Source organism: Actinocrispum wychmicini (assembly GCF_004345645.1).
GTDB lineage: Bacteria > Actinomycetota > Actinomycetes > Mycobacteriales > Pseudonocardiaceae > Kibdelosporangium > Kibdelosporangium wychmicini.
The window spans coordinates 112,237-342,922 of sequence record NZ_SLWS01000003.1; the positions used below are offsets into that span (position 1 = coordinate 112,237).

The 230,686-nt window shown below is 68.9% G+C and carries 176 protein-coding genes and 1 pseudogene (2 of these 177 running past the window's edge); 96 read left to right on the plus strand and 81 right to left on the minus strand.

The genetic code is table 11. From position 1 onward, the window contains the following. Positions 1-953: the 3' portion of an aldo/keto reductase gene (locus tag EV192_RS14920; RefSeq protein WP_132115598.1), read on the plus strand. Its footprint begins 64 nt before the window's first position; 953 of the gene's 1,017 nt are visible here — the last part of the coding sequence; its start codon lies beyond the left edge, outside the window; the stop codon is at positions 951-953. Between the two features lie 18 nt (positions 954-971). Here the strand turns inward: EV192_RS14920 and EV192_RS14925 are convergent, their stop codons facing one another. After that, on the minus strand, positions 972-2,606 hold the full coding sequence (locus EV192_RS14925) for a cellulose binding domain-containing protein (protein WP_132115600.1): 1,635 nt from the start codon (positions 2,604-2,606) through the stop codon (positions 972-974). 304 nt (positions 2,607-2,910) lie between these two features. Here EV192_RS14925 and EV192_RS14930 point away from each other — a divergent pair, with 304 nt between their 5' ends. The 9 genes from EV192_RS14930 (at position 2,911) to EV192_RS14970 (ending at position 15,444) form a co-directional block, all read left to right on the plus strand. Next, the gene (locus tag EV192_RS14930) at positions 2,911-5,415 is read left to right on the plus strand and encodes a glucosidase family protein (protein ID WP_207926059.1); all 2,505 of its coding nucleotides are present in this window, start codon (positions 2,911-2,913) and stop codon (positions 5,413-5,415) included. Between the two features lie 12 nt (positions 5,416-5,427). Continuing rightward, entirely contained in the window at positions 5,428-5,730 is a 303-nt protein-coding gene (locus EV192_RS14935; protein ID WP_132115602.1) for a nucleotidyltransferase domain-containing protein, read from the plus strand. A gap of 313 nt (positions 5,731-6,043) precedes the next feature. Continuing rightward, positions 6,044-6,346, plus strand: a complete 303-nt coding sequence (locus EV192_RS14940) for a hypothetical protein (protein WP_132115604.1) — start codon at positions 6,044-6,046, stop codon at positions 6,344-6,346. 414 nt (positions 6,347-6,760) lie between these two features. Next, positions 6,761-8,884 (plus strand): Agd3-related carbohydrate-binding protein, encoded by a 2,124-nt coding sequence (locus tag EV192_RS14945; protein WP_132115606.1) that lies wholly within the window; start codon positions 6,761-6,763, stop codon positions 8,882-8,884. Next, positions 8,881-10,968 carry an Agd3-related carbohydrate-binding protein gene (locus EV192_RS14950; protein ID WP_132115608.1) on the plus strand — a complete coding sequence of 696 codons (2,088 nt, stop codon included), beginning with the start codon at positions 8,881-8,883 and terminating at the stop codon, positions 10,966-10,968. Before EV192_RS14945 ends, EV192_RS14950 begins: the two co-directional genes overlap by 4 nt. Further along, a complete protein-coding gene (gene pelF / locus EV192_RS14955) occupies positions 10,965-12,407 on the plus strand; it encodes a GT4 family glycosyltransferase PelF (RefSeq protein WP_132115610.1) in 1,443 nt (480 codons plus the stop codon). Before EV192_RS14950 ends, pelF begins: the two co-directional genes overlap by 4 nt. Beyond that, positions 12,404-13,777 (plus strand): hypothetical protein, encoded by a 1,374-nt coding sequence (locus EV192_RS14960; protein WP_132115612.1) that lies wholly within the window; start codon positions 12,404-12,406, stop codon positions 13,775-13,777. The genes pelF and EV192_RS14960 overlap by 4 nt, the downstream gene beginning before the upstream one ends. A gap of 14 nt (positions 13,778-13,791) precedes the next feature. Beyond that, complete coding sequence (locus EV192_RS14965; protein ID WP_132115614.1) at positions 13,792-14,514, plus strand: nucleotidyltransferase family protein; 723 nt, start codon at positions 13,792-13,794, stop codon at positions 14,512-14,514. Positions 14,515-14,535: 21 nt separating this feature from the next. After that, the gene (locus EV192_RS14970; RefSeq protein ID WP_132115616.1) at positions 14,536-15,444 is read left to right on the plus strand and encodes an NAD-dependent epimerase/dehydratase family protein; all 909 of its coding nucleotides are present in this window, start codon (positions 14,536-14,538) and stop codon (positions 15,442-15,444) included. Between the two features lie 45 nt (positions 15,445-15,489). On the opposite strand, the gene EV192_RS14975 is transcribed toward EV192_RS14970, so the two are convergent. Next, positions 15,490-16,440, minus strand: a complete 951-nt coding sequence (locus EV192_RS14975; protein ID WP_132115618.1) for an NAD-dependent epimerase/dehydratase family protein — start codon at positions 16,438-16,440, stop codon at positions 15,490-15,492. After that, positions 16,437-17,750, minus strand: coding sequence for a nucleotide sugar dehydrogenase (locus EV192_RS14980; RefSeq protein WP_243726848.1), 1,314 nt, complete (start codon positions 17,748-17,750; stop codon positions 16,437-16,439). The genes EV192_RS14975 and EV192_RS14980 overlap by 4 nt, the downstream gene beginning before the upstream one ends. Before the next feature lie 193 nt (positions 17,751-17,943). Between EV192_RS14980 and EV192_RS14985 the strand changes: the two genes are divergently transcribed. Continuing rightward, a complete protein-coding gene (locus EV192_RS14985; RefSeq protein ID WP_132115620.1) occupies positions 17,944-18,738 on the plus strand; it encodes a spherulation-specific family 4 protein in 795 nt (264 codons plus the stop codon). 52 nt (positions 18,739-18,790) lie between these two features. On the opposite strand, the gene EV192_RS14990 is transcribed toward EV192_RS14985, so the two are convergent. Further along, on the minus strand, positions 18,791-19,267 hold the full coding sequence (locus EV192_RS14990) for a nuclear transport factor 2 family protein (RefSeq protein WP_132115622.1): 477 nt from the start codon (positions 19,265-19,267) through the stop codon (positions 18,791-18,793). 96 nt (positions 19,268-19,363) lie between these two features. On the opposite strand from EV192_RS14990, the gene EV192_RS14995 reads away from it, so the two are divergent. Next, positions 19,364-20,146: a helix-turn-helix domain-containing protein gene (locus EV192_RS14995; protein ID WP_243726849.1), complete on the plus strand. Its 783-nt coding sequence runs from the start codon at positions 19,364-19,366 to the stop codon at positions 20,144-20,146. A 22-nt stretch (positions 20,147-20,168) separates the two neighbouring features. On the opposite strand, the gene fxsT is transcribed toward EV192_RS14995, so the two are convergent. Both fxsT and EV192_RS15005 read right to left on the minus strand, forming a co-directional pair. Then, a complete protein-coding gene (gene fxsT, locus EV192_RS15000) occupies positions 20,169-22,487 on the minus strand; it encodes an FxSxx-COOH system tetratricopeptide repeat protein (protein WP_165960391.1) in 2,319 nt (772 codons plus the stop codon). 96 nt (positions 22,488-22,583) lie between these two features. Continuing rightward, a complete protein-coding gene (locus EV192_RS15005; protein ID WP_132115628.1) occupies positions 22,584-22,805 on the minus strand; it encodes a hypothetical protein in 222 nt (73 codons plus the stop codon). 134 nt (positions 22,806-22,939) lie between these two features. On the opposite strand from EV192_RS15005, the gene EV192_RS15010 reads away from it, so the two are divergent. Further along, positions 22,940-25,378, plus strand: a complete 2,439-nt coding sequence (locus EV192_RS15010; protein ID WP_132115630.1) for an ATP-binding protein — start codon at positions 22,940-22,942, stop codon at positions 25,376-25,378. Here the strand turns inward: EV192_RS15010 and EV192_RS15015 are convergent. Then, the gene (locus EV192_RS15015; RefSeq protein ID WP_132115632.1) at positions 25,360-26,562 is read right to left on the minus strand and encodes a hypothetical protein; all 1,203 of its coding nucleotides are present in this window, start codon (positions 26,560-26,562) and stop codon (positions 25,360-25,362) included. The two genes, EV192_RS15010 and EV192_RS15015, sit on opposite strands and share 19 nt — an antisense overlap. 191 nt (positions 26,563-26,753) lie before the next feature. On the opposite strand from EV192_RS15015, the gene EV192_RS15020 reads away from it, so the two are divergent. From EV192_RS15020 to EV192_RS15030, 3 genes are all read left to right on the plus strand, one after another. Further along, positions 26,754-29,465: an AfsR/SARP family transcriptional regulator gene (locus tag EV192_RS15020; protein WP_132115634.1), complete on the plus strand. Its 2,712-nt coding sequence runs from the start codon at positions 26,754-26,756 to the stop codon at positions 29,463-29,465. A gap of 151 nt (positions 29,466-29,616) precedes the next feature. Beyond that, positions 29,617-31,542, plus strand: coding sequence for a HelD family protein (locus tag EV192_RS15025; RefSeq protein WP_243726910.1), 1,926 nt, complete (start codon positions 29,617-29,619; stop codon positions 31,540-31,542). 20 nt (positions 31,543-31,562) lie between these two features. Continuing rightward, positions 31,563-32,594: a TRM11 family SAM-dependent methyltransferase gene (locus EV192_RS15030; protein WP_132115638.1), complete on the plus strand. Its 1,032-nt coding sequence runs from the start codon at positions 31,563-31,565 to the stop codon at positions 32,592-32,594. Here the strand turns inward: EV192_RS15030 and EV192_RS15035 are convergent. Next, a complete protein-coding gene (locus tag EV192_RS15035; protein ID WP_165960392.1) occupies positions 32,591-34,006 on the minus strand; it encodes a M28 family peptidase in 1,416 nt (471 codons plus the stop codon). The two genes, EV192_RS15030 and EV192_RS15035, sit on opposite strands and share 4 nt — an antisense overlap. A 206-nt stretch (positions 34,007-34,212) precedes the next feature. Here EV192_RS15035 and EV192_RS15040 point away from each other — a divergent pair, with 206 nt between their 5' ends. From EV192_RS15040 to EV192_RS15090, 11 genes are all read left to right on the plus strand, one after another. Further along, positions 34,213-53,373 (plus strand): non-ribosomal peptide synthetase, encoded by a 19,161-nt coding sequence (locus EV192_RS15040; RefSeq protein WP_132115642.1) that lies wholly within the window; start codon positions 34,213-34,215, stop codon positions 53,371-53,373. After that, positions 53,370-55,058 (plus strand): MFS transporter, encoded by a 1,689-nt coding sequence (locus EV192_RS15045; RefSeq protein WP_132115644.1) that lies wholly within the window; start codon positions 53,370-53,372, stop codon positions 55,056-55,058. The genes EV192_RS15040 and EV192_RS15045 overlap by 4 nt, the downstream gene beginning before the upstream one ends. Before the next feature lie 15 nt (positions 55,059-55,073). After that, entirely contained in the window at positions 55,074-56,108 is a 1,035-nt protein-coding gene (locus tag EV192_RS15050; RefSeq protein WP_132115646.1) for an LLM class flavin-dependent oxidoreductase, read from the plus strand. Continuing rightward, positions 56,105-58,024: an alpha/beta hydrolase family protein gene (locus EV192_RS15055; protein ID WP_132115648.1), complete on the plus strand. Its 1,920-nt coding sequence runs from the start codon at positions 56,105-56,107 to the stop codon at positions 58,022-58,024. Before EV192_RS15050 ends, EV192_RS15055 begins: the two co-directional genes overlap by 4 nt. 491 nt (positions 58,025-58,515) lie before the next feature. Then, positions 58,516-58,746, plus strand: a complete 231-nt coding sequence (locus EV192_RS15060) for a hypothetical protein (RefSeq protein WP_132115650.1) — start codon at positions 58,516-58,518, stop codon at positions 58,744-58,746. A 68-nt stretch (positions 58,747-58,814) separates the two neighbouring features. Next, on the plus strand, positions 58,815-59,261 hold the full coding sequence (locus EV192_RS15065; RefSeq protein ID WP_341770857.1) for a DUF6879 family protein: 447 nt from the start codon (positions 58,815-58,817) through the stop codon (positions 59,259-59,261). Beyond that, positions 59,242-60,129, plus strand: coding sequence for a helix-turn-helix domain-containing protein (locus EV192_RS15070; protein ID WP_132115654.1), 888 nt, complete (start codon positions 59,242-59,244; stop codon positions 60,127-60,129). Before EV192_RS15065 ends, EV192_RS15070 begins: the two co-directional genes overlap by 20 nt. Before the next feature lie 121 nt (positions 60,130-60,250). Then, positions 60,251-61,402, plus strand: a complete 1,152-nt coding sequence (locus tag EV192_RS15075) for a radical SAM protein (RefSeq protein ID WP_243726851.1) — start codon at positions 60,251-60,253, stop codon at positions 61,400-61,402. Further along, a complete protein-coding gene (locus EV192_RS15080; RefSeq protein ID WP_243726852.1) occupies positions 61,381-61,980 on the plus strand; it encodes a 3'-5' exonuclease in 600 nt (199 codons plus the stop codon). The genes EV192_RS15075 and EV192_RS15080 overlap by 22 nt, the downstream gene beginning before the upstream one ends. Beyond that, positions 61,958-62,605, plus strand: coding sequence for a dTMP kinase (gene tmk / locus EV192_RS15085; protein WP_132115656.1), 648 nt, complete (start codon positions 61,958-61,960; stop codon positions 62,603-62,605). Before EV192_RS15080 ends, tmk begins: the two co-directional genes overlap by 23 nt. Further along, positions 62,602-63,015, plus strand: a complete 414-nt coding sequence (locus EV192_RS15090; protein WP_132115658.1) for a hypothetical protein — start codon at positions 62,602-62,604, stop codon at positions 63,013-63,015. The genes tmk and EV192_RS15090 overlap by 4 nt, the downstream gene beginning before the upstream one ends. A 25-nt stretch (positions 63,016-63,040) precedes the next feature. Here EV192_RS15090 and EV192_RS15095 read toward each other — a convergent pair whose 3' ends face one another. The 15 genes from EV192_RS15095 to EV192_RS15165 all read right to left on the minus strand — a co-directional run bounded on the left by EV192_RS15095 (position 63,041) and on the right by EV192_RS15165 (position 74,711). Further along, positions 63,041-63,250 carry a hypothetical protein gene (locus tag EV192_RS15095; RefSeq protein WP_132115660.1) on the minus strand — a complete coding sequence of 70 codons (210 nt, stop codon included), beginning with the start codon at positions 63,248-63,250 and terminating at the stop codon, positions 63,041-63,043. Positions 63,251-63,515: 265 nt separating this feature from the next. Then, positions 63,516-63,737, minus strand: a complete 222-nt coding sequence (locus EV192_RS15100; protein ID WP_132115662.1) for an MbtH family protein — start codon at positions 63,735-63,737, stop codon at positions 63,516-63,518. 25 nt (positions 63,738-63,762) lie between these two features. Beyond that, on the minus strand, positions 63,763-64,254 hold the full coding sequence (locus EV192_RS15105) for a flavin reductase family protein (protein ID WP_132115664.1): 492 nt from the start codon (positions 64,252-64,254) through the stop codon (positions 63,763-63,765). After that, entirely contained in the window at positions 64,251-64,829 is a 579-nt protein-coding gene (locus tag EV192_RS15110; protein WP_132115666.1) for a UbiX family flavin prenyltransferase, read from the minus strand. Before EV192_RS15110 ends, EV192_RS15105 begins: the two co-directional genes overlap by 4 nt. Continuing rightward, complete coding sequence (locus EV192_RS15115; protein ID WP_132115668.1) at positions 64,826-66,220, minus strand: UbiD family decarboxylase; 1,395 nt, start codon at positions 66,218-66,220, stop codon at positions 64,826-64,828. The genes EV192_RS15110 and EV192_RS15115 overlap by 4 nt, the downstream gene beginning before the upstream one ends. Beyond that, positions 66,217-66,930 (minus strand): beta/alpha barrel domain-containing protein, encoded by a 714-nt coding sequence (locus EV192_RS15120; protein ID WP_132115670.1) that lies wholly within the window; start codon positions 66,928-66,930, stop codon positions 66,217-66,219. Before EV192_RS15120 ends, EV192_RS15115 begins: the two co-directional genes overlap by 4 nt. Next, on the minus strand, positions 66,927-67,598 hold the full coding sequence (locus EV192_RS15125) for a phosphoribosylanthranilate isomerase (RefSeq protein ID WP_132115672.1): 672 nt from the start codon (positions 67,596-67,598) through the stop codon (positions 66,927-66,929). Before EV192_RS15125 ends, EV192_RS15120 begins: the two co-directional genes overlap by 4 nt. A gap of 8 nt (positions 67,599-67,606) precedes the next feature. Continuing rightward, positions 67,607-68,971, minus strand: coding sequence for a TrpB-like pyridoxal phosphate-dependent enzyme (locus tag EV192_RS15130; protein ID WP_132115674.1), 1,365 nt, complete (start codon positions 68,969-68,971; stop codon positions 67,607-67,609). After that, positions 68,968-69,636 carry a transglutaminase-like domain-containing protein gene (locus EV192_RS15135; RefSeq protein WP_132115676.1) on the minus strand — a complete coding sequence of 223 codons (669 nt, stop codon included), beginning with the start codon at positions 69,634-69,636 and terminating at the stop codon, positions 68,968-68,970. The genes EV192_RS15130 and EV192_RS15135 overlap by 4 nt, the downstream gene beginning before the upstream one ends. Continuing rightward, positions 69,633-70,784: an acyl-CoA dehydrogenase family protein gene (locus EV192_RS15140; protein WP_132115678.1), complete on the minus strand. Its 1,152-nt coding sequence runs from the start codon at positions 70,782-70,784 to the stop codon at positions 69,633-69,635. The genes EV192_RS15135 and EV192_RS15140 overlap by 4 nt, the downstream gene beginning before the upstream one ends. 14 nt (positions 70,785-70,798) lie before the next feature. Then, entirely contained in the window at positions 70,799-71,173 is a 375-nt protein-coding gene (locus EV192_RS15145; protein ID WP_132115680.1) for an ectoine synthase, read from the minus strand. Beyond that, a complete protein-coding gene (gene trpA / locus EV192_RS15150) occupies positions 71,170-71,988 on the minus strand; it encodes a tryptophan synthase subunit alpha (protein ID WP_132115682.1) in 819 nt (272 codons plus the stop codon). The genes EV192_RS15145 and trpA overlap by 4 nt, the downstream gene beginning before the upstream one ends. Then, a complete protein-coding gene (locus EV192_RS15155) occupies positions 71,981-73,009 on the minus strand; it encodes an anthranilate phosphoribosyltransferase (RefSeq protein ID WP_132115684.1) in 1,029 nt (342 codons plus the stop codon). The genes trpA and EV192_RS15155 overlap by 8 nt, the downstream gene beginning before the upstream one ends. Before the next feature lie 5 nt (positions 73,010-73,014). After that, complete coding sequence (locus EV192_RS15160; RefSeq protein WP_132115686.1) at positions 73,015-73,272, minus strand: phosphopantetheine-binding protein; 258 nt, start codon at positions 73,270-73,272, stop codon at positions 73,015-73,017. Next, the gene (locus EV192_RS15165; protein ID WP_279493369.1) at positions 73,269-74,711 is read right to left on the minus strand and encodes an AMP-binding protein; all 1,443 of its coding nucleotides are present in this window, start codon (positions 74,709-74,711) and stop codon (positions 73,269-73,271) included. Before EV192_RS15165 ends, EV192_RS15160 begins: the two co-directional genes overlap by 4 nt. Before the next feature lie 326 nt (positions 74,712-75,037). Between EV192_RS15165 and EV192_RS15170 the strand changes: the two genes are divergently transcribed. From EV192_RS15170 to EV192_RS15180, 3 genes are all read left to right on the plus strand, one after another. Then, complete coding sequence (locus EV192_RS15170) at positions 75,038-78,118, plus strand: type 2 lanthipeptide synthetase LanM family protein (RefSeq protein WP_165960393.1); 3,081 nt, start codon at positions 75,038-75,040, stop codon at positions 78,116-78,118. Positions 78,119-78,131: 13 nt separating this feature from the next. Next, positions 78,132-78,380 (plus strand): hypothetical protein, encoded by a 249-nt coding sequence (locus EV192_RS15175; protein WP_132115690.1) that lies wholly within the window; start codon positions 78,132-78,134, stop codon positions 78,378-78,380. Positions 78,381-78,480: 100 nt separating this feature from the next. Next, on the plus strand, positions 78,481-81,417 hold the full coding sequence (locus tag EV192_RS15180; RefSeq protein WP_243726853.1) for an ATP-binding protein: 2,937 nt from the start codon (positions 78,481-78,483) through the stop codon (positions 81,415-81,417). A gap of 86 nt (positions 81,418-81,503) precedes the next feature. Here the strand turns inward: EV192_RS15180 and EV192_RS15185 are convergent, their stop codons facing one another. Together EV192_RS15185 and EV192_RS15190 are read right to left on the minus strand one after the other, a co-directional pair. Further along, positions 81,504-82,946, minus strand: a complete 1,443-nt coding sequence (locus tag EV192_RS15185) for an aminotransferase-like domain-containing protein (RefSeq protein ID WP_132115692.1) — start codon at positions 82,944-82,946, stop codon at positions 81,504-81,506. Between the two features lie 146 nt (positions 82,947-83,092). Then, positions 83,093-83,728 carry a TetR/AcrR family transcriptional regulator C-terminal domain-containing protein gene (locus EV192_RS15190; RefSeq protein WP_132115694.1) on the minus strand — a complete coding sequence of 212 codons (636 nt, stop codon included), beginning with the start codon at positions 83,726-83,728 and terminating at the stop codon, positions 83,093-83,095. Positions 83,729-83,807: 79 nt separating this feature from the next. Here EV192_RS15190 and EV192_RS15195 point away from each other — a divergent pair, with 79 nt between their 5' ends. The 3 genes from EV192_RS15195 (at position 83,808) to EV192_RS15205 (ending at position 85,617) form a co-directional block, all read left to right on the plus strand. Next, positions 83,808-84,758, plus strand: coding sequence for a quinone oxidoreductase family protein (locus EV192_RS15195; protein ID WP_132115696.1), 951 nt, complete (start codon positions 83,808-83,810; stop codon positions 84,756-84,758). Positions 84,759-84,835: 77 nt separating this feature from the next. Next, positions 84,836-85,417, plus strand: coding sequence for a hypothetical protein (locus tag EV192_RS15200; protein WP_132115698.1), 582 nt, complete (start codon positions 84,836-84,838; stop codon positions 85,415-85,417). Beyond that, positions 85,414-85,617, plus strand: coding sequence for a DUF6186 family protein (locus EV192_RS15205; protein WP_132115700.1), 204 nt, complete (start codon positions 85,414-85,416; stop codon positions 85,615-85,617). Before EV192_RS15200 ends, EV192_RS15205 begins: the two co-directional genes overlap by 4 nt. Here EV192_RS15205 and EV192_RS15210 read toward each other — a convergent pair. The 7 genes from EV192_RS15210 to EV192_RS15240 form a co-directional block, all read right to left on the minus strand. Continuing rightward, complete coding sequence (locus tag EV192_RS15210; protein WP_207926061.1) at positions 85,611-86,360, minus strand: methyltransferase domain-containing protein; 750 nt, start codon at positions 86,358-86,360, stop codon at positions 85,611-85,613. The two genes, EV192_RS15205 and EV192_RS15210, sit on opposite strands and share 7 nt — an antisense overlap. Before the next feature lie 65 nt (positions 86,361-86,425). Then, positions 86,426-87,448, minus strand: a complete 1,023-nt coding sequence (locus EV192_RS15215; RefSeq protein ID WP_132115704.1) for an alpha/beta hydrolase — start codon at positions 87,446-87,448, stop codon at positions 86,426-86,428. A gap of 194 nt (positions 87,449-87,642) precedes the next feature. After that, a complete protein-coding gene (locus tag EV192_RS15220) occupies positions 87,643-88,917 on the minus strand; it encodes a glycosyltransferase (RefSeq protein ID WP_132115706.1) in 1,275 nt (424 codons plus the stop codon). A gap of 79 nt (positions 88,918-88,996) precedes the next feature. Next, on the minus strand, positions 88,997-89,950 hold the full coding sequence (locus EV192_RS15225) for a GlxA family transcriptional regulator (RefSeq protein ID WP_132115708.1): 954 nt from the start codon (positions 89,948-89,950) through the stop codon (positions 88,997-88,999). Positions 89,951-89,952: 2 nt separating this feature from the next. Further along, positions 89,953-90,714: an ABC transporter ATP-binding protein gene (locus tag EV192_RS15230; protein ID WP_243726854.1), complete on the minus strand. Its 762-nt coding sequence runs from the start codon at positions 90,712-90,714 to the stop codon at positions 89,953-89,955. After that, entirely contained in the window at positions 90,711-91,715 is a 1,005-nt protein-coding gene (locus EV192_RS15235) for a FecCD family ABC transporter permease (RefSeq protein ID WP_132115710.1), read from the minus strand. The genes EV192_RS15230 and EV192_RS15235 overlap by 4 nt, the downstream gene beginning before the upstream one ends. After that, positions 91,712-92,686, minus strand: coding sequence for an ABC transporter substrate-binding protein (locus EV192_RS15240; RefSeq protein WP_165960394.1), 975 nt, complete (start codon positions 92,684-92,686; stop codon positions 91,712-91,714). Before EV192_RS15240 ends, EV192_RS15235 begins: the two co-directional genes overlap by 4 nt. Before the next feature lie 254 nt (positions 92,687-92,940). Here EV192_RS15240 and EV192_RS53805 point away from each other — a divergent pair, with 254 nt between their 5' ends. Further along, positions 92,941-93,111 (plus strand): hypothetical protein, encoded by a 171-nt coding sequence (locus EV192_RS53805; protein ID WP_165960395.1) that lies wholly within the window; start codon positions 92,941-92,943, stop codon positions 93,109-93,111. Beyond that, the gene (locus tag EV192_RS15245) at positions 93,111-95,309 is read left to right on the plus strand and encodes a heavy metal translocating P-type ATPase (RefSeq protein WP_132115714.1); all 2,199 of its coding nucleotides are present in this window, start codon (positions 93,111-93,113) and stop codon (positions 95,307-95,309) included. The genes EV192_RS53805 and EV192_RS15245 overlap by 1 nt, the downstream gene beginning before the upstream one ends. Here the strand turns inward: EV192_RS15245 and EV192_RS15250 are convergent. From EV192_RS15250 to EV192_RS15270, 5 genes are all read right to left on the minus strand, one after another. After that, positions 95,257-95,835, minus strand: a complete 579-nt coding sequence (locus tag EV192_RS15250) for a sigma-70 family RNA polymerase sigma factor (protein ID WP_132115716.1) — start codon at positions 95,833-95,835, stop codon at positions 95,257-95,259. The genes EV192_RS15245 and EV192_RS15250 overlap by 53 nt on opposite strands. Positions 95,836-95,910: 75 nt before the next feature. Then, positions 95,911-96,171, minus strand: a complete 261-nt coding sequence (locus tag EV192_RS15255; protein ID WP_132115718.1) for a zf-TFIIB domain-containing protein — start codon at positions 96,169-96,171, stop codon at positions 95,911-95,913. 12 nt (positions 96,172-96,183) lie between these two features. Beyond that, entirely contained in the window at positions 96,184-97,044 is an 861-nt protein-coding gene (locus EV192_RS15260) for a cation diffusion facilitator family transporter (RefSeq protein WP_132115720.1), read from the minus strand. After that, entirely contained in the window at positions 97,041-97,352 is a 312-nt protein-coding gene (locus tag EV192_RS15265) for an ArsR/SmtB family transcription factor (RefSeq protein ID WP_132115721.1), read from the minus strand. Before EV192_RS15265 ends, EV192_RS15260 begins: the two co-directional genes overlap by 4 nt. A gap of 64 nt (positions 97,353-97,416) precedes the next feature. Continuing rightward, positions 97,417-98,286: a class I SAM-dependent methyltransferase gene (locus EV192_RS15270; RefSeq protein WP_132115723.1), complete on the minus strand. Its 870-nt coding sequence runs from the start codon at positions 98,284-98,286 to the stop codon at positions 97,417-97,419. Between the two features lie 78 nt (positions 98,287-98,364). Between EV192_RS15270 and EV192_RS15275 the strand changes: the two genes are divergently transcribed. Beyond that, on the plus strand, positions 98,365-98,946 hold the full coding sequence (locus EV192_RS15275) for a helix-turn-helix domain-containing protein (RefSeq protein WP_132115725.1): 582 nt from the start codon (positions 98,365-98,367) through the stop codon (positions 98,944-98,946). A 3-nt stretch (positions 98,947-98,949) separates the two neighbouring features. Here the strand turns inward: EV192_RS15275 and EV192_RS15280 are convergent, their stop codons facing one another. The 3 genes from EV192_RS15280 to EV192_RS53810 all read right to left on the minus strand — a co-directional run bounded on the left by EV192_RS15280 (position 98,950) and on the right by EV192_RS53810 (position 101,555). After that, positions 98,950-99,702 carry an SDR family NAD(P)-dependent oxidoreductase gene (locus EV192_RS15280; RefSeq protein ID WP_132115727.1) on the minus strand — a complete coding sequence of 251 codons (753 nt, stop codon included), beginning with the start codon at positions 99,700-99,702 and terminating at the stop codon, positions 98,950-98,952. A 103-nt stretch (positions 99,703-99,805) separates the two neighbouring features. Then, positions 99,806-101,167 carry a caspase, EACC1-associated type gene (locus EV192_RS15285; RefSeq protein ID WP_132115729.1) on the minus strand — a complete coding sequence of 454 codons (1,362 nt, stop codon included), beginning with the start codon at positions 101,165-101,167 and terminating at the stop codon, positions 99,806-99,808. Further along, positions 101,160-101,555, minus strand: coding sequence for an effector-associated constant component EACC1 (locus tag EV192_RS53810; protein WP_165960396.1), 396 nt, complete (start codon positions 101,553-101,555; stop codon positions 101,160-101,162). The genes EV192_RS15285 and EV192_RS53810 overlap by 8 nt, the downstream gene beginning before the upstream one ends. Before the next feature lie 10 nt (positions 101,556-101,565). On the opposite strand from EV192_RS53810, the gene EV192_RS15295 reads away from it, so the two are divergent. The 5 genes from EV192_RS15295 (at position 101,566) to EV192_RS15315 (ending at position 106,398) form a co-directional block, all read left to right on the plus strand. Further along, positions 101,566-103,551, plus strand: a complete 1,986-nt coding sequence (locus EV192_RS15295; protein ID WP_165960397.1) for a putative baseplate assembly protein — start codon at positions 101,566-101,568, stop codon at positions 103,549-103,551. Next, entirely contained in the window at positions 103,551-104,009 is a 459-nt protein-coding gene (locus EV192_RS15300; RefSeq protein ID WP_132115735.1) for a phage tail protein, read from the plus strand. Before EV192_RS15295 ends, EV192_RS15300 begins: the two co-directional genes overlap by 1 nt. A 401-nt stretch (positions 104,010-104,410) precedes the next feature. Next, positions 104,411-104,866, plus strand: a complete 456-nt coding sequence (locus tag EV192_RS15305) for a DUF4328 domain-containing protein (RefSeq protein ID WP_132115737.1) — start codon at positions 104,411-104,413, stop codon at positions 104,864-104,866. Between the two features lie 66 nt (positions 104,867-104,932). Next, the gene (locus EV192_RS15310; RefSeq protein WP_243726855.1) at positions 104,933-105,550 is read left to right on the plus strand and encodes a TetR/AcrR family transcriptional regulator; all 618 of its coding nucleotides are present in this window, start codon (positions 104,933-104,935) and stop codon (positions 105,548-105,550) included. Then, the gene (locus tag EV192_RS15315) at positions 105,547-106,398 is read left to right on the plus strand and encodes an alpha/beta fold hydrolase (RefSeq protein ID WP_132115741.1); all 852 of its coding nucleotides are present in this window, start codon (positions 105,547-105,549) and stop codon (positions 106,396-106,398) included. The genes EV192_RS15310 and EV192_RS15315 overlap by 4 nt, the downstream gene beginning before the upstream one ends. Here EV192_RS15315 and EV192_RS15320 read toward each other — a convergent pair. From EV192_RS15320 to EV192_RS15370, 11 genes are read right to left on the minus strand one after another with little or no spacing between them, the layout of a single operon-like run. Continuing rightward, on the minus strand, positions 106,392-107,957 hold the full coding sequence (locus EV192_RS15320; protein ID WP_207926062.1) for an MFS transporter: 1,566 nt from the start codon (positions 107,955-107,957) through the stop codon (positions 106,392-106,394). The genes EV192_RS15315 and EV192_RS15320 overlap by 7 nt on opposite strands. Continuing rightward, positions 107,954-109,711: an acyl-CoA dehydrogenase family protein gene (locus EV192_RS15325; RefSeq protein WP_132115743.1), complete on the minus strand. Its 1,758-nt coding sequence runs from the start codon at positions 109,709-109,711 to the stop codon at positions 107,954-107,956. The genes EV192_RS15320 and EV192_RS15325 overlap by 4 nt, the downstream gene beginning before the upstream one ends. Then, positions 109,699-111,462, minus strand: coding sequence for an acyl-CoA dehydrogenase family protein (locus EV192_RS15330; protein WP_132115745.1), 1,764 nt, complete (start codon positions 111,460-111,462; stop codon positions 109,699-109,701). Before EV192_RS15330 ends, EV192_RS15325 begins: the two co-directional genes overlap by 13 nt. Then, positions 111,459-113,030, minus strand: coding sequence for a PfaD family polyunsaturated fatty acid/polyketide biosynthesis protein (locus tag EV192_RS15335; RefSeq protein WP_132115747.1), 1,572 nt, complete (start codon positions 113,028-113,030; stop codon positions 111,459-111,461). The genes EV192_RS15330 and EV192_RS15335 overlap by 4 nt, the downstream gene beginning before the upstream one ends. Next, positions 113,027-119,254 carry a beta-ketoacyl synthase N-terminal-like domain-containing protein gene (locus tag EV192_RS55750; RefSeq protein WP_132115749.1) on the minus strand — a complete coding sequence of 2,076 codons (6,228 nt, stop codon included), beginning with the start codon at positions 119,252-119,254 and terminating at the stop codon, positions 113,027-113,029. Before EV192_RS55750 ends, EV192_RS15335 begins: the two co-directional genes overlap by 4 nt. Beyond that, positions 119,254-121,476, minus strand: a complete 2,223-nt coding sequence (locus tag EV192_RS15345; protein WP_243726856.1) for an SDR family NAD(P)-dependent oxidoreductase — start codon at positions 121,474-121,476, stop codon at positions 119,254-119,256. Before EV192_RS15345 ends, EV192_RS55750 begins: the two co-directional genes overlap by 1 nt. Then, the gene (locus EV192_RS15350) at positions 121,473-124,898 is read right to left on the minus strand and encodes a type I polyketide synthase (protein ID WP_132115751.1); all 3,426 of its coding nucleotides are present in this window, start codon (positions 124,896-124,898) and stop codon (positions 121,473-121,475) included. Before EV192_RS15350 ends, EV192_RS15345 begins: the two co-directional genes overlap by 4 nt. An 8-nt stretch (positions 124,899-124,906) precedes the next feature. Further along, positions 124,907-125,707 (minus strand): thioesterase domain-containing protein, encoded by an 801-nt coding sequence (locus tag EV192_RS15355; protein WP_132115753.1) that lies wholly within the window; start codon positions 125,705-125,707, stop codon positions 124,907-124,909. Beyond that, entirely contained in the window at positions 125,697-125,984 is a 288-nt protein-coding gene (locus EV192_RS15360; RefSeq protein ID WP_132115755.1) for an acyl carrier protein, read from the minus strand. Before EV192_RS15360 ends, EV192_RS15355 begins: the two co-directional genes overlap by 11 nt. A 41-nt stretch (positions 125,985-126,025) precedes the next feature. Continuing rightward, positions 126,026-127,318, minus strand: coding sequence for an NAD(P)/FAD-dependent oxidoreductase (locus EV192_RS15365; RefSeq protein WP_243726857.1), 1,293 nt, complete (start codon positions 127,316-127,318; stop codon positions 126,026-126,028). An 11-nt stretch (positions 127,319-127,329) separates the two neighbouring features. Continuing rightward, positions 127,330-128,442 (minus strand): DUF1996 domain-containing protein, encoded by a 1,113-nt coding sequence (locus EV192_RS15370; RefSeq protein WP_132115757.1) that lies wholly within the window; start codon positions 128,440-128,442, stop codon positions 127,330-127,332. A 755-nt stretch (positions 128,443-129,197) separates the two neighbouring features. Here EV192_RS15370 and EV192_RS15375 point away from each other — a divergent pair. Genes EV192_RS15375 through EV192_RS15400 form a run of 6 tightly spaced genes read left to right on the plus strand, consistent with a single transcriptional unit; the run spans position 129,198 to position 135,325 of the window. Further along, a complete protein-coding gene (locus tag EV192_RS15375; protein WP_132115759.1) occupies positions 129,198-131,567 on the plus strand; it encodes a sensor histidine kinase in 2,370 nt (789 codons plus the stop codon). After that, on the plus strand, positions 131,564-131,968 hold the full coding sequence (locus tag EV192_RS15380; RefSeq protein ID WP_207926063.1) for a roadblock/LC7 domain-containing protein: 405 nt from the start codon (positions 131,564-131,566) through the stop codon (positions 131,966-131,968). Before EV192_RS15375 ends, EV192_RS15380 begins: the two co-directional genes overlap by 4 nt. Continuing rightward, entirely contained in the window at positions 131,961-132,296 is a 336-nt protein-coding gene (locus EV192_RS15385; protein ID WP_132115761.1) for a DUF742 domain-containing protein, read from the plus strand. Before EV192_RS15380 ends, EV192_RS15385 begins: the two co-directional genes overlap by 8 nt. Next, positions 132,277-132,885, plus strand: a complete 609-nt coding sequence (locus EV192_RS15390; RefSeq protein ID WP_132115763.1) for a GTP-binding protein — start codon at positions 132,277-132,279, stop codon at positions 132,883-132,885. The genes EV192_RS15385 and EV192_RS15390 overlap by 20 nt, the downstream gene beginning before the upstream one ends. Beyond that, entirely contained in the window at positions 132,882-133,640 is a 759-nt protein-coding gene (locus tag EV192_RS15395; protein ID WP_243726858.1) for an MHYT domain-containing protein, read from the plus strand. The genes EV192_RS15390 and EV192_RS15395 overlap by 4 nt, the downstream gene beginning before the upstream one ends. Continuing rightward, positions 133,637-135,325 (plus strand): hydrogenase maturation protein, encoded by a 1,689-nt coding sequence (locus EV192_RS15400; RefSeq protein WP_132115765.1) that lies wholly within the window; start codon positions 133,637-133,639, stop codon positions 135,323-135,325. Before EV192_RS15395 ends, EV192_RS15400 begins: the two co-directional genes overlap by 4 nt. Here the strand turns inward: EV192_RS15400 and EV192_RS15405 are convergent. Beyond that, complete coding sequence (locus tag EV192_RS15405; RefSeq protein WP_424923358.1) at positions 135,318-136,217, minus strand: crotonase/enoyl-CoA hydratase family protein; 900 nt, start codon at positions 136,215-136,217, stop codon at positions 135,318-135,320. The genes EV192_RS15400 and EV192_RS15405 overlap by 8 nt on opposite strands. Between EV192_RS15405 and EV192_RS15410 the strand changes: the two genes are divergently transcribed. Further along, the gene (locus EV192_RS15410) at positions 136,198-137,400 is read left to right on the plus strand and encodes a cytochrome P450 (RefSeq protein WP_481728917.1); all 1,203 of its coding nucleotides are present in this window, start codon (positions 136,198-136,200) and stop codon (positions 137,398-137,400) included. The two genes, EV192_RS15405 and EV192_RS15410, sit on opposite strands and share 20 nt — an antisense overlap. Positions 137,401-137,403: 3 nt before the next feature. Here the strand turns inward: EV192_RS15410 and EV192_RS15415 are convergent, their stop codons facing one another. Further along, the gene (locus EV192_RS15415) at positions 137,404-138,147 is read right to left on the minus strand and encodes an IclR family transcriptional regulator (RefSeq protein WP_132115771.1); all 744 of its coding nucleotides are present in this window, start codon (positions 138,145-138,147) and stop codon (positions 137,404-137,406) included. A gap of 91 nt (positions 138,148-138,238) precedes the next feature. Here EV192_RS15415 and EV192_RS15420 point away from each other — a divergent pair, with 91 nt between their 5' ends. The 6 genes from EV192_RS15420 (at position 138,239) to EV192_RS15445 (ending at position 146,073) form a co-directional block, all read left to right on the plus strand. After that, a complete protein-coding gene (locus EV192_RS15420) occupies positions 138,239-139,405 on the plus strand; it encodes a pyridoxal-phosphate-dependent aminotransferase family protein (protein ID WP_207926064.1) in 1,167 nt (388 codons plus the stop codon). Positions 139,406-139,455: 50 nt separating this feature from the next. Then, positions 139,456-140,775, plus strand: coding sequence for an MFS transporter (locus tag EV192_RS15425; RefSeq protein ID WP_132115775.1), 1,320 nt, complete (start codon positions 139,456-139,458; stop codon positions 140,773-140,775). An 11-nt stretch (positions 140,776-140,786) separates the two neighbouring features. After that, complete coding sequence (locus EV192_RS15430; protein ID WP_132115777.1) at positions 140,787-143,699, plus strand: FAD-binding and (Fe-S)-binding domain-containing protein; 2,913 nt, start codon at positions 140,787-140,789, stop codon at positions 143,697-143,699. Next, positions 143,699-144,448: a fumarylacetoacetate hydrolase family protein gene (locus EV192_RS15435; protein WP_132115779.1), complete on the plus strand. Its 750-nt coding sequence runs from the start codon at positions 143,699-143,701 to the stop codon at positions 144,446-144,448. Before EV192_RS15430 ends, EV192_RS15435 begins: the two co-directional genes overlap by 1 nt. A 14-nt stretch (positions 144,449-144,462) precedes the next feature. Then, positions 144,463-145,242 carry a peptidylprolyl isomerase gene (locus EV192_RS15440; protein ID WP_243726859.1) on the plus strand — a complete coding sequence of 260 codons (780 nt, stop codon included), beginning with the start codon at positions 144,463-144,465 and terminating at the stop codon, positions 145,240-145,242. A gap of 165 nt (positions 145,243-145,407) precedes the next feature. After that, complete coding sequence (locus EV192_RS15445) at positions 145,408-146,073, plus strand: hypothetical protein (RefSeq protein WP_132115781.1); 666 nt, start codon at positions 145,408-145,410, stop codon at positions 146,071-146,073. Between the two features lie 325 nt (positions 146,074-146,398). Here the strand turns inward: EV192_RS15445 and EV192_RS15450 are convergent, their stop codons facing one another. Next, positions 146,399-147,631, minus strand: a complete 1,233-nt coding sequence (locus EV192_RS15450) for an HNH endonuclease signature motif containing protein (RefSeq protein ID WP_132115783.1) — start codon at positions 147,629-147,631, stop codon at positions 146,399-146,401. A 530-nt stretch (positions 147,632-148,161) separates the two neighbouring features. Here EV192_RS15450 and EV192_RS15455 point away from each other — a divergent pair. From EV192_RS15455 to EV192_RS15505, 11 genes are read left to right on the plus strand one after another with little or no spacing between them, the layout of a single operon-like run. Next, complete coding sequence (locus EV192_RS15455) at positions 148,162-149,154, plus strand: beta-ketoacyl-ACP synthase III (protein ID WP_207926065.1); 993 nt, start codon at positions 148,162-148,164, stop codon at positions 149,152-149,154. A gap of 14 nt (positions 149,155-149,168) precedes the next feature. Then, positions 149,169-149,423 carry an acyl carrier protein gene (locus tag EV192_RS15460; protein WP_132115784.1) on the plus strand — a complete coding sequence of 85 codons (255 nt, stop codon included), beginning with the start codon at positions 149,169-149,171 and terminating at the stop codon, positions 149,421-149,423. Beyond that, positions 149,420-150,289 (plus strand): (3R)-3-[(carboxymethyl)amino]fatty acid oxygenase/decarboxylase, encoded by an 870-nt coding sequence (gene scoE, locus EV192_RS15465; protein WP_132115786.1) that lies wholly within the window; start codon positions 149,420-149,422, stop codon positions 150,287-150,289. Before EV192_RS15460 ends, scoE begins: the two co-directional genes overlap by 4 nt. After that, the gene (locus tag EV192_RS15470; RefSeq protein ID WP_207926066.1) at positions 150,286-150,798 is read left to right on the plus strand and encodes an FcoT family thioesterase; all 513 of its coding nucleotides are present in this window, start codon (positions 150,286-150,288) and stop codon (positions 150,796-150,798) included. Before scoE ends, EV192_RS15470 begins: the two co-directional genes overlap by 4 nt. After that, positions 150,795-152,369 (plus strand): long-chain-fatty-acid--CoA ligase, encoded by a 1,575-nt coding sequence (locus EV192_RS15475; protein ID WP_132115788.1) that lies wholly within the window; start codon positions 150,795-150,797, stop codon positions 152,367-152,369. The genes EV192_RS15470 and EV192_RS15475 overlap by 4 nt, the downstream gene beginning before the upstream one ends. Before the next feature lie 9 nt (positions 152,370-152,378). Further along, complete coding sequence (locus tag EV192_RS15480; protein ID WP_132115790.1) at positions 152,379-152,621, plus strand: phosphopantetheine-binding protein; 243 nt, start codon at positions 152,379-152,381, stop codon at positions 152,619-152,621. Continuing rightward, complete coding sequence (locus EV192_RS15485) at positions 152,614-156,951, plus strand: non-ribosomal peptide synthetase (protein ID WP_132115792.1); 4,338 nt, start codon at positions 152,614-152,616, stop codon at positions 156,949-156,951. Before EV192_RS15480 ends, EV192_RS15485 begins: the two co-directional genes overlap by 8 nt. Further along, a complete protein-coding gene (locus EV192_RS15490; protein WP_243726860.1) occupies positions 156,948-158,381 on the plus strand; it encodes an MFS transporter in 1,434 nt (477 codons plus the stop codon). The genes EV192_RS15485 and EV192_RS15490 overlap by 4 nt, the downstream gene beginning before the upstream one ends. Positions 158,382-158,412: 31 nt before the next feature. After that, positions 158,413-159,438 (plus strand): ABC transporter substrate-binding protein, encoded by a 1,026-nt coding sequence (locus EV192_RS15495; RefSeq protein WP_132115794.1) that lies wholly within the window; start codon positions 158,413-158,415, stop codon positions 159,436-159,438. Position 159,439: 1 nt separating this feature from the next. Then, entirely contained in the window at positions 159,440-160,501 is a 1,062-nt protein-coding gene (locus tag EV192_RS15500) for a FecCD family ABC transporter permease (protein ID WP_243726861.1), read from the plus strand. After that, positions 160,498-161,268 (plus strand): ABC transporter ATP-binding protein, encoded by a 771-nt coding sequence (locus EV192_RS15505; RefSeq protein ID WP_132115796.1) that lies wholly within the window; start codon positions 160,498-160,500, stop codon positions 161,266-161,268. The genes EV192_RS15500 and EV192_RS15505 overlap by 4 nt, the downstream gene beginning before the upstream one ends. Before the next feature lie 41 nt (positions 161,269-161,309). On the opposite strand, the gene EV192_RS15510 is transcribed toward EV192_RS15505, so the two are convergent. From EV192_RS15510 to EV192_RS15525, 4 genes are read right to left on the minus strand one after another with little or no spacing between them, the layout of a single operon-like run. Then, positions 161,310-161,978 carry a DUF899 domain-containing protein gene (locus EV192_RS15510; protein ID WP_132115798.1) on the minus strand — a complete coding sequence of 223 codons (669 nt, stop codon included), beginning with the start codon at positions 161,976-161,978 and terminating at the stop codon, positions 161,310-161,312. A 21-nt stretch (positions 161,979-161,999) separates the two neighbouring features. After that, positions 162,000-162,479, minus strand: coding sequence for an SRPBCC family protein (locus tag EV192_RS15515; RefSeq protein ID WP_132115800.1), 480 nt, complete (start codon positions 162,477-162,479; stop codon positions 162,000-162,002). Then, positions 162,472-162,822: an ArsR/SmtB family transcription factor gene (locus EV192_RS15520; protein WP_132115802.1), complete on the minus strand. Its 351-nt coding sequence runs from the start codon at positions 162,820-162,822 to the stop codon at positions 162,472-162,474. The genes EV192_RS15515 and EV192_RS15520 overlap by 8 nt, the downstream gene beginning before the upstream one ends. Then, positions 162,812-163,243, minus strand: a complete 432-nt coding sequence (locus EV192_RS15525; RefSeq protein WP_132115804.1) for an SRPBCC domain-containing protein — start codon at positions 163,241-163,243, stop codon at positions 162,812-162,814. Before EV192_RS15525 ends, EV192_RS15520 begins: the two co-directional genes overlap by 11 nt. A 191-nt stretch (positions 163,244-163,434) precedes the next feature. Between EV192_RS15525 and EV192_RS15530 the strand changes: the two genes are divergently transcribed. Further along, positions 163,435-163,962, plus strand: coding sequence for a hypothetical protein (locus EV192_RS15530; protein ID WP_132115807.1), 528 nt, complete (start codon positions 163,435-163,437; stop codon positions 163,960-163,962). A 25-nt stretch (positions 163,963-163,987) separates the two neighbouring features. On the opposite strand, the gene EV192_RS15535 is transcribed toward EV192_RS15530, so the two are convergent. The 4 genes from EV192_RS15535 to EV192_RS15550 all read right to left on the minus strand — a co-directional run bounded on the left by EV192_RS15535 (position 163,988) and on the right by EV192_RS15550 (position 169,363). Then, entirely contained in the window at positions 163,988-165,613 is a 1,626-nt protein-coding gene (locus EV192_RS15535; protein WP_132115809.1) for a S8/S53 family peptidase, read from the minus strand. Positions 165,614-165,713: 100 nt separating this feature from the next. Beyond that, positions 165,714-166,892, minus strand: a complete 1,179-nt coding sequence (locus tag EV192_RS15540; RefSeq protein ID WP_132115811.1) for a mandelate racemase/muconate lactonizing enzyme family protein — start codon at positions 166,890-166,892, stop codon at positions 165,714-165,716. Next, the gene (locus tag EV192_RS15545; RefSeq protein WP_132115813.1) at positions 166,889-168,205 is read right to left on the minus strand and encodes a cation:dicarboxylate symporter family transporter; all 1,317 of its coding nucleotides are present in this window, start codon (positions 168,203-168,205) and stop codon (positions 166,889-166,891) included. Before EV192_RS15545 ends, EV192_RS15540 begins: the two co-directional genes overlap by 4 nt. Before the next feature lie 42 nt (positions 168,206-168,247). Then, the gene (locus tag EV192_RS15550) at positions 168,248-169,363 is read right to left on the minus strand and encodes a mandelate racemase/muconate lactonizing enzyme family protein (RefSeq protein ID WP_132115815.1); all 1,116 of its coding nucleotides are present in this window, start codon (positions 169,361-169,363) and stop codon (positions 168,248-168,250) included. Between the two features lie 175 nt (positions 169,364-169,538). Between EV192_RS15550 and EV192_RS15555 the strand changes: the two genes are divergently transcribed. Both EV192_RS15555 and EV192_RS15560 read left to right on the plus strand, forming a co-directional pair. After that, entirely contained in the window at positions 169,539-170,225 is a 687-nt protein-coding gene (locus EV192_RS15555) for a GntR family transcriptional regulator (protein WP_132115817.1), read from the plus strand. 110 nt (positions 170,226-170,335) lie between these two features. Further along, on the plus strand, positions 170,336-172,204 hold the full coding sequence (locus EV192_RS15560) for a hypothetical protein (protein WP_132115819.1): 1,869 nt from the start codon (positions 170,336-170,338) through the stop codon (positions 172,202-172,204). 75 nt (positions 172,205-172,279) lie between these two features. On the opposite strand, the gene EV192_RS15565 is transcribed toward EV192_RS15560, so the two are convergent. The 4 genes from EV192_RS15565 to EV192_RS15580 are packed head-to-tail and all read right to left on the minus strand — an operon-like array spanning position 172,280 to position 176,049. Then, the gene (locus EV192_RS15565; protein WP_132116760.1) at positions 172,280-173,290 is read right to left on the minus strand and encodes a FecCD family ABC transporter permease; all 1,011 of its coding nucleotides are present in this window, start codon (positions 173,288-173,290) and stop codon (positions 172,280-172,282) included. Next, entirely contained in the window at positions 173,290-174,249 is a 960-nt protein-coding gene (locus EV192_RS15570; protein ID WP_132116758.1) for a FecCD family ABC transporter permease, read from the minus strand. Before EV192_RS15570 ends, EV192_RS15565 begins: the two co-directional genes overlap by 1 nt. A gap of 7 nt (positions 174,250-174,256) precedes the next feature. Beyond that, entirely contained in the window at positions 174,257-175,063 is an 807-nt protein-coding gene (locus EV192_RS15575) for a siderophore-interacting protein (RefSeq protein ID WP_132115821.1), read from the minus strand. Beyond that, on the minus strand, positions 175,060-176,049 hold the full coding sequence (locus EV192_RS15580) for an ABC transporter substrate-binding protein (protein WP_132115823.1): 990 nt from the start codon (positions 176,047-176,049) through the stop codon (positions 175,060-175,062). The genes EV192_RS15575 and EV192_RS15580 overlap by 4 nt, the downstream gene beginning before the upstream one ends. Positions 176,050-176,147: 98 nt before the next feature. On the opposite strand from EV192_RS15580, the gene EV192_RS15585 reads away from it, so the two are divergent. From EV192_RS15585 to EV192_RS15605, 5 genes are all read left to right on the plus strand, one after another. Further along, entirely contained in the window at positions 176,148-176,951 is an 804-nt protein-coding gene (locus EV192_RS15585; RefSeq protein ID WP_243726862.1) for a helix-turn-helix transcriptional regulator, read from the plus strand. A 121-nt stretch (positions 176,952-177,072) separates the two neighbouring features. Further along, complete coding sequence (locus tag EV192_RS15590) at positions 177,073-178,296, plus strand: MFS transporter (protein WP_207926068.1); 1,224 nt, start codon at positions 177,073-177,075, stop codon at positions 178,294-178,296. Further along, positions 178,241-186,142 carry a non-ribosomal peptide synthetase/type I polyketide synthase gene (locus EV192_RS15595; RefSeq protein ID WP_132115825.1) on the plus strand — a complete coding sequence of 2,634 codons (7,902 nt, stop codon included), beginning with the start codon at positions 178,241-178,243 and terminating at the stop codon, positions 186,140-186,142. Before EV192_RS15590 ends, EV192_RS15595 begins: the two co-directional genes overlap by 56 nt. Beyond that, positions 186,139-187,398 carry a condensation domain-containing protein gene (locus tag EV192_RS15600; protein WP_132115827.1) on the plus strand — a complete coding sequence of 420 codons (1,260 nt, stop codon included), beginning with the start codon at positions 186,139-186,141 and terminating at the stop codon, positions 187,396-187,398. Before EV192_RS15595 ends, EV192_RS15600 begins: the two co-directional genes overlap by 4 nt. A gap of 129 nt (positions 187,399-187,527) precedes the next feature. After that, positions 187,528-188,292: a PP2C family protein-serine/threonine phosphatase gene (locus EV192_RS15605; protein ID WP_132115829.1), complete on the plus strand. Its 765-nt coding sequence runs from the start codon at positions 187,528-187,530 to the stop codon at positions 188,290-188,292. Positions 188,293-188,320: 28 nt separating this feature from the next. Here EV192_RS15605 and EV192_RS15610 read toward each other — a convergent pair whose 3' ends face one another. The 12 genes from EV192_RS15610 to EV192_RS15665 all read right to left on the minus strand — a co-directional run bounded on the left by EV192_RS15610 (position 188,321) and on the right by EV192_RS15665 (position 200,695). After that, positions 188,321-188,731 (minus strand): trypsin-like serine peptidase, encoded by a 411-nt coding sequence (locus EV192_RS15610; RefSeq protein ID WP_132115831.1) that lies wholly within the window; start codon positions 188,729-188,731, stop codon positions 188,321-188,323. Positions 188,732-189,080: 349 nt separating this feature from the next. Then, positions 189,081-190,334, minus strand: a complete 1,254-nt coding sequence (locus tag EV192_RS15615) for an ATP-grasp domain-containing protein (protein WP_132115833.1) — start codon at positions 190,332-190,334, stop codon at positions 189,081-189,083. Beyond that, positions 190,327-191,622 carry a cation:proton antiporter gene (locus EV192_RS15620; RefSeq protein WP_132115835.1) on the minus strand — a complete coding sequence of 432 codons (1,296 nt, stop codon included), beginning with the start codon at positions 191,620-191,622 and terminating at the stop codon, positions 190,327-190,329. The genes EV192_RS15615 and EV192_RS15620 overlap by 8 nt, the downstream gene beginning before the upstream one ends. After that, positions 191,615-193,366 carry an ABC transporter substrate-binding protein gene (locus EV192_RS15625; protein ID WP_132115837.1) on the minus strand — a complete coding sequence of 584 codons (1,752 nt, stop codon included), beginning with the start codon at positions 193,364-193,366 and terminating at the stop codon, positions 191,615-191,617. The genes EV192_RS15620 and EV192_RS15625 overlap by 8 nt, the downstream gene beginning before the upstream one ends. Beyond that, positions 193,363-193,695: an avidin-fold protein gene (locus EV192_RS15630; protein ID WP_207926069.1), complete on the minus strand. Its 333-nt coding sequence runs from the start codon at positions 193,693-193,695 to the stop codon at positions 193,363-193,365. Before EV192_RS15630 ends, EV192_RS15625 begins: the two co-directional genes overlap by 4 nt. A 2-nt stretch (positions 193,696-193,697) precedes the next feature. Then, positions 193,698-194,504, minus strand: coding sequence for a dimethylargininase (gene ddaH / locus EV192_RS15635; RefSeq protein WP_341770859.1), 807 nt, complete (start codon positions 194,502-194,504; stop codon positions 193,698-193,700). Then, positions 194,505-195,749 (minus strand): ATP-grasp domain-containing protein, encoded by a 1,245-nt coding sequence (locus EV192_RS15640; RefSeq protein ID WP_132115841.1) that lies wholly within the window; start codon positions 195,747-195,749, stop codon positions 194,505-194,507. Next, complete coding sequence (locus EV192_RS15645; RefSeq protein ID WP_132115843.1) at positions 195,746-197,224, minus strand: class I tRNA ligase family protein; 1,479 nt, start codon at positions 197,222-197,224, stop codon at positions 195,746-195,748. Before EV192_RS15645 ends, EV192_RS15640 begins: the two co-directional genes overlap by 4 nt. After that, positions 197,225-197,590, minus strand: coding sequence for a cupin domain-containing protein (locus tag EV192_RS15650; RefSeq protein ID WP_207926070.1), 366 nt, complete (start codon positions 197,588-197,590; stop codon positions 197,225-197,227). After that, complete coding sequence (locus tag EV192_RS15655) at positions 197,587-198,924, minus strand: SidA/IucD/PvdA family monooxygenase (protein ID WP_132115845.1); 1,338 nt, start codon at positions 198,922-198,924, stop codon at positions 197,587-197,589. Before EV192_RS15655 ends, EV192_RS15650 begins: the two co-directional genes overlap by 4 nt. A gap of 9 nt (positions 198,925-198,933) precedes the next feature. After that, positions 198,934-199,413, minus strand: coding sequence for a hypothetical protein (locus EV192_RS15660; protein ID WP_132115847.1), 480 nt, complete (start codon positions 199,411-199,413; stop codon positions 198,934-198,936). Between the two features lie 226 nt (positions 199,414-199,639). Then, positions 199,640-200,695 carry a ParB/RepB/Spo0J family partition protein gene (locus tag EV192_RS15665; RefSeq protein ID WP_243726863.1) on the minus strand — a complete coding sequence of 352 codons (1,056 nt, stop codon included), beginning with the start codon at positions 200,693-200,695 and terminating at the stop codon, positions 199,640-199,642. 635 nt (positions 200,696-201,330) lie between these two features. On the opposite strand from EV192_RS15665, the gene EV192_RS15670 reads away from it, so the two are divergent. Genes EV192_RS15670 through EV192_RS15770 form a run of 21 tightly spaced genes read left to right on the plus strand, consistent with a single transcriptional unit; the run spans position 201,331 to position 225,990 of the window. Then, a complete protein-coding gene (locus EV192_RS15670; protein WP_243726911.1) occupies positions 201,331-202,416 on the plus strand; it encodes an NAD(P)/FAD-dependent oxidoreductase in 1,086 nt (361 codons plus the stop codon). Further along, a complete protein-coding gene (locus tag EV192_RS15675) occupies positions 202,361-203,641 on the plus strand; it encodes a metal-dependent hydrolase family protein (RefSeq protein ID WP_243726864.1) in 1,281 nt (426 codons plus the stop codon). The genes EV192_RS15670 and EV192_RS15675 overlap by 56 nt, the downstream gene beginning before the upstream one ends. Then, positions 203,638-204,969: a dipeptidase gene (locus EV192_RS15680; protein WP_132115853.1), complete on the plus strand. Its 1,332-nt coding sequence runs from the start codon at positions 203,638-203,640 to the stop codon at positions 204,967-204,969. The genes EV192_RS15675 and EV192_RS15680 overlap by 4 nt, the downstream gene beginning before the upstream one ends. Beyond that, complete coding sequence (locus EV192_RS15685) at positions 204,930-206,813, plus strand: AfsR/SARP family transcriptional regulator (RefSeq protein WP_132115855.1); 1,884 nt, start codon at positions 204,930-204,932, stop codon at positions 206,811-206,813. The genes EV192_RS15680 and EV192_RS15685 overlap by 40 nt, the downstream gene beginning before the upstream one ends. Continuing rightward, positions 206,810-207,043 carry an acyl carrier protein gene (locus EV192_RS15690; protein WP_132115857.1) on the plus strand — a complete coding sequence of 78 codons (234 nt, stop codon included), beginning with the start codon at positions 206,810-206,812 and terminating at the stop codon, positions 207,041-207,043. The genes EV192_RS15685 and EV192_RS15690 overlap by 4 nt, the downstream gene beginning before the upstream one ends. Then, complete coding sequence (locus EV192_RS15695) at positions 207,040-210,198, plus strand: non-ribosomal peptide synthetase (protein WP_132115859.1); 3,159 nt, start codon at positions 207,040-207,042, stop codon at positions 210,196-210,198. The genes EV192_RS15690 and EV192_RS15695 overlap by 4 nt, the downstream gene beginning before the upstream one ends. Continuing rightward, on the plus strand, positions 210,195-210,905 hold the full coding sequence (locus tag EV192_RS15700) for an alpha/beta fold hydrolase (RefSeq protein ID WP_132115861.1): 711 nt from the start codon (positions 210,195-210,197) through the stop codon (positions 210,903-210,905). Before EV192_RS15695 ends, EV192_RS15700 begins: the two co-directional genes overlap by 4 nt. Beyond that, positions 210,902-211,633, plus strand: a complete 732-nt coding sequence (locus tag EV192_RS15705) for an SDR family NAD(P)-dependent oxidoreductase (RefSeq protein ID WP_132115863.1) — start codon at positions 210,902-210,904, stop codon at positions 211,631-211,633. Before EV192_RS15700 ends, EV192_RS15705 begins: the two co-directional genes overlap by 4 nt. Next, positions 211,627-212,862 carry a glutamate-5-semialdehyde dehydrogenase gene (locus tag EV192_RS15710; RefSeq protein WP_132115865.1) on the plus strand — a complete coding sequence of 412 codons (1,236 nt, stop codon included), beginning with the start codon at positions 211,627-211,629 and terminating at the stop codon, positions 212,860-212,862. The genes EV192_RS15705 and EV192_RS15710 overlap by 7 nt, the downstream gene beginning before the upstream one ends. Then, positions 212,859-213,119, plus strand: a complete 261-nt coding sequence (locus EV192_RS15715; protein ID WP_132115867.1) for an acyl carrier protein — start codon at positions 212,859-212,861, stop codon at positions 213,117-213,119. Before EV192_RS15710 ends, EV192_RS15715 begins: the two co-directional genes overlap by 4 nt. Further along, positions 213,116-214,411 carry a TrpB-like pyridoxal phosphate-dependent enzyme gene (locus tag EV192_RS15720; protein ID WP_132115869.1) on the plus strand — a complete coding sequence of 432 codons (1,296 nt, stop codon included), beginning with the start codon at positions 213,116-213,118 and terminating at the stop codon, positions 214,409-214,411. The genes EV192_RS15715 and EV192_RS15720 overlap by 4 nt, the downstream gene beginning before the upstream one ends. Further along, positions 214,412-215,557 (plus strand): acyl carrier protein, encoded by a 1,146-nt coding sequence (locus EV192_RS15725; protein ID WP_132115871.1) that lies wholly within the window; start codon positions 214,412-214,414, stop codon positions 215,555-215,557. Continuing rightward, complete coding sequence (locus EV192_RS15730; protein ID WP_132115873.1) at positions 215,554-217,017, plus strand: class I adenylate-forming enzyme family protein; 1,464 nt, start codon at positions 215,554-215,556, stop codon at positions 217,015-217,017. Before EV192_RS15725 ends, EV192_RS15730 begins: the two co-directional genes overlap by 4 nt. Next, the gene (locus tag EV192_RS15735) at positions 217,010-218,185 is read left to right on the plus strand and encodes a type III PLP-dependent enzyme domain-containing protein (RefSeq protein ID WP_132115875.1); all 1,176 of its coding nucleotides are present in this window, start codon (positions 217,010-217,012) and stop codon (positions 218,183-218,185) included. Before EV192_RS15730 ends, EV192_RS15735 begins: the two co-directional genes overlap by 8 nt. 4 nt (positions 218,186-218,189) lie before the next feature. Continuing rightward, positions 218,190-218,432 carry an acyl carrier protein gene (locus tag EV192_RS15740; protein WP_132115877.1) on the plus strand — a complete coding sequence of 81 codons (243 nt, stop codon included), beginning with the start codon at positions 218,190-218,192 and terminating at the stop codon, positions 218,430-218,432. A 34-nt stretch (positions 218,433-218,466) separates the two neighbouring features. Beyond that, positions 218,467-219,618, plus strand: coding sequence for an acyl-CoA dehydrogenase family protein (locus EV192_RS15745; RefSeq protein WP_132115879.1), 1,152 nt, complete (start codon positions 218,467-218,469; stop codon positions 219,616-219,618). Continuing rightward, complete coding sequence (locus tag EV192_RS15750) at positions 219,611-220,591, plus strand: acyl-CoA dehydrogenase family protein (RefSeq protein ID WP_132115881.1); 981 nt, start codon at positions 219,611-219,613, stop codon at positions 220,589-220,591. Before EV192_RS15745 ends, EV192_RS15750 begins: the two co-directional genes overlap by 8 nt. Further along, positions 220,588-221,097 carry a 4'-phosphopantetheinyl transferase family protein gene (locus EV192_RS15755; protein ID WP_132115883.1) on the plus strand — a complete coding sequence of 170 codons (510 nt, stop codon included), beginning with the start codon at positions 220,588-220,590 and terminating at the stop codon, positions 221,095-221,097. Before EV192_RS15750 ends, EV192_RS15755 begins: the two co-directional genes overlap by 4 nt. Beyond that, the gene (locus EV192_RS15760) at positions 221,094-222,053 is read left to right on the plus strand and encodes a hypothetical protein (RefSeq protein WP_132115885.1); all 960 of its coding nucleotides are present in this window, start codon (positions 221,094-221,096) and stop codon (positions 222,051-222,053) included. The genes EV192_RS15755 and EV192_RS15760 overlap by 4 nt, the downstream gene beginning before the upstream one ends. After that, the gene (locus EV192_RS15765) at positions 222,050-223,594 is read left to right on the plus strand and encodes an AMP-binding protein (RefSeq protein WP_132115887.1); all 1,545 of its coding nucleotides are present in this window, start codon (positions 222,050-222,052) and stop codon (positions 223,592-223,594) included. Before EV192_RS15760 ends, EV192_RS15765 begins: the two co-directional genes overlap by 4 nt. Before the next feature lie 11 nt (positions 223,595-223,605). Continuing rightward, on the plus strand, positions 223,606-225,990 hold the full coding sequence (locus EV192_RS15770; RefSeq protein WP_132115889.1) for a condensation domain-containing protein: 2,385 nt from the start codon (positions 223,606-223,608) through the stop codon (positions 225,988-225,990). Positions 225,991-226,199: 209 nt separating this feature from the next. On the opposite strand, the gene EV192_RS15775 is transcribed toward EV192_RS15770, so the two are convergent. Beyond that, entirely contained in the window at positions 226,200-227,738 is a 1,539-nt protein-coding gene (locus EV192_RS15775) for an amino acid adenylation domain-containing protein (RefSeq protein WP_132115891.1), read from the minus strand. An 18-nt stretch (positions 227,739-227,756) separates the two neighbouring features. Next, positions 227,757-228,317: a GNAT family N-acetyltransferase gene (locus tag EV192_RS15780; RefSeq protein WP_132115893.1), complete on the minus strand. Its 561-nt coding sequence runs from the start codon at positions 228,315-228,317 to the stop codon at positions 227,757-227,759. A gap of 27 nt (positions 228,318-228,344) precedes the next feature. On the opposite strand from EV192_RS15780, the pseudogene EV192_RS55755 reads away from it, so the two are divergent. Further along, positions 228,345-228,809: pseudogene (locus EV192_RS55755) on the plus strand (flavin reductase family protein); the annotation flags it as partial. Positions 228,810-228,835: 26 nt separating this feature from the next. On the opposite strand, the gene EV192_RS15790 reads toward EV192_RS55755, so the two are convergent. Next, on the minus strand, positions 228,836-230,161 hold the full coding sequence (locus EV192_RS15790; protein ID WP_132115897.1) for an MFS transporter: 1,326 nt from the start codon (positions 230,159-230,161) through the stop codon (positions 228,836-228,838). A 93-nt stretch (positions 230,162-230,254) separates the two neighbouring features. On the opposite strand from EV192_RS15790, the gene EV192_RS15795 reads away from it, so the two are divergent. After that, positions 230,255-230,686: the 5' portion of a CGNR zinc finger domain-containing protein gene (locus EV192_RS15795; RefSeq protein WP_207926071.1), read on the plus strand. 138 nt of this gene lie beyond the right edge of the window; 432 of the gene's 570 nt are visible here — the first part of the coding sequence; its start codon is at positions 230,255-230,257; its stop codon lies off the right edge, out of view.

Consider the following 230,686-nt stretch of genomic DNA (forward strand, 5'->3'; position numbering starts at 1 on the left):
GCAACGGCGGCGATCTCGGCCAGGATCGGGGGGTGCGCTACCACCGGCTCGGCCGCAGCGACCTGGACATCTCCGTACTCGTGATGGGGTGCGGCAACTTCGGCGGGATGGGCTCGGCGCCCGACCTGTTCGGCAAGGGCGACGACGAGCCCTCGGCGTACACCCTGCTGGACGCCGCCTTCGCCGCCGGGATCACCATGTACGACACGGCCAACTCGTACGGCGGCGGCCGGTCGGAGGAATGGCTGGGGCAGTGGCTGACCAGCCGGGGTGTCCGCGACGACGTGCTCGTGACGACCAAGGTCGGCAACCGGATCAGCCCGCACGACGGTGGCCTGTCGGCCGCGCACATCCGTCACCAGATCGACGCTAGCCTGCGGCGACTCAACACCGACCGCGTTGACCTGTACCTGACACACGTGTTCGACCCGGACACCCCGATCGAGGAGACCGTCGGCGCGTTCGACTCGCTGATCCAGGCGGGCAAGATCCGCCACTACGGCATGAGCAACTTCACCGGGTCCCAACTCGCCCAGGCCGGGGGGACACCTGTGAACCTGCAGAACGCCTACAACCTGGTCGACCGCTCCGACGACGGGTTCGACGTCTGCGCCCGCCGCGGAATCGGCTTCACCGCGTACAGCCCCTTGGCCGGAGGCCTGCTCACGGGCAAGTATCGGTCCGGTGTCCCCGCCGGCACCCGCCGGGCGCTACGGCCGGACTGGTACTCCACAGTCCCACCTGAGACGCTCGCCCAAGTCGTCGATCGTCTCGACGTGGTGGCGGCCGCACGCGGCACGCGAATCGACACCATCGCCTTGGCCTGGGTACTGACGGACCCCGGTGTGGCGGGCGCGATCATCGCCCCACGGACAACGGACCAGCTCACCACCGCGCTGGCGGCCGTGGACACCGCCCTTTCGCTGGACGAACGGGCAGCGCTCACGGCCTGACCAGCGCGGCTTCCCGGGTCAGCCGGTGAAGGGGGCGATGATCTTGCTGAACTCGAACGGGGTCTGCGAGATGTTCGTGCACTTGGACAGGGAGCCGGTGCAGGCGTTGCCGTCGCGGGTCACGTCCCAGAAGGCCAGTTCGCCGATGTGCTGCTGACCGGCGAACGTGAGCAGCTGGCGCATGTCGCTCTGGGTGAACACCTCGGAGGCGTTGTCGTTCTGGCCGAGCATCGGCGTGATCCCGATCATGTTCCAGATCTGCGCGTCGGTCTTGCCGGGCAGCAGCGGCGCGATCTGGTTGTGGGTGCTCTGCCCGGACTGGATCGCGAACATGCCCATCCGGCCGCTCGGGTTCGGCGCCTCGATGTCACCGAAGTCCATCGCCATCACGTTGACCGTGCTGACCGCGACGCCGTGGCTGACCGCGGACCGCACCACGCTCACACCCTGAGTGGTCAGACCGGACGGCAGCACCGGCAGGGTGAGCGTGATGGCCAGGGACTTGCCCTTGGCCTTCGCCGCCGCCTGGAGGTTCGCCATGGCCTGCGACCGGCGGTCGATGGACGGCGGGTCGGCCACCGCGGACCCCTCGATGTCGAAGTCGATCTGGGTCAGGCTGTAGGCGTCGATCACCGACTGGTACTGCGCGGTCAGCGTGTTGACGTCCGTGCACGACTGCGCCAGTTCGGTTCCGGCCTCGCCGCCGAACGACGGTTTGACGTCGGCGCCGAGCGCGCGCAGCGAGTTGATGTCGTCCCGCGCGAAGCCCTGGCTCATGGTGAACGCGTTGAACCAGGTGGCCTGGCAACTGGTCGTGCCGTTCACGATGAAGCCGAGCGTGAACGCCCGCAGGCCGGTGGTCTCGGCGATCTGGGTCAGGTTCGGCGTCGGGAACGCACCGAGGTCCACGAACGGCGCGGCGATGCCAGGCAGGTGGTTGGATCCGCCGCCGGCCTGGGTGGTCGCGGTCACCGAGGTGCTCTTCGCGGACGTGTTCCCGGACTGGTCGACCGCTTGGACACTGAACGTGTACGTCGTCGACGGGCTGAGCCCGCTGACAGTGGTGACCGTGCCCGGTGTGCTGGCCACCTTCGTGGTGCCCTGGAACACGTTGTACCCGGACACAATGAGGTTGTCCGTGGCCGCGGTCCAGTTCATCGAGACGCTGTTGGCCGTCGTGCTCAGCACGGTCAGGCCGGTCGGCGTGCTCGGCGGTGTCGTGTCGGCGCTGCCGTCACAGGGATTCCCGTTCAACGTGCACGCCGACGGCGCCTGGAAGGTGCCGCTGTTGCTGGCGTTGAACGCGAAGTCGGCGGTCGCGCCGGGCGCCAGCGGCGCGTTCCACGACAGGTTCTTCGCGGTGTACGTGTTGCCGTTGGTGGTCAGCTGCGCGTTCCACAGACTGGTGACCTTCTCCGTGGCCGGCAACGTGAACACGACCGTCCACGAGGTGAGCGGAACGGACATCGAGTTGGTGACGGTGAAGCTGCCGGAGAATCCGGTTCCCCAGTCGGATGACTTGGTGAAGACCGCGGTCGGCAGCGCGGTGGCGGCCTCGGCGGTGGTGGTGGGTACGGAAACGCCGGCGACGATCAACGCACCGATCGCCACCAAACCGGACTTTCCTCTGATACCCAACGATAATGCCTTCATGGGCGTGTCCTTCAGCAGGGATGACCTTGGGCCAGTGGCGACAGTATGCGCCAGCCACCCCGCTTTGGACTAGACCAATAAAGAGGGTGTGTCCGACCGGGTGGCAACCCACCGGATGCGCGTCCTCAGTGGACGACGCCGACGCCGTCCGGTGCCGACGGGGCTAGGGGGCGGCTGGGGTGCTGGGTGGTCATGGCTGCCGTGATTGACACCCCCGCCCGGCGGCAGGGGGTTGACAGGGCGTGTGGTGTGCGTCACTGTTACCCCGCATTTGACCGGTCAAATGACGTGCCGGAGGTGTCGGGTGAAGGTCCTCGTGGTGGTGGCGATGGTGGTCGCGATGGTGCCGGTGACCTCCGCGTCGGCGGAAGAGGCCGCGGAACTGTCCGGGGCCTCGGCGTCCACGGAGTTATCGGAGACGTCCCGGTTGGGTGACCGGCGGGCGTTGGTGTCCGGGGATCGCGCGTACGCCATGAGCGATGAGACGGGCCTCTACCCGGCGACTGGTTGGCACATTCGGGGCGAGATGGGCGGTTTCTGGTCGGCCCCGGTCAAGTTGTTGGACGGTGTCTGGTTCGCCGCGGACGGATCGTGGCTCGGCAAGGACATTCCGGCGACGCGTTACGCCCGCGGGCAGGGCTACCAGCGGTTCGAGTACCGCGGTGGTGGGTTGTCGGTGGACCGCGTCGAGTACGTGCCGTCGGGCACCCGCGCCACAGTCATCGGCCTCACGGTACGGGCCGATCGTGGCCGAGACCTGCGGCTGGCCATGGACGCGCACTCGGAGTTGATGCCGGCCTACCCGTGGGGCTGGACGACACCTGGTGCCGGCACGAACGGGCCTGACACCGGCGCGGACACTGATGGCGCCTTGGTCTTCCGGGACAACGCGGCCACCGCGGTGGTCGGGTCGTCGCAACGGCCGGTGGCGCAAGCGCTCGGCGCTGGGCACCGTGGTCCGCAGGACCCTGCGGTGATCTGCCCCGCTGACGGCGCCGCGCCGCCGAGGTGTGACGACTCGGCGTTCGGCAAGGGGACCGGTGGACGACTCGAATACGACTTGCGTCTGGCCGCTGGCCGGGCCACCACGATCTGGTTCGCGGTCGCCGGCTCGGACAAGGGAACGGACGAAGCGCGCGCTGCCTTCAGCCAGGCTCTGCGGGATCCAGTGGGCAGGTTGGACAGGACAGTGGCCGCTCACCGAACGCCGAACACCGTGGTGGACCTGCCGGGTGACCGGCTGTTGCAACGCAGTGTCGAGTGGAGCAAGCAGAACCTCCTGGATTCCGTGCAGGAGGCCACGGATGTCCAGGTCCGGAACGTGGACGAGGGCAAGGCCTACCCGCCGCCGGTCGGGACCGTGCCGCGGATGCGTTGGCTCGCCGCGGGATTCCCGGACTACCCTTGGCTTTTCGCCACTGACGGCGAGTATTCCGCGTACGCGGCGGTGGCCGCCGGTCAGTTCGACATCGTCCGCGACCACCTGCGTGCCCTGCGTGACGTCAGTGAGCGGTTGAACGACCGCAGTGGCAAGGTCGTGCACGAGGTCGTGTCCACAGGGGACGTCTACTTCGGAGCGAACAGCCAGCCCGGCAACACCGACGAGACAGCCAAGTTCCCGAGCGCGGTCGCGTTGGCGTGGCGATGGACCGGTGACAACGCTTTCCGGGACGAGATGTACGACTTCACCGTCCGCAACCTGAAGTACATCACGGGCACTTTGGACAAGGACGGCGACGGCTGGCCCGAGGGGCTGGGCAACGTCGAACGGCAGGGCATGGGCGAGGAGAAGCTCGACAGCGCCGTCTACCTCATCCGCGGCCTGCGTGACCTGGCGGACCTGGCGAACAGCAAGCACGACACCGCGACCGCCCAGTGGGCCAAGGGACGCGCCGATGACCTGCAGCGCCGGTTCGACGCCCAATGGTGGGTCCCGCAGGGTGTCGGCTACGCCGAGTCCATCGACGACCCGGCCAACCCGGCGAACGACAACACACCGGTGTTCCAACGGCACTGGACCGGTGTGACCCCGATGGAGGCGGGGCCGATCGCGGGCATCGACAAGGGCAACCAAGCGCTTGCTCAACGCGAACGGGATTGCTACAACGGCGAGTTCGGCACGTTCCACACCGGAACCGGCCCGACCAGCGCGCCGGCCGGCAACCCCGGCCCGTCCTGCGACCCGCTTGTGTCCACTGTGCCCAGTGAACGGGTGACGTACTCGCTGAACACGGCGGTGATGGCGGTTGCCGAAGGCAACTTCGGCCGGCCACAGCAACGCCGTTACACCACGGGGAACGCGCGGATCCAACTCGACCCGACGGTGTGGGAGACACCCGGCGCGATGCCCGAGGTCGCGCCCTCCCCGGACTTCAAGGCGAACATCGACCGCCCGTTCTACGACCGGTCGATGGCACTGCAGGCGTGGGGAACGTACGGCATCCTCTGGCCGGTGGTGCACCAGCAGCTCGGCATCGCCCCGGACCTGGGCAACGGCTCGCTGTCGGTGATCCCGCAGGTGCCAGCCGGCCAGCGGACCGTCAGTGTCCGACAGGTCCGCGTCGGCGACGGCTCGGTGGACGTCACCGCGACCCGAAACGGGAACACGTTGCGCACCGACGTCCAGACCTGTTCTTTCGGCGGAACACTCGTCATCGGTTCGGTGCTCCCGCCGAACTCCACAGTGCGGAGTGTTCGGCTCGACGGCCGGGCGGTCTCCTACCAGGCGGTGACAACGCAAAGAGGCACCGAGGTCCAGGTGACCACTCGAAACGGCGCCGCGCATCTGGAGATCCACTTCGGAAACTAGCAAAATGGACATGTGTTCACTCCGAATGAGCGGGAAAATCTCCGGAACGAGCTGGTCACGGCCGCGAAGGACGACCCTAGGATTGTCGCGGCCGCGCTGACCGGATCGGCCGCGGTGGGGCAGGAGGACGCCTGGTCCGATATCGACCTGGCGTTGTCACTGGATCCCGCCGCGGATACCGGACAAGTGATCACAGACTGGACCGAACACATGCGGCGCCACGATGTGGTGGCACACCTGGATATGCCGCTGAGCGGGACATTGTTCAGGGTGTTCCTGCTGCGGAGCACGTTGCAAGTGGACATCGCGTTGTAGTGTCCTGAACCGGAAGTACGTCACCAGTCTCGACGGCCCAGCTTCCCGCTGGACGCACCGGCCGAAGGCACTGGTACAACCCGGTACAAGCCCTTCGGCCGGCACGCCCAGCGGAAACCTGGATCCGCCGAATACTGGCAACGTACTTCCGGTTCAGGACACTGGCCGGCGGCGGACTTCGGGGCGACCGGGCCGACGTTCCAGCTGCTGTTCGGCAGCGCCGCCGAGCGCGAACGTGTCAGCCCGCCTGCAGCCGCGCGGCTGATCGGCATGGGCTGGCTGTACGCGTTGCACGCCCGGTCGAGCATCGCGCGTGGCCGGGTGGCAGGCCGAGTACATGGTCAGCGGCATGCGCGACCAGGTGCTGTCGCTCGCGTGCCTGCGTCATGGCGTGCCCGCGGTGCAGGGCAGGGGTGTGGACGACCTGCCCGAGGCGGTCCTGGCGTCGTTCGGCGGCACGCGTCCCGGCTCGCTCGAACCGGCCGAGCTCGCCCGCGCGTTCGCGGTGACCATGGAGGGTTTGCTGGTGGAGGCGGAATTCGTGGACGCCGAACTGGCCGACCGTATCCGCCCGACACTGCGGAACATGGTCTTGGGCGTCAGTCAGGAGAAATAAAAGTTACCCACGGGTTGTGTTTACCTGAAACCACGATGTGGGAAACGGCGGCGATGTACAAAGTGTCTGATATGTGGAATGACATACAGTATTTCGCTTGTTGGCGGGCTGAAGAATAGCCGCCTGTCGACCCTTCGTTCGTATCCCGTCGAAATGCTACTCCGTTCGAGATTCCCCGAAAAAAATCACGTAGGGTGTGTAACAGTCCCACGTCCCAGTGCGAACCAGTGGACTGGACAACCCACACCGAATTCGATGATCGAAAAGAATAAACCGGCGACTCCGTGGCCACCCGGCCGCGCGAGTTGATTGACCTGTACAAAACCGTGATGCCGGCACCCCGGCAGCCGCGGAATAGTGCCATGCCCCCGAACGAGGAGATCCACCGAGCAGTTCAAGGGGATAAACGGAACAATGAAATCGCCGTCACGGATCAGGAAACGGGCCGCGTTCGTGCTGCTGGCCCTCGCGGTCGGGACCGTCGGCGCCGTGCCACAAGCCTCGGCAGCGGTCGGTCAGAACCCCAGACACCAGTTCGTCCGGGCCGAGGTGGCGCCGCCGACGCCGCCGACGCCACCCCAGCTCCACCCGGTCAACGGCCCGGTCCAGTCGGGTCTGAACGCGAGCCCGAAGGCAGCACCTCAGGACGACGCGGCGGGGCTCACCACCAGGGTGGCGCTCCGGCCGCTGGTGATCGCGCTCGACAACAACGACTTCGGCCTGCCCACCTGGAAGGCCGTGCTCGACCGGATCGGCACGCCGTACGACGTGCTGCTGGCCAGGACACAGCCGCTAACCGCGGCGAACCTCGTCCGGGGCGACGGGGCAGGCAGGTACAACGCGATCCTGCTCACCGACAACGGGCTGCTGTTCCAGGACACGACCGGCAACTACGTCAGCGGGCTGAGCGCGGCCGAATGGCAGACGTTGTGGTCGTACGAGGCCAGCTTCAAGGTCCGCCAGGTGTCCCTGTACACCTCATGGGGCACGTTCCCCGAGGACTACTGCCTGCGGCCAGGCACCGAGGGCGGTGTCGGCAACGCCGTACAGGCGAGCATGACCTCCGCCGGCAACCAGTTCTTCGACTACCTGCGGCCGGGTGCGCAGATCCCGATCTCGTTCTCGTACGTCTACCAGTCGACGGTCGCCGCCGGCTGCGCCGCCCAGCCGTTGCTGACCCTCGGCAACAAGGTGCTCGGCGTGACCAGCACGTCCACCGACGGCCGGGAACGGGCCGCGCTGACGTTCTCCTCCAACCAGTTCCTGATGCAGACCGACCTGCTCGGCTACGGCCTGGTGCGCTGGGCGACCCGGGGTGTGCTGGTCGGCGAGCAGCGACACTGGATCAACGTCGACGTGGACGACTGGTTCAACTCGAGTGACCACCTCTTCCCGGACGGCCACCTCGAACAGGACCCCGGCTTCCGGCTGTCCGGACCCGAGGTCGCCGCGGTGAACGCCCAGCAGGCGCAGTTGCGGGACCAGTTCCCGGTCGCCGGCGGCTTCACACTGAACCTGCCGTACAACGGCGAGGACATCGACACCACGGCGCCGAACAAGTGCAGCGCGATCAACACCCCGGACCCGCTGACCAGCTTCTCGGAGTGCATGAAGAACAACTTCCGGTGGATCAACCACACCTTCTCGCATCCTGAGCTGAACGCCACCCCGTACGCGCAGAACTTCGCCGAGATCAACAACAACCTCAAAGTGGGCCGCCAGATCGGGCTGAACGTCCCGACCCAGGTGCTCAAGACGCCGGCGTACTCCGGGCTGGGCGTGTACAACCCGAACCCGAACGCGCCGGACACCGACCCGCCGACCGACTTCGGGCTGGCCGGGTCGAACCAGGCCATGCTGAACGCGGCGAGCGACAGCGGCGTGCAGTTCCTGCACGGCAACATGTCGTTCACCAGCCACCGGCCGAGCTGCTTCAACTGCGGCATCTACCATCCGCTCAAGCCCAACCTGATGATCGTGCCGGACTGGCCGACCAACGTCGGCTACCAGACCACCGCGCCGGCCGAGGAGACCCTGTTCTACAACCGGATCTACGGGCCGGGCGGCGTGTTCCCGTTCTGGGACCACAACCTGAGCTACCCCGAGTTCGTCGACGACGAGTCGAACATCGGGCTGCAGCACGTGATGGACGGGTCGGTCTACACGCACACCATGCACCAGGGCAACCTGCACCAGTACTCGCCCGGCCACAGCCTGGCGTTCGACTGGATCCAGGCGGTCGTGTCCAAGTACAGCGACAAGTTCCAGGTGCCGCTGCGCAACCCGGACTGGCTGACCTTGGCGCACTACGTGCAGGCGCGCACAGCGCACTTCGCCGAGCTGTCGCACAACCAGGACGCGGTGTGGGACAAGACGCTCAACCTTGTCACCTACATCCCGTCCACGGCCGGATCGCTGTTCATCACGGGCGCGACCAGCCTGCTGGCCAGCACTGACCGGTACGGCACGGACAACATCACGCAGTTCACCACCCTTCCGTTGATCCCGCTCGTGGCCTTGGCGACGCCTCGCTCATGACACTGGTCCGGAGGCTGCAACTGCCCCTGCTGCTGGTGCTCGCGGTGGCCGTCGTGACGATCACCGTGTTGAGCCCGGCGGGCCCCGGTCAATCCGGCGGGGCCTCGGCCGGCGCGGCGCTCGTCGAGCCGCCGCTGCCGGCCAAGCAGCGGGTTCCTGTCCGGCTGGCGAGCGCGCCGGCCGGACAGGCCCGGCCGGGGGACCTGGTCGCGTTGCGGCAGCTCGTGATCGCCACCGACACCGACGACTTCGGCCTGGCCACGTGGAAGTCGGTGCTGGACGAGATCGGCTCGCCGTACGACGTGCTGCTGGCCGGGAAGGACAAGCTGACCACGGACAAGCTGGTCCGGGCGGACGGTGTCGGCCGTTACGACGCCGTGCTGCTGACCAACAACGCCCTGCTGCACGCGGACGCGAGCGGCAACTACACCAGCATGTTCGACGACGCGCAATGGCACGTCCTGTGGGACTACGAGCGCGCGTATCACGTCCGGCAGGTGACGCTGAACGCGTTCCCCGGCGCGACGCCGGAGGACTACTGCCTGCGGTCGCACGGTGAGGGCCCGGTCGGCACCACACCGGCCCTGCTGGACCAGACCACTTCGGAGGTGTTCGACTATCTCGACCCGCACGCCCGGATCCCGCTCACCCAGTCGTACCTGTACCAGGGCACGCTCACGAAGTTCTGTCCGGCCGAACCGATCCTGACCTACCAGGGCAACGTGGTGGGTGTGCTGAGCCCGTCGCTGGACGGCCGGGAACGGATCGCGCTCACGTTCTCCACCGGCCCGGACGCGGTGTCCACCCTGCTGCTCGGCTACGGGCTGGTGCGGTGGGCGACCAAAGGGGTGCTGATCGGCGAGCAAAGGCACTGGTTCAACGTGGACGTGGACGACTGGTTCAACGTCACGCTCCGGCAGCTGCCCGACGGCAGCAAGGAGGTGTTCCGGATCAGCGGCCAGGAGGCCGCGTCGATCGCGGCCCAACAGCGTGACCTGCGGGAGAAGTACCCGCTCGCCAAGGCCTTCACCCTCAACATGCCGTTCAACGGCAGCAGGTTCGACGTGACGGCACCGGACCGATGCTCCGACGCGGGCACGTCCGACCCGCTCAGCAGCTACACGAAGTGCCTGGTGGACCAGTTCCGGTGGATCAACCACACCGCGACGCACCCGCAGATGAACACCACGTCCTACGACGTGAGCCTGGGCGAGATCAAGCGGAACCTGGACGTGGCCGCGACCGGTGGCCTGCCGGTGCCGAAGGTCGTGCTCAAGACCCCCGAGTACTCCGGGCTGGGGGTGTACAACCCGGATCCGACCTCGCTGGCCGCGCCGACCGACCACGGACTGGCCGCCTCCAACAAGGCCCTGCTGGACGCCGCGTACGACATGGGCGTGCGGTACGTGGAAGGCAACATGTCGTTCGCCAGCCACCGGCCGGGCTGCTTCAACTGCGGTATCGACCATCCGCTGCGACCCGGCCTGTTCGTGGTCCCGGACTGGCCGACCAACATCGCGTTCGAGGCCACCACACCGGCCGAGGAGACCACTCTGTACAACGCCGAGTACGGCCGCAACGGCACCGCGTCCGACCACGCCAACCACGACCTGGACTACCCCGCGGTGATCGACGCCGAGTCGGACGTCGCGCTGCGGCAGCTGATGGTCGGGTCCTCGTACGCGCACACCCTGCACCAGGGCAACCTGCACGAGTACGCGCCCGGCCGGAGCCTGACCTTCGACTGGATCAAGGCCACAGTGGACAAATACTCGTCGTACTACGCCGTACCGCTGGAGAACACCGACTGGGTCACGCTGGCCCACTACGTGCAGGCCCGGACGCAGCACTTCGCGCTGTTGGCGGCGCGGAACGACGCGATCTGGAACCGGGCGACCAACGCGGTCAGCTACACCCCGGCCGACGACGGTTCCCTGTTCCTGACCGGGATCCAGAGCCGGCCGGCCGATCCGCAGGAGCAGTGGACGCCGGACTCGAGCGAGATCTACGGCTCGGACACCGTGTCCCAACTCGGCCTGGCGAAAGGCAACGAGGTCGTCGTGATGGCGAGCCCCCGCTCATGAACATCCGGGAACTACGTCCGGTCAGCGCGGCGACGCGGCTGCCGGCCGACCGTCCACTGCGGATCGTCCTGGTCTCCGAGGGCGCGTACCCGTACCACCCCGGCGGTGTCAGCCTGTGGTGCGACCAGTTGGTGCACGGCATGCCGGACTACCGGTTCACCGCGGCCGCGCTGACCGTCGACGGGTTGGAGACGGGGACGTGGCCGGTGCCGGACAACCTCAACGAGGTCGTCAACATCCCGCTCTGGGGGCGGGAGCCACGCAGGAGATCCCGGCGCGGCAGACGGTTCACCGACGTGCACGAAGCGTTATTGCGTTCGTTCATTCCGTACACAGAGGACAGTCCGGACGCGCTGCTCGTGGCGCTGCGGCGGATGTTCGACGAGGGATGCGTGGGTACGGCACTGGTCTCCAACAAAGGGGTCAGCCGGTTGGTCGAGATCGCGACCGAGGCCTATGGGGACAGCTTCACCCTGCACGACGCGGTGACCGCGGCGGACCTGATCGAACACATGCTCCGGCCGCTGGACCATCCACCCATCGAGGCCGACGTGCACCACCTGGCCATGAACGGCCTGAGCGCGCTGATCGGGCTGACCGCCAAATGGGCGTACGGCACGCCGATGCTGATGTCCGAGCACGGCGTCTACCTGCGTGAGCGGTATCTGGGCATGGTGGACGAGTCGACCACGCACCCGGTCCGGTTGATGCTGCTGAGTTTCCACCGCGCGCTCGCCGGCGCCGCGTACCGCGCCTGTGACCTGCTCGCGCCGCATTCCAGCTACAACCGCAGATGGCAGTTGCGCAACGGCGCCGACGAGGCGCGGATGCGGACCATGTACAACGGCATCGATCCCGCGGACTTCCCGGAGGCGCGCGGCGAACCGGACCACCCGACGATCGTGTTCGTCGGCCGGATCGACCCGTTGAAGGACCTGCACACGCTGATCCGGGCGTTCCAGATCGTCCGGCGCGAGGTGCCGAACGCCCGGCTGCGGATGTTCGGGCCGGTGACACTGGTCAACGAGGGGTACTACGCCAGCTGTCTGGCACTGCTGAACGAGTTGGGGCTGACCGACGCGGCGGCGTTCGAAGGGCGCGTGCCCAGCCAGGTCGACGCCTACCACGCCGGTCATCTCGTGGCGTTGACGAGCGTGTCCGAGGGATTTCCGTTCACTGTCGTGGAGTCGATGTCCACCGGACGGCCGCAGGTGTGCACGAACGTGGGCGGCGTTGCCGAGGCTGTGGGCGATGGCGGATTCGTTGTGCCGCCGCGTGACCATGATGCGGTCGCACGCGCCTGCGTGAAGCTTCTCACCGACGCCGGGCTGCGGCGCTCGATGGGGCAGGCAGCGCGCCAGCGGGTGCTGGAGAACTTCACGTTACAGCGGTGGAACGACGGCTACCGGGCGATCTACACCGAGTTGGCGCTCCGATGACCGGGGACCTCCCCGCGCTCGTGACCAGGGTGGCGGCTGTCCTGCCGACGCCGGTGGACGACCTGCAGGTGGCCGCGATGCTGGAAAGCCAGGGCGTCACCGACCAGGCGGCGGCCGACCAGTACGGAATGGACGACGTGTTCGCCCTGGCGCACGAGGTGTTCCGGCGCCTGTCGGCGACGGTCGTGACGCGGGCGGTCGAGATCCGGGAAACTGTGCGGAGATCGCCGCACGAGGTGTGTCACGGGCTGCTGTACATGTTGCCCAGCGCGGTGTATCCGGCGGTGTTCATGGCGTTGAGCGGACCGGTCATGGTGCGTGGCATGGTGTTCGCCACCGCGCTGGGCTGGGTGTGGGGCGCGGGGACGAGCTGGGTGGCGTACCGGCTGCTCGGCTTGGGGCTGGCCGGCCACGCCGGCCGGACACTCCGGTTGTTCGGCCTGGTCGCGATGGGACTGGGCCTGGTCGGGGCGATTCTGATCGCGTTGGACGACGGTGCCGGCCTATCACTGGTACTGTTCGTACTGGCCCAGACTGGCTTTCAGGCGGCGTCCGGTGTCCTTGTCTTCTACCGTAAGGAGTTCTGGCTCACCGCGGCGATGATCCCGGCCTGTTTGGCCGGACTGGTGCATCTGGTGTCCCGGTACAACGACGCGTTGCTCGGTCCGGTATTGTTGTGCGGCACGGTGTCGACCGGGTTGGCGATCGCGCTCGCCTGGCGGGCGAGCTTCGGTGGCAAGCAGACCGACAGCGGGCGGCGACCCGCGGCGCGCGCGCTCACGCTGGGCGCGTTGCCGTACATGGGATATGCGGCACTGTGCGCGGCTTTCCTGCTGTACACCGATTCTCGGTACGTCACGAGCAACCTGGATCTCGCGATCGGCGTGACACCGCTCGTGCTGGGCATGGGCGTGGTCGAATCGAGCGCGCACCGGTTCTTCACCCAGGCTGGCAGGCTGGTGCGGCGCAGCCGGCTGCCGGCCCAGTTCCGTGGCGAGGTCTGGCGCATCCTGTTGCGGGAGCTCATGGTGTGCCTGCTGTTCCTCGTCGGCATCGGGCTGGCGTTGCTGGTGCCGCTCGCGTGGTTCGGTGTGCTGACCTCGCGGGGCGCGCTGCTGATCGACGGGCACCTCGTGCTCGGTGGCGCGTTCTTCCTCGGTTTCGTGCTTGCCAGGCAGGGCGAGATGCGATGGCTCCTGTGGACGGTCGCGGGCGTGCTCGTGGCCAACATCGTGTCGGCCGAGGTGCTGGCCCAGGACCTAGCGCCGTACGGCCACGTCCCGATCTTCCTGATGAGCAGTATCGCACTGGTGGTTCTCATGTTGACGGCGCTGCGCACGAGCGTCCGGCAGATCAGGCACTACAAGTAGGGAGGACTCCAACGATGCACGCGGTGATACTCGCAGGGGGCCGGGGGGTGCGACTGCGCCCCTACACAACGGCGTTACCCAAGCCCCTTGTGCCGATCGGGGAAGAGTACGCGATTCTCGACATCATCCTGCAGCAGTTGCACACCTACGGCTTCACCCGGGTCACCCTGGCGATCGGCCACCTCAGCTCGCTGATCCGCGCCTTCGTGGGCGACGGGTCGCGCTGGGACCTCACGGTGGACTACTCGGAGGAGGAAAGCCCGCTGTCCACCATCGGTCCCTTGCTCACCTTTCTGGACCAGCTCCCCGACCACTTCCTGGTGATGAACGGTGACGTGCTCACCGACCTGAACTACGTCTCGCTGCTCGACCACCACATCACGTGCGAGGCGCCCTTGACCATCGCCACCTACCAGCGCAAGGTGAAGATCGACTTCGGCACGCTGGAGACCGACCAGGGCCGGATCGTCCGGTTCGTCGAGAAGCCGACCCTCTCCTACGGCGTGAGCATGGGCGTGTACGCGATGTCCCGCAAGACGCTCGCGCCCTACCCGAAGAACGTCCCGTTCGGACTCGACGACCTCGTGCTCGACCTGTTGTCCCGCGGCGAGAAACCGGCGGCCTTCGAGTTCGGCGGCTACTGGCTGGACATCGGCCGCCCGGACGACTACGACGAGGCCAACCGGAGCTTCGAGGCGAGGCGGTCGGTGCTGTTGCCGGCCCAGGCGCTGAAATGACAAGGCGAAATGACACGTGAAATGGCATCAGCGCGGGTGCTGCTGTTCGGCGCGTCGGGGTTCCTCGGCCGTGAGGTCGGGAACGCGCTGAACGGCGACCCGCGGGTGGCCGTGGTGATCCAGGTCGGCCGGAGCGCGCCGGACGAACCCGGCTGGGCCCGGCACGACCTGATCGGCGGCGACCCGGACAGGCTGGCCGCGGTGCTGCGAGCACAGCGGCCGGACGTCGTCGTCAACTGCACTGGTCGGCTCGACGGAACCACCGCCGAACTGGTGAGCGCCAACGTGTTAGCGACCGCTAACCTGCTCGACGCGATCAGGGACGTGACACCGAAGGCGCGGTTGGTCACGCTCGGATCGGCCGGCGAGTACGGCGTGGTGCCGACCGGTGCCGCCGTCACCGAGGACTCCCCGGCCCGGCCGGTCGCCGCGTACGGCGTGACGAAACTCGCCGGCACCATGCTCGTCCAGTCCGCGGTGGACAGTGGACTGGACGCGGTGGTGCTGCGGGTGTTCAACCCGATCGGTGCCGGCATCGCCGCCGGCACGGTCCTCGGTCGGGCCGCGGCGAGCATCCGCGCGGCCATGGCCGGCGGCGTGGAACACATTCAGTTGGGGCCGCTCGGAGCGTACCGGGACTTCGTCGACGTGCGCGACGTGGCCACGGCGATCTCGGCGGCCGCGTTGTCGGCGGAGCAACCGCCGCCGGTGCTGAACGTCGGCAGTGGCGTCGCGGTGGCTACCCGGGACACGGTAGCGATGCTGGCCGACGTGGCTGGCTTCACCGGGCAGGTCCGGGAGGCCGATCCGGCCCCCGCCCGGTCCGGTGCGGTGACGTGGATAGCGGCCGACCTGACCAGGATCGAACGGACGCTGGGCTGGCACCCGAAATACGGTCTCGCTGACTCGGTCCGCGAGATCTGGGGCTGACAAGGATGGTTCCCGGGCAGCCGCCCGGGAACCATCCTTGCCTGGTCAGTGGCTGTTGTCGCGGTACCAGGTGAAGGTCTGGCGGACACCGTCGGAAAGGGACACCGCGGGTTCGAAGCCGGTGAGTTCCCGCAGCTTGGCCAGGTCCGGGCACCGCCGTTTCACCGAGCCGGGCGGCGCCGGCACCTCGTCGAGCACCGGGGTGTGTCCGGCGATGTCGAGCACCAGCGCGGCGAGGTCGCCGATGTTGGTCTCGGCGAGGTCGTTACCGATGTGGACGATCTCGCCGTTGGCGCGTTCCGTGCCCATCAGCGCGGTCATCGCCTCAACCGCGTCGTCGACGTGGCAGAACGCGCGGTACTGGTCGGTCCCGTACACCCGGAACGGGTTCTCCTGGGCGATCGCGCGCAAGGACAGCTCGGGGATGACGTGGTCGGAGCCCATCCGCGGCCCGTAGACGTTGTGGAAACGCCCGATGACGAACGGGAATCCCTTGGCGCGGGCGGTGTGCACGACCGCGGCCTCGCCGAGCGTCTTGCTGACCGCGTAGGCGAACCTGGGGGCGGTGATGTCCTCGATGAGCAAGGGAACGTGTTCCGGCGTGGGCACCTGCACGACGCCCGCGGTGACCCCGCCGGAGTAGGTCTCGCTGGTGGAGGCGAAGAACAGCTTCTCGTCCGGACGCAGCCAGTCCAGCGTGTTGAGCAGCGCGAGGGTGTTGACGCGGATCACCCGCGCCGGGTCGCGTTCGACGTTGCGGACGCCGACCACCGCGGCCAGCATGTAGACTTGGTCCCAGCCGTGCGGGATGTCTTTCATGGAAGCGGGATCAGTCAGGTCCGCGGACATCACGGGCACGTCCAGCCGGGCCAGCTCGGGGTCGTTCCGGCCGCGCGAGAAGTCGTCCACAATGGTCACTTCGTGGCCGCGGGCGAGCAGGCCGCGGGCCAGGTGCAGCCCGATGAAGCCGGCGCCGCCCAGGATCAACGCCCTCATTCGGCCACCTCGGGCTCGTAGCCCAGGCCGGCGTACTGGGCGCCGTGCGCGGTGATCGAGGCCGCGTCCAGGATCCGCCACGAGTCGTACACCAGGCGCACGTTCGAGCCGGTGAGCAGGGTGTCGACAGGCAGGTCACGGTATTCCGGATGGTCCGTGATCACGAGAACCGCGTCCGCGCGGGCGAACCCGTCCGCCAGGTCGACCGGATCGCCGCCGTACTGCCGGATCACGTCCGCGCTGACCAGCGGGTCATGGCCGAGCACCCGCAGTCCGGCGGCGGTGAACACGGGCATCATCGCGGCGATCGGCGTGCCCCGCATGTCGTCGGTGGGCGGCCAGCCCTTGTACGCCCAGCCGAGCACCAGCAGCGTCTTGTCCGCCGGGTCGGTGATCAGGTCGACCATTCGGCGAGCGACGTGCACCGGCGTCTCCTCGTTGACAGCGCGGGCGGCGCTGATCAGCGGCGGCACGTATCCGACCTGGTCGGCGACGGAAAGAAGGATATACGGGTCCTTGGACAGGCAGCCGCCGCCGACATACCCGGGCTTGGCGATGTCCGGCCGCGGATAGTCCACATTGGTCGCCCGGATCACCTCGAGCGGGTCAAGCCCGAGCCGTTCGGTGATCCGCGCCACCTCGTTGCCGAACGAGTAGATCACGTCGGTGTGGCAGTTGTTGGTGAGTTTCACCAGTTCGGCGGTTTCCAAGGTGGACACGGGGACGACCTGGGCGGCCAGGTCGGAGAACAGTTCGACACCCAGCCGGAGGCTTTCCGCGTTCAACCCGCCGACCACCTGCGGCAGTTCGACCAGTTCCCGCAGGGCCTGGCCCTGAATGGTCCGTTCCGGAGCCATGACCAGCCGGGCGCAGCTCCACGCGGCCAGCAGGCGCGGCAGGACAACCGCGCGAGTGGCGCCGACCGGGACCGTGCTGCGCACCACGACCAAGGTGTCCGGAGTGCACCGTTTGCTGACGTGTTCCGCGGCCGCGGCGAGATTCTCCAGGTAGGGCTCGTGGCGGAGTTCGTCCACCGGCGTGGAGACGCAGATGATGGCCACGTCCACGCCGGCGTCCGGCAGCTCGGACCCGATGAAGATCCGCTCACCGGTCAGTTCCCGGAACGCCTCGTCCACGCCCGGCTCGAAGATGTGCGGGCGGCCCTGGGACAACGAGTCGACCACCGCGGGCTGGGTGTCGACGCCGTGCACTTCGAATCCCCGGCGCGCCATGGCCGCCGTCAGGGTGAGACCGACGTAGCCCATGCCGATCACACCGATCTTCGACTGTCTCGGTGAAGCACCTGTCACGACCGACTCCTCGCTGTTGGTGTTTGTCCCTCAACAGTTCGTCGTCGTTTCCGTGTCCCGCGTTATATTCCGTCGCTTGGCGAATCGGCCGGTTCACCCGGTCGGCCTACCTCGTCAGAAGGGTTTGGATGTGCCGGGCGACTCGTAGACTCGGCCGGTGAACCGTTGCTCGACAAAGAAAAGGGCGACGCGCATGAGAACTCCTTTACGCTGGCTGCGTGCCGTCGGAATCGGAGCGGCCGTCTGTGTGGTGGTCGTGACGAGCCAGGCGGACGCGGCGGCCTGTGGAAACAACTCGCAACGCCTTGGTATACCCGCGTATTGGGGCACCGAGGGCACCGGACCTGGCCTGTGGCGACGACTCGCGAACGAAGCACCCAACGCGAGTCTGGCCATCGTCGGAATTCAGGCGTCCGGCCCTGGCCCGGTGCTGTTGCCGGAGGTCAAGCGGGTGGTGGACCGCACCCGCTCGTCCGGCGTCCGCTTGCTGTCCTATGTAGACACAAGTTACACGAACCGGCCCGTGGACACGGTCCTCGCCGACATCGCCAACGCCTTCATCTGGTACGGCACCGACGGGATCTTCCTGGACCAGGCCGCGAACACCTGTGACAAGCTCGGCTATTATCAGGCGCTGCACGACTACGTGAAGTCGATCAGGCCGAACGCGCTGGTCGTGCTCAACCCCGGCACCAACACCGACGAGTGCTATACCAAGGTCTCGGACGTCCTGGTGGACTTCGAAGGGACCTACGACACGTACGTGACCTGGTCGCCCAGTGACTGGGTCCGTGCCTATCCCGCGAAACGGTTCTGGCACCTGGTGTTCGGCACGTCCTGCGCCAGCCAGATGCGGGACGTGATCAAGAAGTCCAGGCAGCGCAACGCCGGTTACGTGTTCGTCACCGACACCGCCCTGCCCAACCCGTGGAACGCCCTGCCCGCGTACTGGCGGTCGGAGTTGGCCGCGCTCGGCTCGTCCCGTTAGGCGGGTCCCCTGGCCCGGCCGGCGCCTCCCACGCCGGCCGGGCAGGATCCCGCTACAGCGCGCGGGACGCCTGGCCGAAGACGTACCGCCAGTGGCCGTACGACTTCACGTAGGTGTCGCTGAACCACAGGTGGGAGTCGAACGACGTGCCGTCGGCGCACGTGCCCTTCTCCCAGAGCTGGGCCGTGACGATCGCCGTGCTGGGGCCGTATTGGCGGACTGTCTGGGTGCCCGCGACCTCTTCCTGGTGTTCGTAGACGCACGTTTTGGCACGCGCGTCCCTCAGCAGGTCCTGCTTGGTGACGACGGCGCCCTTGCCGGTCACCAGGACGAAGTCGTCGGCGAGGATGCGGTCCATGGTCGCCGCGTCGTTGCGCTTCACCGCGGCCTGGTACTGGGTGTCCAACGCGGCCACCACGGCGATGTCGTGCGACGAGTGGTCCTCGACGGCCGTCGACGACGTCGCCGGGATGACGAACGCGGCACCCACCGCGGCCGCGAGGGCGGCGTATTCCTTGGTTCTTCTCATGGCCGAAAGGCTGCCCGTCCGGCCGCCCCACGGTCTTGAAGAACTTTGCGCATCCCGGGGTTAGCATGGCGCATGCACCTCCGATGCTGGGCCGACGTGGCCGTCGACCGCTCCTTCCGGGTCAGCGAGTTCAGCTGCCTGGACGACCACACCGGCTGGTTCGGCGACTACCAGGACAGCTACCAGGTGGTGCTGGTGCGCAAGGGCATGTTCCGGGTGCGCCGGGGCGGTGCGGTGTCCGATATGGACAGAACGGTCGCGTACCTGGGAGTGCCTGGCGCGTATGAGGAGTACGCGCATCCAGCGTCTGGCGAAGTGTGCACGGTCGTCACGTTGACGCCACAGCTGTGGCATTCGATGGCCGGTGACGTGCCGATCACCCGTCCGCACGCCTACACGACCGCCCGGATCGAACTCGCCCACCGACGGATGCTCGCGGCCACCGCGGACCCCGGATACGCCTGTACCGAAGAGCTGCTCGACATGATGGCGAGCATGCTCGGCCAGACCGCGGCCCGGTCCGCGCTGCCGGGCAGGCGGCCGTCCCGGTCCGACGACGCGCTGGTCGACCACGCCCGGGCGGCGATCGCCGCCGATCACCCAGCGGCCCGCCGGCTCAGCTCGCTGGCCACCCAGCTCGGCGTCTCGCCCTACCGGCTGAGCCGCGCTTTCCCGCGAGTCCTCGGCGTGTCACTGACCCGGTACCGCAACCGGGTCCGGGTGGCCCGAGCCCTCGACCGCCTGGAAGCCGGCGAACCCAGCCTGGCCTCCCTGGCCGCCGACCTGGGCTTCGCCGACCAGGCCCACCTGACGCGCACGGTCCGTGACCACCTCGGGCAAACGCCGACTGTGCTCCGCCGGATCCTGGTCACCCGTTAGTCGACAGCGGACGGAGGCGCGTTCAGTACCGGTGTGTTTGCATTTGGGCTCCATGAACCCCGGTAGGTCCACCAGGCTCGGGAGTGTCCCCAGCACCCAGTTCGCCGTTGGCGCGCTGCCGCGCTTCGGCCAACGTGACGCGCGTATGTCGCGTGTCGGGGTGTTCGGATCCCTGCGAACCGCACTGCTCGTCAAGAAGCTGTTCGAGCTCGGTCACGGCCGCCAGATCGCCGGCTTCGATCCGCCAGCGGGCGAGGTCACATCGGGTGGACAAGGTGTCCGAATGCTCAGGTCCCAGTGATCCGCGCTGGTCGTGGAGGAGTTGTTCGAGCTCGGCCACGGCCGCCGCCGGATCACCGGCTCGGCCCAGCCAGCTGGCGAGATGGATCCGGACCGCGAAGGCCCCAGGGTGGTACGGACCAACCAACCGCTGTACGTCGTCGAGCAGTTCCTGGAGTCCGGACACGGCCGCGGCTGGGTCGCCGGCCGTACCGCGAGCGCGAGCCAGCAGTCCGCGAGTTGTGAGCGTGCTTTCGTGGTGCGGCCCCAGGACGCGGAGTCGATCGGCGAGCAACTGTTCGAACGCGGCGACAGCGCCTGCCATGTCACCGGCCTCACCTCGGCACCAGGCCAGGTGGCTGCGGGACACCATGGTCTCCGGATGGTCGGGTCCGAACAGCCGGAGGTTGTCGCTGAGCAAGGCGGTGAAACCGGCTATCGCGCCTGGTAGGTCACCGCCGACACCGCGCCGGAAGGCAAGCAGGTGGCGGGTGGCCAGTGTTTCGGCATGATCAGGGCCGAGGGCCTGGGTCGCGTCGGCGAGCAGATGTTCCAGGGCGAGCACGGCCGCGTTGAACTCCGCGGTCGCGCTGTGCACGTCGATCAGGTCGCGGCGAGCACACAAAGCCCTGGGATGGCCCGGTCCAAACCGTTGCTCGGCAACGTCGTGTAGGTGCTGGAAACGATCGATGGCGGTGGTGGTCAACCTGCTGGCGCGATAGCTCGCGGCGACGCGGCAGAGCACCTGGTGCAACTCGGGAGTCCACAGTCGATCGCCAGCGTGGCGGTGGACAGTGTCAGTGTTCGCGCGGAGCGCTTGAACCAAAGTCGTGTCTTGTTCGAACGCCGGCCACACTTCCAGCAACGCGTCCGCGGCGAGGTGGCTGAGCGACTGCAGGCGATGGTCGGCGAGCTTCTCCCGAGTCGCCCGTTGCACCAACGCGTGGACGCGAACCGCCGAATGCGGGCTGGTCATGTCGACGGTCGCCAGGCTCAACCGGTGCAGGCACTGCAACGCGCTGCGGATCTGCTCGACGCCGGCGGGATCGTCCACCGTGCCCAGACTGGACGCGACCGCTTTCGAGGTGAACACGCCGACCGGAACACCGTTGGGGTCCATCAGGCTGGCCAACTCCAGGATCGGCCGAGCCATCCCGGCAGGACGCAGCGAGTCGGCCCGGTGAATCGACAGTGACCAGGTCGCCGCCATCGTCGCGCGGTGGCTGTCGGGCAGCGCGTCTGGTTCAGGGACGAGGTCGGCCAACGCGTGACGCTGGTCGGCCAGGCGGGCCCGGTACTCGCCGAAACCGATGTCCTCATCCACGATGTAGGCAGCGGCTTGGGCCAGCGCCAACGGCAGATGCCCCAGGTCGTCGGCCAACAAGTCCGCTGCACGGGTTCCGGGCGCGGTGTCGAGTTTCGCGGCGAGGTACGCGGCGGACTCCGCTGAGGTGAACACCCCGACGTCGACGAGACGACGGCCGTGCCCGGCGAGCGCGGCATCCCGGCGGCGGGTAGTCACCAGGACTCGGCCTGAGGCGGTCCGGGGCGGCCAGAACCGGTCGAGGTCGGTCGGGGCCTGCACGTCGTCCAGCACGATCAACCACCGCACCGTGCTTTCGGCCAGCCAGACCAGAAACCGCTCTGCCCCCTGATCGGCGTCCGGTGACCAGGTCCCGGTGAGTTCCGCGGCGACGTCGACGTAGGCCGACGCGATCGCCGCGCGGGAATCAGCCGCGACCCACACCAGCAAGTCGACCGCCTGCTCGGTCCACATCCGTTCCGCGTACGCGGCAGCGAGCTGTGTCTTGCCGACGCCGCCCAGACCGAAGACCACCGCACATGTCGGGTCACCTGCCGCCATGTCACCCCGCCCGGCATCGGGCAGCAACTCAGTCTCGGCGCGACTTTGGAAGCAGTGGGCGAGCGGTGGCACCACCCCGAACCGCCGCGGCCACCTGCGCGCCGCTTGCCCGCCCGCACTGGAGGCGGCCGGACCCGTCACCGTGACGTGTCCGATGTGGTGGGCCTGTACAACACCGCCGCGCACGGCGCCGCTCATCACATTCCGCGTGTCACTGTCGCCCTGAGCCATGGTCAGCTGCCCGTCGGTGACAGGCGGAAGCCGTTGCCCGGTACGGACATCTTCGCTCCTTGCTCAGTTCGGGTACAACAGGCTGACGATCCACTGGCCGAGGTTCACGCCGGCGTCCGGGATCAACGCCAGGCACAGCACCGCGACCGCGACGGCCACGGCGGCGAGCCGGACCATCCTGGACGGTGTGGTCCGGCGCTTTCCGGGCCAGATGATCAGGAGTGCGAGGGTGAGCGTCACGGCGAGCGCCAACGCGTCACGGACCCACTCCAGAACTGCGGTCATCGCCTCATCCACTGTCGCATCGCGACGAACCTGCTCGATCACCTCCAGCGTGCCCACCGCGCGATGCGGAAACCAGGCCAGGTACTTGCCCAATTAGTGGTCACCGGGTGGCCCGCCGGGCATACAGTGAATACGTGACGACCGACCCACCGCCGTCCGTTGAGCAGGTCGCTTTCGAACTGAAACGGATGCGACAACGGCTCGGTCTTGGCCACCCCGCTGTTGTGCTGGAGCTTTCCGGGCCGGTGCGGAGGCATCTTCTGGGCGCGGGAACATCGGACCATGGCGACGCCTCGGATGTCGTTCTTCTGGTCACGGCGCTGCGCGACGCCGTCGAAGAGTTGGGCGACCATGAGCGTCTTTTCATGTCGGTCGACTTCAATCTTGTCGCCGAACACAGTTATCCGACGCTGACCGAACGTCGGGAATCACTGGCGCGTCACATCAAGTGCGCCATGAAGACCGTGCGCCGGCACGCCGATCGGGCCCTTGAGTCATTGGCTGTCGTGCTGGTGTCGTCGCGGGAGCGTGGTTCGTCGAGCGCCGAAAATGTGGGCGATGACGAGGGTGTCCCGTTGCCGTGGCAATTGTTGCCGGCGCCTACCCAATTCACGGATCGGGCCGGTGACCTCGCCGAACTGGACCGTCTGGCGACCGAGGGTGGCCGGCAGCGGGCGCTGATCGTGATCACCGGACCGGGTGGGGTGGGCAAGACCGCCCTGGCGTCGCAGTGGCTGCACAGCAGGTCGCAGCTGTTCCCGGACGGTGTCCTGCAGGCCGACCTGGACGCGTTCACACCGGGCGGACCGGTCGCCGCGGGATCTGTGCTGTGCGGTTTCCTCCGTGCGCTGGGGATCGCGTCCGAACGGATCCCGGCGGACGTGCCGGAGCAGGCGAAGCTGTTCCGGTCGCTCACCGCCGGCAAGGCACTGGGCGTGCTTCTCGACGATGCCGCGTCCGCCGCGCAGGTCCGGCCGTTGCTGCCGGCGTCCTCGGCCAGCGTGACCGTGGTGACCAGCCGCAGACGGCTTGGCGGTCTGGTCACGCAAGGCGCGCGCCTGATTGTCCTCGAACCGTTGGGGGAGCCGGCCGCGATCGAGCTGTTGACGCGGTCCGTCGGTGGATCCCGGGTGGCGAACGAGCCGGACGCCGCACGTGCCCTGGTCGAAATGTGCGGTGGCATGCCGATCGCGGTGTGCGTGGCCGCCGCCCGGCTGGTGGTCCAGCCGAGGCGCTCGATCGCGCTCGCCGTCGACGACCTCGCCGACCAACGGCGGCGGCTGGCGAGGCTGGCGGTCAACGGCGACGTCTCCGTCGAAGCGACCTTCGACCTGTCCTACCGGGAGCTGCCCGAGCAACCGGCCGCGCTGTACCGGATGCTCGCGCTCCATCCGGGCGCCGAGTTCGGTACCGGGGTCGCCGCGGCGGCCGTGGACACCACACCGGAGGAGGCCAAGGACCTGCTTTCCGTGCTGGTGGACATGAACATGCTGCTCGACGTGGGAGCGGACCGGTTCAAGTTCCACGACCTGATCCGGCTGCACGCCCGATCCCAGGGTGATCGCGGCGACTCGGCACCGGCGCGGGAGCAGGCCGCCCGGCGGATGCTGGACTGGTATCTGCGCACCGCGATGTCGGCGAACGTCGTCGTGATCCCGTTACGGTGGCACATCGGTTCCGGCTACCAGGAGGCGTACCAGCGCCCGCCGGCCTTCGGCGGCGCGAAGGAGGCGATGGCCTGGCTGGAGCTCGAACGCGCCAACCTCCTCGCGGCCGTTCGGCTCGCGGCCGGCAACGGCTGGCACGAGTGGACCTGGCAGATGTGCGAGGCGTTGTGGGAGTTGTTCCTGTACCGAAAGCACTACGGCGACTGGATCTGGTCCCACGAGGTCGGCGTCGCCGCCGCGGTGCGATGTGCCGACCACGCCGCCGAATCCCGCCTGCGGTACCAGCTGGGCCGCGGCTATCTGGAGCTGCGACGGTTCGACGAGGCGACCTACGAGACCGAACTCGCCGTGCGCCGCGCCCAGGCAGGCGGTCACCACCGCAACGAGTCGGCCGCGTTGGAGCAGTTGGGCATGGCGGCCAACGGGCAGGGCCAGCCGGACAAGGCGATCGAGTACTTCCGACGGTCCCTGGCCATCGAACGGGCGCTGGGCATCCGCCGCGGCGTGGCGTTGCGGCTGCGCCGGATCGGGATGACCCTGACCGACGTCGGCCGGTACGACGAAGCCGTCGAGCACTTGGCGGACGCGCGGGATCTGTTCGTGGAACTGGCTGACTCACCAGGTGAGGCGGAGACGCTGCGACATCTCGCGGCCGTGTACACCCGGATGGGCCGGCTGGACGTCGCGCTGACCCACCTGCGGGCCGCGTTGCCGATCATGGCACTGTCCGGTTCGGACGTTTACCACGCGCAGGTTCTCGCGGCCCTGGGCGATGTCAGCGACCAGCTCGGTGACGGCGCCGCCCGCGGGTACTTCCGGCAGGCCCTGGACCTGGCCGAGTACACCGGCGGGCCGGAGGTCGACCGGCTCCGCGCCAGGCTGGCCGCCTACCAGGCCACCGGGTGAGGCAGTGACACGGCCGCGGTGTGCACTTCGCGGGCCGGTTCGGACAGGCCGAGCAGCCGGTACATGGTGCGGCGCAGGATGCGTCCGGCCCGGCCGGGCTCGGATGTCAACAGGTCGGCGATCCCCGAGCGTCGGGTGTGGTCGACGGCGTCGCGCACCTGGGGGAGTAGCGGACGGTCCAGCCGGAACCCCGGTGCGGTCCGCCTGACCGCCGCGGCCGGACTGCCGGGCAGGTAGTCGTCGTCCGGTGTGGCCGCGAGGAGCACCGGCCGGTGGATGGCCGCCGCGTACTGGGTGACCGAACCGTAGTCACCGATGACCAGGTCGGCCGCGACGAGCGCGGCCCGCCAGCCGTCCTCGGGCGGCACCAGCACCAGTCCGGCCCGCACACTGTCGGCCAGCCACGCCCGTACCTGCCAGGCTCCGTGGTTGCACCAGATGTTCGGGTGCAGCAACGCGACGACCCGGTAGTCCGCCGACGGCAGCTCCGCCATCAACCGCTCGAACAGGTCCGGATGCCGGCCGAACGCCGACTGTGAGGTCCACGTCGAGCTGACGACCACGGTTCGCTGGCCGGCGGACACGCCGAGGGCGGCGCGGTAGCTGTCGCGGAAAGGCACACTGGCGACGAGCCGGTCGAGGGCGATGTCACCGGCGACAACGGCGCGGTCGACGGCTTCCGGACACCACTCGCGCAGCACCGCCCGCTCCCACTCGTGGGTCAGGACGATCGCCGCCGGCCGGACCGCGCCGTCGCGCATCAGGAACTGCCGGTCCAGGCCGGCCACCGGCTGAACGTGTCCGGATCGCCGCGGCCGGAACCGGTACTGCGCGAACCCGCCGCCGTGGGGCACGTACAGCACAGGTCCGCGGACGTCGAAAACGCCCAGGCTGCCGGCCGCCAGAACCAGGTCGAACCCGGTCTGGGTGGCCTGATGCCACGGCAGCAGAACGCCGCCTTGCGCGACGACCAGTTCCGCCGCGCCCCGCCAGGTGGCCAAGGTCGACGGAACGGTGAAGACCACCTGTACGCGCTTGTCACCCTCGAACAACCGCAGCAGGTCCAGCAGTCTCGTACCCGCGACCAGGTGCGGCACCAGCACCAGCACATTGCGAAGACCGCTGCGGGTAACCGTCGCGTCCGAGCCCATCCCGACCGGTCCACGCACCCATTGTTCCGCCATCGCTCGCCACCTTTTCCGATCACGACCATGTGTGGCGGTGAATCTGCGGTGCACGGGTGGAAGATCAGCTGGACGATCGACTGGAAGATCGACTGCATCACTCGAACGGATGTAGGCGGTTCACTCGAATGGGACGGCCGGGTGTGGTTAGGTGAGTTTTCAGACCGGCTGTCGGGATAACGGGTGCGCGCATGGAATTCCGGGTCTTCGGGCAGGTCGAAGGACGGGACGACGCGGGCTTGTCGGTCGCGATATCGCCCACCGGCCGGGCCATTCTCGCGGTTCTCCTGCTTCACCTGGGTCAGCCGATCACCACCGAGCGGCTCATCACGCTGGTCTGGGACAAACCGTGCAATGCCGACACGTTCTACCGGCACGTCACCGAATTGCGCAGATCCTTGGCGGATGTCTTCGGTGCCGCCGCGAGGCTGCCGCGAAGCAAGAACAGCGCCCTCCAATTGGACCTGACCGAGGAAGCGGTCGACTACCACAGGTTCAGGAACCATTTCCAAGCCGGCAAGATCGCGTTCACCAAGAAGGAGTTCCGCGCCGCGCTGACCGAACTTCGGCAGGCGATGCGACAGTGCCAAGGACATCCGCTGACCGGGGTTTCGGCCAGTGACGGAATGGCCAACCTCCGGGTCCGGCTGGACGGCGAGCGGCAGAACGCCTGCCAACTGCTCATCAACACTCTGTTGACGTTGGGCCGGTATTCGGACGCGCTCGCTGAGATCGACTTCTACCGGACGCAGTGGCGGCACGACGAATTCCTGGCCGCCGCGCGCGAACGGGCCGCGGCCGGCCGTGGGCAGGAGGTCGTCGCGGGAAACGTGATCTCGAAAGCCCGGTCCGTCGTCCGGCCGGTCCGCCGGTTCATCGCCGGTGACGCGGGCGAGGCGAGCCTCGACGCCGCCGCCGGACAACTCGCCGACGCGGTCCGGCGCCAGTGGGAACACGAGGAGGCGCTGCGGCGGATCCACGACCCGTTCCCGCTGCCGGTGCGCTGGCACACCGCGCCCGCGGAACTCACCGACCACTGGGCCAACGTCGCCCGCGCCTCGGCCACCACGCTCGCCGACCCGTTCGCGGAAGGCGACCTTGACCAGGTCGCCGACATGCTCCGCGAGGTTCGGCGGCTGGTCGTCCTGGGTCGCGCCGGGTCGGGCAAGACCATTCTGGTCATGCGGCTGGTGCTCAAACTGCTGGCGAGTCCGGACACCGACCTGGTGCCGGTCATCTTCAGCCTCGGCTCGTGGAACCCGGCCGAGGTCTCGATGCGCGACTGGCTCGCCGACCAGCTCAGCCGCGACCATCCCGGCCTCGCCGCGCGGGGGCCGGACAACATCACGCTGGCCGCCGCGCTGGTGCGGGACGGCCGGATACTGCCCGTCCTGGACGGGTTCGACGAGATCGCCGACGGCCTGCACGGCGCCGCGCTGAGGTCGTTGAACACGCTCACCACGCCGCTCGTGCTGACCAGCCGGACGGCCGAGTTCGAAGCCGCGATCACCGCCACGGACGTCCTCACCAACGCCGCCGGCATCGAGCTCGACGAGCTCACCCTGCGGGACCTGACGGCGTATCTGCCCAGAACCACGACCAGGACGGCACTCCGCGACGGCGAGACCACCCCGATCTGGGATCCGGTCCTGGCCCGGCTGGACAGCGCCGGGGACCTCAAGAAGGTGCTCAGCACGCCGCTGATGGTCGGCCTCGCGCGGGCGATCTACAGCGACACCCGCGAGCACGATCCGGTGGAGCTCCTGGACACCGGCCGGTTCGGCACGGCGGACGCGGTGGAGGCCCACCTGCTCAACGCGTTCGTCCCCGCTGTCTACCGCCACCCGCCGCTCGACCGGGACCGCCGCCGGTACCGGCGCTGGGACCCGGACCTGGCCCACCAGTGGCTGCACCAGCTGGCGCGGCAGCTGAACCGGCTGGGGACCAGGGATCTGTTGTGGTGGCAGTTGGGCCGGACCGTGCCACGGGTGGTCACCTTGGCCGCCTTCGCCGCGGTGGGCGCCCTGGCGGCGAGTCTCACCGGGATGCTCTTCACCATGGGCCTGGAGTTCCTGCTCACCTTCGGGCTGGTGGCCGGCCTGATGTACGGCCTCAGCTACGGGCTCGTCCCAGGGCTGCTGGTCGGTGTCACGTTCACGTTCCTGGGTGGCGCGGCGTCCCGGCTGACGGGTGTGCTGGCCATCGGCTTCGGGGTCAGGGTCGCCGCGGGCATCGTGTTCTCGCTCGCGGTGGGCGTGCTGTTCGGGGCGTTGGTCACCAAGGAGCCCGAGCCGCAGTCGATCAAGTTCCGGGTGCGTGGCCGGCTGCCGGAGATCACCCGCCGGGTGCTCGTCGGCCTCGCCGTCGGCCCGCTTGTCGGGGTCACGTTCGGCGTGGCGTTCGACCTCGCCGGCGGGCCCTCGGCCGAACTCGGCACGGCGATCACCGGGGGAATCGCGGGCGGGCTGATCGCGGGCCCGATGGTCGGGCTGATCGGCGGCCTCGCGGTGGCGGTCGACATCAGGACCGCCATCAGTCCCGCTGACCTGCTCAAGAGCAGCCGCACCAACGCGGTTGTCCAGTCGGTGGCGATCGGGCTGGTGTTCGGTGCGGCGTTCGGGGTCGCGTTCGAGGTGATGACCGGACAGGCGGCGAGTCTGGCCACGGGGCCGGCGGTCGGGTTGGTCGCCGGCGTGGTGGTGGGCCTCGGGATGACGGCGTGGGGACGGTGGGTGCTGGTCGCTCGCGTCTGGTTCTCGTTGACCAACAAGCAACCCTGGGTGATGATCGCCTTCCTCGAGGACGCCCACCGGCGCGGAGTGCTGCGCCAGGCCGGCGCCGTCTACCAGTTCCGCCATGCCCGACTGCAGGATCATCTGGCGTCGGTCACGCTGGGCGGCTGAGGCGGCCGGAAAGGTCAAGACTGTTCTTTGGCGAAGTCGCCAGGCACGCTCGGTGGCCGTGACCATCGATTTCGCGGGGGAGCACAGCGGCGTGGCCGAGATCGACACCGAGCAGGAGTACCTGACAGCCCTCTACAGCCGTGTGGACGCCATGCGTGCCGAGGCGGTGGCACGTATGGCCGGCGGCGGCCCGGACACGGCCGCCGTCTGGCGGGCCGAAGTGTCCCGTTTGGACGCGATGCAACCGGGTCTGTACTTCGGGCGCCTGGACATGGCCGATGGTCGGCGTGTCCACATCGGCCGGTTGGGACTGTTCCATGACGGTGCGGACGAGCCGTTGTTGCTGGACTGGCGGGCACCGGCGGCCCGGCCGTTCTACACGGCGACCGCGGCCGCCGCGGACGGTGTCCGCCGGCGTCGGCGGATCACCACCCGGGGCCGGATGGTCGTCGCGCTGAACGACGAACTGCTCGACCTGGACGGCACGGGCGACGGCCTGGTGGGGGAGGCGGCCCTGCTGGCGGCGGTGACCGCGGAGCGAACCGGGCGGATGCGGGACATCGTGACGACCTTGCAGGTCGAGCAGGACCGGATCATCCGGGACTCGTACCAAGGCGTGCTCGTGGTGCAGGGCGGTCCCGGCACAGGCAAGACAGCGGTCGCGTTGCACCGCGCCGCTTACCTGTTGTACACGCACCCGCACCTGCGTACCCGCGGTGTTCTGGTCGTCGGGCCCAGTCAGGTGTTCCTCGACTACATCGGCCAGGTGCTGCCTGGTCTGGGGGAACACAGTGTGGTGACCGCGACCATCGCCGACCTGTGTCCGGGCGTGCGAGTCAGCCGGGTCGATCCGCCGGAGATCGCCGAACGCAAGGGCCGGGCCGACATGGCCGGGTGGTTGGCGGACACGGTACGGGCCCGGGTCCGGATCCCGGACGAACCGGTGGAGATCGAGTTCGAACAGCAGGTGCTGGCGCTGGATCCGGACAGCTGCCGCCGGGCTGTGCGGGCGGCCAGGGTGACCGGGCTGCCGCACAACCAGGCCAGGTTGGTGTTCCACAGTCACATCGTGGACGCGCTTGCCCAGCTGATGATCGACCGGACGGAGGCGATCGTGCTCACCGAGACCGGCGAGGCGATCGACGGCGGCAGCCCGGACGGCTCGCTCGGCGACGCCGACCTGCGGATGCTGGCCGCCGCCGGGGTGGTCGTCGACGACATCGGCCCGAGAGACCTGTTGGCCGAGACCGATCGGGCAGACCTGAGGACAGCGCTGCTCGCCGAGCCGGGCGTCGAGGTGGCACTCGACGCGTTGTGGCCGCCGCTGACCGCCGAGGAGGTGGTGGCCGACCTGGTCGGCACGGACGGGTGGAGCGTCGCGGACGTTCCGTTGCTCGACGAGGCCGCGGCCATCGTCGGTTCGGCCGACGGTCGGGCGACTTTCGGCCACGTGGTCGTCGACGAGGCGCAGGAACTGTCCGAAATGGACTGGCGGATGGTGGCCCGGCGATGCCCCACCCGGTCCATGACCGTGGTCGGCGATCTCGCCCAGACCGGCAGTGCGGCGGGCGCTTCGTCGTGGGACCGCGTCGGCGATCACCGGCTGGCCCAACTCACGGTGAACTACCGCACACCCACGGAGATCATGGCCGCCACGGCCGACCTCCTCGCCGCCCGTCATCCCGGACTCACGCCGCCCCGGTCGGTTCGCTCCGCCGGTGAAACGCCTCGGCGGACGTGGGCGGCCGACTTGTGCCGAGCCGCTGCCGAGTTCGCCGCGGCACATGTGGCCGGTCAACTGGCCGTCATCGCTCCCGGAACGCACATCGGTCCGCTTGCCGCCGCGCTGTCGGTCGCCGTGCCGCCGGACTTGACCGAGAAGGTCGTCCTGCTCACGCCCGCTCAGGCCAAGGGGTTGGAGTTCGACGTGGTGCTGATCGTCGACCCGGCGGCCATCCTCGCCACCGGACCACGGGGCCACAGCGACCTGTACGTGGCCATGACCAGAGCCACTCAGCGGCTGCGGGTCGTGCATCCCGGTGCGGTGCCGGCCGAGCTGGCCGCCATCCCGTCATGACCCGTGTGTACGATGTATACATGCCGGAGTACGCCGTCCTGATCTCGCCGTCCACGAACCGGGTCTACACCGACACCGCCCAGCAGATGATGCGCGGCGAGATCCAGGTGTTCGCTGGGACGCTCCTGGACGGCCAGGTGCACGACCTGACCGAGATCACCCTCGGCGGAGTACCGTACCTGCGGATGCGGGCCGACGACCTGTCCGATGAGGACATCGCGGCGCTGTCCAACCTGTCCTCGGTGTACGCTCTGTTCGAGATGCAGGGCGAGCTGTTGAAACCGTTGCGGCTCAACCCGTTGGACCGGTTCTCCAGCGACCTGCTGACCATCCTGAAGTACTCCGGCAAGACCAACGAGCAGTTCACCAAGCTGCTGCTGAACGTGACCGCGGTGTCCACCGACAGTCCCAAGGACTTCCTGCGCCGGCCGCTGCGGGTGCTCGACCCGATGTGCGGCCGGGGAACAACCTTGAACCAGGCCACGATGTACGGTTTCGACAGTTACGGTGTGGACCTCGACGGCAAGGACTTCGAAGCGTACTCCACCTTCATCCGGACCTGGTTGAAGAACAAGCGGCTCAAACACACCGCGCAGACCGTGCCGATGCGGCGCAACCGGGAGAACCTGGGCAAGAGGCTGGAGATCAGCTTCGGGGCGACCAAGGAGGAGTACAAGGCCGGCGAGGTCCGGACCATCGACTACGTCCACGCCGATACCTTGCGTGCCAAGGAGATCTTCGGCCGGGAGACTTTCGACATCGTCGTGACCGACACACCGTACGGGGTGCAGCACGGCTCGACACGTGAGTCCGGCCTGTCTCGGAGCCCGTTGGCGCTGTTGGAAAGCGCTGTGCCGGTGTGGACGCAGTTGATCCGTCCCGGGGGCGCGCTTGGCCTGTCGTGGAACACATACGTCGGCGGTCGGGACGCGATCGCCGAGATCCTGCGGGACAACGGCCTGCAGGTGCTGGAAACCGAGGCGTACCTCGGCTTCCAGCACCGCGTGGACCAGGCGATCGTGCGCGATTTGATGGTCGCGCGAAAGGGTTAACGTCCGTTAACGCTTTGGGTGCTCGTCGCGTAGGAGCCGATGACCCACGCCAGGGCGCGGGCGTTGCGGTTCAGCGCCACCCGGTCGACGTTGCGCAGGTTGTCGCAGGCCAGTTGGTAGCAGACGTCGAACGGCTGTCCGGCGGTGCCACCCCACTTGTCCACCTGCGCCTGGGTCTTCACCGAGTCGGCGCCGGTGAACAGGCCACCGGTCGGGATGCCGGCGTTGGCGAACGCGTTGTAGTCCCAGCGCGAGGACATCGGCGCGGTCTCGGACTGCACCCGGGTCGCGGTGAAGTAGTCGACGAACGCCTGCTCGATCTTGTCCGAACCGGCGGGCTTCAGTCCGTGCAGGACGAAGTAGCCGGCGTTCGGTGAGCCGAGCATCTCGACGTTCAGGTACAACCCGATCTTGTGCTGGCCGTCGGCGCCGAGGGAGTTCAGGTACGCGGTGGCTCCGGCGAAACTGAATTCCTGCGCGCTGAAGAAGATGAACCGTACCGCGTTGGTCACCCGTGGCCGGGAGCCCAGCCGCAGCGCGGTTTCCAGCATCGCCGCGGCACCGGTGGCGTTGTCGCTGATCCCGGCCCCGCCGATGCTGTCAAGGTGCCCGCCGATCGTGACCACGTTGTCCTCGCGCCCGGTCCTGGTCTGCGCGATCAGGTTGGCGCTGGTCCGAACCTGTTGCAGGGAACGGAGTTCCAGCGAGATCGTGGTGCCCGCCTGTGCGGTCAACGCCAGCCCGTCGGCTCGGCTGAGCCCACCGGTCGGCACCCGGCCGTTCGACGGGTCGTTCAGCGAACCGTTCAGCGGACCGTCAACGTTGTTGTAGATGAGCGTGGCGATCGCGCCGGCGGCCGCGGCCGTCTGCTGCTTGACGATGAACGAGCAAGCGCCGCGCTCGACGAGGACGATCTTCCCGGCGGCCGCGATGTTGGCGTAGTCACTGGCTTCGCAGCCGGGTGTGGCGTCCCCTGTGGACGGTACGACGACCAGCGGCGCGGTGACGCCACCGACCGGTGTGGACGGACCGTAGTCCATCACGATGACGGGGACGTTGGCACCGGCCGCGGTCAGCTTCTCCGCCAGCGTCTGGAACCAGTTGAACTGGAAGTCCTGCCGGGTGACGGTGTAGCCGGCCCGGTCGAGCTTCCGGGCCGCGTAGTCCACCGACTGGCGGTAGCCCTCGGTGCCCGGCTCGCGGTCGCCGCCGTTGCGGTTCGAGATCCGTTGGAACGCCTCCAGGTGGTCGTTGATCCGGCCGGGACTCACCTGGTGGGCGAGTTCCCGGGCGAGGGCCGGGCCGGCCGGCGTGGCGTTGGGGGACGCCGAAGCGGGTGGCCCGATCACACCGGAGGCCATGACCGCCACCAGCGCTCCGGTCACCGCCACGGCTGCTCTTCTGCGCGACATGGCACCTTCCTCAATCCGTGAGCATGGGGGACGCCGAGGAACACTGCTGATCAGCGGCGCCGGAGTCCATAGCCAATTCCGGCCGGCCAACCGGTCCATTCCGCGTTCCGGGCCACTTCGGGCCGGAATGGCACGGGTGGCCGTGGACCGCCGGGGCGCACGATTCCTCGTGTTGACCACAGTGACCTGACCTAGCGGGGCGTGACATGACCGACTTCGACCGCACCGGCACGATGACCTTGCCGGCGTTGTTCAGCCAGCGGGCCCAGCGGACGCCGGACCGGACGGCCGTCGTGTCCGGCGACGTCTCAGTGTCCTATCGGGACCTGAACGAGCGGGCGAACCGGCTGGCACACCTGCTGATCGACCGGGGTGTGGGCACCGAGTCGGTGGTCGCGGTGACGCTGCCGCGCGGTGTGGACGTGGTGGTCGCGTTGCTCGCCATCACCAAGGCGGGCGCCGCGTACCTGCCGTTGGATCCAAGCTATCCGTTGTCCCGCAGGGACTTCATGCTGGCCGACGCCAAGCCCACGGTATGGCTGACCGACCTCGTGCAGCCAAGCGAGATCCCGGTCGTGTGCCTGGACGACGTGGAGCTCGCTGGGCAGCCGGCGACCGACCCGGACGTGCCCGGCCTGCCGGATCGGCTGGCGTACGTGATGTACACGTCCGGGTCCATGGGAACGCCGAAAGGCGTCATGGCCACCGACGCGGACGTCGTCGCCCTGGCCGCTGACCAGCGGTTCCGCACGGAAACGCCGGCCAGGACGCTGGTGCACTCGCCGCAGTCGTTCGACGCCTCCACCTTCGAGATCTGGGTCACGCTGCTGACCGGCGGGCAGCTGGTGCTCGCCCCGGCCGGCGACCTCACGCTCGACTCGCTCGCCGAGGTGATCACCACCGGCGAGGTCACCAGGGTCTGGCTCACCGCGGGCCTGTTCTCCTTGCTGGCCCAAGAGAACCCCGGTTGCCTGCACGACGTCGACCAGGTCTGGGCCGGCGGCGACGTGCTGCCAGCCGCCGCCGTCCGCCGGGTGTTGGAGCACTGCCCGGGAACCACGGTCGTGAACGGGTACGGACCGACCGAGACCACCACGTTCGCGACCTCGCACGCTGTCGACCAGCAGGTAGGCGAGTCCGTGCCGATCGGCCGGGCCCTTGACGGCATGCGCACGTACGTGCTGGACGACTCGCTGGAGCCGGCGTCCGAGGGTGAGCTGTACATCGCGGGCGCGGGCCTGGCGCGTGGGTACCTCAACCGCGCGGCGCTGACCGCGGAACGGTTCGTCGCGGACCCGTTCGACGTCGGCGCACGCATGTACCGCAGCGGTGACCTGGTGCGGGTCGACGCGCACGGCGACATTGAGTTCGTCGGTCGGGCCGACGAACAGGTGAAGATCCGCGGGTACCGGATCGAACTCGGCGAGGTGCAGGCCGCGGTCGCCGCGCTGCCCGAGGTCGCGCAGGCCGTCGTGATCGCCAGGGAGGACCAGCCGGGCGACCGCCGCCTGGTGGCGTACGTCGTGCCGGCGGACGGCGCGTCCCCGGAGCTGGCCGAGGTACGCGAGAAGCTGGAGCTGCCGGGCTTCATGCTGCCGGCCGCTTTGGTCGTGCTGCCCGCGTTTCCGTTGACAGCGAACGGAAAAGTCGACCGGCGGGCGTTGCCCGCGCCCCAGGTGACGGGCACCGGCCGAGCCGCGCGCGACCACCGCGAGCAGGCTCTCTGTGACGTGTTCGCCGAGGTGCTCGGCCTGCCGCGGGTCGGCATCGACGACGACTTCCTGTTGCTCGGCGGGCATTCGCTGCTCGCGATGCGGGCCGCCAGCCGGATCAGGGCTGCGCTCGGGGTCGAGATGACCGTGGGCATGTTGTTCGAGGCGCGTACGGTCGCGGCGCTGGCCGAACGGCTGGACGGGGCCGCCGAGGCACGAGCCCGGCTCCAGCCGATGACCCGGCCGACCCCGCTGCCGCTGTCCGCCGGCCAGCGCCGGCTCTGGTTCCTCAACCAGCTGGAGGGGCCGAGCGCGACGTACAACATCTCGTTGCAGCTCAAGCTGTCCGGCGAGTTGAACGTCAAGGCATTGCGTGCGGCGTTGGGTGATGTGGTCGCGCGGCACGAGAGCCTGCGGACCGTCTTCCCCCACGTGGACGGCACCGCGTGCCAGGTCGTTCTGCCCGACGCCACGATCGAACTGGCGACCGCTAGTGCCAGTTCTGGCGGTCTGCGCGAGTTGATGGCGGCGGAGGCCGCGGGTGGGTTCGACCTGGCCGTCGACCTGCCGTTGCGGGCTACGCTGTACACGTTGGCCGACCGGGAACACGTTCTGCTGCTGGTGTTCCACCACATCGCGGCCGACGGCTGGTCGATGGCGCCGCTGACCCGCGACCTGAGCGAGGCCTACGCCGCCCGCCACGGCGGAAAGGCGCCGAACTGGCGGCCGCTGCCCGTGCAGTACGCCGACTACGCGTTGTGGCAGCACGATGTTCTTGGCGCGGACGACGATCCAGCGACGCTGGCCGCCGGCCAGTTGGAGTTCTGGCGGACCGCGCTCGCCGGACTGCCAGACGAGATCTCGCTGCCGGCCGACCGGCCGCGCCCGCCGAAAGCGAGCTACCACGGCCGGACGGTCCCGTTCACCGTCGACGCCGAGCTGCACCAGGGCCTGCTGCGGGTCGCCCAGCAGAACCAGACCAGCCTGTTCATGGTGCTGCACACCGCGCTGGCGGCGCTGCTGACCAGGCTGGGCGCGGGGACCGACATCCCGATCGGCACCGCCGTCGCCGGTCGGGCCGACGAGCAGCTCGACGACCTGGTGGGCTTCTTCGTCAACGACCTGGTGTTGCGGACCGACACGGCCGGCGACCCGACGTTCGCCGAGCTGCTGCGCCGGGTCCGGGACACCGACCTGGCCGCGTTCGCGCACGCCGACCTGCCGTTCGAGCGGCTGGTGGAGATCCTCAACCCGCAGCGCTCGCTGAGCCGGCACCCGCTGTTCCAGACCATGCTGGTGCTGCAGAACGTGCCGAAGTCCACAGTGGACATCCCGGGCCTTGCGGTGGCGGCCGCGCTGGACAACCTGGACGTGGCCAAGTTCGACCTGTCGTTCTACTTTGACGAGCAGGCTGGGCCGCCAATGACCGGCGTCGTCGAATACAGCACCGGCCTGTTCGACGAACGCACCGCCCGCGCCATGGCCGACCGGCTGCTGCGCGTGCTCGACGCCATGGTCACGTCGCTCGACCAGCCGATCAGCGAGGTCGAAACGCTGTCCGCGGCCGAACGCGAGCAGGTCCTGGTGACGTTCAACGACACCGCCCGCGACGTCCCGGCGACCGACGTGACCCTCCTGTTCGCCGAACGTGTCGCCGCCGATCCGGACGCGACAGCGTTGATCGCCGGCGACGAAACCCTGACGTACGCCCAGTTGAACGCCGCCGCGAACCGCTTGGCGCACTACCTGGTCAAGCAGGGCGCTGGTCCGGAACGGTTCGTGGCGTTGATGCTGCCGCCGGGCGTGCAGTTGGTGACCGCGTTGCTGGCCGTGCTGAAGTGCGGTGCGGCGTACCTGCCGATCGACCCGGACTACCCGGCCGACCGGGTGGCGTACATGCTCGACGACGCCGCCCCCGCGCTGACTCTGCGCGAACTGCCCGACCTGACCGGCTACCCAGAGCACGACCTGGGGATCGTCCCCGAACAGGACAGTGCGGCGTATGTGATCTACACCTCCGGCTCGACCGGACGGCCCAAGGGCGTCGTCATCCCACGGGACGCCCTGGTCAACTTCCAGCTGTCGATGGCCGAACGGTTCGCACTGGAGCCCGGTGACCGTCTCCTCGCGGTGACCACGATCGCGTTCGACATCGCGGCGCTTGAGATGTATCTGCCGTTGATCAGCGGCGCTACCGTGGTGGTCGCCGACCGCGAGACCGTGCGTGACCCCGCGCTGCTGTCCGCGCTCGCTGTGCGGACCGGTGCCACGATCATGCAGGCGACCCCCTCACTGTGGCAGGCGCTCACGTCGAGTCACCCGGACGAGATCCGCGGCATCCGGATGCTGGTCGGCGGCGAAGCGCTCCCGGCCGCGCTGGCCCGCGCGATGTACGACGTCGGGTCCGAGGTGACCAACCTGTACGGGCCGACCGAGACCACGATCTGGTCCACGATGTCCACTGTGGACAGAACAGCGCCGACCATCGGCCGGCCGATCTGGAACACCCAGGTTTATCTCCTGGACGCGGCGTTGCGGCTGGTGCCGCCCGGAGTGCCGGGCGAGCTGTACATCGCGGGCGACGGGATCGCACGCGGCTACCACAACCGGGCCGAGCTGACCGCGCAACGGTTCGTGGCCAACCCGTTCGCCCGCGAAGGCGCCCGGATGTACCGGACCGGCGACGTGGCCCGGTGGGGCTCGGACGGCACGCTCGACTTCATCGGCCGGGTCGACCACCAGGTCAAGATCCGCGGCTACCGGGTGGAACTCGGCGAGATCGAGGCGGCCTGCGTCGCACATCCCGAGGTCACCCAGGCCACAGTGCTGGCCCGCGAGGACAACCCCGGTGACCTTCGCCTGGTCGCGTACCTCGTCGGCGCGCACGGCCGGCCGGACCTCGGTGACGTGCGCAAAGCCATCGCCAGCGTGCTGCCGGAGTACATGGTGCCGTCGGCGATCGTGTCGCTCGAACGTTTCCCGTTGACTCCCAACGGAAAGCTCGACCGCAAGGCGTTGCCCAAGCCAGAGTCGGTGGCCCCGGACGACCTGTATGCCGCCGGTCACGACGCCACTACGCGCGGCCCGCGTTCGTTGCGTGAACAGGTCCTGTGCGAGCTGTTCGCCGAAGTGCTGGGGGTGCCGAGCGTCGGCGTCCACGACGACTTCTTCGCCCGTGGCGGGCATTCGCTGCTGGCGATCCGGCTGGTCAGCCGGGTGCGGGCGGTGTTCGGCACCGAGTTGCGGATCCAGCGGCTGTTCGAGTCGCCGACCGTGGCGCAGTTGGTCGAGGCGATCGGCGACACCCGGTCCGACCGGGTCGAACTCGGCGCCGTCGCTCGCCCGGCCGAGCTGCCGCTCACCGACGGCCAGCGCAGGCTGTGGTTCCTCAACCGCTTCGAGGACGTGCCGGCGATGTACAACATCCCGCTGGCCCTGAAGCTGCACGGACCGGTCGACCGGGACGCGTTGGCGGCCGCGGTCGACGATCTGATGGCCAGGCACGAGAGTCTGCGTACTGTATACCCGGAGCTGGACGGCGCCCCGACCCAGCGCATTCTCGACGACGCACCCACCGCGTTCGCCGTGCGGGTCGTCCACCGGGACGACCTGGACGCCGAGCTGACGCTGGCCGCGAGCCGTGGCTTCGACCTGGCCGTCGAGCCGCCGTTCCGGGCGACATTGTTCGCCGTCGCACCCCAGGAACACGTGTTGTTGTTGGTGTTGCACCACATCGGCGCGGACGGACCGTCCACCTCGCCACTCACCCGCGACCTGTCTACTGCATACACATCCCGGCGTGCCGGCCGGGAGCCGCAGTGGTCGACGTTGCCGGTGCAGTATCCGGACTTCGCGCTGTGGCACCAGAATGTCGTGGACGACCTGATGGCCGGGCAGCTCGACTACTGGTCGGACGCGCTCGCCGGCCTGCCGGAAGGGTTGGACCTGCCGACCGACCGGCCCCGGCCGATGGAGGCGAGCTACCGGGGTGACGCGGTCGAGCTGCGGATCTCCGCCGAGCAGCACCGCCGGATCGCCGAGGTCGCACGGGCTCACGGGGCGACCGTGTTCATGGCGATGCACGCCGCCCTGGCCACCGTGCTCACCAGGTTCGGCGGCGGCACGGACATCCCGATCGGCAGCCCGGTCGGCACCCGCACCCAGGACGCGCTCGACGACGTCGTCGGGTTCTTCGTCAACACCCTGGTGCTGCGCACGGACACCGCCGGCGACCCGACGTTCGCCGACCTGCTGGCCAGGGTCCGCGGTGCTGCCCTAGGCGCGTTCGCCCACCCGGACCTGCCGTTCGAGCGGCTGGTGAGTCGGCTCGCCCCGGCCCGGTCGTTGGCCAGGCACCCGCTGTTCCAGGTGATGCTGGCGTTCCAGGAGGAACCTGAATGGCACTGGGACGTGCCCGGCATGTGCGCCGACCTGTCCGTCGTGCCGACCGGCATCGCCCGTTTCGACCTCGCGCTCGACCTGGTGGAGAAACGCGGCAGCGGCGGCATCGAGGGCAAGCTGGAGTACAGCAGCGACCTGTTCGACCGGGACACCGCGCAGCGGCTGGCCGACTGCGTGCTGCGCGTCCTGGAACTGGCGATCGCCGAGCCGGACAAGCCGATCACCGACCTGGACGTGCTGAGCCCGGACGAGCGGTCCCGGGTGCTCGTCGACTGGAACAGTTCGCCGACCAGCGCAGATCCCGCGCCACTGCCGGACCTGGTGCAGGCCCAGGTGGCGAAGACACCTGACGCGACTGCGGTGTCGTTCGAAGGTCAGGAGCTGACGTACGCCGAGCTCAACAGCGCGGCGAACCGGTTGGCCCGCGTGCTGATCGCGCGTGGCGCCGGCCCGGAATGTGTGGTCGCGCTGGCCATGCCGAGGTCGCTCGAAATGATCGTGGTCTGGCTCGCGGTCCTCAAGACGGGCGCTGCGTACCTGCCGGTGGACGCCAACTACCCGGCCGAGCGGATCCGGTTCATGATCGAGGACGCCAAGCCGATGCTCCTGGTGACGACGTCCGCGATCGCCGCCGATCTACCCGAGTCGAGCGCCGAGATGGTGCTGGTCGACGCCCTTGCGGCGCAGCTCACCGCGGTCCTGTCGACGAACCCGACCGACGCCGACCGGACCTCGCCCCTGTCGGTCGACAACACCGCGTATGTGATCTACACGTCCGGTTCGACCGGCCGGCCCAAGGGTGTCGCCGTGACCCACCGTGGCGTCGCCGGGGTCGCGGGCGCCCACATCGACGGGCTCCGCCTGGACGAGCACAGCCGGTTCCTGCTGGCCGTGTCGATCAGCTTCGACGTGTCCATGGCCGACATCGCGATGACCCTGCTTTCCGGTGCCGCCCTGGTGATCCCCGGGCCGCGGCACCACATGGCGGGCGAAGACCTCGCCTCGCTGATCGAGCACAACGCGGTCACCCACACCGACCTGGTGGCCACGATGCTCTCCTCGCTGCCGACCACCGATCTGCCTTCGTTGCGCGGCTTGGTAGTCGGTGGCGAGGCACTGTCCCTGGAGCAGGCTCGCAAGTGGACACCCGGCCGACGGCTGCTGCACGTGTACGGTCCCACTGAGTCCACTGTGGTCGCCACGATGAGTGACCCGGCCGGACCGGACCAGGCCCCGCCGATGGGCCACCCGATCCAGGACGTCAACGCCTATGTGCTCGACGCCCGGTTGCAGCCGGTCCCCGAGGGTGTGCCCGGTGAGCTGTACCTCGCCGGCAACGGCCTGGCGCGTGGCTACCTCAACCGCCCGTCGCTGACCGGGGAACGGTTCGTCGCGAGTCCGTACGGACCGCGCGGCACCCGCATGTACCGCACGGGTGACCTGGTCAAGTGGCGGATGGACGGCAACCTGGAGTTCGTCGGCCGCGCCGACCACCAGGTGAAGGTCCGGGGCTTCCGGATCGAACTGGGCGAGATCGAGGCCGCGCTGGCCCGGCTCCCGGAGGTCGCGCAGACCGCGGTGATCGTCCGGGAGGACCGGCCGGGGGAGCGGCGGCTGGTCGGGTACGTGGTGCCCGCGCCCGGCGCGCAGCCCGAACTGAAGGCGATGCGCGCGCGGTTGGCCGCCGAACTGCCGGACTACATGGTTCCGTCAGCGATCGCCGTGCTTGACGAACTTCCCTTGTCCGCCAACGGAAAGCTTGACCGTGACGCGCTGCCAGCGGCGACCGCCGAGGTCTCCGGGCGTGGCCCGCGTACCCCGGTCGAGACCATCCTGTGCGACCTGTTCGCCGAGGTCCTCGGCCTGGCGCGGGTGGGCATCGACGATGGGTTCTTCGACCTCGGCGGCGACAGCATCGTCTCGTTGCAGCTGGTGAGCAAGGCCCGTCGGGCCGGGCTACGGTTCACAGTCCGGGAGTTGTTCGACCGCAAGACGGTCGCGCAGCTGGCTTCCGTGGTGACCGTGTCGAGCTCCACCCCGACTGTGTCCACTTCGGACGCAGGTGAGGTGCCGTTGACGCCGATCATGCACTGGCTGCGGTCGCGTGGCGGCCCGATCGAGGGCTTCTACCAGTCCGTCACGGTGAGTACACCGCCGTCGATCGACCTGGACGGGATCACGGCCGCCCTGCAAGCTCTGATCGACCACCATGACGCGTTGCGCGCCAAGCTGACCAGGACCGCCGGTGTGTGGCGGCTCGACGTGTTGCCGGTGGGCGAGGTCAGCGCCGCCGGCCTGGTCGGCGACCTCCGCTTCGATCCGGACGCCGGGGTCATGCTGAAGGCGGTCTGGTCCGACGACCGGCTGCTGGTCGGGGTGCACCACCTGGTCGTGGACGGCGTCTCACTGCGGATCATCGCCGCCGACCTGGAGTCCGCAATGGACGATGTCGTCGCCGGTCGCACGCCGGCGCTGGATCCGGTCGGCACGTCGCTGCGGAGTTGGGCGCAGGGTCTCCAGACAGTCGCGAACTCGCCGGACCGGGTCGCCGAACTGCCGCACTGGCTGGACGTGCTGGACACACCGGACTCGTTGCTGGGCAAGGAGAATCTGGACCCGAAACGGGACCTGGTCAGCACCGGGCGGACCATCACCGCGAGCCTGCCGCCCGAACGCACGCAGCCGATCCTCACCACGGTCCCGGCGGCGTTCCACGGCGGCGTCGACGACGTCCTGGTCACCGCGCTCGGCATCGCCGTGGCCGCGTGGCGCAGGCGCCGGGGTGTCGCGGACGTCCGCAAGGTGCTCATCGACCTGGAAGGACACGGCCGCGAAGACGTCATCGACGGTGTCGACCTGGCCCGCACGGTCGGCTGGTTCACGACCGTTCACCCGGTCGCCGTCGACCTCGGTGACGTCGACTGGGCGGACGTGTGGGCCGCGGGCCCCTCGCTCGGTGAGATCGTCAAGCGCACCAAGGAAAAGCTGCGGTCCGTGCCGGACAAGGGCATGGGCTACGGGATGCTGCGGTACCTCAACCCGCAGACCGCGTTGACGCTCGCCGCCGCTCGGGCGCCGCAGATCGAGTTCAACTACCTCGGCCGGTTCCCGATCAGCGACGACACGGCCGGTCAGATCGGCGGCGACGAAGACCATGGTATGCCGTTCGCGCACACCCTCGAAGTCAACGCGTACACCGAGGACCACGCCGACGGCCCCCGGCTCGTGGTGAGCTGGTCGTGGCCGAGCGCGCTGCTGGACGAGCCCGATGTCCGTGAACTGTCCGAGCTGTGGTTCGACGCGCTGTCCGCTTTGACGCGGCACGTTGACGGTGCTTCCGGCAGCCACACGCCGTCCGACTTCGGCCTGGTTTCCTTGACACAGCAACAGATCGACTCGCTGGAGTCGGCCCGTCCGGGCATCGTCGACGTCTGGCCGCTGACCCCGCTGCAGGAAGGGTTCCTTTTCCACGCGTCCTTTGAGGACGACGTCTACACCACGCAACTCGTGCTGAACGTGGACGGGGTTCTGGACGTGCCCGCCTTCCGCGGTGCGGTCGCCGCCGTGCTGCGGCGGTACGCCAACCTGCGCGCCGGATTCTTCTCGCAAGGGCTGGACCGGCCCGTTCAGTTCGTCCTCGGTGAGGTCGAGCCGCCGGTGGACGTGGTCGACCTTAGCGACCGGCCGGAGGAGTCGGACGACGTGTTGGCGGCCGACCGGGACCGCCGGTTCGACGTCACGGCCCCGCCTTTGCTGCGGTGCACGATCGTCAAGCTGGGCGACGAACACCACCGGATCGCCATCACGGCCCATCACATCCTGATGGACGGCTGGTCGTTGCCCCTGCTGCTGGCGGACCTGTTCGACTACTACCGCGGCACCGACGCGGATCTGTCACCCGTAACGTCCTATCGCGACTATCTCAGGTGGCTGTCCACACAGGACCGTGAGGCCGCGCTTAGGGGCTGGCGCGAGGTCCTTGACGGTGTCGTGGAGCCGACCCTGGTCGCGCCCCGCGCTGTAGGCCAGTCCGGAGTGAAGTCCGAGAACGTGACGGTCGAACTCACCGAGGAGATCAGCGACCGGGTCCGGGCGTTGGCCCGTGGCCAGGGGCTGACGTTGAACACCGTCGTCCAGGGTGCGTGGGCGATCCTGATCGGCTACCTCACGGGACGCGACGACGTGCTGTTCGGCATCACCGTGTCCGGCCGGCCAGCCGAGATCGACGGCGTGGAGACCATTGTCGGCCTGCTCATCAACACCCTGCCTGTCCGCGTCGACCTGGATCCGGCGCGGTCGTGCGCGGACATGCTCGCCGGTCTGAGCGACCAACTGGCCCGGCTGACCGACAACGTCAGCGTCGGCCTGGTCGAACTGCAACGCCTGGTGGGCGTGCGGGAGCTGTTCGACACGATGACCGTATTGGAGAACTACCCGGGCGACTGGGCGGACCGGGTCGGCGGGCTGCGGATCACCGGAATGGACAGCCACGACGCCATCCACTATCCGCTCGGCCTCGCCGCGATCCCCGGCGACCGGCTGGCGTTGCGGCTGAACTACCGGCCGGACGTGTACGAACAGTCCGAAGCCGTGGCGATCGGCGAACGGCTCGCGGCGGTGTTCGAGCTGCTCGTCACCGACCCGCAGCGCCGGATCGGGTCCCTGGACCTGCTCACCGAACGGGAGGTGCGGGCTCTCCCCACCCCTCGCGAGGCTTTCGACTTCGTCAGCCTGCCTGCGTTGATCAGCGCCCAGGCCGCCAAGACGCCGGACGCGGTCGCCGTGTCCTCAGCCACCGAGTCGTTGACGTACGCGGAATTGGAAACACGGGCGAACAGGTTGGCGCACAAGCTGATCGCCGCTGGTGTCGGTCCGGAGCAGCGGGTCGCTGTCGCCATTCCCCGCTCGGTGGACCTGGTTGTCGCCTTGCTCGCCGTCGTGAAGGCCGGCGGCGCGTACGTGCCGATTGACCCCGACTACCCGGCCGACCGCATCGAGTACATGCTCGCCGACGCCGCCCCCACTTTGGTCCTGACCGCGGCCGACGCCGATGGGCCGGTGACAGCGCCGCAGGTGACCATCGAGCCCGCGAACCCGGTGTACACGATATACACGTCCGGGTCGTCGGGCCGGCCCAAGGGTGTCGTGGTCGAGCATCGCGGCCTGGCCGACTACCTGGCCTGGGCGCGGGACGCGTACCCATCCGCGACCGGTGCGTCGCTGCTGCACACGTCCGTGTCGTTCGACCTGACGGTCACGTCCTTGTGGGTGCCGTTGACGGTCGGTGGACAGGTGCGGGTCGGCACCCTCGACGAGCCGGTCGGCCCGGTGTCGCTGCTGAAGGCGACACCCAGCCATCTGGCGATGATGCCTGCTTCAGGGGACGTGCCCACTGGCGAACTGGTCCTCGGTGGCGAGCAGTTGCGCGGCCCAGCGGTGGCCGAGTGGCGGCGCGGACATCCCGACGTGACCGTGATCAACTCGTACGGGCCGAGCGAGATCACGGTTAGCTGCACGGAGTTCCGCGTCCAGCCTGGTGACACGGTCGACGATGACGTCCTGCCGATCGGCCGCCCGATCGGGACCACCGGTGTGTACGTGCTCGACGGCAGCCTGCGTCGGGTGCCGCCGGGCGTGCCGGGTGAGCTGTACGTCTCCGGCCCCGGCGTCGCCCGCGGGTATTGGGACCGGCCAGGACTGACCGCGTCGCGGTTTGTGGCTGACCCGTTCGCCGGTGCGGGAGAGCGGATGTACCGGACCGGTGACGTGGTCCGGTGGGACGCCGACGGCCGGCTGGTGTTCGTGGGACGCGCCGACTTCCAGGTCAAGGTCCGTGGGTTCCGGATCGAACTGGAAGAGGTCGAGGCCGCTCTGGCCGCTCAACCCGGTGTGACCGGCGCGGCTGTGCTGGTGGACGAGGACCGGCTGATTGGTTACGTGACCCCCGCGGACGTCGTCGGTGTTCGCGAAGGGCTGCGTGCCGTGTTGCCGGACTATATGGTGCCGTCGATCCTCATCGCGTTGGACGAGTTCCCGTTGTCCCCGAACGGAAAACTCGACCGGACCGCCTTGCCCGCCCCGGAGGGCACGGCTGGCACGGGCCGGGCACCCGCGACCCCGCAGGAGGAGATCCTGTGTGAGATCTTCGCCGAGGTCCTCGGCGTGTCCGGGGTCGGGGTGGACGACAACTTCTTCGAGCTGGGCGGCCATTCGCTGCTGATCATGCGGCTGATCAACCGGATTCGTGAGGTTTTGAGCGCCGAACTGTCCATTCGCGCTCTTTTCGACGCCCCGACCGTCAGCGGGGTCGCGGGCTTGCTGAGTGGTGTCGGCACCGCTCGGGCCGGTGTGGCGCGGGTGCAACGTCCCGAGGTCGTGCCCTTGTCGTTCGCGCAGCACCGGCTGTGGTTCCTGAACCGGTTCGAGGGCGCCGAGGCTGTATACAACATGCCGTTCGCCGTTCGCCTGCGCGGTGAGTTGGATTCCCCCGCGCTCACCCAGGCTGTGCGTGACGTGGCTCAGCGGCACGAGGTGCTGCGGACCGTGTTCCCGGTGGTCGACGGCGAACCCACCCAGGTGGTGACCGACGACACGGTCGACGTGCGGTGGGTGGACACCCCGGAGATGACCGTGGCCGATGCCGTCCGGGCCGGGTTCGACCTGCGGGTGGACGTGCCGATGCGGGTGTGGGTGTTCACCGAGGCACCTGACGTGCACGTGCTGCTGGTCGTGCTGCATCACATCGCCGGTGACGGCTGGTCCTGGGCGCCGTTCGTCCGCGACCTGTCGACCGCGTACGCGGCTCGACGCGGCGGCGAGGCGCCAGGGTGGCAGGCGTTGCCGGTGCAGTACGTCGACTACACGTTGTGGCAGCGGCAAGTCCTGGGCTCCGAAGCCGACCCGGACAGCGTGCTCAGCGCGCAGACGGCGTTCTGGACGGACGCGTTGGCGGACCTGCCGGCGGAGATCACGTTGCCTACCGACCGGCCTAGGCCCGTGACACCGACGTACCGTGCGGCATCCCTGCCGGTGAACCTGGACCCGACCATCCATACAGGACTCCTCGATGTGGCACGCGGATGTCACGCGACCCTGTTCATGGTGTTGCAGTCCGGCCTGGCCGCGCTGCTCTCCCGGTTCGGCGCCGGGCAGGACATCCCCATCGGCACCCCCGTCGCCGGCCGGACCGACAGCGCCCTGCACGACCTGGTCGGCTGCTTCCTCAACACGTTGGTGCTGCGGACCGATGTGTCCGGTTCGCCGAGCCTGCGGGACCTGGTCACCCGGGTGCGCGGGGTCGATCTGGCCGCGTTCGCCCACCAGGACATGCCGTTCGAACGTCTCGTCGAGCTGGTCAACCCGGACCGCTCGCCGGCCCGGCACCCGCTGTTCCAGGTCATGTTCGTGCTGCACAACAACGAACCGGCCGTGTGGGAGCTGCCCGGACTGGACGTCGGCGAGGTCGGCGTCGGCGTCGACACCGCCAAGTTCGACCTGGCCCTGGCGTTGGCGGAGACCCACGACGGCCTGACCGGGGAGATCACCTACAACCCCGACTTGTTCGACAGCACGACCGTCCAGCGGATCGTCGACGCGTACACCCAGCTGCTGGCCGCCGCGGTCGCCGACCCCGACCGGCCGCTCGACCACATCGACGTCATCAGCTCCCACGACCGACACTGGTTGGCGGCCATCAACGACACCGCCCACTCCTACCCGTCAGTGACGTTCCCAGAGTTGTTCACCGCCCAGGCGGCGAAGACCCCGAACACGCGAGCAGTGGTGTCCGATTCGGACTCGTTGACGTACGCGGAGCTTGCCGAACGGGCGAACAGGTTGGCACGGCTGCTGATCAGCCGCGGTGTCGGACCAGACACCCCGGTCGCGGTCGCGATGCATCACTCGGCCGAGCTGGTTGTGGCGGCGATGGCGGTGACTGTCGCCGGCGGTGTGTACGTGCCGGTCGACCCCGGCCACCCCACCGCGCGTGTCCAGGGCATCCTGGCCGACGCGGCACCCGCGCTCATTCTGTCTACTTCGGACATCTCGATCGATGCTCTCAACATCGACGACCCGGACGTGATGGCGTTGGTCCAGGCGCAGTCAAGCGAACCGATCACTGACGCCGATCGTATGTGCCCGCTGACACCGGCGAACCTCGCGTATGTCATCTACACGTCCGGATCGACCGGCCGCCCCAAGGGGGTCGGCATCCCGCACCGGGCCCTGATCGCCAACCTGGACTGGATGCAGGGCAAGTACGCGCTCAGCCGCGGCGACCGGATGCTGTTGAAGACGACCATCGCGTTCGACGCTTCGGTGTGGGAACTGTTCTGGCCGTTGATCACGGGCGCCGGCATCGTGACGTCGCGGCAGGGCGGGCATCGGGATCCTGGGTACCTCGCCGACCTCATCGACCGGCAGAGGGTGACCGCCGCCTTCTTCGTGCCGTCCTTGCTTCGGGTGATGCTGGCGGAGCCGGGTGCGGCTCGGTGCGACAGCCTGCGGCACCTGCTGGTCGGCGGCGAGGCACTGCCCGGCGACCTGGCCGAAGGGTTCGGCAGGGTCTTCGCCGGGTCGTTGACCAACGTCTACGGGCCGACCGAGACGACCATCGCGGTGGCCGTGAAGTCGGACGTCACCGGTGCCGAAGGCCCGACGGTGGCGTTGGGCGGTCCCGGGGCCAACACCCGGGCGTACGTCCTGGACGACCAGTTGCGCCTGGTCCCGCCGGGTGTCGTCGGTGAGCTCTACGTCGCGGGCGACCAGTTGGGGCGTGGGTACGCCAACCGCCTGGGGCTGACGGCCGAGCGATTCGTGGCGTGCCCGTTCGGCGGGGCGGGCGAGCGGATGTACCGCACCGGCGACCTGGTCCGCTGGAACCGGGACGGCGAGCTGGTGTTCGCCGGCCGCGCGGACTTCCAGGTGAAGGTCCGGGGCTTCCGGATCGAGCTCGGTGAGATCGAAGCCGTCCTGGCCAGTCACCCCCTTGTCCGCCAGGCGTACGTGACCGTGCACGGCACCGGTGAGAGCGCTCGGCTGGTCGCCCACGTGACTGCGTCCGAAGTGGACTCACGTGAGCTGCGTGACTTCGCGGCGATCAGCCTGCCCGAGTACATGGTGCCGACCGCGTTGGTGGTGATGGATGAGTTTCCCTTGACCCCCAACGGCAAGGTGGACCGGGCGGCACTGCCGGTGCCCGACCTGGCGGTGGTCTCTTCGCGAGCGCCGGCCACCCCGCAGGAGGCGATCCTGTGCCAGATCTTCGCCGAGGTGCTGGGTCTGCCGAGCGTCGGGGTGGACGACAACTTCTTCGAACTCGGCGGCCACTCGCTGCTGATCACGCGGGTCGTCAACAAGATCCGCGGCACCCTCGGTGTCGAACTGCCCATCCGGGTCCTGTTCGATTCCCCGACCGTCGGCGGGATCGTCGACGCGGTCAGCGGCGGCGGTGGCGCTCGGGCCGGTGTGGTCCGGGTGGAACGCCCTGAGGTCGTGCCGTTGTCGTTCGCGCAGCGCCGGTTGTGGTTCCTGAACCGGTTCGAGGACGGCGAAGCGGTGTACAACGTGCCATTCGCGGTGCGGCTGCGCGGTCCGGTGGATCGTGACGCGTTGGCTTGGGCCGTACGGGACGTCGTGGACCGGCATGAGGTGCTACGAACGGTGTTCCCGGTGATCGACGGGGAACCCACCCAGCTGGTGACCGCCGGCACGGTCGACATCCAGTGGGTCGACACGTCCGACGCGCTGCTTGAAGCGGCCCGAACCAGGTTCGACCTGTGCACCGATCTGCCCATGCGGGCGTGGGTGTTCACGGAGGCACCGGACGAGCACGTGTTGCTGGTCGTGCTGCATCACATCGCGAGCGACGGTTGGTCGCTGCGGCCGTTCGTCGCGGACCTGTCGACGGCGTACGCGGCTCGTTGTGCCGGTGAAGCGCCCGGGTGGGTTCCGTTGCCGGTGCAGTACGCCGACTACACCATGTGGCAGCAGCGCGTGTTGGGGTCCGAAGAGGACTCAGGCAGCGTTCTGGGTGCGCAGGTGGCGTTCTGGACGGACGCGTTGGCCGGCCTGCCGGCCGAGATCACGTTGCCCGTGGACCGGCCACGGCCGGCGACTCCTTCCTATCGCGCGGACTCGTTGGAGTTGACGTTCAGTCCATCAGTCCACACGCGACTCCTGGAAGTGGCCAAGGAATGTAACGCGACCCTGTTCATGGTGTTGCAGTCCGCATTGGTCGCGCTGTTGTCGCGGTTCGGTGCCGGGCAGGACATCCCGATCGGCACGCCGATCGCCGGCCGGACCGACGGCTCGCTGGACGACCTGGTCGGCTGTTTCCTCAACACATTGGTGCTGCGCACGGACGTGTCCGGCTCGCCGAGCTTCCGCGACCTGGTCGGCCGGGTCCGCGGCGTCGACCTGGCCGCGTACGCCAACCAGGACATGCCGTTCGAGCGCCTGGTCGAGCTGGTCAACCCGGAGCGGTCCCAGGCCCGGCACCCGCTGTTCCAGGTCATGCTGGTGTTGCAGAACAACGCGCCCGCCGTCTGGACCCTGCCGGGGCTCGACGTCAGCGAGGTCGACGTCGACGTGCACGGCGTGAAGTTCGACATGCTGCTGGCGATGGCCGAGTCGGCGGCCGGTCTGGAAGGCGTGCTCACCTACAACCCGGACCTGTTCGACTCGTCGACCATGGCTCGTGTGGTCAGCGGCTTCACCCGGTTGGTCGAGGCCGCTGTGGCCGACCCCGACACGCCGGTGGACCAGATCTCCGTGATCGACCCAGCGGACCGCGACCGTCTCGACGCCATCAACGCCACTGCCCACGACCTTGAGTTCGACGGCACGCTGACGGAGTTGCTGGAGACAGCAGCCGTTCGGCACGCGGACCGAACCGCTCTGGTCGTTGACTCGGAGTCGTTGACGTACAAGGAGTTGCACGAGCGGGCGAACCGGTTGGCACACTCGCTGATCGCCGCCGGAGTCGCGCCCGAGCACAGGGTCGCGGTCGCGATCCCACGTTCGGCGGAGCTGGTCGTGGCGTTGCTGGCGGTGCTCAAGGCCGGTGGTGCGTACGTGCCGATCGACCCGGACTACCCGGCCGACCGGATCGAGTTCATGCTCGCCGACGCCGCGCCCACCCTGTTGCTCACCCCGTCGTCGATCACCGACGACGGGCCGGCGACCGCGCCGGAGGTGGACGTCGACCCCGCGAATCCGGCGTACATGATCTACACGTCCGGGTCCACGGGCCGCCCGAAAGGCGCGGTCGTGCCACACCGCGGGATCGTGAACCGTCTACTGTGGATGCAACACGAGTACCAGCTGACGACCAAAGATCGGGTGTTGCAGAAGACCCCGTCCGGGTTCGACGTGTCGGTGTGGGAGTTCTTCTGGCCGTTGATCCAGGGCGCGACCCTGGTGATGGCCAAGCCGGACGGCCACAAGGACCCGCGGTACCTGGCTCAGCTGATCCAGTCCTCGCAGATCACCACCCTGCACTTCGTGCCGTCGATGCTTCGGGTGTTCCTGGCCGAACCCACCGCGGCCGAGTGCACCAGCCTGCGCCGGGTGATCTGCAGTGGCGAAGCGCTGCCCCGCGAACTGGCAGACCAGTTCCTGGGCATCCTCGACGCCGAACTGCACAACCTTTACGGCCCCACCGAGGCGTCCGTCGATGTGACGTACACGCCGATCACCGCCACCGGCGGCCCTGTCCCTATTGGACGTCCAGTGTGGAACACAGGCGCCTACGTCCTGGACTCCGGCCTGCGGCCGGTGCCGCCGGGTGTGTTGGGTGAGCTGTACATCTCAGGTGTGCAGCTGGCCCGGGGCTACTGGGGTCGGGCGTCACTGACCGCGACCCGGTTTGTGGCCGACCCGTTCGCCGGCGGGGGAGAGCGGATGTACCGGACCGGTGACGTGGTCCGGTGGAACTCCGACGGCCAGCTGGTGTTCGTGGGGCGGGCCGACTTCCAGGTGAAGATCCGGGGCTTCCGGGTCGAGTTGGAAGAGGTTGAGGCCGTGCTGGCCCGGCAGCCAGGCGTGTCCGGCGCGGCCGTGCTGGTTCGCGAAGACCGCTTGGTCGGTTACGTGACGCCTGCGGACGTGGACATCACCGCGATCCGCGAAGGGCTGCGGACGGTGTTGCCGGAGTTCATGGTGCCTTCGTTGGTGATGGCACTCGACGAGTTCCCGTTGACCCCGAACGGAAAATTGAACCGAAACGCCTTGCCCGCGCCGGAGGTCGGTACCGGCACGGGTCGCGGGCCGACCAGTGTTCATGAGGACGTCCTGTGTCAGATCCTGGCAGAGGTGCTCGGCGTGCCGGTCGGTGTGGACGACGACTTCTTCGAACTCGGCGGCCATTCGCTGCTGATCATGCGCGTGGTCAACAAGGTTCGCGAGACTCTCGGTGTCGAACTGTCCATCCGTGCTCTGTTCGACACGCCTACCGCGGCCACTCTTGCGGCGAGCTTGGGCGTGGCCAGGTCCGGTGATCTGGATGTGCTGATGTCGGTCCGCGCGGCCGGTGAGCGGGCTCCACTGTTCTGTGTGCATCCGGCGGCCGGCACCGGTTGGGTCTACTCTGGACTGTTGCGATACGTGAGCGATCGGCCTGTGCACGTCCTGCAGGCACCCGGTCTCAGCGCTCCGGACGACCACCCGGCTTCCGTGGAGGACATGGCCGCGCGCTATGTGGCTGAACTGCGGAACGTCCAGGCCTCCGGGCCGTACCACCTGCTGGGCTGGTCTTTCGGTGGCGTTGTGGCGCACGCGATGGCCACGCTGCTGCAACGGGAAGGCGATGAGGTGGCCACGCTGACCCTGGTGGACTCGTACCCGGTCGGCGGGCGACAGATCGACCTTTCTCCTGAGCAGGCGCTGGCTTCGATGTTGGCGTCGCTCGGCATCGAACCCGGCGCGCCCGCATTGACCACTGTGGACGCCATGGAACTGCTGGCCGCGGCGAAGAGCCCGGTCGCAGGTCTCGGCGAGGACGTACTGGCCGCGATGGCCCGGGTGTATGCCGAGAACACCGCGATGATGACGCGGTTCGTCCCTGAGGTGTTCAAGGGCGACATGCTCCACTTCGCCGCCAACAGCGGACTCAGCCCGGACTCCTGGCAGTCCTACGTGGACGGCATGGTTCGGTGCCACCAGGTCGATTCGACCCACGGCCGCATGCTTCAGCCCGGCCCGCTCGGCGAGATCGGTCCCGTGCTCGCCGCCACCCTCTCGGAGGATGAATGAAAAGGACGTACAGCCCGTGGGTCGTGCTGTCGGCGCTGCTCACCGGCAGCGCCCTCGGGCTCATGGACTCGACCATCACCAACGTGGCGGTGCCGTCGTTGATCCACGACCTGGGCGCCCGGGTCGACCAGATCCTGTGGGTGGGCAACGGCTACCTGCTGGGCTACGCCGCGCTCGTGGTCACCGCCGGCCGGTTGGGCGACCTGTTCGGCCAGAAACGAATGTTCATGATCGGCGTGTCACTGTTCGTGCTGTCGTCGATCGCTTGCGCCTTCGCGCAGTCCGCCGAGATGTTCGTCGCGTCCAGGGTCGTGCAGGGATGCAGCGCCGCCCTGTTCGGTCCACAGTCCATGGCCATCATCACGCACATCTTCCCGCCCGAGCGACGGGGAACCGCGTTCGGCGTGTGGGGCTCGGTCGCCGGGATCTCGGTGGCGGCCGGCCCCACCCTGGGCGGCTTGACAGTGGCCGCCTTCGGCTGGCGGTGGGTGTTCCTGATCAACGTGTTCATCGGCGCGATCGCGATGGTGTACGCGGCGGTCGTGGTGCCGAACGTGAACTTCGGCCGTCGCCCCCGGCTGGACATCGCCGGGTCGGTGTTGCTGTCGCTCGGGTTGTTCCTGCTGGTCTACGGCCTGCTTGAGGGCGAGTCGCACCACTGGGGCCCGTTGTGGGGCCCGGTGACCGCGCCCATGGTGATCGTCGCGGGTGTCTGCGCTTTGGTCGCTTTGGTCGCCCTTGAACGTGGCCGTCAGGACCGTGAGCCGTTGCTTCCGTTCTCCGTGCTGCGCAACAGGAACTTCGTGCTCACGCTCGGCGCGACGTGCGGTTTGGCGCTGGCGGTCAGCAGCATGCTGTTCCTGACGTTGCTGAACCTTCAGATGTCCATCGGCATGGCAGTTGCGGTGGCCGGTATCACTGTCGCCACCGCGCCGGCGGTGTCCGTGCTCGTCTCCCCGTTCTCCGGCCGGCTCACAGACAAGTACGGCGGCAAGTACGTGCTGTTCGTCGGCATGCTCGTGCTCGCGGCGGGTCTGGTCCTGCTCGCGTCCGCCGAACAGATCGGATCGACCTGGTACGACATGCTGCCCGGCCTGCTGACCGTCGGAATCGGCATGGGAGTGACGTTCTCCCCACCCGTCGCGATGGCCATGGGCAGCGTGCCCAAGTCCATGACGGGCGTCGCCTCCGGCTGCTTCAACATGGCCCGCCTCGCCGGCAGCCTGATCGGCAGCGCGTCAGTCGGCGCCCTGCTGCAGGCCCGCCTCGCCCCCGCCCTGACCCGCGCGGCGACCAACCACGCCAACGCCCTGCCACCAGACCTCCGAGACCGGTTCATCGCCGGCTTCGCCACCGCCTCAACCGGCGACCTGCAAACCCAACACCTCACCACCGAACCGGCCACCCAAACCCTGGCCAACCTGGTCCTGCACGAAGGACTGGCCGACGCCATCCGATGGACCTACACCCTGCCGGTCGCAGTGCTGGTCATCGGCGCGATCGCAGTCCTCGGCACCCACAGCCGCACAAAGCCCACGGACCCAACCCCGCAGCCCACAGCTGATGACACTCCAGCCGCGTCTGCTGTGTCGGCGGTCGCCCAGGCTGCCGTCCCCGCCTCGGCCCATGACCCGGCCTCCACCTTTGCCTCACCGCCCTCGCCAGCCCCCGCGAAGTCCACATAGCCCGGAGCGTCCACAATGGATTTCAGTCTCTTCTACTTCGCCAACGACAGTGAGACCGGCACCGACCGGTACCGCGTCCTGCTCGAAGGCGCCAAGTTCGCCGATACCCACGACTTCACCGCGGTCTGGACACCGGAACGGCATTTCCATCCGTTCGGCGGTTCGTACCCGAATCCCGCGGTCGTCGGTGCCGCCCTGGCCGAGATGACCAGTCGGGTGGGGATCCGGGCGGGCAGTGTCGTCGCCCCGCTGCACCCGCCGGTGCGGATCGCCGAGGAATGGTCCGTTGTGGACAACATCTCCGGTGGGCGGGTCGGCCTGTCGTTCGCGTCGGGGTGGCACGCGGTCGACTTCGCGATCCGGCCGGAGAACTACGTCGCCCGCCGGGATGTGCTCATCGAGACGGTCGACACTGTGCGTGCCCTGTGGCGAGGCGAGAGCACGAAGCTCCCCGACGGCACCGGGACCATGGTGGACGTGCGGATCTTCCCGTCGCCCGTGCAGGCCGAGTTGCCCGTGTGGTTGACCAGCTCGGGGAACGTGGAGACGTTCCGCGGCGCCGGCCGGATGGGTGCGGGCGTGTTGACTCACCTGCTCGGCCAGGACCTGGACGACCTGCGCGACAAGATCGCCGCGTACCGGCAGACCCACGCCGAGCATCAGGGCGGCCGGGGGCACGTGGTGCTGATGCTGCACACGTTGCTCGGGGCTGACCGCGCCGAGGTCCGGGAGCGCGTGCGGGAACCGTTCAGCGACTACCTGCGCAGCTCGATCGGTCTGATCCTGAAGGCATCCGGTGACATCCTGCCCGGTGTCGATCCGGACAACCTGAGCCCCGACGACGTGGACTTCCTGGTGGCGCGTTCGTTCGACAAGTACTTCGACACCGGCGGCCTGTTCGGCACGGTCGACGATGGGAAGGCGGTCGTCGAACGGCTCGCTGATGTTGGTGTGGACGAGGTGGCCTGTCTGATCGACTTCGTCGGGGACACCGACGCGGTGCTCGCCGGCCTGCCGTACCTGGACGAGTTGCGGAGGGCGACGGCATGAAGGTCGCGCCTTACGGCACGTGGACATCGCCGATCAGCGCGGCCGACGTTGCCGGTGTGGTCGGTGCGCCGGACTGGGTGGAGCTGCACGGCGGGCACGTGTGGTGGACCAGGTCCCGGCCTGAGGAAGGTGGCCGGGTCAGCCTGTTCCGGCTGGTCGACGGCGAGGTGCAGGACGTCCTGCCGGGCGACTGGAACGTGCGTAACCGCGTACACGAGTACGGCGGCCGGCCGTGGGCGCCGGTGGGCGATCAAATCGTGTTCACACACTGGACCGACCAACGTGTGTACACAGTTCACATCGGTGGCGAGCCGTTACCGATCACCGACGTTCCCGAGTGTGAACACGGTTGGCGCTACTCCGACCTCACCGCCGGTGTCGGCGCCGAAGTGTGGTGTGTACGCGAAACGGTCATCGGCGATCGCCCCACGGACATCGAACGTCACCTCGTCGCCGTGCCGCTGGACGGCTCCGGAACGCGTGTGCTCGGCGCGACCCACCATTTCATGACGGCGCCCAAGCCGAGCCCGGACGGTACTCATGCGGCCTGGATCGGTTGGGACCACCCGCGGATGCCGTGGGACGGCACCGAACTGTGCGTGGCGCCGATCCAGCCGGACGGGACGTTCGGTCCGCACCGAGTGATGGCCGGTGGGCCGCGTGAGTCGGTGTGCCAGTTCGAGTGGGACGGACCGGCGGCGCTGCTCGCCATGACGGACCCGGACGGCTGGTGGAACCTGCACCGGGTGAGCCTGGACGGCACGACCACCAACCTCGCGCCATGTCAGGAGGAGCTGGGCGGTCCACTGTGGGCACTCGGCTGGCGTTGGTTCACTTCGCTTGGCAACGGCCGGTACGCGGTGCTGCGCGCGGGCCGGTTGGCGGTGCTGGACGAGAACACCCGTACGGTCACGGATGTCGACGTTGATCTGCCGGTGTGGGGGCCGAGTCTGACAGCCGCGGACGGCATGCTTGCCTGTACCGCTGCCGGACCGACCGAGAACTGGGGTGTGGTGCAGCTGGACGTTCGCGATCCCGCGAGCACCCTGCGCCGCTTGTCGCCAGCTGGAGATCTGCCCGTGGCGTACCTGCCGGTCGGGTACGAGCAAGTGTTCACCGGCCCGGACGGCCGCGAGATCCCGGCTGTCGTGTACCCGCCGACAAATCCGGATTTCGTCGCGCCGGACGGAGAACTGCCTCCGTACGTGGTACACGTGCACGGCGGGCCGACAGCGCAGTTCACGCCGGTGCTGGTCCGCGTCTTCGGCTACCTGGCCAGCAGAGGCATCGGGATCGTCGCGGTGAACCACGGCGGCTCGGCCGGCTACGGCCGCGCCTTCCGTGAACTGCTCGACGAACAATGGGGAGTGGTCGACGTCGACGACTGCGCCGCAGTGGCATCCGCCCTGGCTGACCAAGGAATCGCCGATCGGGCCCGACTCGCCGTCCGCGGCCACAGCGCCGGCGGCTGGACCGGCGCCTTGTCCATAGTACGGACAAACGTATACCGATGCGCCACCATGACCTGCCCTCTGCTCGACCTCGAAAGTTGGAGCGAACAAACCCACGACTTCGAATCCAGGTACATGGAACGGTTGATAGGCGCTCTGCCTGAGCACAAGGATCGCTACAGTGAACGTTCTCCCATGACTTATGTGGACAATGTGACCACCCCCGTCCTGGTCCTTCAAGGAGCCGAGGACAAGATCTGTCCCGCCTCGGACTCCGCTCGCTACATAGCCCGCCTCGCCGCCGCTGGGGCCCCGTACGCTCACTTAGTTTTCGAGGGCGAAGGGCACGGTTTTCGTCGTGCGGAGAACGTGGCTCGGGTGGCTGAGGCTGAGTTGTCTTTTTATGGGCAGGTCTTTGGTTTCTCTCCTGTTGGTGTTCCGGTGTTGCCTGTTCACAACGGGTAGGTCTTTGATTTGACTATGGTTGGGTGCTGTCGCTTTGGTTGGCGTTTGGTTATTGCTTTTGGGCTGGTAAAGATTGTCGCTCGCCGCTATGGCAGGCCGCCAAGAGGGAGCCCTTGTCCTTAGTGTTGCTGGTTGTTTGGGTTGTGTGGCGTGGTGCCTCCCTCCCGTATGGCCTAGTCAAGTTCGCACTTGAGGACCTGACTTGCAGGGGTCATTTCCGCAGGTCAAGGAAAGGTAGGGGGCGCACCGCGCGATGTTCTCGCGCCGGAGGCTGTTCCTAGGTACCTTTCATTGGGAGTGCTGAGCGCCTACAGTCGCCCACGCCGTCGACCATGGAGGGGTCTGCCCGGCGTCCGCCACGACCGTTCCACTACAGCGTTGGCTGACGTCGTTGCTTGGAGCAACCCGCGGGCGCGGCCGTTTGACGCACGGGGCGGCGCACGTCAAGATGGGTGAGCAATGTCAGTAAAATTGCCCGCAAGGAGACGATCATGCGCGCTCATTTCCTCGGCAAGGACCCTGACTCTCAAGAGGGCCAATCACCTACGCTGTTCGCGACCGACCGGACCGACCGTGTCACGTACATCGCACAAGGCTGGAAAGTGACTGACTCGCAGGCGCTCGCCGACGTTGGCCCTGTCCCCCAGCACGAGACCTTGGTTGAGATCCCCGAGGATGTCCTCAAGATGTACGCCCGCCGGTACATGGAGGAGGGGAACTGACTCGGATCATCGAACCCGGTCCTGAGTTCGGCCAGCTCTTCCGTACCTTCGAGCACACCGCCTTCCGCTTGGAGACAAGAGACCAGTACAAATCCGCGAACGAGGCAGTTGCCCTGCGTCAGTTCGTAGCTGGCGACGATGTTGACATGAGCTGGTTTCGGAACTGGCTGTCCATGATCAAGCAGGCGAGCGGCGAAGGCCGCCGCTTCAGCCGGGTCAGGATCGTGTCGGTTCCTCTTACCGACTACAGCCGCTTCGGAATCTACTGCTCGACGTACACCAACGCTGCGGGAGAGGACATCCGCTATCTCACCCGTGACAGCGCGGCCGACCTGCCCGACTATGACTACTGGCTGTTCGACTCGCGAACGCTGGTGCGGATGCTCTTCGACGAAGACGAAACCTTCTTGGGTGGCGAGGTCATCGAAGACGCTGAGTCCGTTGTGGATCACAACTACTGGCGTGACGCTGCCTGGCACAAGGCAGTGAGACGGGATGACTTTGCCGCAAACTAGGGCGTCTGGCGCGTCGAACGTTCACGAGGCGCGCATCGCGCTGGGCAACCGACTCCGCGAGCTTCGTACCGACGCTGGGATGTCCGGCAAGGAACTCGCGGAGTCGTTGTCGTGGCGGCCCTCGAAGGTATCCAAGATCGAACACGCCAAGCAAACGCCGAGCGACGCCGACATCCGAGCATGGACGACGGCCACGAAGCGCGAGGCCGAGGCTCCTGATCTGCTGGCGTCACTACACACCCTCGAAATCCAGCACGCGGAATGGCAGCGACAGCTTCGCGGAGGGCTGAAGCCGCACCAGTCGGAGATCGCCGAGATCAACGCCAAGACCCGACTCTTCCGTGTCTTCGAGTCCACCTACATACCCGGCCTTCTGCAGACGGCGCAGTACGCTCGTCACCGCTTCGCCCAAAGCATCACGGTCTTCAAGATCCCCAACGACATCAACGAGGCTGTTCGCGCTCGTGTCCAACGTCAGGACATCCTGTACCGGCCCGAGAAGCGCTTTCACTTCGTGCTCACCGAAGCCGCATTGCGCTACCGGCTCTGCCCGCCTGAGATCATGCTCGGCCAACTCGATCGACTGATCTCGATGGCAGCACTTCCCAATGTGAAGCTCGGCATCGTCGGGTTCGAGACCGCTTACGTCGTAGCGCCGGCTCACGGCTTCTGGTTGCTCGACGAGGAACGCGTGATGGTTGAAACCTTCTCGGCCGAACTCAACCTCGCCCAGCCACAAGAGACGGCTCTCTACGGCACAGTCTTTGACTCATTGGCTGCTGTCGCCAGCTATGGCCGGTCTGCACGTGCCATCATCACTCGCGCGGTCGACGATCTTTCTCAGCAGGTAGCCGAAGATTCCGACTGATTGCGCCGCTCCAGGACTACTTCAAGAATTGCGAGCAATACTGAGAAATTTTCTATCGAGACCCATGACGCCTGCCTACTCTCCATGAGCAACCTCCCGGCTGACCTTGGAGAAGAGCTACGTGATCACGTCCGTGCCACTGCTCAGCAATGACCAGATCCACCGCCTGCCCAAGCGTGCTCAGGAAGTGGTCGAGTACCGCAAGAGCGGCCTGAGCCTCAATCACATCCAGGGGTGCTCGCTCGGCTGTGCCTACTGCATCCGCCACACCTACGGCTTGTGGGACGCGAACCAGCCCGTTGCGCTCATGTCTGACGCCCAAGCTGTCGAAGAACTGGTCAACCACCATTACTTCCAACCGCACATCACACCGATCCAGCTCTTCAATCGCGCGACCGAGCCCTTCCTGCCCAAGGTCCGCCCGCACACCTACGCCGTGCTCGAAGACCTGGACGAGCGTGAACTGACCAATCACGTCCTGGTCATCACGCGCCACCAGCTCAAGCCCGACGACATCGGCCGGCTCAACCGACTGCACAACCTCAAGCTGACCTTGCTGTTCACGTACTCCGGAATCGACAACGAGCAGATTGAGCCCTACCCATCGCACGTCGCGGCCGACTCGTTGAAGCTCATGAGCGCACCCACCCCGCGGAGGTATCGGACGGTGCTCTACTGGCGTCCCCTGGTCCCCGGACTTAACGACACCGATGAGCACTTGGCCGCCGCACGCGAGCTGAGCAACCATGCTGACGCCACTGTCTTCACCGGGTTGTTCTACCGCGACCAGATCGCTGAGTACTACAAGGCCACCGGGATCCCCGAACCCTACGAGGCCACCGCGCGCCGCAAGATCATGCCAAGGGAACTAGAACAGCGCGTGCTCGAAGCGTTCTCCAACTCGGCTGCCTTGTTTCGGAAGACGTCGTGCGCTGTGTCCTACGTGCATGGTCTTCCCGACTACAACGGGCACTTCGGCATCCACGAACTCTGCGACATCTGCCCCCTGAGTCAGCAGGAACTCTGTGCCAACGCGCATCGGACGCCAACCGCTCAAGACATACACGATGTCGCCAGCGTGTTGCCCGACGCCGGCAGCCTCCAGGTCGTAGATATCTCCCAGCGGGCGGCCACCGTGTCTGGCTTGGAAGCTGAGCAACCGCGCTACTACTTGCAGCACACGCTGGGCTTCCAGGTTCACGACGCAGACCACCCGCACCACGCGGACCGGCACGGTCGCGCTGACATCGGATGGAAGGCAAGGCAGACATGACGCACTGGACCTCGCTGAGCTACGTCGTGGTCGATGTCGAGGGCAACGGCCACCAACCACCCGACCTGGTCGAACTGGCCGCAGTGCCGATTGTCGACGGGATCATCGGCGATCCGAAGACCTGGCTGGTCCGACCCGACCTGCCGATCACCCCCTTCGCCAGGAAGATCCATGGCATCAGCAACGAGCAGGTGGCAGGCGCACCAGTCTTCGCGCATATCGAGGCCGACGTACTGAAGGCACTGGACGCCTCGGCTCTCATCGCTCACAACGCGCATATCGATGTCGGCGTTCTTCAGCGCAAGCTCGGCGACTGGGAGTGCCCCGAGGTGTTCGACACACTCAAGCTCGCGCGGCGCCTGCTACCGGACAGGACGACCCACAAGCTCGGCGCGCTTGTCGAGGAGTTCAGTCTCGACAAGGGACTGGAGCGTGAGGCTCAACCGCATCGGGCGGCTTATGACGCGATCGTCACAGCCCGGCTCTTTGTCCATCTCGCAGGCCGACGGACGCTCGAAGAACTGCGCGCCGGCCCTTCACGCGAGGGAGGCGGAGATGACCAGCAAGGGCTCTTCTAGCCATGGACGCAACCTGTTCGTTAGCGTCGATGGACCGAGCGGCGCGGGAAAGACCACCATCGTTCGACATCTGGCTCAGATCCTCGTCGCCCAAGGCGAGCATGTACACGTGACAGCCGAACCGTCGTCAGGTCCTATCGGCAAGCTTGCATCCGAGTTGACCGAGACGGTAACCGGTCACTCGCTTGCTTGTCTCTACGCGGCGGACCGTTACCACCACATCGAGACGGAAATCATTCCACATCTCAAGACCGGCCATATCGTCATCACTGACCGGTACATCGCCTCGGGGCTGGTGGTCCAGCGGTTCGACGGCGTAGATCCGGTCTTCTTGTGGCAACTCAACGAGGACGCCGAGCGACCAGACCTCGTGGTCATCCTCGAAGCGGATCCTGACGTTGTCGCCGACCGGCTGAGGGAACGGGGGCGACACACTCGCTTTCAGTTCGCTCCAGACAGCAGCCACAAGGAAGTCGAGTACTACAGGCAGGCGACTGAAACACTTGATGCGGCGGGCTTCTGCGTCCTCCAAGTCGACTGCAGCCGCCAGCCTCCAGAGCAGTCTGCGGCGTTCATCCGAGACCGGCTCATGCTCCTCGTGCCCAACGAGGTGGTGGACTCATGAACCTGCCCATCACGAACGACGACGCGATACGCCTCTATCCCGAACTGCAAGACCTGGTTGCTGTACGGGAAGCTGGTTGGATCTTCCGTCCCATCCAAGATGAAGGCGGTCCGTTGGAAGGGATCGCCGGCAGCTTCAGCCGTCACCAATACACCGACGCCATCTTTGTCTTTGACCGAACCAACGTCAGCGCGGCCCGCGTGCTTGACGAAGCCTACGGTGGCGGGTGTATCTGGTCGAAAGAAGGCTCAGACATCCAAGAGGTTGTTCACGAACTGCTCGGTCTTCCCGAACCAGATCAGACCGGAGCCCCGACGCTGGTCAAGCGCTCAAGTACGTTGTGGACACCCACATCCTTCCGGTGGCCGGCGCGTGATACGAGGCCATGGACGTTCAACTGTCCGTTTTGAACGGTTCGCGGGTGGTGCGCGGCTGCTACACCAGCATCGTCACGAGCACCCAGTACAGCAGCCCGCCGACCAAGCCGCCGACGGCGATGCCTTCCCGGCGCAGCAACGCCACCTTCGCGCCCGACTCGGTCAACCGGTAATACTCCTCCAGAATCGCCAGCTTGTACTCCAGCGAGAACACCCGTCGTCGTGGCCGGTCCACCCCAGTCCCGAAATCAGCACTACTGAACGTCATGATCACCCATCATCCAGACTCACCCCACTCAGAACTACAAACAACCAACAGTGGTCTCACGTGATCCTGACAGAGGGGGATACGGGAGGGAGTCACCACGCCACACAACCCAACCAACCAGCAGCACTAAGGACAAGGGCTCCCTCTTGGCGGCCTGCCATAGCGGCGAGCGGCAATCTTTTGACACCAGACACTTTGACACCAGAAAATGGCGCCCTGACCGTTCGGGTCGGAGCGCCATTGTCCGTTGCGGATTGTCTGTCCGTTAGGACGAGACGCGGTCCATGGCCTTGATCAGGCTGGTGGGCCGCATGTCCACCCAGTTCTGTTCGATGTAGTCGAGGCAGGACTGGCGGGTTTGTTCGCCGAACACTGGGTGCCAGCCGTTCGGGATGGGGGCGAAGGAGGGCCAGAGGGAGTGTTGGCCTTCGTCGTTCACCAGGACGAGGTAGGAGCCGTCGGGGTTCTCGAACGGGTTGGTGCTCATTGTTTCTCCTTTGTGGACTGACTTGTCAGGTGACGGTGTGGTAGCCGCCTCGGTAGAAGACGAGGGGTGTGCTGTCTCGGCTTGTTCTCAGGGCTAGGACTTCGCCGATCACGAGGGTGTGGTCGCCTGCTGGTTGGGTGGCCACTGAGCGGCACTCCAGGGTGGCTACGCAGTTGGTGAGCAGGGCCGCTCCGGTGGCTGGGCCGATGGTGTGGGGTACTCCGCCCAGGTCTTTTGTGGACATTCGGTGGGCGAAGTGGACGGACAGGTCCTGTTGGTCCGCGGCGAGTACGGACACTCCCCAGAGGCCTGATGAGCACAGCGCGACTGTGAACGGTGACTTGTCGCTGAAGCATATCGAGACCAGGGGTGGTTGTAGTGACACGGATGTGAAGCTGTTGGCGGTCCTTGCTTGGTGGCCGGTGGGGGATTGGGTGGTGACCACCATGACGCCTGTGGGGATGTGCGTGAGCGCCGAACGGAAGGTGTCCGGTGCGATCTGTTCCGCGGCGGTCATGGTCGCTCCTTACGGGGTCGGCAGTCCGGCCAGCGGACGGTTTCGGGCATGGCCAGCCCGAACTGGTCGAGCACGCGCGCGCACACGTGGTCCACGATGTCGTCGACCGTGGCCGGCTTGGTGTAGAACGCCGGCACCGGCGCCGCGATCACCACGCCCATTCTGGCCAGCGCCAACATGTTCTCCAGGTGGATCTCGGAGAACGGCAGTTCACGCGGCACCAGCACGAGCCGTCGGCGTTCCTTCAGTGTTACGTCCGCCGCGCGCGGGATGAGACCTTCGCCGTAGCCCGTCCGGATCGCGGCCACTGTCTTCATGCTGCACGGCGCCACGATCATCCCGTCGGTACGGAACGAGCCGCTGGAGATCGCCGCCGCCTGGTCGCTGTGGCCGTGCACATGTGAGGCCAGCTCGTACACGTCAGCCGCGGTCAGTCCGGTCTCCAGCTCCAGGGTTGCCCGGCCCCACCGGCTCATCACCAGGTGTGTCTCCACGTCCAGGTCCCGCAGCGCGCGCAGGATCCGCACGCCGAGCGTCGCGCCGGTCGCGCCGGTGATGGCCACCACGAGTCTCATGACCGGCCCCGGAAGCTGCGCACGACCTGGTCCCGCAGCGCGTACGGGACAGTGGCGTCGACGTAAGTACGCCCGTTGCCGCCGTCGGATCCGCGCTCGCCGGCCCAGTCCGGGCCGTGCGACGGGTCCATGCCCAACGGCCGGAACCCGGCGAACGTGCCGCAGTCCGTGCCGAGGTTCGCCCTGGTGGTGACCGCCCACAGCACGTCCTCGGCGGACGTGATGTCCACGTCGGTGTCGGTGAACACGATCAGCTTGACGAAGCCGTGCCAGTCGAAGATCCGCCGTGCGATCCCGCCCAGCCGGGCGTCGTCCGCCGCGGAGTCCTTACGGACCGCGACCACCAGCAGCAGCATCCCGCCGCCGGCAGGGGAGTAGTGCAGGTCCGCGATCAGCCGCCACTCCGGGGTGTCGGTGGTGAGTGCCACCGACAACGCGCCGGCCATCCCCAGGATCACCGACTGTTCCCGGCCCGGCCCGATCACCGCCTGGAACCGTGGGGACCGGCGCGTGGTCACGGCGGTGACTGTGAGTACGGGCAGGTCGGCGCGCGCGGCGCCGTCGTAGCCCAGAAACTCCGGCAACGAGACGTCCGGCGGGCCGTCCAACGACTCGTCCGTGACCGACCCGTCCAGGAACCCCTCAAGGACGATCTCGGACTCGGCGAGCACCGAAACCGGCTGGCTCACCCCGTTGGCCAGCGCGACCGGGCCACCTGCCATCGCCCCGGCGAGCGCCAGCTTCCCCACCGGGAGGACTGTCGTACTCAACGCCGAAGCCACGACCGCGGCGGGCGGCGCGCCGATGTTGACCGACACCGGCAGACGCCGCCCGGTCAGCACCGCGGCCTCGTGCATCCGACGCAGCGCGCGCCCTGGCACCATCCAGATCGCCAGCCGGTCCCGGCCGAGCACCAGCATCCGGTGCACCGACAAGGACTCGCCCGCCATGACCACACCCATCGTCAGGTATGGCCCGGCGTCACGGGGTGTGGCGCGCAACGCGGGCAGCTTGGTGAGATCCACCCGCGCGTACGAGCGTTGGCGACACGAGGGATCCGTCACGACCACCGGCGGCGTCGCGTCCGCGACCAGCGCGTCGACCGCTGCCCGATCGGTGCGCAGCGGCAGGCCCGGCAGCCACGTCCGCACGCGCTCCGCGGAACCGTACAACCCGAGCAGAACCGGCATGGACCGGCCGTCAACGCGGTAGCACACGACAGGCTCGGTACGGGTGAGCGAGTTGGCCGGGATGCCCGCGTAACGCGAGGCGAAATCCGCGGCGACATCGTCACACGGCAACGCGGCCGTGGGCTCATGCCATTGGTCCGGGGCGTGTCGACGCACCCAGTTGACCGCGGCACGGACCGACAGGCCTGGATGAGCAGTCATCGGCCCATTCCGTTCGTGGGGGTGGGTGCCAGCAGTTGGGCGAGGGAGTCGAACCAGTCCCGCGGACTCGGCGCGCGCAGCAACGCGGTGCCGACGAGCAGACCCGCGTACCCGGTCGCGAGCAGGTGTGCCGCCTGCGCAGGCGTGTCGATGCCGCTCGCACTGACCGGGCACGCGGTCTCGGTCGCCAGCACCGCCGGCAGGAGGCGGGTGCTGCGATCGAGGTCTCCGGAGTTCCGTTCACGCTGCTGGATGTCCTTGTTGTTCACCGCGATCACGCAGTGTTGTGGATGCGGCACGGCCGCGATCTCGGCCTCGGTCGCGACTTCCACGAACGGCGTGATCCCCACCGACAGCGCACGCTCCGCCAACCGGCGTAGCGACCCCGTTGTGAGCAGCCGCGCGGTCATCAACACGGCCGCCACACCCAGTTCCGCGGCGGTGACGAGCTGGCTTTCCCGGGTGATGAAGTCCTTCTGCAGCACGGGAAGGTCGGTGTGGAACGTCACAGCGCGGAGCATGTCCAGCCGGCCGCCGAACCACGGTCCGGTCACCACGGACAGGCACGCGGCGCCCGCTTCCGCGTACATCGCCGCGAGCTCGGCGGGCGCCCGACCGGCGAGCAGGTCGTCGCCGTCGCCGGTACGGGGTTTGATCTCGGCGATCACCGGGATGTCGGCGGCCAGGATCGCCTGAACGAACCGGGTCATGCGTGCTCCACCACCGTCCATTTGTCTCTGATCAGCGCCACTTGCCGGGCGTCGATGCGCCCGTCGGCGTCCCGGGACCCGGAGTCGACGTCGATGCCGTAGAACCGGGGATGACCGGTTAACGATCGGTAACGCGCGGAGTTGTCCGCGGTGAGTCCGCCGGCGAGCATCACCGGACGGCTCACCCGGTCGGCGATCGCCGCCGCCGCGGCCGGTTCGATGGTCAGCGCGGTGCTGCCGATCCGGCCGTCGGCGGCGAGCGCGTCGAGCAGGAAGACGTCCACCCCGGCCCGTTCGTAGGACGGGATGAGCGCCCGCTCGACACACTCGCCACCGCGCATGTGCAGCACCTTCACCACGGTCACCGCCGGATGCGCCGCCTTCAGTCGGCGCACCATCGCTGGTTGCTGGTAGCCGTGCAGCTGAACCCACCGGATGCCGGACCGCGCAAGCGCTTCACCCAATGTGTCCAGATCGGACGACAGGGTGACCAGGATCGGCCGCGGTCCGGTGGTGCGGGCCGCGTCGGCGAGCCGGGCCAACGCCGAGCCGCTCAGCTCGGCGTGACCTCGCGGGACGCCATGCCAGAGTCCCACGAAGTCCGCGCCCGCGGCGGCGAGCAGTTCGACGTCGGCCACCTGGGTGGCACCACACACCTTGACACGCATGACAGAACCTAGACGCTCACGAAACCAGGCAACTTGGCCAGCGAACTCTCCAGCGCGGCCGGGTCGAACTCCTCGTCCCGCAGCGATCCGGACAGGTACGCCTCGTACGCGCCCAAGTCGAAGTGCCCATGCCCGGACAGTCCGAAGAGGATAGTCCGGGCAACGCCCTCGTCACGGCAGCGCAATGCTTCGCGGATGGCGACGTCGATGGCGTGCGTGGACTCCGGCGCCGGCACGATGCCTTCGGCCCGCGCGAACGTGATCCCGGAAGCGAAGCAGCTCAGCTGCTTCACGGCGGTAGCCTCGATCAGGTCCCGGTCGAGTGCCTCGCTCACCAGGGGCGCCATCCCGTGGTACCGCAGACCGCCGGCGTGCACAGGCGGCGGCACAAAGGAATGACCCAGCGTGTGCATCTTGATCAACGGTGTGAGCCCGGCCGTGTCGCCGAAGTCGTACGACAGGGTGCCCTGCGTCATCGTCGGGCAGGACGAGGGCTCGGCCGCGATCACCCTGACAGTGCTGCCACCGCGCAGCTGCGCGCCGAGGAACGGGAACGCCAGCCCACCGAAGTTGCTGCCGCCGCCGGTCGCGCCGATCACGATGTCCGGGTAGTCGTCGGCGAGCGCGAACTGTGCGATCGCCTCCTGGCCGATCACACTCTGGTGCAGCAGCACGTGATTGAGCACGCTGCCGCCCGCGTAGTTGACGTCCGAGTTGCCGCCGGCCACTTCCAGCGCCTCGGACGTGGCGATCCCCAGGCTGCCAGGGCAGTCCGGGTCCTCGGCGAGGATCGCCCGGCCCGCCGCGGTCTCGGTGCTCGGGCTCGGCACGCACCGCGCGCCGTACGTCGCCATCAGCATCCGGCGGTACGGCTTCTGGTGGTAGCTGACCTTCACCATGAACACCGAGACGTCCATCTCGAACAACGCCCCGGCCAGCGCGAGCGACGAACCCCACTGCCCGGCGCCGGTCTCCGTGGCCAGCCGCGTGACCCCGGCCTGCTTGTTGTAGTACGCCTGGGCGATCGCGGTGTTCGGCTTGTGGCTGCCGGCCGGGCTGCCACCTTCGTACTTGTAGTAGATCCGTGCCGGCGTGCCCAGCGCCCGCTCCAGCCGGCGGGCGCGGAACAGCGGTGCCGGGCGGAACTGCGCGTAGATCTGGCGTACGGGTTCGGGGATCTCGATCTCGGCCTCGCGCGAGAGTTCCTGCCGCGCCAGCGTCTCGGGCATGATGCCGAGCAGGTCGTCCACGGTGATCTCGGCGCCCGTGCCCGGGTGCAGCATGGGAGCGCCGCCGGGCAGGTCGGCCGCGAGGTTGTACCAGGTACGCGGGATGTCCTTCTCGCCAAGGACATACTTGATCTGGTCGGTCATGACGTGTGCTCCAATTCGGGGGCGTCGGCGACGAGCGAGCCGGTGGTGAAGGTGTCGGCGGTCGCGAAGATCCGCGGGTGGGCGGCCCGCAGGCCGCTCAGCAGAAGGTCGTAGGGCAGGTCGGCGAACTCGCCGTGGGTGTGCAGGAACTCCATGTGCCGCCGGCCGCGCAGGTCGAACGGGTGGTGCAGGCTGTCCTGCGTACCGTCGAACTCCAGGGTGGCGATCCGGTACAGCCGGCACAGCGTCCGGTTGAACACCGGCGTGGCCTTCACCCACTGTCCGTCCACATAGGCCGAAACGAGACAGTGGAAGCGGAACACGTCGCCACCGATGAGGTCGCGGAGCCGGTCCGACGCAAGGTGGTTGCGGACGTCGGTGAGCACCAACCGGCTCGGCACCCCGACCGCGCGCAGAGCCGCCGCGTAGAGCACCGACTTGTGCACGCACATACCTGAACCGCGGCGCAGCACACTGCTGGCGCGCACCCCGGTCCGGGACAGGTCGGCGCCGTACACCTCATAGTGCACGCCGTCCCGCACGGCACGATACAGCGCGACTGCCTTCTCTGTCGCGGAGATCATGCCGCCGGTCACCCGTGCCACGAAGTCGGAGACCTCTACCGACTGGTGATCCAGGAACTCTGTCTCAGCCAGCTCGTTCATGACCCACCTCCCAGGCCGAGCATCGCGGACACCCGGTTGCGTTGGATCTCCGACGTGCCCGAGTAGATGGTTCCGGCGACCGCGTTGCGCAGGTCCTTCTCCACCCCGTACTCGGCCATGTACCCGTTGCCGCCGTGGATCTGCACCGCGGCCAGTGCGGACGCCAGGTTCTCCTCGCTGGCCACCAGCTTGGTGATGGCCAGGTCGACCGTGACGTTCTCGCCCGCGGTCAGCTTCAGAGCCGTGTCGTACAGCCACTTCCGGGTGGTCTCCAGGCCGACCTTCATGTCCGCGATCTTGTGCGACACCGCCTGGTAGTTCCCGATCGTCCGGCCGAACTGGACACGGCCCTTGGCGTAGTCGACGCACTGTTGCAGCCGGTGCTGCATCTCGCCGAGGTTGATCGCGAACGAGCAGAGGATCTCCCACTTCATCACGTGGTCCAGCACCAGGAACCCGCCGCCGGGCCGGCCGATCACGTTCGTCGCGGGCACCCGGCAGCCGTCGAAGTACAGCTCGCACAACGGCGACGTGCGCAGTCCCATCTTGGCGATCGGCTGGCCGGTCGAGAACCCCGGGGTGTCCCGCTCCACCAGGAACGCCGTCGTCCCCAGCGCGCCGCCGTCAGGATGCGTGCGGGCGTAGACGACGAACAGTCCGGCGACGGGACCGTTGCTGACGAACGTCTTGCTGCCGTCGAGCACGTACTCGTCGCCGTCCCGCCGGGCGAACGTCCGCATCCGCAGCGCGTCCGAACCGCTGTCCGGCTCGGTGATCGCGTGCGCCCCGACCGGGTCGCCCGAGCAGATCGCCGGCATGTACTTCTCTTTGAGCGCAGCCGATCCATAGCGCTGCAACGGAATTCCGACGCTCACCAGATGCGTGGACACCGCGAAGTTCAGTCCACCGTCCCGGCAGCCACGGCCGAGACCTTCGAGGAGGTACATGGTGGTCGGGAGGTTCTGGCCGAGCCCGCCCCACGCCTCGTCGAACGGCAGGCGCAGGATTCCGCACTCCTGCACCAGCTTCCATTTGTCCCACGGAAAAGCCGCGTCGGCGTCCCGCTCGATGTGCTCCGCGCTCAGCGCCTCACACCAGGAGGCGAGCCCGGCGAGCAGCTCGCGCTGCTCCTCGTTCCACACGATCACCGTGTACCTCTCGGTCAGTAGTGCGAGAACTCGGCGGAGTCGAGCTTGTGCGTCTCGTTTCCCTGCAACGCCGGGGTGAACACGCACACCAGACGCATGTCCTCGTGCGGTGCGGCGATGAGAAAGTGCGCGTCGTGCTCGTCCAGGGCGTAGAGCACCCCTGGCTCCAGTGGATGCGACTGGCCGTTCATGTCGACGACCTCGCCGCTGCCCTCGATGCAGTAGCACGCTTCGAGATGGCGGCGGTACTCCAGCCGGGACTTGGTGCCGGCCCGGACGGTGGTGTCGGTGACGGTGTAGCCCATGCCGTCGGACTGGACCAGGAACCGGCGGCTCAGGCCGTTGCCCCAGTCCACTGTGGGCACGTCGGAAAGTCTGCGGACGATCATTGGCGGGCAACCCCTTTCGTTGCTGTGGTTTCACTGCGCAGGTCGGCGACGAACCGGGCGAGGTCGGCGACCACGTCCCGGCACTCGGCGGCGGCCCGTTCCACCCGGGCGACGGCGGCGCTGCCGACGATCGCGGCATCCGCGCCCACGTCCCGGAGGGCCTCGATCTCGGCCCGGCCGCGGACGCCGAAGCCGACCGCGATCGGTGCGGACGTGTCCGCCCGCAACTCCCGCAGTGCCGGGCGGACGAGCCGGAACCCGTCGGCCGACGGAGTCCCGCTGCGGCCGTAGTGCGCCACCAGATACAGGTACGCCGTGGCGTTGCGCGCCGACTCGACGCGGGTGGCCGGATCGGAACTCGGGTAGCAGGTTGACACGACCGGGATCCCCGCCTGATGGGCGGCCTGGTAGTAGCCCACCCGGGCCCTTGCCGGCAACCCGTGCGTCAGCAACCCGTCGGCCGCCGAATCCCGTACCCTGGCGAGGAAGCAGTCCATCCCTAGTGGACGGACGGTGTGACTCCAGTCGGCCAGCAGGGCGATTCGAAGGTGCCGTGGGGTCGCCAGCCGGTCCAGGCACGCCAACACGTCGGCGAAGCCGACGCCGTTCGCCAACGCCCGGCGGGCGGATCGGCGGACGACCGGTCCGTCGGTGAACGAGTGCGGGAACGGCACCGCCAGCTCCAGGCAGTCCACTCGGGACTCGTCGAGCATGGCGACCAGCTCGGGCAGCATGTCCAGGGACGGGTCGCCGGCGTTGAGGAACACCGCGAGGCCGGGCTCACCGTCCGGACGGGCGGCGAAGAAGTCAGACATGGCCGGCTGCCAACAGGTTCGTGGCACGGGCCGTGCGCATCCGGTGGACCAGGTCGACGGCCGCGCCGTTGTGAACGGTGTCCTCGGCCGCGAGCACCGCCGACGCGATGTCGCCGTACAGTCCATTGAGGACTGCGAGGGCGGCGGCGTTGAGGCAGACCGCGTCCACAGCGGTGGCGCTGGCCTGTCCGGTGAGTACGTCGAGGAACTGCTCCACCGGGTCGCACCCGGTGGACGCGAGGTCGGTGAGTGCGCCGCCGGGCCGCGTGTACGTGTCGGCCGGCAGCCTCTGCTCATCCTCGCCGCACAGGATCAGGTTGTCCGCGAAGCCGACCAGCTCGTCGACTCCCAAGTGGTTGTGGCACAGCCACACCTGTCGGTCGGGCAGCCGGCCGGCAAGGTAGCGCAGGCCGGGTAGCACGGCCGGGTTGGCCACCCCGGTGAGCTGCTGCGAGACGGGCATGGCGGCGAGGAACGGCCCGACCGAGTTCACGAACCGGCCGACCGTGCGCAGGTCCAACGGCAGGATTTCCTTGGCCAGCAAGGCGATCTCGGCGGGGTAGACGAACAGCCCGGCGAAGGCCACCCCGAACCGGTCGAGCGCCTCCGCGGTCTCCTCGTAGGATGTGGTGAGCCGGACACCGAGCCGGTCGAGCAGGTCCAGCGAACCGTACCGGCTGGTGTACCGCCGGGATCCGGTCTTGACCACCCGGGCGCCCATCGCGGCCGCGACGACCGCGGCCGCCGTGGACACGTTGAACGTCCGTGGCCCGCCGCCGGTGCCCACGATGTTCACCGCGCCCGCGAACCCGACCGCTGGCGCCGGACGCCGTTCGTCGAGACAGTCCAGCAGGGCACCGAGGGTGTCGTGGTCGGGCATCGCGGTGGACAACGAAGTGAGGACGGCCGCCGCCTCGCCCCGGTGCAGCTTGCGGGACACCAGGCGGTTGAAGAACGTGTGCCAGCTCTCGCGGTCCACCGGGCTGTCCCGGTTGGCGAGGGCGGCGAGTAGGTCGTCCATGTCCGTCATCCAGTCGTGGCGGGCGCGAGCCCGCTGATGAAGGTGTCGATCGCGTCGATCGTGCGGAAGCTCTCCGGGTCGAGCTCCACGTCGTCGACCGGCAGCTCGAACCGCTCCTCGATCCAGGCGATCAGCTTGAGCAGCCCGAGGCTGTCGATCACGCCGCCGGTGACCAGGTCGTAGTCGTCGGTGAGGTCCTGCTCGCCGACGTCCGGGAGGAACTCGTCGAGCACGAACCGCTTGATCGTCTGGCTGTGAGTCATCTCTGTCCCTCGATGTAGGTGCGCTTGATCCGGGCTCGATCGGGTTTGCCGGTCGAGGTCGTCGGGAGTGGCTCGTCCGTCAGCCGGATGGCGGTCGGCACGGCCGGCAGGGGGAGGCGCTCCGCACAGTGCGCGCGCACGGCCAAGGAGTGCAGGGATTCAGGGGCGCGGCGGTGGATCACCGCGTGCAGCGCGTTGCCGGCGACCGGGTCGGGCACGGCGAACACGACCGCCCCCGTCACGTCGTCGAGTTCGAGCAGGGTGCGTTCGACCACCTGGGTGTTCACCCGGACGCCACGGATCTTCACGTGGAAGTCCGCGCGGCCCTCCAGGGACATCGACCCGTCCTGGTGCCGGCGGACCAGGTCGCCGGACCGGAAGTAGCGGCGGTTGTCCGCCCCGGTCGGGTGCGGCCCGAACGCGGCCGCGGCCAGCGCGGCGTCGGTGTAGCCGGAGGTCTGGAACGGCGTGTTGACATGCAGCTCGCCCACACCAGGTCCGGTGAGCACCTCGCCGGACGGGTCCACCAGCACCGCGTGGACGCCGTCGATCGGCCGGCCGATCGGCAACGGGACACAGTCGCGCACGGGGTCGATCTCGTGCAGGAAGCTGTCGTTGGTCTCAGTGCAGCCGTACAGGTTGTGCAGCTGGGCGTTCGGGAACAACGTGGGCAAGCCAGCCAGACCACGTGCGGTCAGCGCGTCGCCGGTGGAGATCGCGTGCGTGACCTCGGGCAGGGTGCTGCCGTGCTGGAGCAGAAGGGCGTACAGCATCGGCACTGCCTGCACGACGTGCACGTGGTGTCGTTCCAGCAGATCGTGCAGGTAGGAGGCTCTGGTCGCGTGTTCGGGCTCGACGAGGACCACCCGGCCGCCGACCGCGAGGGTCGTCCAGATGTCCAGCAGGCACAGGTCGAAGTTCAGCGGCGCGTAGTTCAGCACCGTCCGATGTGGACCAATGGCGAACCGGTCCGCGGCCCAGTCGACGAACCTGTCGACGGCGCCCGCGGTGAGCGGCACGACCTTGGGCACGCCGGTCGAGCCGGACGTGGTGAGCATGAAGCCGACCGCGTCCGGGCCGGCGGTGACGCGCAGAGCGGACCGGGCGCCGACTGGTCCGGGCTCAGGGGACAGCACCGTCCGGCACCCGGCGGCGTCGAGCAGCGCCGTCAGGGTCTCGGCGGCCAGGTCGACGGGCGGCAGGAGCAAGGGCCGGCCGTCGGCCAGCAACGCCAGGATCAGCGCGATGGTGTCGGGCGACTTGACGGCGCGCACGGCCACCGGTGTGCCTGGGGCGAGCCCCATTTCGTCCAGTCGCGCTTGTGCGGCACACGCCAGTCCGTGCAATTGCGCGTAACTGATTTCGGTGTGTCGCCACACCAATGCGGTGTCGTCGGGGTGGCTTCGGACGCGTTCGACAAATCTTGTTGGTAATCGCACTGCTGACCCCCGGATAAAAGGCCACTGCCGTGAAAACAATGGTGAGACTCGCAGTGCGGCCGGGCCGGCGCATGGGTGGGGTGCACCCAATTTCGATCAGCGGGCCGCCGGCCTGCGGGAACCGCCACGGAGAGCGGTCGTACACCCCAGACGGTCGGAACCGACTGTCATCGGTCGGTGCCGGAGGGTCGCCGTTCCTGGCCGGGCTGCCGTGAAGTGCACGTTTCGGGCCGTCCAAGCGTGACCGCGTGGCGTGGGGGAACCGGCGGAATGTACGTGGTTTCCACCCATGACCGGCGGTTGACGCACGTGAAACCGTGCGGACTGTGACCGGACATTCGGCAAGCGCGAGCCCTGGTCAGGGGCTGGACATCGGCTGGTGGGCCAAGGGCCTCGCGCTGTCCGAACGGCTGGTGGGGACCGGTCGCCTGGTCCAACCGCGGACCGACCACCCCGCGCACCGGCAGGTGGCCCGCTGGCGCGCCGGCTACGGGCCGGCCGGCGCCGACCGGTTCGCCGAGCGCCTCGCCGGCACCGGGCTGACCGAGGACCTGTTGGCCGCCCTGCTCGCCGAGCCCGCCGAGCGCCTCGCGGCCCGGACAGCCCGGCCGGAGTGGGCGGACACCGTCGACTCCGCGGTACGGGCCGCCCAGCCGCCCGCCGCCGGCCTGCCGGTGCCGGCCGACTGGCGCGAGGCCTTCGCGATCCCGCTGCGCCCGCTGGTCGACGCTGCCCAGGACCAGCTGGCCAGGCAGGGCGAGGGCCTCGCCCACGTCGACGTTCCCGCCGTGCTCGACACGTTCGCCGCGGGCCTGCGCAAGCGGCTGGTCAGCCTGGCTGTCCGGACGTTCGTGGCCGAGCTCAACGCCCAGCGCGCGGCCGGCCAGCTGGTCGGCGCGGACGGTAAGGAGCGCTTCGCGTTCTTCGTCCGCCGCCTGGCCGAACCGACGAACCTGGTCGCGCTGTTCACCGCGTACCCGGTGCTCGCCCGGCTGCTCGGCCAGGCCGCCGGGCAGGACGTGGCCGCGCACGCCGAGCTGCTCACCCGGTTCGCGGCCGACCGCGCCGCGATCGTCACGACGTTGTTCGACGGTGTCGATCCCGGCCGGATGGTGTCGATCGAGGCCGCCCGGGGCGACCGGCACGGCAGCGGCCGGTCGGTGGCGATCGTGGTGTTCGAGTCCGGCCGGCGGGTGGTCTACCGGCCGCGGGACGTCGGGACGCACGTCTGGCTGGCCGAGATGGTCGACTGGCTGAACCGCCGGGTGCCCGACCTCGGCCTGCGCACGGTCACCACGCTGGCCCGGCCCGGGTACGGCTGGCTTGAGTTCGTCCAGGCCGCGCCGGTCCAGGACCTGGCTGCGGCCGACCGGTTCTACCGCAGGCAGGGGGCGTTGCTCGCCCTGCTGCACATCCTGCACGCCGGCGACATGCACCACGAGAACCTGGTGGCGGCCGGGGACACGCCGGTGTTGGTGGACGTGGAGACCCTGTTCCACCCCGACTTCGAGCTGACCGAGGCGCCCCCGGACGCCGCGTCGGCGATGCTCGGCCACTCGGTGCAACGGACCGCGCTGCTGCCGATGATGATCGTCGGCTCGCACGGCACCGCCGACGTTTCCGGGCTTGGCGGCGATCGCGGCGCGAGTCCGTACGGCGTGCTCGACTGGGAGTTCGCGGGCACCGACCGGATGCGGATCACCCGGCGGCCCGGTGAGTTCGGCGGCGGCCACAACCGGCCCCGGCTGGGCGGGCGCGACCTGGACCCCGGCGAGCACGAAGCGGCGTTCCTGGACGGCTTCCGGGTGGGCTACGACGCGATCCTGCGGCACCCGGCCGAGTTCACCGGCCTGATCCAGGCCGCCGCCGACCTGGACGTGCGCCTGATCGCCCGCCCGACCAGCGGATACGCCGTCCTGCTCGACGAGACCACGCATCCGGACCTGCTGCGGGACGCGGCCGACCGGGACCGGGCCCTGGACGTGCTGTGGACCGACTCGGCCGCGTGCCCGTTGCGGTGGCGCCTGTCCCCGCACGAGCTGGCCGACATGTGGACCGGGAACGTCCCGCTGTTCACGACCCGACCGGACAGCCGTGACGTGCGTACCTCGACCGGCGAGTCGCTGCCCGGCCTGCTGACCGCGTCCGGCCTGGGGCAGGCGCTGGCGAAGCTGGCCGCCATGAGCGAGGTGGACCTGCACCACCAGGAGTGGATCATCTCGGCCACCCTGGCCACCCGCCTGCCGGCGGACGGGCACCGCGGCGTGGAACGGGTCGCGGAACCGATGACCGGCGCGGCGGCAAACCCGGAACGGCTGCTCGCGGCGTCGTGCGCGATCGCCGACCTGATCGTGGCCAAGGGCCTGACCGACGGCGGCCGGGTGAACTGGCTCGGCCTGGAGTACGTGGACAACCGGCAGTGGCTGGTCCTGCCGATGGGCGCCGGCCTGGCCAACGGCTACCTGGGGGTCGCCCTGTTCCTGGCGCACCTCGCTGACCTGAGCGGCATCCACCGGTACGGCGAGTTGGCCCGGCGCGCGGTCGACGCGGTCCCGCAGGTGCTGGAGATGGCCGCCGGGCGGCCGGACCTGCTGCGGCTGATCGGTTCCGGCGCGTTGAACGGCTTCGGCGGCATCGCGTACGCCCTGGCCCGTCTCGCCACTCTGCTCGACGATACCGAGATCAGGAAGTGGGCGCTGGTCGCGGCGGAGCACGCCGCCATCGCCGACCCGCACGGCCCCGCCGACTGGGCCAACGGCAGCGCCGGCTGCCTGGCGGCGCTCACCGCCGTCGCGGCTGAACTGGGGGAGAGCAGGGTCGCCGGACTGGCCAGGTCGTGCGCGGACCGGCTGGTGGACATGGACCTCCCGGACGACGCCGGCTTCGCCTTCGGCGCCGCCGGAACCGCCTGGGCCCTCGCCGGCGCCGCTGAGCCCGATGCCGCGCGGGCGGCGGTGGAGCGGGCCACTCCGTTCGAGCCCGCCGGCCATGGGTGGTGCTCCGGGCTTGCCGGGCTGGCCGTCGCCCGGGCGGCCGTCGACCCCGAACCCGACCACATCGTCCGCGCCGCGCGGTTGCTCGCCGACCGGCCGGTGCTGCGTGATCTGAGCTTGTGCCACGGTGAGCTGGGCATCGCCGAGGCATTGACCGTGCTGTCCGCCCAGATGCCGTCCGCGAGCGTGATCGCGGCGGCGGCTCGACGACGTGCCGGCCTGGTCCTTGACGCGATCGACCGGTACGGACCCACCTGCGGAACCCCGGGCGCGGTGTCGTCGCCCGGACTGCTCAACGGTCTCGCCGGGATCGGCTACGGGCTGCTGCGGCTGGGCTTCAGCGACCGGGTGCCCTCCGTGCTGCTGGTGCGGCCCGGGTACCCGGCGGAGAACCACAAACCCCGAGAAACATGAAGGAACAGTGACCATGAGCTCGACGTCCCCCGAACCGCTTGCCGAGACCGACTTGCCGATGCAGGAAGTGTCGTCGGAGGAGTTATCCGACGAGGCGACCGACCGCGACCCGGTCGGCTACATGAGGTTCCTGCCCGCGGTCACGTTCGGCCTGCGGGTCGCCGCCCTCGCCGGGGTCGCGCTCGCCGTCGGTGACATGGCCGGGGTGACCGGCATCTGGCCCGGTGGAACGACCTGCTGCATCACCATCAACCCGACCTGACCAAGCGTCGCCCGAGCGCGGTCCACTTCGCGAAGTGGACCGCGCTCGACGCTGTTGGCGGATAGACCAGGCAAGTGATACCTAGGTACGGTCCGACTTCGTGTTGGGGCACCGATCGTCGGTCATTGTTGGTCGCGACGACGAGCTTCACACGCTGCAGGAAGCTCTCACTGCGGCGCGTGGTGGCCGTGGCGGGGCTGTGTTCATCATCGGGGAAAGCGGAATCGGCAAGTCGAGGCTCGCGGCCGCTGCCGCTGACCTGGGCTTCGCCGCGGACATGCGGTTGTTGCGGGGCCGGGGAAGCGCGATCGGGCCGATGGTCCCGTACCGGTCGTTGACCGAGGCGCTGCTGTCGTTGCTGCGGGCCGGTGATCCGGTCGACGTCGCCGCGCTGGGCCCGTACCGCCCGGTGCTGGCCCGGCTGATCCCCGACTGGGGCGAGGTGGCGGGCGGCGGACAGGGCGGTGCCAACGATGGTGGGTCGCTGGTGATCCTCGCCGAGGCCGTGCTGCGGCTGACCGCGTTGGCCGGCCAGGGCCGTGGCTGCCTGATGACCCTCGACGACATGCAGGACGCCGACGCCGAGACATTGGCCGTGGTCGAGTACATGATCGACAACATGGACCGGCAACCGGTGCTGCTGGTCGGCATGATCCGCGACGAGCCGTGCCCGGCGCTGGAGATGGCCCACTCGGCCGCGCAGCGCGGCGCCGGCGTGGTGATCGACCTCGGCCGGCTCAACCGCGACGACCTGCGGCGGATGGCCGGGTCGTGCCTGGGCACGCAGCCGCGCGAGGTGCCGGAGCCGGCCGCCGACCTGCTCTGGGCGGGCAGCGCCGGAAACCCGTTCCTGGTCAAGGAGATGCTCACCGGCATGATCGACAGCCGGCTGCTGGTGCACGAGCACGGCGGCCGCTGGCGGGTGACCGAGCAGCTGCGGACCAACCTGCCGACCACGTTCGTCCGTGGCGTGGCCCGGCGGGTGGACATGCTGGGACCCCAGGCCCGACAGGTGCTGTCGGTCGCCGCCGTCCTCGGCCGGCGGTTCCCGCTCGCCGTGGTGCAGGCGGCCTCCGGCCTGGAGTACAGCGACCTGCTCAGCCACATGCACGGCGACCTGATGGCCCAGCTGGTCACCCCGGACGACCAGACCCCGGACTGGTACTGCTTCCAGCACTCGCTGATCGTGGACGCGTTGTTGACCCTGGTCACCCCGGCCGACCGGGCCGGCATCGCGCAACAGGTCGCGGACGCCGTGGAGGCCGTGTACCCGGGGCTGCCCGGCGAATGGTGCCAGGTCAGCGCCTCGTTACGGTTGGACGCCGGATATCCGACGGTTGCCGGGCGGCTGTTCGCCGAGGCCGGTCGGCGCGCGCTCGCCCATGGCGCCGCGCACTCCGCGGTCACCCTGCTGGACAAGGCGTGGGATCTGCTCGTGCACGACGTGCCGGCGCGCGCGGACGCGTTGGAGGCGCGCCTGTACGCGTTGGCCGAAGCGGGCCTGGTGGACCGGGCGTTGGCCGCGGTGACGATGCTCGACGAGGTCGGTGCCCGACTCGACCGCCGAAGACGCGCGCAGCTACACGCGAGGCTGGCCTGGGTGGCGAACCTCGCTGGGCGCACCGCCGACGGCCTCAGCCAGGTGGAGGCCGCCCGGGTGCTGCTCGGCCCGGACGCCGCCGCCGAGGACATCGCCCCGCTCGACGTCGTGGCCGCCCACCTGGAGCTGGACGTGCCGGGACGGGGGCAGCTGCGGAAGGCGGAGGCGATGGCCCGCCGGGCCGCGACCGTCGCCGAGCAGGTGCCGTTGCCGATCGTGGCCTGTCAGGCCTGGCAGTTGCTCGGCGCGTTGACCCGGTCGCGTGACCCGGACGAGGCGACCGCGTGCCTGGAACGCAGCCGCGCCATCGCCGTCGAGTACAGCCTGCCCATCTGGGAGATCCACGCCCTGGTCCGGCTCGGCCTGGACGACGCCCTGCGCGAGGGCACCGTCGACCGACTGGAGCAGGCCAGGCAGCAGGCGACGAACATCGGCGCGGTGACCGCGCGGTACCAGTCCGAGGTCAACATCGGGCTGCAGCTGATCCTGCGCGGCGACTTCGGCGCCGCCGAAACCCTGATCGACCAGGTGCTCGCCGACACGACCAGGCTGAAACTCCTGGAGACCACGCAGCACATGCTGGTCCTGCGGGCCGTGCTGAACGGACACCGCGGCCGTCGCCGCGAGATGGAACAGGCGGTCACCGAACTCCGCGGCTGGTCCGGCGACCAGGCCCAGTACGTGCCCCGGGTGCACGGGCTGGGCCGGGCGTTCTGCGCGTTGATCGAGGAGGACCGCGACGCCGCCGCGACGGAACTGGCGGTCACGCTCAGCGCCGAGGAGACCAGCCCGACCACGTTCCACCTGGCCGGCCAGTACGGGCTGAACCTGCTGCTGCGCACCCTGGCCGGCGACATGGACTGGGCGACCTACGAGTCGGTCACCTCGGCCCCGGCGGCCCGGCTGCGGTGGGACCGGCAGTTCGCCCAGTTCGCCCGCGCGGTCCTGGCCGGCCGCGACGGGAAAACAGCGGAGGCGACGGAAGCCGTCACCGAGGCACTGCGGCTCGGTTCGCCGTACGAACTGGGCCGCCACCTGGGCCTACGCCTGGTCGGCGAGGCGGCCCTGGCCGACGGCTGGGGCGAACCGGTGGAGTGGCTGCGGACCGCGGAGGAGTACTTCCACAACGCCGGTTTCCAGGCGGTGGCGGGCGCCTGCCGGGCGTTGCTGCGGCGGACCGGCAACCGGGTCGCCCAGCGCCGCACCGGGATCGAGAGCGTCCCGCCGCCACTGCGGTCGGCCGGGGTGACAGTGCGCGAGTACGAGGTGTTGCGGCTGCTGGCGGAGCGGCTGGGCAACCGCGAGATCGCCGACCGGCTGCACCTGTCGTTGCGGACGGTGGAGAAACACGTGTCGAGCCTGATCTTCAAGACCGGCATGCCCAACCGGATCGCGCTGAGCAAGTTCGCGTCGTCCTCGGGCGGTCAGCTCAACTGACAGTGTCAACGAGGTCGCCGGTCGGTCGGCTGCCCGGTTATCTGACAGTGTCACCGTCGGATGCTGACACTGTCAGCGTCTGGCGATCACCCCAGCTCTGCCCAGGCCATCGCCAGCCGGTTGACCAGCTCGGCGATGTCCGCTTCTGACAGGGTGAAGGGGATCCGGATGTGGTTGTCGTGGTGGCCGTTCGGGTCGGTCGCTGAGCCGGGCACCACCTCCACCCCGTGCCGCAGGGCCACTTGGGCGAAGATCTGGGCGTCCACCTCGGGCAGTTCGACCCACAGGGCCGAGCCGCCTTCCGGGGTTCGCCAGCGCCAGTTCGGCAGGTGCATGGCCAGCAGGCCCGCCAGGTGGCCGAGGCGGCGCGCCAACGTCTCCCGCCGGCCCGCGGCGATGTCGGTGATCTTCGGCAGCAGCCGGGCCGCCAGCGCCTGGTCGAGAACGGCGTTGCCCAGGTCGGCGCGTACTTTGTAGCGCGCGAGCCGGTCGATCACCGGTTCGGGCGCGCGCACCCAGCCGATCCGCAGCCCGGCCCACACTGTCTTGGCGAGCGACCCGACCGACAGGATCTCGGCGTCCCGCGGCGCGTACGCCCCGATCGGCGGCGGCGTCTCCGCGCCGGAGTACCCGGTGAAGCCGGTGTAGGCGTTGTCCTCCAGTAACGGCACGCGGTACTTCGCGGCGATCTGGGCGACCCGTTGGCGGCGGCTCGCGGACATCAGCACCCCGGTGGGGTTGTGGTACGTCGGCATCACGTACGCGAGCGCCGGATTGTGCTCGGCGAAGGCCTTGGCCAGGGCGTCCGGCCGGACGCCGTCCTCGTCCACCGGCACGCTCACCAGTTTGGCGCCGGCCGCGCGGAACACGTCCAGGCAGCCCGGCCAGCTCGGCGACTCCACCACGACCGTGCTGCCCGGCTTCAGGTACATCTGGGCGGCCAGCCCCACCGCCTGCTGCACGCCGTTGGTGATCAGGACCTGGTCCGGCACGGTCGGCACCAGCTGCCCGTCGAAGTGGTCGCAGACGGCCTGGCGCAGCGCGGGCAGGCCGGTCGGGTGACAGCCCGCGTCCGCCGTCAGCTCGGGCAGGTCCTCCCGGGCCAGCGCCCAGACGGCGTCCCGCAGCTCGGGCGCTGCCGGTTCGACCGCGAGCGCCAGCGAGATGATCTTCCCTGGTCCGTCCACCAGTCGCTGGTAGATCGACGTTGCCCGACCGCCGGGCACCCGGCCATCCGCCCCGGACCTGCGCGGCCGCACCGCCGCGGACACCCTCGTGCCGCTGCCGCGCACGCTGTCCACCAGGCCGCCGCCGCGCAGCTCGTCGTACGCGGCGACCACGGTGGCGCGGCTGACCGTGAGCATCTTCGCCAGATCCCGCTCGGACGGCAGCCGCTCGCCCGCCGGCAGGTCCCCGGCGGTGATGCCGCCGGCGAGCGCGCCGGCGAGCCTGCGATAAAGCGGTCCGTGCGCGGTGGTCCAGTCACCGAGAAATTCGACCAGGACGCCGGCATCACAGAAACGGTCCACTGTCACTCCCCGAAAAGAGACCGGTCGACAGCCAAAGGCGACTCAGGAAATCGGGATCACAGTAGCACGGAAATGTCGTGGTCGAACAATTTCCGCGGCGGTCAGCTCAGTGCACCGGTCCAATTCCGCGAGCAATGGCCCTTTCGTCACCCATGGTGGCCGTGGGACGTCACAGTGGCGCCTTCGATGACCGTCGCCAGGCACTCGGTGAACAGGTCGTCCACGGTCCGGCCGGGTTCGAAGTACTCGGTGATGGCGGCGACCACGGTGGGGTGCCGTTCGCTGAACGCGGCCATGTCGAAGTCCTTCAGCCCCACCGTGTCCGGCCGCGGCGCCTGCTCCTCCAGGACGTAGCCGACGGTGAACCGCTGCACGGTCAGCACGATGACCCTGGCCTGCCGCAAGGGAATCCCGCGGGCCACCAACGTGCTCATCGCCAGTTCGGAGATCGCCGCCAGGTTGAGCGACAGCTGGGCGGCCGAGATCACCCTGGCGCCGTCCGGGTGGGCGAGCAGCGCGCGGCGCAGCCGTTCGGCGATGCCCGCCAACCAGTCCTGCCAGCGTTCGTCCGGGTGAGGCCGGGTGAGTTCGGGGAACTCCCGCTCGATGATCACCTCGGCGACCGCGGTGACCAGGGCGGCCTTGTTGGGGACGTGCCAGTAGAGGGTGGGCGCCTGCACGCCGAGCCGCGCGGCCAGCTTGCGCAGGGTCACCCCGTCGAGTCCTTCGGCGTCCAGCAGCGCCACGGCCTCGGTGACGATCCGCTGTCGATCCAACGTCACTGTTCTGCATACCTCCGGGGCGGCACTCTATCAGTGGTAGAGTCTCTCTAACGGTGTTAGAGAGACTGGGTGGGGTCAGATGAAAGCAGCGGTGTTGCACGAGGTCGGCGGCGTTCCCCGGTACGAGGACTTCCCGGACCCGGTGGCCGGCGCGGGCGAGGTGGTGATCGACGTGCGGGCGGTCGCGGTGGAGAACGTGGACAAGATGATCGCGGCCGGCACCCACTACGCGAGCAAGGAGTTCGTCGACCGGTTACCGGTGATCCCGGCGTTCGACGGCGTCGGCGAGCTCCCCGACGGGACGCTCGTCGGGTTCGGCCGGCCCCGGCATCCCTACGGCGCGCTCGCTGAGAAGACCGTGGTGTCCGCCGACGCGTACATCCCGGTCCCGACCGACATCGACCCCGCGGTGGTGACCGTGCTGGGGACGGCCATCAACGGGATGTCCGTTCGCACCGCCGCGGGTTTCGTTCCCGGCGAGACAGTGTTGGTCCAGGGCGCCACCGGGGTCGCCGGGCGGCTCGCCGTGAAAGCGGCGCGGCTGCTGGGTGCCGGCCGGATCGTCGCGACCGGACGCGACGACACCCAGTTGCGGGAAGTCGGCGCGGACACGGTCATCAACACCGCGGTCGACGACGACGCGCTGGCGAAAGCGTTCACCGAAGCCAAAGGGGACGGATACGACGTGGTCGTGGACTTCCTGTGGGGCCGGCCCACCGAGATCCTGCTGCGCTCGCTGATCCCGGACAGTTTCGCGTTCCCGAAGCCGACCAGGGTGATCCAGATCGGCGAGTCGGCCGGGCCCTCGATCGCGCTCGCCGCGGCGAGCCTGCGCACCTCGGGCATTGAGATCTGCGGCGCGGCCAAGGGACTCGACGCGGACACCATGCGCGCGTCGTACGAGCAGGTTCTGGCGTGGACGCGGTCCGGCGAGCTCACGTTCGAGCTGGCGAAGGCGCCGTTGCGGGACATCGAGGCCGCGTGGCAGCGGACTGACCTGCGCGGGCGGCGGCTCGTCGTGGTCATGTGACCGTATCGGGAATCCATTGGCGTGGCGCATGCTTCTCCTGTTAGGACCGGTACGGACCTGACGTGAAGGAGCGGCGCATGGTTTTCGGCTTCCCTGGACGCTGGAACGGCAGGCTGACCGTCGACCTGCCGGTGGTGGCGCTGCCGTTGGCCGCGTTGGCCCACTGGATCCGTGGCGCGCCGACCGACGCGGTCATCTTCGTGGTGGTCACGCTGCTGCTCGTACTGGCCGAGCTACGGGGAACGGACGACGCCACAATGCCGGCGCAGCCGATGCGAGTGCCTGGGTTCGCGGTGATCGCGCTGGGCCTGCTGGTGTTGGCGTTCGGGCGGGACAGCCTGCCGGTCGCCGTGGTGATCTGCGCGATCGGCCTGTTGGTGCTGGTCGCCGAGTTACGGGACCCGTCCCTGCCCCAGGGCGGTCCGGTGCCGCGCCGGGCGTGGGTGTGGTCGGCGGTCGGGCTCAGCTGGTGCCTGTGGGAGCTGATCTCGTTCATCTACGAGCAGGGCGCGGGTGGGTTGTCGCTCACCCACCCGACCATGAGCGACCTGATCGAGCCGATGTTGTCCAACCGGATCGTGCAGGCACTGGCCTTCATGGGCTGGCTGGCCGCGGGCTTGGCGATGTTACGGGCGGCCGCCGCGGCGAGGCGGTCATGACCGCCCGGGTCGTCACCGAACTCGGCTTCGGGCTCATCGTCCTCGCGGCCGTCGCGCTCGCGGTGGCCAGTCACGTCGCACCCCGCCGGATCCCGCCGCTCACCAGCGTGCTGGCCGTGGTGATGCGCCGGCGGACCACCCGGATCGCGCTCGTGGCGGCCTGGTGGTGGGTGGGGTGGCACTTCTTCGTGGGTCACTGAACGGTGGCCGCGGCGACGAACAGCGGCGTCGCCACCAGGAAACGGTCCGTCCGGGCACGTTCGGCCTGGTCCGCCGTCCAGATGTCGGCCTGTTCGCGGCTGATCGCGCGGCTCCGGTGTGCGGTCTCCACCAGGCCGGTGACCATCGGGAGCATCGCCGCGTCAGTGATGACGCCCGTGCGCACCTCGACCGTCACGTCGGTGAAACCGTTGTCCAGCAGGAGGTTGCGGTAACGGCGGGCAACCCGTGGGTTGGGTACGGTGTCGGCGCGGGCGTGCACGATGAGCCGGGTCAACTCCGGGTCGTCGGCATCGATGAGGAAACCGTCCCAGTCCTGTCCGACAAGCACGATCCGCCCACCCCGCGCCAGCACGCGCCGCGCCTCCACCAACGCCACCTCAGGATCGGCCAACTGGTGGAACACCTTGTCGGCCCGGTACCCCACGACTTCGCCGTCGGCCAGCGGCAGGGCGTCGGCACCGGCGAGGCGAAAGTCCCGCCCCGGCCACCGCTCCCGGGCCACCGCCACCATCCGCTCGTCGACATCAACCCCGATCGGGCACACCCCTTGCTCAGCGAGTTCCTCGACCGCCCGCCCCGCCCCGCAGCCAACGTCCACGACGGCCTGCCCAGGCGCGAGGCCGAGCAGGTCGTAGGAGTGGGCGCGCAGTTCGGCCGCGCCGGGCAACGTGTCGGCGGTGTCGAGGAGTCGGACAAGCGAGTCCGTCGGGTCGTGGCTCATGGTCGCGATGATGCGACTTCAAGTGCGCTTGAAGTCAACTGCGGTGGTCCGAAGAGGAGGGTGACTCAGCGGGCGAGGCGTTCGGCGAGCCACGCCAGGGACAGTGGGTAGCGGTAGTCGATGGCGAAGTGGCCGGCGTCGAACAGTTCGAAGTGGACGCGGTCGGCCGGGACACCGGCTGTGGCCAGTTCGGCGCGGAACGCTTCGGCGCCGAGATCAAGGAACCACTCGTCGTGGGTGCCGGCGTCGATCCACACCGCGCGCAGTGACCTGACGGCTTCTGTGTGGTCCGCGACCATGCGCACCGGGTCCCAGTTCAGCCAGCGCTGCCACTGTTCCGGTTGGGGCGCGCCGGTTACCTGGTCGAACGGCAGTTCTGGGGTGCCGTCGTCGCGGGCGGAGAAACACGCCGCCAGGGCGAGCAGCTCCACCAGGACGTCGTCGCCGGGTTTGGTGAACGCGGGCCGTGCCTGGAAGTCGCGCCAGAACTGGGTGATGTCGTGGTCGTAGTTCCGCAGGGCGCGGGCGGCTTTGCCGAAGTCGGGGAGGTAGGACAGTTCGTAGAGGGTGTCGCCGGAGTGGGTGGCGAGGGCGCCGAAGAGGTCCGGGCGGAGCATCGGGGTGATCATCGAGCCGAAGCCGCCGGAGGACTTTCCCATGATGGCGCGGGACTCGCGGTCGGCGATGGTGCGGTAGTGGGCGTCCACCCACGGCACGATCTCGTCGCACAGGTAGGAGTGATAGCGCCCGGTGCCGGGCGAGTCGACGAACTGGGAGCCGCCGTACTTGGTCCACGCGTCAACGTAGACCACGACACAGCCGGGTGTGCCGTTGGCGAACACGGTGTCCGCGGTCTCCGGGAACGGCTGGCGGAACGGGGTGCGGTTGGCCCACATCGACAAGTGCCCGGTGTAGCCCTGGATCACGTAGACGGTGGGGTAGCGGGTGGTCGTGTCGTCGTATCCGGGCGGGACGTACACCCACAACGGCCGCAGGTGCGGATCGCCGAGGTGGTTGTCCCGCAACAGCACGGAGTCGAAGGTGTGCCGGTCCAACCGGCCGGCGAGTTCGGCTTCCCAGGGCAGCATGCCCGGAAGTCAAGCATGCCCGGCCCGGCTGGTCAGGTAGTTTTGGGCCAGAGGTGTCATGACGACCATCGAGCAGCTGGCCGACGAGCTTGTCGACGTCATCGCCGACGAGGATCCGTTGCGCGTGACGATGTGGGGTGTGCGGTCCCGGCCAGGCGCTTGCGGGCGTGGTGGGCCGCCTGGGTCGGCAATAGCTAGCGCGGGTTCCCTTGCGCGACCTCCTCAACGAGTTCGGCGGCGCGTCGCGGACCGCCGGCTTCGGCGCATTCCGCCTGAATCCGGCGCGCGTGTGTCCGATAACTCGGGTCGCGCAGCACCTCGCGTACCGCCGCGCGTAATCGTGCCGGCGATGGGGTCGCGGTCCGCAGGTCGATGCCGGCACCTGACCATGCCACGTGCGCGGCCACTTCGGGTTTCTCCTCGGTCTCGCCCCCGACCACCAGCGGGATGCCGTGCGCGAGCGCCGCCTGCACCCCGCCGTAGCCCCCGTTGGTGATCATCACGTCGACATGCGGCAGCAGTTCGGCGTGGGGCACGAACGCCGCTTGCCGGACGTTCGCGGGCGGCGACGCCAGTTCGGTTTCGCCGGTGGTCGCGACCACGAGCACGTCCTCGTCGGCGAGCCCGCGCACTGTCGGTTCGAGCAGTGATGGCTCATCGTTGGACACCGTCCCCTGCGTCACGTGCACCACCGGTCGGTCGGTACGCAGCTCATCCCACCACGGCGGCGGGGTGAAGTCGCTGGTACGAGCCGGTGCCAGCGGGCCGACGAAATGCGTGGCGCGGAACAGGTCGGAGCGCGGGTACTCGAACGAGGGCACAGTGCCGAGCAAGTAGACATCGGGCTGCGCGGCCACATTGCCGGGCGCGTGCGGCACACGTGGCCGAAGACCAAGCCCCGCACGCATTCCGTCGACTCGTCGCCACAGCCCGCGCAGCACAAAGTGCTCGACGCCGAAGGCGAGCAGCCGGTTGCGCAGCCGGCCGGCGGGCGACGCGGACGGCCGCAGCCCGAGCCCGACCGGGGCGGTGTCCCTGCTCCCGAACATGTAGATCGAGGTCGCGACCATGGCGTGCCGGCAGCCGGTGATCTCGTGCGTCAGCCCAGCGCCGAAACACATCTCGTCGGCCATCAGCACGTCCGCGGGGAAGTCCGCCAGGATCCGGACCAGGTCACGGTGTTGCGCCGGCGCGGTCTGGACGAAGACCGCGTCGATCACCTCCCGGAACATCGTGACGCCCCGCAGCCCGTCGAGGTGCGGAAACGCTTGGTGTCGGTTCTTTCCGCCGAAGTCGTACGCCTCGCGCATCGGCAGGTACTCGGCACCGGCGCCCTCGACCTTCCGTCGGAAGTGTGCGCCGGTGTACCAGCGGATTTCGTGTCCCCGGCGGGACAGTTCGCCGACTATCGGCAGGACAGGGTTGACGTGCCCGTCGCTCGGTGTCGTGGCGACGAGAATGCGAGCCATGGCCTCACTCCTGGTGGGCTGGCAGACAAACCGGACGTCAGAGACTATCCAACCAAGGGGGCCAGAGCGAGATCCGCGATCAGCCCTGGTGCTGGAAGCCGTGTCGGTACCGCTGCGGACTGGTGGCCAGGTCCCGGGCGAAGTGCGCGCGTAACGCGTTCGCCGAGCCGTAGCCGGCGCGTTCGGCGATCTGCGGGATCGGCAGGTCCGTGGTCTCCAACAGTTTTCGGGCCAGGTGCAGGCGTTGCTGCAGCAGCCAGTTCTGCGGGCTGGTGCCCAGGCGCTCCCGGAACCGGCGGGTCAGGGTACGGACGCTCAGCGCGGCGTGCCGGGCGATGTCGGCCACGGTCAGCGGTTCGCCCGCGTTGGCCTGGATCCAGGTGAGGGTCTCGGCCAGCGAACCGCTGTCGTCGGGTGGCTGGGCGTCGGCGATGAACTGGGCCTGGCCGCCTTCGCGGGTGGGGGCCATGACCACCATGCTCGCGGCGGTCGCCGCGGCCGCGGCGCCGTGGTCGCGACCGATCAGATGCAGGCACAGGTCCAGCCCGGCGGCCACCCCCGCGGACGTGTAGATCCGGCCGTCGCCGGTGAACAGCGCCTTGGCGTCCACGAGGACATCCGGGTGCCGGCGGGCCAGTTCCGGCGCGGCCCGCCAGTGCGTGGTCGCCCGCTTGCCGGCGAGCAGCCCGGCCTCGGCCAGGACGCGGGCGCCGGTGCAGATCGAGACGATCCTGGCCTGGCTGCCGCGCAGCAGGTCGAGAACCTCGGGCGGCACCTGGGACGTCACGTCGAGACCGGGCACGATCACGGTGTCCGCCTCGGCCGCGACGGAAAGGTCATACGGCACAAGGATCTCGTAGTAGCTGATGCCGCCGGCGGTGGCGCTGACGGCGGGCCGTGGGCCGCAGACCCGGACCAGGTACGGGTGGCTGCCGTCGGCGAGTTTGGCGGTGCCGAAGACCTGGCACGGGATGGACAGGTCGAAGCCCACCACGCCGTCCAGCGCCAGCACCGCGATGACATGTTCGGACATCGCTACCGCCTCGGCCGGAACGAGAATCGGGGCCGCCCGGCCAGAGTGTCCACTGTGCACTCGACGTCGAAGACGGCGCTGAGCAGCTCGTCGGTGAGGGTCTCGGTGGGTGCTCCGGCGGCCACCACCCGCCCGTCCCGCAGCACGACCGCGACGTCGGCGTACGTGGCGGCCAAGTCGAGCCCGTGCAGTGCGGCGACGACCGTGATGTCCAGGCCGCGGACCAGTTCCAGGAACTCCAGCTGGTGGCGGATGTCCAGGTGGTTGGTGGGCTCGTCGAGCACCAGCAGCCGCGGCTGCTGCGCCAGGGCACGGGCGAGCAGCACGCGTTGGCGTTCCCCGCCGGACAGTTCGCCCAGCCGCCGGTCGGCGAGCGGACCCAGGCCGGTCCGCTCGCAGATGTCGTGGACGATCTCGTGGTCGGTCGAGCCGAGCCGGTCGAACCTGCCCAGGTGCGGGGTCCGGCCCTGGGCGACCGTCTCGGCGACGGTGAACTCGAACCCGGAATGCTGTTCCTGCAACAGAACCCCGGTGCGGCGGGCGGCGGCGCGGGCGTCCGAGCGCCACACGTCGTCGCCGTCGACCAGGACCCGTCCGTGATCGGGCCGTTTCGCCCGGTAGATCGCGCGCAGCAAGGTCGATTTCCCGCTGCCGTTCGGGCCGACCAGGGCCACGAACTGTCCTGTTAGGACGTCCACGGACACGTCGTGCAGCACCCGCCGGCCGCCCATCGAGACGCTCACGTTCTCCATCCGCAGGCTCACGACACCGGCTCCAACCGGTGTCCGGCCCGCCGCATCACCAGCAGGAACATCGGTACGCCAAGGAAGGCGGTGACCACGCCGACCGGCAGCTCGGCCGGTGCGATCACGATCCTGGCCAGCACGTCCGCCCAGACTAGGAAGCACGCGCCGAGCACCGCGGTGACCGGCAACATCCGGCGATGGTCGGCGCCGACCAGCATCCGCGCCAGGTGTCCGGTGATCAGTCCCACGAACCCGATCCCACCGGACACCGCGACCACGGTCCCGGTGAGCAAAGTGGTCAGGATCAGCAGCCGCCACCGCAGCCGGACCGCGTCGACACCCAGTGCGGCGGAGGCGTCGTCGCCCAGAACGAGCACGTTCATCCGCCGCGCGGTCGCCAACAGCACGACGATCGCGGCTACGAGGACGAGCGCCGGAATCGGCAAGGACTCCCACTGGGTGCCGGACAGTCCGCCGAGCAGCCAGAAGATGATCTGCTGCTGCGCCGCGGTGTCGTTCGTCCGTGCCAGCATGAACGACGTGATGCCGCTGAACAGGTACGCGCACGCCACGCCGACCAACACCAATCGCAGCGGCTGCAACCGTCCTCGCTGTTGCGCCATCGCCAGGACGACGACCATCGCCAGCGTGGCTCCCGCGAAGGCCGCCAACGGCAGCGTGACGACGCCCAACAGAGCCGAACCGCTCGTCAGCACGATCACCGCGCCGACGGACGCGCCCGACGACAACCCGAGCAGATGCGGATCCGCGACCGGGTTCCGCACGACCGTCTGCACCACGGCACCGGCCACGGCGAGCCCGGCGCCGACGACCGCCGCCATCAGCACCCGGGGCACCCGCAACCGCCAGACGATCAGGTCGGTCGGGCCGTGCCCGCCGCCTCCGCCCAGCCGGTCCACGATGATCCGGACCACCTCGCCCACGGGCACGCCGACCGGTCCGATCCCGATCGCCACCAGGACCGAGACGACGAGAGCCACCCCCAACGCGGTCCTCATCCGCGCAACCCGGCGGCGATCTGTTCCAGTCCGTCGATGGTCAACGGCGTGGGGAAGCCGACGACGTACTGCGAGGTCGACAGGATCCGCCTGTCGCGGACCGCGCTGGTCGTAGCCAGCAGCGGGTTCGCGGAGATCTGGTCGACCAACTCCCGGCCGGTGGCCTTGGCGAAGCTGAGGTCGGTCACCACCCAGATCACCTGCGGGTCGAGTGCCGCGATCTTTTCCGGGGACACGTCGGCGTGCATCGACGGCACCTCGTCGAACACGTTGACCCCGCCGGCGAGGTGGATCAACGCGTTCACCGGGGTCGCGCCGCCGAGCGCCTTCACCGGTTGCCCGACCACCGGGTTGTCGGCCAGCGCCAACACTCGCGTCCGCGGGCCCGCCTTCGCCCGTACCGTGTCCTCGCGGGCCTTCAGCTCCCGGATGACCTGGTCGGCACGGTCGGCGACCTGGAAGACCCGGCCGACCCTGGCCAGGTAGTCGTACATCGCGGACAGGTCGGTCATCGGCCCGGCCTTCGTGTTGACGCACGCGGCGACGCCGGGCGCCTTCATGGCCGCCAGGTCCGCCTCGGTCGGCGTGCCAGGCGGGCCGCCGAAGTCGGGAAACCCGGTCAACACCACGTCCGGTGCGAGCGCCGCCACGCTTTCGGTGCTGGGTATCTTGTCCGTGATCACGGGCACGGTCGCCAACTGCCCGCGGAACGGCTCCTGCTCGGCCCTGACCGGTCCGGCGAAGCCGGTGCCCACGATCCGGTCGGCCAGTCCGAGCCGGGCCATCACCTGCGCGGCCCACCCGTCGATCGTGACCGCCCGCGCCGGGACGGCCGCGAACGTGATGTCCTTGCCCTGACAGTCCTTGACCGTGACCGAACCGGCGGACGGCTGCGATGACGCCGTCCCGCAACCGGCCACGCCCGCGAGTACCAGGACGGCGGTCACCGTCCAGCGGGCGCGCACAGACATCGATGACTGCCTTTCGAGATGTTGCCGAGTTCTCACCGTCCCCATCAGATCCGCGTTCGCGGGCGCGGAGGAGTGGCCGGTGGGTCAACATCCACCCGATTTCAGCCATGCCCACGAGCCCACCTCCATACAATCAGTCGGCCGGAAACCCGCGGAAGTTCCGGGCGCTCGGGTGACGAAGATCGCGGGAACCGATCGCCGCCACCGGCCGACCATCTGTCTCGAACGAAGTCGCCGATCGGGAGGTTTCCCAGGTGAGCACGCGCTTCGAGGACACCACCAGAGGACGGCTGCTGCTGTTCGGGGCGGTACTGGCGTTCGTGTTCGTGGTGAGCTGGATGTTCGGCAACGCGTTCGCGCCCGCGAACACACCGACGAACCCGCGCCCCGCCACCACCGGCCGGCAGCACCCAGGTGGACACTGATGACGTCGGTACAGCCGGAACAGGCGCTCGAACTGGTCGTCGGCGGGATGACGTGCGCCGCGTGCGCGGCCCGGGTCGAACGCAAGCTGAACAAACTCGACGGTGTCCGGGCGACGGTCAACTACGCCACGGCAAAGGCCGACGTGCGCGGGCCCGAGCGACTGTCGCCCGAGGACGTCATCCGGGTGATCGAGGCCGCCGGCTACACCGCGGAACTGCCTCGCCCGCCCGCCGCGGAGAAGCCTGCCGCCGAGCCGGATCCGTTGCGCCGGCGGGTGATCGTGGCCGCCGTGCTGGCTGTCCCGGTCATCGCGCTCGGGATGGTGCACGCCTGGCATTTCCCGTACTGGCAGTGGCTGTCGCTGGTGCTCGCCGCCCCGGTCGCGGTGTGGGGAGCGTGGCCGTTCCACCGTGCGGCGTGGCGCAATCTGCGGCACGGCACCGCGACCATGGACACGCTCGTGTCGGTCGGTGTCACCGCCGCGTTCCTCTGGTCGGTCGGCGGGTTGGTGTTCGGCGACAGCGGCGAGATCTACCTCGAAGTGGCCGCTGGCGTGACGTTGTTCATCCTATGTGGCCGGTACATGGAAGGCCGGGCGCGCAGGCAGGCCGGCGCCGCGTTGCGGGCGTTGCTCGAACTCGGTTCGAAGGACGTGGCCATCCTGCGCGACGGACGCGAACACCGTGCCCCCATTGAAGAACTGCGCGTGGGCGACCGTTTTGTCGTGCGTCCAGGGGAACGGGTCGCGACCGACGGCGTGGTGGTGGACGGCGGTTCGGCCGTCGACCTGAGCACGGTGACCGGTGAGACCGTTCCCGTGGAGGTGTCGCCGGGCACTGAGGTGATTGGCGCGACCGTGAACGTGAGCGGCCGGTTGGTGGTGCGTGCCACCCGGGTCGGCGCCGACACGCAGTTGGCGCGGATGACCAAGGTGGTCGAACGCGCCCAGACCGGCAAGGCGGCGGCGCAACGGCTCGCCGACAAGGTCGCAGCGGTGTTCGTGCCGGTCGTCATCACGCTCGCGGTGGGGACGTTCGGATTCTGGCTCGGATACAGTCCCGATCCGGCCGAGGCGGTCACCGCCGCCGTGGCGGTGTTGATCATCGCGTGCCCGTGCGCGGTCGGCCTGGCCACGCCGACCGCCCTGCTCGTCGGGACCGGTCGGGGCGCGCAGCTGGGTGTCCTGGTCAAAGGCCCCGAGGTGCTGGAGTCCGCGCGCAAGGTGGACACGATCGTGCTCGACAAGACAGGCACGGTCACCACCGGTCGGATGACCGTCACGTCGGTGCACACCGAGGCGGCCGAGGAGGACGTGCTGCGGCTGGCCGGGAGTGTGGAGGAGGCGTCCGACCACCCGATCGGCGCGGCGATCGCCACCACCGCGGTCCGCCGGCTCGGCGAACTCCCCACGGTACAAGGCTTTCACTCGATCCACGGATGCGGTGTGCGGGGAGTCGTCGACGGACACACGGTCCTGGTCGGGCGGACGGAGTTGCTCGTCCGACACGGCGTCACGGTGCCCGAAGACCTTGGTAACGCGAAGGAAGCCGCTGAACTCACCGGCCGTACCACGGTTCTCGTCGCATGGGACGGCGTCGCCCGCGCGGTGATCGTCGTCTCGGACACGCTACGGCCTTCGTCGGCGCAGGCAGTCCGTGACCTGCGCGCGCTGAAGTTGCGACCGGTGTTGCTGACCGGCGACAACGAGACCGTCGCGCGTGCGGTCGCGAACGAACTCGGCATCGACGACGTCATCGCGGGTGTCGACCCGGCGGGCAAGGTCGCGGCGATCGAACGGCTTCAGCGGGACGGGCACGTCGTCGCCATGGTCGGGGACGGGGTCAACGACGCCGCCGCGCTCGCCACATCGGATCTCGGCCTGTCGATGGGTACGGGCACGGACGCGGCGATCGAAGCGGGCGACATCTCCCTCGTCCGTGGTGACCTGCTCGCGGCCGTGGACGCGGTCCGGCTGTCCCGGCGCATCTTCACCACGATCCGCGCCAACCTGTGCTGGGCGTTCGGCTACAACCTGGCCGTCCTGCCCATCGCGGCGGCCGGCCTGCTCAACCCCATGATCGCGGGCGCGGCCATGGCGTTCTCCAGCTTCGCCGTGGTCGGCAACAGCCTCCGGTTGGGTCGGCTCAGATCGCGGACCGGCGGCCACGCGGCCGGTCGGTCTCGTGCATCGAGCTGATCAGGTCGTCGCGGGCCCGAGCCACCCGGGACCGGATCGTCCCCACCGGACAGTCACAGATCTCCGCCGCCTCCGCGTACGACAGGCCCAGGGCCTGGGTGAGCACGAACGCCTCCCGCCGGTCGTCGTCCAACGCGCGGATCAGTTCGCCGATGACGACGCCTTCCTCGAACCGCGTGGGGCTGGGCTGGGCCTGCTCCGCGGCCGCCTGCCAGTCGGCGACGTCCGCGCGGCGCGGCCGGGCCTGCTTGGCGCGGATGTGGTCGACCACCACCCGGCGGGCGATCGACAGCAGCCAGGTCCGGGCGGACGACCGGCCTTCGAACCTGACCAGGCTGCTCAGTGCCCTGAGGTACGTCTCCTGGGTGAGGTCGTCGGCCAGTTGGGTGTCGGCGAGGTGGGCGGCGTAGCGCCAGACGTCGTGCTGGGTCGCGCGGACGAACCGCTCCAGCGCGGCACGGTCACCGCGCCGGGCGGCGAACGCCCATCGGGTGATCTCGTCGTCGCTCGTTCGTGACCGGCTCACAAGTACCACAAGGTAGCGCAATGGTCGTTTGACCGCGATGAAGGCCCGTTCACGGTGAACGGGCCCGCATCACGGTCAGTGGTGGCCGCCGCCACCGAACATGCCGCCCCAGCCGCCGCGGCGTCCGCCGTGTTTGCCGGGGCGCTGGTAGTCGGGGTACTGCTGCGGCTGCTGGTACGCGGGCGGTCCGGTCTGCCGCTCGCTGGCCAGGATCTGGTCGAGACCACCGGCGGGGAGCAGGGTCGCCTCGCACGTCGGGCAGACCTGCAGGGGCACGCCGCTGCGCCGAAAGGTGGTCATCCGGTCGCCGTCAGTTGGGCAGAGGATGTCGTTCACAGTTGGTTCCCTTCACTGGTGCTGCGGGCAGGCGGGGCGCCGGCCCGATTCGATGTGGAATGACGCGTGGGCGATGCCGAACCGGTCGGCTACGGCCGTGGTCAGCCGGTCGAGCAGGCCGTCGTCCGCGCCGGCCACCACGTGCGCGGTCATCACCGGGGTGCCTGAGGTGATGGTCCACACGTGCAGGTCGTGCACGTCCCGTACGCCGGGTTCGGTCGTCAGCGCGCGCCGGACCTCGGCCAGGTCAAGGCCTTTCGGCACGGCCTCCAGCAGCACGTTGACCGCTTCGCGGAGCAGCACCCACGCCCTCGGCAGGATGGCCAGCCCGATGAGCGCGGACGCGATGGCGTCGGCCCGTTGGAACCCGGTGAACATGATCACCAGGGACGCCACCGCGGTGGTGATGGCGGCCAGCGCGTCGCTGAGGACCTCAAGGAACGCGGCGCGTACGTTGAGTGACTGTCCTTTCGCGCCGCGTAGCAGGAACACGGACGTGGTCATGCCGGCGCTGGCGATCAGGGCGACGACCAGCATCCCGCCGGACGCGACCTCCGGCGGTTCGACGAACCGCTGGGCCGCCTTGACCAGGATGGTGATGCCGATGCCGAACACCAGGACGCCGTTGATGGTGGCGGCCAGCATCTCCGCGCGTTGCCAGCCGAAGGTGTACCTGCTGGTCGCCGGCCGCCCGGCCAGCACGACCGCGATCAACGCCATCAGCACGCCGAGCGAGTCGACCGCCAGGTGGCCGGCGTCGGCCAGCAACGCCAGCGACCCGGTCCACAGGCCGCCGACCACCTCGATCGCGATGACGCCGGCCGAGATGCACAGCACCAGCGCCAGCCGGCGGCGCTGAATCTCCCTGGTCATGACGGCTCGTGCCCGTGACTGACGGTCAACGTCAGCCCGGCGATGTCGGTGATGGCGTGCTGGATCCGCTCGTCGCGCAGCGCGTAACGGGCGCGCCGGCCTTCGTGCGTGACGGTCACGATCCCGCACTCGCGCAGGCACAGCAGGTGGTTGGACACGTTCTGCCTGGTGGTGCCCAACGTCTCGGCCAGTTCGGCCGGGTACGCCGGGCCGGGCAGCAACGCCAGGAGCAGTCGGCACCTGGTCCGGTCGGACAGCGCCTTGCCCAGGCGGACCAGCGCGTCCAGGTGGGTCTCGGTCTCCGTCATGCGTTCAGTTTGATACAGCACTCGCTGTATTGTCAAGTCGTCGCTGTACTGTTTCTGGTAGCGGTCAGCGGGTCCCCGTGAAGACCGTCGTGGCGGAGAGCAGGAACGCGTCCGGCCGCCGCAGGATCCCCTCGGGTGCGTCCGGGTCGATCAGCACGTCGAGCGTGGCGAGGTCGGCCGCGTCCAGGGACTCGTTCAGGCCGGTCCGCATCCGGGTCAGGTGGTCGTGCAGGAACGAGCGGGCCGTGTCGCCCAGTGGGGCCCGCAGATCGAGGAGGTACGTGAACGTGCCGACGTCCTTGAGTCCGGCGCGGGTGAACATCGCGGGCCAGTCCTCGATCACGGACGTGCTGTTGGGCAGTTCCGACCGCATGGTCTGGAACCACCGCGCCTCCTCGGCGTCGAGCCTGGCTTGCAGGCCGGGTACGCCGATGCCGATGTCACGCGGGAGGAACCGCATCGGCAGGCCGCCTTCGGCCACGGCGAGCATTCCGCCAGGGGTCAACAGGTCGGCGAGGCCGGCCAGGGCCGCCTGTTGATCGCCGAGGTGGTGCACGACCCGGCTGCTCCAGATGACATCCGCGGTGCCGAGGCCGGTCAGTCCCTCGGGCAGTTCGGTGTGGTGGACAGTCACCCGGTCGCCGACGCCGAGCCGTCCGGCCCGTGTCCGGGCGCGGTCCAGCAACGCGGGTGTGCCGTCCACGGCCACGGTCTCGGCGCCTGGGAAAGCCTCGGCGAGCACGCAGGTCATCACCCCGGGTCCGCTGCCGACATCGAGCACGCGCCGGACCTGTTTCTCCGCGCCGAGCAGCTCCTTGAGGCGGGCCGCGGTGCGCCGGAGGACCGGGAGCTGCAGCTCGCCGTTGTTCTCCAGGTGGGTGGCCATGGCCTCCCAGTCGATGGTGTCCGGGTGCGAGTGCGCTGTGTGGCTCATGGCCGCAGGGTGCGGTGGGGGCGGCGGTTCTGGCAACTTTTGTTGCCGATTCCGGGACAACTGAGGTGAACTGGACCGATGGACGACCCACCGCCGTACCAAGAGGTCCTGGACGAGGTCGCGCCGCGGCTGCGACGGCTGCGTGTGCAACGTGGCTTCACCCTGGCCGCGTTGGCCGAGGCGACCGGCATCTCCAAGAGCACCCTGTCCCGACTGGAGTCCGGCCAGCGCCGGCCCAGCCTGGAACTGCTGCTGCCGCTGGCCGCCGCGTACCGGGTACCGCTGGACGACCTGGTCGGCGCCCCTGAGGTGGGCGACCCGCGGGTCCAACTGAAGCCCCGCAGGACGCCGCACGGGTCGGTGATCCCGCTGAGCCGTGGACCGGGGCCGCTGCAGGCGTACAAGATGGTCATTCACGACCGTCGCACCGAGCCGGATCTCCGTGTCCACGAGGGCTACGAGTGGCTGTACATCCTCGACGGCAGGCTACGGCTCATCCTCGGCCAGCACGACCTGGTGCTCGGCCCCGGCGAGGCCGCCGAGTTCGACACCCGGACACCGCACTGGTTCAACAGCGCCGACGGGCGACCGGTCGAGGTCCTCAGCCTGTTCGGCAAGCAGGGGGAGCGAATGCACGTCCGCGCCAAGCCCGTCAAGTGACGGTCACGCCGTGACACCGCCGTCCACGACCAGGTCGTGTCCGACGAGGTAGCCCGCCTGGTCACCGGCGATCCACACCACCGCGTTCGCGATCTCGTCCACAGTGGCCACCCGGCCGATGGGCACCGCGACGCGCAGGCGTTCGGCCCGATCCTCTTCGGTTTCACCTGGCCGCAGGGACATCGGGGTGTCCGAGGAGCCTGGGCTGACGGCGTTGATGCGGATGCCGTCCGCGATGTGCTCCCGCGCGGCCGTCCGGGTCAGCGCGCTGACACCGGCTTTGGCGGCGATGTACGCGCTGAACCCGGGCAGCCGCCGGTGCGCGCCGAGGTTCGAGGCGATGTTGACGATGACACCGCCACCGTGCCGCCGCATGTGGCCGATCTCGTGCTTCATCGACAACCAGGTGCCGGTGAGGTTGGTGTCGAGCACCCGGGTCCACGTGTCGAGATCCATGTCGGCGACCGGCGCGGCGGCGGCGACACCCGCGTTGTTGACCGCGATGTGCAGGCCGCCGTGCCGCTCCACGGTCGTGGCCACCATCCGAGCGGTGTCCTCTTCGCTGGTCACGTCGGCGGTGATCGCGTCCGCGGTCCCACCGGCCTGGCGGACCAGGTCCACGGTGCCCGCCAGCGCGTCGGGGTTCCGGCCGGCCACGACGACGGTCGCGCCGGCGCTGGCGAACGCCTGGGCGGTGGCGCGGCCGATCCCCGAGCCGCCGCCCGTGATCAGCACGACTTCGCCGGGTGTGATCATGAAAGCCTCCGATCTTGACTGATCGGTCAAGTATAGGACAGCGCTGGATCAGCCTGTTCGGCGCGGTGGCGCTCTGATATGGGTTGAAACTGGACCGATCGGTTCACATAGCTATGTCGTTGAGGCGGGCGGCTGCCTCGCCGGCCCACCGGTCGTTGCCGGACAGGACGGCCCTTCGGTACGCGGCCTTGGCCGCCGCGACTTCGCCTTCGCCGGCCAGCAGCGTGCCCACCATGACGAGGGCGCGCGCCGCCCACTCGGAATGTCCACTGTGGATCGCTTGGTCGTACAGTTCTCGTGCCGCCCGGGTGTTGCCCTGTGCGGTGAGGTCGTCGGCGAGGAGGCTGGCGGCGGCCGGTGCCCATTCCGGGTGACCAGAGGCGATCGCAAGCCGGCACGCGGCCTCGCGGCCCTTCGCCTCCAGATGATGGGCGACGCGCACCGCGGCTCGGGGCGCCCAGTCCGGATGGCCGGACGCGGCGACCTGTTGGTAGGCGGCTGTCGCGCCCGGAATGTCGTCGCCCGCCTCAAGGAGAGGGCCCAGCAGGTCGGCTGCCAGCACGCTCCAGTCACCGGCATTGCCACGCGCTGCCCGTTCGTACGCCTCACGTGCCGCGCGTAGCTGTCCGTTCCGTTCAGCTTCGCGTCCTCGCTGCACCTCTTCCCTCGCGTCGGCGGGGGACAGGAGCGGGACCGCGCGCTTCGGCGGGTTGATCGCGACCGGAGGGAGGGGACGCGCGCCGGCCGGTGTCCTGGCGAGCGCGATGACGTCGACCGCGGCGGCGAAACTGCGCTGCGGTCGGGAAAGCCGTTCTTCGCGCATCCGGTCGGCGACGTAGGTGTACACGTCGTCGACCGACAGATAGCCGTCGCCGTCACTGTCTTCGGCCTTGGCGTCCAGGGCTTCGACGAGGAACCTGGTGAACGGGCTGGTGGTGTCGGCCGCGTCCGCGTCGGGCGCCAGCTCGGCTCCTCGGGACGCGGTCAGCACGAACCGTCCTTCGCCGGCGAGCTTGCCGGGGCCGGCGCTGCCTTTGAAGCTGCCGGCGTAGCAGCAGTCCAGGATCAGGATCTTGGCGGCCGCGGGGGAGGCGTCCACGACCGTGCTGACCGCGCTCGTGCTGACCGCGGTGGACACCAGCCGGTCCACCCGGGTGTCCTTGGCGCACAGGAAGAGTTCGTCGAACAGGCTGAGCTTGCCGTGCCCGCTGTAGTACAGCAGCAGCTGGTCGTCGCGGGTCGCGTCCAGGAAGAAGTCCTCGATCCGGCGCAGCATCCCGCCGCGCGTCCGGTTCGACAGGACCTGGACGTGGTCCGGGTGGTAGAGCCCGGTTCGTTGACTGGTCAGCACCTCCTGGAGGTGCCGGACGTCCGCGCGCGGGCCGTTCAGCGCGGGCAGCTGGCCGGGGTCGCGCGGAAAGTCCCAGTTCGCGATGAGCAGGGCTTTGTGGACGCGGTCACCCATTGCCGCGGGTCTGCTCCAACGCCGCGAGCAGCACCGTTTCCATGGCCTTGTCGCTGGTGCTGGTGCCGTCCAGGCTGATCCTGGTCGGTTCCCCGTCGCCGGCCTCGATGGTCAGGGTCAGCCGACGCGACCTGTCCCGGCCCAGCCAGCTCCGGAAGATCTCCACCGCGGCCGTGATCGCGCCCGAACTGCCCAACGCGATGATCAACGTGTCCAGCGTGCCCTTGCTGCCCTCGGCCGCCGTGCCCGCCTTGGTGACCGGGCCGATGTTGGCCGCGGCCAACGACGTGCTCAATCCGCCGGCCTGCTTGCGCCACCCCGCGTCGTTCGGGTCGTACACCGAACTGGCCGGCTCGACCCGGACCTCGATCGCTCCATCGTCGTCCACGCCGACCAGGATGGCATGGCCGGCGGACCGGCTGCGATGCTGGTACGCCGCCGACTCCCGGAAGGACGCGATGACCGATCCACTCCTTGACAGCCGGCGCTTCCAGGACCTGCTCGACCAGGCGCGGCGGCTGGCCGACCAACGCGCCTGGGCCGCGGCCGGACCGTTGTCGGAACGTGCGCGGCAGGCGGTACTGCAGGCCACGGCGATGGTGGTGGACCAACTCATCCACCGGGTCAACCAGCTGCCCGGCCGGCTGCACCGGTCGTTGCTGGACCTGGTCGGCATCCAGCGACGCCCGCCCACGGCGGCCACCGCCCCGGTGACCTTCCGGCTCACGGAACCGTTGCGTGACACCGTTGTGATACCCAGGGGTGTCGAGGTGTCCGACGAGTCCTCGAACGTCGTGTTCACGACCGTGCGGCGGCTCGAACTGGTCCCGGTGGAACTGGTCGCGTGCGCGGTCCGCTGGGCGTCCGCTCCAGGTCCGAGCGACATGACCGCCGTGCTGTTCGGCGAGCAGGGATTCGGGGCCTTCCCACCGTCGGTCACGGCGGGAAGTCAGCTTCTGCTGGGGCTTTCCGCGCCGGCGCCCGGCTGTCTCGTCTCGTTGGCTTTTGTCTGTGTGGAGACCGGCGGTGTGGGCGGCGACCCCAATGATCCGCCTCTGGTGTGGGAGGCGTGGACCGGGGACGACTGGTCGCGGTGCGGGGTCGATCGGGACGACACGGGCGGCCTCGACTTCGGCGGCGTGATCGTGCTGGATCTGCCCGCCGGTCACGTGACGTCGACTGTCGTCGGGCGCCGAGCCGCCTGGTTGCGGTGCCGGCTGGTCGAGCCGGAGCCTGGCCTGGCGACCTTCACCATCTCACCGAAGATCAAGTCGATCACCGCGGCGACCGTCGGCGGGACGACCGACGCGGTGCACGGCCGGCTGGTGGAGGACGAGCCGCTGGGTGTGTCCGAGGGGACTCCCGGACAGCGGTTCGTCCTCCGGCACCGGCCGGTGGCCATGAACCACGAGCCGCCTGTCATCGAGGTGGACGAGGACGGCTGGCAGCCGTGGCGGGTGGTGCCGACGTTCGCCCACAGCGGCCCTTTCGACCGCCACGTCGTGGTCGACGCCGTGTCCGGTCACGTGATGTTCGGCCCGATGATCCGTGAACCTGACGGCACAGCCCGGATGTACGGCGCCTGCCCACCTGCGGACGCGCTCGTTCGTGTTCGCCACTACTGGACCGGTGGTGGCGCGGAGGGGAATGTCCCTGTCGGCGCGTTGAGTGTATTGCGGACAGAGCTCTTCGGCATGCCACCGCACCGGATCGAGAACCGGGAACCCGGGATCGGTGGCTACGACGGGGAGTCCGAGGACCAGGTGCGTGTCCGTGCGCCCCACGACTTCAAGGCCCGTGATCGGGCGGTGACCGCGCAGGATTTCGAACAGTTGAGTCGGGAAGCCGCACCCGAACTCGCGCGGGTGCACTGTGCTGTCCAGGAAGACGGAGGCATTCGGGTGTTGCTGGTGCCCAGCGTCGCCCGGGAGGAGTCCGGCCGGATCGCCTTCGACCAACTGGTGATCGTCCAGGACACAGTGGACCGCATAGCGTCCTTTCTGGACGAACGCCGAGTCCTTGGTACCAGGGTGATTGTCGAGCCCGTGTCGTACCAGGGATTCACTGTGGTGTGCGAGGTGATCTCGCGGCCGCTGGCCGATCGCGGTGAGGTCAACCGGTTGGCGTTGGCCGCTTTGTACCGGTACTTCGACCCGTTGGCGGGCGGCCGTGACGGGACTGGCTGGCCGTTCGGGCGGCCGGTCGGCATCGGTGACGTCCACGCCATCCTCGATCAGGTACCCGGTGTGGAGTACGTCGACAACGTCCTGCTGTTCCCGGCGAACGCGATGACCCGGGAACGCTTCGATGCCACCTCGCGGATCGCGGTCGACCGGTACGCCTTGCTGTTCGGCATCGAACACCAGATCCGGGTGCGGGACTGATGGTGTCCGTCGCCACCGAACTCCCCACGGACCTCCGCGACGACCCCGCGGTCGTCTCCGTGGTCGCCGCGATCGACGCCATGTTGGCGCCTCTGTTCGACCTGGTCGACAACCTCGACACCCACTTGGACGCGCACACCGCGCCGGCCGGGATCGTCGACTGGCTGGCCACCATCGTCGGCGCCTACTCCGACCGACCGCCGTCGCTCGACCAACGACGCCGGCTGGTCGCCGCCGCCCACGAGATCTCCCGTTGGTGGGGCACCAAACGCGGCCTGGCCGCCCTGGTCCGGGCCGACACCGGGACCGAGCCGGAGATCGTCGAGGACTTCTCCGGACCGCGGCCCCGGGTGTTGGTCCGTCTGTCCGGTGTGGACAGTGCGGACAGGCAACGGCTTCGGGCTCTTGTCGCCAGTGCTGTTCCTGTGCACGTTCAGGGCGAGGTTGAGATCAGGTAGTCGTTGGCGCCAGTGCGTTGCGCGGGCACGCGCCTGGTTTCGTTGGGGGCCAGTCGGCACGGTCGTACTGAATCGTTTCAAGAGGTGGTAGGGCATAGGTTGGGTTCATTCGCATGGCGCGTGGCTGGGGAGGGCCGATGGTGGCGTGCTGGCAGTGTGGTGAGCCGATATCCGAGGATGTGTCGCGGTGCCCGAGTTGTTCGGTGGTTCTGGCGCGTTGGTCTCCGCAAGTGGTGGCGGTGCCACCAACCCCGCCACCAGCCCCGCCACCAGCCCCGCCGCTACCTCCGCCGGTTGTCGGTCCGGTTCGGTCCGTTCTGGATCTGGGCACCGCCGTGGTGGTGCTGCTGTGTTGCGCCGGAGTGGGCCTGTTGTTCGGGATACTGACCCCCGACCTGGGCATGAGTGTTCTGACGGTGTTGTCGACCGTTGCGTCGATGGTCACGATGCTGGTGTGGACGTATCGGGCCAGGCGCAATGTCGAAGGTCTTGGCCGGCAACGTCGGAGTCCAGGGTGGGCCATCGGTGGGTGGTTCTGCCCGGGGGTGAACCTGTGGTTCCCGTTGCAGATCATCCTGGATGTCGGCGCGGTCGACCGGCCGCCCGGGAAGGCGAGGGCGTTTCCGCTGATCGCGTACGCCTGGTGGATCTGTTGGCTGGCCGCGTGGGTGTGTGCTGTGCAGTACAGGGAGGTCCACGTTCGAACCGTCCGTGGCGACACGTTTGTGAACTACTCCGTGTCGATGTACCTCGGGGGCACCGTGCTCAGCAAGGTGTTCGGTGCTGCTGCGGCGTTCCTGCTCGCCTTGCTCGTTCACAGCGTCTCGATCCGCCAGGAGCGGCGCGTACCGGCCTGATCAGCACTTGACCAAGTTTAGAGAATCCTCTAAATTTAGAGTAGTCTCTAACCAAGGGGTGTGTGGATGATTGACGGGGGGTTGCGGGAGCGGCACAAGGCTCAGCGGCGGACTCGGATCCTCGACGCGGCGCGCGAGCTGCTGCGGGACAGTCCGGACTCGGTGCTCAGTACCGAGCGGATCGCCGAGCGGGCGGAGGTCGCTCCGGCCACTGTGTACAACCTGATCGGGCCGCGGGACAAGATCTGGGAGGCGCTCGCTGCCGGGTTCATGGACGACCTCGAGCGCCGGCTGGCGGTGTCGGGGGACTTCGACGCGCGTGCGGTGGTCAGGTTGACGGTCGGGCTTTTCGTGGACGATCCGGTTGTGTCGCGTCGGATGGTGCGTGGGTGGGAGGAAAGCGGCCTGGTGTTTCGCCGCAGTCCGCTCGTCCAGCTTCGGCGGGCGATAGCGGAGGCACGGACCCAGGGCGTCCTAAGGGACGACGTTGACCCGGACGCGTTGGTTTCCGTTGTCGGCACGTCCTGTGTGGGGGCGTTGCATCAGTGGGTGGCCGGACTGATCGACGACGATCGGTTTCTCAAGCGTTGCCTGTTCGCGTTGGATGTCGTACTGGCCGCGGCGGCCGCGGATCCGCACCGCGATGAACTGTTGGCGCCGCTGCGGATTCGAGGTGCGACATGACAGCCTGCGCGTGGAGCTTTGTGGGTCGCGGCGGGATCCGACTGGTGGCGGACGTGTGGGGTCAGCCGTCCTCGCCGCCTCTCATCCTGCTGCACGGGGGTGGTCAGACGCGGCACGCTTGGCGGCGGACCGGCCCCCGGCTGGCCACATTGGGGTGGCGGGTCATCTCCGTGGACCTACGGGGGCACGGCAACAGTGGATGGTCGGCCGACGGTGACTACGACCTCGAACTGTTCGCCTGGGACGTTCGGGAGCTCGTCGCCGAGGTCGGCGGGCGGCCGGTGTTGGTCGGTGCGTCGCTGGGCGGGGTGAGTTCGTTGCTCGCCGCCGGGGAGGAACCCATGGCGTCGATTCGGGCTCTGGTGCTTGTCGACGTCGCCCATCGACCGGATCCGCGGGGGGCTCGCCGGATTGTCGAGTTCATGCGTGGCCGGCCGGAGGGATTCGCCAGCGTCGACGAAGCGGCCGCGGCGGTGTCCGCCTACCTGACGCATCGTGCCCGCCCGGACGACCCTGAGGGCCTCCGGAACAACCTGCGGCGGCGCGGCGACCGGTGGGTCTGGCACTGGGATCCGCGAATGCTGGACAGCCTCGAAGGCCGGCTGGACCCGCCCGGCATGGCGGACCGGCTCCTCGACGCCGCACGCCACGCCGACGTGCCGATCCTGCTCGTCCGCGGCGGAATCAGCGACGTGGTGCGCGAAGACGTCGCCGAGGAGTTCTGTGCCAAGGTTCCCCTGGCGCGGGGCGTCGAAGTGGCGAACGCCGGACACATGGTGGCTGGCGATCGCAACGAGCACTTCATCGGTGCGATCATCCCGTTCCTGCTGGAGATCGGGGTTCACTGATCACTGTGGACCGGTCGCCGATACCTCGCCGGCGGCGGCATGGGTCGTGCGTCGAGTCTTGGAATGGCGGTCGTGTGTTCGTACGCGGTCTCGGCGCGGCGATGCCGACCTACGTACTCTTCTTTCGGCACCACCAGGCGGATTGGCGTTGTCCGCAGGTCGTAGCCCTGCCGGAACGGGATGAACAGGCCGGCCAAGACACCAACGCCGACCACGGCCACACCGACCCAGATCGCCGGCACCATCCCGTGCAGGAACGAAAGGGTGAAGTCGGCGCGTGAGCGGATCGGCACCTCCGCGGCCTTGGTGGTGAACACGGTCGTGAGCACGGCCACACCCAGTGCCCCGCCCACTTCGCGGACGGTGTTGTTCGCGCCGGAGGCTTTGCCATGTTCGTACGGTTGCACCGAGCCCAGCACGACCGCCGAGGTCGGACCGATCACCAGACCCATCCCGACGCCGGCGACGACCAGCGCGGGCACCAGCTCCGAGTAGCTCACCGTCGGCGTGACCAGGGCCGCGATCCAGGCCAGCCCGATGCCTTGCAGGGCAAGGCCCACTGTCATCAGCCGGCCGCCGCCGAGCCGGTCGGTGAACAAGCCGGCCAGCGGCGCGAAGATCATCGGCATCGCGGTCCATGGCAGCGTCCGTAAGCCGGCGGCGAACGGCGCGTACCGCAACGGCCCCTGAAGGTACTGGGCGAGAAAGAAAATCGAGCCGAACACACCGAAGAACATCGACAACGACAGCACATTGCTCGCGACGAACGCCCGGATCCGGTAGAACCGCAGGGGCAGCAGCGGATGGGGCGCCCGTCGTTCCCACAGGACGAACAACGTCAGCAGCACGCCCGCGCCGGCCAACGCGGTGACGATCAGCGAGTCGTTCCACCCGTTCTCGCCGGCCTCCACGATCGCCCAGACCGCCAGCGTCACGGCCGCGGTCACCAGAACCATCCCGAGCAGGTCCAGGCCACGGTCGCGGCCCTTGCTCTCCCGTAGCGCCCACCGCGCCAGCGGCAGCGCGACCGCCGCGACCGGCACGTTGATCCAGAAGATCCACTGCCACGCCAGGCCCTCGGTCACCGCGCCGCCGACCACCGGCCCGAGCGCCACACCCAGGCCGTTGACTCCGCCCCACAAGCCGAGCGCGGCACTGCGCTTCTGCTCCGGAACCGCCGCGGCGAGCAACGTCAGCGACAACGGTTGGACTGCGGCGGCGCCGACACCCTGCACCACGCGCGCGGTGATCAACGCCGGGATCGAGTCGGACAACGCACACGCCACCGACCCGACGGTGAACAGCGCGACACCGATCAGGAACACCTGCCGCCGGCCGTACCGGTCGCCCAATGCCGCGCCGGTCAGCAGCAGGCTCGCGAACGCCAGCACGTACCCGTTGACCACCCACTGCAGGTCCGTGACGTCGGTGCCGAAGTCCTTGCGGATCGCGGGCAGCGCGTTGGTCACGACCAGATTGTTCAACGACACCATGAACATCGGCACGGATGCGGCCAGGATCGTCCAGCCGGGTGCGACTCGCCTGGCCACACTTCTCACGTTCCCACCTCCTTGGCAAGCGAGAACTGGCGGTAGCCGAACGACTTTCCCGTCGCGTGCAGTGTATGCAGGACGTCTGCCCCCGCCTCCACGTCTGAGGAGGTGGTGAACCGCCTGTGCGGCTCGAACCGGTGCCACAACCGCTCCAGGCACAGCAGTGTCGGCAACGCGCCGGCCAGGGGAGTTCCTTCGAGCCAGCCCGCGGAATGGACGGCATGGCCCAGGCAGGCCGCGGCGGCGTGCAGCACTGTGTACTGGCCGGCCAGATCGAACAGTTCGGCTGACTGCCCGTACTCGCGGGCCGACCGTCGGGGCAGACTGGACAGTTCGGCCATCACCCTGGCCAATTGGCCAATGAACAGCTCACCGAGCCGGACGCATCGCACGAGCCGGTCGGCCTCGGGCCCGCCGGCCGTCACAGCGCGCTCACGCAGTGACTCCAGTGAAGTGCCAAGGGAAAGCAGCACGTCATCACCGCCACGATGAAACGGTTCGGCCGCCCACGGCCGGTACTCCGGCAGATCCGCGTCCCAATCGAACACCACCCTCGCCCGGTCCGTCGGTGGCGTGTCCCGGGCGCCGAGCAACGTGTCGAGTTGCAGTGCGATGTTCTTCAGGTTCACCAGGCTGTTCCCGTCGGCGAAGCCGGTGATCGGCAAGTCCCGCTTGAGCTTCTGGAACACTCCGTACCGCGGGTGGTCACGCAGGTAGTACCTGGCGCCCAACACCGCGGCCAGTTCGGTGACCGTTCGCTCCAATGTGGACGGAACGAAGTGCTTGGCGACCGCCGAGAACACGCTGCTCTGCTCGGGTACGACTTGGAGGCTGCGCGCGGCGCACGTGCCGACCACGTCAGCGATCAACAAGTCGGCGAAGCAGCCGACAAGCGCCCGACGGGACACCGGCAGGTCGATCACCCGCTGGCCGAACACGGTCCGCGTCACGGCGAAATCCGTCGTCAGCCGCAACGCCGTGTCCGCGCATCCCTGTGCCAGTGCCGTGACCATGACCCGGATCGAATGCGAACTCTTCAGGGTGATCTCCAGGCCGCGCCCCTCGGCGCCGACCAGCGCGGAGGAGGGCACGTACACGTCCGTGAGCCGGAAGCCGCTGGTGTCCACGCCACGCACCCCGTGCAGGCGTTGCTTGGGCAGCGGCCGGATTTGGTGCGCGGGCACGGTGTGCCGGTCCACGACCAGGATCGAGAACCCGCCAGGACCGCCGCGCTCCGCCGTACGCACGAAAAGCACGAGATGGTCGGCCAAGGTGCCGTTGCCGATCAGCCACTTCTCGCCGCTGACCAGGTAACCGCCGTCGGCTTTACGGGCGCTCATCGCGTTGGCGAGCACGTCGCTGCCGTGCGCGCTCTCGGTGAGCCCCCAACACATTTTCGCGCCGGCCATCACCCGCTGCCCGTAGTGCCGCCGCTGGTCGTCGGTGCCCGCGACCCAGATCGGCATGTACGACAGGCTTGTGGTGCACATCGCCATCGCCACCGCCGCGTCCCGCCTGGCTACCTGGGTCACCAGGGCCAGGCTGTCCTGCACGTCGACCGCGCGGCCGCCGGCACTCACCGGGACCGCGTAGTCCTGGGCCGACCAGGCGTGCAGATACGCCAACGGCAGGTGCGGGTACGTCTCCCGTTCGTCGTGTGCACGTGCCGAGGCGAAGGACAGCGGCAGATCGTCGAACGGGTCACCGAGATGCCGCTCCAGGCTGCCGACCAGAGCGGCCAGTTCGGTCACGCCGGCCATGCCGCGAGTCCCTCCACAGTGGATGAACTGGACTCGGCCATCGGCAACGGCACCAAGGAGAACAGCCGTCCGCTGCCGTGCAACCGGCGGGCCAGCGCCACGGTCGCCGGCAGCGCGGCCCGAGTCAGCCGTCGGTGACGCTGGTGGGCGCGGTCGAGCAGCAGTTCCAGCACCGGCCACAGCCAGGACGCGGTGCCGGGCGGCAGGCCGGCCAACGGCAGGTGCCGGTTGAACCACCACAGGTGCACACACCTGGCCGCCGCGTGCAGGTAGCAGAACCGTTCGGCGAACTCGACCAGCTCGACGGCCGCTTCCGAGCCACGCCGTCCCAAGGATCCGAGCGCGTCCTCACGCAGCATCGCCAATGCCGCCTGGACCGACGACATCGCCTTGCTCGCCCTGATCGCGTGCTCGTCGCCGTCCAGCGCGGCCTTGGCGAACGCGGTGATCGACGGCAACGCGGCGGTCACTTCGTCCCGTCCGCGAGTGGACAGTTCCAGTTCGGACAGTCGCAGTGGCGGGAGATCCGCGTCCAGGGCGAAGGTCGGCGCGAGATCCGCACCGGCCAGGCCGAGCCGGGCAGTGACGATCTGACCCAGTTGCATGGCGACCAACCGGGTGTTCGCGGTCGGACCGGTGTCGATGTGGCGGACAACGCGGTTGTCGCGCCGGATGACGTCGAACGCCGCGAACCGGCCGTCCCGCAGGACCGAACGGGTGCCCAGCACGTCACCGCAGCGGTCAAGCACCTCGTCGGAGAGGTCGGCCAGCACCTTCTTCGTCACGCTCGACCAGAGGCTTTGCGCACCAGGCAAAGTATGCAGGGCACGAGCGGCCGAAAGCGCGACCGCGTCACCGGCGAGCAAGGCGGTGAACGCGGTGCCAAGATCGGCTTGGGTCTGCGGATGGTCCACCAACGTCCGGCCGCCGACCACGTGCTCGGTGGCGAAGTCGAGCGCCAGCCGCAACGCGGTGTCCGCGCACGCCAGGTTGGCGGCCGTCCCGGTGACCCGGACCACCTGCATCGCCTTCATCGCCGTCTCCAACCCGCGACCCACTGTGCCGACCAAAGTGGACTGTGGGATCCGGGTGCCGTCGAACCGGAACCCGGCGAAGTCGATGCCTCGCATACCGATCGTGCGCTGTGGCGCCGCCACCCGCGCGGACCGCAGTGGCCGGCCGTCGAGCAGGAAACACGAGAACGCCGACGGCCCCCGGCCGCCGGTGCGGGCCACCAGCAGCAGCGCCGCGCACCGACCGCCGGAGCCGACCAGCCACTTCTCGCCGCGCAGCCGGAAACCGCCGCCGTCCAACGGTTCAGCGACGCACTGGTTGGCCAGCAGGTCGCTGCCGTGCTCCGACTCGGACAGGGCGAAGCCGATAGACGAGCCGTCGGCCAGCAGCCGCCGGACCCGGTCCCGCTGCGGTTCGGACCCAGACAACAGCACACAGGTGGCCGCCGTGATGCTGAACATCGTCGCCGGCATCACCGTGACGTCCCGCCGGCCGATCGCCCGGACGATCATCATCGTATCGTCCGCGGTCCGGCCCCCGGGCAGGAAAGCCGTTCGCAGCATGGGGTCGGCCTTGGCCGCCAACGCGCCGGGATACGTCTCCGCCTCGTCCCGTTCCACCATCGACGCGAACCCGAAGTTGCTGACCGGATCCCGGGGATCGCCGAGCGCCCGGTCCAGGTCCACGGCGTCGCGGTACGGACCGCTCCAGGTGATGGGCGAGAGTGTCCGGCTCATCGCCTGCTCCCGTCGGTCGACGGCACCGGCTGGTAGTCCCGGCAGGCGGCCGGAAGACGTACCCCGGCGAGTGCGAGTTGCTGCACCCGGGTGACGAAGGCGGCTCCCCGCATCAGATGCGTCGCGACTTCGGCGACCCGTCGGTTCTCCGGCGCGGCCAGGTACGTCCCGCGTGCCCACTCGTTGAAACTGCCCATCGCCGGGCCGCACCAGATCTGGTAGTCACCGGCGCGGTCGGTCTCACCGCTGGTCGCCCACCGCGACGACATGCCGAGATACCACCGGAACACCAGAGCCATCCGGCGTTTGGGGTCGGTCGCGGCCCGGCGGACCTGGTCCGGGTCCCTGCGGTCGAAGTACTCGACGACCTGCGCCCACACGTGCTCGATCGGATGGCGCAGCACCTGCCGTTCCAGCTTGTCCCGGTCCGCGGCGGGCAACGCGTCCAAGCCGTCGTGACGCCGGTACAGCTCGTACAACTGCTTGGCGCGCATCGGAAACAACGTCCCCTTCTTGAGCACCTGGAGGTCGACGCCGAGCTCGAACATGTCCGCGGCCGGTGCCATCTCGCAGTCCGCGATGCCGGCGGCGCAGAGCAACTGACGGACCGCGTCCGAAGTCCCAGCCTCCACGCAGGACTGATTCACCGAGCCGGTGACCACGTAGTCCGCGCCGAGAGCGAACGCGGCCGCAGCGGCCTGGGGCGTGCCGATTCCGCCTGCCGCACCGAGCCCGACCGGTGTGGGGTAACGCAGTTCTCGTTGTACGGTGTCACGCAGTCGGGCGATCGTGGGAAACAACGCGACCAGCGGGCGGCGGTCGGTGTGGCCGCCGGAATCGGCCTCTACCGTGATGTCGTCGGCCATCGGCACCCCACGGGCCAGCGCTGCCTGTTCGGCGGTGATCAGCCCGTCGGCCAACAGCCCGGCCACGACGGATTCTGGCGCCGGACGGAGGAACTTGGCGGCCACCTCCGGCCGGGACACCTTGGCGATGATCCGGTTGGCCGCGGTCACCGACCCGTCGCCGGCCCGGCTCAACCCGGCGACCCGGTACCGCACCACGTTCGGGGTGAGGTCGAGGAACGCCGACGCCTCAACGCATCGCACCCCGTGCCGCAGGTACAGCTCGACCGCGGACCGCTCCAACGCCTGTTCGCTGGGGCTGTGGATCAGGTTGGCCGCGAACGGCGTCCCCGGGATCTCCGCGGCGAACCGCCGCAGCGCCCGGTCCACCCGCTCGGGCAGCAGGCCGGCGGCCCCGAAACTGCCCAGGAATCCGTTCCGGGCGAGCGCGGCCACCATCTCCTCGGACGCGATGCCCGCGGCCATGGCGCCACCGAGATAGGCGTGCCCGACGCGGTGTCTAGCCCGGAAGGCGGCCGACCCCAACCGGCCCGGCGGCAACGGCCCGACGGCGGCGATCACCCTGGCGCCACTGGGTTGTTCGGTGGCCAGCCCGACTCCGCCGCCGGTTTCGACGACGTAACACGGCAGCTCCAATCGACCGAGAACGTGCCGGATCCCGTCGACATCAGTGCGGACGGCGGCCGCGGTGGTCCGGGTCATCGCGCCTCCACGGCGAGGTCGGTAAGTTCGTAGATGCGCAGGGAGCCTCGCCAGACGTTGGCGTCGGCGATCACCAGCAGCCGGTCGGGTTCGTGCCGGATGTCCTTGACGTGCAGCTCGAACGCCATCTCCGGGTCGGTCCGCAGGATCTGGCCGCGGTACTTCCAGCTCATCGCCACCCCCACCGGCAGGGCGAAGGTGGGCGAGTCGCCGGCCAGTCCGGTGTCGGTCACGTAGCGCCGCAAGGCTTCCAGGACGGCTTCGACGCCGAGGGAGCCGGGCATCACCGGGTCTCGGTGGAAATGGCAGTCGAAATACCAGTCGGTCGGGTCGATCTGGCGGCGACCGTACACATAACCCTTGCCGTACTTGCCGCCGTCGACGACCACCTCGTCGACCGGGCGCCAAGGGGGAACGGACTTGCCGGCGTCGAGCCCGACCTGGTTGGCGAGGGCGTCGGCGGTGAAGTACCCGAACAGCGACTCACCGACGTAGAAGACCTCGTCGTCGCAGGACAGCTCGTAGGAGAACCGTTGCAGGGTGGCCCCGGGGACGGCCTGGCTGGACAACAGCGTCGACCGCTGCCGGATCGTCCGGCCCTTGAGATCGACATCCTTGACGAGGGTGGCCTGGCCGTCCAGGTTGCGGATGCTGTACTCCTCGGTCGGGCTGGCCAGGGTCGCGCCGAGGTAGTAGCCGAGCAGGATCGCCGCCTGCAGGGACGTTTCCATGTACACGCAGTTGGGCATGGCCGCGTTGGTCGCGTAGTACCAGGCTTCCGGCGGCGAGTCGTACTCGGTGTGCATCACCGCGCCCGGGGTGAGCCGGCCGCGGATGCCGTCCAGGCTCATGATCCGGTCCACGAACTGGAAGTCGCCGTTCGGGATGTGCGGCGCGCGGCGCTGTCCGTAGACGTCGAACTCCGGGCCCATGGCGACGCCGAGGTCGCCTTTGGCGGCGTGCGCGAGATGCAACTCGTTGATGAACGCTGGCTCGCCGCGGTGGTTGCGGCGGCCGAGGAACTCCGGCACGCCACCCGGGCCCGGCCGGTACGGGGTGCCTGGCTTCTCCCGGACCTGGATGCCGAAGTCCCGCATGCTGATGATCGGCTTGTCGCCGTCGTAGACCGTGATGTCGGCGACGACGGTTGGGCGCGGCAGCAGGGTCAGACCGGTGATCTCGGCTTCGTACCGGATCTTCTCGGTGGCGGGCGTGATCTGGCCGCGGACCTTGACCTCGGTGCGCAGCCCGGGGACGGACTGGAACTCCGCGTCTGGCAGCACCAGGTGCATCCCAAGGTATACGGCATACACTTGGAGGAGTTGGACGCCGCCTTCGGCGACCAGCGAACCGGCCAGCACCGGATCGCCCGGGAAATGGCAACGGAAGTACCAGCCGTCCGGGTCCAGTTGCTTGATCGCGGTCAGCGCGCCCAGGCCGCACGGTCCGCCGAGCCGGTCAATGCGCGGGATACTGTCGACCATCCGCAGCATCTCGCCGGGCAGCCGCAGCGACCGGTTGGCGGCGTCCGCGCGCTGGTCCCATTCCGGGCCGAACACGTCACCCGGCCGGCCAGCGGCCAGCTTCGCCAAGTCCGATGTGGACAGTTCGGTGCGGTCGGTCCGGGCGAGCGGTTTGAACCAGGTCTTCTTGAACGCGGCCCGACGGCGATGATCGGCGGCGGTCGCCACCACGCCACGGGAGTCGTCCAGTTCGTCAGGGGAGAAGAAGCCGGCGCACGCGTCGAGCAGTTCCAGGATCAGCTGCCCGTCGGCGTAACAGCGGTAGCCGAAGAAGAACAGCAGGCTGTCGCCGTTCCACACGAACCGGTTGATGGCGATCTCGTACCGCAGGGTCTGGCCGGCGCGCGGCAGGCCGCCGTGGAAGACCAGCCGGCTGTCCAGGAGTCGGTAGCGCCGTTCGCCCCGGGTGCGGAAGTCGATGCCGAGGTAGCTGATCAGCAGCAGGTCGCACTGGCCGGCCTCGATGGTCACCGCGCACGGCGTCAGACCGTCTACTGTATACCATGCATCGTTCGGGATATCGTATTCAGTGATGATGGACGCCGGTTCGAAGGTGCCGGTCGTTCCCTGTATGTCGACGACGCGGCTGACGAACAGGTACGGTGGTTCTGGGAGCCGTACCCGGGTAGGGTAGCTGTCGGCCTCGGCGAACCGCGGCCCGAAGACGTTCGCGACCTTGCCGCTGGCGAACTCGAGCAGGTCGTCCGGACCCCAGACCACATCGTCCTTTGTGGAGTATAGGGCGTCCAGAGCGCGCTCCTGCACAGCGGTGTGTGCTCGCAGCACCGCCCGGTGCGCCTGGGCGATCGTTCCGGCCATCGTGCGCAACGCGGGTTCTCGCTCGACGGTGACGACTTCCTGGGGCTCGATCGCTTGGGCAGCCCGTCGGACCCGGTCCACGATCGCCTCGCCGCCGCACCGAACCGTGTGGGTGCGGCGCGCGGGTGCCTCAGGGGCCGCCGGCCCGAACAGCCGGCCGAGGTCGATCTTGAGGCCGTGGCTGATCAGCCGGGCCAACGCCTGCGCCAGCACGGTCGCGCCCGCAGCGCCGCGCCGATCCACGGACACCGCGAGGTGCTCCGCGCCGGCGAGTGTCTCGGTGACCCAGCGGGTGCAGGTCGCGCCGGGGCCGACCTCCACGAAGTACCGGAACCCGCGTTGGTGCGCGGTACGGACCAATCGGCTGAAGTCGACCGTGCTGCACAGCGTGTACGCGATCCGCTCGGCGATCACCGACCGGTCGATCGGGCCGACCTCGCTGTAGTCGTACGCGGACAACAGCTCCAGGCCTTCGGCCGGGGTGCCCAGCGGGTAGTCGTTCAGCTCGGCCAGGGCGTCCAGCTCCGGGTCGACGATCGGGCAGTGCATGACGTGGTTGGCCGGCGCCTTGGCGGCCCGGCACCCCAACCGGGCGATCACGTCCCGGCACTGCACGGGATCACCGGCGAGCACGACCTCACCCGGCGTGTTCACATGGGTCACGAACACGCGGTCCAGTCCGTCGATCGCGGCCCGGACGTCGTCGACCGCGGCCAGCACCACGTGGGTGGACCAGACCTCGCTGTCCGGGGTGTCGTCGGGCAGCCGCCAGGTCCGGCGCACCAGGTGCTTGGGGCCACGAAGCTGGTCCTGGAACAGCGGGCTCGCGGCCAGCGCGCCGTCGTCCCGATGGGCGGGATCCCAGACGCCGAGCGCGAACAACATGCTGCTTTCGCCGAGGCTGTAGCCGAACCCGCCGTCCGGGCGCAGGCCGAGCACGTCCCGGAGCATCCTGGTGTGCAGCACGGCGATGTTGGTGCCGGCGGCGAGCATCACTGGGATGTCCTCCTGCAGGTCCGCCTCGTGCCGGAGCATGGCCCTGCGGTCGACGCCGGCACGTGCCCGCGGGAACAGCCGGGCGTGGTCGAACCGGCCTTCGCTCTCGTCCTCGAAGTCGGCCAGCAGCTGCGGGAACAGTCCGAAGACGTCCCGGCCGGCGCCGGGATACGTGGTGAACGCGCCCGGGTAGACGAACGCGACCCGGCCGTCCGGTCCGATCGGCCGAGCCGTGCAGTAGCTGCCGGACGGCGTGGTCCATTCACCGCCCTGGTCGATCACGGCTCGCAGATCCCGTTGCGCGGCAAGCAGTTCCTGCCGTAGGCGGGCTGTGTCCGTGGCGACCACCACCGCTGTGTACCGACCGGATGGTGTGTGCGGGACCTTGCCGGCGTCCACGTCGGCCAGGCACCGGGCGGCGGCCTCGGCCAGCTCGCGTCCGGTGTCGGCGGACAGGGGGATGATGAACGGACCGCTATAGCCGAGCCGTTGGGCCGGGGCGGCGGACGACATGATCAGGTGGACGCCGGCCGAGCCGACGGCCGCGATCCGCTTGGGGCCGCGGCGCAGCCAGGGCTGTGGCGCTTCCAGCCGGCACCAGGGTGTACCGGTCGGATCCATGGCGAAGGACTCCGGAGTGGGCGGCAGTTGCGCCTGGTGCAGGCACAGCGCGACCTTGGCCACCGACGCCAGCAACGCGCACTGCTGGGTGTCGCCGACGAGCGGGGTCAGGCTGCCCACCGCGCAGGTCAGCTCGTCGCCGCCGGTCTGGTACGCCTCGGCGAGCGCGGCGGGGTGGTCCACCTCAAGGTAATCGACCTGGTCCGGGCTGATTCCGGTGTCGGCGAACGGGTCACCGCCGATGCGGATGGCGTCGATCGTGGCATATCCGGTTTCGCCTGGCCGGGTCACGACGAGCACAGTCGCGCCGTCGCCTGGAGGCGTCGAGGAGGTCCTGGCGAGGACGTTCTCCACGCCACACGCTAGGTCGACGGCGCCGACGACGACCGCCTCGATGCTGGGGTCCATCAGCAGGAGACCGGCGACCTCAAGCGCGCGGGCACTGGAGGACACGGTGAACGACGGGCCGGTGAAGTCGCGGGACGCCGAGACCCGGCTGGCCATGATGTTGCCGATGTACGACAGCACTTCGTTGGCGCCCAACGGCTCGTGCACGGCGTCCCGCACTGCCGCCTCCAGCCGGTCCATCGCCTCTGGAGGCAACGTCACCTCGGTACGGAGGTGCGCGCCGATGTCGAAGCGGGCCCGGTGGGTGTGCGTCCGGGGCTCCATCTCCATGGCGACCACGACCGCGACACGCGACCGCCGGGGGAGCGCCGCGTCAGTCAGCGCCGCCTCGGCGGCTTCGAACAGCACGGCGTGCTGGGGGTTGAACTGACCGAGGTCGGCCGGTGGGATGTGGTAGGCCGCCAAGTCGACCTCGGCGTGATCAATGTATCCCGCCGGCCCGAGCCGGGCCGCTGGTGGGTCGAGCTTGTCCGCGCCGAACCACCGGTCGTCCGGTCGCGGCCGGAGCACGGGTTCCCCGGTCCGGACGACTCGTGCCAGGTCAGGCAGGGTACGGACATCGCCCAGCCGGACGCCGATGCCGACCACGGCCAGTCGCGGCGGCCGGACCGGGTCGTCGTCCTGGGGGACTCTCGCTGGCTTGTCGGCGATGACCACGTGCGCGTTGGTCCCACCGAAGCCGAAGGCCGACACCCCGGCCCGGCGCGTTCCGGTCCACGGGCGCTCGGTGCGGACGACCTGCTCGGCCAGCGGTTCGCTGACGCCCAGGGTCGGCGGCAGCACGCCGGCCCGCATGGCCAGGATGACTTTGAGCATGCTCGTGAAGCCGGCGACGGTCAGCAGGTGCCCGACGTTCCCCTTCACCGAGCCCAGGGCGGGTGGTTGGCCGAAGAACGCCTCGACGCCGCGTAGCTCGGTGCTGTCGCCGATCGGGGTTCCGGTCGCGTGGCACTCGATGTAGTCCACGGTGGACTTGTCGATGCCGGCATAGGCGTGCCGGTACGCGTCGAGCTGTCCGTCGACGTCCGGGGTGAGCATGTGGCCTCGGGCGCCGTCGTTGCTCAGCCCGATCGACTCGACGACGGCGTGGATGCGGTCCTCGTCCCGGATCGCGTCGGCCAGCCGCTTGACCACGAACACACCCGCGCCCTGACCAGTGACGATGCCTGTGGAGTCGGTGTCGAACGGCTGGCTGACGCCGTTGCGGGGAAAGGCATGCAGGTTGGAGAACGACAGGTGGATCAACACCGGGTCCGGGGCGCACACCGCCCCGGCGAGTACCACGTCCGCCATGCCGGCGGCCAGGTAGTCGCGGGCCAGGGCGAGCGCGTAGAGCATGGACGAGCAGGCCGCGTCGAGCGCGATCCGTGGCCCGCCAAGGCCGAGCGTGTCGCCGACCACCTCCACAGGCAGCCCGAACGGCCGCAACCCTCGGTAATCGCGATCTTCGACCGGGGGGACCGCGAGGCCTCGCACGCCCTCCGTCACAGCCCGGTGGATCAGCGGGAGGGCCAGGTTCGTCGACTCCTCCGTGGGGAACGCGTAGTTGCCGAGGATGAGCCCGGTTCGGCCAAGGACGTCGGCCGGGATTCCCGCGTCGGCCAGGGCCTGCCTGGCCACCCGCAACGGCCAGCGGATCACCTTCTCCGGCCCGGTGTCGGGCACGAAGCCGCCGCGGGTGGCCGTGATCCGGTGGCGTTCGTCGCCCCAACCGCCCGGGACGGACGCGTCGGTGCCGAAAACCTCCCGGCCGCCTTCGGTGCGCAGGTCCCGTCCGGACCGCAGCGCGTCCCAGAACTCCTCCGGGCTTTCCGCGCCAGGCAGCAGGCAGGCCATGCCGACGATCGCGAGTTCCATCACGCCCCCACCGCGAACTTGTCCGCCAACGCCTCGCTGCACACCAGGTCCACATCCCGGAACCGCAACAGCACCCGGCCGCCTCGTGAGCACGCGGTCACCGTGCACATCTCCCGTGACTCGACCGAGCCGGTCTGCTCCACGACGACGAAGAACTCCTCGTTGTCCGGCAGCACCGCGTGACACTCCACGCCACCGACCGCGACGGGCAGGCTGGCCACGCCACGGTGGTGGCGGACCCACACCAACGCCGCCTGTAGGAGCAGGTCGGCGAGCACCGGGTTGTACGTGTCGACGGCGTACGCGCCGTCGGCCAGGTCGGCGTCGGCCAGAGAGCATGCGAACACCGTCCGGTCATCGGTCATTCGCTGGATGCCGCGCAACTTGGGACCGTGGAAAAGCGTTCCGTCCTCGTACGCGGTCACCTCCTGGGTCGGCTCCGGGAGGTTGGCCAGCACGGGAGTCGGCGGCAGCGCGGTGTCGGACATCACCGCCTGGTAGCGGGGCCGGTCGGACTCGTCGAGCACCAGCACGCCGACGGAACCCGGCGTGCTGCGCTCGACGATCCGCATCCGCAAGTCGCCCGGCGAACCAGTTAGTCCTTTAAGGACAGCGAAGTCGGTGAGCGTACGCAGGTCAGGCCGGATCCTGCTGACAGCGTTGAGAACGGCGCCGATCGCGACCGTCGCGGGCAGCACAGGCAGCCCGCCGATCGCGTGGTCGGCGATGACCGGATGCCCGGCGATCCGGCTGATGTCGCGGTGCAGCACCAGACTTCCGCTGGACCGCACGGTCCGGGTCGACAGGGGTGGCCCGACCACGGTCACCACGTCCCGTGACCGTTCCGGCCGGAACTGGTCGACGAAGTGCCGCACGCCTTCCGCCAACGGGATCAGCGTGACCCCGCGTTCGGTGAACATCCGCGCCAGCTCCGGAGTGACCATGCCGCCCGCCCACGCACCCCAGTTGATCGCGGTCACCGAGCTGTCCGGGTACTGTCGCTTGAGGACACCGGCCATCCGGTTGAGCGCCTCGTTGGCCATCGCGTAGTCGGCCTGCCCGCGGTTGCCGAAGAACCCGGCGACCGAGGAGAACAGCACCACGTGCCGGAGGGTTCGGCCGTCGAGCGCCGCCAACACCGCAGCCAGGCCGGCGAGTTTCGGGGTCAGCACCCGGAGCACGTCCTCGGCGCGTTTGCCGGCGATCACCTGGTCGGCCAGCACCCCGGCGCCGTGTACCAAGCCGGTGATCCGGTACCCGGCAAGCGCTTCCGCCACGGCGGGCGCGTCGGCGATGTCGACTGAAAGGTATTCGGCCCGGCCGCCGATCTCGCGGATCCGGGACAGCGTCTGGGAAATCTCCCGTGAGGCGACCAGGTCGCGGTACGTCCGTTCGACATCCCGGGGTGTCGGGTTGCCCGAGGCTCGCAGATGCGTGACGATCGCCGCCTTGAGGCCGTCGTCGGGAACGTCCCAAGCCCACGCCGGCTGCTCTCTCAACCGCGAGCGGCCTATCAGGAGCAGGCCGCACTTGTAGCGTTCGGCCAGTCCGATCGCGCACGCGGCCGTGACGCCACGGCCGCCGCCCGTGACCACGAGCAGGTCGTCCGGTCCCGGTTCGGCGACCTCGGGACCCGTCGTCCATAGTGGACCTTCGTTGAGCGTCGCCGTCCAACGTGTTCCGTCGGCGTCGTACCCGACGTGCGCCAAGTCCGCCTGGCTGTCGGCCAGCTCGGCCAGCACCAGCTCGGCGCACTGGCGCTCGGCCAGCTGTGGCGCCAGATCCAGGGAACGGCAATAGATGCTCGGCGCCTCGATCGCCAACGTCTTGACCAATCCGGACACTCCACCGAGCACGGCCCGTTCCAATATATCCACCTCGGATATATCCAGCCGGGTTACCGTGACGAACGCGGCTCGTCCGGCTTGTTCGAGCAAGGCCTGGGTGTCCCTCGCGGTCAGCAACGCGTCGGCGAGGCTCATGCTGGCCGCGGCGACACTGTCCGGGGCCGAAGGGGCGATCCACAACGCGAGATCCAACTCCCGCACACCGTCCAGATCCCGGCGGACAGCCCAACCGGCGGCCTCAAGCGCCGCGGTGACCGCCTGCGCCAACGGGCCCGGGTCACCCGCGAGCAACGCCACCGGCGACGCCCGGTGGACCCGGTCGATCCGGTCCACCGCCGGCAGCCGGCTCAGCCCGACGCAGTGCCGCCCGATCACACTTTTGGGCCGACGGCCACCTCCACCGGCTCGCCGAGGAAGGCCACGATGTCGTCCAAAGTCCGCAGCTCGGCCAGCCGCTCCGGCCCCGCGCTCGCCGACCCTGGGAACAACTCGCCCAGCACACCCATGATCTCGACCCGTTTGATCGAGTCGATGCCCAGGTCGGCCTCGACATCCATGCTCGGGTCCAGCATGTCGGTCGGATACCCGGTCTTCTCGGACACCACCTGGAGCACGGCGTCCCGGACATTGCCCCGCGGTTCGATCACGACAGGTTCGTGCGTGACGACGATGGGCTCGACCTCGGTGTGCCAACTGGTGATCACTGGCGGGGGATAGTCGACGGCTGGTTGGGGCGTCGGCGCACCCGCTTCGAGCTGGGCGACGCTGCGGAGGACCTCGCTGGCGTGAATGTGACTCTGGCCGATGGCGACGCTGTGCTGTACCACGGCGTTGATGCCGGCCAGGACGGGTTCGCGCGGTCCCTGCTGGGCTTCGGTGGCGAGTACCGCGCTGAGGCGTTCGGCGATCCGCAGCTGGTTGGCCAGGTACTCGCGGTGCATCGCCAGATGTTCGGCCGCGACCGAGGGAACAACCGGCGCCGAAGCCCGCACGGGGGGAGCCACCGGTATGTGGTCAGTGTGGTTGTTCACGCGCAGAGCTTCTTCGAAGTCACGGCGGCGCTGTTCGGACACGTGGTTCACCCCGTTCAACGGAACCCTCATTCCCTTACTTGGTTCGGGCTTCGGCCGCTCCGCGGTGAAGCGGTTGAGCCGGCTGAGTGGCAGGCCCAGCACGACCAGCCGGGCGGCCACCTGTTTCATGGCCCGGTCGCTGTCCCGTCCCGGGCCGGCGTCGGCAGCCAGCACCGCCACGTCCGGGCGGTCGGCCAGGATCCGCCGGGTCAGGCCGGCGAGCACGGCTTTGGGGCCGAACTCCACGAAGATCCGGAACCCGTCGGCGTACATCTGCTCGATCCGGGTCGAGAAGTGGACGGGTTCGTGGAGCTGCCTGACCAGCAGGTCCCGGTTCGCGGCCACGTCCTCGCCGTACGACGCGTCGATCACGTTGGGGTACACCGGGAAACGCGGCTTAGCTATATCCATCGTGGATAGAGCGTCGCGGAGGAGTTGCCCGGCATGCGCGACATAACGCGTGTGGAACGCCGCCGCCACCGGGATCTCCTTGGCACCCACACCGGCGGTCCGGCAGTCGTCGACGAAGGCCCGTACGGCTTCGGTGCCGCCGCCGACCACCACCTGGTCCGGGGCGTTGATGTTGCACACCACGACATCCGCGTGCCCGGCGAGCATGGACCTCACCCAGTCGACGCCGGCACTGACTGCGGCCATCGTGCCTGGGTCGGCGGTCGGATCAGTGCGGTTCATCGCCCGACCTCGAGCCCACGCCAGCCGCACGAACTCGCTTTCGGTGACACTGCCCGCCGCGCACAACGCCGTCAGCTCGCCGAAGCTGTGCCCGATCGCGCCCTCGGCCACAAAGCCGGACCCGGCGAGATAGCGGTACTGGCCAAGCGCGAGCGCGCCCACCGCGGGCTGGGCGTAGTCGGTGCGGCGAAGTGCGTCCTCCTGAGCGTCCCGGGTGGCGGCGTCGAAGGCCGGCGGAGGGAACACCACACGCCCCAATGAGAAGGCGGTGGATGCCAGGTCGAAGGCGGCGCGGATTGGGGGGATCGCCATCGCGGCATGTGCGCCCATGCCGACGTACTGGCTGCCTTGGCCGGCGAACATGGCGACGACCGGCCCGACCTGGGCTCGACGGCGGTAGTAGGCGCCGGGGAATTCGAACGAGTCGGGCGAGGAGCGCAGGCGTTGGGCTGCCTCGGTTCGCAACCGGGCTAGTTCCGCCTCGTCGACGGCGACCACGGCCAGGCGGGCGTGGTCGGCGGGAATCGGCGAGTCCGATGGGTCCGACTCCAGGCGGGAAACCAGCTCACCGGGAGTGGGCGCGTGCCAGACGTGCACCTGGGCGACCGGATGCAGCACGGTCACCTCGCCGCCGTGTTCTTCGAGGCCGCCGTGTTCTTCGAGGACACAGTGGAAGTTGGTGCCGCCGAAGCCGAAGGACGACAGCGCGGCGCGGCGGACCGGCCGGTCGGGGTCGGCGATCCAGGGACGGGTCGCGGTGTTGACGTAGAACGGCGAGGTCGGGAAGTCCATCGCTGCGCGTGGGCGGTCCACGTTGATCGTCGGCGGCAGGACCTTCTGGTGCAACGCCAGGGCCAGCTTGATCATCCCGGCCGCGCCCGCGGCGGCCTTGGTGTGCCCGATCTGGGACTTCACGCTGCCCACCGCGGCGAACTGGGTGTCGTCGGTCGCGGCGGCGAACGCCGCACGCAACGCGGTCAGCTCGGTCAGGTCGCCGACCGCGGTGCCCGTGCCGTGGCATTCCACCAGGCCGACCTGGTCGGGGCCGAACCCGGCGTCCTCGTACGCCCGGCGCAGTGCCACTTCCTGGCCTTCTTTGCGCGGGGCGTAGATGCTCTTGAACCGGCCGTCGCTGGAGCTGCCGATGCCGCGCAGCACCGCGTAGATCCGGTCACCGTCCCGTTCGGCGTCGGCCAGCCGCTTCAACGCCAGCATGCCGATGCCCTCGCCGATCAGGGTCCCGTCGCCGGACTCGTCGAACGGCCGGATCGTGCCGTTCCGGGAGAACGCGGGCGTCTTGGAGAAACACAGGTACATCAGGATCGTGTTCTCCGCGTCGCAGCCGCCGGTGATCATCAGGTCGGCCCGGCCGCTGGCCAGTTCCGCCGCTGCCATCCGCACCGCGGCCAGCGAACTGGCACAGGCGGCGTCCACCGTGCAGTTGGTGCCGCCGAGGTCGAACCGGTTGGCGATCCGGCCGGCCACCACGTTGCCCAGCATGCCGGGGAACGAGTTCTCCTCCCACGGCGCGAACGCCTTGACGAACTTGTCCGCGATCTCTTTCGTGTCGGCCTCGCTGAGCCGGCACGCGCGGAGGACCCGTTTCAGCACCGGGGTCTGCAACCGGGTCGCCAGCGGCTGGGTCAGCGAGTTCGCGCCGGTGACCCCGAGCACCACGCCGGTCCGGGACGGGTCGTACCACGACGAGCCGGGCGCGCCCGCGTCGGCGAGGACCTGTTTGGCCACCACCAGACTCAGCAGCTGCAGCACGTCGGTGACCTCGAGGGTGTTCGGCGGCAGGCCGAACTCCATCGGGTCGAACCGCACGGTCGGGATGAACCCGCCGCGTTTGCAGTACGTCTTGTCCGGCGCCGAAGGGTCCGGGTCGTAGTGGTCCTCAATGGACCAGTGGGTCGCCGGCACGTCCTCGATGCAGTCGCGGGCCTGGACGACGTTGTCCCAGAACTCGCGCAGGTCGCCGGCCTTCGGGTACAACGCCCCGAGCCCGACGATCGCGATCGGAGTCTCCATGTCTCCCCCTACGAGGAACAGGCGAGCGCCAGCCGGTCGCGGATCACGCCGGCGATCACGGACGACTCGCGCAACATCGAGTAGTGGTCGCCGGGACAACGCGTCACCGACAGGGTGCTGGCCAGCCGCTGCCAGCCGAGCGCGCCCGGGGTGGTCAGCAGCCCGGCTTGCGGCCGGACCAGCGTCATCGGCACCCGTGCCGGCTCGGCCTGGTACGCGGCGGTCAGGTCGACGTTGCGGAACAGCCCGGCGAGGTACACGTCGAACACCTTGCGCAGCCCCGCGACGGACACGTCCGGCCACACCAGACCGACCCGGATCGCCTCCCGCAGCACCACTTCGAGCCCGGTGCCGATGTCCCGCCCGCGCAGGACGCCCGCCGGCAGCTCAAGCCGTCCACCGCGTTTGGCGGCCAGATACCCGGCGAACCAGGTGAGCAGCACCTCAGGTGTGAAGTCGCTGGCGTCGCGACGGTGTTCGGGCACCGGCGCGATGCTGTCGAGCACCACCAGATGCCGTGGTAGCTGGTGATCAGGGAGCGACGCCGTGGCCGCGTACGCCACCACACCGCCCAACGACCACCCGGCCATCAGCCAGGACCGCGCTGGCACGAGCCGGTCGACGACGTACCTCGCCAGACGCGCCACCGACACGTCCTGGCCGCCGTCGCAGAGCATCATCTCGCGGTAGGCCGGAATCCGCTCCAGGTCGATCACGAGCAACTCGGCGTCGAGCGCCTCGGCGAGGCCCGCGTAGCTTGTCGCCGGCAGCGCCCCCGGGTGCACCATCACCACGACGTCAGCCGGCATTGGCCCGCTCCTGCACGGAGACGATCCACGCGGACAGGTCGGCGATCGTCGGGTGGTACCAGAGTGCCGTGGTCTCCAGCTCGAAGCCGAGCCAGTTCTCCAGCTCCCCGGCGAGCACCAGTGCCTCGGTGGAGTCCAGGTCGAACTCGTCGAAGTACTGGTGCACGTCGACCTCGTGCGGCTCGGCCGCGAGCCGGTGGGCGATCTTGCCGACCAGCCACTCCTGGACCTCGCCGACGGTCAGCGGGGTGGCTGTACGGGTGACCTGCTCGGTCATCGGGTCTCCAATCGGTGGGCGGCTAGGGCGTGTCAGATCCATCAGACACGCCCTAAGTCGCGCAGGAGGGACTCCGCGGCGGCGCGGCCGGAGTCGAACGCCGACTCGTGCGAGCCGACGATGTCCGGCCCGAGCTTCCTGGCGTGGAAGTACGAGCCGGCGAACTTGACACGCGAGTCCTCGTTGACGGTGTGGATCTCCCGCTGCAGGCGGCGGACCTCGGCGGTGAACACCGGGTGCCGGTAGCGGATGTCGGCGATGACCCGATCCTCGCGAATCCGAAGTGGACAGTCCAGGGTGACGAAGAAGTCGGTGTCACACCGGAAGTCCTGGAGGTGGTTGAGATAGTAGACCACCCAGGACGCGTACTCGTCACGGTGCCGCGTCCGGCCGTAGTTCCAGCTGCGCCAGTCGGCCGTGTTGGCAGGCATCACCGCGGGGTCGGTGTGCAGCACGGCCCGCGTCGGGTGGTACGCGATCGCCTCCAGCATCCGTTGCCGGGGTGTCGGCCGGTCCAGCAGGCGCAACGCCTCATCCGCATGTGTGGCAAGCACAACGTGGTCGAACCGCTCGACACTGTGGACAGTCCGGACCGCCACCGCGTCGGGTTCCGCCCGCACTCCAAGCACCTCGGTGCCCAGCCGGACTTCGCCGTTCGCCGCGCGCAAACTGTCCAATGCGGCCCGCACATACGTGACGCTCCCGCCGGCCACGGTCCGCCACGGCACAGTCCGGCCACCGAGCCCTTCGACGCCGTGCGCGAAGAAGAACGCGATCACCGTGCTGGCTGGCATCTGCCAGATCCGCTCGGCCGGCACCGACCAGGCGGCGGTCGCGATGAGCACGATGAACCCGTACCGGAAGCTTTCGCTGTACCCGTTGCGGTCCAGGTACTCCGCGAGCGGCACCTCGGTCCGGCCGCGCATGAAGTCCCTGGGCGAGTCCCGGTGGAACCGGGCCGCCTCCCGCCACAGCCGCACGAACTCGGCCGGGTACCGCGCCACCACCTCGTCCTCGGACAGGTCGAAGTCCTCGGACACGTACGCCCGGCTGGTGTCGGCGTCGAAGAAGCTGAACCGGCCCGGGTGGGCCTTGGTCGACACCCCCAGCTCGGCGAAGAACCCCGCGATCGACGGGTAATGCGGTTCATTGTATACAATGAACGCGGTATCCAGTCCGAATGTATTCCCGTTCCGGTCGACCTCGACGGTGTGCGCGTGCCCACCGGCCCGGTCGGCCGACTCGAACAACGTGACGTCCGCGTCGGCGCGCAACCGGTAGGCGGCGGAGATGCCCGCGATCCCGGCTCCGATCACGGCGACTCGCAAGGTCACTGGGACTCCCGTCACCGGTCACCGAACAGGGACGCCCACAAGGAGTCGAGCGCGGACCGCGGCTTCGCCGGCTGCTGGGGCGCCGCGGGCATCCCGGCCATCCCGGGCATGTTCGGCATCGGCCGCCGGTCGTCCTCGGTCGGCTCGGGGCGGTTGGCCGGGCCGGCGGTGACGCCGATGACGTCGCGCAGTGGCCGGTTCAGCACGCTGCCGATGAGGTTGTCGCTGTTGAACAGGTCAAGGAACGTCCGCACGAACACGCCGTGGCCGAACTGGTCCCACCCGTTCATGAAGTCCGCGTGCCCGGTCAGCGTGCTGTTCATCGCCGACAGGGTCAGGCCCTTGCTGGACGTCACCTCCGGCCAGAACACCGTTTCCTTCAGTCCGGGCACGCCCACCGGGTGGCTGGCCGGACACCTCCCGCGCGAGCTGAACGCCATGTGGCTGGTGTGGTCCGCGCTGTCCAGGTCGCGGCCGTTCCAGCAGTCGGGGAACCACACGGTGAGCGTCAGCGGCTTGTTCGGGTTGGGGCAGGACGGGATCACGCTGGCGGAGGCGTGACTCAGGTCGTCGTTGCACGTCCACTCCACAGTGGACAGCGACTGCTCGGCCATCGCGTTCGCGTTGCCGGACACCATCTGCAGACCCGGCGGGAACGGCTCGACGCGCTTCTTGAACCTCGCCTGGTACGTGGCGACCAGCCGGTCGGCGGTCAGCGGCCGGCCGTTTCGGCGCAGGTTCGCGACCCAGTAGGCGGACTTGTCGAACGGGATGTTGCACGTCGTCTGGCTGGTGCGGCGCAGGCTCCTGATCGACGAGAACGCGTCCGTTGTGGAGTTTCCGTAGAAGTCGTGGGTGTGCGACTTGCCGGGCTCGTCCAGGAAGACGATCGGGTCGTCGTTGTTGCGGTGGCTGAACGAGCAGATCGCCTGGAACGAGGCGTCCTGTTTGGACGGGCGGTTCGCGGGGGCCGGCGGCGCGGTCGGGGCGGCGGCGCTGATCGGCGCGGTCCCGAGGACCATCCCGCCGATCGTGGCGGCGACAGAGGCCGCGGTCAGCCCCACGGCGAGCCGCCCCCGCCCGGCAGGCGTGCGGCGACCCGCGAACAAGTGGCGTTCGGACATGGATTCAAAACCTTCCTGGGTTCGGGCTCGAAGACTCGGCTGTGCCCGCTCGCACAGGCTAGGGCGCCAGTGGTCCAGCGCAAGATCACGCAGGGTTAAGGACCGGTTAATGGCCGTTTTTCGGCGGTGAGAAGGTTCACCTGAACCGGATAGAGCATTCTCAACGTACGCCGGCTGCAATCGATTTCGGTGACAAGTTCGCGCACGCACTTGATAACGTACGTGAGTCTGTCCGATCGCCGCGGAAGTCCTGTCTGCCAGGGTTGCGGGCTGTGCTTACCGGGGGATCGATGGCTCGACGAGGAACCTGTTCAGAGCTGTCACTTTTTTGTCGCGCCGATCCGCCCGGTCCGCGTGGGTGGTTCTGCGCTTGCATCCGGGGAATGTGCATCGGATGCATACCGCGGTGGTCGGCCATCGGTAATTCCGATGACGGAAGCCGGAGGCCAGGCGGTCGCGATGCCGTCGTGAACGCAATCGCCAGCGTAGTGGCCTAATAGTCCACCTGCGCTTTACCCATCGGTAACATCGTGATAGACGAATTTCACGAACAACGGGTCCTGATGGTCGTCAAAATTCCGTCAGAAAGTCCCAGGACCTGAGATTGTTCAGACCAATTCCCGGTGCTCCGACTCACAGCTTTGGGCGTGTTGCCCTTTCAAGGGCTAGCCTACCTGCTGGCTTCCTCATGCTGTTCCCGGGCGCCGTGTCGCCCGAATGAGCAGCCGTTTCCGGCTGCTTTCCCGGGAGGTTCGATGGAGCGTGAGTCGAATGTACGACCGAGACGATGGCGGCCGCGGGACTGGCCGGTCCGCGGCAAGCTCGCCGTGGTGCTCATCATGCCCGCGCTGGTCGCGATCGCATTGGGCACCTCGCGGGTCAGCGCGGAGCTCGACCGCGCCGCCCAGGCCGGTGTCCTACAGGACCGCAACGACCTGGTGGCGGCGAGCACCGCGCTGACCCACCAGCTGCAACGCGAGCGCGACCTGGCGACCAGGTATGTCGCGAGTGGCCGGACGACCGGCCGGGCCGAGCTGCTCGCCCAGCAGGCCGCGGTGGACCAGGCACTGCCGGACGTCCGGACCGGCCTGGCCACCCTCGGCGCGCAGGACGAGGGCAACCGGGGCCGGGCCGAAGAAGCCGCGCACCGGCTGGCCGGCCTGCCCGCGATCCGGAGCCGCGCGGACAGCCCGGCCGTGGGTGAGCGGTCACTGCAGGCCGCCTACACGGACGTGATCAGCGTGCTGCTGCCGTTGACCGGCACCGTGGCCCAGGCCACCGACGACACGTCCGTGCAACGCACCAGCGCCGCGTTGTCGGCCGTCGGGCGGGTGATCGAACAGGTCAAAGTGGAGCAGTCGGTGCTGCTGGGCGCCACCGGGAAAGCCCGGCTGGCGGCCGACGGCGCCGACGCGGTCCGGTTGGCGCAGGCGCGGGAACAGGGCTCGTTGGCCGACTTCGCCGCCACGGCAACAGCCGAACAGCGCAAGCTCTACAGCGACGTGGTGGACGGATCGGACACCGTGTTGCGCACCCAACTGATGACCACCGCCCTGAGCAGCCCGGACGGTTTCGGGATCGATCCGGCCGACTGGGACCAGGTGTCCCAGGCGGTCGCCGAACGCATGATCCGGTACGAGTCGGACCTGCTCGACGCCCAACACCAAGCGGCGCAACGGCTCGGCGACGAGGCCAAGACCAGCTCGCTGACCGACGCGGCGATGGTGATCGGCGCCCTGCTCGCGGCCTTCGCGGTCACCCTGTACCTGGCCAGCCTGCTGCTTCGTCCGTTGTGGATACTCCGCAGGCGGGCGCTGGAGGTGGCCGGGACCGAGCTGCCTGAAGCGATCCAGCGAATCGAGGAGGGCGGCGCGAGCGCGGCCGTCTCGGTGGCACCGGTGCCGGTGCGGTCCCAGGAGGAGATCGGAGACACGGCCCGCGCGTTCGACGCCGTGCACAGCGCGGCCGTCGAGCTGGCCACCAAACAGGCGTTGCTGCGGACCAACGTCAACGACATCTTCGTCAACCTGTCCCGGCGCACCCAGAACCTGGTGGAGCAGCAGCTGACGCTGATCGACCAGATGGAGGACGGCGAGCAGGAGCCGGCCGCGATGGACCGGCTGTTCCGGCTGGACCACCTGGCCACCCGGATGCGCCGCAACAGCGAGAACCTGCTGATCCTGGCGGGTGTCGGGCTGGGGCGGGGGTCGAGCGGGCCGGTCGGCGTGGCCGAGGTGCTGCGCGCGGCCGTGTCCGAGGTGGAGCAGTACCAGCGAGTCGTCATCCGGCAGGTGCCGCCGGTCGCCGTGCAGGGCACGGTCGCGCAGGACCTCGTGCACCTGTTGGCGGAACTGCTGGACAACGCGACCGTGTTCTCCCCGCCCGGGTCCGAAGTGGTCCTGGACGCCCGGCTGACCCCGTCGGACGAGCTGATCGTGGAGGTCGTCGACGAGGGCATCGGCGTGGCCGACGTGACCGGGATGAACCAGCGGCTGGCCGAGCCGCCCGAAGTGGACGCCGCGGTGTCCCGGCGGCTGGGGCTGTTCGTGGTGAGCCGCCTCGCCGCCCGGCACGGCGTCACGGTCCGGCTGGTGGACAACGCCGGCGGCATCAAGGGCACCACAGCACAGGTGCTGGTGCCCGCGCAGTCGCTCTCGTTGCACCGTAACGGTGTCCCGGTTGGACTGCCGCCGGCCGTGAACCTGCCGCGTCCGGCCGTCAACCTCGTCGAGACGATCCCACCGCCACCACCCCCGCCGCTGCCTGTGGCGCCGCCCGTTCCGCTGGAACCGGCGCTGATCTACGACGAGTTGGCGCCGGCCTGGTTCCGGGCGGCGGACCCGGACAGTCCGGTGTCCGACGAGTGGCAGTCGTCCCTGGACGACCTGTGGCGGCAGGCGGAGGGAACAGCCAGCCCGGAGCCGGACGGTCTGACCGAAGCCGGCCTGCCCCGGCGACGTCGGGGCGCGCAACTCCCACCTGGCCGCGCGGTCCGGGAGCACGCCAACGGATCGCCACCACCGTCCACACGGGACGCCACGGCGATGCACGAGACTCTGGCCCGCTACCAGGAGGGCCTGCGGCGCGCACGGGGCGCGTTCGAGCCGAGCGAGGACGCGCGATGACCCCGTTCACCGATTCCTGGGAGGCCGAGATCAACCGCCTGATCACGTCGTTCGTCGAGACCACGCCGGGGGTCGCGCACGCCGTGGTGGTCGCCGAGGACGGCCTGCTCCTGGGTTTCTCGGACCCGTTGTCGCACGACACGGCGGACCAGGCGGCCGCCATCGTCGGCGTGCTGCAGAGTGTCGCGCAGGGCGCCGCCCGGTTCTTCCACGGCGGACCGGTCACCCAGACGCTCGTCGACATGGCCGACGGCCGGTTGCTGCTCATGACGATCAGCGACGGCCTGTCGTTGGGCGTGTTCGCCACGCCGGACGCGGACGTCGGCTCCGCCGTCGAGGCGACCGCCGGGTTCGTCGAGCGGGCCGGCCGGATGCTCATCCCGGGGGTGGCCGATGGGTGACGTCTCCCGGAGTGTGCGGCCGTACGCGTGGACCCGCGGCCGGACGCGGTCCAACCATTCGCTCGCGGTGGAAACGCTGCTCCAGACCATTGATCCGGGCTGGCAGCTGGACGTCTCGGAGTACCGCGCGGTCGCCGCGCTGTGCCAGTCGCCGCAGTCCACCGCAGAGGTCGCCGCGTTGCTTGGGCTGCCGTTGAGTGTGGCCCGGGTGCTGTTGTCCGACATGGTCGACCTCGGCCTGCTCGCGGTGAACCAGCCGGCCGCCGGTGCCGGCGTGCCCGGCGTCGAAGTGATGGAAAGGGTCCTCAGTGGTCTACGGCGACTATGAGACCGGGGTGGCCCGCACCGCCACGAAGATCGTGATCGCCGGCGGGTTCGGCGCCGGCAAGACCACGTTCGTCGGGTCGTTGTCCGAGATCGAGCCGCTCACCACCGAGGCCGTGCTCACCGACACCGGCGCCGAGGTGGACCGGCTGGACCACGTGCGGGACAAGAAGACCACCACGGTGGCGATGGACTTCGGCCGGGTCACCATCGACGACTCGCTGGTCCTGTATCTGTTCGGCACGCCGGGCCAGAACAGGTTCTGGTTCATGTGGGACGACATCGTGGTGGGCGCGATCGGCGCGGTCGTCCTGGTGGACACCCGGCGGCTGGCCGACGGGTTCGCCGCGGTGGACTACTTCGAGGACCGCGGCCTGCCGTTCATGGTCGGTGTCAACTGCTTCAACGGCATCGCCAGCCACACCACCGACCAGGTGCGTGATGCCCTGCAGCTGCCCGCCGACGTGCCGGTGACCGCCTGCGACGCCCGTCGCCGCGAGTCCACCCGGACCATGCTGATCGAACTCGTCACGCACGCGCTTCGTAAGCGCCACAACAGAAACACCGCCACATCGGGAGTCGTGAGGCCATGAACCCCATCCATGAGATGCACCACTTCACCATGGGCTACTGGACGCTCGTGCTGGCGTACACCACGTCCGTGGTGGGGTCGTTGCTGGGCCTGTCCTGCATGGCGCGGGCCCGCGCGACGAGGGCGCCGCGAACCAAGGCGCTGTGGACCCTGCTGGGCGCGTTCGCCATCGGCGGCATCGGCATCTGGCTTATGCATTTCATCGCCATGCTCGGGTTTTCTGTATCCAGTATGCGGATCCGCTACTCGACGCCGATCACGGCACTGTCCGCGGTGGCGGCCGTGGCCGTGGTCGGGCTCGGCCTGTTCGTGGCGACGTGGGGCAGGTTCCGGGTGTGGCGGCTGACGGTCGGCGGGATCTTCACCGGCGTCGGCGTCGCGGCCATGCACTACCTCGGCATGTCCGCGATGCGGATGCAGGGCGAGGTCACCTACGACTCCGATCTCGTCCTGCTGTCCGTCGTCATCGCCATCGTCGCCGGCACGGCCGCGCTGTGGTTCACCATCGTCGTCCGCGGTGTCGGGGCCACGGTCCTGGCCGGTTTCGTAATGGGCGTCGCGGTCACCGGTATGCATTATACGGGCATGGCGGCGATGAACATGCGGATGGACCCGGGCCGCGCGACTCCACAAGGGACTGAGGTCTTCGGGCTGGTGTTCCCGGTGTTCCTGCTGGGCGGCCTGGTGATCGCCGTGCTGCTGTGGGCCTTGTTCACCACTCAGTCCCGTGTGGACGCCCTGAAGGTGGCGCGATGAGGATCCTGCTGCTGGCCTCCGGCTTCAACGGGCTCACCCAGCGGGTCTGGCTCGCGTTGCGGGCCGCCGGGCATGACGTGACCGTGGAGCTGTCGGTGACCCCGATGGGCGACGCGGTGGCGAAGGCCGACCCGGAGCTGATCATCTGTCCGTTCCTGCGCGAACGCGTCCCCGACGAGATCTGGCAGGAGCGGCGGACGATCATCATCCACCCCGGGCCGCCCGGCGACCGTGGACCATCCTCATTGGACTGGGCGATCACCGGATCGGCGCGGCTGTGGGGTGTCACCGCCCTGCAGGCCGTGGCCGAACTGGACGCGGGACCGATCTGGGGATCCCGGACCTTCACCGTTCCGGCAGACGTGCCGCGCAAGAGCGAGCTCTACGCCGGACCGGTCGCGGACGCCGCCGTGGAACTCGCCCTCGAAGTGGCCGCGAAGGCAGTGGATCCCGCGTTCGAGCCGGAACCGCTCGACTACGGCCGCCCGGAAGTCTGGGGCCGGCTGATGCCGACCATGCGCCAGTCCGACCGCGCGTTCAGCTGGTCCGACGACGCGGCGAACGTGCTGCGGCGGATCCGCGCGGCGGACGGCTCGCCCGGTGTCCGCGCCGAACTGGCCGGCGTCCCGGTGCACGTCTACGACGCCCACTTCGCGGACTCGTACCCCGGCGAGCCCGGCACCATCGTCGCCAAACGCCATGGCGCGCTGCTGGTCCGCACCGGCCGCGGCGCGCTGTGGATCGGCCACGTCAAGCGGGCCGGGTCGATCAAACTACCGGCCACGTTGGCACTTGCCGAGCACGTGGGGGGTGTGCCCGAACTGGTTGGTCCGGGCAACGCGGGCACCACCGTGCGCACCTACCCGGAGATCACGTACCGGCAGGACGGCCACATCGGCTGGCTGAGTTTCGACTTCTACAACGGCGCCATGTCCACCGACCACTGCCGGCGCCTGGCCGCCGCCGTCCGGCACGCCGCCGGCCAGGACACCCGGGCGCTGGTGATCCAGGGCGGCGAGGTGTTCTCCAACGGCATCCACCTCAACGTCATCGAGGCCGCACCCCGTCCCGCGCACGAGGCGTGGCACAACATCGTGGCGATGAACGAGGTGTGCGCGGAAATCCTGGGCTGCGTCCAACAAGTAGTGGTCGCGGCGCTCTGGGGCAACGCGGGCGCCGGCGGGGTGATGCTGGCCCTCGGCGCCGACCACGTCCTCGTTCGCGACGGCGTGGTGCTGAACCCGCACTACCGGACCATGGGCCTGTCCGGCTCGGAGTACTGGACGTACGTGCTGCCGCGGCGGGTCGGCCCGGCGGTCGCCGAACGCCTGACCGAGGAGTGCCTGCCACTCGGCTCAGGGGAAGCGGCAGCGCTCGGTCTCGCCGACGCGGTGCTACCCAGGGATCCCGTCGGGTTCCGTACCGCGTTGTCGGCGTACGTGGAGCAACTCGTCCCATACGCGGCCAACATGCAGTGGCTACGGGCCAAGCAAAGCCGGTTCGCAGTCGACGCGGACCGGAAACCGCTTGACGCGTACGGGTTCGAGGAACTGGCGGAGATGAGCCGGGACATCCACGACGACCGCAACGGCTTCGCCCAGGCCCGCCACGAGTTCGTGACGAAACAACGCCCCACGTCCACGCCGAGCCGCCTGGCCGGCCACCGCGCCTTGGCGCCTACGTGAGGTCGTCCGGGATCCAGCGGCCGGAGTCCCGCCACTGCACGGCTTCGTGGAAACCGTGCTCCGCGGCGAACTGTTGAAACCACCGGCCTTCGGGTGAGTGCCTGGCGATCCCGTCGAACAGGGTCCCCAGGATCTGGGTGCCGTGCAGGCCCATGTTGTCGTACGCCTGGTTGATCATCAGCTTCTGCATGGCGAGCTGGTTCAGCGGGACCCCGGCGATCCGGTCGGCCAACGCCTCGACCGCGCTGTCCAGCTCACCGGGCGGCACCGCTTCAACGACCAGACCCCACTCGGCGGCCTGCTTGCCGTCGATGGTGTCGCCGGTGAACAGCATCCGCTTGGCCCGTTCGGCACCCAACCGGTACACCCACATCGCCGTGGTCGGGCACCCCCACACCCGCGCCGGCATGTACCCGATCCTGGCGTCCTCGGCCATCACCACCATGTCGCAGCACAACGCGATGTCGCTGCCGCCCGCAACGGCGAACCCGTGCACCTTCGCGATGGTCGGCTTCAGCGACCGCCACAGCGACATGTAGTGGTCGGTGAACGACTTCACCAGCCGGTAGTCCTTGATCGGATCCCACACCTGCCCCTGCGTGCCGACCCCGTCCTCGGCACTGATCTTCAGGTCGTACCCGGAACAGAACGCCCGGCCGGCGCCCTGGAGCACGATCACGTGCACCTCGGGATCGTCGTTGGCCCGCTCGACCGCCGCCGCCAACTCGCGTGGCATCTCCAGGGAGATGGCGTTCAGCCGTTCCGGCCGGTTGAGCGTGATGTACGCCTTGCGATCACGTGCCTCGTACGAAATCGTCATGAAGTCGTCCTTTCGACGGGAACTGGTCACATGATCTCCATCTTCCGCCACTATGGGGTGGATGGAGACCAACGCTGAGGTGTACCCGTTCGGGCCGGCGGAGAGCCTGGTCCCGCATCCTCGTTATGCGGCGTTGCGCGCCGAGGCGGGACTGTGCCGTGTCCAGATGCCGTGGGGTGGTGAGGCGTGGCTGGCCACCCGGTATGACGACGTGCGCACGGTCCTGGGGGATCCGCGGTTCTCTCGGGCGTTGGCCGCTGGCCGGGAGGACACGCCGCGAGCCCGGCCGCTGATCGAGGACCCGCACATGATCCTCTCCATGGACCCACCGGATCACACGCGGTTGCGGCGGTTGGTGGCCAAGGCGTTCACGGCACGCAGGGTCGAAGAACTGCGTCCGCGCGTGCGCGCGATCGTCGGCGCCCTGCTTGGCGAGATGAAGGCGCCCGCGGATCTGGCCGCCGGGTTGGCCTGGCCGCTGCCGATGATCGTGATCTCGGAGATGCTCGGGGTCGACGAGGCCGACCGGGCGGACTTCCGGTCGTGGACGGAACAGACCCTCGCCCTGGGCACAGGGGAAGGCGCGCTGAGCCGGGAGCAGATCGTCGCCGCCCGCGGGCATCTCAACCGGTACCTGACCGGGCTGGTCGAGCTGCGCCGGGCCAAGCCGACCGGGGACCTGCTCTCCGACCTGGTCGCCGCGCGCGACGAAGGGGACCGGCTGTCCGAGGACGAACTGGTCCGGCTCGGGGTGACACTGTTGATCGCCGGGCACGAGACCACCGCCAACCAGATCGGCAACTTCGTCTGGGTCCTCCTGGACAACGACCGGGCCGGCTGGCGGCAACTGCTCGACCGGCCCGAGCTGGTGCCGACCGCGGTGGAGGAACTGCTGCGGTACGTGCCGATGGCGGCGAGCGCCGAGTTCGCCCGCGTCGCCAGGGAGGACGTCCAGCTGGGCGGGCAACTGGTCCGCGCGGGCGAAGCGGTGATGGCGCAGATGCACGCGGCCAACCGGGATCGCGCGGTGTTCCCGGATCCGGACACAGTGGACCTGGCCCGCGAACACAACCCGCACACCGCGTTCGGCCACGGCGTGCACCACTGTCTCGGCGCCCCCTTGGCCAGGCTGGAACTCCAGGTGGCACTGGAAGGACTGCTCGCCGAGATGCCCGGCCTGCGGCTGGTCGGCGAGGTGCGGTGGCGGGCAGATCGGCTTGTCCGTGGCGTCACGGCGCTGCCCGTCTCCTGGTGACGGTCACCGCACGGGCAGCCGGGCGCTGATCTTGCCGGCCGCCTCGTGCACCGCGGCGCCGAACGCGGCCTCGGAGTCCGTGGTGAGACGAGTGAGCGGGATGTTCACGCTCAGGCTGGCGATCGGCTGCTCCTCCCCGTTGAGCACGGCCGCGGCGACCGAGCCGACGTCGGTTCGCCATTCGCCGTGGTTGACGGCGAATCCCCGGTCACGGACCTTGGCGAGCTCGGCGCGCAGCTCGTCCGGGTCGGTGATCGTCGAGTCGGTGTAGCGCGGCAGCTCCTGGGCGAACAGCCGGCGGACGACCTCCGGTGTGCTGTGCGCCAGGACCGCTTTGCCGTTCGCGGACGCGTGCATGGGGAGCGCGTGCCCGAGCGCCATGCTGATCCGGACCGGTTTGGCCGTTTCCAGCCGTTCGATCAGCACCATCTTGTCGTCCTCGGGGATCGTCAGGTGGATCGTCTCCTCGGTCCGCCGGCGCAGCTCCTCCATGATCGGCACGGCCGCGTCGCGCAGGCCGAGATCACCGCCGGCGCGGCCGCCGACGGATAACGCTTTGGTGGTCATCACCCATCGGGTGACCTCGCCGGCGGCCGGCCGGATCCAGCCGGCCTCGTTCAACGTGACCAGGGCGCGTTGCACCGAACTCTTGGGCATCTCCAGTTCGCGGGCCAGTTCGCCGACGCCGACCGGCTGGCGGGCCGCGACCTCCTCCAGCACGCGCAGCGTGTTCAGGACGTTCTGCATGCCTTGACTCCTCCGAAGTGCGTACCTACCATCTGCGGACCTTTTCACGGCACATTGTTCCATCTCACGGCACAGAATGGAAACAGGAGCATTGACCACGCACAGTGGACGGCATTTCCTGCAGATCCCGGGGCCGACGAACGTCCCCGACCGGGTGCTGCGGGCCATCGCCCAACCCACCATCGACCACCGTGGGCCGCAGTTCGCCGAACTGACCCTTGACCTGCTGCGGCGGGTGAAGCCGGTGTTCGGCACGAACGGGCCCGTCGTCATCTACCCGTCGTCCGGCACCGGGGCCTGGGAGGCGGCGCTGGTGAACACCCTGTCGCCCGGCGAGAAGGTGCTGGCCTTCGAGACCGGCCACTTCGCCACCCTGTGGCGGGACATGGCGGACCGGCTCGGGCTGGCCGTCGAGTTCGTCCCCGGGGACTGGCGGCGGGGCGTCGACCCGGCGGCGGTGGCCGAACGGCTGGCCGCCGACAAGGAACACGGCATCGCCGCGGTGATGGTCGTGCACAACGAGACGTCGACCGGGGTCACCAGCCGGGTGCCCGAGATCCGGGCGGCCATCGACGCGGCCGGCCATCCGGCGCTGCTGTTCGTCGACACGATCTCGTCCCTCGGGTCGATCGACTACCGGCACGACGAGTGGGGTGTCGACGTCACGGTCGGCTGCTCACAGAAAGGCCTGATGCTGCCGCCGGGCCTCGGCTTCAACGCGGTCAGCGCGAAAGCGTTGCGCGCGGCCGAAAAGGCCCGGCTGGTCAAGTCCTACTGGGACTGGACGCCGATCCTGGAGGCCAACGAGAGCGGCAACTATCCGTACACGCCGGCGACCAACCTGCTGTACGGCCTCGGCGAGGCGCTGCGGATGCTCGACGAGGAAGGGCTGGCCAACGTCTTCGCGCGACACATCCGGCACGCCGAGGCGACCAGGGCCGCGGTCCGCGGATGGGGCCTGGAGATCCTGTGCGCCGACGACCGCGAGCACTCCCCGGTCCTCACCGCCGTGCTGCTGGGGGAGGAGCACGACGCGGACAAGATCCGCAGCATCATCCTCGAACGGTTCGACATGTCGCTGGGCGCCGGGTTGGGCAGGCTGACCGGACGGGTGTTCCGGATCGGCCACCTCGGTGACCTCAACGACCTGACGCTGGCGGGCACCCTCGCCGGTGTCCAAATGGGACTCGAACTGGCCGGGGTGGCCGTCGACCAGGCGGGCCTACCGGCCGCCCTGGAAGTACTGCGCGCTGGCTGAAACCGGCGATCTCCACGTCCAACGGGGGACACCTACAAGGAGGTAGGTCGGTGACCGAGCGCACGCCCAAGACCAGACGGTTAGCCGAGATGAAGCGATGGACCTACATTCTCCCGGTCATCGTCTTCATCTACGTCATCTGCTATATCGACCGCACGAACATCAGCTTCGCGTTGCCCCACCTGAAGACCGACATGGGCCTGAGCGGGGCGCAGCAGGGGCTGGCCAGCGGCATCTTCTTCTGGGGATACCTGCTGCTGCAGATCCCCGGCGGGTACATGGCCGAACGCTGGAGCGCGAAACGCTGGATCGCGATCCTGATGGTGCTGTGGAGCATCGCCGCGATGGCGTCCGGGTTCGTCAACACGTTCGGCGAACTCATCCTCGCCCGGTTCCTGCTCGGCGTGGCCGAAGGCGGCGTGCAACCCGCGCTGATGGCCACCATCCGGTGCTGGTTCCCGTTCGCCGAGCGCAGCCGCGCGTACGCGATCTTCAAGCTGTACACGCCGATCGCGGCCATCCTCGCGGCGCCGTTCTCCGGCCTGATCCTCACGTTCGCCGACTGGCGGTGGATGTTCATCATCCAGGGCGGCGGCCCGCTGGTCGTGGGCCTTATCGCCTGGCTGGTGGTCATGCGCGACACCCCGGCCAAGGCCGGCTGGCTGTCGGTGAACGAGCGGAACTTCATCGAGCGCTCCCGGCTGGAGGAAGGCGAACCGCTCAAACACCGCGGCACGTTCAAGGCCGCGTTCTCCAGCGGGATCGTGTGGCACTTCGCCCTCACGTACACGTTGACGCAGATGGGTCTGCTCGGCCTCACCCTGTGGCTGCCGAGCGTGCTCAAGAAGGCGTTCCACACCGACATGCAAGTCGGGTTCGTCGCGATCCTGCCGCAGATCGCCGCAGGCATCGCCATCATCCTCATTGGACGGTCTGCGGACCGGCGGGGCGGACACGTCGCCCATATGGTCGCGGTCCTCGTCGCCGGAGCTCTGATCCTTAGCGGCGCGAGTCTCATATCTCCGTCGCAGAAGTGGCTCGTCCTCGGGGCGTTGATCCTCGGCACGGCCGCGTCGATCGCTTGGTACGGACCGTTCTGGGCGACTGTCACGAAACTCGTGCCGTTGGCCGCCGCCGGCGCGGGAATGGGTTTGATCAACGGCGTCGGCAACCTGGGCAGTTTCATCGGACCGTACGTCGGCGGCTGGCTCACCGACCTCAGCGGCGGCGGATACGCGCTCACGCAAGCGTTCTTCGGACTGGTGTTCGCCCTGGCCGCACTGCTTGTCCTGCCGCTACGCAAGAAACTGCGTGCGGCGGCGAACGCCGAGCCCGTCAAGGCCGAACCCGTTCCGGCCGTCAAGGACTGAAAAGGACACCGATGACAGTCACCTCGACCGGACAGACCACAGCTGATCACCTTGCGCACAAACTGCGTGCCGTGCTGGCCGGCGAGGTGGCTTTCGACGACTACAGCCGGCACCTCTTCGCCCGTGACGCCAGTATGTACTCGATCACCCCGCTCGGTGTGGTGTATCCACGGCACGCCGAGGACGTCGCCGCCGCGGTGAAGATCGCGGCCGAACTCGGTGTGCCCGTCACGCCCCGCGGCGCCGGAACGAGCCTGGCCGGGCAGACCGTCGGGGCGGGCATCGTCCTCGACTTCTCCCGGCACATGCATCGGATCGTCTCGATCGACCCCGAGGCCCGCACGGCACTGGTCGAGGTCGGGGTCGTGCAGGACCAGCTCAACCAGGCGGCCGCGGCGCACGAGCTGATGTTCGGCCCGGACACGTCCACCAGCAACCGGGCCACGATCGGCGGGATGATCGGCAACAACTCGGCCGGCAGCGGGTCGCTCACGTTCGGGATGACCATCGATCACGTGCGGGCGCTGGACGTCGTGCTGTCGGACGGCTCGCGGGCCCGCCTGGAACCGGTCGACGAGTCGGAACGGGTTCGCCGGGCCGCCGCGCCGACCCTGGAAGGCAGGATCTACCGGGAGCTGCCGGACCTGGTCGTGGCGCACGAGAAGGCGATCGACGCGGGCATGCCGGCGTTCTGGCGCCGCGCCTGCGGCTACCGGTTGGACCGCCTGGTCGACTTCGGCCCATCGAATCCGTTCGACCTGGCGAAGTTCGTGGTCGGCGCGGAGGGGACGCTGGTGGTGGTCACGCACGCGCTGGTCGACCTTGTACCAAAGCCAGAGCATACTGTATACGCGGTCGGCCATTTCGAGACCACGCACGCCGCCATCTCCGCCACCGAGGACGCGTTGCGCTGCGATCCGAACCAGGTCGAGCTGATGGACCGGACGATCCTGGACCTGTCCCGTAAGAAGATCGAGTACGCCAACCTGGGCTCCATCCTGGTCGGCGACCCGGAGGCGTTGCTGTTCGTCTCGTTCAGCGGGGACGACGAAGCCGCGCTTGTCGCCAAACTCGACCTGCTCGACGAGGTCTGGCGGCGCGCCGGGCACGGCTACCACACGCTGCGCGCGGTGACCCCGGCCGATCAGGCAGCGTTGCTGAAGGTGCGTAAGTCGAGTCTGGGCCTGCTGATGGCGGCGGGGGAGGGCACGCGTCGCCCGTTGGCGTTCGTCGAGGACACTGCTGTGGACCCGGTGCATCTGGCCGAGTACACCAGGCGGTTCAAGGACATTCTCGACGCGCACGGTCTGGAAGCCGGCTTCTACGGCCACTGTTCGGTGGGATGCCTGCACATCCGGCCGTTCGTGGACCTGACAAAACCCGACGAGGTCGTCAAGATGCGGACGGTCGCCGAAGCGATCAAGGACCTGGTTCGAGAGTACGGCGGCGTGAACTCCAGCGAGCACGGCGACGGCCTGGCGCGCAGCGAGTTCAACCGGGAGATCTTCGGCGAGGAGCTGTACCACGCGATGTGCGAGGTGAAGCTGCTGTTCGACCCGGCGAACGTGATGAACCCGGGCAAGATCGTCAACGCTCCTTCGATGACGGAGAACCTGCGCGACCGCGACAGTTTGCCGCCCGCCCGGCCGATCAGGACCATGTTGCAGTTCGAGGTTGTCGGCGGCATGCGGGGCGCCGCGGACCGGTGCATGAACATCGGCCTGTGTCGCAAGTCGACGGCCGGCGTGATGTGCCCGTCCTACATCGCGACCCGGCAGGAGGAGCACTCGACCCGTGGCCGTGCCAACGCTTTGGTGAAGGCACTGTCCGAAGAGGACCCGCACGCCGCGCTCGGGAACGAGCGGTTGCACGAGGTCCTCGATCTCTGCTTGATGTGCAAGGCGTGCAAGAGCGAATGCCCGATGAGCGTGGACATGGCTTCGCTCAAGGCCGAGACACTCTCGCACCACCATGAGATCCACGGCGTGCCGCTGCGCTCGCGTCTCTTCGGCGCGATCCGGCGGCTCAACCGGCTGGGCTCGGCGACCGCGCCACTGTCCAATGTGCCCGGCCGGAGTCGCCTGCTGCGTAAGCTGATCGACCGTACCGTGGGGATCGCCGAGGCCCGGCCGCTGCCCACGTTCCACCGGCGCAACCTGGTGCGCTGGTTCCGCCGCCACCGCGCCGCGACCCCAGCCGGCCTCGGCACGGTGCGGTGGCTGGCGGACTCCTTCACCACGTACACCGAACCGCACATCGGCCAGGCCGCGATCGAGCTGCTGGAACGCGCCGGCTGGCAGGTGGAACTGCTCAGCGCCGGTTGTTGTGGCCGGTCGAGCCTGTCCAAGGGCCTGCTTGACGACGCCAAAGCCAAGGCCACGGCGTTGGTCACCGCGTTGGCCGCGCAGGACTCGCCGATCGTGGGGTGCGAGCCGTCCTGCCTGTTCACGTTGCGGGACGAGCATGTCGCTTTACTGCCGGACAATCCGGCCGTGCGTGAGGTCGCTTCGAGAGTCCGTCAGGTGGAGGAGATGCTCACCGAGGCGATCGACGCCGGCCGGCTGCGGTTGCGGGCCGACTCGTGGCTCGCCGGCCGACGCGTGGTGTATCACGGCCACTGCCACCAGAAGGCCGAGGTCGGCACGGCGGCCACAATGGCGTTGCTGCGCCGGATTCCTGGGGTCGAGGTCGTGGAGATCGACGCGGGCTGCTGCGGCATGGCGGGCTCGTTTGGCTTCGAGTCGGAACACTACGACGTCTCCATGACCGTGGGCCGGGACCGGTTGTTCCCCACGCTTGAGGCGGAACCGGAGGACACCGTGGTCGCGGCGACCGGAGTGTCCTGCCGTCAGCAGATCTTCCACGGCGTTGGCCGCAACGCCTGGCACCCGGTGGAGTTGGTCCGCGAAGCCTTGGAGGCGTGATGCGTATCGTCCGGTATGCGACTCGTGACGGCGCGCGTCGCGGTGTCCTTGTCGGTGACGTGGTCCATTCGGCCGCGCCGGACCTGTCGCCCGGGGCCGTGGTCGGCCGGCTGGACTCGGTCACCCTGCTCGCTCCGTGCTCGCCTCGGATGATCGTGTGCGCGGGCAGTAACTATGTGGGCCAGCTCGCTGAGAAGGGGCTGACGCGCCCGGAGCGGCCGATGTTGTTCCTCAAGGCTCCCAACGCCGTCACCGGCCCGGACACCGCTGTGCTGCGGCCGTCGGAGCTCCGCCGTCTGGAATACGAGGGGGAGCTGGCGGTGGTCATCGGTCGGACCGCCCGTGCCGTGCCTCCGGACCAGGTGGAGGACGTCATTCTGGGCTACACGTGCGCGAACGACGTCACGGCGGCCGACTGGCGGGCCGACGGCCAATGGGCGCGGGCGAAGAGCGCGGACACGTTCTGCCCGCTCGGGCCGTGGATCGAGACCGACGTCGGCGACCCACAGGAGCTGACGATCACCACCCGGCTGGAGGACCTGGTCGTGCAGCAGGCGCCCACCTCGGAGATGGTCTTCGGGGTCCGTGAGCTGGTCGCGTACGCCACTCGCTGGTTCACCCTGCAGGCCGGTGACGTCCTGCTCACCGGCAGCCCGGCCGGGGTCGGGCCGATCGTGCCGGGCGACATCGTCGAGGTCGAGATCTCCGGCATCGGGACATTGCGGAACACTGTGACCGCTAAGGAGTGATACGTTCCCGGCTTGTGACGTATCCACCGCCCCGGGGCCGCAGAACCGAGCTGATCGTCGGCTTCGGCGTCGCGGCGGTGATCCTGGTGGGTGTCCTGGTCTGGACCCTGGTGCCGGCCCTGCACCCCACCTCGTCCGTGCCCGGGACAGCCCTGGCGGGCGCGGCCCCACCCAAGACCGCCAGCAGTCAGCCCTCCGCCGGGGGAGGTCCGTGCGGGTACAGGCGTGCGGGAAAGGCGGCCCGGGAGGTGGGTCTGCCTGCCGCCACACCGCCCCAGCCCAGCGGGACCGTGCGGGTGACGCTGAAGACGAACCAAGGCGACATCCCCTTGGTCCTGGACCGGGGCAAAGCCCCATGCACCGTGCAGAACATACTGTTCCTGGCCGGGAAGAAGTACTTCGACGGAACGCAGTGTCACCGGTTGACCGCGGCTCAGAGCCTCAAAGTGCTGCAGTGCGGCGACCCGACCGGCACCGGGGCCGGCGGCCCCGGCTACAAGTTCAAGGACGAACTGCCCACCGGCCTCACGCCGGGCGCGGCCGGCGGTGTGATCTACCCCACCGCCACAGTCGCGATGGCCAACGCCGGCCCCGACACCAACGGCAGCCAGTTCTTCCTGGTCTACGGCGACTCGACGATCCCACCGAACTACTCCGTGTTCGGCACGGTCGACACAGCGGGGCTGGCCGTCATCAGCAAGATCGTCGCGGGCGGCATCAATCCATCCATGGGCCCGGAGGACGGCGCGCCGAAGACCCCGGTCACCATCCAGGGAACCGTCGCCGACGGGTGACAGTTGATTCATTCACGGCGGTTCCATCGTGTGGAGTATTGACGAACCACGTCTGTGTACTGAAAGGTAGATGGCTGCCGGGGTAGGGATTCGGGACGGGCTCTTGGAAAGCACCTTGCGTTGCACAATTCGGTGCGGCGCTGGACCACTCTGGGAGCTCAGAAGATGACGGCAGAATCGTTGAATGGTGCTGTCCGCAATTCGTCGATCAACCGAAGGCAAGCGCTACGCACCGGTTTACTCGCCGGTATCGGTGTGGCCGGGGTCGGATCCGGCCTGCTGAACACGGCACCAGCGGCATCCGCGGGTGTCGAGATCAAGGACCTGATCCCACAGACCAACTGGCGGTGGTGCCGCAAGTGCCAAGGCCACTTCTTTGGGGGCAGTGGTACGTTCGGCTTCTGTCCATTTGGCAACGCACATGACTCCACCGGCAGCGGCGACTACTATCTTTGGTATTCCGAAGATCCGCCTCGTTCCGACATGCAGCCCGGCTGGCGATGGTGCCGCAGATGTCAAAGTCTCTCCTACGCCGCCGTCGTCACCGGCCTGTGCCCCGGCTTCGGTCGGCATGACCTCGGTGGCAGCGGTAACTACCACGTGTTCCACGACGTGGGTGTCCTCAATCCCAACGAGCAGGACCAATGGAATTGGTGCCGAAAGTGCCAAGGCTTGTTCTATGGCCCCAACCAGAGCCGAAGTTGGTGCGCGGGTGGCAACCGCCACGACGGCACAGGCAGCGGCAACTACATGGTTCAGTACCTCTCTTCTCCGAAGTCCGGTGTTGAGGGACGTCAACCCGGTCGGGGCAGCTCTTTGATTTTGGGCTGAAGATTGTTCGCTCGCCGCTCGGGCAGGCCGCCAAGAGGGAGCCCCTTCGTTGGGTGTTGCTGGTTGGTTGGGTTGTGTGGCGTGGTGCCTCCCTCCCGTATGGCCTGCCCAAGGGAATCATATCCGCCACGTGATGTCCGGCTTGCGTTTCGGTCCGCATGGCTCCCGCTTGTTGTTGATTTCCGTAGGCGGACCGGATGGTTTTCGTGGGTTCGGACACCACGTGCCAGATATGATTGGCTTCGCCCAGGCCATACGGGAGGGAGTCACCACTTCGGCCGGGTTATGTTGCGCGAGCACGCGCTTTCTCCCACCGCCCATGGGTTTAGGCCGCGTGAGGAAGCGGTGCATGCAGTTCGTTACGTCTCGGTGTTCGAGACGCATCCACATAAACCGGCGGAACAAACCACGGTCTCCCGTCAACCATTTCAATCGACCAGTCACTATGGTGCACTAGCCGATGATGCCCCGGACACAACAACGCCAAATTATCCAGCTTTGTCGGCCCTCCATCCGCCCAATGAACCACGTGGTGAGAATCGCATACACTGCCCGGTCGTTCACACGCGGGAAACGCACATCCTCGATCCCGCAAATACAGTCCGCGCCGGATGTGAGCTGGTGTGGCGTAGGCGGGGACTGCCACATCCAGCGGTTGCGAGTCACCGCCCAACACTGCGGGCAGAATGTGCGCGTCGCATGCCATCCTGCGGGCTTCGCGGGCGGTCATTCGCCGGTCGCCCGACAACACCACCTCCTCCAGCGACCGCTGCAACCCCTCCCACCCGATAGTCACCGCGACCTCGGTCCGCGCGCCGTTCTGGGCGGGCAGGTCCGGACAGTTGGCCGCCATCCGCAACACATCCGCGAACGCATCCCCGGCCCGCTCGGCATACCCACGAGTGTCGTTACCCTCTGGGTACGGTTTCTCGAACGGCTTGAGCAGATTCTCGAACAACTGGGCGGATTCGAGGTCGAGGTGGCCTTTGAACTCCATTGTTCCGTCCCGCCGGACCTGCCGCCGCAACATCCGCGCCGGCCGCGAAGGCTCATCGTCGGGTGGTGGTGGCCCGTCCGGGTCGACAATGTCGCGCACCCGCTCACCGAACCGGGTCAACGCCCTCGGGTCATCCTCAGCGGCACGGGTGAGCATCACCCGCTCAGCCGTGGCCCGCTGCTCGGCATCCAGATCCGGCAGACCCGCCAGCGTCTTGCGAATGACATCGACCTGCTCGGGGCCGACGTCACCCTGTGCGAGTGCTTCGGCGGTCTGCGGCAACACCGGCTCGACCACCGACCCCGTCGGAGTCGTCACCGCATGCAGGTCCGTGGCGTGAGCGAGCCGGTGTCGAGCCTCAGTGCGACTGAACCGCACGGTGTGCATCAACAACGCAGGGGTATTGGAATAGCCGAGTTTGGTAGCAGTCCCGCGACTGTCCATCTCAGCCAACAGACGGAGCTCCTCGGCATAGAGTTGCCGGCGGTGTCGTACCACAGCAGAATGGGCATCGACCAGCTCACTATCACTGATCTGCCATAGCGGCGCTGCGGTACTCATACAACAATTCTACCGAATGAATGACGTGACGTATGCGGTATTTCACTGTCGGCGAACAAGCGGGAAAGGCGCGTGCTCGCGCAGCATAACCCGGCTGAAGTGGTGACTCCCTCCCGTATGGCCTGGGCGAAGCCAATCATATCTGGCACGTGGTGTCCGAACCCACGAAAACCATCCGGTCCGCCTACGGAAATCAACAACAAGCGGGAGCCATGCGGACCGAAACGCAAGCCGGACATCACGTGGCGGATATGATTCCCTTGGGCAGGCCATACGGGAGGGAGGCACCACGCCACACAACCCAACCAACCAGCAACACCCAACGAAGGGGCTCCCTCTTGGCGGCCTGCCCGAGCGGCGAGCGAAAATCTTTTCACACCGAGCGACAATCTTTTCACCCCCTGTATCCAACGAGCTGAGGACCCCGAGTCGGTCAAGCCCGCGGCGCGAGGAGGCGTTGCCGCGGACATGGTCCGCAAGTTGGTGGGAACTCTTTGGGTGCTGTGGCCGACCACATCGTCATGCACTGCATGATCGACAGAGTCAGTGTCCTGTGTGGGGTTGGGGGGTACGTTCCGAGTTCGGTGGTGACGAACGCCGACCTGGCCGGGCGGTTCGACACTTCGGATGAGTGGATTCGGTCACGTACCGGCATTCGGCAGCGGCACGTGGTGCGGACGGGGGAGTCCACGGGGGATCTCGCGGTCCAGGCGGGCGCCGCGGCGTTGAAGAACGCTGGCGTGGACTCGGTGGATCTGGTGGTGTTGGCCACAACCACGCCGGATCACCCGTGTCCGGCGACCGCGCCGGCTGTCGCACGCGGGCTTGGACTGGACCATGTGGCCGCGTTCGACTTGGGCGCGGTGTGTACGGGCTTTGTGTACGGGTTGGCCGCGGTGGCCGGGTTCATCGCTGCTGGGTTGGCCGAACGGGTGTTGTTGATCGGCGCGGACACGTTCTCCACGATTCTCGACCCGGCCGATCGTGGTGCGGCGGCGGTGTTCGGGGACGGTGCCGGCGCGGTGGTGCTGCGTCGTGGTGATGCCGGTGAGTTGGGCGCGTTGCTGGCGTTCGACTTGGGCAGCGACGGGGACTTCGTCGACCTGATCACGGTCCGCGCAGGCGGCTCCAAACACCCGCTGACAGCCGGGCAGGTGCCCGACGACCACTGGTTCTCCATGCAGGGCAAGGCGGTGTACCGGCACGCTGTACGCCGGATGGCCGCGTCGGCCCAGGATGTGCTGCGGCAGGTGGGGTGGCGGGCGCAGGACGTGGACTGGTTTGTCGGGCACCAGGCCAACCAGCGGATCCTGCACGCCGTCGGGGACCAGGTGGGGATCGCGCCCGAGCGGGTGTTCGTCAACATCGACCAGGTCGGCAACACCGTCGCCGCCTCGATTCCGCTCGCCCTGACAGACGCGACCGGCGTGCTCCGGCCGGGCGACAAGGTGCTGCTCACGGCGTTCGGCGGCGGGATCACTTGGGGCTCCGCCGCCCTCATCTGGCCCGCTTTACCGGACTAGGAAAGGAATGCGCATTGGCCGAAGAACGGGTACGTGCGGTGGTCGTCGAATTCGTTCGCGGAGTCGACGGCGTGTCCGGGCAGGTTTCGGGCGCGGCGAGTTTCGACGAACTCGGCGTCGACTCGATGAGCACGATGGACCTGTTGGACAAGGTCGAACGGGAGTTCGGTGTGGCGATACCGGACGAGGCGCTGCCGCTGATCGTCACCATCCAGGATCTGGTCGATTTCGTTGTGTCCGCGAAACAGAAACAGGGGGTCAACCCGTGAACATCACTCCGCAGACCACAGGCAAGTTCGGCGTCGTCGTCGACGGTTTCGACGCGGCCACCGCGTCGGCCGCCGATATCGCGGCCCTGAAGCACGCGGTGTACACCGATAAGATCGCCGTTCTCAAAGATCAGGACTTAGACCCGAAGGCCTTTCTGGCGCTGGGCAGCCGGTTGGGCACGCCGGAGACGTACTACGAGCCGATCTACCACCACCCGGAGGTGAAGGAGGTCTTCGTCTCGTCCAACGTCGAGCAGGACGGGAAACAGGTCGGGGTGCCGAAGACCGGGAAGTTCTGGCACTCGGACTACCAGTTCATGCCGCGACCGTTCGACCTCACACTCATTTACCCGCAGGTCGTCCCGACGAAGAACCGGGGCACGTTCTTCATCAACCTGTGCGCGGCCTACGAGGCGTTGAGCGACGAACTTAAGGCAGCGGTGCAGGACACCGTTGCGTGGCACAGTGTTCGCCGCTATTTCAAAATCCGGCCGACCGACGTGTACCGGCCGATCTCCGAGGTGCTGGACGAGGTCGACGAGCGCACGCCGCCGGTGTCGTTCCCCACCGCCCACCGGCACCGGTTCACCGACGAGACTGTGCTGTACCTCAGCGAGGGCTTCACGTTGTCCATCAAGGACAGTGACGGCCGGGAACAGCCCGAGTTGCTGCGGGAGTTGCTGGCGGCGACCGGACAGCTGGACAAGGGGTTCGAACACGAGCACATCCACCTGCAGACGTTCGAGAAGGGCGACCTGCTGGTCTGGGACAACCGCAGCCTGGTGCACCGCGCACTGCACACCGCGACGACGGAACCCGCGGTGTCCTACCGTGTCACGGTCTACGACGACGAGGCCGCCGCGTGACGGTCAGTTACGCCACTGACTTCGACCTGCTCGGCCAAGTGCTGGAATGCTACAAGCCGCACTGCCGTTACCTGAAGACCATGGCTGTGTCCCTTGTGGATGGTCAGGTGTCGGGTACGGCCGAGCTGGCCATCGGCGAGTCGTGCTACATCGAGGACACCGGACACCTGAACGCGGTGGAGGTGAACATCGCGTACAACCAGATGCTGTACTACGTCGTCGCCATGGCCGTACGGGAGAAGATGGCGCCGGTGGTCTCGACCTGGACGATGGCCGAGTACTGGCGTCGCCGGCTGCCGGACATCCTGATCACGAGGCTGGTCAGCCGGTTCCAGTGGCCGGTCGACCCGCGTGCGTTCCAAGGTGAGTTCACGCTCACTAACATCAGTCAACGCCGGCTCACCCCCAGCAGCCCGCCGCTGGTCGCACTGGACACCGCGTTCCGTTTCTGGGACGACCGCCGCGGCCGGTCCGACGGCGAGGTCACCGTCGCGATCATCGGCTCATGAAAGAGGGATCGCCTGTGCTGTACTACCCGAACCTGCGGACCGTCGCCGCGGTGGTGGAGTTCCACGCCGCGAAGCAGCCCGACACTCCCGCGATCGTCTGCTCCGGCCGGTCGCTGACGTACGCCGAACTGGACCGGGAGAGCACCCGGGTGGCCCACGCGATCGTCGCGGCCGGGTTGCGTCCGGGCGCGCGGGTGGCGTATCTCGGCAAGGAATCCGAGCACTACTACGAAATCCTCTTCGGTGCCGCCAAAAGTGCCACTGTGTTGGTGCCGGTCAACTGGCGGCTCACGGCCGGCGAAGTGGATCACATCCTGCGCGACTCGGGCACCGAGTTGCTGTTCGTCGAGCATGCCCTGCTCGACGTCGCCGAGAAGATCCGTGCCGACCTACCGAAGCTTGGCACCATCGTCGAATTGGATAAGCACTACGCGGACTGGAAGGCCGACCAGCCGGACGTCAAGTTGGCGCCGGACACCGGTCCGGACGATCCGATCGTACAGCTCTACACCAGCGGCACCACCGGCCTGCCCAAGGGTGTCGTCCTGGCCCATCGGAGTTTCTTCGCCATCCGCGACGGTCTGGCCGGCGCCGGGCTGGACTGGATCGACTGGCGGGCCGGCGACCGCAGCCTGATCGGCATCCCCGGGTTCCACGTCGGCGGGATCTGGTGGGCGATGCAGGGGTTCAACGCCGGCATCACGAACGTGGCCATGCCGCGTTTCGACAGCACGGCGGCGGTCGGGCTGATCCGTGAGCTCGGCGTCACCACGGTGTGTGTCGTACCGTCGATGCTTCGGCTGCTGCTGGCCGAACCTGGTGTCGGGCCGGCGGACTTCGCGACCGTCCGCAAGATCGTCTACGGCGGCTCCCCGATCGCGGAGACGTTGCTGAAAGAGGCGATCGACGTGTGCGGCGCGCGGTTCGCCCAGATCTACGGCCTGACCGAGACCGGCAACACGGCCGTGTGCCTGCCGCCCGACGACCACACGCCGGGCAGTCCACGGTTGCGGGCCGCCGGCCGGCCCTATCCCGGGGTCCAGGTCAAGATCATCGACAACGCGGGTGCCGAACTGCCGGCCGGCCAGGTCGGCGAGGTGTGCCTGCACAGCCCGGCGCGGATGCTGGAGTACTGGGGAAACGCCACGGCCACCGCGCAGACCCTGGTGGACGGCTGGATCCACACCGGCGACGCGGGATATCTGGACGACGACGGTTACGTGTACATCAGCGACCGGCTCAAGGACATGATCATCGTCGCCGGGGAGAAGATCTACCCGACCGAGATCGAGAACGCGCTGACCAAACATCCCGCGGTCGCCGAGGCGGCGGTGATCGGCATCCCGGACGACCGGTTCGGCGAGGCCGTGTGCGCGTTCGTCGCTCTGCGGCCGGACCAGCAGACGGGGCGACGGGACCTGATGGTGTTCCTGCGGGATCACCTGGCCGCGTTCAAGATCCCGGCCAGGTTCGAGTTCCTCGAGCACGTGCCGCGCAACCCCAGCGGGAAGATCCTGCGCCGGGAGCTGCGTGACCGGTTCTGGCGCGACCGCGACCGTCAGGTCAACTAGGAGGACACCGTGAGCGAACCGTTGACGCTGGACCGGGTGCGGGCCGACGTGGCCGAGCTGCTGTACCTGGAGCCGTCCGATGTGGACGACTCGGCCGACCTGCTTGGCGAGGGCCTGGACTCGGTGCGGATCCTGAGCCTGGTGGAACGCTGGCGCCTGACCGGGGTGGAGATCACGTTCATCGAGCTGGCCGAGCGCCCGACCGTGCTCGCGTGGTGGCAGCTGCTGTCCGGGCGGTTATCCGATGGGTGAGCGGGTGCCGTTGTCCGCTGCCCAGCGGGGGATCTGGACCGGCCAGACGCTCGACCCGGACAGTCCCGCGTTCAACACGGCCGAGTACGTGGAGATCCTCGGGCCGGTGCGGGTGGACGTCCTCGTGGCCGCGATCCGCCGCGCGGTCGGGGAAACGGAGGCGGTGAACGTCCGCTTCACGGAGGACGAAGAACCGGCCCAGTGGCTGGGTGCAGGACCGGACTGGTCGGTCCACGTGGCCGACCTGTCCGGACACGCTTCACCACTGGCGGCGGCACGTGCGTGGATGGCCGAGGACCTGGCCCGCCCGGTGGACTTCACGCGTGACCCGGTGTTCGGGCACGCGGTGTTCCGGCTCGGACGGGACCGGTTCCTCTGGTATCACCGCGTGCACCACATCGCGTTGGATGGATACGGTCTCGGTCTGGTCGCTCGTCGGGTGGCCGAGCTCTACAGCGCCGACATCGAGGGTCGGGAGCCGGCCGAGAGCGGATTCGGCACGCTCCGGTCGGTGGTCGACGAAGACCTTGCCTACCAGGAATCCTCGCGTTACCAACAAGACCGCTCCTATTGGATGGCGTACGCGGAGGACCGTCCCGAGCCGGTCACGTTGGCCGGGCGATCAGGCGCGTTGTCCCGGACCGTGGTGCGGTGTGAGGACGTTCTCGATAAGTCCGTAGTGGATATACTGTCGACAGTCGGCCGGGAGGTGAAAGGGGTCTGGACCGACACGCTCACCGCCGCGTTCGCCGCGTACCTGCATCGGATGACCGGGGCTGAGCAGGTGAACATCGCGCTGCCGGTGATGTCCCGGATGGGTTCCGTTGCGTTGCGCGTGCCGTGCATGGTCCTCAACGTTGTCCCGGTTTGGCTTGCGGTCTCACCTGGCGCGAGCCTCGCTGACCTGACCGGCCAGGTGGCCTCCGAGATCCGCGCTGGGCGGCGCCATCACCGTTACCGTTACGAGCAGCTGCGCCGCGATCTCAAGCTGGTCGCCAGCGACCGCAAGCTGTTCGGGCCGTCCGTGAACATCATGCCGTTCGACTACGGACTGCGTTTCGCCGGCCTTCCGGCTGTGGTGCGCAACGTGTCGGCGGGGCTGGTGGAGGACATGGTGGTCAACGTCTACGACCGCGCTGACGGCACCGGCATGCACCTGACGTTCGACGCCAACCCCGCCGCCTACTCCCGTGACGAGCTGTCCGTCCATTTGAGACGGTTTCGGGCGTTCCTCACTGAGTTGGCCGCGCACCCTGCTCGCCCTGTCGGTGAAGCGGCGTTGTTGTTGCCGGAGGAACGGGACCGGGTGTTGGGGGAGTGGAACGCGACCGCCCGGCCAGTCACTCCGGCTACCGTGCCGGAGTTGCTGGAGGCGCAGGTCGCGCTGACTCCGCACGAAACCGCCTTGGTGGCCGAAGACGCGACGTTGTCGTTCGCTGAACTCAACGCCCAAGCGAACCAGTTGGCCCGTTACCTGGTCAAACGCGGCGCGGGCCCGGATCGCCGCGTCGCCCTGATGTTGCCGCGTACGTCCGAAGCGATCATCGCGCTGCTGGCCGTACTGAAGGCAGGCGCCGCGTATGTGCCGGTCGACCCGGACTATCCGCCCGCCCGCGTGGCGTTTCTGCTCGATGACGCCGAACCCGTACTCACGATCACGACGCTCGACGACCCGGCGATCGCCCAGGAGCCAGTACACGACCTGACCGACGCGGATCGGATCGCCCCGCTGACCCCGAACAGCGCGCTGTGCCTGATCTACACGTCAGGCTCAACCGGGACGCCGAAGGGCGCGGTGCTCGAACACGCCGCCATGGTCAACCTGTTCCGTCATCACGGGGAACACCTCATCCCGCGCGAGCGCCGGTGCAAAGCCGCACTGACCGCCTCACTGTCGTTCGACACGTCCTGGGAGGGCCTGCTGTGGCTGCTCGCCGGCCACGAACTGCACTTCGTCGGCGACGACATCCGCCGTGAACCCGCCCGCCTACTGTATTACGTAGACGATCAGCACATCGACTTCCTGGACATCACCCCCACCTACGCCGAGGAGCTGGTGGCCGCCGGTCTGCTCGACCGCGAACGACACGGCCCTGCCGTGATCGCCCTCGGTGGCGAAGCGGCCAGCGCCACCCTGTGGACCGCCCTCCGCATGGCATCCAATCTGACGGTATACAATCTGTACGGTCCTACGGAATGCACGGTCGACACCCTCTGGTGCGGGCTGGCCGACAGTGAAACTCCAATCATCGGCAGGCCGATCGCCAACAGCCGCGCCTACGTTCTTGACGGCTCGCGCCGGCTGTTACCGCCCGGCGCGGTCGGCGAACTGTATGTGGCCGGCACCCCGTTGGGTCGCGGTTATCACAACCGCCCGGAGTTGACTGGGCAACGTTTCCTGCCCGACCCGTTCGGCCCGGCGGACACCCGAATGTACCGAACCGGCGACCTGGCCCGATGGCGGCCGGACGGCACGATCGAATTCCTCGGCCGAGCCGACAACCAGGTCAAGATCCGCGGCTTCCGAATAGAGCCGGGGGAAATAGAGAAGGCGTTGACCGAGCACCCGGACATCGCCCAGGCAGCGGTGATCGCACGCGGGTCGGCGGCCGAGCAGCCGGCGGTGGCCGGATCGGCGGCGGTGGCTGAGCAGGCGGCTGCGCTGGGCCGCGCTGATGGTGCCGGGCTGGCGATTGCGCTGGGCCGTGCCGGGGGTGCCGGGTTGGCGGCTGAGCTGGACCGTGCTGATGGTGCCGGGCTGGTGGCTGAGCTGGGCCGCGCTGATGGTGCCGGGCTGGTGGCTGAGCTGGGCCGCGCCGGCGGTGCCGGGCAGGCCGCGGTAGCTGGCAGGGGTGATCGCCTTGTCGCCTATGTCGTTCCGGCCGGTGGCCGACCGGAGCCGGCTGTGCTGCGGCGGTTTCTCGCCGAGCGGTTGCCGGACCACATGGTTCCTCCTGTGTACGTCATTCTGGATCGGCTTCCGGTCAACACCAGTGGCAAACTTGACCGGGCTGCATTGCCGGAGCCCGAGTTGGGCACGCACGTTTCCGGGCGGAAGCCGCGCAGTCGGGTCGAACGTGAATTGTGCGCGATGTTCGCCGATGTGCTTGGGCTTCCTGAGGTCGGCATTGACGATGACTTCTTCATGCTCGGTGGCCACTCGTTGCTTGTTGCCCGGTTGCTCGCGCAGATCCGCACCACCTTCGGGATACGGCTGGGTATTCGGGTGGTTTTCGACGCTCCGACCGTTGCTATGCTCGTCGCCCGGTTGCACGCTGAGCCGGAGCCCGCGCCGGTGGTCGATTTCGACGCGGAGTCCGAACTGGACGCCGGAATCACGACGGATGGGTGCCTGCCCGTCGAGGTTGAGCCGCGGCGGATTCTGCTCACCGGCGCCACCGGGTTCCTCGGGGCGTTCTTGCTCCAAGCACTGCTCGACCACACTGATGCCGAGATCACCTGCCTGGTCCGGGCGACCGACGACGCCCAAGCCGCCGACCGACTTCGCGACACCCTCAAGCGGTACCACCTGCGGGCCGTGGTCGCGGTGGCCGGCGACCTCGCCGAGCCTGACCTGGGTGTCGGCGCCAAACGGTTCGCCGAACTGGCCGAGGACATCGACGTGATCTACCACAACGGCGCCCGCGTGAACCATCTCGAACCGTACGCGCGGCTCCGCCCGGCCAACGTCCAAGGCACCCGGGAGATCCTCCGCCTGGCCACCACCATCCGACTCAAACCCGTGCACTATGTGTCCACAAGCGACTTCACGCAGCTGGACAACGGTTACGTGGCAACAAAGTGGGTGGCCGACCGGCTGGTCCAAGCCGCCGGTGAACGGGGCGTGCCAGTGACTGTCCACCGGCCCAGCCGGATCGCCGGGCATTCGACCAGCGGGGTCGGCGGGACCGACGACAGTTTCTGGAACCTGGTCCGCGCCATGCTTGTGCTGGGTGCCGCGCCGGCTGTGGGGGAGCGGACCGTGGACCTGGTGCCCGTCGACTACGTCGCCCTGGCCATCACCCAGGCCGACTCCGTGGGGAAGATCTTCCACCTCACCAGCCCGCGGCCAGTTCGCGTGGCCACGGTTCTCGACGTGCTCCGGCGGCGCGGTCACACATTGGTCGAACTGCCCGCCGACGAGTGGTCCCGGCGGCTCGCGGAGCACGACGACCCCCGGCTCAGCCTGGTCACCGCCCACCTGGGGCCGGACGAGCCGGGACCCGTCCACGACCAGGCCGACGCGCCGGTCGTGGACGCGGAGACCATCGGCCGGTACGTCGACCATTTCGTCCACTGTGGATTCTTTCCGACACCGGAGGGCCGATGACCACGACCACCGCCACGGCCAGGGACTGGACCGGGTTGGCCGTGGTGCTCGCCGCGACCTTCATGGGCCAGGTCGACGGGTTCATCGTGAACGTCGCCAGCCCCACGATCCAGCGGGACCTGCCGGCCGGGTTCGACCAGATCCAACTCGTCGGCGCCGCGTACGTGTTCGCGTGCGCCGCCGGGCTGGTCACCGGCGGCCGGCTCGGCGACCGGTTCGGCCGCCGACGGGTGTTCCTGGCCGGCGTGACCGTGTTCACGATCGCGTCCCTGTGCTGCGGACTGGCGCCCAACGCCGACCTGCTGATCGCGTTCCGGTTCGGGCAGGGCGCCGCCGCGGCGGCGCTGATCCCGCAGGAACTGGCCATCGTCCGGACCATGTTCCATGACGACGCCCAACGTGCCCGCGCGCTTGGAGCGTACGGTGTGGCGCTCGGCCTCGGCGTGATCGCCGGGATCGCGGGCGGCGGCATCCTGGTGGACCTCGACGTCGCCGGGCTGGGGTGGCGTTCGGTGTTCCTGCTCAACGTCCCGATCGGCGTGGCCATTCTCGCGCTCGGCCGGTTCACCATCGGCGAGAGCCGGTCCGAGACCACCGTCAGATTGGATACCGTCGGCGCCCTGTTGACCGCATTCAGTATACCCGCGCTGCTCGTACCGCTGATCTTCGGGCCACGCGCCGGCTGGTCGGTGTGGGTGTGGGTCAGCGCCCTGGTCGGAGTTCTGCTGATCGTGGTGCTGGCCAGCCAGCAACGCCGGAACGCGGACCCGTTGTATCCGCCGCATGTCCTTGCGACGCCTGGCTTTCCACTCAGCATGGCCACACTCGCCGCGTTCTTCGCCGGCAACGCCGGGCTGTTCCTGGTGTTCACGTACCACCTACAGACCGGCCTCGGCCTCGATCCCATGGCGGCCGGCCTGATGTTCACCCCGCTCGGGATCGGCTTCGCCGCGGGCTCCGCGCTCACCGGGCGGCTCGGCCGGTACGGGACGCGCGTCCCGGTCGCCGGTACCGGCCTCATCGCCGTGTGCCTGCTGGTCATGGCCACCGCGGCGGGAATGTCACAGGCGCCGCTCGCGGTGCTGATCGGGCTGATCGGGCTGGGCCAGGGGCTGGTGGTCGCGCCGCTCGTCGGCGTGGTCCTCGGCCGGGTCACCCCGGACGAGGCCGGCGCGGCGTCCGGCATCGCGTCCACTGTGGTGCAGTTCGGCCTGGCCTTCGGCTTCGCCATGATTGGCGTGCTGTACCGCACAGTCCTCGGCGGTACGCCCGGTGACGCGGCCATCGACCCCAGTCACCACAGTGCCGCCTTCACCGCGGCGACATTGGTGCTCGCCGGCACCGCCGCCGTCACCAGCGTGCTCTGCTGGTACCTGGCTCGACCGAGAAAGATCACAGGAACTAACCGCCCCGACGGCGCGACTGTCTGAACAACGCACCCGATCAGTTGATGGAGTCATGATGCCCAGTCGGTGGTTCGTCCTGCCGGCCCTGGCCGCGCTCGCCCTGGCCACCACGGCGTGTGGTTCGGCCGCGCCCGCCGCCCCGCCGCCGACCGCGGTGAAGTCCGCCGGTGAGGGCAAGACCAGCTACCCGCTGACGTTCACCAACTGCGGCAAGAACTACACGTTCACCAAGGCCCCCAGCCGGGTCGTGCTGATGAACGGCGGGTCGGTGGCGGAGGTGTCCTCGTTGCTGGAACTCGGCCTGGGCGACCGGATCGTCGCCAACGCCCAGAACTACGGCACGTCCGATGTGGACGGCCGGGCGGCGGCCATCAAGGCCCTGCCCACCGCCGGGATCACCCTGAACAACATGCAGGACATCCCGCGGGAGGCGATGCTCGGCCTCCGCCCGGACTTCGTGGTCTCCACCTACGACGGCGGATTCTCCGCCGACTCCGGCTTCGCCACCCGGGACGAACTGCTCAAGGCCGGCGCGAACTCGTACGCGGCCACCGGGTGCGGCACCGCGAGCACACCGAAGATCGACGACAGCTACACGCTGCTGCGGGACTTCGGCAAGATCTTCGACGTCGCCGACCGCGCCGAGAAGGCGATCGCCGACTCGACCGCCAAGATCGCGGCCACCGCCGGGAAGGTGAAGGACAAACCGGTCAAGAAGGTGATGATCGTCTTCCCCGGGATGGGCGCCGAGGACCTCAGTTCGGTGGCCGGCAACGGCATCTGGAACGACGTGCTCGTGAAAGCCGGCGCGGTCAACGCCTTCGCCGACGCCACCAAGGAAACGTTCGCCACGATCAGCAAAGAACAGGCCGCGGCCGCGCAGGTGGACGCGCTCGTCGTGGTCAACTACCAGAACCCGGATCCGCAGGCGACGGTCAAGAAGCTGTTCCAGCAGTTCCCGCAGTGGCAGGCGGCGAAGGACAACCGGTCGCTGGTCCTGTCGGACTCCATCTACCTCGGGCCGGTCAACCAGGTCGCGGTCGAGAAGATCGCCGCCCTCGTCCATCCGGACGCCTTCTGACATGCTGCGCCAACGCCATCAGCGGACGGCGCCGCTGCACGCTGTTCCGCTGGCCATCTGCGTCGGCGTCACCGTGGTGGGTTTGGTCGTCCTCATGCTCGTCGCGGTCGGCATCGGGTCGGTGTCCGTGCCGCTCGGCGACACCTGGCGGATCGTGATCTCGCACCTCACCGGCCGGGAACCCGGCGGTGACCTGGTCTTCGACCAGATCGTGTGGGACTTCCGGGTGCCCCGGGTGTTGCTTGCCGCGCTGTGTGGCGCGGGCTTGGCCGTGGCCGGCGTGTTGTTGCAGGCGTTGGTGGACAATCCGCTGGCCGAGCCGTACGTGCTCGGTCTCGTTCCCGGTGCGTCGGTCGGCGCGGTGGTCGTGATCACGGTCGGTGCCGGCGCGGTCGGCGGGGTGAGCGTGTCGTTCGCGGCGTTCGCCGGGGCGATGATCGCCGGGGGGCTGGTGTTCGCGCTCGGCCAGCAGCAGGGCCGGCTGGCGCCCACCCGGCTGGTGTTGTCGGGTGTCGCGGTCGGGTACGTGTTCCTGGCGGTGACCAGCTACCTCCAGCTCAAGGCCAGCCCCAGCGACCTGCGCCGGGTGATGTTCTGGCTGCTCGGCAGCGTCGCCGGGGCGCAGTGGGACCAACTCGGCCTGGTCGCCGCGGTGATCCTGGTGTCGACGTGCGCGTTGTTGCTCACCGGACGCAGGCTCAACGCGATGGTCACCGGCGACGAGACCGCCACCGCCCTCGGTGTCGACGTACGCAAGCTGCGAATCGGCCTGCTCACGGTCGCCGCGCTGCTCACCGGGACCGTGAGCGGGGTGGCCGGCGGCGTCAGCTTCGTCGGCCTGCTGATCCCGCATGTGGTCCGGCTGGCCTTCGGCGTGGACCACCGGCGGGTGCTGCCGCTGTCGGCGTTGGTCGGCGCCGGCTACCTGGTCCTGGTGGACCTGCTGTCCCGGACCGTCGACAGCCCCAACGAGCTGCCGATCGGCATCTTCACCGCCGCGTTCGGCGCGCCGTTCCTGCTCTGGCTGATGCGCCGCAACAAGTCCGTGGCGGCCGGGCCATGAGACTGGACATCACGTCGGTCGGCGTCAGCTTCGGCGACGCCACGATCCTGCGGGACGCGAGCCTCGAGGTCCGCTCCGGTGACGTGGTCGGCCTGGTCGGCCCGAACGGCAGCGGCAAGACCACGCTGCTGCGGACCGTCTACCGATCGCTCCGGCCCGACTCGGGAAGTGTGCTGGTCGGCGGCGACGACATCTGGACGTTGTCCACCCGCGGCGCTGCCCGTCGCACCGCCGCCGTGCTCCAAAGTGGACATACACCGGCCGGGCTCACCGTCACCGAGGTGGTCGCGCTGGGTCGGACTCCCCATCACGGCCTGCTCGACCGAGAGTCCACACAGGACCGTGATGCGATCCAGGAAGCTCTGAAACAAACGGGAATGCACGCTCACGCTAGCCGCGCGTACGCGTCATTGTCAGGTGGCGAGCGTCAACGTGTGCTGCTCGCCCGCGCACTCGCCCAGCAACCCCGGCTGCTCGTTCTCGACGAACCCACCAACCACCTGGATATCCGTGCGCGCTTCGAGCTGCTGGACCTGATCCGGCGAACCGGTATCACCACTCTGGCCGTGCTGCACGACCTTGACCTCGCCGCCCGCTGCTGCGACCATCTCGTGGTCCTCCACAGTGGACGAATCACCGCCGCGGGCCCGGTGCTCGACGTGCTGACTTCGGCCGTGCTGCGGGATGTCTTCGGCGTCAACGCCACCGCGGAACGCCACGCCGACGGCGTCATCCGGATCACCTACCACGCCGAACCACTCGCGTGAGTTCGGGGTGCTGACCCCCAGTCGACCAGCACCCCTCTCAGCTACCGCGCCGGGTACTCGTCGTGCCAGTTCCACCATTCGTACGGCTTGCTCTGCGGGTGGCCTTCGGGGGAGTCCTCCCACTGCTCTTGGCGGCCGAGCGCGGTGAGGTCCAGGTAGCTCCAGGTGCCGCCCATCGCCTCGTCGCCGCGGTTGTTGATGAAGTACGTCCGGAACACGCGGTCGCCCTCGCGGAAGAACGCGTTCGTGCCGTGCCACTCGTCCACACCGAAGTCGGCGTCGAACCCGTCGGTCATCGTGTACCACGGCATCGTCCACCCCATCCGCGCCTTCACGCGGGCGATGTCCGGCTGCGGCGCCCGGGACGCGAAAACGAGGGTGGTGTCCCGGGCGTTCAGATGGGCGACGTCGGCGACCTGGTCAGCCACCAGCGAACAGCCGATGCACGCGTGGTCGGGCCAGCCGTGCACACCGGGCTCAAGGAACGCCCGGTACACGATCAGCTGACGGCGGCCGGCGAACAGGTCCAGCAGGCTCGCTTTGCCGTCAGGTCCCTCGAAACCGTATTCCTTCTCCACGGCGAGCCATGGCATCCGGCGGCGCTCCGCGGCGAGCCTGTCCCGGGCGCGCGTGACCTCCTTCTCTTTCACAAGCAGCTGTTGCCGGGCCGCTTCCCACTCCTCGGCGGTGACGATCGGGGGAGTTTTCATGGTGGTGTCCGCCTTTCTGGGTCACGCGCCGAAGGACGCCTGCTCGGCGAGGACGTTCTGCTGGTCACGTTTGTTGGGCTGGCCCTCGCCGGTGGTGATCAGGTCGCGCAGGCTGGTGTTGACGAAGAAGCCCCACGCGTTGCTGCACACGTCGAAGCACTCGTACGCGGGCACCAGGCCCTGATGGGTGAAGCGGACCTCGGTCTGGTCGCCCTTCGCCAGGATGTCGAACCGGACCGTGGTGCCCGTCCACTCGGTCTGGTCGGTGATGAAGTCGAAGTAGTTGTCGTGCACCAGCCAGGTGACCAGCCGGCCGGGAACGGCGGCGGTGACCTCGATCTCGCACCGGTGCACGTCCTGGTAGTGGTACTCGAACCGGCCGCCGACCTGGTCGGTCGGGCCGTCGATCTCCTCGGACCACCAGCCGCGCACGTTCGTGACGGCGCGGAAGACGTCGCTGGGGTGCTTCTCCACAGTGAACTTGGTGGTGTAGTCAGTCATGGTGTTCCTCCAACGTCCGGTTGAGATGGTCCTTCAGGTTGTTGAGCGGGCCGTCCCAGTTGCGGGCCAGCGCCGCCAGGAACTGCTGGGCCACCTGCATCGGGGCCGAGTGCAGCCGGTACCGAACCCGGCGCCGCTCGCCGGGCTCGGCCGTCACCAGGCCGGCCTCGGCCAGCAGGGCCAGGTGTTTCGCGATCGCCTGCCGGCTGATCGGGAGCCGTTTGGCCAGGTCAGTGGCCGTGGCGGGGCCGCCCGCGGCCAGCGCGGCCAGGATGCCGCGCCGGGTCGGGTCGGCCAGGGCGCCGAAAACCTGTTCGGCGATCGCCTCGGACTCAGGCGGCATCGAGGTAGTCGACCAGTTCGCCCAACTCGTTCTTCCACCCGTCGACGTTGCCGCTGAACGCCTTGTCGTGCGCGTCGCCCGGCAGCTGGGCAAAGCCGGACTCGACCACGGTCAACCGGGTGCCCGACCCGACGGGTTCGAGCGTGAACTCGACATAGGTGCGGCGCGGATCGTCCTCGGGCAGGCCGTAGATAGCCCAGGTGAACCCGAAGATCGAGGGTTCCTCGACCCGCTCGATCCGCATGTCGGCCCGTTGCCCGTTCGTCCACGTCATCTGGGCGGCCCCACCAGGCCGCAGGTCGATCGTCGCCTGGTTGCCGAACCACGTGCCCAGCCCCTCGGCCGTGGTCAACGCCGCCCACACCTTCTTCGGGGGGTGGGCCACGTCGACGGTCCGCTCGATCCGGTCGGGAAACGCCATGTCGTCCTCCAGTAAGTAGCAACCGATTGATTGCAACACTATGGCAACCAGATGGTTGCGTCAAGAGGAGATCCATTGGCGCCCCGTGGCGCTCGAAGCGGTGTTACCAAATATCCACAATGGACGCGATAACGGGCGCGACCGCACGACGACGTAGGAGGCACCAACGCGCGACCAGAGGAGTGAGCCACATGGGACAGCGCAGCAATGACCAGGGCAACCAGACTCCTGGGGTCCCGGATCTGCCGATCGTCCTCAGCCCACGTGCGATACGGCTGTACTTCTTCGCGGTTTTGGCACTGGGGGCGGTCTTCGCGGTCGTGTTCCTCTTCGCCTATGGACTCGGTGAGACGGACGCGAGCCGCGCTCAGAATCAACTGAACGCCATCAAGACCGGCGGCGCCGTCATCATCGCGCTTGGCGGCGCGCTCGTGCTCAACCTGGGCGCGAGGCGGCAGCAGACCAACGAGATCATGCTGTGGCAGAAGGCGCGCGACCAAAGTGAGACCCTGCGCGCCTCGGCTGTCGAGCAACTGGGCTCGGACAAGGCCTACTGTCAGATCGCCGGGATACACGCGCTGAAAGAGCTGGCGAAGTACGGCAAAGACCAGAAAGACGCCGTGCTCGCTGTCCTGAAGGCCTTCAGGCACCACGTCGAGGCGGCGAATGTTCGGACCGAAGTGGACAAGGCCATTGTGGACTTGGACTCCCCGGCCTAGTGCGAGGAGTCCAAGCCGGCCCCGTCTACTGCGTGACGGTGAACCTCTTCGACTGGGTGAGCAGCATGCTGTCGATGCTCACGGTGTGCTGGCCGGCGCCGATGGTCTTGCTCGCCGGGGTGAAGCCGTAGGCGATGTTGCCCGATGTGTCCGCGGTGATTGTGGTGAGCACGGTGCCGTCGATCGAGATCTTGACCGGGTGGCCGGGCAGGAAGCCGCTGGACGTGATGCTGAGCAGCGAGGTCGGGGTGACCCGCGTCGACGGCGTCAGCGACAGGGTGTCGCGTAGATCGGCGAGTTGGTCCGCGGCCTCGTCGGCCATTCTGTTGTGCCGGGCGGCTTTGGCGATGGCGGGGACGAACCGGGAGGCGTCCACTGTGCCCCAGCCGGAGGCGACGTCGAAGCCTGGGCCGGCCGAGTAGCCGGGGATGTCGCGGAAGTTGTTGTTGCCCGTGGTCACGTCCACGATGCCGGAGCGGCCGGGGTCGCGGGCCAGGTCCTGGTAGAGGATCTCGTTGACGGGACCCAGGTTTCGGCCGTGCAGCTGGGTGGCCATGGCGAGGACGGCGGCGAACATCGGCGCGGACTGGGACGTTCCGTGCCGGCTGTTCATGGTGATGTCCGGGATCGACCGCATCCGGCTCCCGGTGATCGACCGGACACCGTCCTGGTAGGACGGACGCTGGTAGATCTGGGACAGTCCGGCGCCTTCGATCGGGTCGAGCGGGAAGGGGTTCGCGCATGGCGGACACGGCGCGGTGTACTGCGGCCGGCTGCCGCCGAGCGCGATGGTGAACGGATTGTCATCCCAGGTCGCGATGGCTGGCCCCGGTGTCGGCGCCTGGCACTGCGCGGTGGCGGTGGACAGGTTCTGGGTGACGCCGCAGTCGCCGGTGGACACCGCGACCGGGATGCCGGCCGCGGCCGCGGCCAGGATGCCGGGGTCCTGCGCGTGGATCTCCGCCGCGCCGTGGCTGTAGTCGGTTTCGCTGCTGCCGTCGCTGATCGAGATGGTGTTGGCCAGCTTGTGCGCGCTGATGTACTCCAGGCCCTTGACGATCTCGGGCATCGCGACCTCGCTGGACGTGTCCCCGACGACCTCGGAGTCCGACGGGGTGGCCGAGATGACGATCTTGGCGTACGGCGCCATCAGGTGCACGGCCTCCACGTCCAGCCGCAGCTCGCCGCCCCACGCGTCACACGACCCGTAACCGTGCAATGCGACCATTCCGGGCGGGCACTGCGGCGGCAGCGGCCCGTTCGGGTAGATCGTCTGCACCGTGGTGTGCGGCAGGCCGACCGTGTCGTCCAGCTGGTTGATGGTGTCCTGGATGCCGGCGAGGTCCCAGCCCTCCATCACCGCGACCGACGTGCCGAAGCCGTCGACGCCCTGGGTCCACAGGTGATCGACCTGGTACGCGAAGATGTCCCGCAGGTCCATCGCGCCCCACTGCGGGTGTCCGGCGGCGATGGCCGTCTTGATCCGGTCGAGCGCGGCCGTCAGCGTCGCGATCCGGCCTGCCCGACCAGGATCCGACACGGCCAGCGGCTGGTCGGCCGGAGCCGCCGGTGCCGCGTCCGCGACGGCGAACACACCGCCGGACAACAACAACGCCGAGGCGACGAGGGACAGTAATCTGACTCTACGCATGGCAACCCCTCCTGAGTGGTTCTGCGCGAGTCGACGCTAACCACCGCGAACGGCGCCGTCATCGGACGTTGGTCGCACTACCAACGTCGGGAATCGCCCTTTAGGTGTGCAACCGGCGGAACACCTCGAACAGCTTCGCCTTGTCCTCGAAGCCGATGCCGGGGGACTCGGTGAGGCCGACCCGGCTGTCGCGCACGACAGCCGAATCGGCGAATCCCCCTGTGGGTTGGAACTCACCGGGGTACGACTCGTTGCCGCCAAGTCGCAACGCCGCCGCGATGTGCAGCGAGAACTGGTGCCCGCCATGGGGGACGCAGCGGCGCGTCGACCAGCCCTGCTGCCGGAGCAGGTCGAGCACGCGCAGGTACTCGACCAGCCCGTAGCTCAGCACCGGGTCGATCTGGATGATGTCACGGTCCGGGCGCATCCCCGCGTAGCGCAGGAGATTGCGGGCATCGGTGCGGGAGAACAGGTTCTCGCCCGTGGCGAGGGTGCCGGAGTACTCCTCGGCGAGGACGGCGTGCGCCGCGTAGTCCAGCGGGTCGCCGGGTTCCTCGTACCAGAACAGGCCGTACGGCTCCAGTGCCTCGCCGTAGCGCAGGGCGGTGCGCAGGTCGAAGCGGCCGTTGGCGTCGACGGCGAGTCGGGAGCCGTCCCCGCCCAGCACCTCCAGGACCGCCTCGATCCGCTTGAGGTCCTCGGCGAGGTCGGCACCGCCGATCTTGATCTTCACGATCCGGTAGCCCAGGCCGAGGAAGCCCCTGATCTCGTCCTGCAGCTCGCGCAATCCCTTGCCGGGCGCGTAGTAGCCGCCCGCCGCGTAGACGAAGACGTCCGAGTCCGGCTCGCCGACGCCGTGGTTGTCGGCGAGCCAGCGGTACAGCGGTTGCCCGGCGAGTTTCGCTGCCAGGTCGAACAACGCCATGTCGATCACCCCGACCGCGACGGACCGTTCGCCGTGGCCGCCGGGCTTCTCGTTGCGCATCATCACGTCCCAGGCCCGCGCCGGGTCCACAGTAGAATAGTCTTCGGTGGACAGTTCGGACGGATCGGCCTGAAGCAGGCGCGGGATGATCCGCCGCCGCAGGATCTCGCCGACGCTGTAGCGGCCGTTGGAGTTGAACCCGTAGCCGACCACCGGCTCGCCGTCGCGGATCACGTCGCTCACCACGGCGACAACCGAACAGTCCATGTCCCGGAAGCTGATGAAGGCGTTGCTGATCGACGAGCTGATCGGCACCGTGCCCTCATGGATCGCGACGATCTTCGGCACAGTCATGTCCTCTCTGGTTGCTTGACGGCCGTTCGTTGTCGGCCGATGGTTTCGGCGAGTTTCTCCGGGTCGACGCCACCCGGTTCCGTCCGCGACACGGCGATCACCGCGACCGCGTTGCCCAGCACGTTGGTGACGGCCCGGATGAGGGAAAGGAAGCGCTCGATGGACAGGACGAGCGCGAGGCCGGCGACCGGGATGAAGTGGACCGCGGCCACCAGGTTGGCCAGCGTCACGAACGCGGACCCGGTGACCCCGGCGGTTCCCTTGGACAGCACCAGGAACACCAGGAACAGCGTGACCTGTTGGCCGAAATCCAGTTCCACGCCGTACACCTGGGCGATGAACACCGCGGACATCGGCACGATGACCGCCACCCCGTCCAGGTTGAACGAGTAGCCGGCGGGCACGACGAGCCCGACCACGTCCCGCTTGCACCCGAACTCCTCCAGGCGCCCCATCACCTGTGGCATCACCGCTTCGGAGGACGACGTGCCGAGCACGATGTACAACTCCTTGCGCAGTGCCCGGATCAGCCGCGTCAGCGAGACCCCGCAGACCCGTGTGACAGTGCCCAACACCAGCGACACGAAGATGAGCAGCGTCACGAACGCCAGGCCGACGTACTTCATCAGCGCGGTCAGCGTTTCCGGGCCGAACTTGCCGACCGTGTACGCGACCGCCCCGAACACGCCGATCGGCGCGAGCCGGGAGACCAGGCCGACGATCCGGAAGAACACCTCGGTCAGCTTCCCGAACGCCCGCTGGACCGGGTCGGACACCTGCTTGGGCAGGCTGAGCAGGGCGATCGCGAACAGGACGGCGAACACCAGCACCTGGATGATGTTGCCGGTGGCGAAGCTGTTCACCACGTTGTCCGGGATGAGCCCCAGGAGAAAGTCACTGACCGACTGTTCGGAGGCGCCCTTGACGTACGTGCCGATGTCGCCGGACGCGCCCGCCGGCGGTGCCACCCCGCTGCCGGGGCGGAACAAGTTGATCGCCAGCAACCCCAGCAGGGTGCCGATGGTGGTGATGATCTCGAAGTAGACGATGGCCTTCAGGGCGATCCGGCCGACCGACTTCAGCGCGCCGACCGACACGATCCCGGTGACCACGACCAGGAACACGATCGGCGGGATGACCAGCCGGATCAGGTTGATGAACCCGTCGGCCAGCGGCTTGAGATCGGCCGCGGTGCCCGGCAGGAGCACGCCGAACACGGCCGCCGCGACGGCCGCGGCGAGGACCTGGATCCCGGTGTTGGCGGCGAGGCGCCGCCAGCGGGGTAAGGGTGGGGCGGAAGTGGTGGTGCTCATGGGTTTCACCGCGTTTCGATCGACGTTGACCGGGGCGGGCCGTCAGTGTTCGGGGACGAGGGTGGCTTGCAGGGCGTCGCGGTCGACCGTGAGGCCGAGGCCGGGACGATCCGGGATGGCGATCCGGCCGTTGACCGGCTTCGGCGCGTCCGGGAACAGCAGCTCGCCGACCTGGACCATGCCCAGGTGCCACTCCAGGATCCAGCCGTTCATCAGGCCGGCCAGGGTGTGCATGTTGAACAGCGGCCAGCCGCCGCCGTGCGCGATGGGCAGGTTGTAGATCTGGGCCAGGTGCGCGGCCTTGCGGGCCTCGGTGAAACCGCCGCAGTAGCACGCGTTCGGCTGCAGGATGTCGATCGCCTGGCGCTCGACCAGCTCCCGGATCCGCCAGCGGTGGCCTTCCATCTGGCCGGCGGCCAGCGGGATCCGGGTGTGCGCCCGCAGGTCCGCCATGGCCCTGGCGTCGTTCTGGTGCAACGGTTCCTCGAACCAGGTGATGTCGCAGTCCTCGATGGCACGGCAGAGCTGCTTCGCCTCGGTCGGGGTGAACAGGTAGTTGGCGTCGATCATGATGTCGACGTCGTCGCCGACAGTCTCGCGGACCACCCGGATCCGCGCCGCGTCCTCCCGCCAGCCGCCGGGGTCCACGCCGACCACCAGCTTGAGCGCCCGGAAGCCCTGGTCGAGCTGCAACCGGGCGGCCGCGGCCAGGGTTTCCCGGTCGTACTGGGGGAAACCGAAGGTCACGTACGTCGGCAGCTCGGTCCGGGCGCCGCCGAGGAGACTCGCCACGGATCGTTGTGAGTGCTTGCCGTTGATGTCCCACAACGCGATGTCCAGCAACGACAACGCGCTCGACACCACCCCGGTCATCGCGCGCGGGTTGATCCTGCGCCACACCCGCTCGTGGATCGCCTCAACTTCGCGGGCGTCCATGTCGGTCACCACGGGCAGGAAGTGCCGTTGCAGCGCCGTGACCACCGACCTGGCCAGGAAGTGCCCGGTCAGTGCCGTCCCGGTCAGCCCGTCCTCGGTCTCGACCTCGCAGAACACGAACTCGCGCTGCTCCTCGCGGCCGTAACCGGCCACTTTCCCGGTCAGCAGGGGCACGTCGATGGACGTGGTGTGCACGCTGGCTCGAATGTCCTTGATCCTCATCCCGCTCCTTTGGGGGTCCGCGTTCGACGTGTCGCAGAGTCTGGGCTCTCGATTGTCAACTGTCAACGATTTGCAATCGCTGCTGAGCGGCGTCTATAGTGCGCCGTCCTCGTCGGGGCGGCCGATGGTAAGTTGTCAACAGTTGACAATCTCGTTCCGTTTCAGGGGGACCGCAGTGCCGGACAACTCGGAGCCGATGACCGCGCTGCAACGCCGGGTGGCCGAACGCCAGGCCACGTCCCTACCGCACCTGATCGTCGAAGAGCTGGAACAGATGATCATCACCGGCGCGCTCAAGGGCGGCGACCGGATCAACGAGTCGGCACTTGCCATGCGCCTGGGCGTCAGCCGCGGCCCGGTCCGGGAAGCGTGCCGGCACCTCGAACGAAGCCGCTTGGTGGAGTTCCGCGCCAACCGCGGCATGTTTGTGCGGGAGATCTCCATGGCGGAGGCCGCCCAGCTCTACGACATCCGCGCCAGCCTCTTCGGCCTCGCCGGCCGCCTCGCCGCGACCCGGGTCACCACCGCCGACGCCGACCACCTACGCGCCCGAATCGACCAACTGGAATCGGCCGGCAGCATGGACGACTACTACCCCCTGAACGTCGACCTGCACCGGGCGATCGTGGCGTTGGCCGGCAACCCCCGACTCACTGACCTCTACGACAACATCTCCAAGGAACTCCACCTGTTCCGCCGGCACGGCCTGGAACCCCCCACCGCCCGCCACACATCCAACGAGCAGCACCGCCAGATCCTCGACCACCTCAGGGCAGGCGACTCCGACGAGGCGGCCAAGCTGATGGAAGAGCACATCCTGGCCGGCAAACACCGAATGCTCGCCGAGGAAGTTTCAGACTGACTGGCCGACCGCGCCGCCGCCCGCCGCCGTCCTCGGCGGCCACAACCGGTTCACAACAGCTCCTTGCTGTCCTGACCGGGTTCGTCAGGCGTTCCCGAGGGGAGCACGGTGTGAGTTTGTTCAGCCCGACAAGGAGAAAGACCCGCAGGCTGCTCAGTACGGTGGCGTTCGCGGGCGTGGCGGTGGTGGCCGCGACCGGCGTGTCGTTCACCGCGTGGAACCTCCCGAGCCAGCAGGACTGGCAACTGCGGATGGCTCAGGCCGACCAGCCGTCGAAGGGGTGTTTCACCGCCGACTACCCGAGGGTGGCGTGGCGGTCAGCCGCGTGCGCGCCCGCGCCCAACGTCCCACAGGTACCCAAGCACGGGCCGCCCCCACTGGGGCTGCAGATCGGCAACGGCAACGACGTTTCGGCCCGGGAGAGGCCGGGTGGCGTCCCGATCAGGAACTCGATCGGCTCGTTCGACTTCGTCGTCGGCGTGACGAGTGAAAGCGGGCAGATCGGGAACGCCGGACCGTCGATCGCCAACGCCTACTCGTTGCAGCTCAACACCAACTACTTCTTCACCGCGCGCTGCGCCGGCTCGCCGAGCTCGGACTGCCGGGGCTGGCAACAGTTCGTCTTCGCCAACGACGGCGCCGCCGGAAGCGTGTTCATCCAGTACTGGCTGATCAAGTACAACGCGCCGTGCCCGCCCGGGTGGACCCCGTTCAGCTTCACCGCCGACACCGATATCTACTGCTGGAGGAACGACCCGCTCGGTGCGCTCCCCGTGCCTGCCCAGCCGATCACGAACCTGGCCAACCTCAAGCTGTCCGGCCGCGCGGACGGGGCGGGTGACCGGGTCACCCTGAGCGTGGGCATGTTCTCGTACTCGCTGACCGGGAACGACGCTCTCGGTCTCGGTGTCCCCGGCGGGAAGTGGCTCGACGCGGAGTTCAACGTGTTCGGCAACGGCGGCAACTCCGGCGGCGGCGGGAAGGCGGAGTTCAACGCCGGCGCCCGGCTCAGGCCGCGGGTGCAGATCATCAACGGGTACCCGATTCCGCTGAAGCCGCTGTGCAACGAGTTCGGCTTCGCCGGGGAGACGAACAACCTCAACTTTCCCAACAGTGCGCCCCCGATGACCGGCCCCGCGCCGTCTCTCGTCTTCAACGAGGACCACGTCTCCGTTCCCACGCTCTTTCCCTGCAACGCGGCGACCGCCGTCGGGGACGTCCATGTGGGTACGGTCGCCGGCACGACGTACGACTTCCAGGCGACGGGCGACTTCCAGTTGGCCGAATCGGGGCCGGACTTCGAGGTGCAGGAGCGTCAGGTCTCCGGGGCGCCGTCGTGGCCGAACACGTCGGTGAACCAGGCGGTCGGCACGAGGATGCGCGACACCAGGGTGGTCGTGTGCGCTGGGTCCGTACTCGTGGTGGACGGCAAGCCCTTCCAGCTCCCGGACGGCCGGTCCGTGACGCTGCCGTCCGGAGTGGGCATCAGCCTGGTCGGCGGCGACTACTACGTCACTGACTCCAGTTACCACACTGTCCGGATCACGCCGCACAGTGGTTACATGGATGTGTTGGTGGGGATCGATGACTGGCCCGAGGACGTGCGCGGCCTGATCGGCAGCCACAACGACGACCCGGCGCTGATCGAGGCGCGTGACGGAACTGTGTTCCCGCTGCCCATGTCGTTCGATGACCTGTACAACCGCTTCGGGAACAGTTGGCGGGTCAAGTCGTCCGACTCGCTGTTGACGCCGTGCGGGCGGGTGGCCGAACAGGGGAACCCGAAGGTGCCGTTCTTCTCCGCGGACCTTCCCACGGAGATCCGCGCGCGGGCGAAGGAGACCTGTGTCCAGAACCGTGTCCTGGACGAGTGGCTGGACGGCTGCATGATCGACGTGGCGATGCTCGGCCCGAAGGCCGCGACGACCTTCGTCGGCACAGCACCCGCGGTGCTGGACGGAAACAGCAGGAAGCGGTAGTACGAGGGGAGGGCAGCACGTCGTCTGGCCTCGGCCAGACGACGTGCTTTTCGCGCGTTGGCTCGGTTCGCCGTGCTATACCTTCCGCATTTCCTTGCTGAGCAACCACAGCAGGTAACAGCCGCCGATCGCGGCGGTCACGACGCCGACCGGCAGCGCGACCGGGGCGAGCAGGACTTGGGCGAGGAGATCGGCGGCGAGGAGGAGCACGGCACCGGTCAGTGCCGCGGGTAGCAGGCCCACAGTCGGCGACCTGAAGATTCGGCGGCCGATCTGTGGGGCGGCGAGCGCGATGAAGACGATCGGCCCGGTGACGGCGGTGACTGTGGCGGTGCAGGCGACGGCCGCGAGCATGGCGGTGAGTCGTACCTGGCCGAGGCGGACACCGGTGGCGACGGCTAGTTCGTCGCCGATGGTGGCCTGGTTGAGCGTTCGGGACAGTACGGTGAAGGTCGTCAACAACAGGGCGACGATGATCAATGGCAGGCTCAGGTCATCCCAGCCGAGGCCGTTGAGTGATCCGACGCTCCAGCCGGTCGCGGCGATGGCCACGTCGTGGTCCGCGCGCAGCACGATCCAGTTGTTGACCGCGGTGAGGATGGCGTTGACGGCGATCCCGATGACCACAAGCCGGACCCGGTCCAGACCGCCCCGCAGCGACAGCAAGTAGACCGCCGCGGCGGTGAGGACGGCGCCGGCCAAGGCCGCGGTTGTGAGCAGCCACGAGGTCGCTCCGGTGCTGGTGAGCACGAGCAACGCACCTGTGTAGGCGCCCGCGTCGACGCCGAGTACGTCTGGGCTGCCGAGCGGGTTACGGGCCACGTGCTGGATCACGGCCCCGGCCAGGGCCAGGGCGGCGCCGAACGCGAGCGCCGCGACGACTCGCGGCAGCCGCCACGTCACGACGATGCGGACCGAATCACCTCGGCCCACCAAGCTGTCGACCACCTCGGCCGGCGACAACCACGTGGCCCCCTGGCAGAGACCCACGAGCACGAGCGCCGCCGCGAGCAGGCCCAGCGCCACGGTCGCGTACAACGTCCGGTGCTCGAACCGGACCGAGACCGGGCCGCTGCGTAACACGATCACAGCGGGGCCGCCCCTCGTCGGCGTACCACCCAGATCAGCACCGGCCCGCCGAGCACCGCGGTCACGATGGACACCGGCACCTCGCCGGTCGGCAACAGCACTCGCGACAGGACATCGGACACCAGCACCAGAAGCGGGCCGAGGGCGATGCTGAACGCCATCAGCCACGGAATCGACGAGCCGGCCAGGCGGCGCGCCAGGTGCGGCACGATCAGCCCGACGAACACGATCGGCCCGGCCACCGCGGTCGCCGCACCGGCGGACACGGTCACCAAGACCAGCACGGCGAACCGTGCCCGTGCCACGTGGACACCGAGCGCGCGTGCGACGTCGTCGCCGAGGGTGAGCGTGGACAGTTGTCGGGTCACGGCCGCGGCACCGACGAGCGCGACGGCGATCACCACGAGTGGCACGGTCAGCGGGACCTGTTCCCGTCCGGCGAGCGAACCGCCCGACCAGAACCGGAACCGGTCGAACGCGTCCGGGAACGTCAGCCGGAAGCCCAGCGAGATCCCGGTGAGGACCGCAGTGAGCGCGACGCCGGCCAGCAACAGCCGCAGCGGTGAGTTCCTTCCGACCGCGTACACGAGCGCGGCGGCGGCACCCGCGCCCACGACGGCCAACACCAGTTGCGCGTACTGGGATCCGGCCGACCCGAGCACCGTGCCCACTGTGATGGCGAACCCGGCGCCCGACGTCACGCCCAGAATCCCCGGTTCGGCGAGATGGTTGCGGGTCATCGTCTGCAACAGCGCGCCGCCCGCGGCAAGCGCCGCACCGACCGCGACCGCCAGGATCATCCGCGGCATCCGTACGGTGCGAACGATCAGATCGGCATCGTCCATTCGGGGTGAAACCAGTGTTCGCCATACCACGTTCGGTGAAATGGCCTGCGCGCCGAATCCCATACTGACCACGGCGGCGACGGCGACGAGCACGACGCACCCCGCGAGCATCGCGCCTCTACTCGCGTTCAAGCCCGACGACTCCGCGTTTCCAGTAACCGGTGATCGACGCCAGGTCCTGCGGCCACGACCGCAACGGCTTGATGTCGGCCGCCTCGCCCGCCGCGAACAGGAATGTGTCCGCCGGCAAGTCCAGTTCGGACACTGTCTTCGCCAATGCGGACCGCGTGCCGTCACGCACCAACCGGATGATCTCGACGCCGTCGCGTGATGGCAACGGATAGTCGTGCTCGACCGCGTCATCCGTCTCGACCACGAGGTGGACCGAAGGACCGGCCGGCGCGTCCTCCAGCCAGCGCGCCGCCGCCGGAAGGCCCGTGGAATCCACGGCGAGCACGTAGTGCTGATGGGTGTACGGGAACGCCTTCCCACCTGGCGGTCCGGCGACCGTCACCTCCTCGCCGACTTCGGCGGTCCGCGCCCACTCCGCCGCGATCCCGCCTTCGTGCAGGACGACATCGAGGATGAGGCTCTGGTAGGCGTACCGGCGGACCGTGTACTCGCGGGTCCGTGGGAACGGGTGTGGCCAGTCGAGCTGCTGGCGGTCGTTGGGCACCGGCCGGCGCCAGGTGCCGTCCTGGTCCGGGAAGACGATCTTGACGTGGTCGTCGGCCTGGTAGGAGTGGAACCCGGCGACGTCCGGGCCGCCGAGGGTGAGCCGCAGCATCAACGGGTTCAGCACCTCGCGGGCCACGATCGGCACCGACCGCACGCCGATCGGGTAGGCGATCCGGACCGCGCCGGTGCCGGTCCGCTGGTGCCGCGCGACCCGGTCGGCGAAGTCGGGGTGCAGGGTCCTGGTCATCGGGTCAGCAGCGGCGCGAGGGCCTGGTCGAGCGAGTCCAAGGTGGACATCGCGGAGGCGTACGTGGACGCCTGGGTGTAGCGGATCGGGAACACCCGGCCGGCCTTGACCGCGGGCAGGTTCGTCCACAGTGGAGATTCGAGGACGTGTTTCACCGACGCGCCGGGGGTGCCGTCCGGGTCCAGGGTGTACGTGATCGCGTCGGCCTGGCCGAGGCTCGCCGGCAGCTCCTCGATCGAGGAGTACTCGGACACGCTCTCCGAACCCGGGCCCTTCTTCTTGACCTCGCCGTAGTACTTCACGCCGACGTCGCCGGCCACGTTCGTGCCCCACGACCCGGCGAACTCGCGCTGGAAGTTGCCCGCGGACGCGTCGCCGTACCCGCCGACATGCCCGAACTTCAAGTCCCGCAACGCGTTCGTGTACTTGGCTGCGAGGTCCGCGGCTTTCTTGTCGTACGCCGCCTTCGCCCGGTCGAAGTCCTGCGCGCGGCCGGCGGCGTCCGCCTGCCGACGGGACTGTTCGCGCCATTCGAAGGGCGCGTTCGGTCCGATCGCGACGACCGGCGCGATGGACTGCAGGCGCTTCATGTCGATGTCCGCGAGCACCGGCTTGGGCACGCCGATGACGATCAGGTCCGGTTTGGCCGACGCGATGGCCTCGTAGTTGGTCTCCTTGGCGAGTTCGCCGGCGACCTTGGCCATCCCGTCGTACGTCGCGCGGTGCTCGGGGCTCATCATCGCCAGGCCGCGTTTCCACGAGGAGATGCCGACGAGCGCGGCACCGGACTCGATGAGCACGGGCACCGCGTAGCCGGTGGCGATCACGCGTTTCGGATCGGCCGGGACGGTGATGGCGCCGTTGTCGGCGTTCACCACGCGGGTGGCACCACCGGACGTGGCGTTGTCGGCGTTGGCGGCGCATCCCGACGCCAGGACGAGCGCGACGGCCAGAACGGCCAGGCGCGGCGGATGGCTAACCGGCATTGAGCGTGTTCCTCCAGGTCAAAGGGCCGAGCAAGGGCCCGACACAGACTTAGGTTAGCCTTGCCATGCCTTGTTGGATGTCGATGAGAGGTCACCTGATGCGGACCACAGGCCACCTTGGGCCGGACCCGGTGGTGTGCGAGGAGTACGGCTACGGCCTCGGCACCCACGGCGGGATCCTGGTCCTGGTGTACCGCTGCGACGGCCGGATCGACTTCGGCGAGAGCCGGGAGGACTTCCTGCACCAGTTGTACTGGTCCCCGGACGGTGTGCTGGCGACCGTCGGCGGGTTCGTCGCCGGCCGCGAGGCGTTCTGGGCACGACGGGCCGTCACGCACGAGGTCGCCGCGGCGGGCGCGCGCACGGTCTACCGGGTGTGCCTGCGGGAAGTGCCGCCCGCACTGCGGGACCTGAAAGCCGGTGCGGTGTCGATCGCGCCGGCCGCGGCCAGGCTGCTGGAGTCCATCGCGCGGGACGGAGTGGCCGAGCCGGAGGCGCTGGCCGCCCGCACGCGGATCATGAACGGTGTCGCTGTGTCCGGCGCCGGGTTCGTCGACCATCACGCGGCCGGTGCGGGGTTCGCGATGACCATCGCCCGCGCGCTGACCCGCGACCCCAGCGACCGGACCATGTTGGACCAGTGGGCCGGCCGGCTGCACACCAGCGTGAAGACGTTGCAACGGGACTTCGAGCGCGAGTTCGGCATGTCGTACTCGCGGTGGCGGACCCTGGCGCGACTGCGGGCCGCCCGCGCGCTGCTGGCGTTCCATCCGGTGAACCAGGTGGCGCATCGCGTCGGCTACGCCAACCCGTCCGCGTTCGTCGCCGCGTTCGCCAAGGAGTTCGGCCGCACACCCGGCGATTTCCAGGCCACGTTTCTATTGACACGACGTTTCTGGTGACACGAACGGCTTAGGGGCGGCGTCCCGGGTCGGTCAGGAAAGATTCCCGGAACTGTGGGAAAGTTCGCCCTGCCACTGTGTGTGCCGGCCCGTGTACGTTGGGCGGCCAGGGGGTGAAACTGTGGTCGCCGACCGGTTTCGGGTAGTGGCGGGAGCCTACGCCGTTTCGTCGTACGGCAGTTACCTCAACCTGGTCGCCCTGAACCTGTTGGTTTACCAGACCACTGGGAACGCGTTCGATCTCGGCCTGTTCATGGTCGTGCGGCTGTTGTCCGGCGTCGCCGCCGGTGTGGTGGCCCCGGCCATGGTCGGCCGATTCACGCACAAGCAGGTGATGCTGTGGGCCAACGTGGCCCAGGGCGCGCTTCTCGTGCTTTTGGTGCTGTGGCCGCACACGGCGGTGTTGTTCGCCGTCGCCGCCGCGAACGGGTGTGGCACGACATTGTTCCTGGTCGCCTTGCGGAGCACGATTCCCGACCTGGTCGGGCCGGCACGGACGAGTTCGGCGAACTCACTGGTGATCACCTGCCGGTCGGTGGCGATGGTAGGTGGATTCGCGTCGGCCGGGATTGTCGTCTCCACATTGGGGTTCAACGCGGCATTTCTGGTGGACGCGGCGACGTTCGGTGTCTGCGCGGTCGCCGTGGCCTGGTTGCGTGTGCCCGCAAGGAAAGACGAACCGGCAGGCGCGGTGGGAACGCCGTCGAAGCGAGGCGCCTGGTTGCTGCGACTCGGATCCACGCTGATCATCATGCTGTGCCTCCGGGCGCTCGACGGATTCGGTTCGTCCTCGCACAATGTGGCGTTGCCGGTGTATTCCGCGGCATGGGATCAAGCGCGGCCAAGCCTGTTCGCCAGCATCGCCTTGGCGTCGTGGGCGTTGGGCACCATTGTGGCCCAGGTGGCGATGCGGTTGTCCCGGCGGCAGTTCGGTGCGCGCGCCTTCACATTCGGCACGATCATGATGTCGAGCGCCTTTATCCTGACGTTCGCCGGATTTCCCATGGCTGTCACCGCGGTGATCGCGTTGGTCGCCGGGTGCGCGGACGGATTCACTGAACTGTCGTACACGACCTACCTGCAAGCTTTTGACGGAACCGTGCGCGACCGTCTCTTCGGGCTGTCCGCGGTGGGGGAGAACTTCGGTTTCGGCCTCGGCATGATCATCAACGCGGTCCTGCTGGAGCACCTGCCGCCGTTCCCGGTGGTCGCGATCTCCCATGGCGTCGTCATTCCGATCGGACTGGTGGTGCTGGCATTCCTGATCTGGACGAGGGGAGGGGATCGGCGTGTCGGATCGGGCCATCGCGATCATCGGAATGGCGTTCAGGTTCCCGGGAGCTGACACCCCCGAGCGGTTCTGGCAGGACATCCGCGACGGCGTGACGCACGTCCGCCGGTTCACCGAGGACGAGCTCGCGGCCGCGGGCATCCCACCGGAGGAGTACCGGGCGCCGGACTTCGCCGGGGCGAGCGGCCTGCTCGACGGCATCGACCTGTTCGACGCCGACTTCTTCGGGATGAGCAACCGTGAGGCGGCGGTCACCGATCCGCAGCAGCGCCTGTTCCTGGAATGCTGCTACCACGCGTTGGAGGACGCGGGCTACCCGACGCAGTCCGAGGGGAACCGGATCGGGGTCTACGCCAGCGCCGGATACGGCACGTACGCGATGCACACGTACCTCGCGAACAATCTCGACCCAGCGGAGTGGGCCGGTGACTGGGCCGCCACCCAGCAGGTCCAGCTGGGCACCCGGGCCGACTTCACCGCCACCCGCGCGGCCTTCCGCCTCGGCCTGACCGGTCCGGCGGTCAACGTGGCCACCGCGTGTTCCAGTTCACTCGTCGCGGTTCACCTGGCCGCTCAGGCATTGCTGTTTGGGGACGCCGACATCGCGGTCGCCGGATCGGCGGCCCTGCACCTGCCGCAGGTGACCGGACAACGGCACGTGAAAGGGTCGATCATCTCCCGTCGCGGCTCGGTCCGGGCGTTCGACGCGGACGCGGACGGCACGGTCGGCGGCAACGGGGTGGCTGCCGTGGTGCTCAAGCGGCTGGACCGGGCACGCGCTGACGGCGACACCATCCACGCGGTCGTCCTCGGCTCTGGGCTGACCAACGACGGCGCGGACAAGCGGACTTTCGCGGCGCCCACAGTCACCGGGCAACGGGACGCGGTGCTGAGCGCGATCGCCGCTGCCGCAGTGCCCGTCGAGTCAATCGGTTACGTGGAGGCGCACGGCACCGGCACGTTCAAGGGCGATCCGATCGAGTTCGAGGCGTTGACGGCGGCGTTCCGGCGGCACACCGAGCGGGTCGGCTTCTGTTCGCTCGGCTCGGCCAAACCCGCGCTCGGCCACCTGGACACGTGCGCCGGAATGGCCGGACTGATCAAGGCTGTCCTGGTGCTGCGGCACGGAGTCATCCCGCCGTTGGCGAACTTCCGCACGCCCAACCCGGCGTTGGCGTTGGCGGAGAGTCCGTTCACGATCGCCACCGAGGCGGCCGACTGGCGGCCCGAGGGTCCTCGGCGGGCGAGCGTGAACTCGGTGGGGATGGGCGGCACCAACGCCCATGTCATCGTCGAGCAGGCTCCGGTGTCTCGTGACTCCTCGCTCGGCTTGCCTGCGCCGTCCCTGCTGCCGCTGTCCGCGCGGGACCCGTTGGCGCTCAGGCAACTGGCTACCGCGTTCCGTGACCACCTGCTGGCGCACCCAGACCTTGACCTCGCGGACGTGGTGACCACGGCGATGGTCGGCCGTCGCCACTTCGCGCACCGGCTCGTCGCACTCGGGTCGACTGCGCTCGCCCTGGCGGAGTCGCTCGACCGGGCACCCATCGACCATCAGGCCGGGTCTCCGGTGACGTTTGTGCTCGCCGATCAGGAGGGCCTGCGGTCGGGTGCCGCGCTCGCCCTGCACGGCCGGTTCGCCGAAGTACGGGACGTGCTGACCGAATGCGACGGTCTCTACCGCGAGACCGTCGGTTGTGGACAGTTGATGGGCCCGTTGCTGGACCGGACGGATCTCACTGTCCTGCCGGCGAATCTGGTGTCACCCGCGTTGTTCGCCCTGCAGGTGGCGCAGGCCCGGCTGTGGCGGAGTCTGGGCGTCTCTCCTGCCTCGGTGGTCGGCCATGGCGCCGGCGAGTACGCCGCGATGCACGTGACGGGCGCGGTCACGCTGGCCGAGGGCATGCGCCTGGCCATCCAGCATAAGGATTCTCCACGGTCGACCGTTGTTGGTGATCACACACCGCTGCGGATCGGGCCGCGCGACGCGGGACTGGACGCGCTGTGGGCCGACGTCGCGCGACTGTACCGCGGCGGCGTCGACATCAACTGGAACGTGCTGCTCGAAGGGTGTGGCGGCGGACGGATTCCGTTGCCCGGCTACCCCTTCCAACGGACGACCCACTGGATCGGGCCGCCCGCTCGGCGGGACCTCAAGGAGGCGGGAATGCCGGAACAGGCCGTACTCGACCGGGTGGTGGACCTGACCGCGCACCATCTGGGCTACCGTCCGGACGAAGTGGACGCCGACCGCGCCTTCGTCGACCTCGGCGCCGACTCGTTGACCCTGGTGAGCATGCTGCGCGACCTGGAAACCGAGTTCGAAGTCGAGATCTCCATGCGCGACCTGCTGGACGACGCCACCACGCCACGCCTGGTCGGCCAGTTGATCGCTGACCTGAGAGGCGCCCGCCCAGCGGAGACACGCCCGGAACCGGTCGTTGACCCGCCACCACCGATGGCCGGCCCGCCGCTCGTCGCTGGCAAGGGGAATCTCGTTGTCCCGGAAAGCGCGACACTCCGTCCGGGAACGCGACACACGCCGGTGGCGCACGCTGAGGACTTGGCGCGGCGGCTTGTGGCCAGGACGCGGGGGTCCAAGGAGATCGCTCAGCGGTATCGCCGGGTGTTGGCCGACAGCCGGGCTGTGGTGGGGTTTCGGCGGGCTACCAAGGAGATGCTTTATCCCATTTCGGCTCGGGAGGCTCGGGGGAGCACACTGGAGGATGTCGATGGGAACAGGTATGTCGACATCACCATGGGGTTCGGCGCGTTGCTGTTCGGCCATGAGCCTGAGTTCGTCACCGAGGCTGTGCGTGACCATCTCGCGCATGGGTTGCGGCTTGGTCCGCGTGGCGTCGACACGGGGGAGGCCGCGGTTCTGCTCGGGGAGATGACCGGGATGGAGCGGGTCGCCTTCGCCAACTCCGGGACCGAGGCCAATTCGGGCGCGATCAGGCTCGCCAGGGCCGCCACTGGACGCGATCGGATCGTCATGTTCCGCGGCGCGTACCACGGGCACATCGACTCCGTGCTCGGCCGGTCCAGCGGGGACCGGACGGTTCCGGTGTCCGCGGGTATTCCGGACAGTGCCGTGGCCGAGGTGATCGTCCTGGAGTACGGCAGCGACCACAGCCTCCAGGTGATCGACGAGTTGGCGGACACGATCGCGGCCGTGCTCGTCGAACCCGTCCAGTCACGCAATCCGTCGCTGCGGCCGGTCGAGTTCGTGCGTTCACTACGTGAACTGACGAGCAGGCGCGGCATCGTCCTGTTGTTCGACGAGATGCTGACCGGCCTGCGCGCACACCAACGCGGCGCCCAGCACTACTACGGCGTCACTCCCGACCTTGTCACGTACGGCAAGGCGTTGGGTGGTGGATTCCCGATCGGTGCCATCGCGGGTCGCGCCGACATCATGGACGGCATCGACGGCGGGTTCTGGCAGTACGGCGACGACAGCGTTCCGCCGCGCGAAACGACGTTCTACGGCGGCACGTACATCCAGCACCCAGTGTCGATGGCCGCCGCTCGCGCGGTGCTGACCCATTTGCGTCAGGAAGGCACTGGTCTACAGGAACGGCTCAACGCGAGCACCGACCGGATGGCGGACCACCTCAACACCTTCTTCCAGGACGAGGAATACCCGCTGCGGCTGGACCACTTCGGCTCCATGTTCCGGTTCACCCACCGCGCGGACATGGAGTTGCTGTACCACCACCTGATGCTGCGCGGTGTCTACGTCTGGGAATGGCGCAGCTGCTACCTGTCGACCGCGCACACCGACGCCGACGTGGACTACGTGATCGACGCTGTGAGCGACTCCCTGCGGGAGCTTCGCGGCGCCGGATACTTCCCCGCCACGCGGCCGAAAGCGAAGCAGGCTCCGGATTTCAGCCTGTACTTCTTCGGCGACTCGGCCGAAGTGGAGCGTTCCGAAGGGGACAAGTACCAGCAGATCCTGGACAGCGCGCGGTTCGCCGACGAGCGTGGCTTCCACGGGGTGTGGTTGCCCGAGCGGCACTTCAACACGTTCGGTGGCCTGTTCCCGAATCCGGCCGTGCTCGCGGCGACGCTCGCCGGCCAGACCAACCGGATCCGTCTCAACGCCGGGTCGGTCGTGCTGCCCCTGCACGATCCCATCCGGATCGCCGAGGAATGGTCCATGGTGGACAATCTGTCCGGCGGGCGGGTCGGCCTCGGTTTCGGCACCGGCTGGCACGCGGACGACTTCGTGCTACACCCGGACCGGTTCGACCGGCGCAAGGACATCTCGTTCGAGAACCTCGCGGACGTGCGACGGCTGTGGCGCGGCGAGACCGTACGCCGCCGCTCCGGCTCCGGCCGTGACGTCGACGTCCGCGTCCACCCGCGGCCCGTTCAGGACCGGCCGCCGATGTTCCTCGCGACCACCGGCCGGCCCGAATCCTACGAGCAGGCGGCAAAGCACGACCTCGGTATCGTCACGAACCTGATGAGCCAGACGATCGAGGAGCTCGCCGAGAACATCAAGCGCTACCGGCAAGCCCGTGTCCACAACGGACTGGACCCGGCCGCCGGCCGAGTCGTGGTGTTGGTGCACACTTATCTGGCCGACGACCACGCGAAGGCCCGTGCCGACGCGCTGGAGCCGATGGTCGGCTACATGCGTTCGTCGATGATGCTGCGTTCGGCGGCCGTGGCCGTCGGCAACGCCGCCGACGATCTCGCCGCCGCCCGCCCCGAGGACCTGGAAGTGTTGCTGCGCCGGGGCTACGATCGTTACTGCGACCAGCGCGCCTTGATCGGCTCGCCGGACAGTTGCGTCGCGGTGGTGGACGCCTTGCGGGACGCGGGCGTGGACGAGATCGGTGCTCTCGTCGATTTCGGCATGCCCGCCGCCCAGGTGTCCGCCGGACTGGACCGGCTCGACCGGCTCCGCCGCCGCTACCACTCGCCCGAGCCCGAGCCGGTGAGCGGGCCGGCTACGGCCGGGCAACGCCGGATCTGGTTGGCGTGCCAGCTGATCGGGACGAGCGCGTACAACGAGGCCCAAGCCGTTCGACTGCGCGGGCGGCTCGATCAGGACGCGCTGTGGACCGCGTTGCGTGGCTTGGTCGATCGCCATCCTGGGCTGCGCACGGTGTTCCGGCCAGGTGACCGGGACCAGGCGTTGCGCCAGGTCGTGCTCGATCGGGTCGACGTCCCGATGACCGTGACCGAGGGCGACGGACCACGGGACGTGATGCGGCAGGAGAGCGCCAGAGCGTACGACCTCGCGACTGGTCCGCTGTTCGCGCCGCGACTGGTCTGTCTTGCGGCCGACGATCACCTCCTGGTTCTCGGCATGCACCACATCGTCGTCGACGGGCATTCCGGCGAGATCATCGCGACGGACCTGCAGGAGTTGTACCGGGCGGCGGTCGAACACCGCGAGCCCGTTTTCGACGAGCCCGCGGGCAGCCCGCTCGACGCACCCCAACCGTTGTACACCCCGGCGGATCAAGCCTGGTGGCGTGACCATCTGAGCGGGGAACCGCCAGTGCTGCACCTGCCCACCGACCGGCCACGCACCCGTACGTTCGCCGCGAACGGCGCGTCGGTCGCCACGAGCCTCGATGCCGAGCAGACCGCGGCACTGCGTAAGTGGAGCAGTGCTCAGGGAGCGACACTGTTCGCAACCTTGTTCACCGCGTGGCAGGTGGTGTTGCGTCGGTTCAGCGGCCAGGACGAGTTCGTCGTCGGCACCACGTTCGGGCAACGGCCGCCCGAGACGCGCAACACTGTGGGCTTCTTCGTCTCCCTGTTGCCGTTGCGCTGCCGTCTCACCGACGACATGGAGCTGCGGACCGTCGTACGGTCTACAAGGGACACTGTGCTCGGCGCAGGCGAGCACACCGCGGTCGACTTGGACGCGCTGTATGCGGACATCAATCCCGATCCCGGGTCGGCCCGGCCGCTCACCCCGGTCTCGGTCGATCTGGACACCGATTCCCTGGCGAGCATGACGTTGCCGGGGGTGCTCGTGGAACCGGTGGCGGACGGGACCGACTCGTCTCCGCTCGAAGCCTCGTTGATGGCCACTCAGACCCCGACCGGGCTGCGGCTGCGCATCCGGTACGACGCCGACCTGTTCGACGAGCCGACCATGCGGCGTTACCTGGCGCAGCTCGTGCTGGTGCTCGACGCGATGGCCGCGGGTGCGACGACGACAGTCGGCGACCTGCCGATGCTCACCGCCGACGACGAGGCGAAACTGTCAGCGTTCGGCGATGGCGGACCGCAAAGCACTGCCGAACCGACGCTCACGGTACATCCAGCAGGCGTGGTGATCGACGGCGACGCGTCGTACAGCGGCGATCAACTCGCGGCGGCCGCTGCGTCCGTCACCACACGGCTGACCGAGTTGGGCGTGCGTCGCGGTGACCTCGTGGCGATCGCGTTGCCACGGGGATTCGGTTACGTGGCGGCGATGACGGGTGTGGTCGCGGCAGGCGCCGCGTACGTTCCGCTGGATCCCGTCCAGCCAGGGCCGCGCATCGCCGCGATACTCGCGGACGCGGCTCCGGTCGCCGTGGTCTGCGATCCGGACTTCGCCACCGAACTGGCCCGGGTCAATGTCAACATTCGACATTCGGACAAAGCGCTACCGCCGGCCACGATGGCGGCCGGCGACCTGATGTGCCTGATCTACACGTCCGGATCGACCGGCGTCCCCAAGGGAGTCGCCCTCGAACACGGCAGTGTCGCCGCCATAGTCGCGCACTACCGGGACAGGCTGGCGATCACGGCGAACGACCGGATCTCCTGGTACAGCAGCATCGGGTTCGACGGCACGCAGATCGAGGTGTGGCCGGCGTTGACGACCGGCGCGCCGCTGCACGTCGTGCCCGACGACGTCCGCCTGGACCCCGCCGAGGTGGTGAAATGGTTGGTGCGTCAGCGGATCACGGTCGCGTTGCTGCCGACCGCGATCGCCGAGTCGGTGCTGGAGCAGCCTTGGCCGGCGGACACCGCGTTGCGAGTCCTGGTCACCGGCGGAGAACGGCTGACCAGCCGCCCCCGGCCAGACCTACCGTTCATGTTGTATAACGTATACGGTCCGACGGAGTGTTCAGTATTCTGTACATGGGCAGCCGTAGTGCCGCACGAGCCGGGCGTGCCGTCGATCGGCACACCGACGCCCGGGATGCGCCTGGAGATCAAGGATCAGGCCGGTCGGCTGCTGCCACCCGGGGCCGTTGGCGAGCTGCACGTAGGTGGACCCCAGGTGGCGAGGGGATACCACGGCGACCCGAACACGGACCGCTTCACCACCGACACGAAAGGTCGCCGCTGGTACCGGACTGGCGACCTGGTCCGCTGGCGCACCGACGGCCAACTGGCGTTCGTGGGACGTACCGATGACCAGGTGAAGGTCCGCGGAGTCCGGGTGGAGGCCGCGGAAGTGGCCCGCGCGGTCCGTACGCTGCCCGGTGTCCGTGACGCCACAGTCGTGGCGTCCACCGACCAGATCACCGGCCACGGCGTGCTCACGTGTTACGTGCAGACACACCACCCGGTCAACGGCGACTTGGCCGAGCGCACCCGTGAATGGCGCACCCGACTGGCGGAGTTGTTGCCACGCCCGATGATTCCGCAGCACTGGCATGCCGTGAACGAGTTGTCGTTGACCGTCAACGGGAAACGCGGAGCGCCCGGCGCCGCGGCCGTTCGTGAGGAGTGGGCCGCGGTCCTCGGCACGGACGTGTTCGGCGACGACGCGGACTTCTTCGACCTGGGCGGGCATTCGATCAGCGCGGTGGTGCTGCTCAACCGGATCCGGGACAGGTTCGGCGTCGACTACCCGATCGCGGAGTTCTTCGACAACCGGACCGTCCGGGCAATGGTGACCCGACTGTCCGGCAACGGCGTGCGATGACCGTCGTCGACGACGCGCCGGCCACCCCGCAGCAGGTTGCGATGCTCGTCAATGCCGCGAATTCGTTGCAGCCCACGGTGTTCAACGTGCCAACGAAGATCACCCTGGTAGGCGACCTGGACATCGACGCTCTGGAGGCCGCGCTGGGGGAGGTGATCAGCCGGCACGGGGCACTGCGCTGCCGGTTCGTCAACGAGGGCGGTTGGCGGCAGAAAGTCCTTGCACCGCAACCATTTCGACTGCGGTGTGAAGACGTCCAGGCCGAACACGTCGACGAGATCTGTCACATGCTCGCCAACGAGCCGTTCGACCTCGCCGAAACGACCCTGCCGGTGTGCCGGCTGATGCGGGTGGACACCGACACGTGGGTGCTGATGCTCGTCATGCACCACATCGCGGTGGACGGCTGGGCGTTGACGCTCGTGCTCCAGGAGTTGGCGCAACTCTACGGTGGCGCCGCCTTGGCCCCACCGGGCGCGCAATGCACCGACTACGGACGATGGCTGCACCACAACCCTCAGGTCGACGCGCGCAAAATGGCGTTCTGGCGGGACTATCTCGACGGCGTACCGTTGGCGCCGAGCATGCCCACCGACCGGCCCCGGCCGGAGCGGATGAGCGGACAGGGGACGACCGCGCTCGACCACGTGTCCGGAACGACCCGCGCGGCGGTCGAGGCACTCGCGTCAGCGCGGCGCACCACACCGTTCTCTGTCCTCGCAGCCGCCCTGGCAGTGCGGCTCGCCCAACTGAGCGGCGAGCGCAAGATCGCCTTCGCGGTGTCCTACGCCAACCGCGAACGCCGTGAGTTCGAGTCCATGGTCAGCTGCACCCGCGTCGCCGTGATCGTTCGGGTGATCGTCAACGAGACGATGACGTTCGGCGAGCTCGTCAGTCACGCGGCCGTCGCGGTCCTTGAGGCGATCGCCAACGCGCTCCCCATGGACCTGGTCGTCACGGAACAGCCGTCTGTCGCTCTCGCGTTCATGAACTACCAGGACAAGGAGATCTCGTTCGCCGGCGTGGACACGGTCGTCGAGGACATGACGGCCGCCGGGGCCCGCCGGGACCAGACCGTCGGCTTGTTCCAGAAAGCCGACGGCTACCTGGCGTTCCTCGAACACAGCACCGACCTGTGGGACCCGAAGACCGGCGAGGACCTGCTCACCGGGTATACCGGGCTGCTCGCCGACCTGTGCGCCGAGCCGGACAGGCCGGCACTCTGGGATCATCCGACCACCCATCCGCTACGGTGATCAACACCGGTACCGGGTGGCGGCCCGGTACCGGTACCCAGTCCCGGCCATCGCGGTGGTCAGCGTGCTGTTGCCGGCTCGACGGTAGCTGAGGAACTGCCGCGTGGACGCGAACGGTACGGTCCAGGGATGGACGCCACGGTGAGCTCCGGATCGGTTCGAGCGATCGGGCTGACCGGCCGCGGTCTGCTCCGGCCGGACAACCAGGACTCGGTGCTGGTGTTCGAATGGCTCAGCCAGGCGGAACGTCCACAGCCGGTGGAATTCCGGACGCCGCTGGCGGCACCGTTGGTGTGCGCGGTCGCCGACGGGATGGGCGGTCACCCGGCCGGCGCGGTGGCCAGCCTGATCGCGTTGACGCACATCGCGACCGCGTACCAGGACTGGACCGACGTACCCAGCCTGGAAAGCGGGCTGGTCGGGCTGAACATGAGCGTCTACGAAGCGGGCTGCGCCGACCCCGACACGACGGGGATGGGGACCACGGTGGCCGGCCTCGTCCTGACACCTGACCGCGCCCTGTGCTTCAACGTCGGCGACAGTCGCGCCTACCAGATCATCGACGGGGTGGTCGAGCAGGTCAGCACGGACGACGGGGTGCTCGACGAACGGGGGATGACCACGAACCGCCTCACCCAGGCGATCGGCGACCCACCGCACCGGCCGATCGACCCGCACGTCGTCGAACTGCCCTATCAGGACGGACACACGCGGTTCCTGCTCTGCAGCGACGGCGTGTCCGGAGTGGTCGAACCCGAGGTGCTCGGAAAGCTCTGCCGGCCACGCCGGCTCGACCGGGTCGTGTCCGGGCTGTCCGACGCGGCCCACGAGGCGGGCGCGCCGGACAACCTGTCCATCGTCGCTGTGGACGTGCGGCTGCCCTTGTCCCGATGATCCTTCAGCGACGATCTGCTTGCCGCGGTCAGGAAGCGCCCTTGAACCCCGTCCACAGGTCCCACACCATGTCGTCGAAGTAGATCGTGACAGGCGCGTCATTGTCCGACCTGGCTCCGGCGGTGACACCGTTGATCTGTCCAAGATGGCCGTCGTAGTTCGCGAACCAGGGACTCCCGCTGGACCCGTTGATCACGGTACATCCGTCCAGTTGTACCCGCAGGTCGAACAAACTGATGGCTTCGGTCTGACCGTCGCATCGTTCCGGGGTACCGGGCACGGCACCCCGGAGTTGCAACAGCGTGCGGTCGTTCAGGTAACCGGAATTGACGACGATGCCGTTCTGCCCGACCAGTTCGCCGATTTTGCCGTGACTGTTCGGCCGCAACGTGACAAACGCGAGGTCATAGTCGGGGTCGCCATAGTCCGACCAGCCCACGAATGTGGTCGCCGCACTCGCGTCGAATGTTCCCCACTGGCGGTTCGTCGGCTTGAACTTGATATTCGCGCGCCAGTGCCCCGCTGGTGCCGTCGGTCCGAACTCCGTGCTCGTCGAACGACGCGGCGATGGACCACTGTTTGTTGGCGAGTGGTTGCGCCGATGCCGATGGCGGAAACAACAGGCTTCCCGCGGTGAGCGCGATCCCGGCAATCGCCGAAGGCAGCCGGCGCGCCAGTCTGGAACGACCGATTCCAAGGTGTCGTCCCGGGTGTGTCGCGCGTTCCTGGACGGTGAAATTCCCGTGGTGGGTACGGAAAGGGAATCCGGGAACGCGCGACACGGGGTTTCAGGACACGGTCACGCTATGGGAGGTGGTTACCCGGAGGGCTGCGCCGGCTGTGTCGAGGGCGTGTTCGCATTCTTCGATGGAATCGCCCAACGCTGTGGCGTAGGCGATTCGGCCCCATACCGTGCCTTTGGGGGGTGGCGACACCACTGCGCCTGGGCGGGCGACGACCGTTGCCTGGTCAAGGGCGGCCGGCAGGTCCGTGTCGACGAACTTGACGGACTCGATGATGGTGTCGTCGTGGTCCACGTAGAAGAACCGGATGCCCGCGACGCGGTGTTCGGTTGGTTGGGCGGCCACCGGCAGGCCGCAGGCGGCTGAGGCGGCGACCACACCGGGGTCGATTCCGGTGGCCAGTCTGCCCAGGTACGGGATCATGTCGCCGCCGAGCCGGCCGTTGACCTCGATCAGCTGCGGGCCGGTGCTGGTGAGCATGTACTCGGTGTGCGTCCAGCCGTCCTTGAACCGCAGGGCGCTGTGGGTTTCCTGCAGGGCTGTGGTGAACGTGAAGTCGGTCAGGAGTGGGTCGTCGGCGTCCACGTAGTGGCCGATCTCCTCGGCGTACGGCGGATAGCCCACCACCTTTCGGGCTACGAACAAGGGGGTGACGTTGCCGTCCTGGACCACCGAGTCGACACTGATCTCCTCGCCGGTCACGCACTGCTCGACCAGGACCGGGTGGTCGCTGGCGTACACCACCGGGTCGGGCGGCTTGGTGTCGCGGGTGAACGCGAACATCTGGCGCAGCGAGGCCGGGTCGTTCACGCGCACCACGCCGAGGCTGGCGCCCAGGCCGCGGGGCTTGAGAATCGCCGGGTAGCCGACCTCCTCGGCCGCTGCCAGCGCGTCGGCCAAGGTCTTCACCGGAATGGACAACGGTTGTGCCACACCGGCTTCCGCCAACGCGACCCGGGTCTGTGCTTTGTCCCTCAGCCGCCACACCACGGCCGGGTCGCCGTTGCGCAGGCCGAGCGCTTGGGCGATGTACGCGGTCGCCAGGATGCGGCCCTCGTCCCAGCACAGCACGCCGTCGACCGGGTCCGTCGCGTTCAGCCGCAGTGCCGCGTCGGCCATGGCCGGCCCGTCGATGGTGCTCGGCAGAACCGTCCAGCCGGACAGGTACTCGCACTCCCACGACGGTTCGGCGACGTGGAACAGATGCACCCGGAAGTCGGCGCTGATCGATCGCAGGAGGTACTCCCGGTACACCCGCATCCCGGTGGCCACCACCAGGAGCAACGGTTTGCTAGCCATCGAACACCCTTTCCCGCACCCGTTCCTCGTCGCTGACCGCGATCCGCCGCATGGCGAAACGCAACGACGGCGGTGCCATCAGTGAGGTCACGATCGCCACCAGCACGATGATCGTGTAGGTGGCCGTGCTCAACACGCCCAGCCGCAGGCCGACCATGGCGACGATCACCTCGATCACGCCACGGGCGTTCAGGCCCGCGCCGAGCGCCAGCCCCTCCCAGTGCCCGAGCCGGCTGGCCCGCGCGCCGAGATAGGCGCCCACGAACTTGCCCACGATCGCGGCCACCAGCACCGCCACGGCGGCGCCGAGCACCGCCGGACGGCCCAGTTCGGTGAGGTCCATCCGCAGCCCGGCGGTGGCGAAGAAGATCGGCGCGAGGACGGACATCACCACTGTCCGCAGTGGCGCGAGCCGACCCAGCGTGACGTGCCGCGACGACCCGATCACCATGCCGCACAACAGTGTTCCGAACACCGGCTCCAACCCGACCGCCTGGGTCCCGGCGGCGGCCAGCAACAGCAGCACGACCACCGCGGTGATGCTGACGGCAGGTTCGGTCGACCGGTTGGCCAGCCGCATGGTCGCGTTCACCAACGGCCGTCCGATGACGTACGTGAACACGACGACACCGAGCAACCCGGCCACCGACAGCGCCACCTGACCGGTACTCAGCCCGGTGGTCGCCAGCGCCGACACCAGGGACAGCCCGAGCCAGCCGACGACGTCGTCGACCGTGGCCGCGCTCATGATCAGCTGCCCCATGTCCCGGTGCAGCAGCCGCATTTCCAGCAGGGTCTTCGCGATCACCGGGATCGCGCTGACCCCCATGGCGACGCCGAGGAACGACGCGAACACCACCCGGTCGGTGCCCGAGGTGAGCAGGAACGCGGGCAGCACGAACCCGAGCCCGACACCCAGCCCGAGCGGCACGAGCAGCCCGCCCGCACTCACCTTGACCGCGGTGAGTCCCTTGCGGCGCACCATACCGAGGTCCATGTGGATCCCGGTGATGCCGACGAGCAGCAACACGCCCAGCTGGCCGACGGCGTCCAACAGGTGCTGCTGGTTGGGATCGTGCGGCAGCAGCCAGGTGGACACGGCTGGCGCCACGTGCGCGAGCAGCGACGGTCCAATGAGGACGCCGGCGGCGAGTTCGCCGACCACGGCCGGCATCCGCAGCCGTACGGCTAGTCGGCCCAACACGAGCGCCAGCCCCAACAACAGGCCGACCTGGAGCAGGAACAGCAGCATCCCGTGGGCGCTGACCGGGGCGACCGGGTCAGTCATCCAGATACCAGTTCTCGGGGTTGATCATCCCGAACGGGTTGACCGGCTCGAAGCCCCTGAGGTTGTTGGCCACCTCGAACAGCCGGATCGGGAAGTTCGGGTTGAAGATGACCGGCACCTGCTCGGCGATGAAGTTCTGGTACTCGTACAGCACGTCCACGTCGTCCGTGGTGACCGTGCGTTCGATCAGCTCGTCCGCGGCCGGGTCGTGGTAGTGGCCGAAGTTGCCGCCCGCGTCGGTCTTGAACAGAATCTCGCCGGTCGGGTGGTGGTACACCCAGCCGCCGTTCCAGCAGCACATCTCCCATGTGCAAGGCGTTTCCTCGCACGGGTAGCACGGCGCGTCCTCGGCGACGAGAATTGACCCGTACACCTCCTCCAGGCGCAGCTCGATGCCGGCCGCCGCCGCGTCGGCCTTGTACTTCGTCATCAACCGGGTCAGCGCCGGCCGCCCTTCGACGTAACGCATCAGGAACGAGAGCTTGGTGCCCGCGGGTATACCTTCGCCGGCCTTCGCTGGATCCATGCATACCGCGGGCGTGACGCTGGTGTCCCAGCCGTGGTCGGCCAGCAACTGCCGGGCGTGGTCGACGTCGAACGGCAACGGCCACGCACCTTCGCGCTGCTGCGGCGCCACCAGGTCGGTCACCGGCATCATCGGGACGGGCCCGTTCTGCCGGTACGCGTACCCCTGGTAGATGTCCCGGACCGCGGAGTCCTGGTCGAGCGTGCTCTGCAGGGCCTGCCGGACGTACGTCTGGGCGAACAGCTTGCCGACTACAGTCGGGTTGTTGAAGTTCAGGCTCGTGTACCGGATACAGTATGCAGTCTGCGGCACGAGCGTGTAGTGCTCGGCCAAGGGGTTGACACCGGCCTTGGCGAAGCTCAACGGCAGGTAGCCGACCTGGACCGCGGCCGGGTCGCCGCGCAGCAGCTCGTACTCCTGCTCGTCGGACTGGAACGGGATCTGCCGGAACTCGTCCAGATACGGCTTGTTCGGCCCGGAGTAGTGCTCGTTGGGCACGAACGTCACTTCGCCCTCAAGCGTGTAGCTCTTCAGCCGCCACGGCCCGCTGACCGTGCTCCAAATCGGACTGTCCGCCCAGTGGGTGCGGTGCTCGTTGCCCTCGGCGACGATGTCACCCTGCGCGGCCATCAGAAACTGGTACACCGCTTCGACATCCGCGAGGTCGCCGGACGCGTTGGCCGGGCCGTCGGCGGTCCGGTCCCACGATGTGGGCAACGGCGTGATGGTGCTCAGCTGGTTCATCAGCACCCACCGTCGCGAGTAGACCTTGTCGAACGTGAACGAGACGGTGTCGTGCGCGATCTTGCCGTACGACACGAGGTTGTCCGGGAAGTAGCCCGGCACGTACTCGCCGTACCGCGCGCCCTTGACCTTCATCAGGTTCACCCAGAACAGCACGTTGTCCGCGCACAGGGTCTCGCCGTTGGACCACTTCCACGGCTTGACGCGGACGGTGACGGTCAGCCCGTCCTCGCTCCACACCGGCGGCTCGCCGATACTGTTGGCGTAGTCGACCTCGGGGGTGCCGTCGCTGCCGAAGAAGTACAGCGTCCGGTACATCAGGGCCTGGAACTCCAGGATGTTGCGGGTGCCCATCCGTTCGGCCGGGGTGAACGGGAAGATCACCGCGGGCGGGAAGCCGGGCGCGCAGGCCCAGGTCACCGTGCCGCCCCGGCGGGGCTCCTTCGAAACTCGCTCAGGCAGGGTCTGCGTCATCGGGGTTCCACCTCCAGTAACCGCGAGGTGCCCGTCGCGGCGTGCGAGCCGAAGCGTTCCCAGACCTCGTCGAGTTGGATCCGGCCGTCGGCCAGGAAGCTCGGGGTGCTCTCGCACCGGCCCGAGATGACCTCGCCGCTGTCGAGGACGATGGAGTACGCGAACCGCAGCCGTCCGTCCGGCGCGCATGTGCCGGTGAGGGCGCCGCGGCGGGCGTGACCGCCGCTGAACTCGCCCCACAGCAGGTCGCCGTCCTGCCGGTACACCGCGACCCGGCCCTCGGCGTCCTGCTCGGCCGGACGGAACCGTCGCCCGTCATAGTCGATCACTGTCATTCCTCTCGAAGCTCGAGGGCGCAGCACTTGGCGCCGCCGCCGGCTTTCAGCAGTTCGGTCACGTCCACGCCGATCGGTACGAACCCGGCCACCCGCAGCCGGTCGATCAGGCCGGTGGCCTGCCCGGACAGCAGGACGTGCCGGCCGTCGGAGATCGCGTTCAGGCCGAACACCTCGGCGTCGGCGCGGTTCGCGGTGATGGCGTCCGGGTACAGCTCGCGCAGGACGGCCTGGCTCGCCGCGGCGAACGCGCCGGGGTAGTACATGACTTCCTCGTGGTCGAGGACCGCGAGGGCGGTGTCCAGGTGGTAGAAGTTCGGGTCGACCAGTTCGAGCGGGACCACCGGCAGGCCGAACGCCGCCCGTGCCTCGTCGTGCGACCGGTGGTCGGTGCGGAACCCGGTGCCGGCCAGGATCCGCTCGCCGGTCACCAGGTAGTCGCCTTCGCCCTCGTTGACGAACCGGGCGTCGATCACCGGGAAACCGTGGTCACGGAACCAGGTCTGGTACGCGGGTGACTCGTCGACCCGTTGCGGGTAACGGAACTTGGCCGCCAGTACCCGGCCGGCCACCATGGTGGCGCCGTTCGCGGCGAACACCATGTCGGGCTGGCCGGGCAGCGGCGTGATCTCGTCCACCCGGTGGCCCAGCCCGAGCAGCAGGTTGCGCAGGCGTTCCCACTGCACCACGGCGGTTGGCGTGTCCGTGGGCTTGTCCGGCTCCATCCAGGGGTTGATGGAGTAGGTGACCTCGAAGTGGGTCGGCGGGCACATCAGGAACCGCCGGGGTCGGGCTGATCGCACTTAGTCCTCCAGGGTGACTTTGATCTTGCCCGCGAGCGCGGTCATGGTGGCGAACGCGTCGTCGCGGGACGTGCCCGTGGTGCCGAGGAACCCGAAGATGGTGTTCCCGTCGGGCGGCCGCAGGATCGTGTCGCCGGGCCGGGCGGTGATCTTGAGCAGGAACGCCTTGTCCGACTCGCTCACCTCGGGCGGCACGTCGATCTCGCGGACCACGCCGCCGTCGCAGATCAGGCACATCGCGGTGATGTGCGTCCCGGTCGGCCAGTAGTGCCGGACCTGGGGGCGCACCCCGCGGCCGATGTCCACGACCGCGCGGATCGGGTCGTGTTCGGCGGTGAGCCGGGCGATCATGTCCAGCCCGCCGCCGCCGACCCGGGCGGCGATCTCCAGCAGGTGGGGTTTTCCGTCGTGGAAACGGACTTCGGCGTGCATGACGCTGCGCCGCAGGCCTTGCGCGTGGGCGGCCGCCCGGACCGCGTGGTGCACCCGGGCGAGATCCTCGGCGGGCAGTGAGGTGGGGGCGTGGTGTACGTCGTCGTCGAAGTTCTGGCCCTCGGCGGTGATCCGGTCGACGACCGAACCCAGGTACACCTCGTCGTCCCAGGCGACCGCCTCCATCAGGTACTCGCGGCCGTCCAGGAACGACTCGACCAGCAGGCCCTGCGGACCCAGGTCGATCCCGTCGGCCTCGGCGGACACCCAGAACATGTCGTGGATGCCCTCGATGGCCTGGGTGAACCGCAGTTCCATCTCCTCGGCGGAGTCGACCCGGAACACGAAGTGGCTGCCCGCGCCTAGGGTCGGCTTGAGGATGGCCGGATACCCGAACTCCTCGCCCGCGGCCAGCGCGTCGGCCAGTTCGGTGACGAACCGGAAGCGGGGGACAGGCACGCCCGCGCGCTCGTACGCCTGGCGCATCAAGTACTTGTTGCGGCTGGTACGGGCCGCTTCGACGCCGATGGTCGGCAGGCCGAGCGCTTCGGCGATGGCCGCGACGGCGATGACGGCCGCCTCGGAGAACGTGATCACGCCGTCGAACTGCTCGGTCGTGTGCCATTCCTTGGCGCACGCGATCATCTCGTCGATCTTCTTCGTCCCGACCAGCCGGTAGTGGTCGGCCGGCCAGAAGTCCTCGGTGCCCTCGCCGTTCAGCACGTACAGGTCGACGCCGAGGTCCTGCACCTGGCGGTAGCGGGACTGGTAGTAGTTCAGGTACTGGCGCGTTTCGACAGTCAGCAGTTTCATCGTGCGGCTCCTACGAGCTGGTCGACGGCGGGCAGCCGGGGCAGCCGGGTCGCGGTCCGGACGTCCAGGTCGGCGGTGGCGTCGATCAGGATCGGCGCGGCGCCGGCCAGCAGCGCGCGCACCTGCGGCAGCAGATCCTCGGGCGCGGTCCTGGCCTCGGCCACCAGCCGGGCCAGTTGGGTGACGACGGTGTCCGCGGCGCGGCTCATGCTGAACGCGGGCAGCTCGTAGCAGGCGCGGAACCGTTCGGTCATCGCCTCGGCCTTGCGCTGTCCGACGGCGGTTAGTGAGTGCTCACTTACCAGGGACGCGAGTTCGTTCCACGGCTCGACCAGGCGCCGGGTGACCACGCGACGCAGCGCCTCGGTGGTGAAGTTGGTCCGTTGCAGCTCCGGGGCGGTCAGCGCGAGGTGGAACCGGACCAGGTCGCGCGGGATCCCGGCGAGCAGGTCGACCGCGTGGATCAGGTGGTTGCGGCTGGTCGAGAACTTGTCGTCGGCCAGGTCGTAGAACTCGTTGCAGACGTTGCCGGCCGGAGTCACGTACCGGTCCCCGTGGGCCATCAGCGTCACCAGGTCCATCAGGCCCCAGTGGTAGACGTTGTCGTAGCCGTGGAAGTAGACGAGCCGCGTGCCCTGACCGGCGCGCCAGTGGTCGTCGTACCGGTTCGTCGGCTCAGCGGACGACGTGCTGTACATGACCGCCGGCATCGCCTCGATCCACGGGTACAGCACCTGGCCCGGGGTCTCGGCGAACGGCGCCGGGATGCCCCACGTGCCGGGGATGGTGACCGGCGCGTCCGGCAGCGGGCGGGCCAGCAGCTCCTCGATCAGCTGCCGCCCGTGCGGCCGCCAGCCCTTGCGGTCCGCGAAGTACGCGGTCAGCCGGTCGCGGTAGGCCTCCATGGGCAGCACCAGGATGGTCTGCTCGCGGTACGTCACCGGGTCCGTCGGGTCCAGTGTGGACCGCGGGTTCAGCAGCTCGTCGAAGTTGTTCGGGTGGCCGCACCCCTCACAGGCGCCGCCGCTGCTGCCGGCCAGGCACACCGGGCACGTCCCGGACACCAGGCCGTCGTACAGATACGTGCCGGCCCTGGTCGCGAACGGCAGCCGCACTGTGCGGGTCCGCAGCTTGCCCTGCCGGTGCAACGCGGTGACGAAGTCCAACACCGACCGCCGGTAGTTGTCGTCGATCGGCGGCAGCGGGGACATCGAGATGCCCATGCTGTCCAACGAATGCTGGATCGCCTTGGTGGACGCGGCGCACAGGTCTTCCGGCGTGGTGCCCAGGCGGTGCGCCGAGGTCACCACGTACGTCTGGCTGTCGTCGGTGCACGTCGTGTAGATCACCGACTGCCCGGTAGACCGCAGGTATCGGGCGTAGACGTCACCCGCGAGGTACGGGCCGGCCATGTGGCCGAGATGCAGGTCGCCGTTGGGCGTGGGAGTCGCGGCGACGATGATCGTCCTGGACATCTACGCGTCCGCGTCGCGCTCGACGAACCGGCCGGCCAGCTCGTTGTCCCACCAGATCGCGTACATCTGGAACTCGGCCGCGCCCTCGTTGACCACCTGGTGCGTGGAGTGCGGCGTGAAGTGCACGACGTCTCCCGCCACGAACGGGGTCCGTCGGCCCTCGCAGATGATCTCCGCGGCGCCGGTCATCGCCACCCAGATCTCGTACTCGTGATGTTCGTGCGCGCCGGACGAAGCGCCGGGCGGCACCACGCACCACGAGCCCTCGAACGGCGCGTTCACCTCGGCCCACGGCATCAGGCGCCGCGCGTCCAACCCGTTGTCCAGCTTGAGCTCGGCCCGGTCGAACCGGCGGATCTCCATCATCGTTGCGCTCCTGACGTCGACGCGGTGAACGGGAGGATGGGCACGTTCTCCACCCGGGGCACGGGGGTCCGGCGGTACGCGAGCAGGTCGGCGACGATCTCCTCGGCCCGCGCGGCCAGCACGCTGAGCAGCGAGTCGGCGATGCCGTGGGTGGCCTCGTTGACGCCCTGCAGGTGACAGGTGGCGGTGAACGACGGCGGCAGGTTCATCCGGTAGCTGCGGTCGACCGACACCTCGGCCAGCCCGACCGAGGTCGCCATGTCCTGGATGATCCGGGGCATCTGCCGGGCGAAGCCGGTGCCAAGCAGCACCACGTCGTAGCGCCGGCGGGTGCGTTCGCCGGACTTGCGGTCGACCAGGGTCAGCACCACGTCCCCGTCGACGTCACCGCCGTCCATCTCGGCGGCGGCCACGTCCACCATCGGGACCATCTCGATCCGCTCGGTCCCGGTCAGCTTCTCCACGTACATCTGCCGGTAGAGGGTGTCGATCATCTCCGGGGAGAGCCCGGCGTAGTTGGTCCGGTGCATCTCGTTCAGCAGTTGGGCGCGTGCCTCCGGTTTGGCCGCGTGGAACTCGTCCACGAACGACGGGTAGAACAGCTCGTTGGTGAACCGGCTGGTCTGGTAGGCGTTCAGGCCGATCGAGCGCATCACCATCGTGCAGTGCGCGCGCGGGAACGCCTGGTGCGCGGTCCACAGCATCTCGGCCGCGCTCTGCGCCCCGCCGACGACCGCGATCCGGTGCGCCTTGGCCGGGTCGATCTCGTTGATCCGGGCGGCGAACTCGGTGCTGTGGATCATCCGCGCCCGCGGGACGCCGGCGAAGGTCTCCGGGATGTGCGGGTCGCGGCCGGCCGCGATCACCAGGTGCTTGCACACCACGACGCCACCGTCGGCCAGCTGCACCAGCCATTCGCCCGCGCCGTCCCCGCTGCCGAACGGCTGGATCGACGCGCACCGGCGGCCGTACTCGATCCGCACGTTCGGCAGTGACTTGGCGACCCAGCCGAGGTACCCGGAGATCTCCATCCGGTACGGGGTGAAGCTGCCCAGGTTGATGAACTGGTCCAGCCTGCCCACCGAGTGCAGGTAGTTGACGAAGCTGAACGCGCTGCGCGGGTTGCGCAGCGACACCAGGTCCTTGAGGAAGGACACCTGGCTCTGGGTCCACGGCATCATCATGCCGCGCTGCCAGACCACGTCGTCCTGCTGCTCGACGATCAGGGTGTCGCCGGCCAGGTCCGTGCGGGCCAGCTCCTCGATCGCGACGGCGAGCGCGAGGCTCGACGGACCCGCGCCGATCGCCAGCAGCTCCACTTCTTGATAGCGCACCGCGTTGTCTCACTTCCGGTAGGTGGTTACAGCGAGGGTGAAGACGCCGTCCTCGCCGGACGGGGTGAAGCCGGCCTGTTCCCAGAAGTCCTCGGCGCCGGCGTTGTGTCCGGCCGGCACGTACCGGCCGACGAGGACGGCGGCACCGGCCACACTGGCCTCGCGGGCGAGCCACTCGACCGCCGCGAGGCCGAAGTCCCGGTGGCGCAGCACGAGATTCAGGACCCACCACACCTGGCCGCGGCGGCGAATCCAGGCCGCGCCGACGATCTCGTTGGCATCTAATTCACCGGATACCGCGAACGACACCGCGAGGTGGTCCGGATCGGTGCTCATCGCCGTGGTCGCGCCCTCGTCGAAGCGGATACCGGTCATGTCGAGCCGGTCCGCGCCGGCTGCCAGCCGGGTCACACCGGCTATCTGGAACGGGGTGACCGGACCGGCGACCAAGTGGCCGGCCGGCGGACAGTCCACGAATTGGCGAACCATTTCACTCCTCTCGCCGGGGTGTGGTCGGCATGCCCGCGACCAGGGTTTACCCAGAATTGGGTGATCACTCGATCACGGCCGGTAGCTGACGAATCGGATGTCGATTCCCGTCCCAGTCGATTTCGGTTGACTCTCGTCCGTCGACAATAGTTCGAAAAGACGTCCTGTCGTCAAACACGTATTTCAAGCAGTTGCACACCGCGCGGAGATGACACGCGCGGTGCTGTCATTTTCCGCCGAGTCTGTGTTCCAGTTGTTTCGCGAACTCAAGCCATTCCCGGGCGCACCGGCGGGCCAGTGCGGCGATGATGTAGGCGCTGTGCGGTGGTACCGCGTCGGCCACGTTCCGCCATTCCTCGCCGGCGATCACCCGCCGGGCGAGCCAGCGCAGCACCAGGTGCCCGGACCGGGCGAACCGCAGCGACGGATCCCGCTCCAGGTTCTGCAGAACAGCGTTTCGGTCTTTCGCGGAGAGGCCCTCGGGTTCGTCCTGGCACGGGGCCGGGCCGATCTCGGCCCGTTCCGGCCCGCTCAGCGGCCGGATCGGGCGCTCGGCTCTGGGCCGGCGTTGCGGGACCGGGTCCTCCCCGCGCTGTAATCGGGCCCGGACGTCTCGCACGGTCGCCGGCGATATCCCGGACGACCGGGCGATCTCCCGCAACGAGGCGTCCGGCCGGGCGGCGATCAGCCGGCTGGCCACCCGCCGGCCGTCGGTGCTGTCCAGCGGGCGGATCCGGCCGTCCCGGCCGATCCGCGCGGTCGCGCTGGGCAGGCCGATGATCCGGCCCCGTACCCCCGCCACGGTCTGCGCGGCGAGCCCGGTCGCGGCCGCGATCGCCCGGTCCGACCAGTCCGGATGGGCGGTGATGATCCTGGCCACCGCCGCCTCCCGGTCGGCGAACGACAGCGGCAGGCCGTGGGCGATGTTGGACCGGACCGCCATCACGAACGCGTCGTCGTCGCTGCCGTCGAAGAACACCGCTTCGATGGTGTCCTCGCCGCGCAGCCGGGCCGCGCCGATCCGGTGCATCCCGTCGATCACGCGCATGGTCGGCCGGTGCACCAGGATCGGTGGCAGCGGGCGGTCGGGCTGGGCGAGGACCCGGATGTGCTCCGCGTCCTCACCGACCAGCCGGGGCGAGTCCCCTGGCAGCAGGCTGTCCAGCGGCACCCGGTAGGTGTTCGGCCCGGACGCCGGGTAGACGGCCAGTGCCGTACGTTGCGGCCGCGGCTTCGGCAGGATCGCGAGATCCTCCGCGGCGTTGTCGGTTCCCTCTCTCAAATCAGCCCCCGTATGGTCCGCCGACACAAACGCGCGGGCCGACCGCGAAAATGGCCCACGCCTCTGCACCGATTTGCGCTTCTCCATCGCCGTGATTCGTGGCGAGCTTCCGTATGAGCCACCTTGTGGCTATTTGTGCTCGCACGGACAGCACCCCAGTTAGCTATCCGTGATCGGTCATTTACAAAGGGCAATTGATGTTGTGTCTCGGATGCAGAGCGTAGGTCGTGAATCGACCGTGGTCTACGTGCCGAGGGGTCTTTCTGGGTTGACATGGAAGTGTGACGCTGTTGTCGATGACGGCCTATTGCTCTAAACGGGTTACGGCTGGTCCATTTGGAAGGGATTAGCCGCGATACATATTGCGCACAAAACCGACACGCCGGCCCGATGCCTTGCCCGGTCGGTCGTCCGGGCGGACGATCGGCCGCAACGCGGAGCGGTGGATCCGTGCGTTGCCAAGCGCTCCGGGTCCCCGCCGGGACGTGTGGGTGTCCGCCCCGGTGCTGGGCAACTGAATTCGGTCGAGCAGTTGAACACCGGGTTGCTGTTTCCATGATCGCCGAAACAAGGCGGGCGGCGCGCGCGGTGCGTATTTGTCCACTTTCGACGTTCGGAGGAGGTGTCCGGTGCGGATGGGTGTGGTCGGGGCGGGAGTGGCCGGCGCGGTGCTGGCCTGGCGGGTGCGGCAGCTGTCGCCGCAGATCAGGGTGGACGTGTACGGCGGGCGGCCGGGCGCGCCGGACGCGTCCGGCGTGTCAGGTGGACTGGTCCGTGGCTTCGAGTCGACGCGGGCGGCCACCCGGCTCGCTGTGGACAGTCTCACCGAGTTACGGGACGACCCCGTTCTGCTTGCGGCGGCTGGATACCAGGAGACCGGATCGGTGTATCTGCTGTCACCGGGATGCGACCCGACGGCGTCGCTACAGGTGATCAACGAGTCACTGCCCGGGTCGGCCACCGTGTTCCCGGTTGACGAACTACGCCGCCGTTATCCGTTCCGCGGCCTGGCGGCGGACACGATCGCTGTGGTGGAGCGGCATGCCGGCCACCTGTCACCGGAACGGCTGCGAACGGTGCTGCTGGCCGAGTCGGGTGCCGTGGTCCGAGCCGAGCTGGTGCAGCGGGTGGATCCGGCGCCGTCCGTGCGGCTGGCCGGCGGCGAGACCGTGGGTTACGACGTGGTCGTGGTGGCTGCCGGCGCGTGGACACCGGGCCTGTTGGCCGCCAGCGGTCTGCCCGCCGAAGGGCTGACCACGAAGCAGATCCAGTACTCGGTCCATCCGGCCCGGCTGCCGGGGCTCGGCTCGTTCGTCGACGACGTCACCGGTCTGTACGGCCGCCCGGTCGACGACGGGTTCCTGCTCGGCCTGCCCTGCGACCGGTGGGACGTGGACCCGGCCGACGTCCACCCGGACGCCGACCTGGTGCGGCAGGTGACCGACCAGGCCGGCCGGCGGCTCGACGGGTGGCTCGCGCCGCCGGTCCGTACGGTCGCCGCGACCGACTGCTATCACGTCACTCCAGGCCTGCGGTTGCGTGAAACCGTTGGGGGAGAGGCGCTTTTCACGTTCACGGGCGGTTCCGGCGGTGCCGCCAAGTCCGTGCTGGCGGCCACCCGGATCGCCGCGACAGACCTGCTGTGTGACCGCTTTCCGTTGCACAGTGGCGAATCCGAGGGCGCTCGGGTTGGCTCCGGCCATGGTCCTGCAGCGCATTGAAGCCCAGCAGTTGATTCCCGGCCGCGGCGAACCGATCCGTGACGCCGTGGTGGTCCTGGACGACGGCGAGATCAGTTACGCCGGCCCGGCCGCGACCGCCCCCGCCCGGAACAGCACTTCAGAGAACACCGTCCGGGCGCACACCGTGATGCCCGGCCTATGGGACTGTCACGCCCACTTCATGGGCCTGCGGTCCGCCGACTTCTCCTTGCTCCCGCAGGAAGGGGTCGCGCTCCGTGCCGCGCGATGCGTACCGGACGCGCGCGCCGCGTTGAACGCCGGCGTCACGTCGGTACGCGAAATGGGTGGCCTCGGTATCCATCTGGTGCACGCCATCGAAGAGGGCACGGTCGAAGGCCCGTCGGTGTACTCCGCGGGCAGCGCGCTGTCCGCCACCGGCGGGCACGGCGACCTGCACTGCTACCCGGTGCCCTGGGTCACCGACTTCGCGCACATGGGCGGCGAGCTGCGGCTGGCCGACGGCCCGGCCGAACTCGCCAAGGCCACCCGCGAGCAGCTGCGGCGCAACGCCAAAGTGATCAAGGTGTTCGCGTCCGGCGGTGTGCTGTCCGAAGTGGACCACCCGATCCACCAGCAGCTGACCGACGCCGAGCTGCGCACGGTCGTCGAGGTCGCGGGCATGGCCGACCGCGTGGTCGCGGCGCACTGCCACGGCAAGCCCGGCATGATGGCCGCACTTGAGGCCGGTGTACGCACCATCGAGCACGGCACGTACCTCGACGAAGAGGTGGCCGCGGCGATGCGGGAGACCGGGGCGATCCTGGTGCCGACCCGGACCGTCATGGTCGAGCTGCTGGACAGCAAGCTGCTGCCGGAGTTCGCGGCGAACAAGCTGGCCGCGGTCGTCGGGATCCACGCCGACGCCATCGCGCTGGCCCACTCGCTGGGCGTGCGGGTGGCCGCGGGTACCGACATCGGGATGAGCGGCTCGGACCTGCCGTCCTCGTGGGGCCGCAACGGCCGGGAACTGGCGCTGCTGGTCGAGGTGGGATTCTCGGCGCTGGAGGCGATCGAGGCGGCGACCGCGACCGGCCCGGACACCCTGGGCCCGCAGGCCCCCCGCTCCGGCCAGCTGCTGCCCGGTTACGACGCCGACGTGCTCACGCTGGACGCGGACCCGTTGGCCGACATCACCGTGATCGCCGATCCCACGCGCATCACCGGCGTCTGGAAGGCCGGCGTCCGGGTCAAGGGGACCTCATGAACCAGCAGGACCTGACCGCCGCGATCGACCGGGAGATGCCCGGTGTCCGCGCTGACCTGGAACGACTGGTCCGGGTCCCGGGCATCGCGTTCCCCGGCTTCGACCACTCCCATGTGGACCGTTCCGCGGACGCCGTCGCCGAAGTGCTGCGGAGCTGCGGTCTGGACGTGGAGATCGTCCGGGCGGGCGGCCAGCCGGCCGTCATCGGCCGCCGTCCCGCGCCGCCGGGCGCGCCGACTGTGCTGTTGTACGCGCACCATGACGTCCAGCCTGTCGGTGATCTTGAGCTGTGGGAGAGTGACCCGTTCGAGCCGGTGGAGCGGGACGGCCGCCTGTACGGCCGGGGCGCCGCCGACGACAAGGCCGGTCTGATGGCGCATGTCGCCGCGATCCGTGCCCTCGGCGACTCGCTCCCGGTCGGGGTGGTCGTGTTCGTCGAAGGCGAGGAGGAAGCGGGCTCCGACTCACTGGACGAACTGCTGCGCCAGCACCGCGACAAGCTGCGGCCCGACCTCGTGGTGATCGTCGACTCCGCCAACTGGGACGTCGGCGTCCCGGCCTTGACCACTTCCTTGCGGGGCGTCTTCAACTGTGTCGTCGAGGTACGGACCCTGGAGTCCGCCATCCACAGTGGACTTTTCGGTGGCCCGGTGCCGGACGCGCTGACCGCGTTGGCGCGTCTGCTGGCGACCATGCATGACGACACGGGTGACGTGGTCGTCGAAGGCCTGGTCACGAACGACGGGCCCGACCTGGACATCCCCGAAGAGCGGTTGCGCGCTGAGGCCGGCATGCTCGACGGTGTCCGGTTGATCGGCAGCGGCCCGGTGGTGGGGCGGATCTCCGCCAAGCCCGCGATCTCGGTCATCGGCCTGGACGCGCCGAGCACGCGGGAAGCCGCCAACGCGCTGGTCCCCGTGGCACGGGCCAAGGTGAGCGTCCGGATCGCGCCCGGCGACGACACCGAGAAGGCGTTCGAGGCGGTCAAAGCACACTTCGAGGTGCACAGGCCGTGGGGTGTGTCGCTCACCGTCGAGCCCGCGGGCAGCGGGCCGCCCTGTGTGATCGACACGTCAAGCCCACACTATGAGGTGGTCCGCGAGGCACTGCGGACCGCGTGGGACGGGGTGGACGCGGTCGACATCGGCCTGGGTGGCTCGGTCCCGGCGATCGCCGCGTTCCAGACGGTGTTCCCGGACGCCACGATCGTGGTGACCGGCGTGGAGGACCCGCACACGCGCGCGCACGGTCCCAACGAAAGCCTGCACCTGGGCGAGTTCCGTCGGGTGTGCCTGGCGGAGGCCCTGCTGCTGGCGGGGCTCGGCTGACCGTGCAGGCGTTCCGGCTGCTCGGGCCGCTGGAGTTCTTCGACGGCGGCCACTGGGCGCAGATCGCGGCGGCCAAGCAGCGAGCCCTGCTGGCGGTCCTACTGATCAACGCGAACCACTCGGTGTCGGTCGACCAGCTGGTCGCCGAACTGTGGGGCGAACGGCCCCCGGCCAGTGCCGGCGGGCTGCTCGCCGGGTACGTGTGGCGGTTGCGCCGCGGGCTCGGCGACCCGGACGGCCGCGTCCTGGCCACCCGGGCACCCGGCTACCAGCTCGTGACCCCGGCGGGGTCGGTCGACGTGCACGAGTACGAGGCCAAGGTCGCGGCCGGCCGGCGCAGCCTGGCCGACGGCGATCTGGCCGCCGGCGCGGACACGTTGTCGGAGGCGCTGGGGATGTGGCGCGGCGCCCCGCTGTCGGACGTGGCGCTGGTCCCGTCCGTGCTGGCCGAGTCGGCCCGGCTGGAGGAGGCGCGGCTGGCCGTGGTGGAGGCGCGGATCGGCGCCGAGATCGGCCTCGGCCGGCACGAGGCCCTGCTGCCCGAGCTGAAGCTGATGGTGTCCCAGTTCCCGTTGCGGGAACGGCTGCACGCGCACCTGATGGTGGCCCTGTACCGGACCGGGCAGCAGGCCGAAGCGCTTGGCGCGTACCGGGACCTGCGCCAGCTGCTCATCGACGAGCTGGGCATCGAACCGAGCAAACCGTTGCGGGAGTTGCAAGGACGGATCCTGCACGAGGACCCGTCACTGGTGGAGACGTCGGGGTCACCGGCGAAGGGGGTACTCCGGCTGGCTGTTCCCCGGGCCCTGCCGCCGGATGTCCCGGTGTTCGTCGGCCGGTCGGCGGAGGTGGACCTGATCGCCGACCGGCTCGGCGCCCAGCGGCACTGCGGGATCCACGGGATGGCGGGGGTGGGCAAGACTACCTTGGCCGTGCACGCCGCCCACCGCGTCGCCGGCCGGTTCCCGGACGGGCAGGTGTACTTGGACCTCGGCGCCACCGGAACCCCGCTCAAGCCGGTGGACGCGATCGGCCGGCTGCTCACCGCGTTGGCCGTGCCCGCACAGGACATTCCGTCCGATGAGGACCGTGGCGCGGCCGTCCTGCGGACCGTGTTGGCCGGTCGGCGCGTACTGTTGGTGCTGGACAACGTGCTTGACACCGACCAGGTCCGTGGTCTGTTGCCGTCGACGCCGGGATCCGCCGTGATCCTCGTCGGCCGGTCGGCGCCCACCTTGGTCGACGGCGCCGGGCTCGTGCGCCTGAACCGGTTGCCCGCCGAAGCGGCGATCGAGTTGTTGCGCCGGTACGCCGGCGCCGAGCGGGTCGACGCCGACCCCGAAGCCGCCGCCCGGATGGCCGGGCTCTGTGACTACCTGCCCCTGGCCCTGCGGATCGCCGCGACCCGGCTCGCCCAGCGTCCGGAGTGGACAGTGGGCGACTTCGCCGAGTGGCTGGCCGATCCGCGGCGCCGGCTGTCCGCGCTCGCGTGTCACGGCCTGAGCGTGGCGGAAAGCCTGCGCGCGGGTGTCCGAATACTCGGTGACTCGGGCCACGCGTTGGCGTTGCTTGGTGAGCTGGATCTGCCTGTGCTGCATACCGACGCGTTCAGCGTCCTGCTCGACGAACCCGACGACATCGCTGAGCGGACCGCGGAACGGTTGGTGGACGCGGGATTCGTCGAAACACTGAGCTTCGGCAGCTACCGGGTGCCCGATCTGGTTCGCCTGTTCGCCCTGACCAGCGCGAACACCAGCGGTCAAACCTCGAAACATCAGCGGTACATCGGCTGCGATGAAGGTCGAAACGTGGACGCAGCCCCGATCGTGCGGAGACATCAATGAGCGAAACCGTGCTCGACCTGGACGCCACCATCGCCCAGTACGCCACCTTTTCCTTCGACGACGAGACACCCCTGTTGGACGTCGGCCTGGAGTCGCTGGCGCTCCTGCGGTTGGCCGTGGAGGTGGCCACGGACGACGACGCGGAGATCGACGCCACCCGGCTGGTCGACCTGCGTACGGTCGCCGACCTCAAAGGCTGGCTGACCGACCTGAGTGGAGGCACTCGATGACTGCGCAAATGCTCGATCCTGCAAGCAGATCTTCGGTGCTGAAGCTCACCGAGTCACAAAAAGGACTGCTCGTGGTGGACGGCCTGGTGCCGACCCGCGAGATCTACAACCAGGTGGGCCGGTTCGACATCGACCCGTCGATCCCGGCGGAGACCGTGGCGGACGCCGTCCTGGCCCTGATCACCGTGCAGCCCGCGATCCGGCAGACCTTCAGCCGGTTCCCGGAGCTGCACGGCGTGCTCAACGAGCCGCCGGCCCGCGCCGACCTGCCGCTGGACGTGGTGGAAGCCACTCCCGAGTCCTTTGAGGACGAGGTGCTGGCCAGTGCGGTCCGGATCGGCCGGCCGCCGTTCGACCTGGAGGCCGGGCCGTGCTACCGGTTCAGCTACGTCCGGCGGACCGACGGCGGGGACTCGGCGCTGCTGTTCTGCTCGCACCACGTGGTGTGCGACGGCGTCTCGATCCCACCGGTCGTCCGTGACCTCGAAGCGGCGCTGACCGGGAAGCTGGTCGGCGAGGCGGTCGACAAACTGCGCGCGACCCGTGAGTCCTCGTTCCTGAAGGAGTTGCGCGCCCAGGACCGCGCGTCCACCGACGAGCAGCTGGGCGACCGCGCCAAGGTCTGGGCCGAGCAACTGCGGGACGTGCCGCCGCTGGTGATCAACCCGAAGCCGAACCGCCCGGTGGAGACCGCGTTCAGCGGCGGCCGGGTGGAGTGGCACCTCAGCGACGCGGACAACGAGCTGTTCCGGGAGACGTGCAAGCGACTCGGTGTGAGCCCGTTCGTCCTGTTCACCTCGATCTACGGCGCGGCGGTCGCACGGCACGGCGCCGTGTCGACGGTCCTGGTCGGCAGCCCGTTCATGGCAAGGCGCACGATCGGCGCGTTCGACCTGTGCGGATTCTTCGTCAACACGTTGCCGGTCACGGTCGACGTGGACTGGAACCGGACGTTCGACGAGCACGCCGGCAAGGTCGTCCGCGCCTCGGTCGACCACTGTCGCTCCAATGTGGACATCGCGTTCACGCAACTGGTGGCGCACGCCCAGCCGGACCGCACGACCAACCGCAACCCGTTGTTCTCGTGCATGCTCGCCATGCAGGACACTGTGGAACTCAAGTCCGGCAACGCCGTACGCGGTGTGCGTGAACCTGGCAACGGCACGGCCAAGTTCGACCTGTGGCTCGGTTGCACGCCGATCGACGGCCGGTGGCTGCTGGAACTGGAGTACGACCGCGAACTGGTCTCCCCGGCGGTGGCCGACGGCCTGCTCGACTCGATCCGGACGGCGCTGCGGCGCGCTCTGGCCGACGGCTCCCGAACGATCGCGGACCTGTTCACCGACTCGTCCGGGGCGGCGAGCCTGCGTACCGACGGATACCCCGCCCGGGTACCGGCGGCGACGCTCACCGAATGGCTGTCGGCCAGTGCCGAGCGGCACGCCGACGCCATCGCGATCGAGGAACCCGCCGGCCGGATGAGCTACCGCGAACTGGCGGACGCGGCCCGTAAGGCGGCCGAAGGGCTGTCCCGGGCGGGTGTCGCGGCCGGTGACGTGGTCGGGCTGTGCGTGGACTCGTTGAGCGAGGTCACGATCGCGATCCTGGCGATCCTCCGGTGCGGCGCCGCGTACCTGCCCTTGGAGGCGGGCCTGCCGGTCGACCGGCTGGCGTACATGGTCCGCCAGGCGGGGTGTCGGGCCGTCATCGGCGACGCCGGGGAGTTGGACGGCGTGGCCGCGTTGCGATTGGCGGATCTGATGGCGGACGGGGTGGCCGCGCCGGCCATCGCCGCGCCGGACGCGGGCCGCCCGGCCTACGTGACGTACACGTCCGGTTCCACGGGCCTGCCCAAAGGTGTGCAGATGGGCCAGGGCCCGTTGGCGAACCTCAGTGGGTGGCAGATCTCCGCGTTGGAGATGGGCGCGCACACCCGGTTCCTGCAGTACGCGCCACTCGGGTTCGACGTGTCGTTCCAGGAGATCGTTCCGACGCTCGCCGCCGGTGGCACGGTCGTGTCCCGTGAGCCCGCCGACCGGCGGGACTTCCCCGCGTTAGTCCGTCGGGTCGCCGAGACCCGTGTGACGCACATCTATCTGCCAGTGGCCGCGTTGCGTCCGTTCGTGCAGAGCGCGCTCACGCGTAAGACGCTGTTCCCGGCGCTGCGGTACTTGTGCGTGTCCGGTGAGCAGTTGATGGTCGACGACGAGACCCGCCGATTCTTCGACGCCCACCCGCATTGTGTGCTGGTCAACCTGTACGGCCCGACCGAGACGCACGCGGTGACCACCCACCGACTGTCCACAGCGGACTCGGCGTGGACCGCGCACGTGCCGATCGGCCTGCCACTGGCGGGGGTCGCGGCGTACGTCGCCGACGTGACCGGGCACCTCGCCCCGGCCGGTGTCCCCGGTGAGCTGTACCTGGGCGGCGCCTGCCCGGCCGACGGGTACGTCAACGATCCGGAGCGGAGCTCCGCTCGGTTTGTCCCGGACCGGTTCGCCGGTGTGTACGGCGCTGTCATGTACCGCACCGGCGACCTGGTGATGCGGGACGAGCGAGGCGCGTTGGTGTTCCTCGGCCGCGACGACACCCAGGTGAAGATCCGCGGCTACCGGATCGAACTCGGCGAGATCGAGTCCGCCGCCAACACACTTCCGGGTGTCATCCAGGCGGTCGCGGCGGCACACGGCGAAGGCGCAGAGCGCGAACTGCTGTTGTTCCTGCTCACCGACAACCCCATCGACGACGTCGGCGACCGGCTGGCCGAGCGGCTGCCGTCGTACATGGTGCCGGCGCGGATCTTCGACATCGAGAAGGTGCCGACCACCGGGTCCGGCAAGACCGACCGGGACGCCCTGGTCGAGCTGGCCAAGGAGCGGATGGCCGAGCAGAACGCGTCGTCCGCCGTCACCACCGACTACCTGGACGACCTGGAGCGCGAACTGGCCGAGATCTGGGCCGGACTGCTTGGGGTGGACGGGATTCCGCGCGACCGGCCAGTGCTCGCGTACGGCGCGCACTCGCTCAACATCTTCACCGCGTTGGCCCAGGTCCAGCAGCAGTACGGGGTGGCCGCGCCGGTCGTGGACTTCTTCCGGTCACCGACCATCGCCACGTTGGCCGACCTGGTCCGGGCGGGGGTGTCGGCATGAGCCCGCAACTCGGTCGCCTGATCCCGTTGATGCGCGGCAAGGACAAGCCGACCTGCCTGATGATTCCCGGGGCCGGCGGCGGACTGGCGCCGTACCTGCGGCTCGCCGGCTTCCTCGGGCAGACCTACAACGTGTACGCGGTGCGCGCGGCCGGCCTGGTGCCGGACGAGCCACCGGAGACCAGCGTGCAGGCGATGACGGACGGCGTGCTCACCGCGCTCGACTCGTTGGTGCCGGACGTGGTGTTCGGCTGGTCGATGGGCGGCACCATCGCGTGGGAGGTGTGCGTCGCGCTCGCCGCACACCAGCCGCGTCTGGTGATGATCGACTGTTCCCCGTTCCGGCTGCCGCACAATCCGGCCCGCGACGAGGCCACCCTGCGTCGAATCGTGGGGATGCTGGGTACTCGGCCGGACGAGAACACGTTGGCCCGGGTCACACAGACGTTCCACGCCCACGTCAAGGCGTTGACGGACTTCGAGACCTCCCGGCGGTACGACGGCCCGGCGCAGTTGTTGGTCTGCACCGGGGAAAGTGACCTGGTCGACCGCGCCTCGGCGATCGAACGCTGGCAGTCGCTCGCGCCCGACCTGCGGCTGGGGACCGTGCCCACGGACCACTTCGGTGTGTTCGAGCCCGAGCACCTGCCCCGGCTCACCGAGCCGATCGGGGAGTTCCTCGAAATGCCCGCGGGGGTGGCGGGATGAGGGAACAGGTTGCCGTCGTCAGCGGCGGCACGCGCGGTATCGGGCTGGCCCTGAGCCGTCGCCTGGTCAAGCTCGGCCACCGGGTCGTCGCCCTGTACCGCGGCGACGACACCGGGGCGGCGGCCGCGGCGACCGAGTTGGGCCCGATGCTTCGCGTCCTGCGCGCTGACGTCGGCGACCCGGCGGCGGTCGCCGAGGTGGGGGAACAGGTCCTGGCTTCGTATGGCCCGCCGCAGGTGCTGGTTAACAATGCCGGCCGCAACGTCGACCGGCCGTTCCTCCAGATGGACGTCGACGACTGGCGCCAGGTGATCGACACCAACCTCAACGGCGCCTTCTACCTCACCAAGGCGTTCGCGCCGGCCATGACCGAAGGCTCGATCGTGAACATCGGTGCAACCACAGGGATCCGCCCGCGCCTCAACGGCGCCAACTACTGCGCCAGCAAAGCCGGACTCCTGCAGCTCACCAAGTGCCTGGCCCTGGAACTGGCGCCCCGGATCCGGGTGAACTGCCTGATCCCCGGCATGACCAGAACGCCCGAGCTGACCACCCGGTTTCATCTGGACGACCCGGCCGCGCTGGCGAAAGTGCTCGGCGAGATCCCCCTGGCCCGGCTCGGCACCGCCGACGACGTGGCCGACGCCCTGGAGTTCCTGATCGGCCCCGGCGGCGCGTACGTGACCGGCCAGAAGCTGATCGTCGACGGAGGGCAGTACATGTGGTAGCGGACATTTTGGCGCTGGCTGAGCAAGCGCGGGCGAAAGCGCCCGCGCCCGGCGATGACCGGTACACGGTCTACTGCGAAGCGCTCGCCGAGTACCTGGAGAAGGACTGGGACCGTGTCCTGCAGGCCAACGCCGAAGACCTGGCCCGAGCGACGCAACGCGGCCTGCCGCCGGCGTTGCTGGACCGGCTCAGCCTGGGCGAGAACCACCTGCGTCAGCTCGTGGCGCTCGCCCAGGAGGTCGGCGCGGCGCTGCCGTCGGTGACCTCACCGCAGGAGGCGTCACAGGCATTGGGAACCGCGCGAATCCGGCGGATCCCGAAGCCGCTCGGTGTGCTCCTGATGATCTACGAGGCCCGGCCGACCGTGACCATCGAGGGCGCGCTGCTGCCGGTGGCCGTCGGCAACGTGACGATTCTGCGTGGTGGCACGGAAATGGCCGCGACAAGCGCCGCGTTGGGCGAGATCGCGGCCGAGGCCACGGCTGCGGCGGGACTGCCGGACGGCATGGTCCAGGTGTTGACGGACGGCGACCGGGCCGTGGTGCGGGAGCTGCTCAAGCGACACGAGGTGATCGACGCGTTGATCCCCCGCGGCAGCCCGTCGCTGATCGAGCACTGCCGGACCACGTCGACGATCCCGGTCATCGCCAGCGGCGGTGGTGTGAACCACCTGTACGTCGACGCGGACGTCGATCTCGACCTGGCGGCGCGGATCGCGGTGGACAGCAAGCTCGCCGAGCCGACCGCCTGCAACACGTTGGAAATGGTGTTGGCGCACAAGGAGATTGCCGCGAAGTTCGTGGCAGCGCTGACCGGCTTGAACTCCGGGATGACGCTGCGGACGGATCCGGCGTTGGGTGGGGACGAACCTCTTGAGCCGCACGACAATGGCCGGGAGTTCCTGGACCGGACCCTGGGTGTGCGCGTGGTGTCCGGATTGGACGAAGCGGTCGGGCACATCCGCCGGTACGGCTCGCGGCACACCGAAGGCGTGGTCGCGACCCGGCGTGAGGTTGTGGACGCGTTCCTGCGGGCGGTGGACGCTGCGGCGCTGGTGGTGAACGGATCGCTGCGGCTGCACGACGGTCCGACCATGCGGCTCGGTCCGGAACTGTCCATCAGCACCGGACGGTTGCACGTGCGCGGCCCGGTGGGGTTGGCCGCGTTGCTCACCTACAGCTGGGGAATCGAAGGCAACGGCACACTACGAGGGGAGGGGGCGCGATGACTCGCAGGGACGAGGTGAGTCTCGCGGTGCGGCGGATCGTGCTACTGGAGTCCCGGTTGTCGGTGGACCCGGCGGAGATCACCGAGGTCGAGCCGCTCAACGGCCGGCTGTTGAAGATCAGCTCGCTCGGTTTCCTCGGCATGCTGGTGCGGCTGGAGGACGAACTGGACGTGACGCTGCCGGACAACCTGTTCGTGAACCGGACGTTCACCACCGTCGCCGACCTGGTCGACGTGATCGCCGGGGAGGTCCGGTGAACGCCTGGCGCAGTGTCCTGCCGCACCTGGGATACGACCTGCCGCCCGACCTGAGCCCGCCGAACACCACCGGTCCCGTCACCACGCAACTGCCGCTGGAACTGGTGCGCCAAAGCGTGTCGAAGCGGGAGTGGTGGCCGATTCCGGAGCCGGTGGCGGAGCTGTACCGGCAGTACCGGCCGACGCCGCTATGGCGGGCGACCCGGTTCGAGGCCGAAGTGGGCGCCAAGGTCCCGATCTACGTGAAGTACGAAGGCGGGAACCTGTCCGGCAGCCACAAGCTGACCACCGCACTGGCTCAGGCGCACTACTACAAGCAGGCGGGTGTCCGTGAGCTGGTGACGGGCACCGGCGCCGGCCAGTGGGGTACCGCGCTGGCGGCGGCGTGCGCGGCCTTTGGCTTGTCCTGCACGGTGTTCATGGTCGACAAGAGCCTGCGGGCGAAGCCGTACCGAGGCAGCCTGATGCGTCTGCTGGGCGCCGAGCTGCACGCCAGCCCGAGCCGGTTGACCGAGGTCGGAGTTCGTGGCGAGCAGGGCAACAGCCTCGCGTTGGCCATCGGCGAGGCCGTCGAGTACGCCCGGCAGGCCCCGGATCGCGCGTTCTGTATCGGCAGTGGCGAGACGTACAGCATCCTGCACCAGTCGGTGATCGGCCTGGAGGCGGCGGCGCAGCTGGACGGGCCGGTGGACCACGTGATCGGCTGTGTCGGCGCCGGGTCGAACTTCGGTGGGCTCGCCCTGCCGTTCTTCGCTCGGCACCAGGCCGGCGAAGCCGAACTGCCGACCCTGCTCGCGGTCGAGTCCACCGCGACACCCAAGCTGTCCCAGGGGGTTTACGCCTACGACGCCACGGATGCCACCGGAACCGGGCCAATGGAGGCGATGTACACGATCGGCGCCGGGTTCACCATCCCCGGTTCGCACTCCGCCGGGCTGCGGTTCCACGCGGCGGCCAAGGTCCTGTCCGCGATGCGTCACCACGGTCAGATCGAGGCCACAGCCGTCGGCCAACGGGAGGCGTTGGAGGCTGGGCGGCGGTTCGCGTTGTCCGAACTCTGCCTGCCCGCGCCGGAATCCGGACATGCGCTCGCAGCGGCGGCGTCCGTCGCGAGTGGACAGTCTCGACGCGGGGTCCTGGTGTGTGTCAGCGGGCATGGGTTGTTGGACCTGTCCGCGTACGACGACCTGCTGGCCGGCTCGATCGAGAACGCACCCGCCGACGCCGAGGCGTTGCGGGCGGCGACGGCCGCGCTTCGGCCGGTCGCCTTCGACCTGACGGGGGTGAGATGAATGAGCGTCCTGGAGACCAGGGACCAGCTGTGGTCGCCGGTTCTGGAAACGCTGTCCGCGCAAGCGCTTGACTGTATCCAAACTGGACTGTCCGCAGTGGTCGACCGGTTCTGTGGCGCGGGTGCGCACGTGGTGTTGGGCGCGCGCCAGGAGTTCGTGCCCAGGATCGAAGCGGGTCGCCCGCCGACCCTGGAGCCACCGGTTGACAAGCGGCTCGCCGAGGCACGCGAACTCGCTGGCCTGCACGTGACCGACCGTCGGGACGGCCTGGACGGGCCGGCACTGCGCCGGTTCGCCGACGAGGCCGGACCGCTGTACGTGCTGTCCGACACGTTCACCATGTCCTGGACGCCGTATCGCGGCCAACGCCACATGGACCACAGCTACCTGCTGATCGGGTCGGGCGACCGGTACGCCGTCGTCGACCCGTACCACAACGACACCCAGTGGGGCCCGGCCCGGCCGGGTGTGTGGCGGTTGTCCAGCGCCGACCTGGATGCGGCGGTCGGCACGGGCGCGTCGGCGATGGTGATCAGCGCGGACGGCCTGCCAGACATCGACCCCACCGCCATCCTGGCGGACAATGCGCGTAACCTCGCCGCCGCGTTGGACATCGCCGGGTACGTCGCGCACGTCAGGTCCGGTTTGGACAGTGTGGCGGCGATCGAGTCGCTGGTTCTGGACATCTGGATCCTGGGGCGGTCCCGGCTGCTGCACGCGGCCTGGCTGGACACTGTTCCAGGGATTCCAGCGGACGAGGTCCGGCGCCAGGCCGACGAGTGGCTCCGGCTGGCCGCCCAGTCCTACCTGGGCTTGCGCCGGGCCATCCGCGGCGAGCCGGTGCCGCCGTCGATCCTTGACCGGTTCGAGGAACTCCTCGCCGAGGACGTCGAGGTCGCCGGTCGGCTCGCTGTCCGCGCGGCGGTTGTCGACGCGGTACGAACCGTCATGCGGGTCGACGACGTGTCGGTGACCTTCCGGGCGATGCCCGACTTCAGCTCGTTCCGCCTGGTCGACATTATCGAGCGGGTCGAGTCGCGGCTGGACCTCACCCTGGACGCCGAGGACCTGACCCTGGAGTCGTTGCACGACACCGATTCGCTGACCCACCTGTTCGTCACGGCCGCGGGGAGGGTCCGCCAGTGAACGCGCTTCTGCACGACCTGCTCGACCGTGCCCCGGGAACCCGTCCGGCGGTCGGGCACGGCGACAACGTGGAGACCTACCGGGCGGTCGTCGCCGCGAGCCGCGATGTCGCCCGCCATCTCACGAGTCACGGTGTCCAGCGAGGGGACCGAGTCATCGTCGCGGTGGCGCCGGACGTTCTCGTGCCCGGCTTGCTGTACGGATGCTCACGAGTCGGCGCCGCGTTCTGCGTCTTCGGTGAACAAGCCCCAGCACCTGCCTACGCGCACGTTCTCGACGACGCCGAACCTGCGCTCGTCATCACAGAAAACGCTGACCTGCGGAAACTGGCAGCGGATCGCGGAATCACGTGCCTGTCCCTCGCCGATCTGCGCGTTCCGCCGCCAGATGTGGACCTGCCGGCCGGGCCGATCCCGGTCGACCCGGCGTGCCTGATCTACACCTCAGGGAGCACGGGCCTGCCCAAAGCGGTCGTGTCGACCCACGCCCAGATGACGTTCGCGGTCACGGCGATCCAGTCGCAACTCGGCTACCTGCGCGACGACGTGGTGTTCTGCGCCCTGCCGTTGTCCTTCGACTACGGGATGTACCAGATCTTCCTGGCCACGGTCGCCGGCGCCCGCATCCAACTCGCCACCGCGGCCGACGCCGGCCCACGGCTCCTCGCCGAGTTGCACCGGTACCGCGCGACCGTCCTGCCCGCGGTGCCAGGGATGGCGAACGCGCTGGCCAGGCTGATGTCCCGGCCGACCGCCCAACCGCCGTCGTTACGCCTGATGACCAACACCGGATCGGCCATGCCCGACGGGGTGCTGCGCGTTCTGCGGGACCGGATCCCGACCCTCGGCATCCAGCTGATGTTCGGCCTGACCGAGTGCAAGCGCACCACGATCATGCCGATCGACGGCGACCTGCGCCGGCCCGGCTCGTCCGGTCGCGCGCTGCCCGGCACCGAGGTCTTCGCGATCGACCCCGACGGCCGCCGGTTGCCGGCCGGTGAGGTCGGCGAACTGGTGGTGCGGGGGCCGCACGTGATGGCCGGTTACTGGCGCCGGCCCGAGCTGACCGCGCAACGGTTCCCGCGCGTCAACGGACTGTTCCCGGAACTGCGCACGGGCGACCACGGCTGGCTGGACGACGACGGTTTCCTCTACTTCGTGGGTCGTCGTGACGACCTGTACAAGGAGCGCGGCTTCCGGGTCAGCGCCATCGAAGTCGCCGCCGCTGCCACCCGCCTGGACGGTGTGGAGGCCGCCGCGGTCGTCCCGCCAGGCGGGGACCGTGAGACGGCGATGCTGGTCGTGGTCACCGAACTCGCCCCGAACGAGGTGCTCACCCTGCTGCGTAACGAGCTTGAGGACTTCAAGGTCCCGGGGGAGTGCCTGGTCGTCGAGCAGATCCCGGTGACCCGCAACGGAAAAGTCGACCGGGCAGCCCTGGCGCGGGTGACCCATGTTTGAGACCCCGGCCTACGTCTACGACCTGGACGAACTCCGCCGCAGTCACGCGCTGTTGAGGCAGGCGCTGCCGTCGCCTTCGGAGTTGTTCTACTCGTTCAAGGCCAACCCGCATCCGCTGGTCGTCTCGACGCTGCGGGACGCCGGCTGCCGGGCCGAGGTCTGCTCGCCCGGCGAGCTGGCCACCGCCCTGGAAGCCGGTTTCCCGGTGGAGGACATCCTCTACACCGGGCCGGGCAAGCGCGACCGGGACGTCGTCGACGCGGTGAAGGCCGGCGTCACCTGGTTCTCGGTCGACTCGCCGCACGGGTTGGCGCAGGTCAGGCGGCTGGCCGGGAGTCTCGTCCGATGCCTGCTGCGGGTCAACGACACCACGCCGGCACCCGGTCAGGGGCTGACCATGACCGGCGTCGCGTCCCAGTTCGGCGCCGATCTCGACTGGATACTGGCCGCACCCAAGCTGTTTCAGGACATCGCCGGGCTGCACCTGTACATGGGCACCAACGTGTCCGAAGAGGACTCGTTGGTGGCCCAGTTCGAGCAGTCGATCCGGACCGCGCGACGGGTGGCCGACCGGGTGGGAACCGACCTGGAGGTGCTCGACCTGGGCGGCGGGTTCGCGGCGCCGTTCGCCCGCGCCGGAACACTGCCGACGTACCCGACCCTCGCCGAACGGGTGGCGGCCATCCTGGACCGGGAGTTCCCTGGCTGGCGCGCCGGCAGCCCACGGATCGCGTTCGAGTCCGGCCGGTATCTGACCGCCACCTGCGGCACCCTGGTGACCCGCGCGCTGGACGTGAAGATGTCCCAGGACACGCACATCTACGTCCTCGAATCGGGCATCAACCACCTCGGCGGCATGTCCGGCCTGCGCCGACTGCCGCCGGTGGTGCCGACCCTGCTGTCCGACAGGCCCTCGGTGACCCCCGCGATCGTCGCCGGGCCGCTGTGCACGCCACTCGACACCTGGGGCCGGGGCGTGACGGCGCCAGATGTGCGGCCGGGGGATCTGGTGCGGGTGCCCAACGTGGGCGCTTACGGACTGTCCGCGAGCCTGCTGGCTTTTCTCGGCCATCCCGCGCCGGTCGAGGTCGTCGTCGACGGCGGCCGGATCGCGCACACCTCCCGACTGACTTTGCACCGGACGCCGCTTTCGGCGGAACAGGAGTGATGCCATGGACCCCGAATTCACCGTGATGCTGCGGCCGTTCCTGAAGTACGCCGGCGACCAGGAGCTGACCGAGTCGTCGCGGCTGCGCGACCTCGGACTGGACTCGATGCAGGCGATCGAGCTGCTGTTCGCGGTCGAGGACAACTTCGGCGTGATGATCCCGGACGACAAGCTCGTCGACTCGACGTTCGAGACCGTGGGCGGGCTGTGGGCCGAAGTGGCCCAGCTGCGCCGGGAGCCGTCATGACCGCCGACGTGCTCTTCCCCGCGGAGGCGGCATCATGACCGCCGTCCTGCCGGGCATCGCCGACGTTCTGGACACGACCGCGCGCTACGCGGAACGCTCCGACGCGGAAGCCATGTTTCCGACAGAAGCGCTCGATTCCTTGCGGGCCAGTGGCTTGCTCGGGCTGTGTGTGCCAGTTGAGTACGGCGGTCGTGGCGGAAGCCTTGGCGACGTGGTCGACGTGACCATGCGGCTGTCCCGTGTGGACATGTCGGTCGGGATGATCTTCGCGATGCACTGCCAGCAGGTGGTAACGCTCGTCCGGTACGCCAGCCCGAAGCTGCGCGACGAGCTGTTGCCCGCGTTGGGCCGTGGCGATCTGTACCTCGCGTCGGTGACGACCGAGCGCGGCAAGGGCGGTCACCTGTTGACGTCCGAGTCGCCGGTGGTCGCCGGCGGCGGGCAGTTGCGGATCGACCGGGACGCCCCGATCGTCACCGGCGGCACCCATGCCGACGGCTTCCTGATCACCACGCTCGCCCCGGACGCCACCGCGCCGACCCAGGTGTCACTGGTCTACGCCACGCGCGACCAGTTGGACCTGACCGTCACTGGCGGCTGGCAGCCGATGGGCATGCGGGCGACGTACAGCGTTCCGATGCGGCTGACCGGGTCGGTGCCGTCGGATCAGGTGATCGGCGAGCCCGGCGGATTCCGGTCGATCGTCGCCGAACTGTTCGGACCGATGGCGCATCTGGGCTGGTCAGCTGCGTGGCTGGGGACCGCGGCCGGTGCGCTGTCGCGTGTCCTTCGACTGATGCGTACCCCCGAGGGGCGGCGGCAGTTCGACATGAAGTCCGAGCTGCTGCTCACCCGGCTGGCCAAGATCCGGGCCCGGCTCGACACCGTACACGCCCTGCTACGCCACACATTGTATACTGTAAACGATACGGCCGACATGTCCGCCCCGCCGGTGCAGCTGTTGATCAACACGCTGAAGATCCAGGCGGCCGAGCAGTGTTTCGCGGCCGTCAACGACCTGGTGGAACTGGTCGGGCTGCGGCACGGCTACCTGCGCACGTCCCCGCTGTACCTGGAGCGCGCGTTGCGTGACCTGCGGTCGGCGTCGCTGAACTACGCCAACGACCGGCTGTACCTCGTCAACGGGTCGCTGGCCGCGTTGGACCAGGAGGTGCGCCTTGGCTGACGCGGACACCCGGGAGGTCTGGCGCGCCCTGGGACGGGACGGCCTGCTGGACGAGGCTAATGTCGACAGTCTTCTGTATACATTAGATGCTAGGCACCCGGTCGGCACGGTTCTCTCGGTGTGTGTACAGATCGCCACGGCGTTGCCGATCCTGCGTGCGGCACCGGACACCGAGCCCGTGATCAAGGCACGTGACGCGGCTCAGCGCGGTGAGGCGATGCTCGCGTTGGCGGTCACCGACAGCGCCGCGTCGGGTTCCGACCTGATGTCCCTGGGCACCACAGCCGCACTGACCGACGACACCGTGCGGATCAACGGCGGAAAGTCCTGGATCACCAACGCCTGCACCGCCGACTACGCTCTCGTGCTCGCACGGCACCGGCCACAGCACCACTTCACCAGCTTCCTGTGGGTGCTGGTGCCCACCGGCGCGCCGGGGGTGCACACGGAGCGCGCCGGTGGGCGGCTGTTCGACGGCTCCGGCCTGGGACACCTGCGGTTCGACGACGTGGTGCTGGACCGTGACCACCTGCTCGGCCCGCCAGGTCGCGGCCTGCCCACCTTCGCCCGGCACGTGGCCACCGAACGGATCGTCGGCTGGCACTGGGCTCGGGCCATCTGCCGACGAGTGCTGACCGACACGTATCAACGGTTGAACGCGCGCGGGCTATGGGGCAACGACGCGATCCGCGCCCGCTTCGCCCGGTGCCTGGTGGAGTTGCGACGGCTGGACGGGATGGCCGCTGACAACGACCCGTTGTCGAGCATGCTCCTGAAGGCCGCCACCGCGGAAAGCCTCGATCTGGTGCTCACCGAGTGCGTCCAACTCCAAGGCGCCGACGCCTTCCGCCCCGACGGTCCTGCCGCGTTGCGCGCCGAGACGGCGATGTTCGGCATCGCCGGTGGCGCGAGCGGGGCAATGCTCAGCGGTATCGCGGAGCACGCCGCAGGTCTGCTGGGGATCACGCCATGAGGTCCGTGCGGGTGGCGGTCGCGCCAAAGGCTCCGCAAGTGGGGGAGTCGGCGGCGGCGAGGAAGTTGTTGTGCCGGTTGATAGCCAGCCCGGCGACAGTCGTGAACGGGCCCAACGGTCGGCCTTTCCTGCCGGGCCGGCTTGATCTCTCCATCAGCCTGTCCCACTCCGGTGAGTGGGTGGCGGCCGCGGTCGGTGTCGGCGTGGACGTGGGGGTGGACGTCCAGGTCCCCGAGCGGGCGACCGACGGCCTGATCCGTCGGTGTTGCACCAGTGAGACAGGTGTAGCACTCGCCGGGATGGCCGATCGGGACGTGGAGTTCGCCTGGATCTGGACGGCGCAGGAGGCGTGTGTCAAGGCCACGGGTCAGGGCCTGGCCGGACTGCCGTGGCGGATCCCGGTCGACGTCGGCCAGCGGGCCGGGACCTGGCAGGGGGTCCGCTGGGTGTCGTTGCGGGGACGCAGTCCGGTCCCGGCCAGTTGCGCGTACCGGGAGATGTCATGACGGTCGAGCCGAGAAGGCATGAGCGGTTCGCCGGACTGTCCTGCTATACCGCGAACCTGGCCGGCTACCTGGACACCGAGATGTCCGATGTGGACTCGCACGTGGCCAGGTCGGTCCGGCTGGCGGTTCGGCTGGAGGGTGATCGGCTGCAGTTCTCGCACCATCGGTACCCGCTGGACCTGATGCCGGACGGCACCCGGCTGCGGTACGCGACGCTGCCGCCGCGCGCCGCGCTGGTGAGCCTGATCGGTGAACTGAGCCGTCAGGGCCGAGTCCTGGTGGTCACCGACGGATCCCGTCTGCCGTGGTCGCCGTCGCGGCAACAAGGCGCCATAGCACCACATTGGCTCCTCGTGACCGGGCGCAGCGGCGATTCGTGGCACGTGGTCGACAGTTTCGCGGGCTTGCTGCCCGCCGGGGAGCAGCGCCCGTACGTGGGGTGGCTCTCCACCGCGCAGTTGACCGACGCCATGGTGCTGCCCGCCGGATGGTCGGCCGAGCAGCACACCCGCAACAGCCTCGCGTTCGGATTCCCGGTGCCGGTACCGGTTCCCGTCGGTCCACTGTGGCTTCGGCGGGTCGCGGGCGCGCCGGCGCCGGGGGCGCTGGACGACGGCTGGCTGGTCGGTGCCGAGCACGTGCTGCCGTTCCTGGCCGACCACCTCGCCGATTCCCCGCAGATGGCCGAACGGCACCTGGACGACCTGTGGGCCGCCGCCGCCCACCGGGTCTTCCGGTACCGGTGGCTGGCCGCGCGCTCCACCGAGCCCGAACAGGGATACACGGAAGCCGTGTCCGCGTGGACCCAACTGCCCAGTGCCCTGCGGTTCGCGGTCGACTCGGCCCGCCGTGGCCGGGCCCGGCCGACGCTGCTGCGCCAGACCTTCCGGCACCTCCTCGAGATCGAACCCACCGAAGACCAGATCCTCACCGCATCGCGAAGGGAAGCACGATGACCACTCTCTACGACCTGTTCCGCACCTCGGTGGAGCGCCATGGCGGCAACACCGCCATCGAGGTCACCGGCCAGACGATGACCTACGACGAGCTGAACGCGGCCGTCGAGCGGATGGCGGCGCGGATCATGCACGCCGCCGGTGGCCTGCCCACCCGCGTGGGCCTGCTGACCTCGCGCAGCCCCGCGACCTACGTCGGCTACCTGGCCATCCACCGGCTCGGCGCCGCTGTCGTGCCGCTCAACCAGGGCGCCCCGGTGGCCCGGAACCTGGCCATCACCAAGGACGCCGGCCTCGATCTGACCATTGTGGACGACACGGCCGGCAACCAGCTGCCGGCGTACCCGCAGCAGGCCGGCATCCCGGTGCTGGATCTCACCGAGCAACGGGACCACGCCCCGGATGGCATCCGGTTGCCCGCGTTGAACCACGACCCGGACAGCGTCGCGTACATCATCTACACGTCAGGGTCGACCGGGAAGCCGAAGGGCGTGCCGACCACGCACGGCAACATCACGTCGTTGCTGAAGGACATGTTCCCGCGCTTCGGGTTCGACTCGACCTGCCGGGTCTCGCAGACCTTCGAGCTGTTCTTCGACGGCTCGGTGGCCGAGCTGTTCACCAGCTGGGGCAACGGCGCCACCCTGTGCGTCGCCCAGCACAGCGACGTGTTCGCGCCGGTCCGGTTCGTCAACGAGAAGCGGCTGACGCACTGGATGTCGGTCCCGTCGATCATCTCGTTCGCCCGACGGCTGCGCGCGCTCGCGCCGGGCAGCATGCCGACGCTGCGGCGGGCCATGTTCGGCGGCGAGCAGCTCACCATGGAACAGGTGGAGGCGTGGCAGGTGGCCGCGCCGAACGGGATCATCGACAACTGCTTCGGCCCGACCGAGCTGACGGTCATCTGCTCCGCGTACGCCGTGCCCACGGACCCTTCGCTCGTGCCGAAGACGTCCAACACCTCCATGCCGATCGGCGACATCTTCCCGCACCTGGAGCACGTCCTGGTGGACGAGGACCTGATGCCGTGCGAGCACGGCGAGCTGTGCGTGCGCGGCCCGCAACGGTTCCCCGGCTACCTGGACGCGAGTGAGAACGTCGGCCGGTTCGTGTCCTTTGTGGATGGTGTGGGTCGACTGTACGACGGCGACGAACCGTTGACCAAGGAACACTACTACCGCACCGGCGACCGGGTCCGGCGGGAAAGCGGCCAGCTGGTCCACCTCGGCCGGATCGACGACCAGGTCAAGGTCCGCGGCAACCGGATCGAGCTGGGCGAGATCGAGTCCGTGCTGCGCCGCCACCCGGCGATCACCGAGGTCGTCGTGATCACCGTGAAGGCCGACGACGGCGAGGCCGACCTGCACGCGGTGTACGCGGGCGACCCGCTGTCCGACGACCACCTCGCCGACCTCGTCGCCGACCTGCCGATCTACATGCGGCCGCGCAGCTACCACCACCGCGACGGAATCCCGTTGGCGCCCAACGGGAAGGTCGACCGCAAGCGGCTGGCCGCGGACATCATGCCGCTGGTCGGCTGAGAGGACAAGCAATGACGCAGGCTGTCAAGACACTTCCCCGGGCGGTTCCCGCCAGCGCCATGATGGAGGCGCTGTGGTGGGTGCACCACCGGGCGAAGAACAAGTCCGTCTACAACCTGACCTGGCGACTGGCGTGCGACAAGGCACTGGACCCGGCCGCGCTGGCGGTCGCGTGGCAGGCGTTGGCCGACCGGCACGAGGCGTTGCGGGGCACCCTGCACCAGCGGGACGGCGCCATCGAACTGGCCATCGCCGACCACGTCGAGACCGAGCCGGAGTGGGTCACGATCGACGACCCGGGCTCGGTCCCCGCGACTGAGTTGATCCGGCTGATCGCCGAGGAGATCCACAGCCGGTCGTTCGACCTGGACCAGGCGCCGCTCGCCCGGCTCACCTCGGTGACCGTCGGGGACGAGCGGGAACTGCTCGTCACGTTCCAGCACGCGCTCGTCGACGGGTGGGCCGTGCAACTGTTGATGGCGGACTTCTCGACCGCCTATGTGGCCGCTGTCAACGGGAAACCGCCCGTGTTCGACACCGAGCCGCCGTCGTTGCGGGAGTATGTCGTGGAGTCCCAGGCCGCCCGCACGGACGGCCGCTGGGACACCAGCGTCAAGTACTGGCGGGACGTGCTGGACGGCGCGGTGACCACCACGGTCGTCGCCGACCACCACCGGTACACCGGGACCGGCGGCAAGGGCGAGATGCTCCGGTTCGCGCTCAGTGACGACGCTGTCGACGGCATCGCGGCCTTGGCGAAGCAGTACTTCACCACGCCGTTCGTCATCGTCCTCGCGGCCTTTCAGGCGACACTGGGGCACGGCGGGGGCGGTCCGGACGTGTGCACGGGTGTGGTCACCGCGAACCGGATGACCCAGCAGGAACAGGCGCTCGTCGGGTACACGGCGAACCTGATGCTCGCCAGGACGAGGGTGTCCGGCGACGAGAGCTTCGGCGACGTGATCGAGCGGGTCCGGGATGACATGTGGGCCTCGCTGGCGCACCAGGCCGTGCCGTTCCCGGTCGTGTACGGCGGTCTCACCGAGACCGCGCAGACCCGGCTGCGGGACGCGATCCCGATGCTGCTCAACTATCTCGGCCCGATCGGCAACGACCTGAGCCTCGGCGATGTCGGCCTGCACATGCGGCTGGCACCGAACCGGGCGGCGCGGACCGACATGGGCATCGGGATACTGGAGACTGACGACGGCTACCTGATCGACTGTGAATACAATTCCGGCCGTTACGAGCGGGAGACCGCGCTGCGCCTGTTCCACGACATGGACGCGGTGCTGTCGGCCGGTGGGGCGGACTCGAATGTCCGAATGTCAACATTCGACATTCGGACAAAAACCGGGCCGGCGTACGTCGAACACCAGCTGACCCCGGCGGACATCGGCGCCACCGAGATGCCCAAGTCGGCCGCGCTCGACCAGGTGCGGCGGGCCTGGACGGAGGTCCTGGGCACCGGTCCGGCCGGCCCGGACGAGGACTTCTTCGCCACCGGCGGCCGGTCGCTCAAAGTGGTCCAGCTGATGTCCACGATCGAGGCGGAGACCGGTGTCGCGCTGGACGTGGCCCGGTGGCTCACCGAACCGACGCCGCGCCGGGCCGCCGACCAGATCTCCGCCGAGGACACGGGTGCCGACGGGACACTGATCGAGTTGCGTGCCGGCACCGGCGGCCCACACGTGCACCTGCTGCAAGGCGCCGGTGGCAGCGTGCAGGACTACCGTGACCTGACCGCCGCGCTGCCCGCGGACTGGCGGATCACGGTGTCCCAGGAGCGGACGCCGATGACGTCCGTGCCAGAGATGGCCCAGGTGTTCCGCGCCGACCTGGACGGCCGGCCGGACCTGCTGGTGGGCTGGTCGATGGGCGGGCAGGTCGCGTTCGAGATGGCCGCCGCGTACCCGGGTGTGCCGGTGGCCGCGATCGACTCGACCCCGCCGCTGGGCTACGAACCCGGCGACGACTTCGACGAACTGGTCTACGACACGTTCGCCGCGGCCATGGCCGGTTCGCTCGGCGCGACCCTGGACGGCTCACCCGCCCGGACGTCCGCGGGTGACCCGGAGCTGGCCATGGCCGTCCTCGCCGCCCACCTGACCGCGGCGGCCGGCCAGCCGGTGTCCACCGCGATGCTGCTGGACCGGTGGACAACCTTCCGCCGGCACACCGTGGCGGCCACGTCGTACGCCAGCCAGCACCGCCTGGGCGGCCCGGCGTTGATCGTCGGCGCGGACCTGGCGGACTACCAACTCGACCAGTGGTCCGAGCAGTTCACCCGGCCGCCGACCCGGCTGCGGGTCGCGGCGGACCACTACAGCCTGCTCAAGCCACCGGCCATCACCGAGATCGCGGCAGCGATCACCCGGCTCCGGCAGCAAAAGTGAAGACGAGACCGACCAGGAAGACCCGCGCGGCCCAGCCGCGCGGGTCTTTTGGTCGCCACCCCAAGCCCCGACGTAGGCCGGTCTTCAAGACCCACCAACCCGGGGCCAGGCCGGTCTTCAAGACCCACCAACCGGGGGTCTGGCCCGTCTTCAAGACCCACCAACCCGGGGGTTGGTGGGTCTTGAAGACCGGGTCGGTCGGGGCTGGGTCAGCTCACCGGGGCCGGCTCGGTGAGTTCCGTGGCCAGGCGCCTTCGGTCGATCTTGCCGTTCGCGTTGGTCGGCATCGCTTCGCGGTGGTGGTATCCGCGCGGCCGCATGTAGCTCGGCAGTACGGCCACCAGGTTCTCCAGGTCGGCATCGTCCACCGCGGTTCCAGTGTAGACGGTATGCAGTTCGGTCACGCCATCGTCGCCGGTGACCGCCACCACCATCACGTCGGTGACGGCCGGGTGCGCCCGCAGCGCCGACTCGATCTCGCCCAGTTCGACCCGGTAGCCGGAGACCTTGATCTGGTCGTCCAACCGGCCGAGGTGGACCATCTCGCCGTTCTCGTACCGGACGCGGTCGCCAGTGCGGTACCAGCAGTCCGGGGTGGGGGTCCCGTCGTGGTCGCGGGCCTGCCCACCCGGTTCGTACCGGACGAACCGGCCGGCGTTGTGCGCCGGGTCGACGTAGCCGTCGAACCGTTGCGGTCCGCGTACGCACAGTTCGCCGTCGTCGGTGGCGGTGCCGTTCTCGTCCAACAGGACGGCTTCCAGATGCGGATAGATCTGTCCGATGGGGACGGTCGAATTGGACGTCGCCGGCCACTCGGCCGGCACCCGGTAGCCGACGCAGGCGATGGTGATTTCCGTGGGGCCGTAAAGGTTCTCGAACTTGCTGTTCGGCGCGGCGGCCGCCCACGCGCGAGCGTGGCCGACAGTGAGCTGCTCGCCGCCGTACAGGCTCCACCGCAGGTCGGGCATGCAGCCCGGCCGCAGCATCCGCAGCCGCTGGGCGATCGACACCACCGACGGCACGGCGAACCAGTGGGTGATCCGTCGTTCGTTGATGAAGCGGACCGGGGTGAGTATCTCGTCGTTCTGCGGTACGACCAGGGTGGCGCCCGAGCACCACGACACGAACATGTCGAACACCGACGGGTCGAACGTGAGGTCGAAGGTCTGGGAGAACCGGCAGCCCGGACCGGCGCCGTACCGGTCGACGCAGTATTCGATATACGGCCGGACATTCCGGTGCCGGATCGACACACCCTTGGGGTCACCGGTCGAGCCCGACGTGAACAAGGTGTACGCGACCGCGTCCAGGTCGGCCGGCACCGGGCCGTCCCACGGCCGCAGCTGCTCCTCCCATGGGCCGAGCAGCGCGACCGACGTGACGTCCGAGGTCACCTCGGCGGCCCGGCCGGTGCCCTCGTCGTCGACCACCACAACGTCTACGTTAGACAGTATGCAGATGTTCCGGTTCCGCGTGGCCGGGAACTTCGGGTTGAGCGGTACGACGGTCGCACCGCAACGCAGGGCCGCGAGGTAGCCGGCGTACGCCGCGAGACTGCGGGCGGCGAGCAGCCCGACGGCACGCGGCGGCCGGCCGTTCGCCTCGACCAGCCGGCCAGCCAACCGGTCGGCGACGTCCAGCAGCTCCGAGTAGCTCAGTACGCGGCCTTGTACTTCGAGGGCCGGCGCGGCCGGGTGCGCGTCCGCGGTGGCGCGCACCCAGGTGTACAGCGTGCCGGTCGGATCCATGGTGTGCTCCTGGTGTTGTCAGCCGAAGCTGCGTTCCATCACGACCCGTTTGGGTGTGGGTTGCCGCACGACCACGAAGCCGTGCCGGGCGAACAGGTTCTTGGTGCCGACGAACAGGTCGTCGGTCCGGGCTTTCTGGCTCGTGGTCGGGTATCCCTCGACGATCGTGGCGCCGTGCTCGCGGCTGTGTTCGCACGCGGCGGCGAGCAAGTCGTCGGTGAACCCGCGGCGGCGGTGGCCGGGCCGGACGTAGAAGCACGGCACCGCCCAACGGCCGTCCTCGTCGGTGCCGGCCCGGCCGACAGCGGTGAGCGCCAACCGCGGGTACGACGAGCGCGGCGCCACGGCACACCAGCCCACCGGCCGGTCCTCGTCGCTGTACGCCAGCAGGCCGACGGACACGTCCGTCTTCAGAAACCCCTTCAACGCACGCCGGTTGCCCGCGCCGGCGCTGTAGTCGTTCTTGCCTGTCCGCCACCACATGCACCAGCAGCCGACACAGGCGCCGTTGCGGCCGAACAGGTCCTCGAGGTCGGGCCAGGTCGCCGCGGACAGCGGCGCGATTCGCTTGATGATCATCTCTCAACCCCGGATTGGACGTACACGATGAACGAGAAGCCACAACTGCGCCGGGTGGCGTCGAGCTTCGCCACCGGCGTGGTGGTCGTGACGACGATGGCCGACGACTCACCGGTGGGCACGACGGTCAACTCCTTCACGACCGTCTCGCTCGACCCCGCCCTGGTCCTGGTCTGCCTGCAGCGCGGTTCGCGGCTGCTGTCGGCGATCGAGGAGTCCGGGGTCTTCGCCGCGACCGTCCTCGCCGCCGAGCAACGGTGGCAGGCCCAGTGGTTCGCCAACCGGACCCGGCTGGCCGACGCCACCGCGTTCGCCGGGGTGGCGACCGGTCGGGCGCCGGTGACCGGCTGCCTGGTGCTGGGCGAGGGCCTGGCCTACTTCGACTGCCGGGTCCACGAGCTGCTGCCCGGCGGCGACCACGCGATAGTGCTCGGCGAGGTCGCCGCGTGCGGCGAGCTGGGGCCAGGGGAGCCGTTGCTGTTCAGCGGCGGACGGTACGTCGGCGTCGACCCCGGTCGTCACCGCGCCGGCTCCACGGCCGGCTCGGCGGCGGCTGGTTCGGCCGGGGTCTCCTCGGGCTCCGGCTTGTCCACTTCGGCCACCGCCGCCGCGGTCACCACCCGCAGGAACGGGATGACCAGCACCACGCAGATGACCGCGAACACGCCGAACGCGATCCGGTAGTTGGTGGTGGTGGCCAGCACCCCGGCGATCGCCGCGGCGATCGGCGCGGTGCCCCACCCGACCAGCCTGCTCGCCGCGCTGAACCGGCCGAGCATGTCGTTCGGGACCAGGGTCTGGTAGATCACCCGGGCGTTGACCGTCCACATCGTCCCGCCGAGCCCGGCGAGGAAAGCGCCGATCCCGACCACGATGGCGCTGCTGGGCGCGGCGGGAACCACGACAGGGGTGGCGACCAGCGCGAACGAGCCGATGATGTCCACGAACATCGACCACCGCCGGCCCAGCAGCCGGTTGATCGGGCCGACCACCACGGTGCCCAGCACGCCACCGGCGCCGAGGCAGGTGAGCAGCAGGCCGTACTGGCGTTCGCTCAGGTGCAGCGGGCCCTCGATGGCGAAGGCGGGGATGACCGCCAGCCACGCGGCCCAGCACCCGGCCATCACGGCGATGAGCAAAGCCATGGTACGCAACAGCTTCTGCCGCCAGAGGAAGGTGAGACCGTCCTTGATCTCCAGGTTCATCGACCGGCGTTCCCTGGTGGGCTCGACCCGGAAGTTGCCGACCAGCAACAGCAGCAGGACCGCGCCGAGCACGTAGATCACGCTGGTGGTGCCCAGGGCGATGCCGAACCCGGCGGCGACGAGCACACCGCCGATCGGGGCGCCGACGAAACCGTTGCAGAGGTACTCGACCGCGGTGATCCGGGCACCGGCCGTCTGCCACCGGGCCTTCGGGATGGCGCTGGGGATGATCGACGCACCCGAGGTCATCGCCACGACCTCGGCGACACCCAACGCGATCGCGACGACGTAGATCAGCGGCAGGCTCACCAAGTCGGTCATGTAGCAGACGAGCAGGACGCCGATCGCGATCATCCGGGCGGTTTCGGCGCCGAACATGAGCGTGCGGCGGTTCTTCCGGTCGACGAAGACACCGACGTGCAGCGCTGTCAGCAGCCACGGCAACGTGAGCAGGACCGCGACCAGCGCGATCAGCGCGGGGGAGTGGGTGAGCTGTACCGCGAGCAGGGGTAATGCCACCCTGGTCACCGCGTCGGCGACGTTGGTGGTCGCGGTGAAGGTCACCAGCAGCCACTCGTTGCGGTTCGCCCGCACCTTCGGCGGGTCATGCTCCTGGGAAGACGCCGTCTGTGGGGACACGGGGCTTTCTCCTCTCGGCACTAACCATAGAACGCACTTAACGGGTTAGGACTGTTCAAGAGTTAGCCTGTGGGTGTCAAGTGGAGGCGAACGGTGAAACGAGTGGCGCGCGAACTGCCCGACTGGCTGGAGCCGGTGCTGGGATTCGTGAATACTGTGGACGTCGAGACCGGCGCGGACGACCTCGCGGCCGGTCCGTCGGCGCTCGGCGCCTGGCTGGCCGAGCGGGACCTGTTCCCGGCGGGCACCAAGGTGTCCCACGCCGACCACCGGCTGGCCCTCGACCTCAGATCCGGCCTGCGTTTCCTGGCCCTGCGCAACAACAGCGGCTCGGAAGACCCGGCGGCACTAGCGCACCTGACCACGACTCTGGGCCGCCTGCCCCTGGTAGCGTCGGTCACGGCATGGGGACCGGTGCTACGCCCGTACCGGCTTGCCCCGACCCGGGCCGCCCTCGGCACCATCGCGGCCGGTTACGCTCAAGCGGTCGGGACCGGCGACTGGTCACGGATCCGCCGCTGCCCG

Excerpts from the sequence above, each read along its gene's own strand:
- EV192_RS14925 (WP_132115600.1), bottom strand. The coding sequence starts at position 2,606 with ATGAAGGCATTATCGTTGGGTATCAGAGGAAAGTCCGGTTTGGTGGCG.
- EV192_RS14945 (WP_132115606.1), top strand. The coding sequence starts at position 6,761 with ATGAAATCGCCGTCACGGATCAGGAAACGGGCCGCGTTCGTGCTGCTG.
- EV192_RS14950 (WP_132115608.1), top strand. The coding sequence starts at position 8,881 with ATGACACTGGTCCGGAGGCTGCAACTGCCCCTGCTGCTGGTGCTCGCG.
- pelF (WP_132115610.1), top strand. The coding sequence starts at position 10,965 with ATGAACATCCGGGAACTACGTCCGGTCAGCGCGGCGACGCGGCTGCCG.
- EV192_RS14960 (WP_132115612.1), top strand. The coding sequence starts at position 12,404 with ATGACCGGGGACCTCCCCGCGCTCGTGACCAGGGTGGCGGCTGTCCTG.
- EV192_RS14965 (WP_132115614.1), top strand. The coding sequence starts at position 13,792 with ATGCACGCGGTGATACTCGCAGGGGGCCGGGGGGTGCGACTGCGCCCC.
- EV192_RS14970 (WP_132115616.1), top strand. The coding sequence starts at position 14,536 with ATGGCATCAGCGCGGGTGCTGCTGTTCGGCGCGTCGGGGTTCCTCGGC.
- EV192_RS14975 (WP_132115618.1), bottom strand. The coding sequence starts at position 16,440 with ATGAGGGCGTTGATCCTGGGCGGCGCCGGCTTCATCGGGCTGCACCTG.
- EV192_RS14985 (WP_132115620.1), top strand. The coding sequence starts at position 17,944 with ATGAGAACTCCTTTACGCTGGCTGCGTGCCGTCGGAATCGGAGCGGCC.
- EV192_RS14990 (WP_132115622.1), bottom strand. The coding sequence starts at position 19,267 with ATGAGAAGAACCAAGGAATACGCCGCCCTCGCGGCCGCGGTGGGTGCC.
- fxsT (WP_165960391.1), bottom strand. The coding sequence starts at position 22,487 with ATGAGCGGCGCCGTGCGCGGCGGTGTTGTACAGGCCCACCACATCGGA.
- EV192_RS15005 (WP_132115628.1), bottom strand. The coding sequence starts at position 22,805 with ATGACCGCAGTTCTGGAGTGGGTCCGTGACGCGTTGGCGCTCGCCGTG.
- EV192_RS15015 (WP_132115632.1), bottom strand. The coding sequence starts at position 26,562 with ATGGCGGAACAATGGGTGCGTGGACCGGTCGGGATGGGCTCGGACGCG.
- EV192_RS15020 (WP_132115634.1), top strand. The coding sequence starts at position 26,754 with ATGGAATTCCGGGTCTTCGGGCAGGTCGAAGGACGGGACGACGCGGGC.
- EV192_RS15025 (WP_243726910.1), top strand. The coding sequence starts at position 29,617 with ATGCGTGCCGAGGCGGTGGCACGTATGGCCGGCGGCGGCCCGGACACG.
- EV192_RS15030 (WP_132115638.1), top strand. The coding sequence starts at position 31,563 with ATGCCGGAGTACGCCGTCCTGATCTCGCCGTCCACGAACCGGGTCTAC.
- EV192_RS15035 (WP_165960392.1), bottom strand. The coding sequence starts at position 34,006 with ATGTCGCGCAGAAGAGCAGCCGTGGCGGTGACCGGAGCGCTGGTGGCG.
- EV192_RS15040 (WP_132115642.1), top strand. The coding sequence starts at position 34,213 with ATGACCGACTTCGACCGCACCGGCACGATGACCTTGCCGGCGTTGTTC.
- EV192_RS15045 (WP_132115644.1), top strand. The coding sequence starts at position 53,370 with ATGAAAAGGACGTACAGCCCGTGGGTCGTGCTGTCGGCGCTGCTCACC.
- EV192_RS15050 (WP_132115646.1), top strand. The coding sequence starts at position 55,074 with ATGGATTTCAGTCTCTTCTACTTCGCCAACGACAGTGAGACCGGCACC.
- EV192_RS15055 (WP_132115648.1), top strand. The coding sequence starts at position 56,105 with ATGAAGGTCGCGCCTTACGGCACGTGGACATCGCCGATCAGCGCGGCC.
- EV192_RS15060 (WP_132115650.1), top strand. The coding sequence starts at position 58,516 with ATGCGCGCTCATTTCCTCGGCAAGGACCCTGACTCTCAAGAGGGCCAA.
- EV192_RS15070 (WP_132115654.1), top strand. The coding sequence starts at position 59,242 with ATGACTTTGCCGCAAACTAGGGCGTCTGGCGCGTCGAACGTTCACGAG.
- EV192_RS15080 (WP_243726852.1), top strand. The coding sequence starts at position 61,381 with ATGGAAGGCAAGGCAGACATGACGCACTGGACCTCGCTGAGCTACGTC.
- tmk (WP_132115656.1), top strand. The coding sequence starts at position 61,958 with ATGACCAGCAAGGGCTCTTCTAGCCATGGACGCAACCTGTTCGTTAGC.
- EV192_RS15090 (WP_132115658.1), top strand. The coding sequence starts at position 62,602 with ATGAACCTGCCCATCACGAACGACGACGCGATACGCCTCTATCCCGAA.
- EV192_RS15095 (WP_132115660.1), bottom strand. The coding sequence starts at position 63,250 with ATGACGTTCAGTAGTGCTGATTTCGGGACTGGGGTGGACCGGCCACGA.
- EV192_RS15100 (WP_132115662.1), bottom strand. The coding sequence starts at position 63,737 with ATGAGCACCAACCCGTTCGAGAACCCCGACGGCTCCTACCTCGTCCTG.
- EV192_RS15105 (WP_132115664.1), bottom strand. The coding sequence starts at position 64,254 with ATGACCGCCGCGGAACAGATCGCACCGGACACCTTCCGTTCGGCGCTC.
- EV192_RS15110 (WP_132115666.1), bottom strand. The coding sequence starts at position 64,829 with ATGAGACTCGTGGTGGCCATCACCGGCGCGACCGGCGCGACGCTCGGC.
- EV192_RS15115 (WP_132115668.1), bottom strand. The coding sequence starts at position 66,220 with ATGACTGCTCATCCAGGCCTGTCGGTCCGTGCCGCGGTCAACTGGGTG.
- EV192_RS15120 (WP_132115670.1), bottom strand. The coding sequence starts at position 66,930 with ATGACCCGGTTCGTTCAGGCGATCCTGGCCGCCGACATCCCGGTGATC.
- EV192_RS15125 (WP_132115672.1), bottom strand. The coding sequence starts at position 67,598 with ATGCGTGTCAAGGTGTGTGGTGCCACCCAGGTGGCCGACGTCGAACTG.
- EV192_RS15130 (WP_132115674.1), bottom strand. The coding sequence starts at position 68,971 with ATGACCGACCAGATCAAGTATGTCCTTGGCGAGAAGGACATCCCGCGT.
- EV192_RS15135 (WP_132115676.1), bottom strand. The coding sequence starts at position 69,636 with ATGAACGAGCTGGCTGAGACAGAGTTCCTGGATCACCAGTCGGTAGAG.
- EV192_RS15145 (WP_132115680.1), bottom strand. The coding sequence starts at position 71,173 with ATGATCGTCCGCAGACTTTCCGACGTGCCCACAGTGGACTGGGGCAAC.
- trpA (WP_132115682.1), bottom strand. The coding sequence starts at position 71,988 with ATGTCTGACTTCTTCGCCGCCCGTCCGGACGGTGAGCCCGGCCTCGCG.
- EV192_RS15155 (WP_132115684.1), bottom strand. The coding sequence starts at position 73,009 with ATGGACGACCTACTCGCCGCCCTCGCCAACCGGGACAGCCCGGTGGAC.
- EV192_RS15160 (WP_132115686.1), bottom strand. The coding sequence starts at position 73,272 with ATGACTCACAGCCAGACGATCAAGCGGTTCGTGCTCGACGAGTTCCTC.
- EV192_RS15175 (WP_132115690.1), top strand. The coding sequence starts at position 78,132 with ATGAGCTCGACGTCCCCCGAACCGCTTGCCGAGACCGACTTGCCGATG.
- EV192_RS15195 (WP_132115696.1), top strand. The coding sequence starts at position 83,808 with ATGAAAGCAGCGGTGTTGCACGAGGTCGGCGGCGTTCCCCGGTACGAG.
- EV192_RS15200 (WP_132115698.1), top strand. The coding sequence starts at position 84,836 with ATGGTTTTCGGCTTCCCTGGACGCTGGAACGGCAGGCTGACCGTCGAC.
- EV192_RS15205 (WP_132115700.1), top strand. The coding sequence starts at position 85,414 with ATGACCGCCCGGGTCGTCACCGAACTCGGCTTCGGGCTCATCGTCCTC.
- EV192_RS15210 (WP_207926061.1), bottom strand. The coding sequence starts at position 86,360 with ATGAGCCACGACCCGACGGACTCGCTTGTCCGACTCCTCGACACCGCC.
- EV192_RS15215 (WP_132115704.1), bottom strand. The coding sequence starts at position 87,448 with ATGCTGCCCTGGGAAGCCGAACTCGCCGGCCGGTTGGACCGGCACACC.
- EV192_RS15220 (WP_132115706.1), bottom strand. The coding sequence starts at position 88,917 with ATGGCTCGCATTCTCGTCGCCACGACACCGAGCGACGGGCACGTCAAC.
- EV192_RS15225 (WP_132115708.1), bottom strand. The coding sequence starts at position 89,950 with ATGTCCGAACATGTCATCGCGGTGCTGGCGCTGGACGGCGTGGTGGGC.
- EV192_RS15235 (WP_132115710.1), bottom strand. The coding sequence starts at position 91,715 with ATGAGGACCGCGTTGGGGGTGGCTCTCGTCGTCTCGGTCCTGGTGGCG.
- EV192_RS15240 (WP_165960394.1), bottom strand. The coding sequence starts at position 92,686 with ATGTCTGTGCGCGCCCGCTGGACGGTGACCGCCGTCCTGGTACTCGCG.
- EV192_RS15245 (WP_132115714.1), top strand. The coding sequence starts at position 93,111 with ATGACGTCGGTACAGCCGGAACAGGCGCTCGAACTGGTCGTCGGCGGG.
- EV192_RS15260 (WP_132115720.1), bottom strand. The coding sequence starts at position 97,044 with ATGACCAGGGAGATTCAGCGCCGCCGGCTGGCGCTGGTGCTGTGCATC.
- EV192_RS15265 (WP_132115721.1), bottom strand. The coding sequence starts at position 97,352 with ATGACGGAGACCGAGACCCACCTGGACGCGCTGGTCCGCCTGGGCAAG.
- EV192_RS15270 (WP_132115723.1), bottom strand. The coding sequence starts at position 98,286 with ATGAGCCACACAGCGCACTCGCACCCGGACACCATCGACTGGGAGGCC.
- EV192_RS15275 (WP_132115725.1), top strand. The coding sequence starts at position 98,365 with ATGGACGACCCACCGCCGTACCAAGAGGTCCTGGACGAGGTCGCGCCG.
- EV192_RS15280 (WP_132115727.1), bottom strand. The coding sequence starts at position 99,702 with ATGATCACACCCGGCGAAGTCGTGCTGATCACGGGCGGCGGCTCGGGG.
- EV192_RS15285 (WP_132115729.1), bottom strand. The coding sequence starts at position 101,167 with ATGGGTGACCGCGTCCACAAAGCCCTGCTCATCGCGAACTGGGACTTT.
- EV192_RS15295 (WP_165960397.1), top strand. The coding sequence starts at position 101,566 with ATGGCATGGCCGGCGGACCGGCTGCGATGCTGGTACGCCGCCGACTCC.
- EV192_RS15300 (WP_132115735.1), top strand. The coding sequence starts at position 103,551 with ATGGTGTCCGTCGCCACCGAACTCCCCACGGACCTCCGCGACGACCCC.
- EV192_RS15305 (WP_132115737.1), top strand. The coding sequence starts at position 104,411 with ATGAGTGTTCTGACGGTGTTGTCGACCGTTGCGTCGATGGTCACGATG.
- EV192_RS15310 (WP_243726855.1), top strand. The coding sequence starts at position 104,933 with ATGATTGACGGGGGGTTGCGGGAGCGGCACAAGGCTCAGCGGCGGACT.
- EV192_RS15315 (WP_132115741.1), top strand. The coding sequence starts at position 105,547 with ATGACAGCCTGCGCGTGGAGCTTTGTGGGTCGCGGCGGGATCCGACTG.
- EV192_RS15325 (WP_132115743.1), bottom strand. The coding sequence starts at position 109,711 with ATGGCCGGCGTGACCGAACTGGCCGCTCTGGTCGGCAGCCTGGAGCGG.
- EV192_RS15330 (WP_132115745.1), bottom strand. The coding sequence starts at position 111,462 with ATGAGCCGGACACTCTCGCCCATCACCTGGAGCGGTCCGTACCGCGAC.
- EV192_RS15335 (WP_132115747.1), bottom strand. The coding sequence starts at position 113,030 with ATGACCCGGACCACCGCGGCCGCCGTCCGCACTGATGTCGACGGGATC.
- EV192_RS55750 (WP_132115749.1), bottom strand. The coding sequence starts at position 119,254 with ATGGAACTCGCGATCGTCGGCATGGCCTGCCTGCTGCCTGGCGCGGAA.
- EV192_RS15350 (WP_132115751.1), bottom strand. The coding sequence starts at position 124,898 with ATGGAGACTCCGATCGCGATCGTCGGGCTCGGGGCGTTGTACCCGAAG.
- EV192_RS15355 (WP_132115753.1), bottom strand. The coding sequence starts at position 125,707 with ATGCCGGCTGACGTCGTGGTGATGGTGCACCCGGGGGCGCTGCCGGCG.
- EV192_RS15360 (WP_132115755.1), bottom strand. The coding sequence starts at position 125,984 with ATGACCGAGCAGGTCACCCGTACAGCCACCCCGCTGACCGTCGGCGAG.
- EV192_RS15370 (WP_132115757.1), bottom strand. The coding sequence starts at position 128,442 with ATGTCCGAACGCCACTTGTTCGCGGGTCGCCGCACGCCTGCCGGGCGG.
- EV192_RS15375 (WP_132115759.1), top strand. The coding sequence starts at position 129,198 with ATGGAGCGTGAGTCGAATGTACGACCGAGACGATGGCGGCCGCGGGAC.
- EV192_RS15380 (WP_207926063.1), top strand. The coding sequence starts at position 131,564 with ATGACCCCGTTCACCGATTCCTGGGAGGCCGAGATCAACCGCCTGATC.
- EV192_RS15385 (WP_132115761.1), top strand. The coding sequence starts at position 131,961 with ATGGGTGACGTCTCCCGGAGTGTGCGGCCGTACGCGTGGACCCGCGGC.
- EV192_RS15395 (WP_243726858.1), top strand. The coding sequence starts at position 132,882 with ATGAACCCCATCCATGAGATGCACCACTTCACCATGGGCTACTGGACG.
- EV192_RS15400 (WP_132115765.1), top strand. The coding sequence starts at position 133,637 with ATGAGGATCCTGCTGCTGGCCTCCGGCTTCAACGGGCTCACCCAGCGG.
- EV192_RS15410 (WP_481728917.1), top strand. The coding sequence starts at position 136,198 with ATGGGGTGGATGGAGACCAACGCTGAGGTGTACCCGTTCGGGCCGGCG.
- EV192_RS15415 (WP_132115771.1), bottom strand. The coding sequence starts at position 138,147 with ATGCAGAACGTCCTGAACACGCTGCGCGTGCTGGAGGAGGTCGCGGCC.
- EV192_RS15430 (WP_132115777.1), top strand. The coding sequence starts at position 140,787 with ATGACAGTCACCTCGACCGGACAGACCACAGCTGATCACCTTGCGCAC.
- EV192_RS15435 (WP_132115779.1), top strand. The coding sequence starts at position 143,699 with ATGCGTATCGTCCGGTATGCGACTCGTGACGGCGCGCGTCGCGGTGTC.
- EV192_RS15445 (WP_132115781.1), top strand. The coding sequence starts at position 145,408 with ATGACGGCAGAATCGTTGAATGGTGCTGTCCGCAATTCGTCGATCAAC.
- EV192_RS15450 (WP_132115783.1), bottom strand. The coding sequence starts at position 147,631 with ATGAGTACCGCAGCGCCGCTATGGCAGATCAGTGATAGTGAGCTGGTC.
- EV192_RS15455 (WP_207926065.1), top strand. The coding sequence starts at position 148,162 with ATGATCGACAGAGTCAGTGTCCTGTGTGGGGTTGGGGGGTACGTTCCG.
- EV192_RS15475 (WP_132115788.1), top strand. The coding sequence starts at position 150,795 with ATGAAAGAGGGATCGCCTGTGCTGTACTACCCGAACCTGCGGACCGTC.
- EV192_RS15485 (WP_132115792.1), top strand. The coding sequence starts at position 152,614 with ATGGGTGAGCGGGTGCCGTTGTCCGCTGCCCAGCGGGGGATCTGGACC.
- EV192_RS15490 (WP_243726860.1), top strand. The coding sequence starts at position 156,948 with ATGACCACGACCACCGCCACGGCCAGGGACTGGACCGGGTTGGCCGTG.
- EV192_RS15495 (WP_132115794.1), top strand. The coding sequence starts at position 158,413 with ATGCCCAGTCGGTGGTTCGTCCTGCCGGCCCTGGCCGCGCTCGCCCTG.
- EV192_RS15500 (WP_243726861.1), top strand. The coding sequence starts at position 159,440 with ATGCTGCGCCAACGCCATCAGCGGACGGCGCCGCTGCACGCTGTTCCG.
- EV192_RS15505 (WP_132115796.1), top strand. The coding sequence starts at position 160,498 with ATGAGACTGGACATCACGTCGGTCGGCGTCAGCTTCGGCGACGCCACG.
- EV192_RS15510 (WP_132115798.1), bottom strand. The coding sequence starts at position 161,978 with ATGAAAACTCCCCCGATCGTCACCGCCGAGGAGTGGGAAGCGGCCCGG.
- EV192_RS15515 (WP_132115800.1), bottom strand. The coding sequence starts at position 162,479 with ATGACTGACTACACCACCAAGTTCACTGTGGAGAAGCACCCCAGCGAC.
- EV192_RS15520 (WP_132115802.1), bottom strand. The coding sequence starts at position 162,822 with ATGCCGCCTGAGTCCGAGGCGATCGCCGAACAGGTTTTCGGCGCCCTG.
- EV192_RS15525 (WP_132115804.1), bottom strand. The coding sequence starts at position 163,243 with ATGGCGTTTCCCGACCGGATCGAGCGGACCGTCGACGTGGCCCACCCC.
- EV192_RS15530 (WP_132115807.1), top strand. The coding sequence starts at position 163,435 with ATGGGACAGCGCAGCAATGACCAGGGCAACCAGACTCCTGGGGTCCCG.
- EV192_RS15535 (WP_132115809.1), bottom strand. The coding sequence starts at position 165,613 with ATGCGTAGAGTCAGATTACTGTCCCTCGTCGCCTCGGCGTTGTTGTTG.
- EV192_RS15540 (WP_132115811.1), bottom strand. The coding sequence starts at position 166,892 with ATGACTGTGCCGAAGATCGTCGCGATCCATGAGGGCACGGTGCCGATC.
- EV192_RS15545 (WP_132115813.1), bottom strand. The coding sequence starts at position 168,205 with ATGAGCACCACCACTTCCGCCCCACCCTTACCCCGCTGGCGGCGCCTC.
- EV192_RS15550 (WP_132115815.1), bottom strand. The coding sequence starts at position 169,363 with ATGAGGATCAAGGACATTCGAGCCAGCGTGCACACCACGTCCATCGAC.
- EV192_RS15570 (WP_132116758.1), bottom strand. The coding sequence starts at position 174,249 with ATGCTCGCGGGGTGCGTCGTGCTCGTCGCCGTCGCCGCCGTGGTCAGT.
- EV192_RS15575 (WP_132115821.1), bottom strand. The coding sequence starts at position 175,063 with ATGACCAGGACCCTGCACCCCGACTTCGCCGACCGGGTCGCGCGGCAC.
- EV192_RS15580 (WP_132115823.1), bottom strand. The coding sequence starts at position 176,049 with ATGCCGGTTAGCCATCCGCCGCGCCTGGCCGTTCTGGCCGTCGCGCTC.
- EV192_RS15585 (WP_243726862.1), top strand. The coding sequence starts at position 176,148 with ATGCGGACCACAGGCCACCTTGGGCCGGACCCGGTGGTGTGCGAGGAG.
- EV192_RS15600 (WP_132115827.1), top strand. The coding sequence starts at position 186,139 with ATGACCGTCGTCGACGACGCGCCGGCCACCCCGCAGCAGGTTGCGATG.
- EV192_RS15605 (WP_132115829.1), top strand. The coding sequence starts at position 187,528 with ATGGACGCCACGGTGAGCTCCGGATCGGTTCGAGCGATCGGGCTGACC.
- EV192_RS15615 (WP_132115833.1), bottom strand. The coding sequence starts at position 190,334 with ATGGCTAGCAAACCGTTGCTCCTGGTGGTGGCCACCGGGATGCGGGTG.
- EV192_RS15620 (WP_132115835.1), bottom strand. The coding sequence starts at position 191,622 with ATGACTGACCCGGTCGCCCCGGTCAGCGCCCACGGGATGCTGCTGTTC.
- EV192_RS15625 (WP_132115837.1), bottom strand. The coding sequence starts at position 193,366 with ATGACGCAGACCCTGCCTGAGCGAGTTTCGAAGGAGCCCCGCCGGGGC.
- EV192_RS15640 (WP_132115841.1), bottom strand. The coding sequence starts at position 195,749 with ATGAAACTGCTGACTGTCGAAACGCGCCAGTACCTGAACTACTACCAG.
- EV192_RS15645 (WP_132115843.1), bottom strand. The coding sequence starts at position 197,224 with ATGTCCAGGACGATCATCGTCGCCGCGACTCCCACGCCCAACGGCGAC.
- EV192_RS15650 (WP_207926070.1), bottom strand. The coding sequence starts at position 197,590 with ATGATGGAGATCCGCCGGTTCGACCGGGCCGAGCTCAAGCTGGACAAC.
- EV192_RS15660 (WP_132115847.1), bottom strand. The coding sequence starts at position 199,413 with ATGGTTCGCCAATTCGTGGACTGTCCGCCGGCCGGCCACTTGGTCGCC.
- EV192_RS15670 (WP_243726911.1), top strand. The coding sequence starts at position 201,331 with ATGGGTGTGGTCGGGGCGGGAGTGGCCGGCGCGGTGCTGGCCTGGCGG.
- EV192_RS15680 (WP_132115853.1), top strand. The coding sequence starts at position 203,638 with ATGAACCAGCAGGACCTGACCGCCGCGATCGACCGGGAGATGCCCGGT.
- EV192_RS15690 (WP_132115857.1), top strand. The coding sequence starts at position 206,810 with ATGAGCGAAACCGTGCTCGACCTGGACGCCACCATCGCCCAGTACGCC.
- EV192_RS15695 (WP_132115859.1), top strand. The coding sequence starts at position 207,040 with ATGACTGCGCAAATGCTCGATCCTGCAAGCAGATCTTCGGTGCTGAAG.
- EV192_RS15700 (WP_132115861.1), top strand. The coding sequence starts at position 210,195 with ATGAGCCCGCAACTCGGTCGCCTGATCCCGTTGATGCGCGGCAAGGAC.
- EV192_RS15705 (WP_132115863.1), top strand. The coding sequence starts at position 210,902 with ATGAGGGAACAGGTTGCCGTCGTCAGCGGCGGCACGCGCGGTATCGGG.
- EV192_RS15715 (WP_132115867.1), top strand. The coding sequence starts at position 212,859 with ATGACTCGCAGGGACGAGGTGAGTCTCGCGGTGCGGCGGATCGTGCTA.
- EV192_RS15725 (WP_132115871.1), top strand. The coding sequence starts at position 214,412 with ATGAGCGTCCTGGAGACCAGGGACCAGCTGTGGTCGCCGGTTCTGGAA.
- EV192_RS15735 (WP_132115875.1), top strand. The coding sequence starts at position 217,010 with ATGTTTGAGACCCCGGCCTACGTCTACGACCTGGACGAACTCCGCCGC.
- EV192_RS15740 (WP_132115877.1), top strand. The coding sequence starts at position 218,190 with ATGGACCCCGAATTCACCGTGATGCTGCGGCCGTTCCTGAAGTACGCC.
- EV192_RS15745 (WP_132115879.1), top strand. The coding sequence starts at position 218,467 with ATGACCGCCGTCCTGCCGGGCATCGCCGACGTTCTGGACACGACCGCG.
- EV192_RS15755 (WP_132115883.1), top strand. The coding sequence starts at position 220,588 with ATGAGGTCCGTGCGGGTGGCGGTCGCGCCAAAGGCTCCGCAAGTGGGG.
- EV192_RS15760 (WP_132115885.1), top strand. The coding sequence starts at position 221,094 with ATGACGGTCGAGCCGAGAAGGCATGAGCGGTTCGCCGGACTGTCCTGC.
- EV192_RS15765 (WP_132115887.1), top strand. The coding sequence starts at position 222,050 with ATGACCACTCTCTACGACCTGTTCCGCACCTCGGTGGAGCGCCATGGC.
- EV192_RS15770 (WP_132115889.1), top strand. The coding sequence starts at position 223,606 with ATGACGCAGGCTGTCAAGACACTTCCCCGGGCGGTTCCCGCCAGCGCC.
- EV192_RS15775 (WP_132115891.1), bottom strand. The coding sequence starts at position 227,738 with ATGGATCCGACCGGCACGCTGTACACCTGGGTGCGCGCCACCGCGGAC.
- EV192_RS15780 (WP_132115893.1), bottom strand. The coding sequence starts at position 228,317 with ATGATCATCAAGCGAATCGCGCCGCTGTCCGCGGCGACCTGGCCCGAC.